The following is a 195,996-nucleotide window of genomic DNA, read 5'->3' as shown; positions in this document are numbered from 1 at the left end:
CAGCCGCTCGTCGCCGCAGACCAGCGCGGTCGCGTCCGGTGTCGAGCGCACCTGCGCCTCGAACGGCTGATGCAGCAGGCGCTCGCGCGGGTAATCGAAGGCGGTGTCGTTGAAGGTCTCCAGCACCAGTTCGCGTTCGGCCGCCGGCAGCCAAGGCAGGCGGCCGACCGCGCACTGGGGATCGGCGATCATGCCGTCCAGCAGCACCTCGAAGCATTGCGCATAGCGCGCGACCGTGGCCTCGTCGAACAGATCGGTGTCGTAGACGAAATCGCAGCGCAGGCCGTCGTCGAACTCCATCGCCTGCAAGGCCAAGCCGATGCGGTCGCTGCCGAGCCGTTGCGGCAGCGGGAACGGCCGCAGCCCGATCTCGCCCCAGTACGCCACCGGGGCGTCGGATGCGCCGGCCTTCCACAGCGCCGCCAGGTCCTGGCTGCGGCGCGCGTTCTGGAACACGAACACGCTCTGGAACAGCGGGTGCTCGCCGCGGGCCTGGCCAGCGTGCAGGCGGTCGACCAGACGCGAGAACGGATAGTCCTGCTGCGCCATGCCCTTGAGCGCGGCGTTGCGGGCCAGGCGCAGCGCTTCGGCCACGCTCTGGCGCTCGGCGAAACTGGCGCGCAGCGCGACCATGTTGACGAAATCGCCGACCACGCCGTCCCACTGCGGGCGGCTGCGGCCCGGCATCGGCGAACCGACCACGATCTCGTCCTGCCCGCTGAGGCGATGCAACAGAATCTGGTACGCGGCCAGCAAGGTGGTGAACAAGGTCCCGGCCTGGCGCGTGGCCAGGGCAGTCAAGGCCTGCGCCGTCGGCGCCGGCAGCGACAGCGAGACCACCGCCTGCACCCCGCTCGGCTGCGCCGGGCGCGGCCGGTCGCTCGGCAGGTCGAGCACCGGCGCGGGCGTGGCGAAGCGGTCCTGCCAATAAGCGAACTGGCGCTCGGCCTCGGCGCTGCCGAGCCAGTCGCGCTGCCAGGCGACGTAATCGCGATAGCTGGCCGCGGCCGCGCTCGGTTCGGTGCCGGTCGCGGTGCCCGACAGCAAAGCGCCGAACTCTTCGAGCAGGCGCCAGTACGACCAACCGTCGCAGACCAGATGATCGAAGGCCAGCGCCAGCACCGACTCGCCCGCGTCGCGCACATACAGTGCCGCGCGCACCAGCGGCGCAGACTCGTCGTCGAACGCGCGCAACGCATCGGCCCCGACCCGCGTCTTCAACTCGTCTTCGTCGAGCCCGCCCGCGTCCACGATCGACAGCGGTACCTGCGCGGCGGCGGCGATGCACTGCTCGGGCTCGCGGCCGTCGAGGCAACGCACCCGCGCGCGCAGCATCGGATGATGCGCGGCCAGGTCGTCCAGGGCACGCGCGATAGCCGACGGCTCGATCCGCCCCTGCAAGGCCACGGCGAACACGTTGTTGTGGTTGCCGCGCCCGGCCGGGTCGAAACGGTACAGGAACCACCGTCCCTGCTGCGCAGCCGACAGCGGGAACCAGGGGTCCATATCCTCGGTTCGCTGCCTGTCGATGGCCTTGTCCAGATTCATCTATCGCGTCCTGTCGATTCGCGTCCTGCCGAAGCCGGCCCGAAGCCGGCGGTCCTGTGCCGCTGCGCTCAGTCCTGCCGGGTCCAGTGCGCCGCGGCCGCGACCACGTCGCTGAGCACGCCGGCGGCGGTGATCTCCACCCCCGCGCCCGGGCCGCTGACGCACAGCGGCATCCGGTCCTGCAGTTCGGTGCGGATCGAGATCAGGTTCTGGCCGGGTTCGAGTTGCGCGAACGAAGAGTGCGCCGGCACCCGGCGCAAGTTGATGCGCCCGCCTTCTCGGCTGGCCTCGGCCAGCACCACCCAGCGCTCGCCCTGCTCCAGGGCGCTGGCGATGCGCGCCTTCCAGCCTGCATCGGCGACCTGCAGGGCCGGGATCAGGTCGTCGGTGGCGATGTCGAGGTCGGCGAAGGGCTCGATCACCAGGTCTTCGATTTCCATCGCGAAACCGGCCTCGCGCGCCAGCACCAGCAGCTTGCGGCTGAGGTCGATCGCGCGCAGGTCTTCCATCGGGTCGGGCTCGGTGTAGCCCAGCGCGCGCGCTTCGGCGACCGCGGCCGAGAACAGACAGCCCTCGTGCATGCGGTGCAGGATGTAGCTCAGCGAACCCGACAGCACGCCCTGCACCGAGATCACCCGCTCGCCGCGCAGGCGCAGGTCGCGCAGCGGGCCGAGCAAGGGAATCGCCGAGCCGACCGTGGTCTCGTAGCGGTAGGGCACGCCGCGTTCGCGCGCGGCGTGCTGCAGGTCGCGATAGCTCGACAGGCTGCGCGCGTTGGCGCGCTTGTTGGCCGCGACGATGCCCATGCCGCCCATCAGCAGGCGCGGATAGAAATCGGCGATCTCGTCGCTGGCGGTGCAATCGACCACCAGGGTGCGTACGCCGCCGTGGCGGCCGACGTGCGACATCAACCGTTCGACGTCGTCGGCGCCTCGCTCGGGCATGTGCTCGTCGATCGATTCGGGGACGATGCCGTGGGTGTCGAAGGCGAAGCCGCGGCGGTCGAAACCGGCGAGCAGGCGCAGATCGAGATTGGCCTCCGACAACAGCGCCGGCTGGCGATTGCCGAGCTGGCGCCGGAAGGCGCTGCCGACCTTGCCGCGTGCGCCGATCAGCACCAGGTCGACGCGGTGGGCATCGACCACGCCGTTGCGGGCCTGGATGCGTACGGGCGAGTAATCAGCCAGCATAAGTTGCGACCTCCGCTGCGTTGATGAAGCGGGCGCCGTGGCCCGGGGTCGCGGCGACGCCGCGGAACTGGGCGATGCTGCGTTCCATCGCGCCCGCATCGATGAGGAAACCGTCGTGGCCGTGGCGCGAGTTGATCTCGAGGAAGTGCGCGCCGGGAATCGATTCGCACAGCAGTTCCTGCTCGGCCGGCGGGTACAGGCCGTCGCTGGAGATGGCGACGATCAGGGCCGGCTGGCGGATGCTCGCCAGGGCGGCGGCGACGCCGCCGCGGCCGTGGCCGACGTCGTGCTGGTCCATCGCGTCGATCAACGCGAGATAGCAATTGGCGTCAAATCGGCGGACGAAATTCTCGGCATGATGCTGCATCCAGCCGCGCACGGCGAAGTCGTCGGGAAGCTTGGCGTGAACATCGAACACCGAGGCGCCGTTGGCGCGCCCATAGCGGTCGTCGAGCGAGGCCGGGCTGCGATAGGTGGCCATCGCGATCGCGCGCGCGGCGCCGAGGCCGGCGTGCGGCGCATCCTCGCGCGGGTAGTCGCCGCCGCGGAACTTCGGGTCGGCGCGCAGGGACAGGCGCTGCGCTTCGCTCCAGCTGATGCACCAGGCCGAGTGGCGCGCGCTCGCGGCGATCACCGCGATCGACTCGACCCGCTGCGGATCGAGCAGGGCCCACTCGAGGGTCTGCAGCCCGCCCATCGAGCCGCCGATCACCAGCTTGATCCGACGGATGCCGAGCGCATCGGCCAGCGCCATCTGCGCCCGCACCTGGTCGCGGATGGTCAGCTTCGGAAAGCGCGAGCCCCATTGGTCGCCGTCGGGGTGCGGCGAGGCCGGCCCGGTGCTGCCGTAGCAACTGCCGAGGGCGTTGCTGCAGACGATGAAATCGCGTTCCGGGTCGAGCGCCTTGCCGGCGCCGAACAGCGGCTCCCACCACTCGGCGGCGTCGGCCGAGCCGGTCAATGCATGGCAGACGACGACGGCGTTGTCGCCGGCCGCCGACAATTGGCCCCAGGTGCGATAGCCCAAGGTGTAGCCGGGCAGGCTCTGCCCGAGTTCGAGCGCGAGCGGCGCGGCGCTATGCCAGTGGCGAGTCGCGGGCGATACCGGAAATTCGCTCATGTCGCTGATTCCTTTCGTGACGCGTTGAGCAGGCCGCTCGGTTCCGGATCGCGGAACCGTCCATGAGCAGGCTGCGGAGGGTTTGGTTCGTCGGGTCGGCGGCTTCAACCCGGGCCGACGGGCGCGGCCTCGATCTCGCCGAAGCGCTCGTCGAGGAAACGCGCGAGCTGGCGCACGCTGGGGTGGTCGAACAGCCATTCCAGTTCGACTTCGCTGCCCAGCAGGTCTTCCAGCTTGCGCGTCAGGCGCAGCCCCAGCAGAGAATCCACGCCGAGTTCGGCGAAGGACTCGGTCGCCGACAACTGCGAACGGTCCACCTCCAGCACTTCGGCCATCGCATCGATCAACCACGGTTCACGCTTGCTCATTGCCCTGCCCCCAACTGCTCCATGTCTTCCGGCCCGCGAGGACCGGCGCTGCATTCACTGGCGTTGCGTTCGTCGTCGCGGGCACCGCCCGCGCCCCCTCCGCCGGGGCGGTCGCTCATCCCGCGCGCTGCAAGGCACCGGCGAGATAATCGGTACGACACTGGTTGCGCCGCACCTTGCCGCTCGAGGTGCGCGGCAGGGTGCCGGGCTTGATCAGCACCACCTCGGACACCGGCAATCCGTAAGCGGAGTTGACCGAGGCGCGCATCGAGCCGATCACCTCGTGCCACTGCGGGTGGCGCCGCAGCCATTCGCGCTTGAGTTCGAACACCACCACCAGCCGGCCGCTGTCGCCTTCGACGACGTCGAAGGCGGCGCCGCCCGACTGGCGCAGCGCTTCGTGGCTCTGCTCGCACTCGTCTTCGATGTCCTGCGGCACGTACTTGCGGCCGTTGACGATGATCAGATCCTTGAGTCGGCCGGTGACGAACAACTGGCCGTCGTGCAGATAGCCCAGGTCGCCGGTGCGCAGGTAGCCGCCGGGCGCATCCGCTTCGGCTTCTCCGTCGATGCGCGCGTGGAAGGCTATTTCATTGAGCTCGGGGCGCCGCCAATAGCCCTGGGCGACGCTGGCGCCGTGCACCCAGATCTCGCCGCCCTCGCCGTCCGCCACCCGGCGATGGGTCTTGGGGTCGACGACGGCCAGGCGCATGCCGGTGCGCGGCGTGCCGCAACCGACCACGGCCGCACCGTCGCGGCGATCGACCGCGGTCGCTTGGCCGCAGCGCACGCCGGTGATCAACAACGTCGACTCGGCCATGCCGTAGCAGGGGTAGAAAGACTCGGCACGGAAACCGTACTCGCCGAAGCGCTCGGCGAAACGCGTCACGGTGGCGGCGCGGATCGGTTCGGCGCCGCAGAACGCGACCCGCCACGACGACAGGTCGACGCCTTCGATCTGTTCGGGCTTGATCGCGCGTCCGGCCAGGTCGTACATGAAGTTCGGCCCGCCGCTGACGGTGACGCCGAATTTCGAAACGATCTGCAGCCAGCGTTCCGGGTACTGCACGAATTCCGACGGAGACATGAAGCCGGCCGGGCAACCGCTGTACATGAGCTGCAGCACCCCGCCCACCAGGCCCATGTCGTGGAACAGCGGCAAGGCGGTGAACAACACCGAGTCCGGCGACAGTTCCATCGCGTCCTGGATCGCGGCGCAGTTGTGGACCAGGTTGCCGTGGCCGACCACGACGCCCTTGGGGTCGCCGGTCGAACCGGAGGTGTACTGGAAGAAGGCGTGCGCCGAGGGCTCGGGAAAGGCCTGGGCCCATTGTGCGGCGTCTGCGCGCAGGCCGGCCGCGTCGTGTTCGCGCAGGTCGATCTTGAGCAATCGCTCGCCGTCGAATTCGAGTTGGGCGTCGAGCAGTTCGTCGCCGTCGAACAGCAGCGCGCGCGCCTGGGCATCGCCGACGATCAGTTGCAGGCGGCTCTGCATCACCTGCCGGCGCGGCGGCGCCGACGGCACCGCGACCACGCCGGCCAGCATGCAGGCATAGAAGGCGACGACGAAACTCTGCTGCGATTTGCATACCAGCACCGCGCGCTGGCCCGCCAGGCCGCGCTGTTGCAGCCGCGCCGCCAGCCCGGCCGCCTGTTCGAACAGGTGGCCGAAGGTGAGCACCTCGGGCTCCAGCGAGGCGCCCTTGAAAAAGCGGCAGGCCACGGCGTCGGGCATGGTTCGGGCGCGGTGAAGCATGATTTCGGGAAAACTTTGCACGCTGACTTCCTTGAGCAACCTTTGCTTGACTGAACTGCTTCCGTTCGAAGACCCCATGTCGGGCGTGCTTCGCTTCATGCGATATGCGGACCAACAACTCTCCATCGACGCGCGAATGCCGCGCGCCGCCGCTGATACTTCCTTTCGATTTCCCCCTGACTCCGAGCCGATTCGGTTCGGACGGTGCGAGCCTAATGCCGACGGTTCGCACTCGATGCGACGGTCGTCAACGCGATCCGCGCACCCCCGGGCCCCATGACGCTTCCCACTGCACCTTGCGTAATCGGGCCTCGCGAGGCTTATACGCTTGGCGTCTCAATCGCGTCAAATGTACGTATGCAATCTGTGCACTGAGTCTCTACAACCACACGAACCAGAAACGCGATCACATAAAAAATACGGCCAGGTACGTGCAGCCTACACACCCCACTGCACGCGCCCCTATCCGGAGCGACGGCGATGTATCCGGTAAATCCCCCGGAAAAACACCACTTTCGAGTGCACTGGCGCATTTTTATCCAGGTCGATTCACCTATATGAGCGAGATCCGTTTCATTGACGCCACATCCTCATTAAGCTATTTCTGTGTGACGTTGGTCTTTCATCGACAGCAGTTCTCGTCGACTCGATCGCCGCCTATCAGCAAGGATCCGGGGACGCCATAGGCGCATGATCATTGCGATAGCCGACAACGTGATCGCACTCAAGGAACATCAAACAAAGGATCGAGACCCCAAGGAACAGGGAAATATCCGAAACACGGTAAACGGCATCCGGGGGATGCACAGGACACGACCGGCATCGGCGGCCGCCAAGGCGCCGCGGGCGGGCACGCCGGCAGATCGGCTCGGCCGCTCCAGCCTGCCCGGCTTGCCTGGCTCAACTGCCCGGCCGCCTGGCCGGCCGGTTTGGCCTGAGCGGTGCCGGCACGACGTTAGCTAGCCGCACGGGCCCGGTTACTCGCCGTCGCGATGCCCGCGTCTCGCGGCCTGCAACGCCGAGCCGCCAGCATGGGCGAGGACGCGGGCGCCCGGGCAGTTCGCCCGCGCCGCGGTCATCGCGTTGACCGCGACGGCTGCGACAGTGGCGCCGCGCCAACGCTCGGCAATGACAACGGCAACACGCAAGGATCGTACGCATCGACACTCCGTGGGGACGGCGTCGAGAGCGCAGACAAGGAGTCGTCCCCTTCACGATCATGGCGAGAGCATCGGTGAAGTTTTTTGCATTGTTCAGTTCGTTTCCGCTCGCCTCGCGGTTCCTGGCCATCGTCGTCGCACCGTTGCTGGCCGCGTCGGTCTGGACCTGGTCGTCGCTGCAGGCGAGCCTGCCGCAGGCGCCGGCCCTGCAGCTCAGCCGTGGCCTGTCGGCGCCGGCGACGATCCGGCGCGATGCCGACGGCATGGTCCACATCCAGGCCGCGAGCGACGACGACGCGTTCTTCGCAGTCGGTTATGCGCAGGCGCAAGACCGCCTGTGGCAACTGGAACTGCAGCGGCGCCTGGCGCGCGGCCGGGTCAGCGAGATATTCGGCAAGGACAGCGTCGACACCGACGTCTGGTTCCGCACCCTCGGCCTGTACGAGTCCACCGCGACGGCCTGGCCGGCGCTGAGCCCGCAGGCGCAACGTTCGCTCACCGCCTACACCGCCGGCATCAACGCCTGGATCGGCGAAGGCCATCCGCTGCCGAGCGAGTTCCGCGTGTTCGGCATCCGCCCAGAACGCTGGACCGAACGCGATTCGCTGGCCTGGATCAAGATGTTCGCCCTCGACCTCGGCGGCAATTTCCAGCGCGAGCTCGCGCGCTACGTCGCCCAGCGCGGCCTCGACGAGACGCAGTTGAAACCGTTCTTTCCCGACTACCCGGCCGATGCGCCGACCACGGTGGCGGCTCTCGGCCCACGCGACGCGGCGCCGCTGGCCTCGATCGGCCGCCTGCAGACGCGGTTGCAGCGCGACTACGGACTGGCGGTGCCGAACACCGGCAGCAACGCCTGGGTGGTCGCCGGCCGTCTGACCGGCGACGGCGCCGCCTTGCTCGCCAACGACCCGCACCTGGGCCTGCAGATTCCGTCCTTGTGGTATCCGGTCAGCCTCCAGGCGCCGGGGCTGAAGACCTCGGGCATGAGCCTGGTCGGCTTGCCGGTGGTGGTGTTCGGACGCAACGAGCGGCTCGCCTGGGGCGGCACCAACATGATGGCCGACACCCAGGACCTGTTCTTCGAGCGCGTCGACCGCGCCAGCGAGCACTACGAAACCGGCGCCGGCTGGCAGGCCTTCGCGGTGCGCGAGGAACGCATCGAAGTGCGCGCGGATTTTCCGCGCCAGTTGCGCGAGCAATACGCGCCGGTGTCCTTGAAGGTTCGCGCCAGCCGGCACGGGCCGATCATCAGCGATCGCTACGGCGTGTTCGATCAACCGGTGGCGCTGCGCTGGACCGGGCTCGACCCGGGCGACACCAGTTACGAGGCGTTCTTCCGCCTCGGCTATGCGAAGGACTGGGACGGCTTCCGTCAGGCCCTGGCCTTCCATGTCGCCCCGGCGATGAACATGGTCTACGCCGACCGCGAGGGCAACATCGGCTACCTCGGCGCCGGCCGCCTGCCGCTGCGCAAACAGGGCGAAGGCACCCTGCCCTCGCCGGGCTGGGACGAAGCCTACGGCTGGTCCGGCGAAGTGCCGCCGGCGCAATGGCCGCAAAGCTACAACCCGCCATCGGGCTACATCGTCACCGCCAACAATAAGGTCGCCGGCGAGACCTATCCGCATTTCGTCTCGCACGACTGGGCCTCGCCGGCGCGCGCGCGTCGCATCGAACAACTGTTGCGCGAACGCATCGACGCCGGCCAGCGCCTGGGCGTGGCCGACATGCAACGAATCCAGGCCGACACCCTCGACCTGGAAGCGGCAGCGCTGTTCGGCGAACTGCGCAAGCGCCTGCCCGCGCTTTCCAACAACATGCTTTCGGACGGCAGGCTTGCGGATGGCAAATCTCCGGAGGGCAAGTCTTCCGACAGCATGGCCGGCCGGCGCACGCAGGCGGCCCGCCATTTGAAGGACTGGAACGGCGACATGCGCGCCGACAGCCAGGCCGCGGCGATCTTCCATGTCTGGATGCGGCATTTCCGCGAGCGCGTCTACGCCGAGCGCCTGCAAGCCAACTGGGGCGAAACCCAGGGCGAGGACATTCTCGACGCCCTCGTAGAAGGCGTCGGCCTGGATCAGCTGACCGCGCTGCTGCGCAACGACGGCGCGGGCTGGTGCGACCGCCGCGCCACTGCCGTACGCGAAACCTGCGACCAGGCCCTCGCAGTCTCGCAGGAACGCGCGCTGTGGGAGCTTTACAAGCTAAAGGGCGACTGGAGCATGGGCAGCTGGCGCTGGGGCGACGTGCAGCGGACCGTTTACCGGCATATGCCTTTCAGCCAGTGGAAGCCGTTCGACAAGTTGTTCGAACGCCGGGTCGGCAACGGCGGCTCACCGAATTCGGTCAACGTCGCCGGCGCCAGCTATGCCGGCTCGGACGGCTATCTGCAGACCTTCGGCGCCGGCTTTCGCCAGGTGATCGCGCTGCGCCGCGACGCCGTGCAACACCATTACATGAACTCGACCGGCCAGTCCGGCAACGTGCTCAGCCCGCACTACGACGACAGCGTCGAAGCCTTCCGCAACGTCGAATACCGCAAGTTGGAGGCGGCCTACGACCGTCCCGCCGTCGCGCGGGCCGGCCAGGCCACAGGAGCCGCCGAATGAAATTGTTCGCCGAATATTCGCGCCGCGCGCCCAACAAGGTGTTCTTCTCGATCCTGTTGGGCGGCCTGTCCGGCATCTGCTATTCGCTGTTGATCCCGCTGGTGATGAACGTGCTCAAGCAGGGCGACCCGCGCCTGCATACGGTCGCCGCCGCGCCGACCCGGCTGTTGTCGCTGGAAATCGCCAACGCGCCGTTCGCCCTGGTGTTCACCCTGGTATGCGTGTTCATCCTGGTCACCCGCACCTTGTCGCAGGTGGTGCTGACCCGGGTCGCCATCGACGTCGCTTCCAGCCTGCGCACGCGCCTGTACGAACGCATCGCCCAGGCGCCGCTGTCGGCGCTGGAGAAGATCGGCCCTTCGCGCCTGATCGCCGCGCTGACCTCGGACGTGCCGCGCATCGTGCTGGGCGCGCGCATGTTCCCGGACATGCTGATCAACCTGGTGATGCTGCTCGGCATGCTCGGCTTTCTGCTGGTGCTCAACGCCGACCTGTTCTGGTTCGTGCTCGGCTGCATCGCCTTCGGCGTGGTCACCTACCAGATTCCGATGCTGATCGGCGGGCGCTATTTCAACAGCGCGCGCCAGCACTTCGACCACCTGCAGGAATCGATCCAGGGCCTGATTCACGGCATCAAGGAGCTCAAGCTCGACGACGCCAAGCGCGAGGCCTTCTTCGACAAGGTGCTGATGCACTGCGAACGCTCGGTGCAGAAGGACGAGAAGACCGGTTATACGATCCTGCGCGCGGCCAGCAATTACGGCGACCTGCTGAGCTTCTTCGTGATCGGCTCGATCGTGTTCATCGTGGTCAACTACCGCACGATCAGCAACGAGCAGTTGATCGGGGTGATCATGGCGTTGCTGTACATCGCCGGGCCGATCTCGGCGATCCTCGGTTTCCTGCCGCAGATTTCGATCTCGCGGGTGTCGATCCAGCGCGTGGCCAAGCTGTTCGAGGAGATTCCGCAGGAAACCATTTCGGCGGTGCAGGAGCCGGCGCGCGGCTGGGACAGCGTCCGCTTCGAGCAGGTCAGCTATCGCCACGGCAGCAAGGACGACAAGGACGACGGTTTCCGGGTCGGCCCGCTCGACCTGGAGTTCCGCAAGGGCGAGATCAGCTTCATCGTCGGCGGCAACGGCTCGGGCAAGTCGACCCTGAGCAAGTTGCTGACCCTGCACTACCGCGCGGTCGGCGGCGCCATCTACTTCGGCGAGCACGCCGTCAGCGACGATTCGATCGGCACCTACCGGCAGTCGGTCAGCGCGATTTATTCGGACTACCACCTGTTCGACCAGATCCTCGGCGCCGACGACGACCGGCTCAAGGCGACCGTCGACCACTACCTCAAGGCGCTGCACCTGGAGCGCAAGGTCAGTTACCGCGACGGGCGCTTCTCGACCCTGGCCCTGTCCGACGGCCAGCGCCGGCGCATGGCCCTGCTGGCCTCGATCATCGACGACAAGGAGCTGTATTTGTTCGACGAATGGGCCGCCGACCAGGACCCGACCTTCAAGGCGGTGTTCTATCACGAGATCCTGCCGGCGCTGAAAGCGCGCGGCAAGGCGATCGTCGCGATCACCCACGACGACCGCTATTTCGATGTCGCCGATCAGTTGATCGTGATGGAGGAAGGCCGGGTCGCCCGGGTCGAGCGCCGCGAGACGCGCGCGGCGCGGCAGCCCTCGCCGCACGCGCCGGCCTTCGTCATGGCCGGCTGAGCGGCGCCGCAGCGGCGCTCGCCGCAGCAGCCGGTTTCGCCAGCCGGGCTTTATTTCCGGCGTTACTTGGCGGTCTTCGCCGCGCCGGCCTTCACCTCGCGGCCTTCACTTCGCCGGTCTTCGCATCGCCCTCGGCCTCGCGGCGCTGGGTGTCGGCGATCAGTATTTCGCGCGCGGCGCGGCGCACCGCGTCCGGGTCGGCCTTGCGCAGGTCGGCGTCCGCGGCCAGGCCGAGTTTCGTCGCCACCTCGATGGTGACGCGCTTGTTGGCATAGGGATGCGGGTGATCGGGTTCGTCGTCCTGACTGCGATAGAAACGCTCGAGCAGTTTTTCGCGGGTCGTTTCGGCCTTGGCCAGTTCGACCAGCTTGGCCCGGTACTCCAGGATCCAGGGCGGCATGTCCGGCCAGCGCTTCATGTCGGCGAAGTGCTGGGCCTCGTGGCCCAGGAAGCTGACCTGGAAGTCCTCGCCCTTCATGTCGCCGTAAGCGCTGCGCACCGCGAACAGGCCTTCGGGCTGGGCCCAGCCGGCCGCGCCGGTGCGCTCGCACGAGGTGTAGTGTGACCAGCCGCGGCTGACCCAGGCGTCCATCACGAACACCGTCACCGGCTGCCGTTCGCCGCTCGGCAGGTCGACGGTGTAGGCGCGTTCTTCCTGCTTGCCCCACAGCATCAGGTCGTACAGCGGCGGGGTGCGGCCTTGCAGCGGATGAAAGCCGCGCTTGCGCAGTTCGACGTTGATGCGTTCGTTCAAGCCCTCGAAGGCTTCTTCGGTCGGCGCCGGCGCGGGCTCGCCGAGCAGCGCGGCCAGGTCGGTCTTCAGCCGCGTTTCTTCGGCCGGACGCACCGCCGGATCGCGCAGCGCCCGCCACCAGTAACGCTGGTACGCCCCGAGCACGCTGCGCACGAACGGGTCGGCGACGGTGCCGGCCAGGTACGGCGGCGCGCTGCGGTCGTGGCGGCCGAGCATGCAGGCGCGGAACGCGGCGTCCTTGGCGTTGAACTGCTCGACCGGCGCCGCCTTCAAGGCGCTCAGCGCGGTCGGCATGTCGGCGCGCAGCGACGCGCCCAGGGTGTCGTTGACCGCCTTGGCCGCGAGCGGGCCGCTGGCGGGGACGGCGGTCGATGCGCCGCTCGCCGCCCAGGCGAGCAGGACGGGCAAGGCCGCGGCGGCGGCGAGGCGGGTCAGGTTCATGGCGGGGCTCCTTGGCGCCGGCGGCGCGTCGGAGTCATTAGGCCGCGATCGCCAGGGCCCGGTCTTGTACGCAATTGATCTGCGGCCGCAGCCGGCCGCGGATCTGCTCGCGCAGGCGCGCCGGGGTGCAGCCGGCATGAGCGACGACGATGCGGTGCAGATGGCTCTGGTCGCTGAAACCGGCGTCGACGGCGACCTGCGCGAGCGAGCTGTCGCCGGCCATCAGCTGCAAGGCATGGCGCCAGCGCGCCTCGCGCCGCAGCGCCTGCGGCGACATGCCGTAAGTGCGGGCCAGCGCGCGGCTGGCGTGTTCGGCCGACACCCCGAGACGGCGCGCGAGCGTGCCGATCCCGTCGTCGCATACGGCCATCGCGCGCAGCAATTCGCCCTGCCAGTCCGGCACCGCCACCGCCGCCTGCGGCGTCGCGCAGGCCAGCAGTTCGGGCAGGCGTTGCGGGCAGCGCGCAAACACTTCCCGAGCTTCGCGCAGGTCGTGCACCTGCCAGGCGCTCGCGGCCAGGGCGAAGCGATCGGACGGCAGTTCGAGGTTGATCGCGCTCGCACCGAGCCGTCCGAAGCGGTCGCCGTGGGCGTGGAACGGCGGATGCAGCACCAGGGTGCCGGGCCGGCACGGCAAAGGACCGTCGAGACTGGATTCGGTGTAGTCGCCGTCCAGCACCAGCGCCGCGTACGGCGCGTGGTGGCGATGCGTCGCCAGGACCGCGCCGCGATCGTGGCGGGTGCGATAGGCGACCTCCGGACTCACCGCTGCGCGCCCGCCTCGAGCGGTTCGCGCCGGCGCAGATAGTCGGCCAGGCCGCCGAGTTGCAGACCCTGCACCTTGTCGACCACGGCGGCGAACTTGCTCAGGTCGTCGGGCGTGTAACCGCCGGCGCGGTAATGCAGGACGATCCGGGTGCCGCCGTCCTGGCCCGGACTGAGCCGGAACTCCATCGCCCCGCTCAGGCCCATGCCCTGCAGCGGGCCGAGGCCGCCGAGCAGGCGCAGGGTCTTGCCGGGGTCGACGAAGCTGACCGTCATATGCTGCGCCTGCTGCTTGCCGTCGCGGCCGATCTCGCAGAAACAGCCGCCGGCGCGGGCATCGATCGACAGGGTCGACGCGGCGCCCCACCAGGTGTGGTCCTTGGGCCACCAACGGTCGATGTCCTCGACCAAGGCCTTCCAGGCCGTGCCCGGGTCGACCGCGACCGCTTGTTCGTTCTCGATGGTGAAACCGTTGGGTGCGGCGTCCTTGACCGCGGCCGCGGCGTTGCCGGCGCCCAGCAAGCCGAGCGCGAGCGCCCCGGCCGAGCCGATCCGTCCGATATATCCAGTGCCGCTGGTGGCCATCGCCGCTCTCCCCTGGCCGGCCGCGCCGGCTGTCGAGGGGATTAGGAACCGCCGTTCCGGCCCGCGCAAGCGACGAAAGTCGGGGGCTGCGGCGGCCCGCTCATCACCGGGCACAGACGGCTGCGGGATCGCCCATAAGGCTAAAGGAACAGAGTGCCCGCCATTACGATTACGCCGCCGCCGGAAAGCTTCACGCCATCGCGAAGATCGACGTTGAGCCTGCTCGGCCGGCCCATGGACCGGCCCTGCTCGATGACGATCGACCGCTCGGTTCCTACCAGCCCATGAGCGTCGAGGAAGGCCGCCAACGGTCCGGCCGCGGTGCCGGTCGCGGAGTCCTCCCAAAGGCCGACGGTGGGATTGAAGAACCGCGCGTACGCAGTGACGCCGTCGGCATGCGCCTGCGTCGAGAACAGGTAGCAGCCTTCGGCACCGGCCTGGCGCAGTTGGGCCAGCAGGCGCTGCGAGTCGGGGCGTGCCTTGTCCACGTCCGTGCGTTTACCCACGGCCACGAGCAAGTGCTCCGCTCCGGTGGTCACTACCTGCGGCGAAGGCTCGCAAATATCCTGCGGATCGAGCCCGAGCGCCGCTGCGAGCCCGTCCAGGTCCTGCGCTTTGGCGAGGAACTCCGGCCGGCCCTGGGTCATGACGGCGCTGGCGCGTCCGCCTTCCAGCTTGATGCGCACCGGCAGCACCGCCGGCCCGATCTCCTGCCGGAATTCCTTCTCCTCGCTGAGGTCGCCGAGCTGGCCGGTTTCGGCCAACCACAGCCAGGCGCCCAGGGCGTTGTGGCCCGCGCCGAACACCTCCGCGCCGCTGGCGGTGAACGAACGCAGCTTGCGGTCCGCATCGGCCGCGACCGGATCGAGCACGAACGTCGTTTCCGCCTGGTTGAACTCCCGCGCCACCGCACGTAGCACGTCGTCCGGCAGATCGTCGCCGCCGCTGACGATGGCCAGGGGATTGCCGCTCAAGGGGCTCTGCGCGAATACGTCGATGACGGCAAAATTGAGGTGGCTCATGGCGCTCCCGAATGGGTGAAGGGACAGGACTGCGAATCCGGTACCCAGGGTGCCTGGACTGAGCTCGCCCGCCAAACGATCTTTTTTCGGACTAAAGTTAGTTGGGCTAACTCGAAGACTGCAGCGAATGAAACCCCGCGCCCCGCTTCCTAACCTGCCGCTCGCCGCCATTCGCGCCTTCGAGGCGGCGTCCCGCCTGGGGAGCCTGAAAGCGGCGGCCGGGGAAATCTCCGTGACGCCGGCGGCGATCAGCCATCAGATCAAGGCGCTGGAAGCGTATCTCGGAGCCAACCTGTTCGATCGGCTATACCGCTCGGTGCGGCTGACCAGCGCCGGCGAGCGCTTGGCCGCCACCACGCAGCGGGCTTTCAAGGATATCGGCCGAACACTGGACGAGTTGAAGCTCGACGGGCTCAGCGCGGGCCCTGCGAGCTTGAGCATCAGCGCCGCGGCCTCGTTCGCCGGGATGTGGCTGGCGCCGCGGCTGCATCGTTTCCAGGCCCTGTATCCGGCGATCGAGATCCGGCTCGCGGCCGACAGCACGGTAGTCGATCTGGCGCGCGACGCGAGCATCGATATCGCGCTGCGCTACGGCCCCGGCCCCTACGGCGAAGCACTGGATACGGCCAGGCTGTGGCCTTCGGGCGAGGTATTCCCAGTGTGTGCGCCGTCCTTGCTCGCCAGCGGCAGCCTCGATTCGCCGCAGGCGTTGGCTCGTCACGCGTTGCTGCGGACGGCGCCGCCGCTCGGCGCCGGCCTCGCCGGCCGACCCGATTGGCCGGCCTGGCTGGCCGCGGCGGGCCTGACAGCGACCGAGGCGACCCGTCTGCTGGAGCGCGGCCCACTCTTCGACAGCACCCAACTCGCGATAGAAGCCGCGATGGCGGGACGCGGCGTCGCGCTCGCCCCGGCCGTGCTCGTGCACGATGCGGTGCGCAGCGGCCGCCTCGCCAAACCGTTCGCTCTCGGCATTCCGGATCCGTATTCGTACTGGATCGTGTGCCGCAGGGACCGGCTGCAGGAAGCCCGCATCGGCGCGTTTCATGCCTGGATCGCACGCGAAGCAGAAATAGCCGGTACGGAACTACGCGAATCGGAAGCGGAATGATCCGGCCACTGTCGCATGGCCTCGGCTGAACGGCCCCACTGGTACGGCGATTGCCCCCCCGACATCGACAAACCCGCCTGCCGGCCCGGACAGGAACCCTGCTTACCTCAGGCGAGCGCTTCGCCGTCGTACGTCCGGTAGTTGCCGCGCTTCGGCGGGTTGCCTGTCGCGCTGTTGATCGAACGCCTCTCGATCGCTTGCGGCAAAGCAACGGGGCAGCACGGACCGAGTCCTCGGTCCGCTGACTGCCCCCAGGCCTCTCAGCCGTCCAGTTCCGCCCAGCGCGCGTAAGCCGCATCGAGGGTGGCCTGGGCCTCGGCGAGGGTCGCGTTGTGGGCGTGGATCGCGGCGGCGTCGCGCTGGTAGAAGGACGGCTGGTTCATTTGCGCGGTGAGTTCGGCCAGACGCGTTTCCAGGGCCTCGATCTTCGCCGGCAACTGTTCCAGTTCGCGCGCGTCCTTGTAGCTCAGCTTGCGCTTGGCGACGACCGGTGCGGCCGCTTCGGCCTCCGGCTTCGACGCCGCGGCCTTGCTGGCGACGCTTCGGGCCACGGCGTTGGCGCGCTGACGCACCCAGTCGCTGTAGCCGCCGACGTATTCGCCGACCCGGCCGTCGCCTTCCATGACCAGGGTCGAGGTCACGACGTTGTCGAGGAAGTCGCGGTCGTGGCTGACCAGCAGCAAGGTGCCGGTGTAGTCGCCGAGCAGTTCTTCCAGCAGTTCGAGCGTCTCGACATCGAGGTCGTTGGTCGGTTCGTCCATCACCAGCAGGTTGGAGGGCTGCGCGAACAGCTTGGCCAGCAGCAGGCGATTGCGCTCGCCGCCGGACAGGCGGGTGATCGGCGCGCGCGCGCGCTCCGGGGTGAACAAGAAGTCCTGCAGGTAGCCGATGATGTGTTTCTGCTTGCCGCCGACTTCGACGTATTCGCGGCCTTCGGCCACGTTCTCGATCGCGTTCCAGTCCTCGCGCAAAGTGGCGCGGTACTGGTCGAAATAGGCGACCTGCAGCTTGCTGCCCTCGCGCACTTCGCCGCTGTGCGGCTTGAGGTCGCCGAGCAGGGTCTTGAGCAGGGTGGTCTTGCCGCTGCCGTTGGGCCCGATCAGGCCGATCCGGTCGCCACGGAAGATCGTGGTCGACAGATCGCGCAGCAAAGGCTTGCCGCCGTAGTCGAAATTGACGTCCTTGGCCTCGATGACCTTGCGCCCGGAGGACTCGGCCTGGGCGAAGTCCATGCGCACGTTGCCGACGGTGTCGCGGCGGGCCTGGCGTTCGTTGCGCATCGCCTTGAGCCGGCGCACGCGGCCTTCGTCGCGGGTACGGCGGGCCTTGATGCCCTGGCGGATCCACACTTCTTCCTGCGCCAGCAGCTTGTCGAAGCGGGCGTTTTCCTGGGCCTCGGCGTTGAGGCGCTCTTCGCGCCGGCGCACGTAGTTGTCCCAGTCGCCGGGCCAGCTGGTGACCTGGCCGCGGTCGATCTCGACGATTCGGGTGGCGAGCGCACGCAGGAAGCGGCGGTCGTGGGTGACGAACAGCAGCGCGCCCTGCCAGGACTTGAGGAATTGTTCGAGCCAGTCGATGGCTTCGATGTCGAGGTGGTTGGTCGGTTCGTCGAGCAGCAGCAGGTCGGGCGCCGACACCAGCGCGCGCGCCAGCAGCACGCGCCGCTTCATGCCGCCGGACAGGCCCGAGAACGCGGCTTCGCCGTCCAGGCCGAGGCGGTCGAGGGTCTCGGTGACGCGCTGGTCCAGGCCCCAGCCGTTGGCGGCCTCGATCTTGGTCTGCACGTCGGCCAGGGCGTCGCCGTCGAAGGGTTCGGCGTGGCTGAGGTGGTGGTATTCGGCCAGCCAGTGGCCGAGCTCGCCGAGGCCGTCGGCGACCACGTCGAACACCGTGCCGCTGGCGCCGGGCGGCACTTCCTGTTCGAGCCGGGCGACGCGCACGCCGGATTCGCGGCGGATTTCGCCGTCGTCGGGCTGCAGTTCGCCGGCCAGCAGTTTCATGAGAGTGGACTTGCCCGCGCCGTTGCGACCGATCAGGGCGATGCGTTCGCCCGGTTCGATGGACAGTTCGACGTTTTCGAGCAGGAGCGGGCCGCCGACGCTGTAGTCGGCGTTCTGTACGGTAATCAGGGGCATCCGACCATTCTACCGGGCGCGGCGGGCCAATCGGCAGGCCGGCCTTGGCGGGCCTGATCTGGCATGCCGGGCTGACCGAGGCCCGGCTCAGCCGTGAGGGCGGCGGCTGGCCGACCCAGGCGCGGTCGCGTCAGGCGGCGCATACTCGGCTACGGGCGCCCGCCATCCGCTGCGGCGCGCCGCCATCGAACGAGGACGAGATCATGAGCAAGGGCATGGACCGCAAGAAGGAAACCAAGAAGAAACCGGCCAAGACCATGAAGGAAAAGCGCGCCGAAAAGAACGAAAAGAAGACCACCAAGGGCTTCGCCCCGGTCTGAACGACCGGCCCGGCGACTGCGGCGGCGCCGCGCGCCGGCCGTGCCGCGCGATGCCCGCATCGGCGCGGCGCAGCCGGTTCGCCGGCGACGCTGCCGCTTGCCGGCGGCGACTTCAAGCCATCGACATCAGCGCAGCGATGTCGGCCCTGACCTCGCGCTCCCGACCTTTAACCCCCGGCAATCAACCGGCAATCAGCCGGCGATCGCCGCCGGCCCTGAGCCGCTCAGGTCTACCGCTCAGGTCCGCGCCAGCAGTGGAAACCGCTGCGGCCCGGCCGGCAAGACCAGGTTGCGCACGAACAGACCCGCATCGGCTTCCGCGCCGACCGCCCGGGCCTGCGGCCACAGGCGATCCGGCGTGAAGCCGAACCGGACCGTGTGGATCGGCTGCTCGATCAACTGCGGCAGCGCCGCCAGCAGATCGAACGGCCCGGTCGCGAACACGTCCTCGATCGTCAGCACCCCGTTCTCGGCCTCGGCGAACACCCAGGTGTCGTCGCCGAGCCGGCGCACGTGGCTGGCATAACCGTTGGCGGCGTACCAGGTAGCGATGCGGCCGTAATCGCACGCAGCGAAGCGTCCGCTGACCGCGGGCGCGGCGGCCGCCACGCGCAGGAAGTCGGCGCGAATCGCCGCGTCGGACAGGTCGAGTATGGCGGCGCTGCCGCCGCCCGCCGGTTCGGCCTGCAGGCTCGCCTCGAACAGGCTCTGCGGCGCCGCGGCGAAACCGAAACGCGGATAGAACTCCAGCACGCTGTCGTTGGCGAACAGGAACGCTGGCGCCGACCCGCAATGCGCCAGCGCGGCCTGCATCGCCCGGCGCGCCCATCCCTGCCCGCGCGCCTGGGCCAGGCAACCGACCGCGCCGAGCTGATAGGCCTCGACCTCGCGCCCTTCGATCGACAGGCGCATGCGCCAGGCCGAGGCATTGGCGAGCACGCGGCCGTCGTCGCCGACCAGGCAGAACGCGCGGTAATCCTCGCCCCACTGCCCCCATTCGCACCAACGGCGGAAATCCGCTTGGCGGAAGACCTGGGAAACGTAATCGCAGTACGCGTCGTGCCACGCGGTCGCATCCGCGTCGAGGACGCGCAGTTCGGCAGTCGGATTCATGCTGCGCATTGTGCTGAAAACCCGGCGCGTTCGCGATGGCGGCGGGCGCCTCAGCCGGTCAGGCGGCGGCGCTGCGCATCGAGGAGCCGACCACTTGAGAACTGCAGGCTCGAAAACTGCGTGCTCAGCAACCGAGTGCTCAGGAACTGCAGGACAGCATCGAGCAGCCGGCGCGGTCGCGGGCCCATTCCGGGCGGCGCGCGGCATAGGCTTCGCGCCCCGGCTGATCCTCGTAGGGGCGGCGCATCACGTCCAGCAACTCGGCGATGCCTTGCAGATCGCCCTGCCCGGCACGGTCGATGGCCTGTTGTGCCAGATAATTGCGCAGCACGTAACGCGGGTTGGCGGCGTTCATGCGGGCGATGCGCTGCTCCGCGGGCCAGGCATCGGCGCGCGCGCGTTCGGCGTAGCGCGCCAGCCAGGCGCGCAAGGCCGGCTCGCCCTGCGCGCCCAGTTCGGCGTCGTAATACGCCTCGGCAAAAACTTGTACGTCCGGCGGCGCCTGGGCGATATCGACCGAGGCCAGGGCGCGGAAGAAGATCGTCATATCGACCTGATGCCGATGCAGCCATTCGCGCAGCGTCTGCATCAGCTCGACATCCTCGTCGCCACATTCGCGCAGGCCGAGCTTGCGCGCGATGCTGTCGCGCTCGGCGAGGTTGTAGGCATCGACATAGCGGCGCAGGCCGTCCTGCAAGGCCTCGACCGGGATCAACAGCGACAAGGCGCCGGCCAGGCGGCTGAGATTCCAGTACGCCACCTGCGGCTGCTGGCCGTAGCGGTAACGGCGCTGGCCGGCGTCGGTGGTGTTCGGGGTCCAGTCCGGGTCGTAGTCGTCGATCCAGCCGTAGGGGCCGTAATCGATGGTCAGGCCGAGGATCGACAGGTTGTCGGTGTTCATCACGCCATGGACGAAACCGACCCGCATCCAGTGCGCCATCGTCGCCGCGGTGCGTTCGCAGACTTCGCCGAACCAGGCGCCGTACAAGGTCTCGCCCTCGCCGCTCAGGTGCGGGAAATCGCGGGCGATGCAGAAGTCGGCCAGTTGCCGCAATAGTTCGGTCTCGCCGCGCGAGGCCGGCAGTTCGAAATTGCCGAAGCGGATGAACGAGGGGGCGACCCGGCACACGACCGCGCCGGGCTCGGCCTGCGGGCGACCGTCGTAGAACATGTCGCGGACCACGCTCTCGCCGGTGCCGACCAGGCTCAACGCGCGCGTGGTCGGCACGCCGAGGTGGTGCATGGCCTCGCTGCACAGGAATTCGCGCACCGACGAACGCAGCACCGCGCGGCCGTCGGCGCTGCGCGAGTACGGGGTCGGGCCGGCGCCCTTGAGCTGCAGTTCCCAGCGCTCGCCGGCGGCGTTGACGACCTCGCCGAGCGAGATCGCGCGGCCGTCGCCGAGCTGGCCGGCCCAGTGGCCGAACTGATGGCCGCCGTAGTTGGCCGCATACGGCTGCATGCCGTCGAGCAGGGCATTGCCGCCGAACACCTCGGCGAAGGCCGGGCTGGCGAGGTCGTCCTCGCTGAAGCCCAGGCGCGCGGCCATCTCGGCCGACCAAGCCAACAGCCGCGGCGCCGCCACCGGGGTCGGATCGACCCGCGAATACAACGCGCCATGCACCTGGCGTACGCCCGGCGAGGTATCGGGGTCGCCGGGAAGTGCGCGGACGAAGGCGTTGTCGAACTGCGGCGAATGCATGCGGAGCTCTAAAGGACGGTGCGCGGGGGAGGCCGCGCCGAGGCCGCGGCGCGTTCCCCTTCAGTGGGCCCGGAACAGCCCGAAAACAAGCCAGCTCAGCTCAGCAACGAGTACGGCCCGCCCTGCTCCAGCGCCCGCCGGTAGGCCGGCCGCGCCTGGATGCGTTCGACGAAAGCCTGCATGCGCGGCCGTTCGCGGTCGCGAGCGCGCGCGACCGCGGCCTCGACCGGAAAACTCATCTGGATGTCGGCGGCGGTGAAGCGATCGCTCGCGAACCACTCGTGCTTGCCCAGTTCGCTTTCGATGTAGTCCAGGTGCAAAGCCAGCTGCGGCCCGACGAAGGCCGACACCGCCTTGTCGGCGATGCCGCGCGCGATCGGCTTGGCGAAGAACGGCATCGGCGCGCGCCGCAATTTGGAGAACACCAGACTGAGCAACAGGGGCGGCATCGCCGAGCCTTCGGCGTAATGCAGCCAGTAGCGATAACGCAGCCGCTCCTCGCCCTGCAGCGGTTGCGGCGGCGGCGACAGTCGATGGTCGCTGTCGTAGCGTTCGGTCAGGGTCTCGATGATCGCCGCCGACTCGGCCAGGACCTGACCGTCGAGCTCGACCACCGGCGACTTGCCGAGCGGGTGGATCGCACGCAGTGCCGGCGGCGCCAGCATGGTCTTCGTGTCGCGCTGGTAGTGCACGATCTCGTACGGCAGCTCCAGCTCTTCGAGCAGCCACAGCACGCGCTGCGAGCGGGAATTGTTGAGGTGATGGACCTTGATCATGCGCGGCGCTCCGGGGAGATGGTCGCCAGACCGCTGCGGCGACACGGGCCACATGGTAGCCGGCCCCGGATGAAGGCATGCGACGCGGCCCGGCGCCAGGCGCGACAATGCCGGATCACCAGCGAACCCGGAGCCGCCCGCTCATGACCGCCACCGCCGCGCCGCAGATCTGGGTCGATGCCGACGCTTGCCCGGTCGTGATCAAGGACATCCTGTTCCGCGCCGCCGACCGGGCCCGGGTGCAGCTGACCCTGGTCGCCAACCAATGGCTGCGCACGCCGCCCTCGCCCTACATCCGCGCGATCCAGGTGCCCGGCGGCTTCGACGTCGCCGACGCGCAGATCGTCGAGCGCGTCGCCGCCGGCGACCTGGTGGTCACCCAGGACATCCCGCTGGCGGCGCTGGCCCTGGAAAAACACGCGGTCGCGCTGAACCCGCGCGGCGAGCTGTACACCCGCGACACCATCGCCGAACGCCTGTCGATGCGCAATTTCATGGACGAACTGCGCGGCGCCGGCATATAGACCGGCGGCCCGGCGGTGTTCCATGTCCGCGACCGCCAGGCCTTCGCCGCGCAGCTCGACCGCTGGCTGGCGCAGCGGCCGCGCTGAAGATTCGTTTCAGTCGCGCGCGGCGGCGATGCGCGCGCTCGCCGCCACCGCGACCAAAGCCGCGCCGAGCAGCAGGAAGGCCATCGCCAGGCTGCTGAACTTGGCGATCCAGCCGATCGCGGCCGGCCCGATCAGGATGCCGGCATAACCGAGCGTGCTGACCGCCGAAATCGCCGCACCGGCCGGCATCGCGGTTTGCCGTCCTGCCGCGCTGAACAGAATCGGCACGATGTTGGACGCGCCGAAGCCGATCAAGGCGAAACCGATCAAGGTCGGCACGGCGCCCGGCGCCAGCGCCGCCAGGACGAAGCCGGTCGCGGCGCAGGCGCCACCGGCGGCCAATACCGGCCGCGGGCCGAAACGATGCACGATGCGGTCGCCGCTGAACCGCCCGATCGTCATCGCCAGGGCGAACACCGCATAACCGATGCCGGCCACGCGAGCCTCGACGCCGCGCTGCGACACCAGCAGCAAGGCGCTCCAGTCGAGCATCGCGCCCTCGGCGAGGAATACGATGAAGCACAGCGCACCGATCAGGATCACCACCCCCTGCGGCAGCACGAACATCGAGCCGCCCTGGCTGTCGTCGCCATAGCGCAACAGGCCGCGGCTGCCGGCCAGCATCAGCAGCGCCAGCGCCACCGCGACGCTCATCGCCGCGACCGCGGGCGCCGCCTGCAGCCACAACAGCGCACTGACCAGGCCGGCGCCGGCGATGCCGCCGACGCTGAAAAAGCCGTGGAAACCCGACATCAGCGCGCGGCCGCTGGCTTTCTCGACGATCACCGCCTGGATGTTGATGGCGACGTCGATGGTGCCGATGGCCGCGCCGAACACGAACAGAGTCAGCGCCATCGCCGGCACGCTGGAGAAATGGGTGAGCAAGGGCAAGGCCGCGCAGACCACCGCGCTGGCCAGCAGGATCACCCGCCGGCAACCGTAGCGCGCGGCGATCGCACCGGTCAGCGGCATGGTCGCCAGCGAGCCGGCGCCGAGCGCGAGCAGCAGCAGGCCGAGCATGCCGTCGTCGATGCCGGTGCGGGCCTTCGCATACGGCACCAGCGGCGCCCAGGCCGCCATCGCCAGGCCGGCGATGAAGAAGGCGATGCGGGTCGACAGGCGCTCGCTGGCGCCGATCGCCGCGCCCGGGCCGGTGGCGCCGACGGCGGCGCCGCGCGAAGGGTCGCGCTCGCCGGCGCTGGTGGCTTCGTCGACGGGGGCGCCGGCGGGGTCGAATTCGCTCATGGTCGTTCTCGGTTCGGTGGCGGCGCGCGGCCGCGACAGGCGGTAGGCATCGGCGCCCAGGCTGCTGGTCATGCGCGGATCAGTCGCCCGGTTCGGCGCGCGGAATACGCGCGCGGTCGTAGGACGACTTCGCGTGGTCATTGGGCGGCCCGGCGCGCAGCACGCGTACGCCGAGCCCGGCGAAGGCCTCGGCTTCCGCAGCGTCGCCGCCGTGCTCGATCACCAGCGCCCGCACGCCCTCGGCCGGCCACACCGTGTACGGCGCGGCGGTGCCGAGTTTGTCGTCGGTCGCCACCGCGACCACCGCGCGGCTGGCGGCGGCGACGGCGCGCTTGAACTGCGCGTCTTCGTAATCGAGCGCGCTGATCCCGGCCTGCGCGTCGGCGCCGCAGATGCCGAGGAAATACACATCGCTGGCGATCGCCGCGGCATCGCGGATCGCGCCGCTGCCGAGGCTGGCACCGACATGCGGATCGACCCGGCCGCCGATCACGATCAGCTCGATGTCGTCGCGCACGGCCAGCAAGGCCGCGATCGCCGGCGCATTGGTGGCTACGGTCAGGCCGTAGTCGCGCGGCAGCGCTTCGGCGATGGCGATGTTGGTCGAACCGGCATCGAGGAACAGCACCTGGCCGCGCTCGACCAGGGCCACCGCGGCGCGTGCCAGCGCCGCCTTGCGCGCCGGCGCCTGGGCCCGGCGCTGGCTCAGCGAACCGTGGTCGGGCGCCGTCGGCAAGGCGCCGCCGTAGACCCGCCGGCACTGCCCGGCCGCGGCCATTTCGCGCAGGTCGCGGCGGATGGTGTCGTGGGAGACCTCCAACTCGCGCGCCAGATCGACCGCGATCACCCGGCCCTCGGCGAGTAACCGCTCCAGGATCAGGCGATGGCGCTGTTGCGGCAGCAGTTCGTCGGCGGACATGGCAGCCAAATCGTTAATGATTGGGCTCAATTGTGCATAAACGTGCAATCCACGCAAGCCACGATCCGCCGCCACCCGGCAAAGGACCGATCCGGCACAGCCGCCGCCGCGAGCCCGTAGGTGCCTGCCGCATCCGATCCCGCCACTGTCCCCACCTGTACCCAGGATGCCCGCCGATCCCGCGCCGAGCCGTAGCTCCACACTCATAGGAGTAAACTGGTGGGTCTTCCGACCGGCATCGCCGGCGCTGCTGAGCCTCGTTATGAGCGCCGACCCGACCAATACCTCCCCCGACACCCCGAAATTCACCGACCTCGCCCTGTCCGAGCCGCTGCTGCGCGCGCTCAAGGACGTCGGCTACGAGTCGCCCTCGCCGATCCAGGCCGCGACCATCCCGCCGCTGCTCGAAGGCCGCGACGTGCTCGGCCAGGCCCAGACCGGCACCGGCAAGACCGCCGCGTTCGCGTTGCCGATCCTGGCCCAGATCGATCCCAAGCAGTTCAAGCCGCAGGCCCTGGTGCTGGCGCCGACCCGCGAGTTGGCGATCCAGGTCGCCGAGGCCTTCCAGAAGTACGCCGTGCACCTGCCCGGCTTCCACGTGCTGCCGATCTACGGCGGCCAGAGCTATTACCCGCAGTTGCAGGCGCTCAAGCGCGGCGTGCACGTCGTCGTCGGCACGCCCGGCCGCGTCATCGACCACCTCGACCGCGGCACGCTGGACCTGTCCGAGCTGCGTTGCCTGGTGCTCGACGAAGCCGACGAAATGCTGCGCATGGGCTTCATCGACGACGTCGAGAACGTCCTCAAGAAGACCCCGGAATCGCGCCAGGTCGCGCTGTTCTCGGCGACCATGCCGAGCCAGATCAAGCGCATCGCCCAGACTTATCTGAAAGAACCGGTCGAGATCGCGATCAAGTCGACCACGACCACCGCCGCCAACATCCGCCAGCGCTACTGGTCGGTCAGCGGCGTGCACAAGCTCGACGCGCTGACCCGCATCCTCGAGGCCGAACCCTACGACGCGATGATCGTGTTCTCGCGCACCAAGCTCGGCACCGAAGAGCTGGCCGAGAAGTTGTGCGCGCGGGGCCTGTCGGCCGCTGCGATCAACGGCGATGTGCAGCAGGCGCAGCGCGAGAAGACCATCCAGAACCTCAAGGACGGCAAGATCGACGTGCTGGTCGCCACCGACGTCGCCGCGCGCGGCCTCGACGTGGACCGCATCAGCCACGTGTTGAATTACGACATCCCTTACGACACCGAGAGCTACGTCCACCGCATCGGCCGCACCGGCCGCGCCGGGCGCAAGGGCGAGGCGATCCTGTTCGTGACCCCGCGCGAGCGCGGCATGCTGCGCGCGATCGAGCGCGCCACGCGCCAGCCGATCGAGCCGATGGAGCTGCCGAGCGTCGAGACCGTCAACGAACAGCGCGTCGCGCGCTTCCTCGGCCGCATCACCGAAGCCCTGGAAAGCGCCGACCTGGGCCTGTTCCGCGAAATGGTCGAGCGCTACGAGCGCGAGAAGAACGTGCCGGCGGTCGAGATCGCCGCGGCGCTGGCCAAGGTGGTCCAGGGCGACAGCCCGCTGCTGCTGACCCCGCCCCCGGCGGCGGCCCGCTACGAGCGCGAAGAGCGCGACGGCCCGCGCGAGCACCGCGGCGCGGCGACGCGCAAGTTCGTCGAGCGCGACAACGCCTCCAACTCCGGCGCGCACCGCAAGGAATTCCGCCAGGCCGACGCGCGTGCGCCGCGCGACGGCGAGCGCGCCCCGGCGCCGCGTCGCGAAGACCGCCAGTACACCCCGCCGTCGGCGCGTCCGTCGAACAAGGCCGAATCGCTGTTCGACGACGAGTCGCCGGCACCGCGCGCCGAGCGCAGCCCGCGCGGCGCGCCGGAAGTCGGCATGGAGACCTTCCGCATCGAAGTCGGCCACGCCCACGGCGTCCAGCCCGGCAACATCGTCGGCGCGATCGCCAACGAAGCCGACCTGGAAAGCCGCTACATCGGCCGCATCGACATTCGCGACGACTACACCCTGATCGACCTGCCGGAAGGCATGCCGCGCGAACTGATGGAGCACCTGAAGAAGGTGCGCGTGGCCGGTCACCCGCTGCGCATCCAGCACGCCAGCCCCGGCGACACCGAAGGCGGCCGCAGCCGTCGCCCCGGCCCGGGCGGCCCGCGGGGTCCCGGCGGCCCAGGCGGCCCGCGCGGTCCTGGCGGCCCCAAATCGCACACCGGCCCGCGCAAGCCGTTCAAGCCGCGCCCGCCGCGCTGACTTGAGCTGAGGGGTGATGCCCCCCTTCTCTCGCGTTCGGGGGAAGGGGCGGAAGAACCAGCCGGCCGGATGAGGGCGCGCAAGCTGCCCCTCTAACCCGCACCCCGGCCCGAACCCCTGGCGTTCGCGCGTTCGCACACGCGCGAGCCAATGGCTCGCAAGCGGCGTTCGCTCACCCCGCCAGCGGGAGAGGGAGTTGAGCGCAGGCGGCCGCCGCCGCATCCACACCAGAAGTCATAAGCCGATCGTCGCGTATCGGCGCCGATCTTTGGCATAGTCGCAGCGTAGTCGCTACGCCGCCGCACATGCCCCGCATCCTGGTCTTCCAACACGTCGCCGCCGAACCGCTGGGCACGCTCGATCCCCTGATCCGGCGTCGCGGCCATCGCATCCGTTTCGCCAACTTCGACCGCGACCCGCAGGCGCAGCCCAACGTCGACCGCTACCGCGGCCTGATCGTGCTCGGCGGGCCGATGAACGTCGAAGACCAAGCCCAGCGCCCGCACCTGCGCACCGAACTGCTCGCGATCGAACGCATGCTGGAACAAGGCAAGCCGGTGCTCGGCATCTGCCTCGGCGCGCAATTGCTCGCCCACGTCCTCGGCGCACCGGTGCGCAAACACCATCGCCCCGAGATCGGCTGGTACCCGCTGCAGACCACCGAGGCCGGCCATGGCGACCCGGTGCTCGCGCCGCTGGCCGGCACCGCGCCGGTGTTCCAATGGCATCGCTACAGCTTCGAAGTGCCGCAGGGCGCGCACCACCTCGCCCGTACCGACACCTGCGAACAACAGGCCTTTCGCTGGGGCGACAACGCCTACGGCTTCCAGTTCCACCTCGAAATGGACGTGCCCCTGATCGAACGTTGGCTGGCCAACCCGGTCTATCGCGAAGAACTGGCCGAACTCGGCCACGACACCAGCGAAGCGGCGATACGCGCGCATACCCTCGAACACATCCACGCCATGCAGACCCGCGCGGACGCGGTGTTCAACAACTTCCTAGACCTCATCGGCCAACCGCAGCGGCGCTACACCCTGCCCTCGCGCGAGTGGGTCTAGCCCACCCACCTTCCAGAGTACGCAGATCCGCTCTAAGGGGTAGGAGCGGCGCAAGCCGCGACCGCGTCGCTTCCGATCCCACCGTCAGTGACGACCGGACGCTGTTTGCGCCTGCGTAGTTAGACCACTTGACTGTTAATCATGGGGCCTAAGCCCCAACCCGCTCTCAAACCACCGCTCGCTCCCCTCCAGCGGATCGACGAACCGCAACGAGCGCGCCAGCAGTTTCAGCGGCCGCGCGTAATCGTCGGCGAGCGCCTGCGACGACAGGGGGTAGAACGGGTCGTTGAGGATCGGTGCGCCGAGGGCGGCCAGATGCACGCGCAGTTGGTGTTTGCGGCCGGTCACCGGTTCCAGGGCGTAGCGCCAGATCGGGCCGCCGCGGTCGATGACCTCGATAAGGGTCTCGCTGTTCGGTTCGCCCTCGGCCTCGGTCATGCGGAAGAACGGCTCGCCTGCGATCAGGCGCGAGCGCCGTATCAGCGGAAATTGCAGGTCCGGTAGGGCCGGCGCCAAGGCTTCGTAACGCTTGTGGATGCGGCGCTCGCGAAACAGAGCCTGATAGGCCGCTCGCGAGGTCGGGTCGCGCGAGAACAGGATCACGCCGGCGGTGCCGCGGTCGAGCCGGTGCAATGGCACCAGGTCGGGCTCGTCGTAACGCCGGATCAGTCGGGCCAGCAGGGTCTCGGCGACGAAGCCGCCGGACGGGGTCACCGGCAGGAAATGCGGTTTGTCGACCACCAGCAGATGCGCGTCGCGATGCAGCACGCGCTCTTCGAACGGGATGCGCGGCTCCTCGGAGACTTCGCGGAAATACCGGACCTCCATGCCGGCCCGATAAGCGTCGTCGGCCGCCAGCGCTCGCCCCTGAACATCGAGCACGCGGCCGCGGGCGAAGCGCTCGAGCCAACGCTCGCGCCCGATGGCCGGGAAGCGTGCGCACAAGCCGTCGAGCAGGTGCGTCCACGGGCCCGGCGGCAGCTGCAGCCGGCTCGGCGCGACGCCGTCGCGGGGCGCATTCGATCGGTTCGTGGACATGCCGGCATCATCGCCGACTTCGCTGCCCTCGCCCACGCCGGAGCTCGCCCACGCCGGAGAACGGCGGCTCGGCGCTCGCTCCAGCCAGGATCCAGCCTAAATCCGACTAAGGTCCAGCCAGCAAGATCCAGCCAAGACGCGGCCAGCGCAACGGCGGCCCGACCAGCCTGAACCAGCCCGGGCACCCGGACCGGACGGGGAAGCCGCCAGCGCCTAGAATGCGCGCTGTTTTCCTGCGAGCTCAGCCCATGGCGCCCAATGCCACCATCGTCAAGATCGAGTTGCAAATCAGCGACATGGACCGGCATTACTACGCCGCCCACGCCCTGACCCTGGCGCAACACCCGTCCGAAACCCAGCAACGGCTGATGGTGCGGATGCTGGCGTTCGCGCTGAACGCGCAAGAGCGGCTGGAATTCGGCCCGGGCCTGAGCAGCGAGGACGAACCCGACGTGGTGCTGCGCGACTACACCGGCGACATCGAGCTGTGGATCGACGTCGGCCAGCCCGACGAGTCGCGCATCCGCAAGGCCTGCGGCCGCGCGCGCCAGGTGGTGGTGGTGAACTACGGCGGCCGCGCCGCCGATATCTGGTGGGACAAGAACGTCGCGATCCTGCGCCGGCTCAAGAATCTGACGGTGCTCGACCTCGACCCCGCCGCAGTGGAAGCGATGGCCGGCCTGGTCGAACGCAGCTTCCGCCTCGATTGCCAGATCCAGGACGGCGAAGTGTCGCTGAGCACCGACAAGGGCGCGCTGGTGCTGACTCCCGGCGTGCGCCAGAGCGCGGACGCGCGAGCCGCCTGAGCATGACCGAGGCGGTCGATGTGCTGATCGTCGGCGGCGGCGCCGCCGGCCTGATGTGCGCCCTGACCGCGGGCCGCCGCGGCCTGCGCGCGGTAGTGCTCGAGCACGCCAACAAGGTCGGCAAGAAGATCCTGATGTCGGGCGGCGGGCGCTGCAATTTCACCAACACCGGCACCACCCCGGCCAATTACCTGTCGGCCAACCCGCACTTCTGCAAGTCCGCGCTGGCGCGCTACACGCCCTGGGATTTCATCGCGATGGTCGAGCGCCATCGCATCGCCTATCACGAGAAAGAGCTCGGCCAGCTGTTCTGCGATGTGTCGTCGAAGCTGATCGTGCAGATGCTGGTCGACGAATGCCTGGCGGCCGGGGTGCGCATCGAGATCGGCTGCGCGGTCGAGCGCATCGTGCATAACGAGGGCGACAGCGGCTTCCGCGTGCACACCGCGCACGGTGGGTTCGCGACGCGCTCGCTGGTGATCGCCAGCGGCGGCCTGTCGATCCCGAGCATGGGCGCAAGCGGTTTCGCTTACGAACTGGCGCGCCGCTACGGCCATAACGTGCTGCCGACCCGGGCCGGCCTGGTGCCGTTGACCCTCAGCGGCAAGCACCAGGAGCGGTTGCAGGAACTCAGCGGCGTCGCCCTGCCGGTCACCGCCACCTGCAACGGCCAGAGCTTCAGCAACCAGATGCTGATCACCCATCGCGGCATCAGCGGCCCGGCGATCCTGCAGATCTCGTCGTATTGGCAGCCGGGCGACGATCTGCGCCTGGACCTGTTGCCGGGGCAGGATGCGCTGGAGTGGCTGCAGACCCAGCAGCGCGAACGTTCTGCGGCGGAATTGAAGACCGTGCTCGGCGACGCGGTGCCGCGGCGTTTCGCCCAGCGCCTGTGCGAGGTCTGGCTCGGCAACAAGCCGATGAAGCAATACAACCTGCCGGAGCTGAAGCAGCTCGCCGCGACTTTAAGCGAGTGGCCGCTGATCGCCAGCGGCACCGAGGGTTATCGCACCGCCGAAGTCACCTTGGGCGGCGTGGATACCGACGAGCTGTCGTCGAGCACGATGCAGTCCAAGCGCGTGCCGGGGTTGTATTTCATCGGCGAGGCGATCGACGTGACCGGTTGGCTCGGCGGCTACAACTTCCAGTGGGCCTGGGCGTCGGGGCATGCGGCGGGACAGGCGGTTTGACTGTGGTTGCGTCGTGGGCCTGCTGGCGCGGTCGCGGCTTGCGCCGCTCCTACAGGGGATGGCGGCGTCGCGGATTTAGGGGCGGCGTGAGCCGCGACCCGTATCCGCAACGGCGTCGCGCAAGTCTGCTGATTGGGTCGCGACTTACGTCGCTCCTACAGGGGATGGCGGCGTCGCGGATGTAGGAGCGGCGTGAGCCGCGACCTCGAATCCACAGTGCGCCGTAGATCCATTGGCGCGGTCGCAGCTTGTGACCGCAGGAAATCCCTGTGGGACGCCGCTCCTACCCCGGAGCCTCGGGATGACGCCGCCGCTGCCGGCCCGCCTCAATCCTGCTCGACGGCTTCGCCGAACAGGTCGTGTTCGTCGCTGCCCATGATCTCGACGTCGACGAACTGGCCGACGCGCAGCTGTGCTTCGAGGCCGTTCTGGATCTGCACCAGGCCATCGATCTCCGGCGCGTCAGCCATCGAGCGGGCGATGGCGAGGTCGCCGTCGATGGCGTCGACCAGACAGCGCTGGATGCTGCCGACCTTGGCTTCGAGCTTGGCCGCGGAGATCTCGGCCTGGCGCTCCATGAAACGCGCCAGCCGCTCCTGCTTGACCTCCTCGTCCACCGGGTCGGGCAGGTCGTTGGCCTTGGCGCCGTCGACCGGCGAGTAGGCGAAGGCGCCGACGCGGTCGAGCTGGGCTTCGTCGAGGAAGTCGAGCAGTTCCTCGAACTCCTGCTCGGTCTCGCCCGGGAAGCCGACGATGAAGGTGCTGCGGATCGCGATGTCCGGGGCGATCGAACGCCAGCGCTGGATGCGCTCGAGAGTCTTGTCGACCGCGCCGGGACGCTTCATCAGCTTGAGCACGCGCGGGCTGGCGTGCTGGAACGGGATGTCGAGGTAAGGCAGCAGCTTGGGCATCCCGTTATGAGTCTGGGCCATCAAGGGGATGATGTCGTCGACGTGCGGATACGGGTAGACGTAGTGCAAACGCGTCCAGATGCCGAGCTCGCTGAGGCCTTCGCACAGCGCCTTCATCCGGGTCTGGTAGGTCTTGCCGCGCCATTCGCGCTCGGCGTACTTGACGTCGACGCCGTAGGCCGAGGTGTCCTGCGAGATCACCAGCAGTTCCTTGACCCCGCCCATCGCCAGCTTTTCGGCTTCGCGCAGCACTTCGTCGACCGGGCGCGAGACCAGGTCGCCGCGCATCGAGGGGATGATGCAGAAGCTGCAGCGGTGATTGCAGCCTTCGGAAATCTTCAGATAGGCGTAGTGCTTGGGCGTGAGCTTGACGCCGATGCCGTCGTCGCGGCGCGGCACCAGGTCGATGAAGGGGTCGTGCTTCGGCGGCAACGCCGCATGCACCGCGCTCATCACGCTGCCGTAGTCCTGCGGGCCGCTGATCGACAGCACGCCGGGGTGCGCTTCGCGGATCAGCTCCGAGCGCTTGCCGAGGCAGCCGGTGACGATGACCTTGCCGTTCTCGGCGATCGCTTCGCCGATCGCGTCCAGCGATTCGGTCACCGCCGAGTCGATGAAGCCGCAGGTGTTGACCACGACCACGTCGGCGGCGTCGTAGGTCTGGACGATGTCGTAACCCTCGACCCGCAACTGGGTGAGGATGCGTTCCGAATCGACCAGCGCCTTGGGGCAACCGAGACTGACGAAACCGACTTTGGGATTGGCTGGCGAGACGCTGGCGGAAGACATGAACGAGGAGACCTGAACAAGGGCGCCGGGCGCCGCAGGGGGCGGCCGGGCCCGGGCGGGAACCGCCGGGGCGCGAATTATAGCCTCCGGGGCTAAACTGGCCGCGGTTTTGATCATTCGTTCGGGAGCAGGCCATGGGCCACTGGATCGACCTCGACACCCCCGCCGGCACGGTCGCCGCCTGGCGCGCCGACCCGAGCGCGGTCCCGCGCGGCGCAGTGGTGGTGATTCAGGAGATTTTCGGGGTCAACGCGCATATCCGCGATGTCGCCGAGCGCTTCGCCCGGGCCGGTTACGCGGCGATCGCCCCGGCCCTGTTCGACCCGGTCGAACGCGGCGTCGAGCTCGGCTACGACCAATCCGCGGCCTCGCGCGGGGTCGAACTGCGCAATGCGGTGGGTTTCGACCGCGCCACCGAGATCGTCGGCGCCGCCGCCCACGTGTTGCAGAGCGAAGGCCTGCGCACCGCCGCGGTCGGCTTCTGCTGGGGCGGCTCGGTGGCTTTTCTCGCCAATACCCGCCTCGACCTGCCGGCGGTGAGCTATTACGGCGCGCGCACCGTGCCGTTCCTGAGCGAGCGGCCGCGTGCGCCGGTGCGCGCGCCGATCATGTTCCACTTCGGCCGCCACGACGGCAGCATCCCGCCGGAAGCGATCGAACAGCACCGGCAAGCCCTGCCGACCGCGCCGATCCATCTGTACGAAGCCGGCCACGGCTTCAATTGCAACCTGCGCGCCGACTACGACGCCGACAGCGCCGCGCTGGCCTGGACTCGCACGCTCGACTTTCTCGCGGACAGCCTCAAATGAACCCCTGGCACCTGCACCCGCAACTCGCCGACGACACCCATCCGGTCGCCCAATTCGAACTCAGCGAACTGCGCCTGATGGACGACGCCAATCATCCCTGGCTGATCCTGGTGCCGCGCGTCGATGGAGCGGTCGAACTGATCGACCTGGACGAGACGCAGCAGATCGCGTTGACCCGCGAGATCGCCCGCGCCAGCCGCGCCCTGCAGGCCGCGTTCAAGCCCTACAAGCTCAACGTCGCCGCGCTCGGCAACCTGGTACCGCAGTTGCACGTGCACGTGATCGCGCGCTACCGCGAAGACATCGCCTGGCCGCGTCCGGTCTGGGGCATGGCCAGCGCGCAACCGTATTCGCCCGAAGTGCTGGTGCAACGCATCCGCCGCCTGCAGGACGCGTTGCCGGCGTGAGCGCGGCCACGGCGCCGGCGCCGCCGGCCATCGTGTTCGAGGCGCTCGCCGACGACGCCTGGCTGCTGCGGCTCGGCGACGAAATCGACGACGCGATCAACGCCCGCGTGCACCGCCTCGCCGCGCGGCTGCGCGCGCACGCGCCGGCGTGGCTGCGCGACCTGGTGCCGGCCTACGCCAGCCTCGCGCTGTTTTTCGACGAGACCGCGATCGACGCGCTCGCGGTCAAGAGTTGGCTCAGCGCGCAGTGCGCGCAACCCGATACCGCCGGCGGCGAAACGCGGGCGACGCAGCGTCTGGTCGAGATCCCGGTCGCCTACGGCGGCGACTACGGCCCCGACCTCGAGCGCGGCGCGGCCGAACTCGGCCTGTCCGCGCAGGCACTGATCGCGCGCCACAGCGGCGGCGACTACACCGTGGCGATGATCGGCTTCGCCCCGGGCTTTCCGTATCTGGCCGGGCTCGACCCCGCGCTCGCGCTGCCGCGCCTGGCGACGCCGCGCACCGAAGTCGCCGCCGGCAGCGTCGCGATCGGCGGCGCCCAGACCGGCATCTATCCGCGCCCCGGCCCCGGCGGCTGGCGCTTGCTCGGGCGCACGCCGCTGGCCTTGTTCGACCTCGCGCGCACCGAGCCGAGCCTGCTGCAACCCGGCGACCGGGTGCGCTTCGTCGCCATCGACGCGGCCGAGTTCGCCGAACTTGCGCGCCTGCAGGCGCCGGCATGAGCGGGCGCAACGAAAACAGGCGAAAGGAATTCATCGAAGTGATCGCGCCCGGCCCGCTGACCAGCGTGCAGGACCGGGGCCGGCACGGCTGGCGCCACCTCGGCATCGCCCGCAGCGGCGCGCTCGACCCGGAACTGGCGGCGCTGGCCAATCATCTGGTCGGCAACCGCGACGACGACGCGGTGCTCGAACTGAGCCTGCATGGGCCCGGCTTGCGTTTGCCGCGGCCCTCGCGCATCGCTTTGCTCGGCGCCGCAGTCGACGCGCGCTTCGAGGGCTTGCCGCTGCCCATGGCGCGGCCGATCGACTTGCCGGCCGGCACGCTCAAGCTCGGCGGCGTGCGCAACGGCGTGCGCGCGTGGCTGGCGATCGCGGGCGGCTTCGAAGTCGAGCCGGTGCTCGGCAGCCGCAGCACCGATCTGCGCGGCGGTTTCGGCGGTCACCTGGGGCGCGCCTTGCAGGCCGGCGACCGTCTGCCGCTCGGCGCTTCGCCAAGCTTGCGCATTGACGCGCTGCGCATCGACGCGCCGCGTATCGCGCCGTGGTGGGTCGACCCCGATTTCGGCGAAGACCCTCAGCTGCCGATCCGCTACCTGCCCAGCGCGGATCCGGCCCAAGCGGGCAGCGCCGCGGCGCTCGCGCGCCAGCCCTGGACCGTCGCCGCCGCCAGCAACCGCCAAGGCCTGCGCCTGGACGGCGCGCCCTTGCCCGCGGTCGGCGGCAGCGGCGTGTCCGAACCGGTCGCGCCCGGCACGATTCAGTTGCCGGCGGACGGCCACCCGATCGTCCTGCTGGCCGATGCGCAGACCGTCGGCGGGTACGCGCGCCTGGGCCATGTGATCGCCGCCGACCTGCCGCGGCTGGCGCAGGCGCCTCCGCACGCGCGGCTGCGCTTCCAGGCCTGCGATGCGCCGGCGGCGATTGCTGCGCTGCGGCATCGGCGCGAACGCATGGTGCGCCTGCGCCTGGCCGTGGCGTCGCGCTTGCCGCATACGCGCTGACTAAGCGCTGAGTAAGCGCTGATTGCGCGCCGACGGCATTGGCGGCCCGCGCCGCTGTGCCGAATTCGGCATCCAGCTAGGGCAAAAGGCACTATCGCTTCCGCCCCGGTTGCCGCGACGATCGACAGCGCATCCGGGCGCACGAACCGGCCAGGATGCGCGCGCCCGCCATCGAACCGCTTCGCCGTCATCGCCTTCTGGAGATTCCGCATGCGTTCCCTGCGTCTGTTGTCGCTGTCCGTCTGTGTCGTCGCCGCGCTCGCCGCCGGCTGCAAATCCGAAACCGCCGCGCCGGCCGCCGGCGCCGATGCCGCGCCCGCCGCGGCCAAGCCGGCCGGCGCCGAATGGGATGCCGCGGTCGACGGCTTCCTCAGCGGTTTCTTCGAGCACTTCCCGACCTGGGGCGCGAACGCCGGCAAGCACGAGTACGACGGCCGCCTGCCGGATTTCTCGGCCGAGGGCTTGCAGCGCAACATCCAGTGGCTGCATCGGCAGCGCGACGCGGTGAACGCCTTCGGCGACGAGCGCCTCGACGCCGCCCAGCGCTATCAGCGCGACTACGTGCGCGCGGTCATCGACGGCCAGTTGTTCTGGCTGGAAGACTCCGGTTTTTCCAGCAAGAACCCGGCCTTCTACGCCGGCGACCTGTCGCCGAGCATGTACCTGACCCGTCCCTACGCGCCCTTGCCGCAGCGCATGGCCGCGTTCGTGACCTATCAGGAAAACCTGCCCAAGGCGGTCGAGCAGATCCGCGCCAACCTCAAGGGGCCGTTGCCGGAAACCTACATCCAGCTCGGCACCTCGGTGTTCGGCGGGCTCGCCCGGTTCTTCAAGAACGACGTGCCGCAGGCCTTCGCCGAAGTGAAGGACGACGCGCTGCAGACCCGGTTCAAGGCCTCCAACGCCAAGGCCGCCGAGGCCATGCAGGGCCTGTCGGACTGGCTCGCCGCGCAGAAGCCGCAGGCCACCCAGGACTACGCGCTCGGCGCGGAAAAATTCTCGCGCATGCTCAAGGCCACCGAAGGCGTGGACCTGCCGCTGGACCAGTTGCGGGCCGCCGGCGAAGCCGACCTGGAGCGCAACCTGGCCGCGTTGAAGAGCGCCTGCGACCAGTACGCCAAGGGCAAGTCGCTCAACGACTGCATCACCCAGGTCAACGACGACAAGCCGGTCGGCGGCGCGGTCGAGGGCGCGCGCGCGCAACTGGTCGGCCTGCGCCAGTTCCTGGTCGACAAGGACCTGGTGACGATTCCGGGCACCGAGCAGGCCAAGGTCGAGGAAGCGCCGCCGTTCAACCGCAACAACTTCGCCTACATCGAGATCCCCGGCCCGTACGAGAAGAACCTGCCGTCGGTGTACTACATCGCCCCGCCCGATCCGAGCTGGCCGAAGGCCGAGCAGGACGCCTACGTGCCGGGCAAGGCCGACCTGTTGTTCACCTCGGCGCACGAAGTGTGGCCGGGCCATTTCCTGCAGTTCCTACACGCCAACCGTTCGCAGTGGAAGTTCGCCCAGTTGTTCGTCGGCTATGCCTATGCCGAAGGCTGGGCGCACTACACCGAGGAAATGATGTTCGACGCCGGCCTCGACGGCGCGACGCCGGAGGTCCACATCGGCCAGCTTACCAACGCGCTGCTGCGCAACGTGCGCTACTTGTCGGCGATCGGCCTGCACACCGGCGGCATGACCGTCGCCCAGTCCGAGCAGATGTTCAAGGACAAGGCCTTCCAGGACCCCGGCAACGCGCGCCAGCAGGCCGCGCGCGGCACCTACGATCCGGCTTACCTCAACTACACCCTGGGCAAGTTGATGATTATGCAGTTGCGCGAGGACTGGACCGCCACGCGCGGCGGCCGCAGCGCCTGGAAGAGCTTCCACGATCAGTTCCTCAGCTACGGCGGCCCGCCGATCCCGCTGCTGCGCGGCCAGATGCTGGGCACCGCGCCGGAAACCAAGCTGTGGACCGGGGCGAAGCCGGCGGGCGCCACCGCCGCCGCTGCGGCAACGCCGCCGGCCGCTGCGCCGGATGCCGCTGCAACGAAGCAGTGACCGGCAGCGCGGGTTCCGGTCAAGACCGCACCTCGAAGACTCGATACGCACCCAAGCTCCCTGCCCCTTTCGAAAGGGACAGGGAGACTTGCTGCTTCGGTCCGCGGCAAAGGCGAATCCCCCGGCGCAGCCGCTCCAGTCGCCCCCCGGATCCACCCGAGCGCCAGGCCCGCAACGAAGCGGCGGATCTCGCGCTCATGCGTTCGTCTGCGACCGAAGTCCCCAGGCGCTTGGTCCCCCCGCCCCAACCCGTCTAGACTCCTCGCGTCCCCGGGCCCGGCGCCCTGCCCCACACGAGACCGCGCACCCATGAAATCCCATGTCGTCGGCGCCCTGATCCTGATCGTCATCGGCACCTTGTTCCTGCTCAACAATCTGGGCCTCACCAACGTCAGCCTGACTCGCCTGCTGATGACCTGGTGGCCGGCGATCCTGATCGCGGTCGGCCTGGGCCTGCTGTTCAAGCGCGGCAAATAGCCGCGCGGAGCGCCTCATGCAGGACCGCATCGATTTCAATTGCGATCTCGGCGAGGGCTGCGGCGACGACGCCGCGATCCTGCCCTACGTCAGTTCGGCCAACATCGCCTGCGGCGGCCATGCCGGCGACGAGGCGACGATGCGCGAAACCCTGCGCCTGTGCCGCGAACACGGCGTCGCCGCCGGCGCTCATCCAGGCTACGACGATCCCGAGCATTTCGGCCGCCGCACCCTGCCGCTGAGCCGCGACGAAATCGGCATGCTGATGCTCAACCAGCTCGCCCGGCTCGCCGCGATCGCCGCCGACGAGAGGGTGCGACTGAGTCACGTCAAACCGCACGGCGCGCTGTACAACCTCGCCGCCGACGATCGCATCGCCGCCGAGGCCATCGTCGGCGCGGTCGCGGCGTTCGATCCGAACCTGGTCGTCTACGGCCTGTCGCAGTCGCGACTCACCCAGGCGGCCCAGGCCGCCGGCCTGCGCGTCGCCCACGAGGTGTTCGCCGAGCGCGGTTATGCGCGCAACGGCCGGCTGCTGCCGCGCGGCCAGCCCGGCGCGGTGATCGAGTCGCTCGACGACGCCATCGCCCAGGTGCGCGGTCTGGTGCTGCGCGGCGAAGTCGCCACCGCCGACGGCGGCCGTCTCGCGCTGCGCGCCGACACCTTGTGCCTGCACGGCGACCGCCGCGACGCGCCGGCGTTCGCGCGCGCGCTGCGCGCCGCGCTCGAGGCCGACGGCCTGCGGATCCTGCCGATCGCATGAGCGCCCGCGCGCCGCGGCCGAGGCAGCGACCCGCCCATCGACACCCGTTTTCCCTGAGCGAGCGCATGGCATGAACTATTGGCCCCTGATCGGCGTCGCCGCGGTCGTGATCGGTTTCGTACTGCGGCTCAACCCGGCGCTGGTGGTGGTCGCCGCCGGTTTCGTCACCGGCCTGGCCGCGCAGCTGTCGCCGCTCGACATTCTCGAAGTACTCGGCAAGGCGTTCACCGAGAAACGGTTCCTGTTGCTGTTCCTGCTGACCTTGCCGGTGATCGGCCTGCTCGAACGCCACGGCCTCAAGGAACACGCGCAGAACTGGGTCGCGCGCCTGCGCGGCGCGACCATGGCGCGGCTGTTGGTGGCGTATCTGCTGATGCGGCAGTTGTCTTCCGCGGTCGGCCTGACCAGCCTCGGCGGGCACCCGCAGACGGTGCGCCCGCTGCTCGCGCCGATGGCCGAGGGCGCGGCGCAGACCCGCCACGGCGAGCTCGACGACGACGAACGCCAGCGCATCCGCGCCCTGGCCGCCGGCACCGACAATGTCGGCATGTTCTTCGGCGAGGACATCTTCATCGCCTTCGGCGCGGTGCTGCTGATCCAGAGCTTCTTCGCCGAGCACGGCTTCAAGCTCGATCCTTTGCAGATCGCCTTGTGGGGCATCCCGACCGCGATCTGCGCCTTCGCGATCCATGCCGTGCGGATCTTCCGCTTCGAACGCAGGCTGGCGCAACGGCGCGCGGCGGCGGCGGAGCCGCCCTCGCCGTGATCACCCTGACCTTCGTCTACTGGGTGCTCGGCGCCTACTTCGGCCTGCTCGCCTGGCGCGGCCTGCGCGACCGCGCCAATCCGCGCCGCTTCGCCAACGGCGCGTTCTGGGGCCTGATCGCCCTGCTGATGTTCGCCGCCGAGCATCTGCCGAACAAGCTCGTCGGCGCCTGCGTGGTGGTGCTCGCGGTGCTCGCCGGTTTTGGCGGCCTCGGCAAGGGCGACTACGAGGAAACCGGCGCCGAAGAGAAACAAACCCAAGCGCGCCAGCTCGGCAACCGGCTGTTCTGGCCGGCCCTGCTGATCCCGGCGGTGACCCTGATCGGCGCGCTCGGCCTGAAGTACGTGCGCATCGGCGAGCTGCCCTTGCTGCAGACCGCCAACGTCACCCTGATCGCGCTCGCGATCGCCTGCCTGATCGCGCTCGCCGCCGCATGCCGCCTGACCGGGCAGACGCCGTGGAGCGGCGTCGAGCAATCGCGGCGGCTGGTCGATTCGATCGGCTGGGCGGCCTTGCTGCCGCTGCTGCTGGCCACGCTCGGCAGCGTGTTCGAGGCCGGCGGCGTCGGCCAGGCCGTGGCCGGCGTGGTGCGCTCGGTGATCCCGGTCGACAATGCGTTCGTCGTGGTCGCCGCCTACGCGCTCGGCATGGCCTTGTTCACCGTCATCATGGGCAATGCCTTCGCCGCGTTCCCGGTCATGACCGCCGGCATCGCCCTGCCCTTGCTGGTCCACCACCACGGCGCCGAACCGGCCTCGCTGGCGGCGATCGGCATGCTCTCGGGCTATTGCGGCACCCTGCTGACGCCGATGGCGGCGAACTACAACCTGGTACCGGCGGCCCTGCTCGAACTCAAGGACCCGTACGGGGTGATCCGCGCGCAGTGGCCGACCGGCGTGGTGCTGCTGGCCTGCAACGTGGTGCTGATGTACTGGATCGCTTTCCGGTGAACACGCCAGCCGCTACTTCGCAAGCGACCGCTCCGCAGGCGACGATCCTGTTGACCGGCTTCGCGCCGTTCGGCGGCGAGAGCGACAACCCGAGCTGGGAGGCGGTGCGCCGGCTCGACGGCGCGATCGTCGTCGGCGGCGACGGCCGCGAACATCGCGTCGTCGCGCGCTGCCTGCCGGTGGCGTTCGGCCAGTGCCTGAGCGAGTTGAACGAGGCCATCGACCGCCTGCAGCCGGCGCTGGTGCTGTGCGTCGGCCAGGCCGGCGGGCGCTCGCAGCTGTCGCTGGAACGCATCGCGATCAACATCGACGATGCGCGCATCGTCGACAACCTCGGGGCGCAGCCGATCGACGAGCCGGTGGTCGCCGGCGGCCCGGCCGCGTACTTCAGCGACTTGCCGATCAAGGCGATGCTCGCGGCGCTGCGCGCGGCCGGCATCCCGGCCGAGATTTCCCAGACCGCCGGCACCTATGTCTGCAATCACGTGTTCTACGGGCTGATGCACGCCCTGCGCACGCGCGACGGCGTTCGAGGCGGCTTCATCCACATTCCGTATGCTCCGGCACAGGCTGCGCGCCATGCCGGTGCGCCGAGCCTGGCGATCGACACCGTCGTGCACGGCCTGCGGGTGGCGCTGGAAACAGCGTTGAGCACGCGGATCGACCGGCGCATCGCCGGCGGCGCCGAGCACTGATCCGGCGTTCGTCGCGCAGCCGCTCATCGCAAGGCCGCCGCTCCACCCGGACGGCCGCTCATCGCACACCACAGACCCGACGGAGAATCCCCCATGCAACGCCTGCTGCTCGCCGCTCTGCTCGCTACCGCCACCCTCGCCGGTTCGATCGCCGCTCCGGCGCAGGCCGGCCTGTTCGACAAGAACCCCGACCAGGTCGCCACCGAGGCCGTCAACAAGAACCTGATCGCGGTGACCCTGTGGGTCGACGCGAGCTGGGGCTTCCGCAACCAGGGCGCGGCCAACGCGCTGAGTCGCGCGCACCAGGCCTTCACCACCCGCGGCTACGACGTGGTCAGCGTCGAGCCGTACATCGAGAACGGCGATCTGCAGGGGTTTTTCGTTACTTACCAGCGGCGTTGAGTTCCACCGCTTTCGTGTAGCGACGCAGGCGATCGGGACGGCGCGGTGGCGGCTTGCGCCGCTCCTACCCTAAAGGCCTTCCGCGTCGTGCGGGATCGCTGTTTGCGCCAGCCGTTAAAAAAGCGCCGATGCTTTCGCATCGGCGCTCTTTATTTGGGCATCGACGCGGCCGGGATCAGCGCGCGACGACGACCTTGGTGCCGGCGATCTGGTCGTGCAGGCAGCGACGGTCCTCGCGGAAGATCATCAGCACGTCGACCAGCTGGACGATCGCGCCCAGGCAGGGAATCAGGCCGATGCCCTGCGAGAACAAGTAGCGCTTGCCGAGCAGCTCGGCCAGGCTCGGCTGCAGGCCGTCCATGTCGACGATCTTGATCTTCATGACCTTCTTGCCCCAGGTCTGGCCGCTGGCGTTGAGCGGATAGGCCTGGACCAGGAAGAACACCACGAGGCCGATCAGGCCCCACATCATCTGCAGGCCGTAGCTCTGCTCGCCGCTCTGCGCCGCGGTCATGACTTGTTCGAAATAACCGCCGACGAACATCACCGGCACCAGCAGCACGATCATGATCACCGTGTCGATGATGGCGGCGACCAGCCGGATGCCGCGATCGGCCAGCTCCTCGCCGTCGTGCTCGGGCGGGGTCAGCGAGGATTGCGGGCTTTGATACGGGTTCTGCGGGTCCATTCCTTTGCTCCTTGGTTAGATGGCGCCGGCGGCCCCCTGCCGCGACGCCTGTCGAATTGTGACGGCGAACGATAACAGGACCGCGGCGTCCGTACGCATTCCATGCGAACGATTCGAACGAATTGGCGGGCTCGCCGGGGCGGCCGGCGGCGGCCGCCTGCGAAAACGGCCCGGTACGCATCCGCGCCGGGCCGTCGGGGCCGATGTCGCGGCGGCCGGGCTCAGGTGCGCGGCAGGGTCACGCCGACCTGGCCCTGGTACTTGCCGCCGCGGTCCTTGTAGGAGGTCTCGCAGACTTCGTCGGACTGGAAGAACAGCATCTGCGCCACGCCCTCGTTGGCGTAGATGCGCGCCGGCAACGGCGTGGTGTTGCTGAATTCCAGGGTGACGTGGCCTTCCCACTCCGGCTCCAGCGGCGTCACGTTGACGATGATGCCGCAGCGCGCATAGGTGCTCTTGCCCAGGCAGACTACCAGCACGTCGCGCGGGATGCGGAAGTACTCGACCGTGCGCGCCAGCGCGAACGAGTTCGGCGGGATGATGCAGACGTCGTTCTCGATGTCGACGAAGCTGCCCGGGTCGAAATGCTTGGGATCGACGATGGTCGAGTTGATGTTGGTGAAAACCTTGAACTCGCGCGAGCAGCGCACGTCGTAGCCGTAGCTGGAGGTGCCGTAGCTGACGATGCGCTGGCCGTCGGCCGCGTGCTTGACCTGGCCGGGCTCGAACGGCTCGATCATGCCGTGCTGCTCGGACATGCGGCGGATCCAACGGTCGGACTTGATGCTCATTGCGATGTTCCAGTAAGGGCAGCCGGGCCGCCGGTGACGAGGGAGGTGGTGCGGGCCGCGCTCAGCCGAGCAGCGAGGCCGAAATCGACGGCGTCGCCCGCGCGCGCAGCGCGAGCTGCACGGCGAGCCGGCGCGCGGTGGCGCGGTAGGCGCGCGCGGCCGCCGAATCCGGCGCCGCGGCGACGATCGGCACGCCGGCGTCGCCCTGCTCGCGGATGCCGATTTCCAGCGGCAGGCTGCCGAGCAGGGTCACGCCGTACTGGGCGGCCATGCGCGCGCCGCCGCCTTCGCCGAACAGGTGCTCGGCGTGGCCGCAGTTCGAGCACACGTGCACGGCCATGTTCTCGATCAGCCCGAGCACCGGCACTTCGACCTTCTCGAACATGCGCAGGGCTTTCTTGGCGTCGAGCGTGGCCACGTCCTGCGGGGTGGTGACGATGACCGCGCCGGCGACCGGGATCTTCTGCGACAGGGTCAGCTGGATGTCGCCCGTGCCCGGCGGCAGGTCGACGATCAGATAGTCGAGCTCGCCCCAGCGGGTGTCGTTGAGCAGGGTGGTCAGCGCCGAGGTCGCCATCGGGCCGCGCCAGATCATCGGCGTGTCCTGCTCGACCAGCGGGCCGATCGACATCGCTTCCAGGCCGTGCGCGCGCATCGGCTCGATGCTCTTGCCGTCCGGGCTGTCGGGTCGGCCGCTGAGGCCGAGCATCATCGGCACGCTGGGGCCGTAGATGTCGGCATCGAGCACGCCGACGCGGGCGCCGTCGGCGGCCAGGGCCAGGGCCAGGTTCACCGCGGTGGTCGATTTGCCGACGCCGCCCTTGCCCGAGCCGATCGCGATCAGGTTGCGCACGCTCGGCAGCGGCGACAGCTTGGGCTGGACCGTGTGCGACACGATGCGGGTGTTGAGCTCCAGGCTCGCCAGGCTCAGGCCCTGGCCGGCGAGCAGTTCGCCGATCGAAGCTTCGAGCCCGGCGCGCAAGCCGTCGAGCGGATAGCCGGCGGTGATCGAGATCGCGGCGCGGCCTTCGCCGACGCCGGCGCGGATGCGCGCCTCGCTGTCGCCCAGGCGCAGATCGGTCTCGGGGATGAGTAATGCCGCGATCGCGGCCTGCAAGCTCTCGCTCATGACGGCCGTCCGGCCGTATGGGGGGTCTGGTTGTGCATGGGGACTCTGAATGGGGGGCGGGCCGCTGGGCGGCCGGGACACATGGTAAGGCCTGGCGGGTGGCGCGGCAGCAAGCACCCGGCCCCGTGGGCCGTGCGCCCGGCCCGAGCACCCGGCGCCCGACGCAAGTGCTGACCGGTACCCGGTGACATCCCGATTAACCTCATGTTAATTTTCGCCACAAAGGGAACAACTTCACGCCAGGATCGGCAAATTCGATAAGCCGTCCGCGGAAGTCATTCGCTTTAGGGGGAAACCACCGATGTCCAACAAATCAAGCGGCCTGCGTCAGAGCAGGCTGTCACGGGCGCTCGTCGCCGCAATCTTCGTCAGCGCCGGCAGCCCGGCCTATGCCCAAAACCCGAGCGACCCGGCGGCGCCATCCGAGGAGGTCTCCAAGAAGACCACCGACGTCGCCGGCGTCGTCGTCACCGGTTCGCGCATCAAGCGCACGCAACTGGAAGGCCCCTCGCCGGTGACGGTGATCAGCTCGACCCAGATCCAGCGCGAAGGCTTCGTCAGCGTGTTCGATGCCCTGTCCACCCTCACCCAGAACGGCGGCACGACCCAGAACGAACTCAACTCGGCCGGCGGCTTCACTCCGAACGGCAGTCCGGTCAATCTGCGCGGCCTCGGCCCGGGCCGCACGCTGCTGCTGATCAACGGCCGCCGCGCCGCGGACTATCCGTTTCCGTACAACGGCCAGAGCAATTTCCAGAACTTCGGCAGCATCCCCTCGGCGGCGGTGGACCGGATCGAGATCCTGTCCGGCGGCGCCTCGGCGATCTACGGCTCCGATGCCGTCGCCGGCGTCATCAACGTGGTGCTCAAGACCGATTTCAACGGCGACAAGGTCACCGTGCGCGGCGGCACCTCGACCACCGGCGGCGGCGATTTCGGCAACCTGCAGTGGGTCGGCGGCCGCTCCGGCGACAACTGGAGCGTGACCTACGCCCTGGAGTATTTCGCCGACGAGCCGGTGTTCGGGTTCCAGCGCGATTTCATGGACTCGGCGGACGACAATCCTCGACCGGTTCCGGAGTTGGGCGTCAATCAGCCGACCGCCTCGTTGCGCCTGAACCGCCCCGGCGGCGCCGCCAACTCCTACATCGCCCCGCCCGCGGGCGTGTGCGATCGCTTCGACGGCGAATTCGTGCCGTTCAATTACCGCACGGTCGCGGCCGGCACCCGCGCGGTGACCAACGTCGGACGGGCCTGCGGTTCCTGGAACGATGTCGGTTACCAGACCATCGCCAACGGCAACAGCGACTGGTCGGGCTATGCCTACGGCACCTACGATTTCGGCAACGGCCTGCAGGCCTGGTCGAGCCTGCAGGGCTATTACTCCAAGTCGAAGCTGTCCGGCGGCACCGAGGCCATTAGCGGTCCGCACATCGACCGCACCGGCCGCGTCACCACCTGGTTCGACACCGGCTTCAACGCCAACATGAACCTGCAGCGCGTGCTGACGCCACAGGAGTACGGCGGCTTCGAGGCGATGTACCAGCGCTTCACCGAGAAGTCGCTCGACGTCGCGTTCGGGTTGCGCGGCACCCTCGGCGACCGCTTCGACTGGGACGTCACCGTCGGTCGCGCCGAATACCGCGCCGACCGCACGCGTCCGCGCCTGGACGGTTCGGCGGTCACCGACTGGTTCTTCGGCCCGCGCCTGAACACCACCGGCACGCCGCGCTACCGGCTCAATCTCGACCGCTTCTACACCCCGCTGACTCCGGCGCAGTACCGGGCGATGTCGACCACGCTGAAGTACGAGGCCGAGTCCTGGGTCAACCAGGGCAGCGCGACGATCTCAGGCGACCTGTTCGACCTGCCGGCCGGCCCGCTCGGCTTTGCCGCGGTGGTCGACTTCACCTCGCAGGGCTACGACCTCAACTCGCCGCGCAGCATCCTGCCGACCGTGGTCGAGACCTACAACCTCACCGGCACCAACGGCGGCGGCGAACGCGATCGCTACGCCGCGGGCGTGGAATTCAGCATTCCCATCCTGCCCTCGCTCAAGGCCAGCCTGGCCGGCCGCTTCGACAAGTACGACGACATCACCGCGGTCGACGACGCCAAGACCTGGGGTTACGGCCTGGAGTGGCGTCCGTTCGACAGCCTGCTGATCCGCGGCAACTACTCGACCAGTTTCAAGGCGCCGGACATGCACTTCGTGTTCAACGAAGGCAGCGGCAGCTTCAACACGGTCCTCGACACCTACCGCTGCCTCAATGCCGGCTTCGCCGCCTCGACCTGCACCGGTGCGGTCTACAACTACTCGATGTTCGCCACCAGCCAGGGCGAGCCCTCGCTGACCGAGGAAACCGGCGAGTCCTGGGGGGCCGGTCTGGTCTGGGACATCGGCGACAGCGTGTCGCTGTCGGTCGACTACTACGACATCAAGCTCGACGATGCGGTCACCACCCTGACCAGCACCTTCATCATGGACAACGAAGGCGGCTGCCGCACCGGCCTCACCCGCACCCGGCAGCCCTACGCCTTCGCCCCGGATTCGGCGTTCTGCCGCGAAGTCACCGGCCGCGTCACCCGCGAGACCGCGCCGGGCGAGCCGACCGACCGGGTGACCAACATCCGCAGCGGCCCGGTCAACCAGTCGCTGTTGCACGTGGCCGGCCTGGACGCCGCGGTGAACTGGCGTTTGAACACCGAGCGCTTCGGCGATTACCGCTGGGAGCTCGGCTGGACCCATACGCTCAAGAGCGAGCGTCAGCTGCTGGCGACCGATCCGGTCGACCGCGACTGGCGCGACGACATGACCAACTTCGACTTCCGCAGCCGCGTCCGCGGTTCGGTCTCGTGGCAGAAGCAGGACTGGAGCGCGACTGTCTTCATGACCCGCTACGGCAGCCTGCCGAACTGGCAGGAAACCGGACGCATCGCTCCGTATTTCCTCTGGAACCTGAACGTCGGCAAGCAGATCACCGACAAGGCCAAGGTCACGGTGTTCGTCAACAACGTCTTCAACAAGTTCCACCCGCGCGATAACGGCTACGACGCCTACCCGTACTTCTATCGCTCCTACAGCCCGATCGGCCGCGAAATCTCGGCCCAGCTCGAATACGCCTTCGACTGAACCGGCGATCGGTCCGAAGCCCGGCGCAAGCCGGGCTTCTCTTTGCCGGCGTGAACGGCGTCCGGGCCGTCATCCATACCCCGGCGGATGCGGTATAAAGACCGTAACCGCGAACCCCGGCCGGTCCATCGAGCGGTCCCGGACGCGGTCCGAATGAGCTTCGATCACGCCCAATCCCTGGGAGGGGACCCATGCGTACCAAACTGTTTGCACTGTTGCTGCTCGCCCTGCCGATGGCGGCGTTCGCCCAGGCCACGCCGGTCGGTTCCTGGACCACGGTCGACGACAAGACCGGCAAGCCCAAGTCGGTGGTCGAGATCTACGAAGCCAAGGACGGCAGCCTCGCCGGCCGCGTCAACGAAGTCCTGCAGTCCGACCGCGGCCCCAACCCGACCTGCGACAAGTGCTCGGGCGAGCGCAAGAACAAGCCGGTCGAGGGCATGGTGATCCTGTGGGGCATCCGCAAGGACGGCGGCAGCTGGACCGGCGGCCAGATCCTCGACCCGGCCACCGGCAAGATCTATTCGGTCAAGGTCACCCCGATCGACGGCGGCAAGAAACTCGAAGTCCGCGGCTTCATGGGCTTCTCGCTGCTCGGCCGCACCCAGACCTGGATGCGCCAGCAGTAAGCGCCGCGCCGGTCCGCGACCCACGGAAACCCGGCGGTTGCGCCGGGTTTCTTTTTGCGCCGGCGCCGGCCCCGGACCGCGCGGTCCGCCACGGCCGGCGCGCAGGCCCATGCCATAATTCACGACCACCCACGGCACCCGCACTCATGTCCCGCGAAATCGTCGTCTCCAACGCCCTGCCCTATGCCAACGGGCCGCTGCACCTCGGTCATCTGGTCGGTTACGGCCAGGCCGACATCTGGTGCCGCGCGCAGCGAATGAGCGGCCACCGCGTTCACTACATCTGCGCCGACGACACCCACGGCACCCCGATCATGCTCGGCGCCGAGAAGGCCGGCCTGACCCCGGAAGCGTTCATCGCCGGCGTCCAGGTAAGCCACGAGCGCGATTTCGCCGATTTCGGGATCAAGTTCGACCACTACGATTCGACCCACTCGGCCGGCAACCGCACCCTGACCGAAGGCTTCTACGCGCGCCTGGACAACAGCGGCCACATCACCCGCCGCTCGGTCGCGCAGTTGTACGACCCGGTCAAGGGCATGTTCCTGCCCGACCGCTACGTCAAGGGCATCTGCCCGAACTGCGGCACCCCCGACCAGTACGGCGACAACTGCGAGAACTGCGGCGCGACCTATGCGCCGACCGAACTCAAGGAGCCGCGCTCGGTGGTCAGCGGGGCGACGCCGGAGCTGCGCGAGTCCGAACACTTCTTCTTCGAGGTCGGTCATTTCGAGGGCTTCCTGCGCGACTGGCTGGCCGGCGACGTCGCCACGCCCGGGATCAAGGCCAAGCTGCACGAATGGCTCGATGTCGACGGCGGCCTGCGCGCCTGGGACATCTCGCGCGACGCGCCCTACTTCGGCTTCGAGATCCCCGGCCACCCGGGCAAGTACCTTTACGTCTGGCTCGACGCGCCGATCGGCTACCTGAGCAGCTTCCAGGCCCTGTGCGAACGCGAAGGCCTGGACTTCTGGTCCTACCTGGCGCGCGACAGCGACGCCGAACTGCACCACTTCATCGGCAAGGACATCGTCACCTTCCACGGCCTGTTCTGGCCGGCGGTGCTGCACGGCGCCGGGTTCCGCGCGCCGACCCGGTTGCACGTCAACGGCTACCTGATGGTCAACGGCGAGAAGATGTCGAAGTCGCGCGGCACCTTCATCCAGGCCCGCACTTATCTGGACGTCGGCCTCGACCCGGAAGCGCTGCGCTATTACTTCGCCACCAAGACCAGCGGCGGCGTCGAGGACATCGACCTCAACCTGTCCGACTTCGTCGCCCGGGTCAACGCCGACGTGGTGGGCAAGTTCGTCAACCTGGCCAGCCGCTGCGCCGGTTTCATCGAGAAGCGTTTCGACGGGCAGCTGTCGGCGACCCTGCCGGATGCGGCGATGTACCAGCGCTTCGTCGCCCAGCTCGGCCCGATCGCCGAGGCCTATGCGCGCAACGAAGCCGCCAGCGCGGTGCGCCTGACCATGGCTCTGGCCGACGAGGCCAACAAGTACATCGACGAGCACAAGCCCTGGGTGCTGGCCAAGCAGGATGGAGCGGAAACCCATCTGCAGGCCGTGTGCACGCAGGGCCTGAACCTGTTCCGCGTGCTCGCCGCCGCGCTCAAGCCGGTGCTGCCGCGCGTCTCCAGCGAAGCCGAGGCCTTCCTCGCCGCGCCGGTGACGCTGTGGCACGACCTCGCCGAGCCGCTGCTCGACCACAAGATCGGCGCCTACGCGCCGCTTTTCACCCGCATCGACACGAAACTGATCGACACCATGATTGAATCCAGCAAAGAATCCCTCGCCGCCTCGGCGCCGGCAGCCGTCGCCGCCGATGGCAAAAACCCGGGTACTGCCGTCGCCGCTGCGAGTTCAACGCCGGCTGCCGTGTCCTCGAGCCCGAATGCAGCGGTCGTCGCGACGGTTGGGATCGACGATTTCGCCAAGCTCGACCTGCGCATCGGCACGGTACGGGTGTGCGAATTCGTCGAAGGCTCCGACAAGCTGCTGCGCTTCGAACTCGACGCCGGCGAACTCGGCACGCGCCAGATCTTCTCCGGCATCCGCGGCTCCTACGCCGAGCCCGGCCAGTTGGTCGGCCGCAAGGTGGTGTTCATCGCCAACCTGGCCCCGCGCAAGATGCGCTTCGGCATCAGCGAAGGCATGATCCTGTCGGCCGGCTTCGACGGCGGCAGCCTGCACCTGCTCGACGTCGACGGCGGCGCCGCGCCGGGCATGCCGGTGAAGTGATGGCGGGCGAGAAGTGAGTTCGGAGGAGTGAGAAGTGAGCCCCGGCTACGAAACCTCCGCTTTTACTCACTCCTCACTTCTCTGCCCTCGTTTCTAGCCTCATGGATCTGACCGAGCGCCTCGACCGCCTGCTGCCGCAGACCCAATGCGGGCAATGCGGCTACGCGGGCTGTCGGCCCTACGCCGAAGCGATGGCGCGCGGCGAGGCCGGGATCGATCACTGCCCGCCCGGCGGCGACGCCGGCGCACGCGCCCTGGCGCGCCTGCTCGGCGTGCCGGCGCGGCCGTACGACCGCAGCCGCGGCGAACACAAGCCGGCGCCGGTCGCGCTGATCGTCGAAGCCGATTGCATCGGCTGCACCAAGTGCATCCAGGCCTGCCCGGTCGACGCCATCATCGGCGCGGCCAAGCACATGCACACGGTGATCGAACCGCTGTGCACCGGCTGCGAGCTATGCGTGCCGGCCTGCCCGGTGGATTGCATCGTGCTGGTCCCGGCAACCGACGCCAGCGTCGTCGGCGCTCAGTAGCGCGCGACGCACCGGTCCGTATCGCCGACAGGCTCGTCGTCGGAAGCAACCCTCGCCCCGGTTTAAGAAGGGGCGACCCGCGGGTGGATGCATCGAAATGAGATGAGCGAAAATCGTCGGCGAGTTCCGGACATCATCGCGCAGAGCCGCCGGCCGCTCTCCTGCCGTCATTCCAGCGAAGGCGGAGTCCGGAGACTTCGGCGTCGTGCCTCGACGAGGCCCTGGAGATTCGGCGGTCGCCGAAACAGAAACGAACCCGCCTTTGCGGGAGTGGCGACGCCATCGTCCCCTCATCGCGACTGGGCGCCCTGCACGGCGGCTGCGCATGCCTGTTGGCGAGTAACTCTGGCTCGACCGAGGTTTACTTCACCGGCTCTGGTTTGGGCGACTCTGGTTTGGGCGACTCTGGCTTGGTTGGCTCTTGCCCGATCGCCTCGGCCTCTACCGCCGCGCGCATGTCGTTGCCGTGCTTGTCGTCGCCGCGCCTGCTCGTATCGGGCTTGCTCGCCCCGTCCTTGCCGGCCTGGCCCTTGGCGGCCTGCTCCTTGCCGCGCTTGCCGTCGGCCGGTTTGCCCGCCTCCTTGGCGGCGAAGGCGCGCTCGGCGCCGATCACCGGCACCGCGCCGTCGGCCGGCGCGCCCTCGGTCGGTGCGCATACCGAGCACACGCGCTCGACCGTATAGCCCTTCGTGCGCAAGCGCTCGACCAAGCCATCGCTGCCGAGCAGATGCAGCGAGCCGACCACCACCAGACTGTCGCCCTGCTTGGACTCGTCGAGCATTTTCTGGATCTGCGGCAGCCAGGCTTCGTTGCGTTCGACGTTGACCATCCGGTAGGTCTGCGGGGTCTTCTGTTCCATCTCCACGCGCGCCTTCTCGTCGAGCTTGGCGAGATCGGCGTTGCGCCAGGCCGCGTGGATGTCGTCGAGCATGCCCGGCACGTCCTCGGGCTTGTCGACGAATTCGCGCAGCGCGGTGATCTGCTCGGGCAGCGGGCCCGAATCCATGACCTGCAGCTGCGACTCCATGGTCTCCAGGCCCGCGGTCGGCTTGCCGGCTTCGGCCGCCTGCCGCATCAGGTATTGATCCAGGCCCAGTTGCGGGCTGAAGCCCATCGACTGGGACACGCCGAGCACCAGCGACAGGTTGACGAACCAGGGTTCCAAGGCGTCGAGCTGGGCCAGCGAGCTGCCGTTCTTGGCCAGCACGCGGTTGAGCTTTTCGCGCAGGTCGGCCGGTAACACCTTGCTCAGGGTGCGGCCGTCGTCGTAGCGCGCACGCGCCATGAAGCGCTGCGGCACGCTCGGGTCGAACATCTCCTCCGGCGCGACCTCGAACACCAGCTTGCCGGCGCCGGCGAAGGCCTGGTCGATGTCCGACGACAGCGGGTAATCGTCGGCGCGCAGCAGATGGAACGAGCCCAGCAGATAGACCGCGTTGTCCTCGTCGGAGACTTTCCACAGCAAGGGCACCGGCGGCGCCTTCGCGGTCGCCGCGGGCGCGTCGCCGACGGCGCTCGCGGTCGCCGAGGTCAGCGATGCGCTGAGCACCGAGGCGGTGAACAAGGGCAGGACGAACAACTTCAGGAACCGCATGGGCAGACTGATCCTTGGGTCGGCGACGCGAAGGTCGGACTCGGTGATAGGGAGGGCGATGCGCCGCGATGAGGCCGCGGCCTCACGAGGCCTGCGCGGTGGCGCTCGCGGCCGGCACGGTGTCTTCGTGCTTGTAGGTCTTCTCGCCGGCCGCGATTTCCAGGTCGAGACGGTTTTCCGCCGGCGGCAGCGGACAGGTCGCGAACGCGGTGAACGCGCACGGCGGGTTGTAGGCCTTGTTGAAATCGACCGTCACCAGCCCTTGCAGGTTCGGCCGCGCGACGTCGAGGAAACGCCCGGCGCTGTAGCTCTGGTGGCCGCTGGTGCGGTCGGCGAACACCAGCAACAGCTCGTCGCCGCCCTGATCGAGCGCCTCGAGGCGATAGGTCCGGCCGTCGCGTTCGAATTCGATCGCGCCCGGGTTCGGAGTCGCCTCGATGGTGCCGATGATGTTGACGATGTCGATGCTCTTGCCCGGCGGATGGGCGATGAACTTCGCGCTGAGCTTCCAGTCCTGCCGCGGCTCCCAGTAGTCGATGCCCTTGAAGCCGGTCAGGGTCGGCGCCTGCGCATGGCGCGCGCGCAACAGATAGCGGTCGCCGCGCTTGATCACGGTCAGGATGCCCTGGCCCTCGTCGAAACCGATCTTGCTCGGACCGGCCGGATAATCGTCGGCGAGCAGGTTGACCGCGCCCTTGAGCGGCTGGTCGTTCAGGGTCAGCGACAACCCGCGCTCGGGAATGAAACGCAGGCGGCCCTTGTTGAGCGACAGCAGGCCGAAATGGGCCGGGCCGACACCGAGCCGGATGCCGTTGTCGGGATCGCTGCCGAAATAATGCGAGCCGGCATCGATCGGATACAGGCCGACCAGGCTGGCCCAGCCGTCGGGCTTGAGCAGTTCTTCCTTGCGTTGCTGGCGCCACAATTGCTGGTCGCGGCTGAAGTCGTCGCTGGCGGCGACCGCGCGCGCCGCCTCGCGCTTCTGCTCGGCCTGTTGTTCGGGCGAGTCGCAGGCGGCCAGGCCGAGCAGCAACAGGACCGACAACGCCGGCGCGGACATCGCGCTGGTCACGGCGCGTGCAAACCCAGGTGCAAAGTTGCGTGCAACGGTCATCTCAACGGCCTCGCAGGAACCAGCGGTCGATCTCGGGCAGGCTGAAGCGCGCCCAGGTGGGGCGGCCATGATTGCATTGACCGGAGCGTTCCGTAGCCTCCATCTCGCGCAACAAGGCATTCATTTCCGGCAAAGTGAGACGCCGGTTCGCGCGCACCGCGCCATGGCAGGCCATGGTCGAAAGCAATTCGTCGCGGGCCGCCGCGACCCGGCGCGACTCGCCGTGTTCGCGCAGGTCGGCGAGGACGTCGCGCAGCAAGGCCTCGACGTCGCCGTGGGCCAGCAAGGCCGGCACCGCGCGCAGGGTCAGCGACTGCGGGCCGCTGCGGGTGACTTCGAATCCGAGCGCGACCAGCGTCGCCTCCTCGCGCTCGGCGACTTCGGCCTCGCGCTCGGACACCGCCAGGGTCGCCGGCACCAGCAGGGGCTGGGTGCGCAGGCCTTCGCCGTCGTGGGCGGCCTTGAGTTTTTCGTAGCCGATGCGCTCGTGGGCGGCATGCATGTCGACCACGATCAAGCCTTCGGCGCTTTCGGCGAGCACGTAGATGCCATGCAACTGCGCGACCGCGTAGCCGAGCGGCGGCAAGGTCTCGTCCTCGCTGTGCGGCAGCGCGCCCGACGGCTGGCTCGCCCCGTTCGCCTCGCGCGGCGGCATCGCATAGGCGCTGCCGCTGCCTGCGCCGTAACCGCCGCCGGCATAGCCGCCGCCCGCGGAACCGCCACCGCCGTTGCCGTACAGAGCGGCGTAGCCGGCGCGGGTTTCCTGCACCTGCAGGCCGAGCGGCGCCTGCGGGCGCCAGGCATACATCGAGGAGCCGGCGGCACCGGCAGCGGCCGGTTCCGCACCCGCGGGCGCCTGTTGGGCCATGCCGGCGCGGGTTTCGGCCAGGGCATCGTTGAGGGTGCGATAGACGAAATCGTGGATCAGGCGCGCATCGCGGAACCGCACCTCGTGCTTGGCCGGGTGCACGTTGACGTCGACGCGGCGCGGGTCGAGTTCCAGGAACAGCACGTAGGCCGGCTGGCGGCCATGGAATAGCACGTCGGCGTAGGCCTGCTTGACCGCGTGAGCGATGCTGCGGTCGCGCACCGCGCGGCCGTTGACGTAGAGGTATTGCTGGTCGGCGCTGGCGCGGTTGTAGGACGGCTGGGCGATCCAGCCGTGCAGGCGCAGGTCGGCGCCGCTGTGTTCGACGCGCAGCGCGTTCCTGGCGAACTCCTCGCCGAGCGCCTCGCTGAGGCGGGTGTCCGACAGGCCCATGTCGACCAGGTCGCCCTCGCCTTTCCAGCGCCGGGTCGGCTTGCCGTTGTGCGAAACGCGCAGTTCGACGTCGGGACGGGCCAATGCGAGTTGGCGCAGCCACTCTTCGATATGGCCGAGTTCGGTGCGTTCGGCCTTGAGGAATTTGCGCCGCGCCGGCACGTTGAAGAACAGGTCGCGGACTTCGACCGTGGTGCCCTGCGGATGCGGCTTCGGCGCGATCTCGCCGACCCGCCCGCCGTCGACTTCGAGCATGGCGCCGCGGTCTTCGCCGATCCGGCGCGAGGACAGGGCGAAACGGCTGACCGAAGCGATCGAGGGCAAGGCTTCGCCGCGGAACCCCAGGGTGGTCACGCCTTCGAGATCGTCGAGCGAAGCGATCTTGCTGGTGGCATGGCGCGAGATCGCCAGCGGCAGTTCGTCCGGCGAAATGCCGGCGCCGTCGTCGCGAATCCGGATCAACCGCACGCCGCCCTCTTCCAGGTCGATGTCGACCCGGCGCGCACCGGCGTCGAGGGCGTTCTCGACCAGTTCCTTGACCACGGAGGCGGGGCGTTCGACCACTTCGCCGGCGGCGATCTGGTTGATCAGGGTGTCGGGCAGTTGGCGGATGCTCACAGGCGGCATTCGGTGCGCGGGCACCATCGGGGGACGGGGATCGATGATAGCCGCTGGGGGGCGGATGCCGCGATCCGGAGCTTGCGGTTCGAGCGGTTTCGCGGCTGGGCGCCTCGGCGGGGCTACGCCGGAAAGCCGCGGCGCGTCAGCGACGGCCGGTCGCGCTCAGCGCACCACGCAAGTCCTCGACGGTCACCGGCAGTTGTTCGAGAGTGAACGCGAGCGTCGCGTCGAGGCCGGCGAAGCTGCGCCGGACATAACGAAAGTACAGGTCGGTCGCGTCTTCGTAGCGTTCCAGATAGTCGTCCAGGCCCACGCGCAGGCTGCCGTCGAGCGGTTTCAGGAAGTACTCGCGCACCGCGGCCTCGCCCTCGTGCTGGTAGCGCAGGGTCAACCACAGGGCTCGGCCTTGCGCCAGCGCACGCTCGATCGCCTCGCGCAGCGCCGCTCCAGCGATGGCAGGCGCTCGGTCATCGAATCGCCGTTCAGGACTGCGCCTGCGGCAGGCCGTTCAGGGGCTGCCGCCGCCCCCGAACCCGCCCGGCGAAGGCAGTTGCGCCTCGGCGCGCGCCGCATACATCGTGCCCGGCGGCGGCTGGCGGGTGAAATAGGTGTTGACGCCGTCGAGCACCGCCCGCGCCAGCGCGCGCTGATGCGAGGGGTCGGTGAGGCGGCGCTCTTCTTCCGGATTGGAGATGAAGGCGGTCTCGACCAGCATCGCCGGCATGTCCGAGGTGCGCAGCACCGCGAAGTTCGCCCGCTCGATGTGCGGCTTGTGGTTGTGGCCGACCTGCTTGAGGCCGCTGAGCACGTGCCCGGCCGCGTCTTCGGAGGCCTTCATGTGGCCACTCTGGGTGAGATCGAGCAACACCGAGGTCAGGGTGTTGTCGGCCTGCTGCAGGCGCACGCCGCCGACCAGGTCGGAGGCGTTTTCCTTGTCGGCCAGCCAGCGCGCGCGCTGCGAGGACGCGCCTTTGAGCGACAGCACGTACACCGACGAGCCCTTGGCCGAACGGTTCTCGGCGGCGTCGGCGTGGATCGAGATGAACATGTCGGCCTTGGCCTGTCGCGCCAGCTGGGCGCGGCGCGGCAAGGGGATGAACACGTCGGTGTCGCGGGTCATGTAGGCCTTGAGGCCGGGCGTGGCGTTGATCTGGCGCGCCAGTTCGCGGCCGATCGCCAGGGTCACGTCTTTTTCGCGCTTGCCGGACTGGCCGATCGCGCCGGGGTCCTGGCCGCCGTGGCCGGGATCGATCGCGATCACCAGCGGGCGCATGCCGCGGCCGCGCATGACGTCCTTGAGGGTCTTGACCGCGCCGGCCGGCGGCGCGCTTTCCGGCATCGCGGCGGCCGGGGCCGGCGCCGCGGCGCCGGGCATCGGCGTCGGCACGCCGGTCGCGACGCGGGTCGGGACGCCGGTGGCGATACGGGTCGGCACGTCACGGGTCGGCACGCCGCTCGCGACCGAGGCCGGCATGGGTGCCTGCGCGGCTTGTTCGAACACCGCTTGGCGCGCGGCCTGCTGGGCCGCGAGCTGTTGGGCGTTGGCAGCCGGCGCCGCCGCTGTGTTGGCAGGCGGCGCAGGCGCCTGGCTGTCGGGCAGTTGCGCGACGGGAGCCTGAGCGCCCGGGACTTGCCGATTCTGAGCTTGCACGCTCAGGGGCTGCACGCTCGAAGCTTGCGGATTCGAAGCTTGCGGACTCGAAGCCTGCGGGCCGGAAGCCGGAGCGGCCTGCGACGCCGCTGCGGTGGGCGTCTGGGCCGAGGCCACCGTGGCCGGCGCCTGAGCATTGCGGGCGGCGAGTTCGGAAATCAACCGGCTGGTCGCGGCGGCGGACTCGGCCGAGGGATCGGCCTTGGCGGCCGGCGCTGCGGCGGTCGGTGCAGCGGCGGTCGGCGGCGGCGCGGGCGCGGCCGCGATGGCGGCCTTGGGTTCGACACCGTCGCCGGGCCATTCCAGGACCAGGCGCGGGCCCGAGCCGCTCTGCTCGATGCGCGGCTTGAGCGCGGCGACCGGCTGGGCGAGATCGAACACGATGCGGACCGTGCCCGGCTGCGGTGCGCCGGTGCGGACGGATTTGACGATGCCGGCCCCGGCCGGGAGCTTGACGCTCTTGCCGACGCTGGAAGCCGGCAGGTCGACGACGAGGCGATCCGGGCCCTTCAGGCTGAGGACTTTGTAATCGGCGCTCTGGTCGAGGACGACCTCGGCGCGCGTGCCGGTCGCCCCGGTGCGCAGCTCCAAGCCCTTGATTTCACTGGCATGCGCGAGGTTCCACGCCAGTGCCGCCAACAGCGCTATGCCGAGCAGGAATTTCTGGACGGTGGCGGCTTTGACTCGCATGGGCGTAAGTCAAGCACTGCGACACCACAAATGCAAGAACTTTTCCCTTTCAAATCCGGCACCTGGGGCCACTTCCTACGGGATCGTTCAGGAGTCGGCCGCAAACGCATAGCCGGCGGTCGCCGCGCTCAGGGCAGCCAGCCAGGCTTGCCCGGCGGCTGACACCGCATGGAGTTCGGCCGCACGCCCCTCGCCTTCGACCGCCAGTTCGACCCGCAGATCGGGCGCCGGCAGCCAGCCGCGGCCGCGCTCCGGCCACTCGATCAACCACAGCACTGCCTCGCCGCCGTCGAGGCCGAGGAACTCCAGTTCGCCCGCATCGCCGATCCGGTACAGATCGAGATGCCAGGCCTCGCCGCCCTCGGCCAGCGGGTAGCGTTCGACCAGGGTGTAGGTCGGGCTGCGGATCGCGCCCTCTACCCCGAGCGCACGCAGCAAGGCGCGCGCCAGGGTCGACTTGCCGGCGCCGAGGTCGCCGTGCAGATGCACGTGCAAGGCCTCTGCCCCGTGCGCGGGGCGCGCCCGCGCCAAGGCGGCGCCGAGCGCATCGGTGGCCTCGGCATCGCTCAGCTGCAGTTCGATCGTGTGCATGCTCATGTCGCCCAATTCTACGTATTGGCGCGCGCTGCGTATTGGTGCGATACGTATTGGCGCGATTCGTATCGGCGTGAGCTACGGATTGGCGCGGCGGCGCAACCACGGCATCAGGTCGCTGGGCAGCAGACCGCGTTCGCCGCCGTCGCGCGCGGCATCGTCGCCGGCCAGCGAATGCAGCAAGGCGCCGCAACCGGCGGCGTCGAAACCATCGAGACCTTGCGCGCGCAGCGCGGCGATTACGCCGCTGAGCACGTCGCCCATGCCGCCGACCGCCATGCCGGGATTGCCGGCGCCGATCACCCGCACGATGCGATCCGGTGCCGCGACCAGGGTGCCGGCGCCTTTGAGCACAACCACGCAGGCGTAACGCTCGACCAACGCGCGCACCGCAGCGAAGCGATCGGCCTGCACCGCGGCGGTGTCGCTGCCGAGCAAGCGCGCGGCCTCGCCCGGATGCGGCGTCAACACCGTATCCGCCGGCAACGCGCGCGGCGCGGCCGCAAGCAGGTTGAGTGCGTCGGCGTCTAAAAGCAGCGGTTTTCCGCTGTCCAACGCATATCGGTACAGTGCCCGGCCCCACGCCTGCTGGCCGAGCCCGGGGCCTATCGCGACCGCATCGGCGGCGTCGAATGCGGCGCGCGGGTCGTCGCCTTCGGCGATCGCGCGCGGCATCGCCTCGGGCAACCGCGCCAGCATCGGTGCGACATGCGCTTCGCGGGTGACCGCATCGAGCAGGCCGACGCCGCTGCGCAAGGCCGCCTGCGCGCACAGCAGCAGCGCTCCGCCGTGGCCGTGGTCGCCGCCGATGCACAGCACCCGGCCGTTGCGGCCCTTGTGACTGTCGCGCAGGCGCGGCGACAACCAACGCGGCAGATCCTCGGCGCGCAGCCAATGCGCGCTCGCCGGTACGCCATACAGTTCGCGCGGCAAACCGAGCGCGGCGACCGACAGCACGCCGACCCGATCGAGCGCGGCGCCGCTGCGCAGACCGCGCTTGGGGGCGATGAATTCGAGCGTGCGTTGCGCGCTCACCGCCGACGAATACGCGTGGCCGCGGTCGGCATCGACACCGCTCGGCACGTCGAGTGCGAGCACCGGCGCCGGATGCGCATTGATCGCATCGATCAAGGCCGAGGCGGCGTCATCGGGCGCGCGCGTCAGACCGATGCCGAACAACGCGTCGGCGATGACCTCGGCCTCGGGCAAGCCCCCGTCGAAGTCGATCGTGCGGCCGCCGGCCTGCGCATAGCCGGCCGCGGCCCGCTCCGCTAACGCGCCGCGCGGCGCATGTCCGGGCAGGCGCAGCACCGACACCTTGCGCCCGGCCTGCTGCGCGTGGGTCGCCAACACGTAACCGTCGCCGCCGTTATTGCCCGGGCCGCACACCACCAGCAGGCGCATCGCCTGCGGCCAATGGCCGAGCAGCTCGCGCCAGGCGGCTTCGCCGGCCCGCGCCATCAACGCATGAGCGTCGCCGAGCTCGGCCGCAGCCGCGGTTTCGATCGCGCGCAGCGCAGCGGCGTCGAACAGGCCCGTCGGCGGCATCGGCGATGAAGTTTCAGCGGTCGGCGACATGCGGCGATTCTATACTTGCCGGATCGTGAGCCAGCCCGACACCCGCCCCACTCCGCTTCCCGTGTCCGCCGACGCGCCGGGGACCGCGCCCGCGACCGCGCCCGATTACCCGGCGCTGGCCCTGCGCATCCGCGAAATCGCCCGCGAATTCGGCTTCCAGCGCTGCGGCATTTCCGGCATCGAGCTGGCCGAGGACGAGGCCTATCTGCTCGACTGGCTCGACCAGGGCCTGCACGGCTCGATGGACTGGATGGCGCGCCACGGCGGGCTGCGCGCGCGTCCCGGCGAACTGCTGCCGGGCACCTTGCGGGTGATCTCGGTCGGCCTGGACTACGGCCGCCGCGACGACGACGAGGCCTGGGTCACCCTGGCCGACGGCGAACGCGCCTACGTCGCGCGCTACGCCCTCGGCCGCGACTACCACAAGCTGATGCGCCAGCGGCTGCAGCGCCTGGCCGACCGCCTGGCCGAACTGGTCGGCCCGTTCGGCCATCGCGTGTTCGTCGATTCCGCGCCGGTGCTCGAACGCGCGCTGGCGCGCAACGCCGGGCTCGGCTGGATCGGCAAACACACCTGTTTGATCGACAAGGACGGGGGCTCCTGGTTCTTCCTCGGCGAGATCTACGTCGACCTGCCCTTGCCGATCGACCGTCCGGCGAGCGCCCACTGCGGCACCTGCACGCGTTGCATCGACATCTGCCCCACCCAGGCCATCGTCGCCCCGCACCGTCTCGATGCACGGCGCTGCATTTCCTACCTGACCATCGAACACGAAGGCCCGATTCCGGTCGAACTGCGCGCGCCGATCGGCAACCGCATCTTCGGCTGCGACGACTGCCAACTCGTCTGCCCCTGGAACAAGTTCGCCAAGCGCAACGACGAACCGGATTTTCGCGCCCGCAACGACCTCGACCGCGCCAGTTTGGCGCAGCTGTTCGCCTGGGACGAGGCCGAATTCCTGCGCCGCACCGAAGGCTCCGCGATCCGCCGCAGCGGCCACGAACGCTGGCTGCGCAACATCGCTGTCGCCCTAGGCAACGCCCCGCGTACCGACGAAGTGGTCGCCGCCCTGTACGCGCGTCGCGACCATCCCAGCGAGGTCGTGCGCGAGCATGTGGAGTGGGCGCTGGCGCGGCACGGGGTGTCGTAGTCTCGCGGCACGATGTTCTCTCGTGTCGTTACTGGAGCCTTGCAGGAGCGGCGTGAGTCGCGGCCACGGGACGCGCAGAAGCGCCAAAGCCGACGCCGCTCATCGAGGCCGCGACCCTTCGCCAAGGGCAGCAGCAGCGCAAGCCGCGACATCGCTGCGACGGTCTCGCGGCGTCTCTTTCAAGCAAGATCAAGATCAAGATCAAAATTAAGATCAAACCCAGAGCTTCCGCCACTAAAGCGGCGGGTTACTTTCTTTTGTCTAAAGCAACAAAAGAAAGGTAACCAAAGAAAAGTGCTTTCCTTTAATCAAAGGCCCGCGCGATCGATGCCGACGCAGGGATGCTCCAGACAGGCCATCCATGGCCTGCTTGCGCACGGCCCGCATCCCTGCGGGCCGCCCTCCGGGTCTGCTGTTGACCGGCAAAGCAGCAAAGCAGATCAAAATCTCGGCAACGGCAACGGCAACGGCAACGGCGCCGCGTACCGGCCACTGTAGGAGCGGCGTAAGCCGCGACCACGCAACCCCGCACCCGCGCCGGCGGCCGCAGATTCGCGGTCGCGGCTTGCGCCGCTCCTACCCCGGCGAAAGCGCGCCGCTTCGATGGGCGGCGTCGGCCTCGTTGGTTCTGCGCGTTCCGTGGTCGCGGCTTACGCCGCTCCTACAGGGGATGGCGTCGCCGCCCTCCGGTTCTGTTGTTTGGCTGTTGCTGTGCGTCGCCACGCACTCGCGAAGGCCAAAGAAGACCCGGAGGGCGGCGCGCAGGGATGCGCGCCGTTTTTCATCGGGACAGGGATGTCCCGTATGAAAAATCCCTGCGGAGGCAACGATCGTGCGGGCTGGTGATTCAAAAAAAAGCACTTTTCTTTGGTTACCTTTCTTTTGTTGCTTTAGACAAAAGAAAGTAACCCGCCGCTTTAGTGGCGGAAGCTTTGGGTTTGATCTTGATCTTTGATCATCGCTCGATGAACGACGCGTAGCGAGACCTTCGCAGCGATGTCGCGGCTTGCGCCGCTCCTGCCCTGCGACAGATCGACACTTCGATCGATGACGAAAGCGTTGCGGATTCTGCGCGTCCCGCGTCGCGGCTTACGCCCCTCCTACAGGACGCGCCGAAGGACGACGCGAGGAGACTCCTCGACCCGAACCCCAACCTCAGCCGCGCAGCTGCCGGATCAGTTCCCGCGTCACCGGGTCGTCGGCCTCGGCCTCGCCGGCCAGCGCCGGCAACAGCGTGCTGGCGACCTGCTTGCCGAGTTCCACGCCGAACTGGTCGAAGGCGTTGATGCCCCAGAACACCGACTGCAGGTAAACGCTGTGCTCGTACATCGCCAGCAAGGCGCCGAGCGAATGCGGGGTCAGCGCGTCGAGCAGGATCGTCGTGCTCGGGCGGCCACCGGCGTAGACGCGGTGCGGGTCGTCGCTGCCCTGGCCGTTGGCGAAGGCCTCGGTCTGGGCGAGCAGATTGGCCTGCAGCGCGCGATGGTTCTGCGCATACGGTGCGTCCGAACGGACCACGCCGATGAAGTCGGCCGGCACGATCGAGGTGCCCTGGTGCAGGGCCTGGAAAAAGCTGTGCTGGGTGTCGGTGCCGACGCCGCCCCACCACACCGGGACGGTGTCGCCGGCGACGGCCGAACCGTCCAGGCGCACCGACTTGCCCAGGCTTTCCATCACCAGCTGCTGCAGGTAATTCGACAGCAGCTTGAGACGGTCGTCGTAGGCGAGCACGGCCTGGGTCGCGTAGCCCAGGCCGTTGCGGTTCCAGATTGCGGTCAGCGCGTGCCAAGCGGCGAGGTTGTTCGGCAGTGGCGTGCGCAGCACGTGCGCGTCCATCTCGGCGGCGCCGTCGAGGAACCGCTCGAATGCGTCCATGCCGATCGCCAGCGCGATCGGCAGACCGACCGCCGACCACAGTGAATACCGGCCGCCCACCCAGTCCCACATCGGCAGGATGCGTTCGGTCGGGATATTGAAAGCGCCGGCGGCGCGCTCGAGATTGGCGCTGATCGCGTACAGGCGCGAGTCGTCGCCGAGCCAGTCGCGCAGGATGCCGCCGTTGAGCAGGGTCTCCTGGGTGCCGAAGGTCTTGGAGATCAACAGTGCGGCGGTGCGCTTGGGGTCGAGGCCGGCGAGCACGCGCTGGGCGGCGTGACCGTCGACGTTGGACAGGAAATGCACGCGGAAGCGGCCCGGCGCGGCGCCGGTCAGCGCGTCCACGGCCAGACGCGGGCCGAGATCGGAACCGCCGATGCCGACGCTGACGATATCGGTGACCTCGCTCGCGGCGAGCGCGTCGACCACCGCGCGCATGCGCTGGCGCGCTTCCAACGCCTGGGCGTGGGCGGCGCGCGCGGTGTCGCTCGAGGACAGATCGCTGCGCAGCGCGCTGTGCAGCGCCGGACGGCGTTCGGTGACGTTGACGATCTCGCCGTCGAACAGGGCGCGCAGGCGACCGGTGCTGTCGACGGCCTCGGCGGCGCGGAACAACCAGTCCAGCGCGGCGCGGTCGTAGCGCTGGCGGGCGAAGCTGGCGTAGACCGGCCCGACCTTGACGGCGAAGTCCGTCGCGCGGGCCGGATCGGCGGCGATGAGCGCCGGCAGCGGAGTTTGGGTGACGCGCCCGACTTCGGCGCGCAGCTCAGTCAGTCGGGCGTCATCGCTCATCTGTCGTCGGTTCTCAGGCGGCCTGCGCCGGCATCGAGGTGTTGGTATGGGTGAGTTGGTTGTTGCGGTCCACATAGACCAGGGTCGGCTTGTACTTCGCCGCCTCGGCCTCGTCGCAGATACCGTAGGCGCAGATGATGACCAGATCGCCGGGCTGGGCCTTGTGGGCCGCCGCGCCGTTGACCGAGATCACGCCGCTGCCCTCTTCCCCGCGGATGGCGTAGGTCGAGAAGCGGTGGCCGCTGTTGATGTTGTAGATGTGGACCTGTTCGTACTCGCGGATGCCCGAAATGTCGAGCAGGCGGCCATCGATGGCGCAGGAGCCTTCGTAGTGCAGCTCGGCGTGGGTCACGGTGGCGCGATGGATCTTGGCCTTGAGCAGGTTCAGTTGCATGTCGGTTACTCCGTCCGCAGACGCGCGGGCGCGAAAGGCCAGAAGTCTAGCAGCGCATGGCGCGCTGCAACATGGGTCGGGCGCGCGGCCGGCGGAACGGAGTATTCCCGTTCAGTGGCGCGGGTTTCGGGCATTCGCGCGCCTGTTCAGATTTCGAACTCGAGATTGTCGATGAGCCGGGTGCGGCCCAGCCGGGCGGCGATCAGGGCCACTCGGGCGCCGCTACCGCCCGCGCCAGCTTTACCCGCCCCGCCCTGCGCAGCCTTGCCTTCGCCAGCCTTGCCTTCGCCAGCCTTGCCTTCGCTAGCCTCGCCTTCGCCAGCCTCGGGCAGGCTCAGGTCGGGACGCCGGATCGCGGCGTAGTCGACTGCGAAGCCGGCTGCGCCCAGGCGCTCGATCGCGCCGGCCTCGACCGCTTCCCTCGCCAGGCCGGCCTGGCTGGCTTCGCGCATCCATTGCAGGCAGGCGTGGATGCCCGCCGCCTGCGGGCGCTCGGTTTCGGACAGGTACTGGTTGCGCGAACTCAGGGCCAGGCCGTCGGCCTCGCGGCGGGTGTCGGCGCCGACGATCTCGATCGGGAACGCGAGGTCGCGGACCAGGTAACGGATCACCGCGAGCTGTTGGTAGTCCTTGCGGCCGAACACGGCAATATCGGGGCGAACCTGGTTGAACAAGCGCGCGACCACGGTGGCGACGCCCTCGAAATGGCCGGGACGGTGCGCGCCTTCTAGGGTCTCGGTGACCTGCGGCACCCGCACCTGCACGGTGCGCTCGGCGCCGTAGGGGTACATGGTCTCGACCGACGGCAGCCACAGCAGATCGCAACCGGATGCGCGCAGGCCTTCGGCATCGGCCTCGGGCGTGCGCGGGTAGCGGCCGTAGTCTTCGTTCGGGCCGAACTGGGTCGGGTTGACGAACACGCTCGCGACCACCCGGTCGGCGCGTTCGCGCGCCAGGCCGATCAGCGAATAGTGGCCGGCGTGCAGGTTGCCCATGGTCGGCACGAAGGCGATGCGCTGCCCGGCCAGACGCCACGTTTCCAGGGTCGAACGCAGGGCGCTCAGTTGATCGACAGTCTGCATGCGGTACTCGGTAGGACGGCGCGGAGCGGGTCCGCGATGAAGGCTGAACACGAAGTCAGATCGGGGCGCGCGACGACGATTTCCAGCGTCGCGCCATTGCGAAGAACTGCCGGCGATGCCGGCGGCCCCAAGGCGGATCAATCGTAGGAATGCGCCGCGTCGGGGAAGGCGCCGCTGCGCACCGCGTCGGCGAAGCCCTGGAACGCGCCGGCGATCGAACCGCCTTCGGCGAGGAAATCCTTGACGAACTTGGGCCGGCGATGGCCCGAGTTGACCCCGAGCAGATCGTGCAGCACCAGCACCTGGCCGTCGCATTGCGGGCCGGCGCCGATGCCGACGGTGGGGATGGCGAGGTCGGCGGTGATCGCCGCGGCCAGCCCGGTCGGCACGCATTCGAGCACCAGCAGGGTGGCCCCGGCCTCGGCGACCGCGCGCGCATCGGCGCGCAGCTTCGCCGCGGCGGCGTCGTCGCGCCCCTGCAGCTTGTAACCGCCCAGGCGCAGCACCGATTGCGGGGTCAGGCCGAGGTGCGCGCACACCGGGATCTCGCGCTCGACCAGAAACCGGATCACCTCGAGCTTGTGGCCCGCGCCTTCCAGCTTGACCATCGCCGCGCCGGCCTGAAGCAGCCGGGTCGCCGCGTCGAGCGCGCGCTCGGGCGTGGCGTCGGACTGGAAGGGCAGGTCGGTGATCAACAGCGCCTTGGACAGGCCACGGGCGACACAGGCGGTGTGGTAGGCCATGTCGGCGGCGGTGACCGGCAAGGTGCTGTTCTGGCCTTGCACGACCATGCCGAGCGAATCGCCGACCAGGATCAGGTCGATGCCGACCGCGTCCATGGTGCGGGCAAAGCTGGCGTCGTAGGCGGTGAGCATGACCAGCTTGCGGCCGTCGCGCTTGGCGTCGGCGAGCATGGGCACGGTCCAGGCCTTGGCGGCCGGCTTGTCGGTGGGGGCCGATGTGTACATGTGTGGGTTCGTCCGGGCGGTGGCGCGCGGACGCCGCTGGGGAGAGCGCAATAACTTAACAGGTTGCGCCGGGACGCGACCGGCCGAGCTCGCAACGCTGCCGGCCCGCCACGGTACGGCAAGCCGGCCGCCTCATGCGCGCAGCGCGGCGGTCAATTGTCGACCGGATCGAGCCGGCGGATCGCGCCGGTATCGACGCCCTGCAAGGCCTCGCGCGCCGGGCCTCGCTGCGCGATTACCGCCTCCGGCGCGATTTCGAGCAAGGGCACCAGGGCGAACGCGCGCTCGTGCAGGTGCGGATGCGGCACGTGCAGGCCGGGTTCGTCGATCACCGCCTCGCCGTACAGCAGCAGGTCGAGGTCGAGGGTGCGCGGGCCCCAGCGGTCGCTGCCGTCGGCGCGGCGGGCGCGTCCGGCCTCGCGCTCGATCGCGAACATCGCCGCGAGCAGTTCCTGCGCGCTCAAGGCGGTTTCGAGCATGGCCACGGCGTTGATGAAATCGGGTTGTTCGGTGACGCCCCAGGCCGGCGTGCGGTAGAGGCTGGACAGGCGCAGCAGGCGGGTGTGCGGCGCGGCGCCGAGCGCGCGCGCGGCGCCGCGCAGGACTTCGGCGCTGTCGCCGAGGTTGCTGCCGAGGCCGACGAAAGCGAGCGTCGGCGAGGCGGATCCGGTCTGGGTCATGCTCAGGCCATCGCAGTTCGAGGTCGCCGGACGCCGCGCGACCGGGCGGTCTCGTCGGAACGTTGTCGTCGTAGCGTCGTCGGGCCTGCGGTCAGAGACAGGCCCGTTGGATCACTCCGACGCGACCGGCGCGCCGCGACGGCGGCGACGGCGCTTGCGCGGGGCGCGATCGTCGCCGCCCTCGCCGCTTTCTTCCTCGTCCAGGTGCGCATGCGCCTCCTGATACGCAACCAGTTCGCCCGGGTGCTGCTGCGCCTCGCGCCAGAATTCGACGTCGGCGGCGTGCTCGTCCGATGCGGCCATGCGCAACGACAAGAAGTCGAACGCGGCGCGGAAACGCGGATGCGACAGCAGCCGGAACACGCGCTTGCGCTGGCGCTGCTGGAACCGCGACTGCAGCAGCCAGATCTCCTGCATCGGCAGCGAGAACCGGCGCGGCAGGGCGATCGTCGACAACTGGTGCAGGGTGACCCGGTCGGCGGCGCGGCGCTGCGCTTCGGCGGTATGCACGCCCTGCGCCTGCAGGCCCATCAGGTCGCGGCAATACGCCGGCCACAGCAACAGCGCGAACAGGAACGCCGGCGACACCGGCTCGTCGTTGGCGACCCGCGCATCGGTGCCCTTCAGCCCTTCCAGCACCATCCGGCGCAGGGCGCCGCTGCGATTGGACTTCAAGGCCGCGGCGCTTTCCGGCAACAGCGCCGGCAGCAAGCCGAAACGCTCCAGGCCGAGGAAACTCTCGACCGCGTGGCCGGACAGGAACAGCTTGAGGCATTCCTCGAACAAACGCGCCGGCGCGGCATCGGCCAGCAGCGGCGCCAGGTGCGGGATCGGCGCGGCGGTGGCCGCTTCGATCTCGAAACCGAGCTTGGCCGCCAGGCGCACCGCACGCAGCATCCGCACCGGGTCTTCGCGATAACGCGTCTCCGGATCGCCGATCAGGCGCATCAGGCGGTTCTGCACGTCCTCGAAGCCGCCGACGTAGTCGCGCACCGAGAAGTCCTCGACCGCGTAGTACAGCGCATTGGCGGTGAAGTCGCGGCGGACCGCGTCGTCCTCGATGCTGCCGTAAACGTTGTCGCGGACCAGGCGGCCGCCGGTGTCGGTCTCGCGGTCGCCGCTGCCGTCGTCGCTGTTGGCGCGGAAAGTGGCGACCTCGATGATTTCGCGGCCGTAGACCACGTGCGCCAGCCGGAACCGGCGCCCGATCAGGCGGCAGTTGCGGAACAGCCCCTTGACCTGCTCGGGGGTGGCGTCGGTGGCGACGTCGAAGTCCTTGGGGTGGCCGCCGACCAGGATGTCGCGCACGGCGCCGCCGACCAGGTAGGCGCCGAAACCGCTGTCGCGCAGCCGATACAGCACGCGAAGCGCGTTCGGGCTGATCTCCTTGCGCGAGACATTGTGCTGGTCGCGCGGGATCACGCGCAGCGAGGTATGGAATGAAGAGTTGGCTTGCATCGAGCGGGCGTGCCGCCTTATAGGTTCGTAAGGTTCAACCGTTGCCCGTGGCAACGGCGGCGCATATACTAGCAGGCCGCATCGGGTTGAGAGTCCGTGCGGTCTGCCAGGAACCCGTTCCCGGCCGAGTTTCAACCTGCTCCCTTCGTCTAGAGGCCTAGGACGTGGCCCTCTCAAGGCTAAAACACGGGTTCGAATCCCGTAGGGAGCGCCAATACGCGACCAGGTCGCCAGAAGCCCGCGCAGCGATGCGCGGGCTTTTTCTTGGCGCCAGCCGCGTTATGGGGCCGGGCGGAAGCGCGATCCGCGCCAACGGCCAAGCCCCGCCTTGGGTCGTCGCGGCGCGAATGGCTACACTATCGCCGCCCGGCCTGTTCGCCCCGGACCATAGCTCAGGATTCCCGCCATGCCCTTCGTCGTCACCGAGAACTGCATCAAGTGCAAGTACACCGACTGCGTCGAGGTGTGCCCGGTCGACTGTTTCCATGAAGGCCCGAATTTCCTGGTGATCGACCCGGACGAGTGCATCGACTGCACCCTGTGCGAGCCGGAATGCCCGATCAACGCGATCTATCCCGAGGACGACGTGCCGGCCGGCCAGGAGCCGTTCGTTGCGCTCAACGCCGAGCTGTCCAAGTCCTGGCCGGTGATCACCACCCGCAAGGACGGACCGCCCGACGCCAAGGACTGGGAAAACAAGCCCGGCAAGCTCGACCTGCTCGAGCGCTGAGGCCCGGGCCTGATTGGCCCGGCTGACCCGAATCGTGGCGTAAAGACCTGGCGTGCCCGGCCCCGCCTCCGGGCGGCTGCCCCTTGGCCACGGCCTCGTCGCTGCCTGGGCACGGCTGGACCCGCCCGGCTCGCGCCGGAGCCGCCTGGCATTCATCGGCGCGCACCTAGACTCGGCCGGTCACGGTCCGAATGAAACCCGCCATGCCGCATGCCCGTTTGCGCCTGAGCCTGCTCCTCGCGGTCTGCGCCGCACCGATCCTCGCCGGCGCCCAGCCGCGCGCGCTCGCCCTCGCCCAGCTCGATCTGTCGCGGCTGGACCTGTCGCAGTTGGATCTGTCCCAGCTGGACCTCTCGCGCCTGGACCCCGGCGCGATCGCCGCCGGCGCCAGCGACACGCTGATGCGCGCGCCCGACGGCGCGATCGACGACTTGTTCCAGGCCCTGCACCAGGCCTCGCGCAACCCGCGCGATGCGGCGACCTTGTGCGCCTTGTTCGACCCGGCCGCCGACCGCAGCCCCCAGACGCTCGCGGCGGCGGCGCAGACTCTCGGCGACGCCAGCCGCCAGAGCTTCGCCCAGGCCTTGCTCGGCATCGCCGCGACCGGCCTGCAGAACCCGCGCCAGCCTTACGACGCCGGCGCGGCGAAACAGACGCTGAAGTCCGCCGGCACCACCGCGATGCTGCTGCACGACGGCTTCATGGGCGCGCTTAATGCCGACGCCGGCGAACCCGGCGGACGCCAGGCCCGCTGCCAGGCCTTCGGCTGGCTGCTCGATGCACTCAAGGACATGCCGCGCGCGCAACGCGCTTCGGCCATGCGCCTGATGTTGAACGAAGGCCTGACCCGCTGGTCGCCGCGCTGACGCGGCAACGCGGTCGCTCCGCTCCTGCACGCAAACGAAAACGGGCGCCATCGGCGCCCGTTTCGCTCATCCACTGCAGCCTTGGATCAACGGCCGCCGAGCACTGCCTTGAGGCCGGCGATCAGCTTGGCCGGCGCCGCGCCGGTGGCCGGCAGGCCGCGCGGGTCGACCGCCGAGACGTAGGCACCGGCTTCGACCGCACTGATGCGGACCAGGAAGTTGCTGCCTTCGTAGTTCACGTCGTAGGCGCCGAGCAACTGGGCGCGGCTGGCGATGTTGAGGCCTTCGACCTTGCCGAGCGCGTCGCCGACCTGGTTGAACACCGCGTCGCGGTTGCCGCTGACGGTGAAGCCGTTGGCCGACGAGGCCGGGGTCCCGGCGGCGGCCTGGGTCGGGCGCGAGGCGGCCAGGCCCGAGGCGGTCACCGAACCGCCCGGCACCGCCATGGCGCCGTCGGTGCGCGGCTGGTCGAGGTCCGGCGGCACTTCCAGCGGGCGGTTCTCAGGCGTTTCGGCGTAGAGCTTGTTGCCCTTGCGGAACCAGCTGCAACCCGACGTGGCGACCATCGCCAGCAACAGACCGGCGACAACCGCGCGGGACAGAGAAACATTGGAACGCATGAGCATCTCCTACAGGGATTCAGGCCGCGAGGGTGTCGCGGCAGACGTGTTCGAGTTCGACGACGAGACCGGCGGTGCGCCGGGCGGCATCCTGATGGGCGGCCGGGAGCGACTGCAGGGGCAGGCGCAGACCATGGCCGATGCCTTGCCCGCTGAGCAAGGCCTTGACCGGAATCGGGTTGGGTTCGACCGCGAGGAAATCGTAGGCCGGGCGCAGGCGCGCGTCCCAGGCCTCGGCTTCGGCGGCGCGCCCGGCGCGGGCCAGGTCGGCGAGGCGGCGGAACGCCGCCGGCAGCACGTTGGAACCGACCGAAATGATGCCGTCGGCGCCGGCGAGCATGGCCCGGCAAGCGGTCGGGTCGTCCCCGCTGAGCACCGCGAAGCCCTCGCTCTTGAACGCCAGCAAGGCCTGCATCCGCTGCGGATCCGACACCGCTTCCTTGATGCCGACGATGCGCGGATGGCCGGCCAGCTCGGCCACGGTCTCCGGCAGCAGGTCGCCGCCGGTGCGGCCTGGCACGTTGTACAGCACCACCGGCAGGGCGCCGTCGTCGGCGATCGCACGGTAGTGCGCGACCAGGCCGGCCTGGGTCGGGCGCACATAGGGCGGGGTCACGACCAATGCCGCGTCGGCGCCGAGGGCGGCCGCGCGGCGGGTCAGTTCGATGGTTTTGGCGGTATTGGACAGGCCGGTGCCGGCCAGGACCGGGACCCGCCCGGCGACGAATTCGACCGCGGCGCGCAGCAGGGCGTCGTATTCGGCATCGTAGAGCGCGGCGGCCTCGCCGGTCGAACCGGCGACGACGAGGGCCTGGGTGCCGCCTTCCAACTGCATCGCCAGCAGTTTGTGCCAGGCGTCCAGGTCGATTTCGCCGGACGCGGTGAAAGGCGTCGCCAGCGCGGTGATGCTGCCGGAAAGTCGCAAGTGAAGACCTACATAAGTGGAGTTCGCGTCCGCAGCCGTGCTGTGGAGCGGTCGTGGGGCCATTATTCCAGCGGGCGGGCCGGTGCGGAAACGTGCGCCGGTGCAGCCACGCACGGGACGATGTTACTTGCGGCCCGAAAGCGCGGGCAAGTATGCTCCCTTCAGCCGCAGCCCGTCCGCGGGCCGCCGTTCATATCCGAGCATCACGCTCCCCTTGCAGGCGCCGCCTTGACCGATTCCGCTTCCCGGCCGTCGCCGAACGAAAACCACCTCCTGATCAACGCCTATACGACGCATCCGGAGTCGCCGCTGTTGTCGGTGACCCGCCGGATCGCCGACTCGGGCTGCAATCTCGTCGATGCGCGCCTGTCCACGGTCGGCCGCGACGTCTCGGTGACCGCGCTGGCGGTCGGCTCCTGGGACTCGGTCGCCAAGCTCGAGGCCATGCTGACGCGCCTGGAGCGCGAAGAAGGCCTGAAGCTGGTCTGGTACCGCACCGGCGCCAAGCAGGTGCAGTCCAACCTGCTGCCCTACATCGTCGAGGTGGTGGCCGCCGACAAGCCCGGCATCCTGTTCCAGCTGGCCGACTTCTTCGACCGCCAGGGCATCACCATCGAAAGCCTGCACTGCTCGCGTTACCGCGCGATGCAGACCGGCGCCGACATGTTCTCGGCCCAGGTCACCATCGGCGTGCCCTCGAGCATGCACATCGCCGCCCTGCGCGACGATTTCCTCGAGTTCTGCGACCATCTGAACCTAGACGCCATCATGGACCCGATGAAGTTCTGATCATGCTCGATATCGGCGACCACGCTTACGGCAAGAAATCCCCCGACCTCGCCCTGGCCCTGTCCGGCGGCGAGACGGTCAAGCTCAAGGACTACGCCGGCCAATGGCTGGTGCTGTACTTCTACCCGAAGGACAGCACCCCGGGCTGCACCACAGAAGGCCTCGACTTCAACGCCCTGCTGCCGAAGTTCAAGAAACTCGGCGCGAGCGTGCTCGGCGTGTCGCGTGACTCGATCAAGTCGCACCAGAACTTCTGCGCCAAGCAGGGCTTCAAGTTCGAACTGGTCAGCGACGCCGACGAGTCGGTGTGCAATGCCTTCGGCGTGATCAAGGAAAAGAACCTCTACGGCCGCAAGTACATGGGCATCGAACGCAGCACCTTCCTGATCGACCCCAAGGGCGTCATCGCCCAGTCATGGCGACCGGTGAAAGTCGCAGGCCATGCCCAGGCCGTACTCGACGCACTCAAGGAACACGCCGCCCAGTGAGGCCCCTCGTCTCCACGCTCGCACGCCGTCCCGCCCCGCGGGCCACGGCGCCGCGGCCGTGCGCGCGCGCCGCCCGCTCGCGCTCGCCGCGCTTGTGCGACCCAGGCCCCGCCTCGGCGACGGCCGCTGACCGACACTCGCTCCAGCGCCTTCGCCGGCTGCGCCACCCCGTTCCGCCGTCGCAAACCAACGCATCGCCCATCATCTCCGACGAGACTTCCGAATGACCAGAAGCAAGCGGATCTACGTGCTCGACACCAACGTGCTCATGCACGACCCGACCGCGCTGTTCAAGTTTCAGGAACACGATGTCTACCTGCCGATGCAAGTCATCGAGGAGTTGGACAACGGCAAGAAAGGCACCTCCGAAGCCAGCCGCAACGCGCGCCAGGTCAGCCGCTTCCTCAACGAACTGATCCAGGCCGAAGGCACCGACAAGATCAGCACCGGCATCACCCTCAACCGCCCGCAAGGCCTGCAGCTGCGCGGCGCGCAGAGCATCGGCAAGCTGCGCTTCCAGACCGGCTCCTTCGACGCCGGCAAGCGCTTCAGCGCGGTGATCCCGGACAACCAGATCCTCGGCGCCATCCTCGCCCTGCAGGAGCAGGAGCCCGGCGTGCCGGTGGTGTTCGTGTCCAAGGACATCAACCTGCGCATCAAGGCCTCGATCGCCGGCATCGTGTCGGAGGACTACGAGAACGACCGTGCGCTCGACGACTTCAGCCTGCTCTACACCGGCGCGACCGCCTTGCCGGACGACTTCTGGCAGCGCCACGGCCAGGACCTCAAGTCCTGGACCGAGAAAGGCCGCACCTATTACGAGATCAACCGCACCGAGAACGACGACTGGTACCCGAACCAGTTCCTCTACCTGCCCGGCGACGACGAGTCCGAACTCAAGGTCACCAAGGTCGGCGAAGACCGCGTCCAGTTGCAGATCGTCGACGACTACCGCCACAACCAGCATGCGGTGTGGGGCATCATCGCGCGCAATCGCGAGCAGAACTTCGCCCTCAACGCGCTGATGGACCCGGAGATCGACTTCGTCACCCTGCTCGGCACGGCCGGCACCGGCAAGACCCTGCTGGCGCTCGCCGCCGGCCTGGCCCAGACCATGGACCAGCAGCGTTACCGCGAGATCATCATGACCCGCGCGACGGTCAGCGTCGGCGAGGACATCGGCTTCCTGCCCGGCACCGAGGAGGAAAAGATGACGCCTTGGATGGGCGCGCTGACCGACAACCTGGAAGTGCTGACCCACAACCAGGAAGGCGGCGCCTGGGGCCGCGCGGCGACCAACGACCTGCTCGCCTCTCGCATCAAGATCCGCTCGATGAACTTCATGCGCGGCCGCACCTTCCTGAGCCGCTGGCTGATCCTCGACGAAGCGCAGAACCTGACCCCGAAGCAGATGAAGACCCTGATCACCCGTGCCGGCCCTGGCACCAAGATCGTCTGCCTCGGCAACGTCGAACAGATCGACACGCCCTACTTGACCGAAACCACTTCGGGCCTGACCTACGCGGTCGACCGCTTCAAGGGGTGGGCCCACAGCGCCCACGTGACCCTGCGCCGCGGAGAGCGGTCGCGGTTGGCGGATTACGCGTCCGAAGTGCTTTGAGGTTGCACCAGTAGACTGATCGCAAGTCGCACGGACGGAGCCGCGCGGTTAGCGGAAGACGAAATCGAAGGCTTCCCAAACAGGAAAGCCGGCGCAAGCGCCGACTTTCCCGATCCGCTATGCCCGGCTTACCGGGCGTCGGAAGTCAAACTGTCAACGTCCCGGCACGCGACAGCAGGTCGCCTGCGCTTTGTACGCGATCGCGCTTAATATCGAGCCTACCAAGTCGCACTTCCAACCGGTCGGCTGGCCGCCCGTGACCGCAGGTTCGGAACTGCTGATCGTCAGGCCCAAGGGGCCAGTGCACGACCCGCTGGTGGCCGAGTAACCGGTCGGGCAGTTGAGCGTCCGGGTCTGCAGCCCGCCGAGCAGATCGAGAAAACCGCTCTGCTCGGCCACTGTGCAGTCCAGCGCCACCGCCTGCGGCTCGGTGAAGTAGCCTTCGACGTCGACCACCATATGCGACTGGTTGTGGCTGTACACGTTGAATTGCGATGCGCAACTCGGACGACACTGCGCGATAGCCGCGTGTCCCGAAGTAATCTGACCGGGACTGTAGTTCAAAGCCGTGGCGACCGGCTTGGCTTCGTTGAACGGATAGGCGGTGAAGTATCCGCTGCCGCTGGGCAGCACCGCGGTAAAGCTCAGCGCGAGCGCGGCGATGTTGGCGGGAACTCCGCAGTTGGACTCGAAGCCGCCTTGCGCGGTGAAATCCGTCGCCGTATAGCCAGCGTAACTGCGCGTCTCTCCAGCGGCGAGCGGGCCTCCCACCACTCGCGTATCGGCGATGCGGCAAGGAGTGATCGGCGTATATACCAGGTTGCTTCCGGTGACCGCCTTGGTCTGCAAGCCGCCCGAAGTCCCCGCGACTGCCACGACGGCCGGCGCGCCGCCGAGCAATTGGCTGCTCATCGACTGAAAGTCTTCTGCGGTGGCGGCACGTTCGAGGTTGGCAATATCGACTTGGTCGATGGTTTCCTTCAATCGATCGCCCCAACCCGCCGCCGAAGGCCCGTAGGTCTTTTCGACGTACGGCGTCCAGCGCGAAACGATGCTTTCGCCCAATTCCTCACGCATCGATTCCGGAGCCAGGCCGGAACTGTTGCTGACCATCCAACCGTAACCCAGGGCCACCGTTGGCAAACCGATTACCAGCACACCGATCAATAACTTCCTTTTGATACTCATGAGCAATCGCCCTTTCCTGGTGGGAGTGAATGAGCGCACGTGGCGCCAAGGGGAGAATGGTCTGCGCCGCTTGTCTCGGTCGGCGAGGCCCGCGCGTGACTGCGCAAGGAATGGATAGTTCATCCGGCATACCGCGGGCAATGTCCGCTTTCGCTAACCGTCCACGTTGTACGCAGAAACAGCGACGCCGAATCGGGCTTTGCACAACGGCCTTGTGACTGACTAAGCAATCCGCAAGCCTTGGGTTAGGGGAACTGCACTAATAGCGACCAGTTTCGCTGTCGTGTTAGCGAACACTCATGCAAGATGACCGCTAGTCTTCAGGGGAGACCGGAGATGTCGGCATTGCCCGAACGCATCAGACGCGCACGCGCCCTTTCGCGTACCTCGCAACTGGCCTTGGCCAATGCGGTCGGCGTGCAGCGCAGCGCCGTCGCCCAGTGGGAACGGACCGCCGGCAGCCATCCTTCGATGCATCACCTGCTGGCGATCGCCGAAGTGACCGGGGTCTGCCTGGAGTGGCTCGGCACCGGACGCGGCCAGATCCGGCCCGACGACGGCGCCTGGACGCCGGCCTTGCGCCCTGCGGACTACGCCCAGGACGATATCGAGGAGGAATGCCTCAACGCCCTGCGCCGCTTGCCGTTCTCCCTGCGCAAGCAACTGGTCGCGACGATTTCGCTGATGGCGAAGGCCTCCACTGACGGCAAGTGATAGCAAGCGCCTCGGCCGACAGGGCAGATAAGATGGGGCCGCTGTCAGCGCCCGCCGATCCAGCGCACCTCGGTCGAGATCGGCCGGCCACTCCCGATGCCCTTGCCTGCCCTTATTCGATGACCCAGCGCCCCCTATCCGTCCTTACCATCGCCGGCTCCGACTCCGGCGGCGGCGCCGGCATCCAGGCCGATCTCAAGACGTTCGCCGCGCATCGCGTGCACGGGCTCAGCGCGCTGGCGGCCCTGACCGCCCAGCACACCCGTGGGGTGAGCGCGGTGCATGTTCCCGATACCGGCTTCCTGCGCGCGCAGATCGATGCCTGTTTCGAGGATTTCGAGGTACGCGCGGTCAAGCTCGGCATGCTCGCCAACGCCGGTGTGATCCTCGCCGTCGCCGAGGCGCTCGAGCATTACCGACCCGAGCACGTGGTGCTCGATCCGGTCATGGTCGCGACCTCCGGGTCGCGCCTGCTCGAAGCCTCGGCCCTGGATGCCATGCGCACGCGTCTGTTGCCATTGGCGAGCCTGATCACGCCGAACCTGCCGGAAGCGGAACTGCTGCTCGGCGCCGCCATCGGCGATCTCGATGGCATGCGCGGCGCCCTCGACGGTCTGTCGGCGCTGGGCGCGCGTGCGGTGTTGCTCAAAGGCGGGCACCTGCCCGGTCAGGGCGATGTCGTCGATCTGTTCGCCGACGGCGGCGCGCAGGTACGCGAGATCGCCCATCCGCGCCTGCAGCTCGACGCCCATGGCACCGGCTGCACCCTGGCGTCGGCGGTCGCGGCGAATCTGTGTCTGGGGCGTTCGCTCGAGGAAGCCTGCGTCGCCGCGGCCGACTATGTGCACGCCGCGTTGCGCCTGGGCTATCGCCCGGGGCGCAGCGAAGTCCTGGTGCTCGACCACTTCGGCGCCGCGCCGCATGGCTGATCGTCACGAGCCGTCCGGGCTGCCGCTGCGCGCCGGGGATGGCCACCGCTGGAATCTGTACGCGCGCGTCCCGTCCGAACCGAGCGCGAGCCTGCTGTGGCTGCCCGCGCTCGGGGTCGCCGCGCGCCATTACCTGCCCTTCGCCGAGGCCCTGGCGGCGCAAGGCATCGCCGTGTACCTGCACGAGTGGCGCGGCAATGGCAGCAGCAGCGTGCGCGCCAGCCGCGACAGCGACTGGGGCTACCGCGAATTGCTGCTCGACGATCTGCCGGTCAGCGATGCCGCGGTCGCCGCGGCCCTGCCGGAAGTGCCGCGCATCATCGGCGGCCACAGCCTCGGCGGTCAGTTCGCCTGCATGCGCCTGGGCTTGGCGTCGCTGCACGACGATCCGGTCATGCCGACCTCGCTGTGGCTGGTCGCCAGCGGCGCGCCGTACTGGCGCACCTTCCCGATGCCGACCCGCATCGCGATGCCGCCGATCTACCGCTTCCTGCCCTGGCTGGCACAAGTCAACGGCACCTTGCCCGGCCGCCGCATCGGCTTCGGCGGCAACGAAGCGCGCAGCCTGATCCGCGATTGGGGCCGCACCGCCTTGAGCGGCCGTTATGCCGCGGCCGGCATCGACGCCGACCTCGAAACGGGCATGGCGCAGGTGGCGGTCGACGCGCGCGCGGTCTCGATGGACGACGATTGGCTGGTACCGCCGGGGTCGGTGCGTTATCTGCTGTCGAAGCTGCCGCACGCGCGCAGCGAAAACCTGCTGCTGGGAGCGCGCGATCTCGGCACCCGCGCCGATCATTTTTCCTGGATGAAGCGGCCCGACGCGGTGATCAAGGCTTTGATGCGCCGATAAACCTGCGTGGGGCAGGAGCAGCGCAAGCCGCGACCGCGGCGATAAAGCGCCGTCGTATGCGTGGTGTCGTCGTCGATGCGGTATCGCGGTCGCGGCTTGCCCCGCCCCTGCCCTTCAAGCACGGCACGCGCACCGATTTGCGCCGGAGCCCCGAAGTTTTACGGCGAATTTACGCGGCGACGGCGCCCGCGAAATAGCGGCTTTACGCCCGCGGTTCCGAGAATGGCGAGGTGGCCAGACAGGCCTCTTCATCCGGAATCCATCATGTCGTCGCACCACCTCTTTCGCAGCCGCGAAGCCGCCGTCCCGCTGATCCGGGCCGTCTGCGCCGGCGTCGGCCTGCTTGCGCTCGGTGCCCAGGCGCAAGCCGCCGAACAGGGCGGCATCCAACTCAGCGGCTCGGTCGCGCTCGCCAGCGACTACGTCTGGCGCGGCAGCTCCCAGACCCAGGGCGATCCGGCCGTGCAGGCCGGCTTCAGGGCCGCCGCTGCCAACGGTCTCTATGGTTCGGTCTGGGGCTCGAACGTCGAGTTCGCCCCGCAGACCCATGCCAGCAGCGAATTCGACTTCACCCTCGGTTGGGCCGGCCAGGTCGCCGGGCATTGGGCGGTGGACGTCAACGTCCTGCACTACCGCTATCCGTCGACGACCAACGACCTCGACTGGACCGAGCTCAACGGCAGCCTGACCTACCGCGGCAATTACTGGCTGTCGCTGGGCTACTCGAACGAAGCACTCGGCAGCAAGCAGCGCGGCCTGTATTCGCAGGTCGGCGCGCGCTTCCCGGTCAACGACGCGCTGCGCTTCGAAGCCGCGGCCAGTCATTATTTTCTCGACGACGTCTACGACCGCAGTTACAGCCACGGCCAGCTCAGCGCGATCTGGGCGGTCAATGCCCCTGCTTCCAAAGCGAACGTCGAGCTGCGCCTGACCGCGCACGCCACCGATCGCAATGCCGAACGCATCTTCGGCGACTCGCTGGCCGGCTCGCGAATCGAAGCGGCCGTGCAGGCGTCCTTCTGACAGGAGTAGTGCTCATGCCCGCCTGGCTTTCCCTGTTGTGCGCGGTGTCGGTCCTGGTGGCCGGCGCGTACCTGCTCTACGTCGTGCTGCGCCCGGAAGACTTCTAGCCCGCGCCGACTTCGTGCGGGCCAGGACCGGTCCGCATCGCCCTCCTCAGCGCCCGGGCGGATTCGCCCGCGCGCGGTCCCCGCAGGCGCTGGATGCGCCGCGACGGACCCATTACCGCCGGTGTTTCACCATGATCGAAATCTTTCTCGTATTCGCGCTGGCGATCGGCCTGGGTTGGCCGCTCGGCCGGTACCTGGCGCGGGTCATGCGCGGCGACCGCTCGCGCCTGGACGCGGCGTTCGGGCCGCTGGAACGCGGCGTCTATCGCCTGCTCGGCGTCGACGCCGCGCGCGGCATGAGCTGGCGCGGCTATGCGCTCGCATTCGCCTTCAGCAACCTCGTGCTGGCGGTGTTGGTCTGGACGTTGTTCATGACCCAGGCGTGGCTGCCGCTCAATCCCGACGGCATCCCGAACCTGCGCTGGGACACCGCGCTGCACACCATGGTGTCGTTTCTCACCAACACCAACCAGCAGCACTACTCCGGCCAGGCGCAGCTGAGTCATCTCTCGCAGATGGTCGGCATCGTCGGCCTGCAGGTGGTCACGCCGATGATGGGCCTGGCGATCGTGGTCGCGACCCTGCGCGGCCTGTTCGGCGGCCGCCAGGCGATGGGCGCGCACACCGCGGCGCCGGCCGAGGGCGCGCCGCGCGATCTGGGCAACTACTGGGTCGACGTGACCCGCGCCACCGTGCGCTTCATGCTGCCGCTGTGCCTGGTCTGGGCGGTGCTGCTGACTTCGCAGGGCGTGCCTTCGACCTTGCAAGGAGCGGCCAGCGTCGCGCCGCTCGACCACAGCGCGGGGCTGAAGGATCAGAAAATACCTATGGGACCGGTCGCGTCCATGGTCGCGGCCAAGCAACTCGGCACCAACGGCGGCGGCTGGTACGGCCCGAACAGTGCGGTGCCGCTGGAGAACCCCACGCCGTTCGCCAACCTGCTGGAAACCCTGGCGCTGATCCTGATCCCGGTCGCGGTGACTTTCATGATCGGCCCGTTCACCGGCCGCCGGCGCTTCACCGCTCTGGTGTTCGGCAGCATGCTGCTGATGTCGGTGATCTCCACCGGCCTGACCGTCGGTTCGGAAGCTTATTCGTCGAGCAGCGCGGACGTCGCCCTGATGGAAGGCAAGGAAACCCGTTTCGGCGCCGGCGATTCGGCACTGTGGACCGCGCTGACCACGCAGAGCAGCAACGGCTCGGTCAACGCCATGCACGACTCGCTCGCACCGCTGACCGGCGCGATGGCGATGGTCAACATGTTGATCAACGCGATCTGGGGCGGCATCGGTTGCGGCCTGCAGCAGTTCCTGGTCTATCTGCTGCTGTCGGTGTTCCTCGCCGGGCTGATGACCGGACGCACGCCGGAACTGTTCGGCCGCAAGATCGAAGCGCCGGAAGTGCGCTTGCTGGCCCTGCTGATCCTGCTGCAGCCGCTGGTCGTGCTGGGCTTCAGCGCGATCGCCCTGGCGGTCCCGTCGATCACCGGCAATTCCAATCCTGGCTTCCATGGCATCAGCCAGGTGTTCTACGAGTACACCTCGGCCTACGCCAACAACGGCTCGGGCTTCGAGGGGCTCGGCGATGCGAGCTATTGGTGGAACCTGAGCTGCGCCGCCGTACTCGCCCTCGGCCGCTACCCGGCGCTGCTGATTCCGCTCGCGGTCGCCGGCCTGCTGTCGCGCAAACGCGTTGCGCCGGAAAGCGCCGGCACCCTGCACGCCGAAACGCCGACCTTCGCCCTGACCCTGATCGCGGTGATCGTGATCCTGACCGTCCTGCAATTCATGCCCGCGCTGGTGCTCGGCCCCGTCGCCGATCACCTGACGCTGTCTGCCGGCGCCGCACCGGCGCCGAGCAGCCCCGCTCTCTGAGGTAAGCCATCGTGACCGAACAAACCCATCTCGGAGCGCAGCGCCGCCATTCGGCGGTCGCCGGCCTCGACGCTGCCGGCGTACGCGCGGCCGTGCTCGAATCTTTCCTCAAACTATCGCCGCGCCACGCCGTGCGCAGCCCGATCATGGCCGTGGTGCTGCTCGGCACGGTCCTGTCGGGGCTGATCACGGTGTTCGTGCCCGGGCACCTCGGCTTCGGCGCCGCGGTCACCGCGATCCTGCTGGTGACGGTGTTGTTCGCCAACTTCGCCGAAGCCGTGGCCGAAGCGCGCGGGCGCGGCCAGGCGGCGTCCCTGCGCGCGGCGCGGCGGGACTTGGTCGCGCGCAAGCTCGACACCGTCGGCCATAACGAAACCCGCGTGCCGGCGTCGAGCCTGAAGCCCGGCGACCGGGTCATCGTTTCGGCCAACGAGCTGATCCCGGCCGACGGCGAGATCGTGCGCGGCCTGGCCACGATCAACGAGTCGGCGGTGACCGGCGAATCCGCGCCGGTGCTGCGCGAAGCCGGCACCGATCGCTCCGGCGTGATCGGCGGCACCAAGGTGCTGTCGGACGAGATCGAGATCGAAGTCAGCGCCGAACCCGGCCACAGCTTCCTCGACCGCATGATCGCCTTGGTCGAGGGCGCCAACCGGCAGAAGACGCCGAACGAGATCGCCCTGACCATGCTGCTCGCGGCGATGACCCTGACCTTTCTGATCGTGGTCGCGACCCTGCCGTTCTTCGCCGGCTTCGTCGGCGCCAAGCTCGACCCGCTGTTGCTGATCGCGCTGCTCGTGTGCCTGATCCCGACCACCATCGGCGGCCTGTTGCCGGCGATCGGCATCGCCGGCATGAACCGCGCGCTGTCGGCGAACGTGCTGGCGAAATCCGGCAAGGCGGTCGAAGTCGCCGGCGACGTCGACGTGCTGCTGCTCGACAAGACCGGCACCATCACCCACGGCGACCGCCAGGCGACCGCGTTCCATCCGCTCGCCGGCATCGATCATGCCCAGTTGCGCGACGCCGCCCTGCTGTCCTCGCTCGCCGACCCCACGCCGGAAGGCAAGTCCATCGTGCGTCTGGCGCGCGAACTGAACAGCGCCGTGGCCGAGCCCGAGCGCGCCGACTACGTCCAGTTCACCGCGCAAACGCGCATGTCCGGCGTGGATCTGCCGGCCGAAGCCGCCGGCGGCGCGCGTTCGATCCGCAAGGGCGCGGGCGATGCGATCTCCCAGCACGTGCGGGCGCTCGGTGGCGAGGCGACCTCGGAACTCGTCGCGCGCATCGAACAAGTGGCACGCAGCGGCGCCACTCCGCTGGTGGTGTCCGAAGGGCGCCACGTACTTGGCGTGGTGGAGCTCTCCGACGTGGTCAAGCACGGCGTCAAGGAACGCTTCGCCCGCCTGCGCGCCATGGGCGTGCGCACGATCATGATCACCGGCGACAACCCGCTCACCGCCGCCGCGATCGCCGCCGAGGCCGGCGTCGACGACTACATCGCCGAGGCCCGCCCCGAGGACAAACTCGCGCGCATCCGCGCCGAACAGGCCGGCGGCCGCATGGTGGCGATGGTCGGAGACGGCACCAACGACGCACCGGCACTGGCCCAGGCCGACGTCGGCCTGGCGATGAACTCCGGCACCCAGGCGGCGAAAGAGGCCGGCAACATGGTCGACCTGGATTCCGACCCGGCCAAGCTGTTGGCGGTGGTCGAGGTCGGCAAGCAACAGCTGATCACCCGCGGCGCGCTGACCACGTTCTCGCTCGCCAACGACGTGTCCAAGTATTTCGCGATCCTGCCGGCCTTGTTCGCCGCGGCGATCCCGCAAATGGCCGCGCTCAACGTCATGCGCTTGTCGAACCCGAACAACGCCGTGCTGGCCGCCTTGATCTTCAACGCGATCATCATTCCCGCGCTGATCCCGCTCGCCCTCGCCGGCGTGCGCTTCAAGCCGGCGACCGCGGTCGCCCTGCTGCGCCGGAACATGCTGGTCTACGGGCTTGGCGGCGTGCTGCTGCCGTTCGTGGCGATCAAGCTCATCGACATGGCCTTGGTTGCGATCTTCTGAGCCACCGCTCCATCACTACCCTGCTCCCGCGGGAGCAGGGCCGCGCCGAGGGCCTCGCGCGCCCGCCGCCCACCACAGGACACCGACATGAACACCCAGCCCACCCAGCCCGCCCAGATCGACGAACGCGTCCCGCTACGCGCGCCGCTGCTGTTCGCCGCCGTCGCCCTGCTCGGCTTCGGCCTGCTCTATTCGCTGACCGCCACCCTGCTCGGACGGCTGGCGTTTCCGTGGCAGGCGACCGGCAGCCTGGTCGAACGCGACGGCCGTGTGGTCGGCTCGGAACTGATCGCCCAACCCTTCGCTGCCGACCGCTATTTCCGGCCCCGGCCCTCGGCCGCCAATTACGACCCGATGGCCGCCGCCGGCAGCAACCTCGCGCGCAGCAACCCGGACCTGCGCAAGCGCATCGCCGAGACCACCGCCACCGTGGCCGAGCGCGAAGGCATCGCGCCGTCGCAGGTGCCGTCCGAACTGGCGACCCAATCCGGCGGCGGCCTCGATCCCCACCTGTCCCCGCGTGCCGCGCGGATCCAGGCCGCCCGCGTGGCGCGCGTTCGCGGCCTCGACAGCGCGCATATCGAACGGTTGATCGCCGCCCATACCGAAGCCCCGCAGTTCGGTTTGCTCGGCGAGCCGAGAGTGAACGTACTCAAGCTCAACCTGGCCCTGGATGCGGCGCGCTGAGGCGATGGTCGGTCGCCGCGGTTTCGCGGCGAGACCGAACGCCCGCGGTCGCGGCTCGCGCCGCTCCTACCCAAGAGCAGCGTTGTCGTTGAAGCGACCGTTTGCTGTTGCTGTTGCCCTGCGTCGTTTCGCACTAGCGAAGGCAAGAGAAGACCTGGAGGGCGGCCTGCATGGATGCAGGCCGTTTTTCATCGGGACAGGGAGGTCCCGTATGTAGATCCCTGCGTATGCGACGATCGCGCGGGCACTTGATTCAAAACAAAGCATTTTTCTTTGGTTACCTTTCTTTTGTTGCTTTAGACAAAAGAAAGTACCCCGCCGCTTCAGTGGCGGAAGCTTTGGGCTTGATCTTGATGTTGATCTGCTTTTTCTGATGGAGACGCCGCAAAACCGTCGCAACGATGTCGCCGCTCGCGCCGCTCCTACCCTGGCGAAAGCGCGCCGCTTCGGCGAATGACGACAGCCTCGCTACCTCTGCGCGTCCAGCAGTCGCGACTTACCTCGCTCCTACAGGGAATAGCTTCGCACCAGGCCGATGCAAAAACCCCAGGGCGATAGCCTCGCGCACCGCGCCGATGCGCAAGCCCCACCCGCAAACCGCCACCCCCTCCCTACACCTCCCTCACCCACCCAGCGCACAATCCCCCTCATGACCGACCCGCGCAGCGCCCAAGCCGATGCCCTGATGGGCGAACTGCAACGCCAGGGCGCAGGGCGCCTGACGATCTTTCTCGGCGCCGCGCCCGGCGTCGGCAAAACCTATGCCATGCTCGGGCGGGCACGCGAGCTGCAGCGGCGCGGGGTCGATACGGTCGTCGCCATCGTCGAAACCCACGGCCGCGCCGAAACCGGCGCGCTGGTCGAAGGCCTCGAGGTGGTGCCGCGCAAGCGCCTGGATTATCAGGGACGTGCACTCGACGAGATGGACCTCGATGCGGTGCTCGCGCGCAAGCCCGCGGTCGCGCTGGTCGACGAGCTCGCCCATCGCAACGCTCCGGGCAGCCGTCACCAGCGGCGCTGGCAGGACGTGCTGGAACTGCTCGACGCCGGCATCGACGTCTACACCACGATCAACATCCAGCACCTGGAAAGTCTCAACGACGTCATCCACCGGATCACCGGCGTGCGGGTCAGCGAGACCGTCCCGGATGCGCTGTTCGACCGCCTGCGCGACATCGTCCTGGTCGATCTGCCGCCGCGCGAGCTGATCGAGCGCCTGCAACAGGGCAAGGTTTATGTGCCCGAGCAGGCCGCGCATGCGCTGCAGGCGTTCTTCTCTCCCTCGAACCTGACCGCTTTGCGCGAGCTGGCGATGCAGACCGCCGCCGACCGGGTCGACAGCGATCTGCGCGAGGCCCAGACCGCGCGCGGCCTGCCCGGGGTGCCGTTGCGGCGCGCGGTGATGGTGGCGATCGACGGCCTCGGCCAGTCCGAGTATCTGGTCCGCGTCGCGCGGCGCCTCGCCGAACGCCGCGACGCCCCCTGGCTGGTCGTCACCGTGCAGACCGGCGCCTCGCCCGAGGAGGCGCGCCAGTCCGAACTCGACCGCGCTTTCGCCCTGGCGCGGCGGCTCGGCGGCGACACCGCGGTGCTGCACGGCAACAGCGTCGTCGACGCCCTGCTCGACCATGGCGAACGCGCCGGCGTGTCGACCATCGTGCTCGGCCGCACCCGCGAACGGCCGCTGGCGCGCATGGTCAACCGCACCCTGACCCAGCAACTGATCCAGCGCGGCGCGCACTACGAACTGACCATCGTCAGCACGCCGGAGGCGCGCGCCCGCGCCCGCCGGTCGCTGCGCCAGAGCAGCACCTTCCTGCGCAGCCTGCTGACCCGCAGCGACGCTGGCCTGGCCGTGGTCGCCGCGACCGTCGCCACCGCGCTGGCCTGGGTCGCCGAGCGCTGGATCGGGCTGGGCGACCTGTCGCTGATCTTCATCGTCGCGGTGGTCGTGGTCGCCGCGCGCACCCGCATGACCGCGGCGGTGATCGCCTCGGTCCTGTGTTTCCTCGCCTACAACTTCTTCTTCATCGAGCCGCGCTTCACCCTGCTGATCGGCGCACGCCAGGGCGTGGCGACGGTGCTGTTGTTCCTCGCCGCGGCGCTGGTCGCCGGGCGCCTGGCCTCGAAGCTGCGCATGCAGGTGCTCGCGTTGCGCGCCTCCAATGCGCACGCGACCGAACTGCAGACCCTGGGCCGCGAACTGGCGACCGCGGCCGACGTCGGCCAGGTGGTGCGCGCCGGCCGCGACGCGCTCAAGCGTTCGCTCGGCGCGGAGGCCTTCATCTACATCGGCGCGGCCCCGATGCACGGCGAGCCACTGCCGGAGATGGGCGACAAGGACCGCGCCGCCGCCGACTGGAGTCTCAAGCATCGCCAGTCCGCCGGGCGCTACACCGACACCCTGGCCGGCTCGAACTGGTGGCTGCTGCCGCTGCAGGGCAACGGCGCCGCCGACGCACCGGCCGCGGGCGTGATCGGGCTGCGTTTTCCGCCGTCGTTGACCCGGCTCGGGCCCGAGCAACGCCGCCTGGCCGAAGCGATGACCGACGACGTCGCCCAGGCGGTGCTGCGCACGCGCCTGGTCGCCGATCTCGAGGACTCGCGCGTCAGCGGCGAGACCGAGCGCCTGCGTTCGGCCCTGCTGTCCTCGGTCTCGCACGACCTGCGCTCGCCGCTGGCCTCGATCATCGGCGCCGCCAGCAGCCTGGACAGCTATGCCGAAGCGATGCCGCGCGAAGACCGGCACAGCCTGCTCGAAACCATCCGCATCGAAGGCGAGCGCCTGGACCGCTACATCCAGAACCTGCTCGACATGACCCGGCTCGGCCACGGCGGACTGGCGCTCAATCGCGACTGGATCGGCGTCGACGAGCTGATCGGCTCGGCGGTGACGCGGCTGCAGCGCTACGAGCCGCGGGCGCGCTTCGAGTTGCGCATCGAACCCGGGCTCGGCCCGATCTGGGTGCATCCGGCGCTGGTCGAGCAAGCGCTGTTCAACGTGATCGAAAATGCGGTGAAGTTCTCGCCGCCTGACGCGGCGGTGACCATCGACGCGCGCCGGGTCGACGGCGAGCCCGGTGCGGGCCCGGCGCAAGTGCTGCGCATCGACGTCAGCGACCGCGGCCCCGGCATTCCCGAAGACGAGCGCGCGCGCATCTTCGACATGTTCTACAGCGTCAGCCGCGGCGATAGAGGCAGCGGCGAGCGCGGCCGCCAGGGCACCGGGCTCGGCCTGGCCATCTGCCAGGGCATGATCGGCGCCCATGGCGGCAGCGTGGTCGCCCTGCCCGGCCTGGCCGACGAGCAGGGTCGCCGAGGCACTACGATCCGGATTACCCTGCCGCCCATCGAACCCGCCGTGCCCGCCGCCCCATGACCGAGGATCGCGTTCCGCCTTCCGCCACGACGCCGCCCGCGCGCGTGCTGGTGATCGACGACGAGCCGCAGATCCGCAAATTCCTCGACATCGCGCTGCGCGCGCAGGGCTATGCGGTGGAGTTGGCCGACACCGGCGGCGCCGGCCTGGAGGCCCTGGCCACGCGCGGCGCCGACCTGGTCGTGCTCGACCTCGGCCTGCCCGACCGCGACGGCCACGACGTGCTGCGCGAGCTGCGCCAGTGGTCGAGCGTGCCGGTGATCCTGCTCACCGTGCGTGCCGGCGAGACCGAGAAGGTCGCCGCCCTCGACGGCGGCGCCAACGATTATGTGACCAAACCGTTCGGCGTCCAGGAACTCATGGCGCGCATCCGCGCCCTGCTGCGCGCGCACGGCCCGCAAGGCGAGGCCCTGCCGGTGTTCGACGATGGCCGCCTGCACATCGACCTGGCCCGCCGCGAGGTGAGCCTGGACGGCGAAGCGGTGGTGTTGGCGCGCAAGGAATACGCCCTGCTGGCGATGCTGGTGCAGCACGCCGGCCGCGTGGTCACCCAGCCGCAGTTGCTGCGCGAACTGTGGGGCCCGACCCACCAGGAAGACACCCACTACCTGCGCATTTTGGTCGGCAAACTGCGCCACAAACTGGGCGACGACGCCGCCGCACCGCGCTACATCGCAACCGAACCCGGTGTGGGGCTGCGCTTCATCGAGAAGCGTTGAGCCGGACAGGCGTCCGTGCCTTCGTAAGCGGCAGTTGTCGGCAATCCACCACCCCATCGCGCTCTAGGGGCAGGAACGGCGCGAGCCGCGACATCGAACTCGCAGTGGCGACGCGAGCGGGGTGGTGCGGTCGCGGCTTGCGCCGCTCCTACAAGGGGCGCAAAAGTTGCGGCGCGAGGTCGTGGCGGTACGGTCGCGACTTGCGTCGCTCCTACCCTGACGGGCTGCCGTCGGCCTCGGCGCAAGATCGAGGCAGTGCGGTCGCGGCTGCGCCGCTTCTATAGGAGGTCGCTCGCGCGCGAGGCAACGAACGACCGCGATCGAAACGCATCGTCGGACAAAATTCGCGCGCAAAGAAAAACCCGGCAATCTCGCGATTGCCGGGTTTCTTTGTATGGCGCGCCCGGAAGGATTCGAACCTCCGACCCCCAAGTTCGTAGCCTGGTGCTCTATCCAGCTGAGCTACGGGCGCTGAGTTGAAAAATTATGACGGACGTTTTTCTGTTCGTCAACATTTTCTGTTTTGCTCTTTACCGCCTCATCGACTGCGAAAACCCCGATAAATCGGTAAAGAAAAGCCGCCGGAAGCGGCTCTTTGTAACTGGCGGAGAGTGAGGGATTCGAACCCTCGATAGAGCTTTTGACCCTATACTCCCTTAGCAGGGGAGCCCCTTCAGCCTCTCGGGCAACTCTCCGCATCACTTAAAGCGGTGCGGGCGGGAAGCATAACGGCTCACCCGATTCGCAGCAAACTTTTTTTATCAGCCGCCGGTGTTCTTGCCCGAGTCGTCCGACGCATCCTCGCCGCGCTGGATGCGCTGATAGATCTCTTCGCGATGGACTGCGACATCTTTGGGTGCGGTAATACCGATACGCACCTGGTTTCCCTTGACGCCGAGCACGGTGACAGTCACCGAGTCGCCGATCATCAGGGTTTCGCCGACGCGACGCGTCAGGATCAGCATTGAAAACCTCCTCGAGCCGGCACCGCAGCGCCGGCGTTGGCATTCTTTTCCATCAGGAAGAATGCTTCAATTTGTACACAAACGTGAACCATCTTAGCGACCGGTCAAACCCGGTCGCAAGCGATAGAAGTCACTGTTCGCCATTCATACAAGCCTACTCTCAACCCACTGCGCCACGCCCGCAAGAGCCTTCGACAACGCAGGGCCGTCGTCGCCGCCGCCTTGCGCCATGTCCGGGCGGCCGCCGCCTTTACCGTTGATCTGACTGGCAACGTGGGCGAGCAGTTCCCCCGCCTTGACCTTGCCAGCCGCGCTTCCGTTCACTCCGGCGACCAAGGCCGCCTTACCGTCGCTGGCTCCGGCCAGCACGATTACCGCATCGCCGAGCTGCTGCTTGAGGCTGTCTACCGCCTCGCGCAACGCCTTGGCGTCAAAACCTTCCAGCCGGGTCGAGACCACCCGCACCCCGCCGATCTGCGCCGCCGAGGCGGCCAGGTCGGACGCGGCGCCGGAGGCGGCCTTGGCCTTGATCGATTCGAGCTCGCGTTCGAGCTTCTTCTGCCGGTCCAGCAGGGCCCGCAGCTTGTCGGCCACGTCCGCGGCATTGCCGCCGAGCAGGCGCGCGGCCTGCTCCAGGCGCTGCTCCTCCTCGGCCACGTAGTCCAGCGCGCCCTGCCCGGTCAGCGCCTCGATCCGGCGCACGCCGGCCTGGACGCCGCTCTCGGAGACGATCTTGAACAGGCCGATGTCGCCGGTGCGCGAGACGTGGGTGCCGCCGCAGAGCTCGGTCGAGGCCTCGCCCATCCGCAGCACGCGCACGCGGTCGCCGTACTTCTCGCCGAACAGCGCCATCGCGCCGAACTCCAGGGCTTCCTGCATGCCCATCTGATGGACTTCGGCCTCGTAGTTGCGGCGCACGTCGGCATTGACCTGGCGCTCGATCTCGGCGAGCTCGGCGTCGGTCATCGGGTTGAAGTGCGAGAAATCGAAGCGCAGGCGGTCCGGGGCGACCAGCGAGCCCTTCTGGGTCACATGGTCGCCGAGCACGCGGCGCAGGGCCGCATGCAGCAGGTGGGTCGCCGAATGGTTGAGCACGGTCGCGGCGCGGCGCGCCTCGTCGACCGCGCCCAGGACCCGGTCGCCGCGCTTGAGGGTGCCGGCGGTCAGCTCGCCGATGTGGCCGTGGAACTGGCCGGCGAACTTCTGGGTGTCGCGGACCAGGAAGCGGGTACCGGCTTCGTCGAGCTCGCCGGAGTCGCCGACCTGGCCGCCGCTTTCGGCGTAGAACGGGCTGCGATCGAGGATCACCACCGCGTTGTCGCCGGCCACGATCTGCTCGACCGGCATGCCGTCGCGCAGCAGGGCGACGACTTCCAGGCCGCCCTCGCTCAGGCGGTCGTAGCCCAGGAATTCGGTCGGGGCCAGCTTGGCGGCGAGCTCGGCCGGCATCGTGGTCTTGCTGCCGAAGTCGGCGCCTTCGCGGCCGCCCTGCTTCTGCTTGGCCATGGCGGCGTCGTAGCCCTCCATGTCCAGGGTCAGGCCGCGCTCGCGGGCGATGTCGGCGGTCAGATCGGTCGGGAAGCCGTAGGTATCGTAGAGGCGGAACACGTCGATGCCGGGAATCACGCCGGTCGAGCGCTCGGCCACTTCGTCGAAGATGCGCATGCCCGAATCGAGGGTCTGCGAGAAGCGTTCTTCTTCGGCCAGCAGCGCGCGTTCGACGAACTCGCGCTTGGCCGCCAGCTCCGGATAGCCCTCGGCCATCACCTCGACCAGCGCCGGCACCATCAGGTGGAAGAAGGGCTTCTTCTGCCCCAGCATCCAGCCGTGGCGCAGCGCGCGGCGGATGATCCGGCGCAGTACGTAGCCGCGGCCGTCGTTGGACGGCAGCACGCCGTCGACGATCAGGAAGGAACAGGCGCGGATGTGATCGGCGATCACCCGCAGCGACTTGTTCTGCAGATCCTGGGTACCGGTGAAGCGTGCGGCAGCAGCGATCAGGTGGCGGAACAGGTCGATGTCGTAGTTGCCGTGCACGCCCTGCAGCACCGCCGCCAGACGCTCCAGGCCCATGCCGGTGTCCACGCACGGCGCCGGCAACGGCAGCAGGCTGCCGTCGGGCTGGCGGTCGAACTGCATGAAGACCAGGTTCCAGATCTCGATGAAGCGGTCGCCGTCCTCATCGGGCGAACCCGGCGGACCGCCGGCGATGTGGTCGCCGTGGTCGTAGAAAATCTCGGTGCAGGGGCCGCAGGGACCGGTGTCGGCCATCTGCCAGAAGTTGTCCGAGGCGAACGGCGCACCCTTGTTGTCGCCGATGCGGACGATGCGCTCGGCCGGCACGCCGATCTTCTGGTTCCACAGCGCGTAGGCCTCGTCATCGGTGTGATAGACGGTGACCAGCAAACGCTCCGGCGCCAGACCCCAGACCTTGGTCAGCAGCTCCCAGGCCCAGACGATGGCGTCTTCCTTGAAGTAGTCGCCGAACGACCAGTTGCCGAGCATCTCGAAGAAGGTGTGGTGACGCGCGGTGTAGCCGACCTGATCGAGGTCGTTGTGCTTGCCGCCGGCGCGCAGGCAGCGCTGGACGTCGGCCGCGCGCACGTAGCCGGGCTTTTCGCTGCCGAGGAAGACGTTCTTGAATTGCACCATGCCCGAGTTGGTGAACAACAACGTCGGGTCGTTGGCCGGCACCAACGGTGCCGATGGCACGATGGTGTGGCCTTTGCCCCGAAAGAACTCGAGGAAATCGCTGCGGATTTCAGTGGTGGTTTTCATGCCTGGGATTATTTGCCTGGTCGGGAGCGGTGCCGCTCGACCGAACCCATGCCACCACGAGGGAGGCATCGACTGGAACAGGCAACCCGGGACCCGAAAGCCGCGTAGCCTAACAGGCCCGAGGGCCTTATGTGCAAGGCCGTACGGCAAATATGTCCGACCGTTCAGTCGTCGATAGCGGAACGGTTCGCATTACGCGCCGTATCGCCGTCGAAGCCCCGCCGCATCAGCAGATCGGCGGCCTTGCGCCGGCGCACCGGGTCGGCGGCGAAGTCCTCGCCGTAGCGGCGCCGGACCAGGTCGCGGGCATTCTGCAACCAATCGCCCTCGTAGCCGTCCAGGGCGTCGGCGATGGTCTGGCTGTCGAGGCCGTGGGTGGCCAGTTCGGCCCGGATGTGCAGGGGCCCATAGCCATTACCGGCGCGGCTTCGGACCATGCTTTCGGCGAAGCGGGCGTCGTTCTGCCAGCCGGCCTCGGCCAGCTTGGCGACCGCGGTTTCGACCTCGCCGGCATCAAGGCCACGGGAGGTCAGCTTGCGGGTCAGTTCCTTGCGCGAATGCTCGCGCCGGGTCAGCAGCCCGAGCGCGCGCTGGGTCGGGCTCTGCTCGCGCGGCGCCCGCCGGCGCTGGCCCCGGCCCGAACCGTCGGCGCTGCTTAGACTTTCGTCGAACAGTGCACTGGGTCGATCTTCCGCGAGGGCTTCGAAACCCGGATCGCCCGGATCGCCGCCGCGGGCCAGCTCCGCCTCGACGCGGTCGGCCTCGGGCCAGGCCGACCCGGCCGGATCCTCCGCCCCGCGCCCTGCCGGGCTCGCGCCACGGCCGCCGAAACCGCTGTTTCCGTAGGATTTCGAGCCAAAGGGCTTCGAACCGAAGGGCTTCGAGCCGAAGCTTTGGGAACCGGACCGTTTCGAGCCCGAGGACGGTGTCAGGCCCGAACGCTTGGATCCGGAGCCGCCGCCGGAGAAACCGGAGCGCCGGCCGCCGTCCCGGTCCGACGGGTCGGTGGAGATCCCGTCCATGGCCAGGGCCTCGTCCGGCGTAGAAGACCGGCCCGGCCCGGAAGCCACAGGCCCCAGGGCCGGCTTCGGCGCCGCAGCGCCGGCCTCGATCGCACGCATCCGCGCACGCAGCTCCTCGCGAAGCAGCGTGTCGCGGCCGGACTTGGGCTTGGGACCGGTTTGCCCGCCCTCCCCGCCCGGGTCTTCGGCGCCGCTGTCGCGACGCCGATCGTCATCCCAACCGTCGTGCCGATCCGACGTCATGGAGCCTCAACCGTTCACAGCCGGAACTATTCAGCGCCAGGCGATCATTCCTCGATGGCTTCGTCGCGCGGGGCATCGCTCGGGACGAATTTCTCGCGCAAGGTCGCCTCGAGACGCGCGGCCAGCTCGGGATTCTCCTTGAGGTACTGACGGGCGTTTTCCTTGCCCTGGCCGATGCGCTCGTCGCCGCAGCTGTACCAGGCGCCCGACTTCTCGATCAACTTGGCTTCCACGCCCATATCGATCAGCTCGCCTTCGCGCGAAATGCCTTCGCCGTAGAGGATTTCGGTCAGGACCTGCTTGAACGGGGGCGCCAGCTTGTTCTTGACGACCTTGATCTTGGTCTGGTTGCCGATGATCTCGTCGCCCTTCTTGATCGCGCCGATGCGGCGGATGTCCAGGCGCACCGAGGCGTAGAACTTGAGCGCGTTGCCGCCGGTGGTCACTTCCGGGCTCTGGCCCGGCATCATCACGCCGATCTTCATGCGCAGCTGGTTGATGAAGATCACCAGGGTGTTGGAGCGCTTGATGTTGCCGGTCAGCTTGCGCAGCGCCTGGCTCATCAGGCGGGCCTGCAGGCCCGGCAGCTGGTCGCCCATCTCGCCTTCGATTTCGGCCTTCGGGGTCAGCGCGGCGACCGAGTCGACCACTACCATGTCCACCGCGGCCGAACGCACCAGCATGTCGGCGATTTCGAGCGCCTGCTCGCCGGTGTCGGGCTGCGAGACCAGCAGGTCGTCGATGTTGACGCCGAGCTTGCCGGCGTAGATCGGGTCGAGCGCGTGCTCGGCGTCGATGAAGGCCGCGGTGCCGCCGTTCTTCTGGCATTCGGCGATGGCCTGCAGGGTCAGCGTGGTCTTGCCCGAGGACTCCGGGCCGTAGATCTCGACGACACGGCCCTTGGGCAGGCCACCGATGCCGAGGGCGATGTCGAGCATCAGCGAGCCGGTGCCGATGACTTCGGCCGCTTCGACCGCGCGGTCGCCCATGCGCATCACCGAGCCCTTGCCGAACTGCTTCTCGATCTGGCTCAGAGCGGCGGAAAGGGCGCGCTTTTTGTTCTCGTCCATGGTGGTGTCCTTAAAGTCGTGTCGTGGTGAGAGGAAGTTAGAGGAGGCGGATCGCAGAGGCTGAGACCGCGACGCCTGTAGGCAAATTATCGCTCGGCGCGGCGGCGGTCAGCCGGGCGCAGGCCTGCGCGGGAGTCGGATTTCTCCGCGAGAACGCCGCGGAAACCGCCTCGTCCAGGCCTTGCAGCGCGGCTTGCGCGGCAGGCACGGCGGCGCAGGCGCGCACCGAGCCGTAGCGGTCGACGTTCGGGTCGGATTTCGCCCGGGCCATCTCAGCGGTTCGGCCGGACCAGGCCGCAATACAGGCCCTCGATCGCGAAATCCTGATCGGGCTGGACCTCGATCGGTGCGTAGTCGGGGTTGCGCGGCAGCAGGCGGATGCGGTCCTTGCCGATCTTGAGCAGCTTGACGGTGATTTCGTCGTCGATGCGCGCGACCACGATCTGCCCCGAGCGTGCGTCGCGGGTGCGGTGCACGCCGATCAGGTCGCCGTCGAAAATGCCTTCGTCGCGCATCGAATCGCCCTTGACCTTGAGCAGGTAATCCGGCGACGGAAAGAACATGTTGCGGTCGAGCAGGACGTAGTTGTCGGCGCCGGCGTCCGCGCCGATCGGCGCCCCCGCGGCGACCCGGCCGAGCACCGGCAGGCGGATCGCTTCCTCGTTCGCCGACATCAGCCCCAACTCGCGCTGCGCCTGCGGCGGCGGCTGCAGCACGCGGATGCCGCGCGCCCGGCCGGGCATGCGTTCGATCGCGCCGGCGGTCTCGAGCGCGTCGAGGTGGTATTGCGCCGCGCGCACGCCCTTGAAGCCGAAGGCCTTGGCGATTTCGGTCTGCGATGGCGGGAAACCCTCGGCGTCGATCCGTTCGGCGATCAGCGCGAGGATGGCTTGCTGGGTGTCGGTGAGATTCATGGTTAGTAGTATTACTACTAACAAACCACTCAGGCAAGTGTTTCGACGGGTAATTTAATTGACATAGTCAAACAATTGCTTAGCCTGGGCCCTCGCCCGGGAGAGCCGACATGACCGCCGCAGTCACGACCGCCGAGATCGATGCCGTCCGCGCCTTCAACCGCTTCTATACCCGCCGGATCGGCGTGCTGCAGGAGGACCTGCCGGGCAGCCCGTTCCCGCTGACTCAGGCCCGGGTGCTGTTCGAACTCGCCCAGCGCGAACCGGTCGCCGCGCGCGCGATCGGCGATGCGCTCGGCCTCGACCCGGGCTATCTGAGCCGCATCCTGCAAGGTTTCGCCAACGACGGCCTGATCGAGAAAGCCCGCTGCGAACAGGACGCGCGCAGCTTCGCGCTGACCTTGTCGGCGAAGGGCCGCGAGGCGTTCGCCGTGCTCGACCGCAGTTCGCAGGAGTCGACCGCGCGGATGTTGTCGGCTCTATCCGCACTGGACCGGGACCGCTTGCTGCGCGCGATCCGCGAGGCCGAACAGGCCTTGTCGGCGCCCTCGCTGCCGGCCTCGCAGCGCCTGCGGATACGCGAGCACCGGATCGGCGACATCGGCTGGGCGATCGAACGGCACGGGCGGCTGTACGCCGACGAATACGGCTGGAATGGCGAGTTCGAGGCTCTGGTCGCGACCTTGTTCGCGGGTTTCGCGAGCCGCCATGATCCGCGGTACGAGCGCTGCTGGATCGCCGAACTCGACGGCGAACGCATCGGCTGCGTGTTCGTGGTGCGCAACGAGGACGATGCCGCGACCGCGCAACTGCGCTGCCTGCTGGTCGATCCGCGCGCCCGCGGCCTGGGCGTCGGCCGGCGCCTGGTCGACGCCTGCATCGCGTTCGCGCGCGAGGCCGGTTATCGGCGGATGTTGCTGTGGACCAACGACGTGCTGAGCTCGGCGCGCCGGATCTACGAAGCCTGCGGTTTCGAACTGATCGAGCAGTCGCCGCACAACAGCTTCGGCCACGACCTGGTCGGCCAGGTCTGGGCGCGCGAACTGGTTTGAGCGGGCGGGACGGATCGGGCGGATCGGCTTGGACGAACCGGATCGAGTCCGATCAACGGGAGCCCGATCAAATGAGCCGATCAAGTAAAGCCGAACCATGCAAACCGAATAAGGCAAACCGAATCAGGCTGGCCATCGCGGGCATGGCCGCCGCTGCGGCCGCGCTCGTGCGATTAGCCGCTGCGGCCTCAGCCGGTCAGCGATTGCATCGCGTGCAGGGCGGCGGCGACGGTCTTGCGCCGCACCGCTTCGCGATCTCCGTCGAAATGGAAGACCTCGGCCATCGGGTAACCTCCTCGGCGTTTCCAGGCGATCCAGACCGTGCCGACCGGCTTGTCCTCGGTGCCGCCGCCGGGGCCGGCGATGCCGGTCACCGCGACCGCGATGGTGGCGCCGGTGTTGGCCAGCGCGCCGGAGACCATCTCGATCACCGTCTCGCGGCTGACCGCGCCGTATTGCTCCAGGGTCTGCGGGCGCACGCTGAGCAGCGACTGCTTGGCCTCGTAGCTGTAGGCGACGATGCCGCAGCCGAACCAGGCCGACGAGCCGGCGATGTCGGTCAGGGTCTTGGCGATCCAGCCGCCGGTGCAGCTCTCGGCGGTGACCAGCATGTGGTGGTTGAGGCGCGCGGCCTCGCCGAGTCGTTCGGCGAGGCCACGCAGGGCGGTGTCGCTGGTATCGGGCGTCATGGCGCCACTATAGCGGGCGTCGCGGATCAGGCTTTGCGGTGACTGTCGGGATGCGTCATCGCGGCCAGCCGAAGCAGCATCACGACCGCTTCAGGGCAGGAGCAGCGCCAGCCGCGACGGGGACGCGGGGTTGCATCGGGTGGCGTCATCGATGAGGCGGCGCGGTCGCGGCTTGCGCCGCTCCTACCCTTAAAGCCAAGGCCGCACTACGTGTCCTGCCCTGTAGGAGCGGCGTGAGCCGCGACAGGAGACGCGGGGTTGCATCGGGTGGCATCGTCGGTGAGGCGGCGCGGTCGCGGCTTGCGCCGCTCCTGCCCTTAAAGCCAAGGCAGCACTACGTGTCCTGCCCAGTAGGAGCGGCGCCGCGACAGGAGACGCGGGGTTGCATCGGGTGACGTCATCGATGAGGCGGCGCGGTCGCGGCTTACGCCGCTCCTACCCTTAAAGCCAAGGCCGCACTACGTGCCCTGCCCTGTAGGAGCGGCGTGAGCCGCGACAGGAGACGCGGGATTGCATCGGGTGGCGTCGTCGGTGAGGCGGCGCGGTCGCGGCTTGCGCCGCTCCTACCCTTAAAGCCAAGGCAGCACTACGTGTCCTGCCCTGTAGGAGCGGCGTGAGCCGCGACAGGAGACGCGGGGTTGCATCGGGTGGCGTCGTCGATGAGGCGGCGCGGTCGCGGCTTGCGCCGCTCCTGCCCTTGGAGCCAAGGCCGCACGACGTGCCCTGCCCTGTAGGAGCGGCGCCGCGACAGGAGACGCGGGGTTGCATCGGGTGGCGTCGTCGGTGAGGCGGCGCGGTCGCGGCTTGCGCCGCTCTTGCCCTTAAAGCCAAGGCCGCACTACGTGCCCTGCCCAGTAGGAGCGGCGCCGCGACAGGAGACGCGGGATTGCATCGGGTGGCGTCGTCGGTGAGGCGGCGCGGTCGCGGCTTGCGCCGCTCCTACCCTAAGAGCCAAGGCAACATGAGGCGCTATCCGCTACGGCACGATCGCGAACAGGGAGCGGCGTCGCCGCCGCTCCCCGCATGCTCAGTACATCACCCGCAAGGTCACGCCGTAGGTGCGCGGGGCGCCGAGAAAGGCGTTCCAGGAGCCGGTCTGCAACGGAGCGTCGAAGCCGACCTGCTTGTATTCCTCGTCGGTCAGGTTCATCGCCCAGGCCTCGACCATCCAGCGCCGGTTCTTGGCGCCGATGCCCAGACGCGCGTTGACCACGGTATAGGCCTCTTGGCCCTTCTCCGGGTCGAGGTCCGAACCGGTGTTGTAGTCGGACGAGTATTTCGCGCCGATGTTGAAGCGGCCGATCAGCGAAGCGCCGAAATCCCACTGGTAAGTCGCCGAGGCCGAGGCCGACCACAGCGGCGCGAAGCTGGCGCGCGCGCCCGGCAACTTGGCCAGGTCGGCGTCCGGCAGCGGGTCGTTGCCGTACTTGGTGTCGGCGTACATCAGGCCGCCCTGCAGCATCAGGCCCTTGACCCCGGTCTGCCACAGGATCTCGGTGTCGATGCCTTGCGAGACCACTTCCGGTATCGACCGCACCACGAAGCTGGTGCCGAGGAAGCTGTTGAGCTGGAAGTCGGTGTAGGTCTGGTGGAACAGGGTCGCGTTAAGCAGCAGGTTGCCGCCGGCCCAGGTGGTCTTGGCGCCGAGCTCGTAGCTGTCGACGAACTCGCCCGGGAACGAGGTGTCGTTGACCGGGGCGATGCCGGCGGTGCCCGAGGACAGGCCGTTGGAGGACTGCACGCGATCGAGGTTGAAGCCGCCGGCCTTGTAGCCGCGGGCGGCCGAGGCATAGCCCATGACGTGCTCGTTCCAGCGGTAGGCGGCCTTGATCGTGCCCGACCATTCCTTCTCGTCGCGCTCCTGGTTGGTCACCCGGCCGTTGTGCAGGGTGTTGGCCCAGGGCAGGCACATGAAGCCGACCACCTGCTGGACCAGCGCGGCGCGCGCCGCGGCCGGCACGCCGCGCGCGGCCAGAGCCGCGCCGACCCGGGTCGGGTTGGACAGCGCCGCGCCGCAGCCGAGGCCGCCGTTCGGATTGCTGTAGACCGAGTCGAGTTCCTTGTTTTCCTTGGTGTAGCGCAGGCCCAGGGTGATATCGAGCGCATCGGTCGCGTGCCACGTGTTGTTGGTGAACAAGGCCACGCTCTTGCTGTTCTGCTGATAACGGTCGAGCGCGCCGAGCCCGCCGAAGCTGCTGCCGAACGGGCGGCCCGAGGCCTGGGACAGGAAGGTCGCGGCGTTGGCGGTGTTGACCACGCCGGCCGGGAAACGCGCGGCGATCTGGCTCAGCACCGCGGTCGACAGATACGGCTCGTAATGCGCGCCCAGGCTGTAGGAGTCGTTGCGCTTGAGGTCTTCGTCCGCATAGAACAGGCCGAACATCCAGTCGAGCTTGTCGGTCGCGCCGGTCAGGCGGAACTCCTGGCTGAACTGCTTGAAGCCGGTGAAGGATTCGTCCTCGTCCGGATTGCGGTAGATCATGTCGGCGGTGGTGAAATCGAAATCCAGGCCGTTGATGGCTTGCCAGTCGCGCGAGGCGGTGATCGAGGTCAGGGTGGCTCCGCCGAACCACGGCGTGATCCAGTTGACCTCGGCCGAGACGCCCTTGTCCTTGATGTCCTGGGTGGTCGGGCGATTGCTCCAGGCCACCCGCGCGAACGGGTCGGCGACCGGCACCACGCCGGTGCCGCCGACCAGGCCGTTGATGATCGCCGAGGTCGGGCCGCGCACCGTGGTCAGGCCGACGCAGCAGTTCTCTTCGCGGCTGCTGAAGTCGGCGATCAGGTTGATGTCGAGGTTCTCGGTCGGCTCCAGCAGCAACTGGCCGCGCAAGGTGTGGAAGTTCTGGTCGCCGTCCTCGCGTTCGCCGCGCGGGCCGCGGCCGATCTCGACGTCGGTGAAGCCGTCGCGCTTGCGCTTGCCGGCATAGACGCGGAACGCGGCGTTTTCGCCGATCGCGGTGTTGAACGAGCCGGCCAGGCCGACCGCGCCGTAGTTGCCGATCGTCAGCTCGCCCTCGATCGTGGTGTCGTAGCTCGGCCGGCGGGTGATGACGTTGATGACGCCGGCCGAGGTGTTCTTGCCGAACACCGTGCCCTGCGGGCCCTTCAGCACTTCGATGCGTTCGATCTCGCCGAGGTCGCCGAAGCCTACGCCGTTGCGCGGGCGGTAGACGCCGTCGATGACCACGCCGACCGAGGACTCCAGGCCGGCGTTGTCGCCGACCGTGCCGATGCCGCGGATGCGCGCCACCGTCTGCACTTCGCTCTGGGTGCTGCTCACGGTCAGGCCCGGCACCAGCATCTGCAGGTCCTTCACGTCGCGCACGCCGGTGTCCTGCAGCAACTGCTCGGGCAAGGCGGTGATCGAGATCGGCACGTCCTGCATGGCCTCCTCGCGCTTTTGCGCGGTCACGGTGAGGCCGGCCAGCGTGGTGGCCTCCTCCTCGGCAGGCGTGGCGCCGGCCTGTTGCGCCTGTGCGGTCGCGGCGAGCGACGCCACGGCCAAGGCGATGGCCAAAGACAAGGACTTGCGACCCGGCTGACGAGCGATCATCTGGTTTCCCCCCAAGTTTGAAAACGTTCGGGACGTGCGGGACTGCGTGTCCGGTGCGGCGGTGGCGCAAGATGAAGGCATGCGTCCGGGTTCCGACCCGTGTCTGCGATGCCGCGCCCGTCCCCTGCGCGGATCACATCCTTGTTCGATACGTAATCCGCGAGCGATTGCGGCCTGTCTGTGCGAGGCGCGAATCGAAGCGGCGCCGATCGAATCGGGCTTCGATCGAATCGGCGTCCGGAAATTAGCACGCTGTTAACGAACGTCATGCGGCGATGCAACACCTTTGTATCGGCAATCGCTTGCCGATGCGAAGAAGCGCGCCGGGCCTTACTCCTCCCTCTAAAAAACGAACGAACGTTCGCGTTTTAGAGGCGAGACCGCACGAGGCGACGGTGCTCGATTGCGCAAACCCGACTGCGCAACCGCGCACGAAAACTGAGTCTTCGGTCGGCCCGCGCTAGGGTCGGTCCCAGGTGGCGAGGCGACCGCCGGCGGCGTGCAATGCGGGCGCAACTTCCGTGGAACCTCGCCCGGCGGCGACGTTCCGGCCCGTTCCCCCGACAAGGAATACGCCCATGGACAGCGTCAGCGGCGCATCGCGCAGCAGCGAATCGCAATCCACCACCTCGGCCAGCGAAACCCAGGCCACGCCTAGCGTCAGCGAACAGCGCGAGGAAGAAATCCGTACCGAGTTGGAGCAGAATCCGCAGGCGATCGCCGCGCTCGATCAGCTGGTCGCCGACCGCAATTTCGCCCAGCTCAGCGAAGATCAGAAGGTCGAATCGCTCAACTCTTTCATGAGCGCGCCCAATGCGGCGACCGCGACCTATCTGCAGGGCGCGGCCGAAGTCAGCCTGAACCCGCAGGCCACCCCGTCCTCGCTGACGCCCGACGCCGGCACCCTGACTCTGGACGGCGTCACCTACGGCATCCAGAACGGCAACCTGCTCGACGCCCAGGGCCAGACCGTCGGCACCATCCGCAACGACGGCACCGTCCAGCTCGCCAGCGAAACCACCGCGCGCAGCGTCTACAGCGACATCAGCGCCCGCGTGCGGTTGACCGAACAGGTCGGCACGCAGAACCGGACCCTGGTCGACCTGCATGCGGCCGATCCGCGCGGCCGCCTCGACAACCCGAATCTGAACCCCGAGGTCGTCGACCGGGTCACCGCGGTCATCGAGCAGGCGCGCCGCGAAGGCATGAACATGCGCGTGGACACCGCCTACCGCACCTTTGCCGAACAGGACGCGCTGTACGCGCAGGGCCGCACCGCGCCCGGCAACCGGGTCACCAACGCGCGCGCCGGCCAGTCCTGGCACAACTACGGCGTCGCGGTCGACCTGGTCTTCAACAACGCCAACGGCCAGCCGAGTTGGGCCGAGACCCACAACTGGGACCGCTACGGCGAGATCGCCGTCGCCCAGGGGCTGGAATGGGGCGGCAACTGGCAAGGGCTGGTCGATCGTCCGCACGTCGAATTCCACCCCGGCTTCGATGCCGGCGATGCGCGCAACATGCTGCAGAGCCATCGCCAGGGCGGGTTGGAGGCGGTGTGGGACCGGATGGGAATCGGTCAGGTACCGTGACCCAAGCCGCTGCGCCCCGCTCCATGGCCGCTAGACTGGTGCGCGCATGAATCGCAACGCGCACCGTCTCTGCCTCGCGATCGCCTGTGCGGTCGCGCTGTTGCCGGCCTGCCGGGCCGGCGCCGTGCGCCCGGACCTTGCGCCGGCGGCCGCGGAGTCCTCCGCACCCTCGCGGGTGCTGACCGGCGCGGTCGCCTTCCACCCGAGCCGGCCCCTGCTCGCCTGGAGCGACGGCAAGCGTTGGCATGTGCTCGACCTGCCCAGCAACCGGGTCGCCGACTTCGCCACCGACGCCGAGATCGCCGACCTCGGCTATGCACCCGACGGCGATCTGTGGCTGGTCGCCGATCATGCCGAGCGCTGGCGCGACGGCGAACTCGCCTGCCGCAGCGATGCCGCCGACCTGAGCCGCGTGCTCGGCACCGCGGGGGACGGCGTCGCCGCCGCCGGCTACGCCCATGTCGACGGCGCCGGGCCCGTGCGCCACCCGGTCTGGATCGACCCACGCTGCGCCCTCACCCGCTATCCGGCCGAGCCCTTGCCGGCCGGCGTCGCCGATGCCTCCGCCGATAGCGGCGGCATTCCCGGCAAGCCCACGCGACCGCCGCGCGCGGTGCCGCCCGGATTCGTCGCCCCGGCCGGCACCTCCGCCAAGCCGGTCGCGGTGTCCGCCGACGGCCGTTGGTGGGTCGGCGAAGACGCTGGCCGATTGCTGCTGTACCGGACCGCTAACGGCCGCTGAGCGCGGACCCACACCGACACTGCGTAGCGACCGCGCGACCGCGCCGTCGCGAGCGCCGACGTACGCCCGAGCGCGCAGCCGCAGGCCGCCACCGCCGCAAGCCCGCGCCGCGGCGCGGGCTCCGAACCCGGCTGGCATACTGTGCGCCCGCCTGCAGCCCCCGCGCGCAGGCTCCTCCGCATCAGAACGCCCGGTATTTCGTGTCCGCCCCAGACTCTTCCAGCGCCCGCAACCTCGACGCCCACACCCCGCTCATGCGCCAGTTCTTCGCCGCCAAGGCGGAGCATCCGGACGTACTGATGTTCTTCCGCATGGGCGATTTCTACGAGCTGTTCTACGACGATGCCCGCAAGGCGGCGCGACTGCTCGACATCACCCTGACCCAGCGCGGCAACTCGGCCGGGCAACCGATTCCGATGGCCGGCGTGCCGCATCACTCGGCCGAAGGCTATCTCGCGCGCCTGGTCGCGCTCGGCGAGTCGGTGGCGATCTGCGAACAGATCGGCGACCCGGCCCTGGCCAAGGGCATCGTCGAACGCAAGGTGGTGCGCATCATCACCCCGGGCACCGTCACCGACGAAGCCCTGCTCAACGAGCGCCGCGACACCTTGTTGCTGGCGGTCGCGCGCGGCAAGAACGCTTACGGCGTGGCCTGGGCCGATCTGGCCTCGGGGCGCTTCCTGGTCAACGAGGTCGCCAGCGAAGACGCCCTGGAAGCCGAACTGGCCCGGCTGGAGCCGGCCGAGCTGCTGGTCGCCGACGAAGACGGCTGGCCGCCGTTCGTGGCCGAACGCAGCGGCATGCGCCGGCGCCCGCCGTGGTTGTTCGACGTCGACAGCGGCCGCCGCCAGTTGCTGCGCTTCTTCGGCCTGCACGACCTCAGCGGTTTCGGCCTGGAAGACAAGCCGCTGGCGATCGCCGCGGCGGCCGCCCTGCTCGGCTACGTCGAGGAAACCCAGAAGCAACGCCTGCCGCACCTGACCTCGATCGCGATCGAGTCCGGCGACGGCGCGATCGCGATGAACGCGGCCACCCGCCGCCATCTCGAACTCGACAGCCGGATCGACGGCGACAGCCGCACCACCCTGCTCGGCGTGCTCGACAGCACGGTGACGCCGATGGGCGGGCGCCTGCTGCGCCGCTGGCTGCACCGCCCGCTGCGCGATCGCAACGTCCTGCGCCATCGCCACCAGGCGGTCGCGACCCTGATCGACAGCCGCGCCGGCGACGACATCCGCGAACGCTTCCGCGCGCTCGGCGATCTGGAGCGCATCCTCTCGCGCATCGCCCTGCGCAGCGCGCGCCCGCGCGACCTGTCGACCTTGCGCGACGGTCTCGGCCTGTTGCCCGGCGTGCGCGCCTGCCTGAGCCCGCTCGATTCGCCGCGCCTCAACGCGCTGTGCGCCGAGCTCGGCGAGCACGACGCGCATGCGCACCTGCTGGCCGAGGCGATCGTGCCGCAGCCGCCGGTGCTGGCCCGCGACGGCGGCGTGTTCGCCGCCGGCTACGACGCCGAACTCGACGAGCTGCGCACCCTGTCGACCAATGCCGACCAGTTCCTGGTCGACCTGGAAGCGCGCGAACGCGCCAGCAGCGGCATCGCCACACTCAAGGTCGGCTACAACCGCGTTCACGGCTACTACCTCGAAATCAGCAAAGGCCAGGCCGACAAGGCGCCGACCCACTACACCCGGCGGCAGACCCTCAGCAACGCCGAGCGCTACATCACCGAGGAACTCAAGCAGTTCGAGGACAAGGTGCTGTCGGCGCGCGAGCGTTCGCTGGCGCGAGAACGGCTGTTGTACGAACAATTGCTCGACGCCCTCAACGAACGCCTGGAACCGCTCAAGCATTGCGCCGCCGCCCTGGCCGAGCTCGACGTGCTGTGCGGCTTCGCCGAACGCGCGCAGGCGCTGGACTGGACCCAGCCGGAGCTCGCCGAGGCGCCGGGCCTGCGCATCGAACGCGGCCGCCATCCGGTGGTCGAGGCGGTGCGCAAGGATCCGTTCGAGCCCAACGACCTGATCCTCGACGAGGACAACGGCCGCCGCATGCTGGTCATCACCGGCCCGAACATGGGCGGCAAGTCGACCTACATGCGCCAGAACGCGCTGATCGTGCTGCTCGCCCATATCGGCAGCTTCGTGCCGGCCTCGCGCGCGCTGATCGGCCCGATCGACCGCATCCTGACCCGCATCGGCGCCGGCGACGACCTCGCCCGCGGCCAGTCGACCTTCATGGTCGAGATGAGCGAGACCAGCTACATCCTGCATCACGCCACCGACCAGTCGCTGGTGCTGATGGACGAAATCGGCCGCGGCACCTCGACCTACGACGGCCTGGCCCTGGCCGAGGCCTGCGCGCGCCACCTCGCCCACAGCAACCGCGCCTACACTTTGTTCGCGACCCATTATTTCGAACTGACCGCCTTGGCCGAACCCGGCAACGGCATCGCCAACGTGCACCTGGACGCGGTCGAGCACGGCGACCAACTGGTGTTCATGCACGCGGTCAAGGACGGTCCGGCCGACCGCAGCTTCGGCTTGCAGGTCGCCGCATTGGCCGGCCTGCCGAAGTCGGTGGTCAAGCAGGCGCGCGGGCGTTTGATCGAACTAGAACAGCAGGGCCGCGACACGCCGAAGCCGTCCTTCGCCACCGCCGCCCTCGAACAGCCGCAGCAGTTCGGCCTGTTCGCGAGCTCCTCGGCCGCGCTCGACGCGCTGGCCGCGGTCGACCCGGACGAACTGACGCCGAAGCAGGCCCTGGAAGCGCTGTACCGGATCAAGGCGCTGGTTTGAGCGCAGGTAACGCGGTGCACAGGGATGCCGTGTCCCACCGGTGCAGTCGCCACACCCCGTCATCCCCGCGAAGGCGGGGATGACGGGCTCTACCGCGACATCGCTCTGAAGTCTTTGCATCCCCGCCTGCGCGGGGACGGCGACTGAGAGATCGACGGCGGCATCGAACGACATCGCCGCCGACAGTCATAGCGCACGGTCCTTATCGGACGAACCGCTAAACTAGCGCCCGGAACGGACACCGGAGCGCATGTGGAAGCCCTATTACTCGTCGTCGGCCTGATCGCCGGCCTGATTCTGGCGCGTCTTTATCGGCCGCAGGCGGCGACCGTCGCTCCCGTGGCGGATGCGCTGCGGGCGGAGGCGGAAAACGCACCGGCTGTCGAGCAAATCCAAAACGAAGCCGAAGCCGAAGCACCGATCGAATCGACTTCGGAAACGGCCGAAGCAGCAGAAGATCGATTACTTCGGTTGGTCCGTTCCATCGATGCGGTCGACGAACGCATCCAACGTCCGCACGACCTGCTCGCCCTGCCCGAGTTCCACCAGGGCGTCGACCTGGTCGCGAGCGAAGCCTTCAGCGCCGCCGAGTTGGTGCGCCAGCTCAGCGGCACCGGCTACGTGCAGCAGTCGATGATCACCAAGGCCCTGCCGCGCCGCAGCGATGTCGCGCTCGATCCGGTGTTCGAACACGTCGGCCAGTTCGGCGGCTACCCGCTGCACTTCCTGATCGAATACCTGCGCACCCGTCCCGACGCCGGCGACCTGCCCAAACTGATGCGCCATGCCCAACCGTGGTGGTGGGATTTCGCCCCGGTGCGCCAGCAACTGCGCGACTACCTGCACTGGGCCGAGCAATTCGGGCCGGCGCCGGCCGCGCCGGCGCTGGACGAACTGGACGAACACGCCGCGACGCAGTTGCGCGACACCCTCAAGCGCTTCCAGTCGCCGCTGCTGGAGCCCCTGCTCGAACAAGCCGAGCGGGCGATCAACACGCGCCGCGAAAGCCGCGTGCTCGGCGCCTTCGGCCGGATCAACCCCAGCGCCAAGCCGCAGACCCGCATCGTCCACGACGCCCTCGCCCGCCAACTGGAGCGGCTGCACGAGCTGTTGTCGGGCGACGATGCCGCTTCGGTGCTGGTATCCGGCGAGCACGGCGTCGGCAAGACCGTATTGATCGATCTGCTGGCCGAGCGCCTGCAGGCCGAGGGCTGGCTGGTGTTCGAGGCCTCGGCGGCGGAGATCCTGTCCGGCCAGAGCTACATCGGCGAACTCGAAGAGCGGGTGCGCGAGATGCTCGGCGTGCTCGACCGCAAGCGCGCGGTGTGGCGCGCACCGGAGTTCTTCGACCTGCTCGCCAAGGGCTCGCACTCGCGCGACCCGCGCGGCCTGCTCGACCTGGTGCTGCCGGCGATCGAGCGCGGCCAACTGCGGGTGATCGGCGAGATCACCCCGCGCCAGTTGGCGCAGTTGCTGATCGCGCGTCCGGTGCTCAAGCACCACGTCGAAATCGTGGCGCTGCTGCCGACCGAGGCCGAAGCACTGGAAGCGATCGCCGCCGAGTGGGCGCGCCTGGAAGGCGAACGCCTCGGCCGTCCGGTCGCCGACCCGCGCACGCTGGCCGAGGGCGCGCGCATGGCCGCCCAGTATTTCCCCGAGCAACAAGAACCCGGCCGCCTGCTGCGCCTGCTCAACGACGCTCTGCAGAGCGCGCTGACCGAAACGCCGCCGGCCTTGCCGCTCGACGCCGAGCGCTTGCTCGCGACCATCGCCCAGCGCAGCGGCCTGCCGCTCGACGTCATCGACGACCGCCAGAGCCTCGACCTCGACCGGCTGCGCGCGTTCTTCCGCCAGCGCGTGATCGGCCAGGACGAAGCCGTCGACGCCCTGCTCGACCGCATCGCCATGCTCAAGGCCGGCCTGATCGACAGCGGCCGGCCGATCGGCGTGTTCCTGTTCGCCGGCCCGACCGGCACCGGCAAGACCGAGCTGGCGAAAGCGCTCGGCGAGCTGTTGTTCGGCAGCGACGAACGCCTGCTGCGCCTGGACATGAGCGAGTTCCAATCCGAGGACTCGGCCTGGCGCCTGACCGCCGACGAGAGCGGCCATAGCGGCGTGCGTTCGCTGACTTCGCGTATCCGCGAGCAGCCGTTCTCGGTGGTGCTGCTGGACGAGTTCGAGAAAGCCCATCCGAAAGTCTGGGACCTGTTCCTGCAGGTGTTCGACGATGCGCGCCTGAGCGACCGCAGCGGTCACACCGCCGATTTCCGCCACAGCATCATCATCCTGACCAGCAACGTCGGCTCGACCATCTCGCGCAGCGCCGGCCCGGGCTTCACCTCGGCGCGCGGCGGTTACTCGCGCGACGCGGTCGAGAAGGCCTTGTTCGAGACCTTCCGCCGCGAGTTCCTCAACCGTCTCGACCGGATCGTGCTGTTCAACCCGCTCGACCGCAGCCTGATGCGCGAGATCCTGCACAAGGAACTCAAGCGCGTGTTGACCCGGCGCGGCCTGCGCAATCGCGACTGGGCGGTGGAATGGGAGCCCTCGGCGATCGAGTTCCTGCTCGACCGCGGCTTCACCCCCGACCTCGGCGCGCGACCGCTGCGGCGCGCGATCGAGCATTACCTGCTGGCGCCGCTGGCGCGCAGCATCGTCGAGCACCGCGCGCCGCAGGGCGACCAGTTCCTGTTCGTGCGCAGCGCCGGCGACCAACTCGACGTGCAGTTCATCGACCCAGACGCCTCGCGGCGCCAGGCCGGCGCCGAGACCGAAGTCGCCGCGCCCGCCGAGGCCGGCGACCTGCGCGACCTGGTGCATGCGCCGTCGGCCGCCGCCGCGGCGGTGGCGCGGCTCGATGCCCGGTTGCAACAGCTCGACCAGGCCGTGGCCGCGCAGGACTGGATCGGCGCGCGCGAAGCCGATTACGCGCGCATGGCCGAGGCCGGTTTCTGGAACGCCGGCGACCGCCACCTGGTGCTCGACCGCATCGAGCGCCGCGACCGCATAGAGAGCGCGCTCGATACCGCCCACCGCATGCGCCAGCGTCTGCGCGAAGACGGCGGCAGCGACGAATTCGCCGGCCGTGTCGCCCAGTTGCTGTTCCTGCTCGGCCTGGCGGTCGACGCCGTGCGCGAGCAACGCCCGCAGGACGCCCTGCTCGAAATCGACGCCGACGAAGCCGCGCACCTGCGCCACGGCCCCGACCTGCGGCTGTGGTGGCAGCGCCTGCTGGCGATGTACCTGGCCTGGGCGCAGCGCCGCAACATGCGGGTCGAAGTTCTGCGCCAGGACGCCGAACGCTGCAAGGCCTGGCTGGCGGTGAGCGGTTTCGGCGCCTACGACCTGCTGCAGGCCGAGTCCGGCCTGCACGTACTCGAAGACCAGGAAGAAGGAGTCACCCGCCGGGTCTCGCTGTCGGTGCAGGTCGCGCCGGACCTGCCGGGCCGCGCGCGCGTCGCTCAGGCGCCGGCCGAGGGCGAGCGGCGGATCTGCCGCCGCTATCGCGAGTCGCCCTCGCCGCTGGTGCGCGACGGCGTGCGCGGCTGGCGCAGCGGCCGCCTCGACCGGGTGCTCGGCGGCGAGTTCGATGTGATGCAGGGCGGCTGAGCTCGGCTCGCATCGCTTCAACGGTGGAACGGCAAAGCCGCGAAGACATCGCGGCGATGCCACGCGGTCGCGCTCCCGCCGCTGCGCCTTGACCGTCGGCCGCCTGCCGCTGTCGGGGCGGCCGACGGTTCGACTCTTCCGAATCCGTCCGCCGGTCGCGGTCCCGCTGCGATCGGCCCTCCATCCGTGCTGGGCGTCATGGTGGCGCCGCCGTCCCGCTCGTCGTCCATAGCCACCCCCTATCGGATACGTCGAAAGGATCGATTTCACATGCGAGTGATCCGGGCCTATCGTTCCTTCGTCCCCTCGTGACGGCCCCCCCAGCGATGAGCCAGCAGGACCGACCGCCTTCGACGTCCGTAGCCTCCGGCGCTCCCTTCGGCGAAGGCTCGGGTTTTGCCCCGGAGCGCCTGCGCGGACCGCCTTCATCGCACGACTGGCTTCCACCGCACGACGATCGGCCCGCCCATCCGTCGCCCTCTCCTCACTGAAGAAGCCTCGCGCCGCCCGCCTCACGGCCGCGCGCATACCGCTGCGCCACCCAACGAACTCCCAGTCGACGGTTCCACACCTCAAAGGCACGTAGCCATGTCCAACGAAAGCAAATGCCCCTTCAATCACACCGCCGGTGGCGGCACCTCCAACCGCGACTGGTGGCCTAACCAGCTCAACCTCAAGGTCCTGCACCAACAGACCCCGCAGGCCGACCCGATGAGCGAGGACTTCGACTATGCCGAAGCCTTCAAGAGCCTCGACCTGGCCGCAGTGAAGAACGATCTGCGTGCGCTGATGACCGACTCGCAGGAATGGTGGCCGGCCGACTTCGGCCATTACGGCCCCTTGTTCATCCGCATGGCCTGGCACAGCGCCGGCACTTACCGCACCTTCGACGGCCGCGGCGGCGCCGGCGCCGGCCAGCAGCGCTTCGCCCCGCTCAACAGCTGGCCGGACAACGGCAACCTCGACAAGGCCCGCCGCCTGCTGTGGCCGATCAAGCAGAAGTACGGCAACAAGATCTCCTGGGCCGACCTGATGATCCTCACCGGCAACGTCGCCCTGGAGTCGATGGGCTTCAAGACCTTCGGCTTCGCCGGCGGCCGCGCCGACGTGTGGGAACCGGAAGAGCACGTGTACTGGGGCACCGAAACCACCTGGCTCGGCGACAAGCGCTACTCCGGCGACCGCGTCCTGGAGAACCCGCTCGGCGCGGTGCAGATGGGGCTGATCTACGTCAATCCGCAGGGCCCGAACGGCAACCCCGACCCGCTCGCGGCGGCCCGCGACATCCGCGAAACCTTCGCGCGCATGGCCATGGACGACGAGGAAACCGTCGCCCTGATCGCCGGCGGCCACAGTTTCGGCAAAACCCACGGCGCCGGCCCGGAATCGCACGTCGGCCGCGAGCCGGAAGGCGGCGAACTCGAACAGCAAGGCCTGGGCTGGAGCAGCAGCTTCGGCAGCGGCCTCGGCGGCGACGCGATCACCAGCGGCCTGGAAGTCACCTGGACCAGCACGCCGACCCAGTGGAGCAATCAATTCTTCGAAAACCTGTTCGGCTACGAGTGGGAACTGAGCAAGAGCCCGGCCGGCGCGCACCAGTGGATCGCGAAGGACGGCGCCGGCGCCGACAGCATTCCCGACGCGCACGACCCGAACAAGCGCCGCGCGCCGACCATGCTGACCACCGACCTGTCGCTGCGCGTCGACCCCGCCTACGAAAAGATCTCGCGCCGCTTCCTCGAAAACCCCGACCAGTTCGCCGACGCCTTCGCCCGCGCCTGGTTCAAGCTGACCCATCGCGACATGGGGCCGCGCACGCGTTATCTCGGCCCCGAAGTCCCCGCCGAAGCGCTGATCTGGCAGGACCCGGTGCCGGCCGTCGATCACCCGCTGATCGACGAGCAGGACATCGCCGCGCTCAAGGGCAAGATCCTGGCTTCGGGCCTGCCGATCTCGCAATTGGTCTCGACCGCCTGGGCCTCGGCCTCGACCTTCCGCGGTTCCGACAAGCGCGGCGGCGCCAACGGCGCACGCATCCGCCTGGCCCCGCAAAAGGATTGGGAAGTGAACCAGCCGGCGCAGTTGGCCAAGGTGCTGTCGGCCCTGGAAGCGATCCAGCAGGATTTCAACGCCGCGCAGTCCGGCGGCAAGAAGGTCTCGTTGGCCGACCTGATCGTGCTGGCCGGCGCGGCCGGCGTCGAGCAGGCGGCGAAGAACGCCGGCCATCCGGTCAAAGTGCCGTTCGCCCCGGGACGCAGCGACGCCAGCGCGGAACAAACCGACGTCGATTCCTTCGCCGTGCTCGAACCGATCGCCGACGGCTTCCGCAACTACCTCAAGGGCAAGTACGAAGCGAGCGCCGAATCGCTGCTGATCGACAAGGCCCAGTTGCTCGGTCTGAGCGCGCCGGAACTGACCGTGCTGGTCGGCGGCCTGCGCATGCTCGGCACCAACGTCGGCCCGAGCCGGCACGGCGTGCTCACGCATCGCGCCGACAGCTTGAGCAACGACTTCTTCGTCAACCTGCTCGACATGGGCACGGTGTGGAAGCCGGTGTCGGACGCCAAGGACGTGTTCGAAGGCCGCGACCGCAAGACCGGCGAACTGAAGTGGACGGCGACGCGCGTCGACCTGGTATTCGGTTCGCACTCGCAGTTGCGCGCACTGGCCGAGGTGTACGCAAGCTCGGACGCGCAGGAGAAGTTCGTCCACGACTTCGTCGCCGCCTGGAACAAGGTGATGAACGCCGACCGTTTCGACCTCGCCTGAGCCGAGCCGCTCGGCGCCGATACGAAGGGCCGGCCGGAAGGCCGGCCCTTCCGCTATGCGCCGGCGAGTGCGTTACGGCCGCTCGACTCGAGCGAACGAATCGTCGGCGATCACCGTTGCATGGGCGGCTTATCGGCCGCTTATCGGCTGGCAGGTGTGCCAGCGAAAAAAACCGGCGAATCTCACCCCAAGCTCATCGGCCGGCGCTAGCATCGGGTTTCCCAGCACTGGACCTACCCTGATGAGCGCTTCGCTGACCGACGACCTTCTCAACCAACTCCAAGGCCAGCCGCTGGCGCAACTGGGCAGCCAACTCGGGCTGTCGCAACCGCAGACGCAGAACGCAGTGAGTGCCGCCCTGCCCCTGCTGATCGGCGCGCTCGGCCGCAATGCCAGCCAGCCGCAGGGCGCCGAAGCGCTGTTCGGCGCGCTGCAACGCGACCATGCCGGCGCAGGCGGCGGCCTCGACATCGGCAGCGTGCTCGGTGCGGTGCTCGGCGGCGGCGCAAGCCGGCAGACCGACGGCGCCGGCATCCTCGGCCACATCTTCGGCGGCCGCCAGGAAACCGCGGCGGAAGGCCTCGGCCAGGCCACCGGCCTCGGCGGCAGCCAGGCCAATACCTTGTTGAAGGTGCTGGCGCCGATCGTCCTGTCCTACCTCGCCCAACGGATGATGTCCGGCGGCAACCAGGCGGCCTCGCCGCAGGCGCTCGGCCAGGTCCTCGGCCAGGAAGAGCAACGCATCTCGCAGCAGGGCGGCCTAGGCGGCGGCCTGCTCGGCGCGGTGCTCGATCGGGACGGCGACGGCCAGGTCGGCCTCGGCGACCTGCTCAAGATCGGCGGCGGCCTGCTCGGCGGCGGCCAGCGCTGACGCCGGCCCGGCATTCCGATCCGTCGACGACGGCTGCGCCCAGGCGCAGCCGTTTTCGTTTGGGGGCGTTTGGAAGTTCTTTTGAGAAGTTCCAGTTCGGCGCGTTCGTTTCGGCGCTTTCGTCCGGCGTTATGGCCCGCAGAACCCGCGACTTACAGCGCGTCGATATCGCCCAAGGCCTTGATCAGTCGCCGCGCGCGCTTGTCGGGCTTGCTCTGCGGCGCGCGATAGCCGTTACGTTCGGCCGCGCGCATCGCCCGTGCCTGCTCGCGCGCCAGACGCGAGGCCTCGGTCTCGGCGTACAGGGCCTGGGCGACGCTGGCCGGCCCGCGCGTATCGCTGAGCCCGGTCACCGCGATCTCGAACACTTCCTCGCCGCGCGCGATGCGCAAGGCATCGCCGACGCGCAGCGCGCGCGAGGCCTTGCCGCGCTGGCCGCCGATCTCGACTTTGCCGGTCTCGACCGCCTGCCGCGCCAGGCTGCGGGTCTTGAAGAAGCGCGCCGCCCACAACCACAGATCCAGGCGGACCGAGGCCTGCGGCGGCGGCGAGGGAATCTCTTGCTTGCTCATCGGCGCGAAAGATACCACCGCCTTCCTACACGGCAACTGAGGGCCGCGGACGGCATGGCCGCGCCGCTCACCGCTCAGCCGGCATACTGCCGCGACCCCGCACGGATCCCGCCATGGCCTCCAGCCCCTCACGCGGCAGCCCTCTGCTGACCGAAGGCCCGATCGGACGCACGATGATCGGCTTCGCCCTGCCGATCATGGCCGGCAACGCCGCGCAGTCGCTCAACGGCTCGATCAATTCGATCTGGGTCGGGCGCTATCTCGGCGAGGCCGCGCTGACCGCGACCGCGAACGCCAACAACATCATGTTCTTCCTGATCGGTTCGATCTTCGGCATCGGCATGGCCGCGACCATCCTGATCGGCCAGGCGATCGGCGCCAAGGACACCGCCCGCGCGCGGCGGGTGATGGGCACCAGCGCGACCTTCTTCATCGGCCTGTCGGCGCTGATCGCCGCGGCCGGCTGGTTCATGGCCGACCCGGTATTGCGCGCGATGGGCACCCCGGCGGCGGCGCTGCCGCTGGCCGAGGATTACCTGCGGGTGATCTTCCTGTCGATGCCGTTCCTGTACGCCTTCGCCTTCGTCTCCGCGGCCCTGCGCGGCGCCGGCGATTCGCGCACGCCTTTCCGCTTCCTGCTGATGTCGGTGGCGCTCGACATCGTCTTCAACCCCTTGCTGATCTTCGGCTGGGGGCCGGTGCCCGCGCTCGGCATCGCCGGCTCGGCGGCCTCGACCTTTTTCGCCCAGGGCTTGAGCCTGATGGCGATGCTGCTGCACCTGCGGCGCAAGCGCCATGTGCTCTGGCTCGGGCGCCAGGACGCGCACCTGCTCAAGATCGACCCCGTCGTGCTGCGCGCGCTGATCGTCAAGGGCGTGCCGATGGGCCTGCAGATGGTGCTGATCTCGCTGGCGATGATCGCGATGATCAGCCTGGTCAACGCCCACGGCACCGGCACCGCGGCCGGCTACGGCGCCGCCCTGCAGTTGTGGACCTATGTGCAGATGCCGGCGATGGCGATCGGCGCGGCTTGTTCGTCTATCGCCGCGCAGAGCGTCGGCGCCGGCCGTTGGGAGCGGGTCGATGCGACCGCGCGCACCGGCACCGGTTTCAACTTCCTCATGACCGGCGCTCTGATCGTGCCGCTGATCCTGTTCGACCGCTACACCCTGGCGCTGTTCTTGCCGGAGGGCAGCGCATCGTTCGAGATCGCGCGCCACCTCAACCACATCGCGATCTGGTCGTTCCTGTTCTTCGGCGTGACCTTCGTGATTTCCGGCGTGGTGCGCGCGACCGGCGCGGTGGTGCCGCCGCTGTTGATCCTGGGCTTCGCGCTGTGGGGCATCCGGGTGCCGTTCGCGACTCTCCTGCAGCCGGTGATCGGCACCGATGCGTTGTGGTGGAGTTTTCCGGTCAGCGCGCTGTGCTCGATGCTGATGTCGATGGCCTACTACCGCTGGGGCGGCTGGCGGCGTTCGCGGATGATGGCCGCGCCCGAGCGCGTGGTCGCGCCGATCGCCACCCAGACCATCGCCATCCCGGCCGAAATCGCCGCGCAACCGCCCGCGCCGGTGGCCGATGCCAGCCCGGAGCGGATCCACGAACTCGCCGCTGTCGCCGATGCCCATGCCGAGGCCGATGCAACTACCGATTCGGGCTCGCCCGAGCGTCCTGCGTCCTGAGGCAGCCCCACTGCAGGAGCGGCGTAAGCCGGGACCGCGACGTCTCGATCTCGCGCCGACACCGGCGATGACCCTCGGGTCGGGGCGGCGCGGGCCGCGACCGCGTTTACGACGACTTGCGGCGCACCGACCGGCACGCGGCGTCGCCACGCCGTCTTCGCCACGCCGTCGTCGCCGACAGGCGTCGCGCTCAGATGTCCTGCAAGGCGAGCGTGAACACCCCGGCCTCGCCCTTGTCGAAGGCTTCGCGCCAGATCCGGTAGCCCTCCAGATCGTCCTCGCGCACCGGCATGTGGCCGATCACCCGCGGTTCGACTTCCGCCACGCGCGTGCCGACGATCGGGAAATGGCCGAGCAGGCGCAGGCTCTTGAGTTCGGCGACTTCGTCGAGGTGTTCGCGCCGCACTTCCTCGGCGGTGTGGGTGTCGAACTTGCGCAGCGACAAGGCGTCGCGACCGTCGGGCAAGGCATCGATGCGCTGCACCCAGAAGAACCCCCAGGCACCGTCGCTGCGCAGATAGGTGCAGATATCGCCTTCTGACAAACCCGGATTCACTTGCCCTCTCCTGCCGCGGTGGCGGCATCGTGCGGCCGCGCCGCGTCGGGAATCTAGCGCGAACCGGACTCGGCGTACATCGCCGCTGCGGCCAATCAACGGGGCGGTTGCGGCCAATCCCGACGACACGCCCGGCCATCGCGCCAGCACTGCCGCAGCGAGGTCGGCGGCGTACGAAACCGCTCGATGCGGCGGTCGATCTGCAACCGAGATGGCGCCGACGCTTCGCTCCGGCCGAGGCCCGCGGAAACGAAAACGGCCGCCTTGCGGCGGCCGTTCGATGCGCTGCGCGGTGAAGCGCGGCGACGGGATTACTCGGCTGCGGTGGCCGCGGCAGCGCTCTTGGCGCGCGCGTAGGCAGCGAGGTCTTCCTTGATGCGGGCCTTCTTGCCTTCCAGGCCGCGCAGGTAGTACAGCTTGCCGGCGCGAACCTTGCCGCGGCGCTTGACGTCGACCGAGTCGATGATCGCGCTATGGGTCTGGAAGACGCGCTCGACGCCGAAGCCGTGCGAGATCTTGCGCACGGTGAACGAGGAGTTCAGGCCGCCGTTCTTCTTGGCGATGACCACGCCTTCATAGGCCTGGACGCGCTCGCGGTTGCCTTCCTTGACCTTGACGTTGACCACGACGGTGTCGCCGGGGCTGAAGTCGGGCAGCTTGCGCTGGATCTGTTCGGCTTCGAAGTTCTGCAGCAGGGTGTGGATAGAGGGCTTGTTCATGGGTGCGGCCTGTTGGATTAGTTGTTGCGCGAGTGCACGTGGACCCGCGTCATGGCATCGGTACAGCAAATGGGTACGGCTAAGCGGCTAATTATAGCGGCATTTTTTCCCGCGTTGCCAGTCCGGGGGCCGGCCTCAGGCCGATCCGCCCGGACCTGAGGCCCCGGCCGGGGCCGGGTCGTCGCTGGAAACGCTTCCAGCCCCGCCCTCGCCCGGCACCGCCGCGGCGGACCGGGCGGCCGCCAGCTCGGCCCGGTAGGCCTCCAGCAGCTTGCGGTCGGCCTTGGACAGGGCGGCCTCGTCGAGCAGGTCGGGCCGGCGCTGCCAGGTCCGGCCCAGCGACTGCTGCCGGCGCCAGCGCGCGATCTGGGCATGGTTGCCCGACATCAGTACCGCCGGCACGGCGCCGAGCTCGTGCTCGACCGGACGGGTGTAATGCGGGCAATCGAGCAGGCCGTCCTCGAAACTGTCCTGGACCGCCGACTCGGCGTCGTTGAGGGCGCCGTCCTGAAGCCGGGCGACCGCATCGACGATCACCGCCGCGGCGAGCTCGCCGCCGGACAGGACGTAGTCGCCGATCGAGATTTCCTCGTCGACCTCGGCCTGGATCAGGCGCTCGTCGACGCCTTCGTAGCGGCCGCACAGCAGGATCAGGCGTTCATGGGCGGCCAGTTCGCGGACCTTGGCCTGGTCCAGGCGCACGCCCTGCGGGCTCATGTAGACCACCCGCGCCGGCGCCGGGTCGGCCGCGCGCGCGGCGCGGATCGCCGCACGCAGCGGTTCGATCAGCATCACCATGCCGGGGCCGCCGCCGAACGGACGCTCGTCGACGCGCCGGTAATTGCCCTCGGCGTAGTCGCGCGGATTCCAGCCGTGCAGCGACAACAGCCCGCGTTCGCCGGCACGGCCGACCACGCCGAACGCGGCGCACTGGGCGACGAATTCGGGGAACAGGCTGATGAGGTCGATGCGCATGTCGAGGAGTGAGCCAAGAGAAGTGAGAAGCGAGAAGCGAGAAGAAGCGGGAAACTTTCGCACTCTCGGAACACGGCTTAAAAAGGAGCCTGGAGGGGCGAACAGTGAGTCACAGGATCAGCGGCTCCGCTCGCTCCTCACTTCTGCACGCTCACTTCTAGAAATCCGGATCCCAATCCACCGTGACCAGGTTGGCCTCGAAATCGACCGAAGTGACGTACTGCGGCAGCACGAACGGAATCATGCGCTCGCGGGTGTCGTCGCGCGCGACCAGCACGTCGTTGGCGCCGGTGGAGAACAGATGCGAAACCGTGCCGAGCGAAACGCCCTCGGTGGTGACCACGCGCAGGCCTTCCAGGTCGACCCAGTAGTATTCGCCGGCCTTGGGCGGCGGCAGCGCCGAACGCGGCACGTAGATCTCGGTGCCGTGCATGGCCTCGACCGCGTCGCGATCGGTGACCTCAGGGAAATTGGCGATCAGGTACTTGCCGCTTTCGCGCCCGCGCACGCCCGAAAGCTCGCGTTCGCGGCCCTGCGGGTCGCGCACGATCCAGGGCTGGTAGCGGAAGATCGCGACGCGCGGCTCGGTCCAGGACTCGAGCTTGGCTTCGCCGCGAAGACCGAAAGCGCCAAGCACCCTGCCCAGCAGGATGCGGCGCGTGGAATCTGTCATCGGTGCGTAATCGGGCCGCGCGCCAGGCGCGCGGCCTGCCGGCTCAGGCGGCCGGAGCGGCCTTGACGGCCTGCTTGTACAGGTCGGCGACCTTATCGGTCAGCTGCGCGCCCTGGGAGACCCAGTGCTTGACGCGCTCGACGTTGAGCTCGACGCGCTTCTCGGCGCCGGCGGCGACCGGGTTGTAGAAACCGACGCGCTCGATGTTGCGGCCGTCGCGGGCGCTGCGGCTGTCGGTAACGATGATGTGGTAGAACGGACGCTTCTTGGCGCCGCCGCGGGTCAGTCGAATCTTGACCATGGGTCTGCTTTCCTGTGTTGCCCAGCCGTCGGAATGACGGGGTAAGCCGGAAAGTCTAACCGATTCCGCGGCTTGGGCAAACCCGGGGCCCTCCCCGTCGACCCGAACCCCGTTCGGCCGGATCGGATCGGGCCGGATCGGATCGAGCTGGATCGGATCGGGCCCGGATCGGATCAGGCCCGGATCAGCCTGGATCGCCGGCACACCGCCCATCCCTGAACAAAATCCCGCCTCTCCTGCAGGGCTGCCGCCGCGTCCGGACCGCGCGGCCCCATCCGCCTGGCGTGCGCCTTGGCCAGACAAAGCGACGGCAGCTCGACGATACAAAAACGGGGCCTCGCGGCCGCCGTTTCCGATCTGCGATGTCGACGCCGCGAGCGTGGCGCGATCAGCGGAACGGCATGCCGCCGCGACCGCCCATCATGCCCTTCATGCCGCGCATCAGGCCCTTCATGCCGCCGCCGGACAGCTTGCTCATCATTTTTTCCATCTGCTGATATTGCTTCATCAGCTTGTTGACGTCGGCCGGGGTCAGGCCGGCGCCCTTGGCGATGCGGGCGCGGCGCGAGCCGTTGAGCAGGCCCGGGTTACGGCGCTCTTTCTTGGTCATCGAATTGATGATCGCGACCATGCGCGGTACTTCCTTGCCGGTGACCTGGTTCTTGACCGACTCCGGGATCTGGCCCATGCCCGGCAGCTTGTCCATGAGGCCATGCAGGCCGCCCATGTTCTGCATCTGCTCGAGCTGGTCCTTCATGTCGTTGAGGTCGAACTTCTTGCCCTTGGCGACCTTCTCGGCGAGCTTCTGCGCCTTGTCCTTGTCGACTTGCTGCTCGACCTGCTCGACCAGCGACAGCACGTCGCCCATGTCGAGAATGCGGCTGGCGACCCGGTCGGGGTGGAACACATCGAGGCCGTCGGGCTTCTCGCCGACGCCGATGAACTTGATCGGGCGGCCGGTGACGTAGCGCACCGACAAGGCCGCGCCGCCGCGGGCATCGCCGTCGGTCTTGGTCAACACCACGCCGGTCAGCGGCAGCGCTTCGCTGAAGGCCTTGGCGGTGATCGCGGCGTCCTGGCCGGTCATCGAATCGACCACGAACAATGTCTCGACCGGCGCGGCGGCGGCGTGCAGCGACTTGATCTCGCTCATCATCGCTTCGTCGATGGCGAGGCGGCCGGCGGTGTCGACCAGCAGCACGTCGACGTAGGACTTGCGCGCGTCGGCGATCGCCGCGCGGACGATGTCCTCGGGCTTCTGCGAGGCGTCGGAGGCGAAGAACAGCACCTCGACCTGCTCGGCGAGCTGCTTGAGCTGCTCGATCGCGGCCGGGCGGTAGACGTCGGCCGAGACCACCATGACCTTCTTCTTGCGGCGCTCGCGCAGGTGCTTGGCGAGCTTGCCGACGGTGGTGGTCTTGCCCGCGCCCTGCAGGCCGGCCATCAGGATCACCGCCGGCGCCGGCACGTTGAGGTTCAGGTCGGCGGCCTGCGAGCCCATGACCGTGGTCAGCTCGTCGCGCACCACCTTGATCAGGGCCTGGCCCGGGGTCAGGCTCTTGAGCACTTCCTGGCCGACCGCGCGGATCTTGATGCGCTCGATCAGGGCCTGCACCACCGGCAGGGCGACGTCGGCCTCGAGCAGGGCGATGCGGACCTCGCGCAGCGATTCGCGGATGTTTTCCTCGGTCAGACGGCCGCGGCCACGCAGGCGCTCGATGGTGCCGGAGAGGCGTTGGGTCAGGGATTCGAACATGCGCGCGCTACCTGCGTTGGGGCCGGCGCGACCGGGACGATGCCGGGCGGCCTTGCCGTATGGGTCTGATGAGGCCGCGAAGTATAGCCCGGCGCGCGAATCCGCCATCCGGCCGCTGCAGATCGCCATGCCGCTATGCCACACTGCCGCGATGACAATCGTTCTCATCGCGATCGCGCTCTATTTCGTCGCCAGCGGGCTGCTGATCGCAGCGGTGCGCCACGACGGCGGGCGGCAGGCGCGGTCGTGGCTGGTGCCGGCCAATCTGGCGGTGCTGCTGCACGGCGCCGCGCATTTCCTGGCCTGGCGCGCCGCCGGCGGCGCCGACCTGCACTTCTTCGCCGCGCTGTCCCTGGTCGGCCTGGGCATGGCCGCGCTGACCGCGGTGGTCGGCGCCTCCGGACGGATGGCCGCGCTCGGGGTGGTGGTGTTCCCGCTCGCCGCGCTGATGCTGGGGGCCTATCAGTTCACCGGCCACGTCCAGCACCCGGCGCCGCTGGACTGGCGCCTTCAGTTGCACGCCTGGTTCGCACTGCTCGCCTACGCCACCCTGGCCGTCGCCGCCCTGTTCGCGCTGATGCTGTGGCTGCAGGAGCGCGCCCTGCGCCGGCGCGAGTTCCACGGCTGGCTGCGCGCCCTGCCGCCGCTGGTGGAACTGGAAAGCCTGTTGTTCCGCACTATCGCGGTCGGCTTCGCCCTGTTGACCGCGACCCTGCTGACCGGGGTGCTGTTCGTCGAGAACCTGTTCGCCCAGCACCTGGTCCACAAGACCGTGCTCAGCGTGCTGTCCTGGCTGGCCTTCGGCGGCTTGCTGCTGGGGCGCTGGCGCTACGGCTGGCGCGGCGCCACCGCGGTGCGCTGGACCCTGGCGGCGATGGTCCTGTTGGTGCTGGCCTTCTTCGGCAGCAAGTTCGTGCTCGAACTGGTCCTGCGCAGGACCTGAGGACCGCGGCGCCTGCGGGCGCGGAGCGTTCCGAGCTGAGCGCCGCCGAGACCAGCAGCCAAAAGCTAGGCTGCGCCCAATAACCGATGAATCAATTACCTGCCTGCGCACACGCCGCGGGCGGCGCCTGTTTGCACGGTCTGTCGACTTCGCTTAACCGGCGCTTGCCGGAACAATATTTGCCTTGACAACTATTGCCTGGGCGCAGATTATTTCGCGCCATGACCACCCCCAATCCGACCCAGCCCTGCTCCACCTCGAACCTGGGCCTGCTGTTCCGCCAGGTCCGCGACGCGATGTGGGCGCAGATGGAACGCGAGCTGGCCCAGGCCGGCCACGATCTGACCTTCAGCCAGTTCATCACCCTCAAGGAACTCGCGATCGGCACCGCCGGTGTGACCGAGCTGGCGCGCGCCGCCCAGCTCAACCCGGGGGCGATGACCCGCTTGCTCGACAAGCTGGAAAGCCGTGGCCTGGTCGCGCGCGTCGCCGATCCCGACGATCGCCGCGCGATCAACATCCACCTGACCGAGGCCGGTTCGGCGATCTGGACCGACATCGACCAGTGCGGCCGCCGCGTGCGCGAACGCGCGATGGCCGGCCTCAGCGAAAACGACCGCGACCAGCTCTACCGTCTGCTCGAACAGGTTCGCGACAACCTCTCCCTCACCGGTTCCTGAGCCATGTCCGCCATCGACACTCGCCCGCGCCGCGGGCTGCTCTTCGTGCTCGCGCCGCTCGCCGCGGCGCTGATCCTCGCCGGCTGCGCCAGCACCCGCGGCCTGGTCCCCGAAGGCCGCGCGCTCGACCCCGACGACCTCGCGACCCAGCGCAGCTTCGCCGGCGCGTCGCTGTCCGACGCCGCGTTTCCGCAGCGCGACTGGTGGACCTCGCTCGGCGATGCGCAATTGAATGATTTGATCGACGAGGCCCTGGCCGGCACGCCGGGCCTGGACGCCGCCGATGCGCGCGTGCGCCAGGCCATCGCCCAGGCCGGCCTCGCCGACGCCGCGCGCAAGCCCACCCTCGTCGGCAGCGCCCAGTACTCCGGCCTGCAACTGCCCGAGACGGTCGCCCCGGAGCCGCTCGGCGGCAAGTACAGCGGCGTCGAAGTGTTGTCGCTGAGCTTCAAGTACGGCCCCGACCTGTGGGGCGGCAAGCGCGCACGCTGGCAGGCCGCGCTCGGCCAGGCCCGCGCCGCCGAAGTCGAATCGCAGGCCGCGCGGCTGACCCTGTCGTCGAACATCGCCCGCGCCTATGTTGCGCTGGCCCAGGCCCATACCGCCTTCGATGTCGCCCAGGCCGAAAAGCAACGCTCCGAACATCTGCTCGACCTCGGCCGCCAGCGGGTCAAGGCCGGCCTCGACAATCAGCTGCAGATCCGCAACGCCGAAAGCGCCAGCGCCGCCGCCGACCAGCAGATGCAAGCGGCGAAGCAACAGATCGACGCCACCCGCAACGCGATCGCCGCGTTGCTCGGCAAGGGCCCGGACCGCGGCCTCGACCTCGCCCGCCCGGCCCTGCTCGAGGCGAAGTCGCCGGCGATCCCTGCGGTGACCTCGAGCGAGTTGCTCGGCCATCGCCCCGACGTGGTCGCCGCGCGCTGGCGCGTGGAAGCCGCATCGCACGGGATCAAGGCGGCCAAGGCCGACTTCTATCCGAGCGTGAACCTCAGCGCGATGCTCGGCCTGGCCTCGGGCGGCCTGTCGGATCTGTTCGGCAGCGATGCGGTGCTGATCCAGGGCGGCCCGGCGCTGAGCCTGCCGATCTTCGACGGCGGCCGCTTGCGCAACCAGCTCGCCGAAAGCGACGCCGAGTACGACCTCGCCGTCGCGAACTACAACCAGAATCTGATCGCCGCCTTGCGCGAAGTCGCCGACGCCCTGCAGGCCTCGCGCTCGCTCGATGCGCAATTGCTGTCGGCGCAGCAGGCGCGCGATGCCGCGCAACAGGCCTGGCGGATCGCCGGCACCCGCTACCGCGCCGGCCTGGGCACCCAGCTCGAGGTGCTGTCGGCGCAACGTCCGCTGCTGCAGCTCGATCAGCAGCTCGCCGGCTTGCGCGCGCAGCGCCTGGCCGCGGCGATCGACCTCGACCGCGCGCTCGGCGGCGGCCTCGAGCTGCGCGCGCCCGACCCGGTCGCCGCCAAGCACCCCGTCACCACCTCCGATTCCAGCGTTATCGCCAAGGCCTCCACGCCATGACCACCGACATCAATCCGCAAGCCGCGGCCGCAGCTGCCGCCCCGCCGTCCAACGGCAAGCGCCGCAAGGCGCTGTCGATCCTGCTCGGGGCGGTCGCGCTCGCCGCGATCGCCTGGGGCCTGTACTACATGCTGGTGCTGCGCTGGCATCAGGACACCGACGACGCTTACGTCCAGGGCAACGTGGTCAGCATCACCCCGCAGACGCTCGGCACGGTAGTGAGCATCGGCGCCGACGACGGCATGAAAGTCAGCGCCGGCCAGGTGTTGGTCCAACTCGACCCGAACGATGCGCAGGTCGCCTACGACCAGGCCACCGCCAACCTCGCCAACACCGTGCGCCAGGTGCGCGGTCTGTTCAGCGCGGTCGATGCCGGCCAGGCCGATCTGTCGGCGCGCCAGGTCGCGGTACAGAAGGCCCGCGCCGACGTGAAGCGCCGCGAAGGCCTGGTCGCAGCCGGCGCGGTCTCGGCCGAAGAGCTCGCCCACGCCCGCGACGAACTCGCCGCGGCCGAAGCGGCGCTGTCGTCCTCGCGCGGCGCGCTGGCGCGCAATCGCGCGCTGGTCGACGCCACCACCGTCGCCAGACAACCGCAGGTCGCCGCGGCCGCCGCGCAATTGCGCCAGGCCTATCTGAACCTGCAGCGCGCGGCCATCGTCGCACCGGTCGACGGCTATGTCGCCAAGCGCAGCGTGCAGCTCGGCCAGCGCGTGCAGCCGGGCACCGCGCTGATGACGATCGTGCCGCTGGAGCAGGTCTGGGTCGAAGCCAACTTCAAGGAAACCCAGCTCGCCGACATGCGCATCGGCCAGCCGGTCGAATTGCACTCGGACCTGTACGGCAGCGACGTGACCTACCAGGGCAAGCTGGTCAGTCTGGGCATGGGCACCGGCAGCGCCTTCTCGCTGCTGCCGGCGCAGAACGCCAGCGGCAACTGGATCAAGATCATCCAGCGCGTGCCGGTGCGGATCGAAGTCGACCCCAGGCAACTGGCCGAACACCCGCTGCGCCTGGGCCTGAGCATGCACGTCGATGTCGGCATCCGCGAACGCGGCGGCGCCGTGCTCGCCGCCGCGCCGCCGGCCAAGCCGCTGCTGAGCACCCAGGCCTATGCCAAGCAATTGTCCGAAGCCGACGCGGTGATCGCGAACATCGTCCGCGAGAACCTGCCCGACACCCATCACGGTTGACGAACGCGCGGCCGGACCGCCGGCCGGTTGCAGTCGGACCCCGTAGCCCCGCAGCAAAGACGAAGCGCCCCCCCACGTCGTGGCTTCGTCTGTCGTTCGCGACGCATCGCAGCGCAGCGCCCGCGCCATCGGCGCCGCTGCGTCCCCTCCCCCGGCGATGCGCCGCGGGCTCTGAGACCGTCATTCCGGCGCGAGCCGGAATGACGGGCATCGGAAGCTTCGCTTTCGTTCCTGGTGCCGCGCCCGCGCGGTCGACCCGATCAAACAGGCAGATCCATGTCCGCCACCACGGCCAATGCCGGCGCCGCTCCCGCCGCGCCCACGCAAGCGGGTTTCCGCCCGCCGAACATCGCGCTGACCACCCTGGGCCTGGCCCTGGCGTCGTTCATGCAGGTGCTCGACATCACCATCGCCAACGTCTCGCTGCCGACCATCGCCGGCAACCTTGGCGGCAGCAGCAGCCAGGCCACCTGGGTCATCACCTCGTTCGCGGTCAGCAACGCGATCGCCCTGCCGCTCACGGGTTTCTTCACCCGCCGTTTCGGCGAGCGCAAATTGTTCATGTGGGCGACCCTGGCCTTCGTGGTCGCATCCCTGCTGTGCGGTCTGGCCAGCAGCATGGGCCTGCTGGTCACCGCGCGCGCCCTGCAGGGGTTCGTCGCCGGGCCGATGTACCCGGTGACCCAGGCGCTGTTGATCTCGATCTACCCACCGCACAAACGCGGGCAGGCGATCGCCCTGCTGGCGATGGTCACGGTGGTCGCGCCGATCGCCGGCCCGATCCTGGGCGGCTGGATCACCGACAATTACAGCTGGGAATGGATATTCTTCATCAACATTCCCATCGGCATCTTCGCCAGCCTAGTCGTCGGCAGCCAGTTGCGCGGGCGCCCCGAAAAGCTGGAACGCCCGAAGATGGACTACATGGGCCTGATGACCCTGATCGTCGGCGTCGGCGCGCTGCAGGTCCTGCTCGACCTGGGCAACGACGAGGACTGGTTCAACTCGACCAAGATCGTGGTCCTGGCGATCGTCTCGGTCATCGCACTGACCGTGTTCGTGATCTGGGAACTGACCGAGCGCGACCCGATCGTCAACCTGCGCCTGTTTCGCCATCGCAACTTCGCCGCCGGGACCGCAGCGATGGTGCTGGCCTACTCGGCGTTCTTCGCGGTCGGCCTGCTGGTGCCGCTGTGGCTGCAGCGCAACCTGGGCTATACGCCGATCTGGGCCGGTTTCGCCACCGCGCCGATCGGCATCCTGCCGGTGTTGCTGACCCCGTTCGTGGGCCTGTACGCGACCCGCTTCGATCTGCGCATGGTCGCCAGCTTCGCCTTCATCGCGATGGCCTTCACCAGCTTCATCCGCTCCGGCTTCAACCTCGACGTCGACTTCAACCACGTGGCGATGGTGCAGCTGTGGCAGGGCCTCGGCGTCGCCTTGTTCTTCATGCCGGTGCTGACGATCCTGCTGTCGGACCTGGAACCGCACGAGATCGCCGCCGGTTCGGGCCTGGCCACCTTCGTGCGCACCTTGGGCGGCAGCTTCGCCGCTTCGCTGACCACCTGGGGCTGGAACCAGCGCAGCACCGTCCACCATGCGCAGCTCACCGAGCACATCGGCGCCTACGACCCGGCGGTGCTGCAGACCGTCGACGCGCTCGGCGGCGGCGACCTGCAACGCGGCGCGGTAAGCCTCAATCAAATGATCTCGCAGCAGGCCGCTCAGATCGGCTTCAACGAGATCTTCCATCTGCTCGGCATTCTGTTTCTGGCGGTGATCGTCATCGTCTGGTTCGCCAAGCCGCCGTTCACCGCCAAGCTCGGCGGCGGCGCGGCCGCGGCCGGCGGACACTGATCGCGGCCGGTCTTCACCCCGGAGCCCGGCACCGCTACCGCGACACGACGGGCGACATCAGAAACACCACAGGCGGGTCAGCCCGGCCTGTGGCGTTTCGCGTCCTGCATGACCGCCGAAGCCGACCGGTACCGCTTAGGCCGTGCCCGCCTCAGGCCGTCGCCCGCGCCGCGGGCTGTTCCACCGGCGCCGCTTCGCAGACCTCCGCCGCGCATTTCAGTACGAAGCGCTGGCGTGCCTCGTGATAGCTGCGATCGGCGCCGAAGAAATTGCGGTACATGTGCGCGAGTTCTTCGGCGCCGTAACTTTCCAGCGGTTTGCGGCGCTCGTCGGCGGCGCGGCGGCGGCGTTTGAGGCTCAGCGCCTTGCGGCAACTCGCCGGGTCGGCGGCGCGCTCGGCGCGCTGTTCGACGTGGGCGACGAAATCGGCGGCGCTGGCGCCGAACGCGGCGTCGATCAGGCCGATGCGCTCGGCGCCGGCGGCGCCGATGGGACGCAAGCCTTCGGTCAGTTCCCGGGCCAGGGTATCGCCGACCCGGCGCGGCAGCAGATAGGTCCAGTACTCCGAGCCGTACAACCCGCCCATGCCCTTGTAGTGCGGGTTTATCACCACGCCGCGCCGCGCCCACACCTGGTCCGCGGCCAGGGCCAGGATCACCCCGCCGGCGCCGGCATTGCCCTGCATCGCCGAGATCACCAGATGGCTGTCGGTCAACACGATCTCGCGGACCAGGGCGTTCATCGCCAGGATGTTGCGCCACGACTCCAGCGCCGGATCGTTCGAAGCCTGGATGGTGTTGAGGTGGATGCCGTTCGACCACAGGTCGGCGCCGCCCATCAACACGATCGCCCGGGTGGGACGCTGCCGCGCCTGCAGGAAGGCGGTGCGCAGCCGGTCGCACTGCGCGGTCGACATGGCGCCGTTGTAAAAGTCGAAACGCAGGTAGCCGATCCCGCCGGATTCGCGATAGCGGATCTGCCGATAGCCGTGATCGCGCTGGCCGGCGACCGACATCGCCGGCCGCGACGCGCGTTCCAGCACTCCCTGCATGCGCCGCTCGCCGAGCACCTGGGTCGCCGGCAGTTTGATCCCGTCCTTCTCGCGCAGATGGCTGAGCCAGACCGCGCCGTCGCCGGTGGCCACGCAGACCGCGCCTTCGCGCCATCCGAGCAACTCGCCGGGACGGCCGCGCAGGACGCGCTCGGGGTGGGCGCCGAACACCTGGCAGCGCAGTCCGGCGAGCTCGGCGCGCGCGCCCGGGTAGCTGTCGGCGCTGCGCACCCGCGCCAGCACCGAAGCGGTGTCGAGCTGCCAGTCGATCGCCCGCTCGGACGGGCGCATCGCCGCGCGCAACCGCCCGCGCACCTCGGCGCGGCCGTAGTCGAGCGGCTGTGGGCGATAACCGCCTTCGGCGTAGCGCTCGACGGCCTGCAGCAGGGCGCGGATCGCGGCATCGGTGACTTCGTGCCGGTACAGCTGGCTCTTGGACGCGCCGCGCATGGCGAAGCCGGCGCTGGCCCAGATGTCGCCGGCATCCATCTCGGCCGCCGCCTGCAGCACGGTCACCCCCCAGTCGTGCTCGCCGTCGAGGATCGCCCAGTCGAGCGAGGACGGTCCGCGGTCGCCGACGATGCCGGGGTGGACGATCAGGCAGGTGTGGTGGGTCCAGATGTCGTCGGGAATCGCCGACTTGAGCATCGGCGCGACGATCAGCTGCGGCCGCTCGCGCGCGACCGCGGCACGCATCGTGTCGGCATCGGCGGCGACTTGCACGCTGACCTCATGGCCGAGATCGGTCAGCTCGACCCAGGCGCGCTGCGCAAGGCCGTTGTACGCGGTGCACAGGAACAGGATACGCAGCGCCATCGCACGCTCCATGTCACGACGAAGCGTCGAATTTGTGCCATCGCATGTTCATATTCCTGAGCGGCGATCACAAATTCCTGTTGCGCCGCAGCGGGATCGCGAAATTTCGACGGCCATCGCCGTTTGCACAAGAACTGCGGGAAACAGGCGTTTCGGTTGACCGTCGTGGCCGCCGGACTGCGTTAGGCCACGGGCGAGAACCGTCTGTTTTGACAGTGGTCCGGCATGCGCCGCGCCGATTCGGCATCCTCGCCGGGCGACGGCCGAGCGTCGCGAGCGGCGTCGGGGACGCAGCGCCGCCCTGTTCCCGGAGCGTCCAGGAACGGCCGCGATCGCGGCCTCATCGCCCATGACGGGCTCAAGGAGAGGAGTGATGTTCAAGCGCACGACCACCAAGTTGTTCGCCACCTGCGCGTTCTGTTTCGGCATGGCGTTTTCGTTGAGCGCCTTCGGCTCCGGCAGCTGCCAGAGTTGCTGGGACGCTTGCCAGGCGGACTTCGATTACTGCGTCAATGCCGGCTATCCCGAGGAAAACTGCCGGATCACCTGGCGCAGCTGCGGCATTTCCTGCGGTTGCCCGATTCCCTGAGCCGCCTCGCGGCCGGCAGGCGCGGACGCGTCTGCCGGCCGCGTTCGACGCGCAGGATCGTGATGCATCGCAGCGCAGATCGCCCTGCGGCGTTTGCCGCGAGTGTGGCGGACACGCACAGGCCGGCGACCGGATCGGCATTTAGCTACACCGATCACATCGGCGGAGCGGCCGGGCCTGGCACCGGTCCGAGGCGGTGCTATAACTCCAGGCGTCCAGTGACGGACCAGGAGCGACAGTGACGTTGACGACCTCCACCGGCTTATCTGCGCAGGCCGCATCGCCTGTCCGGCCGCTGCTCCAAACCCGGCACCGACCCGGCACCCGGCCGGATCGCCGCGCTGGCGGCAACCCGCATACGCCTCATCGCCTGTCGGCGAACGCCGCCCCGCGCCGGTCGCGACCGCAAGCGAGTCTCAATACCCCATCACAGCCACCGCCGGCCCGCGCACGCCCCGGCTTTCTCGAGGACATGGAATGAACTTCAAGTCGATCCTGACGACGATCCTGGTCGTGGCGCTGGCGCTCGGCCTCGGCGTCGGTGCCGGTTACCTGGTCCGCAACAGCGGCCTGCTCGGCAACGGCGGCGGAGGCGGCGGTGCGGTGGTGACCCAGGGCGATTACTCGTCGGTCTATGCCAAGGCCGGCGGCGAGGTGGTGATGTATTCGCTGTCGACCTGCCCGTTCTGCAAACAGGCGCGAGAGGTGCTCGAAAAGCAGAACGTCAAGTTCGTCGAGCGCATCATCGACCAGGACAAGGACGCCAAGGCCGAAGCCGATGGCCTGAAGATCAAGAGCGTGCCGACCTTGTACATCGGCGACCAGAGCCTGCAGGGCTACGACGAAGCCAAGCTGGTCGAACTCATCAATGCGCACGGCAAGACGGCCAAGCCGGCGGCTTGAGCGTGCCGGGTCGGTGCAGCGGTCGAGATCGATGGATCTATCCAGCCCGGATCGATCCAGCCCGGATCGGCCGCAACGCGCTGGAGCTCGATGCGTCCAGCGCGGCTCGCCGGTCCAGCATCGACGAGGCTAGCCGGCGAGCATCCTTAGCCCGGCAGCGAACGCTGCGCCCAGCAGCGTCCCGCCGATCACCTCGGCCAGACTGTGGCGCGCCAACTTGAGGCGCGACCACGCGAGCAACGGCAACAGCGCGATCGCGAGCGCGGCCAACGCCGGTTGCAACGAACACAGCGACACCCCGGCGAACGCCAGGCTCGCCATGTGCAGCGACAGTTTGATCCAGCGGTTGAACAAGGCCGCCGCGACCACCATGGCCGCGACCGCAAGGATGCCCTGCCCCATCGGCGCGGCGCGTTCGCGCATCCACCACCAGCACACCGCCAGCACCGCCAGCAGCACCGCATAGAGCAAGGGCCGCTCGCTGGGATGCGAGGCGTCCACGGTCGACCAATGCCCGCCCCGGCGCCGCTGCGCCACGAAGACCCAGCTCACCAGTACCGCCGCCGCGACCCCGCACAGCGCCGACCAGAACGCCTGCGGTGCGAGCACCCGTACGCTGACCATGGTCAGGCCGATGTAGACCGCGAACGGGTGCAGCACGATCGAGGTCCAGCGGGCGAACCTGCCTGCCACGGACGCAGGAAGCTTCGCGGCGGGCGGATCGGGGTTCATTCGTCCGCAAACCTCTTAAGCGACGGCACAGCCCGCACCCGAGCTCCCTCAGGTTTCGGCGTGCCAAGCCCAGCGGATGTCGCCATTGCCCGGATTCTTGCATTGCACGTGCAGATAACCTCCATCGACCTGGACCAGACGGATTTCAGCATCGCCGGCCGCCGCGCTGTTGGGAACCACGCCGAACTTCGAAGGCGTACCGAGCAAGCCGTGCGGTATCGAAAAAGTACTGAGGCCGTTGCCGCTGAACGTCGCCACGCCGCCGCCGCGAGTCTGGATGTTGTTGGTGTTGAGGATCATTACTTTGTTGGCGTCCTGCGGCTGGCAATTGACCGGCACCGGGTGGGTGCCGAGGGTGCCGCCCGCCACGTGGATGCGCGTGATCTCCCCGACCGCGGCATGACCCAACTCCAGGAAGCGTTGGTTGCCGTCGTAATTGGGCGCAACGATGTCCAGACCGTGTACCGCGGCGCCTGGCAAAGTGCGGATCGCAGGCTCCGGCGGGTTGCCGCCGAGCTGGAATTCGCAGTTGATCAGGCTGATTCGCTTCGCGCGCCCACGGAAAGTTATGCCGGCTTTGGTACCTGAGATATAGCAGTTGGAAAAATACAGGTGCTCGGCGTTGTACAGGGTGATCGCATCGGCGGTTTCCCCGGACTGATTGAAATAGCAGTTGGAAAAGTACAGGAAACGACACGGCTTCAGCGGTCCGCTGGTGCCACCGCCATCGACGAACAGCGCTTCCTTGACCGAGCCTTCGAATACGGTGTTGCTGATCTGGTGAATGCCCGAATAGGTCGCGTTGGAGACCAGCCGGAAGCAGTTCTCGCTGAGCTTGGCCGGGGAAATCATGCAGTCCGACAACACCACGGACCCGGCATTTTCCAAGTAGAAACCGTACTTCCCCCTGGATGCGGTCATCTGGCATTGCCAGAACTGCACTGCATAACCGGGCAGATCGGTGGAGGGCCCGGCGCCGTTGACATGCGCATTGAGGCAGGTAAACCAGCGAATGTTCTCGAAGTAGGAATAGAACACGACGCCGTAGATGTGGATGCTGTTGTTGCAGCCATCGAACACGACATTGCGCAGGTAGATGTTGCCGATGCCCTGGTTATTCCCGTTGCCGTCCGGCTTGACGCCATACAGCAATACGCCGTCCTGCTGCATGCGTGCCGTCCCTTGGCCCTGATCGGCTTGGAACACGGCGTCGCCGACGATGCCGAAGTTCTCCAATGTGCATTGGCACTTGATGGTCAAGGCGGGCGCATTGGCCTTGATGCACAACCTGCTGCCCTGGGTGCCGGCATCGATGCCGCTGATCTTGATCGCCTCGCGCCCATTGATCGGCTCGATCGTGAGCCCGCTGTTGAGAACGATGTCGCCGCTCGGCAAGACCAGCTCGAGCTCGTTGGCGATGCAGTAATTGATCGCCCGTGTCATCGCCGCGGAGTCGTCGCTCGAACCGTCTGCCAGCACGCCGAAATCGATGGCGAACACGGAGCTTCTCGAAATGGGAGTCGGGGGCGGATCGGCCATCGCGACTGGCATCGCGGTAGCGGCCAGGCCGATCGGAAGGGCTCCAATGAAGTGACGACGCTGCATGACTGCATCCTTGTGATGAGCGGGCGACGTGCCCGTGCAGAGTCTAAAGCCGAAGCGGATCGAGGCCTGAGATAATCGCTAGACAGAAGGGCCTTAATTCGCTGATGTGTGCCACCCGGCCGATTGCACAGAGCGCAATATTTCAGCCGCATTACTTCGTCGCAGCATGGCCGCGACCGAGATTGGGGCGGAGTCCGACACTAGGCCGCGTCCAGGGCCTCGGACAGGCGCTCGACCGCGATCACTTCCATCTCGCCGATGCGGCCGCCGCGCGGGGCGTTGCCCTTGGCGACGATGGCGCGCTTGAAGCCGTGGGTCGCGGCTTCCTTGAGACGGTCTTCGCCGTTCGGCACCGGCCGGATTTCGCCGGACAGGCCGACTTCGCCGAAGGCGACGGTGTGCTCGGCCAGGGGCTGGTCGCGCAGCGAGGACAACACCGCCAACAGCACCGGCAGATCGGCCGCGGTTTCCTGTACGCGGATGCCGCCGACCACGTTGACGAACACGTCCTGGTCGCCGACTGAAATGCCGCCGTGCCGATGCAGCACCGCCAGCAGCATCGCCAGCCGGTTCTGTTCCATGCCGACCGCGACCCGGCGCGGATTCGACAGCGGCGAGGAGTCGACCAGCGCCTGCACCTCGACCAGCAACGGCCGGGTGCCTTCGCGCGTCACCATCACGCAACTGCCCGGCTGCGGGCTGCGGCTGCCGGAAAGAAAGATCGCCGAGGGGTTCGGCACTTCGCGCAGGCCCTTGTCGCTCATCGCGAACACGCCGAGCTCGTTGACCGCGCCGAAGCGGTTCTTGAAAGCGCGCAGCACGCGGAAACGGCTGCCGCTCTCGCCCTCGAAATACAGCACCGCGTCGACCATATGCTCGAGCACGCGCGGGCCGGCGATGCCGCCCTCCTTGGTGACGTGGCCCACCAGGAACACCGCGGTGCCGGTTTCCTTGGCGTAACGCACCAGCCTCGCCGCGCTCTCGCGGACCTGGCTGACCGACCCCGGCGCGGCGCCCAGTTGTTCGGTCCACAGGGTCTGCACCGAGTCGGCGACGATCAGCGCCGGCTTGGTCGCAGCGGCGTGTTCGAGGATGCGCTCCACCCCGGTCTCGGCCAAGGCATGCACGCCGTCGAGCGGCAGGCCGAGCCGGGCGGCCCGGCCGGCGACCTGCGACAGCGACTCTTCGCCGGTGACGTACAGCCCCGGCAGGGTCTGGGCCATGCGGGTGATCGCCTGCAGCAGCAGGGTCGACTTGCCGATGCCGGGGTCGCCGCCGACCAGCACCACTGCGCCGTGCACCAGGCCGCCGCCGAGGACGCGGTCGAACTCGCCGATGCCGGTGCTGACCCGCGACTCCTCGCTATGGCGCACGTCCTTGAGCGCGGTCACCGCCGGCGCATCGACGCGCCCGGCCCAGCTGGAACGCCGGCTCGCGGCCACGCCGCCGCCCGCGCCGGCCTTGACCGCCGGCTCGACGATGAATTCGCTGAGGGTGTTCCAGCCGCCGCATTCGCCGCACTGCCCCTGCCACTTGTTGTAGTCGGCGCCGCACTCGGAACAGACGTAGGCGGTGCGGGCGGCCTTGGCGGCCGACTTGGCGGGCGGTTTGGACATATTCGACATGGGCGGGCGACGACGACGAAGCGATACCAAGCCGCACTGTAGCCGCTCGGCGTCGCATCCTGCGAGATGGATCGCGTAGCTCAGCGGTCGGCCGGGCCTGAACGACCGGCCGTTCGTTACCGATCGCCAAATCACCTAAAGAGGAGGAGCGGCGGGCGCCGAGCGACACCGCGCGCACCGGCGATCAAGCAGCGCCGGCTTCGATGCCTGCGCGCCGTCCAGCAATGCCGTTCGGCCTGATCAAGCCGACGCCGACGACGAGCGAGAACGCCCGCTCAGGCCGCGACCGGCCGATGCTGCTCGGGATAGATGGCGCGCAGGTTCTGCTGCGGGGTCGCGAGCAGGCCGCTTACATCGTGCGAGGCGACGATGCTGTAGCCGCGCGCATCGATGTCCTTGGCGATCGTGTGCCAATCCAGCTTCGGCATCGCCATCGAGGTATCGATGGTCCAACCGAAGCGCAGGGCGCCGAGCGCCTTCATTTCGTCCAGCGGCAGCCAGCTGTCGGCAGGCGCCACCACGTAACCTTCATCCTCACCCACCACGAATACGTCTACGCGCATTTTTATCAGTGCCTTTGCTGTCTGTGCTGTGTGTGCTGCAAGCCGGCGCATGGTGTCGATCGGCCCGATAAAAAAAGGTGAAGGGGGAATGGCGTTTTAGTGAAGTGTCGTCCGATGCTGAATCTTGGATTCAAGTTGTATGCAAGTTGATGACAGAAGCACTGCGTCCTGTGTTGCCTTGCAGCATGACAAAGCGAGATCTCAGCCATTGCGACGCGGCCCACCGGAGGAAAACGATGGTGTGCGCCAGGCTACTTCATCACCGATAACGGTGGCCCGCGACTTGCCGGTGCCGCGAGGACGCGCGACGATTCGAAGCGGCAGCGAAGTCTGCAGGCCGCACGGTGCAATGCCGTAATCGCCGACTGAGGAACTACACTCGAAGCGGACGAGTCACCGCAAGCGATGCATCGACTGATTCGCTCGGATCCGGAGAACGGCGACGGTTTCCGGATGCCCTGCGACTCTTGTGGGCCGATTGCTTTACCTGACGATCAAACAAAAAGCCCCGCTTTCGGCGGGGCTTTCGGTACCGGTTCCGGAAGGCGGACGGCCGTTGGATCATTGGCCGGGCGGTTGCTTTGCCTTCGCTCTTTACCGGTGCGACTGCCGGCGGTCAAACAAAAAGCCCCGCTTTCGGCGGGGCTTTCGGTACCGGTTCCGGAAAGGCGCACGGCCGTTGGATCATTGGCTGGGCGTTGCTTTGCCTTCGCTCTTTACCGGTGCGACTGCCGGCGATCAAACGAAAAGCCCCGCTTTCGGCGGGGCTTTCGGTACCGGTTCCGGAAGGCGAACGGCCGTTGGATCATAGGCCGGGCGGTTGCTTTGCCTTCGGGGTTACGTGGTGCCGGAAATAGGAATCGAACCTACGACCTACGCATTACGAATGCGCCGCTCTACCAACTGAGCTATTCCGGCGAAGGCGGTGATTCTAGGGCGCCAGGGCCCGGGCGGTCAATTGACCAGCTGCAGGCGCAGTTCCTTGGGCAGGGCGAAGACCATGTTCTCGGGCTCCCCTTCCAGCTCGTTGACGCGCTCGGCGCCCAGTTCGCGCAGGCGCTCGATGACCCCCCGGACCAGGATCTCGGGGGCCGAGGCGCCGGCGGTGATGCCGATGCGCTTGCGGCCGCGGACCCAGTTCGGGTCGATCTCGACGGCGCCGTCGATCAGGTGGGCCTCGACGCCCTCGCGCTCGGACAGCTCGCGCAGGCGGTTGGAGTTGGAGCTGTTCGGCGAGCCGACCACCAGCACCAGGTCGCAGCGCTCGGCCAGCTGGCGCACGGCGTCCTGGCGGTTCTGGGTGGCGTAGCAGATGTCGTCGTGGCGCGGGCCCTGGATCGCCGGGTACTTGGCGCGCATGGCTTCGATCACCGCGCGGGTATCGTCGACCGACAAGGTGGTCTGGGTGGTGTAGGCCAGATTCTCGGGCTGGTCGACCTCGAGCGCGGCGACGTCCTCGATGTCCTCGACCAGATAGATCCGGCCGGAACCGGCCTCGCGCCGCCACTGGCCCATCGTGCCTTCGACTTCCGGATGGCCTTCGTGGCCGATGAGGATCACGTCGCGGCCGGCGCGGCAATGGCGCGAGACTTCGAGGTGGACCTTGGTCACCAGCGGACAGGTCGCATCGAAGACCTTGAGGCCGCGGCGCTCGGCTTCCTCGCGCACCGCCTTGGATACGCCGTGGGCGCTGAAGATCACCGTCGCGCCGTCGGGCACTTCGTCGAGTTCTTCGACGAAGACCGCGCCGCGATGCTTGAGGTCGTCGACCACGAAGCGGTTGTGCACGACTTCGTGGCGCACGTAGATCGGCGCGCCGAGGGTCTCGATGGCGCGCTTGACGATCTCGATCGCGCGGTCGACGCCGGCGCAGAAGCCGCGGGGGTTGGCGAGGATGACGTCCATGGGGGCTATTGTACTCCCGTCGGGGACCCGCAGCGCCGGGCCCGGCGGCAGGAACTAGGAACTAGGAACTGGACCGGCTCGGCTGTCTACTTACTAGTTGCTCGTTTCCAGTTACTCGTTTCTAACTCCTCGCCCCCGCCCCGCTCACTTCTCGCTCTCGGGCTTGCTGAACAAGCCATAGACCGCGATGCCGATGGCGCCGGCGACGATGGCCGAGTCGGCGATGTTGAACGAGGGCCAGTGATAGTCGCGCCAGTACCACTGGATGAAGTCGACGACATGGCCGTGCAGCATGCGGTCGATCACGTTGCCGATCGCCCCGCCGATCACCAGGGCGTACGGCAGCGCGGTCTTCCAGTCGCTGCGCGCGGCGCGCGACAGCCAGTACCCGAGCAGGCCGCTGATGCCGATGGCGAGGATCGCGAAGAAATACTTCTGCCAGCCGCCGGCGTCGCTGAGGAAGCTGAAGGCCGCGCCGGTGTTGTAGCTGCGGTACCAGTTCCAGAACCCGTCGATCACCGGCACCGCGGTGTACTCGGGCAGCGAATTGAGCACCCAGGCCTTGCTGAGCTGGTCGAGCACGATCACGACGATCGAGACGATCAGCCAGGGCAGTGCGTTCTTGCGGGGGGTATCGGTCATGAGCCTTGGGGTCTACGAATCGGTGCGAAACCGGTGGAGTGAAGCGACCGCGCGCCGCCTTGCCGCGCGCGGTCGTGCCGCGGTCAGAACCAGTGCCGCTCCTCGCCCTCGCCGGCGACGTTGCTCACGCAGCGGCCGCACAGCTCGGGGTGTTCGGTTACCGCGCCGACGTCGGCGCGGTAATGCCAGCAGCGCACGCACTTGCTCTTGCTGGTCGGCGCGGCGAGCACGGCGATGTCCTTGATGCCGTCGTCGGCGATCACCTCGACATCGCCGCTGATGAACAGGAAACGCAGTTCCTCGGCCAGCGGCGCCAGCCAGTTCTGGTCGGACACGCCGCAGCGCAGCGAGATCTCGGCCTCGAGCGCGGCGCCGATCTGGCCGGCGGCGCGCATCGGCTCCAGGGTCTTGGCGACGCTGTCGCGCAATGCGAGCAGACGCTCGAACTCTTCGTTCGACAAGGCGGCATCGGCCGGCAGCAGCGCCAGGCCGTCGTACCAGGTCGCGAACAGGACGTTGTCTTCGCGCGCGCCGTTTTCGGTCTGCGCCGGCAGGTGACGCCACATCTCGTCGGCGGTGAACGCCAGGATCGGCGCGATCCAGCGCACGAAAGCCTCGGCGATGCGGTACATCGCGCTCTGCGCCGACCGGCGGCCGCGCGAATCCTCCTGCATCGTGTACAGGCGGTCCTTGGTCACGTCCAGGTACAGCGAGCCCAGGTCGACGCTGCAGAAGTTCGACAGCAGTTGCACGATCTCGGCGAAGTCGTAGCGGTCGTAGGCCGAGGCGATGCGGTCCTGCAGTTCGGCGGCGCGATGCACGATCCAGCGGTCCAGCGCGACCATGTCGGCGAGCGCGACCATATGCCGGCCCGGATCGAAACCGGCCAGGTTGCCGAGCAGGAAGCGCGCGGTATTGCGCAGGCGCCGGTAGATGTCGCCGTTCTGCTTGAGGATGCTGTCGGAGACCGACATTTCGGCGCTGAAGTCGGTCGCCGCGACCCACAGGCGCAGCACATCGGCGCCCATCGCGTCGATGACCTTCTGCGGCACGACCACGTTGCCGAGCGACTTCGACTGCTTCTTGCCGTGCTCGTCGACGGTGAAACCGTGAGTCAGCACCTGCCGGTACGGCGCCGCGCCGTCCATCGCCACGCCGCTGAGCAGCGCGCTGTGGAACCAGCCGCGGTGCTGGTCGGAGCCTTCCAGGTACAGGTCGGCCGGCTTGCGCAGCCCGTCCTGCGGACGCTGTGCGAGCACGCATTCGTGGCTGGTGCCGGAGTCGAACCAGACGTCGAGGATGTCGTTGACCTTCTCGTAGCCCTCGGCCTCGTCGCCGAGCAGTTCCTCGGCGGTCATCGAATACCAGGCGTCGACGCCTTCGCGTTCGACCCGGTCGGCGACCTGGCGCATGACCTCGACCGTGCGCGGATGCGGCTCGCCGGTTTCGCGGCTGAAGAACAGCGCGATGGGCACGCCCCAGTAACGCTGGCGCGAGATGGTCCAGTCCGGACGCGCCTCGATCATGTTGTAGATGCGCGCTTCGCCCCAGCCCGGCACCCAGGACACGCCGCCGATCGCGGCGAGCGCGTCGCGGCGCAGGCCCGCCTGCTCCATCGAGATGAACCACTGCGGGGTGGCGCGGAACACCACCGGCGTCTTGTGGCGCCAGCAATGCGGATAGCTGTGCTTGAGCCGGCCGGTCGCGAGCAAGGCGCCGCGTTCGCGCAGCACCTCGAGCAGTAGCGCGTCGATCTTGAAGATGTGCTGCCCGGCGAGCTCGTGCGTGCCCGCCGGCGGCGTCGACGGCAGGTAGCGGCCGCGCGCGTCGACCGGGTTGATCTGCGCGGCGCTGTAGCGCTCGATCAGGCCGTACTTCAGCGAAACCGCGTAGTCCTCCTGGCCGTGGCCGGGTGCGGTGTGCACCGCGCCGGTACCGGCGTCGACGGTGACGTGGTCGCCGAGCAGCACCGGGATCTCGCGCTCGGGATAGAACGGATGTTGCAGGCGCAGGCCTTCGAAGGCCTCGCCCGGATGCGAGGACCAGTCACGGGTTTCCACGCTGTGGCCCTGCTTGAGCGCATCGGCGTTGGCGATCGCGGCGAGCACGCCGCCGGTCAGCTCGCTGGCGACCAGCAGGTATTCCGGACGCTGGCCCGGTTCCTTGAACAGCGCTTCCTCGCTGGGCTCGATCCGCACCAGCGAATACTCGACCTGCGGGCCCATCGATACCGCCAGGCTGGCCGGCAGCGTCCACGGCGTGGTGGTCCAGATCGGCACCGACAGCGGCGCGCCGTCGTCCTCGACCCCGAACACGTCGAACACGCGCTTGCGGTCGAGCACCGGATAGCGCACGTAGATCTGGGTCGATTCCTTGTCCTGGTATTCGATCTCGGCCTCGGCCAGGGCCGAGCCGCAGTCGAAGCACCAGTGCACCGGCTTGGAGCCGCGCACCAGGTGGCCGCGCTCGACGATCTTCGCCAGCGAACGGATGATGTCCGCCTCGTAGCGGAAATCCATGGTCAGGTAAGGGTGCTCCCAGTCGCCGATCACGCCCAGGCGCTTGAAGTCGCGGCGTTGCAGGTCGATCTGGGTGGTCGCGTACTCGCGGCACTTGGCGCGGAATTCGGCCGCGTCGAGCTTGTCGCCGACCTTGCCGAACTCCTTTTCGACCTTATGCTCGATCGGCAGGCCGTGGCAGTCCCAGCCCGGCACGTAGGGCGCGTCGAAGCCGGCCAGCAGCTTGGACTTCACCACGATGTCCTTGAGCACCTTGTTGACCGCGTGACCGATGTGGATCTCGCCGTTCGCATAGGGCGGGCCGTCGTGCAACACGAAGCTGCGCTCGCGATCCTTCACCTTCTCGCGAATTCGCCCGTACAAGCCTTCGCTTTCCCAGCGCGCCAGGGTTTCCGGCTCGCGCTTGGGCAAATCGCCGCGCATCGGGAAATCGGTCGCCGGCAGCAACAAGGTGCTCTTGTAGGGATTGGCGGGAGCGGATTGGCTCGGGTCTTTGGCGGTCACAGCAGCTCTCATGCAGGTGTTTGGGTCGTTGCCGCGAGCGGGCCCGGCAACGGCGCGACGGCGCGTTGCGAGTCCAGCCGCAGCAGACCGCGCGCCTGTTCGGCGTCGCGGTGCATTTGCTCGGTCAGCGCCGGCAAGTCGGGGAATTTCAATTCGGGACGCAGGTGGGCGACGAATTCGACCTCGATGCGGCGACCGTACAGGTCGCCGTCGAAGTCGAACAGATGCGCTTCGAGCAAGGGCTCGACCCCGGCGACGGTCGGCCGCGTGCCAAGGCTGGATACCGATGGCCAAGGTCGGTCGCCGATGCCGTGGACCCAGGTCGCGTAAATCCCCGACAAGGCCGGGGTCTTGCCGCCGAAGCGCAGGTTGGCGGTCGGAAAACCGAGCGTGCGGCCGAGCTGCTGGCCGCGCACGACATGGCCGCCGATCGCGTAGCGGCGCCCGAGCCAGCGCGCGGCGGCGGCGAAATCGCCGGCCAGCAGCGCCTCGCGGATGCGCGTGCTGGACACGCGCTCGCCGTCGAGCAAGACCGGTTCGATCTCGTGCGCGGTAAAGCCGCGGCCCTCGGCCGCGCCCTCCTCGCCCAGGCGCCGCAGCAGCGCGATGTCGCCGCCGCGGGCCTTGCCGAAACGGAACTCCGGGCCGACCCAGACTTCGCGCGCGGACAGGCGCTGGACCAGCACCCGGCGCACGAACTCCTCGGCGCTCAGGGCGCTGAGCCGGCCGTTGAAACGCAGCAGGCCGACCTGGTCGGCCTGCAGGGCCAGCAGACCTTCGGCCTTGGCGCGCGGCAGCAGCAGGCGCGGCGGCGGCGCGGCAGGGGCGAAGAACTCGCGCGGCAGCGGCTCGAAACTCAGCGCGACCGCCTCGACGCCCAGGGCGTGCGCGCGCGAAACCGTGTGGCGCACCAACGCCCGATGCCCGAGGTGCAGGCCATCGAAGGCGCCGATGCAGACCACACTGCCGTGCGGGCACCGCGGCCCGCCCTCGACGTCACGAAACAGCCTGCTCATTAGTGTCCGGCGTGGGGACCCGGACGAACCGGGACATTGCTTGAAGGATGAATCAGGAAGTATAGCCGCCGCCCGCCACTCTCAACGGGGCCGCTGAGCGCGGCCCGCCAGTCTTCAACGGGGCCGCCGAACGCGACCCCTGTCGCGGCGGCGGGCGACCCACGATGCCGACCTCGGCAAGCGGCGTTCAATGGCCGCGCAGGTCGCGCATGCGGATGCCCTGCAGCCACAGCGCGGCACCGTAGAACGCGCCGCCGGCGCCGACCACCACCGCGAGCTTCCAGGCGCGCTCCCACCACGGCCAACCGGTCCAGCCGGTCCAGAACCACAGCAGCCCCAGCACCACCACCGTCATCGCCACGCTGGCGACCGCGATCTGGCGCAGGAACCGGCCCCAGCCGGGCTGGCGCGTATAGACCTTGGCGCGGCGTAGGTACCAGGCCAACTGCAGGGCGTTGACCCAGCCGGCGATGGCGATCGCCAGGGCCAGGCAGGCATGCGCGCCGGGCACCTCGCCGAGCGCGCGGCGCAGGTCGCCGCCGCTGCTCTGCAGGGCGGTGCGGCCGGCCTCGGTCAGGTACAGCACCGCCAGCAGCAGGCCCACGGTCGAGACCAGGTTGACGATCACCGACACCACCGCCGACTTGACCGGGGTCTTGGTGTCCTGGCGGGAGTAGAACGCCGGCGCCAGCACCTTCACCAGCAGGAAGGCCGGTACCGCGATCGACTGAGCCATCAGGCTCAGGCGGATCATCGCGGTGTCGTGGGCGGTCAGGCGGCCGTACTGGAACAGCGAGGCGACCAGCGGCTCGGCGCACAGCACCAGCCCGAGGCAGGCCGGCACGCCGATCAGCAGGCACAGGCGGAAGCCCCAGTCCAGGCCCTTCGAGAAGCCCTGCGGGTCGGTCGCGGCATGGCGCTTGGACAGATGCGGCAGGATCACCGTGCCGATGGCGACGCCGAACATGCCCAGCGGGAATTCGAGCAGGCGGTCGGTCAGGTACAGCCAGGTCACGCTGCCGGCGATCAGGAACGAGGCCATCGCGGTGTTCAGCAACAGGTTGACCTGGGCCACCGAGGAGCCGAACAGGGTCGGCACCATCAGCCGCATGATCTTGCGCACGCCCTCGTGCGAGGCGCCCCAGCGCGGCCGCGGCAGCAGCCCCAGCCTGGCCAGCGCCGGCAACTGGAAGCCCAGTTGCAGCACGCCGGCGAGCAGGACGCCCCAGGCCAGCGCCAGCACCGGGTTCAGGCCCATCGGGCTGAACACCCGCTCGGCACAGACCGCCGCGGCGATCATCGACAGGTTCAGCAGCACCGGCGACAACGCCGGGATGGCGAACTTCTCGTAACTGTTCAGGACCCCGCCGACCAGCGAGGCCAGCGAGATGAACAAGGCGTAGGGGAAGGTGATCTGCAGCATCTGGGTGGCCATCCGGTACTGCTCGCTGCCGGGCTCGAAGCCCGGGGCGAACAGCGCCATGACCCAGGGCGCGGCGAAGATCACCACCGCGGTCAGGACCAGCAGGAAGGCGCTCAGGGTGCCGCTGACCCGGTCGATCAGCTCCTTGACCGCGGCCTGGTCGTGCTTTTGCTTGTATTCGGCCAGGACCGGCACGAAGGCCATCGAAAACGAGCCCTCGGCCGACAGCCGGCGCATGAAATTGGGGATCCGGAAGGCCACGAAGAACGCGTCCATGGCCGGGCTGGCCCCGAAGACGACCGCGTAGACCTGGTCCCGGGCCAGGCCGGAAACCCGCGAAATAAAGGTCATCGCGCTGAAAATGGCCGAAGAACGCAGCAAGCCGCCACCCTTGCTCATCGCCGCCCCCCGTTCCAGTTGACGCAACCCACTGAATCGCCCATACTTTTGGGTCTGATTTTCCGTAACTGCATTTCACCGCCCAGTTTCATTAACGCTTTTCACCAAATATTCCAGGAATCCACTCGTGGCAAACATCAAGTCCGCCAAGAAGCGCGCCAAGCAGACTGTCGTGCGTAACGCCCGTAACGCCAGCCAGCGTTCGATGCTGCGTACCGCCGTCAAGAAGGTGCTGAAGGCCCTCGGCGAGAACGACGCCGCCAGTGCCAAGTCCGCGTTCGACGTCGCTCAGCCGATCCTCGACCGTTTCAGTGCCCGTGGCCTGATTCACAAGAACAAGGCCGCCCGTCACAAGAGCCGTCTGTCGGCCCGCATCAAGGCACTGGCAGCCGCCTGATACGTCGCTCGCGACGTGACGAAAAAGCCCGGCTTCGGCCGGGCTTTTTCGTTGTGCGGCCGATGCCGCATCGTGCAGGCGGGCGCCGCAGGCGACGGAATTCTTCAGGCGAGGCACGGCCGACATGGCCGGCATCGTCTGCCCCAATGGTGAAGCGAGATTGAAGTCGCGCGCGCATGGCGCAGCGCCACAGCATCGCGCACTCGGGACGCGCGCCTTCGCCCGGGCCGCGCCCGCGGCAAGGCCGCGACGCATCGCGCGCCGCGGCCTGGATCGATACGGGTTCCGACGAGCCTGCGGCTCAGGGAACATGGTCGCCGGCAGCGCTCGCGGCTTCCAGGGCATCGGCGCGCTGACGGTCGAAGAACGCCATCACGTCGCGCATGATCGGCCAGGTGCCTTCGCGGCCGATCGCCGAGACCAGGTACCAGCGGTCGGTCCAGCCGAGCTCGTCGATGACCGCCTGCGCGGCGGCCTGCTGCTCTTCTTCCAGCAACAGGTCGGCCTTGTTGAGCACCAGCCAGCGCGGCTTTTCCAGCAGCTCCGGATCGTGCTTGCGCAGTTCGTTCTCGATCGCGCGCACCTGCTCGGCCGGGGACACGCCCTCGACCCCGCCTTCCATCGGCGCGACGTCGACCAGGTGCAGCAACAGCCGCGTGCGCTGCAGATGGCGCAGGAACTGCGCACCCAGGCCGGCACCGTCGGCCGCGCCCTCGATCAGGCCCGGGATGTCGGCGATCACGAAGCTGCGGTGCGCCTCGACACTGACTACGCCGAGGTTCGGATACAAGGTGGTGAACGGATAATCCGCGACCTTCGGCGTCGCCGCCGAGACCGCGCGGATCAGGGTGCTCTTGCCGGCGTTCGGGAAACCGAGCAGGCCGACGTCGGCCAGCAGCTTCAGTTCCAGTTTGAGCTCGCGCTCCTCGCCCGGCAGGCCCGGCAGGGCCTTGCGCGGGGTGCGGTTGATCGAGCTCTTGAAATGCATGTTGCCCAGGCCGCCCTTGCCGCCGCGCGCCACCAGCAGGCGATCGCCGTGCGCGACCAGGTCGCCGATGACTTCGTCGGTTTCGACGTTGGTGACCACGGTCCCGACCGGCACCACGATGATCAGGTCGTCGCCGCCCTTGCCGTAGGCCTGCCGCCCCATGCCGTTCTCGCCGCGCTGGGCGCGGAACTGCTTCTGGTGGCGGAAATCGACCAGGGTATTGACGTTTTCGTCCGCCACCAGCCACACACTGCCGCCGGCACCGCCGTCGCCGCCGTCCGGCCCGCCGAGCGGGATGAACTTCTCGCGACGGAAGCCGATGCAGCCGTTGCCGCCATTGCCGGCGATGACTTTGATTTCTGCTTCGTCTACGAGTTTCATGGGAACCGGGATTGAGATTGGGGATTCGAGAATCGTGAAAACAACAGCGGGGATGCTCGGGATTGTAACGGCAGCGGAAGCATCGGGCTTTCGCTTCTGCGAATCCCGAGTCCCCACTCCCGAATCCCGGCTTACAAACGAAAAACCCCGCCGAAGCGGGGCTCCTCGCAGTACGTCGCGCCGGAATTACTCGGCGGCGACGACACTGACGGTGCGACGCTTCTTCAGGCCCTTGGTCGAGAACTCGACCTTGCCGTCGACGAGCGCGAACAGCGTGTGGTCGCGACCCAGGCCGACGCCGGCGCCCGGGTGGAACTGGGTGCCGCGCTGACGCACGATGATGTTGCCGGCTTCGATGGCCTGACCGCCGTAGATCTTCACGCCCAAGTACTTCGGGTTGGAGTCGCGGCCGTTGCGGGTGGAACCTACGCCCTTTTTATGTGCCATGGCGGCTTCTCCTTACTTGTTGTCGCCACCGGCAATGCCGGTGATCTCGATTTCGGTGTAGTGCTGACGGTGGCCCATCTGCTTGCGATGGTGCTTACGACGGCGGAACTTGACGATGCGCACCTTGTCGGCGCGGCCGTGGCCGACGACCTTTGCGGTGACGCTGGCGCCCTTGAGCGCGTCGCCGAGCGTGACGCCTTCGCCGTTGCCGAGCATCAGCACGGTGTCGAACTTGATTTCGCTGCCGGCTTCCACGTCGAGCAATTCGACGCGGAGTTTTTCGCCTTGCATCACGCGGTATTGCTTACCGCCGGTGACGAGAACTGCGTACATGACCAGGATTCCTCTGTAGTTATTTTGGTCGCTGCCGCGCCCAAGCGGGCGGACAGAAGCGGAATTGTAGCGGGGCCAATGGCTTAGGGTCAAATCGCCCTGGCTTTGCCCCCGGCTCCTGCCCGGCACCGCGCCCTCGCCCGGCGCGCCGCCCATCCGAATGTGCCTTCTAGTGTGCCTTTGATGTGCTTTCTGAACCGTTGAAGCCGTTCGCGGCCGTTCCTGCGCCGTCCGTCCGCCGGCCCGGGCCCGGGTGCGAAAAAAGCCGTTCGATGGCGCAAATCCGGCCAGGAACGTGATAAATCGGCGATGCGCATCAATTTCGTGATGCGCATCACATTATTCACGGAAAACACTATGCGCATCGACCTGCTGGACAACCTCATCAGCGACGTCTCCGGCCGCTTCGGCCTGACTAACGACCAGGCCCGCCAACTGGTCGGCGTCCTGATCGCCCTGATCTTCGACGAGAAACGCGGCGGCTTCGCTGGCTTCGTCCGCCTGTTCGAGCAGAAGGGCCTGGGGCGTCTGATCCAGTCCTGGGTCGGCACCGGCCCGAACCAATCGATCAGCGCCGTCCAGGTCGACCATCTCTTCGGCGCGCCGCTGATCGGCGCGATCGCCAGCAAGCTCGGCGCCCCGGTCTCGGCCACCGCCGGCGCCATCGGCGGCCTGCTGCCGAATCTGGTCAACGAGTTGACCGAGGGCGGCAAGGAACCGGCCGGCATTCCGGAAACCCTGAAATCCTGGGTGGCCGGCATCGCCGACTGGCTCGGCGACCTCGGCCGCTTCGGCTGGGGCGCACTGGCGGCCGGCGCCGCCGCGATGGGCGGTGCGGTGGCCGGCGGCGCGCGCGCGGTCGGCCAGGCCGCCGACGCCACCGTCGACGCGGCGGCCCACGCCGCCCGCAAAACCGGCAGCGGCCTCGGCAAGATCCTGCCCTGGTTGCTGCTCGGCGCCTTGCTGATCGCCGCGTTCCTGCTGTTCAAGGGCTGTGGGAAGGACGAGGCCGTCGTCGCCCCCCAGAGCACCGACCGCCCGGCCTCTTCGACCGCCCCGCTGGCCGCAACGGCGGCGCGGACCGAGCCGCGCTTCCACTTCGAGAACCTCGACGGCCAGGCGAGCGTCGGCGGCCAGCTCGCCAGCGACGCCGAGAAGTCCAAGCTGCTCGATGCTCTCAGGGCCACTTTCGGCGCGGACAAGGTCAGCGGCGACATCCGCGTCGACGCCGCGACCGCCCCGGCCGGCTGGATCGATCGGCTGATCGCCCTGCTGCCGGACCTGAAGGCGCGCGGCGTCAAGCTCGGCTTCGACGGCGACAAGATCGCCATCGACACCTCCGCGCTGCCGGAAGCCGAGCGTTTCGCGCTGTCGCAGAAACTGCGCAGCGGCTTCGGCGGCTTCGAGATCAGCGGCCTGTGGGACCAGGCCATGGCGGCGCTGTCCGCGCTCAAGGCCGGCTTCAGCGCCGACGATCTGATCAAGGCCTTGAACCTTTCGGGTATCCGCTTCGACACCGGTTCGGCCTCCATCACCCGCGACAGCTTCGAGACCCTGAGCAAGGCGGCCGAGGCGATCAACGCCGCCCCGGCCGGTACCCGCATCGAAGTCGGCGGCCACACCGACAACACCGGCGACGCCGCGGCGAACCTGCAGCTCTCGGTCGAGCGCGCCAACGCGGTCACCGCCAAGCTGGTCGAACTCGGCGTGCCGGGCGAACGACTGGTCGCCAAGGGCTACGGCCAGGACCGGCCGATCGCCGACAACGCCAGCGAAGCGGGCAAGGCGCAGAACCGCCGCATGGAATTCACCGTGCTCGAGTAAGCGGCGAGTGATCATGGAATAGGAACAAAGCGCGTCTCGGCGCTCTTTGTTTTTGCGGGTGCGCCTCGACGTTCTTTGTTCTGAACGGGCGCGCCTCGGCACCGTTCGTTGTTGCGGTCGATCTGCGATGGGAGATGTTGCGCACCTGCAACATCGCAGCACTGGATATCGAACCTCGCGTTCGCAGCCTGCATTCGCATCGCCTTTTCACAGCGGAGCTTCGCAGCGCGCCTCTGCTGCGCGTCGCACGCCGTTGAAAGAACCGCGCATCCGATCAAGAAAAAACCCGGCATCGCGACGCAAAGAGGCCGACACAGTTCACAGTTCCGAAAGAAAATTTGCTCGAGGCGAAAATCCCGGCGACAACGCACACGCCCGCACCGAAGGCAAAAAAACCCTTGATTTACCGCGGCAATCGATCGACACCGCGATCGCTGCGCGCGCGCGTATCGGCGCCGTCTGTGAGCGCAGTCGCATTCATGCAGTCATAACGGCGTAAACGACACTTGCACGCACCCACCGGCCTCAATTAGCTTCGATCACGAGCGACACGTTGGGGGTCGCGCGACAAGGAACAGCACTCCGTAGCGCAGCCTCTGCGACGCAGACGCGCCACGATGATGCCGTCGCGTTGAATTCCAGTATCCCGTGCATGCCGTTCGCTGCCGTTCGCCATACCCGGTTTCCAGCGCTGGAGCTTCGCTCCTGCGCGACAGACGCATTCACCCACCCACTCACGCCGCCCCGCGCGCGTGCAGGCAGACGATTGCGTCTTCGTCACCAACCTGCAGCCCGACCCGCTCCTGGATGGAGGCCGGTGCGGCTGCCCAAGGAAGTACCTCGGAGGATGCGGTACCGCCTCCGCGGACCAAAGGCCCGACGCTCGACAGGGGATGCGAAGGGGATCATGCGCAACGAAAGGATCAAGGATGTTTGTCATGAATCGTAAACAACGTTCATTGAAATGGACCGCACTGGCTATCGCGACCGCCGTACTCGTCGCTCCGGCTGCCTATTCGGGCAGCAAGCTGCAGACGTTCTCGAAGTTGCAGGGACCGAAAGCGACGACCTCGGCCAAGGCAGTGAAGAAGGCCGCCGCACAGACCTACGACCGTTTCATCGTCACCCGCGCGCCCGGCGCGAACGCCAAGCTCAGCGCTGCCGCGGTCAACACGCAGTACGCCAAGGCCGCCAGCAAGCTCGGCATCGGCATCGCCCCGATGCGCACCCTGGCCACCGGCGCCAGCCTGATCCGCACCGACACCAAGCTCAACACCGCCGCGATGAAGGAGCTGGCGATCGAGCTGATGAAGGACCCGAGCGTGATCGCGGTCGAACCCGATCTGCTCAAGCACAAGACCATGGTCCCGAACGATCCGGGCTATGCGCAGCAGTGGCACTACAAGAACGGCCCGGGCGGCATCAACCTCGAGCCGGCCTGGGACATTACCGACGGCGACGGCATCGTGGTCGCGGTGCTCGACACCGGCATCACCCCGCATACCGATCTCGACGCCAACATCCTGCCGGGCTACGACTTCATCATCGACCAGGAAGTCAGCGTCGACGGCGACGGCCGCGACGCCAATCCGAACGATCCGGGCGATTGGCATGCCGGCGAGTGCAACATCTTCGGCATTCCCGAAGACAGCAGCTGGCACGGCACCCATGTCGCCGGCACCATCGCCGCGGCCACCAACAACGCCAGCGGCGTCGCCGGCGTGGCCCACGGCGCCAAGGTCCAGCCGGTGCGCGTGCTCGGCAAGTGCGGCGGCTACACCTCCGACATCATCGATGCGGTGACCTGGGCTTCGGGCGGCAGCGTCACCGGCGTGCCGGACAACGCGACTCCGGCCGAAGTCATCAACCTCAGCCTCGGCGGCAGCGGCGCGTGCAGCGTGGCCGAACAGACCGCGTTCGACGCGGCGCGCGCGCGCGGCACCACCGTCGTCATCGCCGCCGGCAACTCGGGCGGCGACGTGGCCAACTTCTCGCCCGCCAACTGCGACAACGTGATCGCCGTGTCCGCGGTCGGCCCGACCGGCACCCTGGCCAGTTACTCCAACTTCGGCCCGAAGATCGACGTCGCCGCACCGGGCGGTTCCGGCGCGCAGCCGGCGGCCGACAACATCCTGTCGACCTTGAACCTCGGCCTGCAGGCCCAGGAAGGCCCGGGCTACGCCTGGATGGCCGGCACCTCGATGGCGGCGCCGCACGTCGCCGGCGTGGTCGCGCTGATGCAGTCCGCGGCGACCACGCCGAAGACGCCGGCCGAGATCGAGAAGATCCTGGTCAACACCTCGCATGTCGGCGGCCTGCCGGGCGGCTGCAGCTGGGCCAACCCCTGCGGTTCGGGCGTCGTCGACGCACGTCTCGCGGTCGCGGTGGCCAACGGCAGCGAGCCGCTGCCCCCGGATCCGCAGGCGCCGGAACCCGAGCCGCCGATCGAGCTGGAAAACGGCATCACCGTGACCAACATCGAAGTCGCGGCCAACGGCGTGATCAAGTACCAGCTGCTGGTGCCGAACGGCGCGTCGAACCTGTTGTTCGCCCTGTACGGCGGCACCGGCGATTCGGACATCTACGTCAAGTACGGCGCGGAACCGACCAACACGTCCTACGACTGCCGTCCGTTCACCTCGGGCAACAACGAGACCTGCTTCTTCCCGACCCCGAAGGGCGGCGTGTGGTACGTCAACGTCAAGGGCTACCGCGCCTCGGCGGGCATGTCGCTGTACCCGAGCTTCGTCGACGCCAATTGGCCGCGTCGCGTCGAGGCCAAGGCCAGCGCGCTGCCGAACCACCGCACCTCGGTCAACCTGTCGTGGGAGAAGGGCAAGAAGAACATCGACATCTACCGCAACGGCGCGATCCTCAAGACCGTGCGCAACACCGGCGCCAACACCGATACCTTCCGGATCATCGGCAGCGGCACCATGAGCTACAAGCTGTGCAACAACCAGACCCAGGAATGCGCGGATCCGGTGGAGATTCAGTACAACTCCAGTAAGTAATCGCCAAGTGGGCAATCGCGAAGGGCCCGGAATGCTGGGCCCTTCGTTTTTTGCGCGGACCGATCGCGGCTTGCCCGCGCGGGCAAGCCGGTGCGGTCGGCGAACTCGCCCGCCCCGGCGGGGCGGCCTGCGCTCGCTGGCCGTCCGCCCAGGCCGGCCGCCAATCCGCACGGCTCGGGCACGCTCCGGCCATCGCGCAAGCGCCCCATACTCACGAATCCCGGTTCCAGAACAGCGGAGACTTCATGCGCCATCCTTCATCCGCCCCCCGTGGCAGCCGTTCCGCCCTCGCCCGTCGCGGCCTCGCTCGCCGTGCCGTGTTGCTCGCCGCGCTGATCGCCGGCGTGGCGGGCTGCAACAATTCCACCGCGCCGGCCGCGGACAGCGCCGCTGCGCCGACGCCGGCGCCGGTCGCCGCACCGGTGGTGCGCTTCGACGCCAAGCTCAGCCTGGTCAACAACAACGGCGCGATCCGCTACGACGGCACCGTCGACAGCGAAGCGGCCCGCAAGGCGCTGAGCACCGCCCTGACCCAGGCCTACATGGGCCAGATCAGCGGCAACCTCAGCGTCGACAAGGCCGCCAAGCCGGCCCCCTGGCAGGACAAACTGCCGCAGTTCGCCGCCGCGCTGACCATGCCGGGCGCCGCGGTGAGCTTCCAGGGCACCGCCATCGAACTCAGCGGCCAGGCCTCCGATGCCGACCGCGTGACCCTGCTCGAGAAGGCCAAGGCCTTGTTCCCGGGCTACAGCTACGGCGGCCTGTTCGAGGGCGTGGGCGGCGCGGCCGCCTCCTCGGACGCCGCGGCCCAGGCCCTGGCCGCGCTCGAACCCGGCAAGGCCGGCAGCGCCGAGATCGCCAAGGCCCTGAACCTGATGAACGTACGCTTCGACGAAGGCAGCGCGCGCATCGCGCCGGCCAGCCTCGACGTCCTCGGCCGCGCCGCCAAGGCCCTGCAGGCCGCGCCCAAGGACGCGCGCTTCGAGATCGTCGGGCCGGGCGGCGGCGCCGGCCAGCCAGCCGACAACGAAGCCCTGTCGCGCCAGCGCGCCGAGGCGATCAAGGTCCAACTGATCGTCGCCGGGGCGAACCCCGGCGCGCTCGACACCCGCGGCGAGCCCGGCACGGCGGCGACCCCGCTGCGTTTCAATCCGCTGAAGTGATCGGCCAGAACGACTGGCCTGAATGATCGGCCGACCGGGGTCCCGTGCCCTGGCCGCGCGGCTGAATGAGTCAGGCGGGGGCCGACGGCCCCCGTCGCGTTTGCGCACTCCGCCGCCGCACGCGGCGATGCGCCCCGGCCCCGGCCGCGGCGAGCGTGCGTGAACCCCAGGCCCCACGGGCCTCGCGCGACGCGCCCGAAGACTTCCGTTTTCCGGATTTGCCCCCACCTAGCCCACTCGATACGCTCTTCTGTTCGCCGTCGCGTTTCGCGCCGGCAGCCCTCCCCCTTGCAGGCACCCGATGGCGCTGGACTACATCCGCATCCGCGGCGCGCGGACGCACAACCTCAAGAACATCGATCTCGATCTGCCGCGCGACAAGCTGATCGTGATCACCGGCTTGTCCGGTTCCGGTAAATCCTCCCTGGCCTTCGACACGATCTACGCCGAAGGCCAGCGACGCTACGTCGAATCGCTGTCGGCCTATGCCCGGCAGTTCCTGTCGGTGATGGAAAAGCCCGATGTCGACCACATCGAAGGCCTGTCGCCGGCGATCTCGATCGAGCAGAAATCCACCTCGCACAACCCGCGCTCGACCGTCGGCACGATCACCGAGGTCTACGACTACCTGCGCCTGCTGTACGCACGCGTCGGCGCGCCGCGCTGCCCGGACCACCACTACCCGCTCGAAGCGCAGACCGTCAGCCAGATGGTCGACCAGGCGCTCGCGCTGGACCCGGAGCAGCGCTACATGCTGCTGGCGCCGGTGATCCGCGAGCGCAAGGGCGAGCATGCCCAGGTGTTCGAGCAATTGCGCGCACAGGGCTTCGTGCGCGTGCGCGTCGACGGCGAGCTGTACGAGATCGACGCGGTGCCGCCGCTGGCGCTGCGCGTCAAGCACACCATCGAGGCGGTGGTCGACCGCTTCCGCCCGCGCGAGGACATCCAGCAGCGCCTGGCCGAGTCCTTCGAGACCGCGCTCAAGCTCGGCGACGGCATGGCCCAGGTGTATTCGCTGGACAAGGCCGACACCGCGCCGCTGCTGTTTTCGTCCAAGTACAGTTGTCCGGTCTGCGATTATTCGCTGCCCGAGCTGGAACCGCGCCTGTTCTCGTTCAACTCGCCGGTCGGCGCCTGCCCGACCTGCGACGGCCTCGGAGTGGCCGAGTTCTTCGATCCGGGCCGCGTGGTCGTGCATCCGGAGCTGTCGCTGTCGGCCGGCGCGGTGCGCGGCTGGGACCGCCGCAACGCCTATTACTTCCAGTTGATCCAGTCGCTCGCCAAGCACTACAAGTTCAACGTCGACGCGCCCTGGCAGTCGCTGCCGGCGTCGGTGCAGAAGGCGGTGCTGTACGGCAGCGGCGACGAACTGATCGGCTTCACCTACCTCACCGAGAACGGCGGCCGCAGCCAGCGCAAGCATCGCTTCGAAGGCATCGTGCCGAACCTGGAGCGACGTTACCGCGAGACCGAATCGGCGGCGGTGCGCGAGGAGCTGGCCAAATACATCAGCCAGCGTCCGTGCCCCGACTGCGCCGGCGCGCGCCTCAACCGTGCCGCGCGTAACGTGTTCGTCGCCGAGCGCCCGCTGCCGGAACTGGTGGTGCTGCCGGTCGACGAAGCGCTGCAGTTCTTCAAGACCCTGGAGCTGCCGGGCTGGCGCGGCGAGATCGCGGTCAAGATCGTCAAGGAGATCGTCGACCGCCTGCGCTTCCTGGTCGACGTCGGCCTGGATTACCTGACCCTGGAACGCAAGGCCGACTCGCTGTCGGGCGGCGAGGCCCAGCGCATCCGCCTGGCCAGCCAGATCGGCGCCGGCCTGGTCGGCGTGATGTACGTGCTCGACGAACCGTCGATCGGCCTGCATCAGCGCGACAACGAACGCCTGCTCGGCACCCTGACCCGGCTGCGCGACCTCGGCAACACCGTGATCGTGGTCGAACACGACGAGGATGCGATCCGCCTGGCCGACTACATCGTCGACATCGGCCCCGGCGCCGGCGTGCACGGCGGCGAAGTCGTGGCCCAGGGCCAGTTCGCCGACGTGCTGAAGGCGCCGCGTTCGCTGACCGGCCAGTACCTCAGCGGCAAGCGCCGGATCGAAATCCCGAAGCAGCGCCACAAGCCCAATCCGAAGGCGATGCTGCACCTGCGCGGCGCCACCGGCAACAACCTCAAGGATGTCGACCTCGACATTCCCTCGGGCCTGTTGACCTGCGTCACCGGCGTGTCCGGCTCGGGCAAGTCGACCCTGATCAACGACACCTTGTACGTGCTCGCCGCCAACGAACTCAACGGCGCCTCGCAGACGCCGGCGCCGTATCGTTCGGTCGAGAACATGGAGCTGTTCGACAAGGTCGTCGACATCGACCAGTCGCCGATCGGCCGCACCCCGCGTTCGAACCCGGCCACCTACACCGGCCTGTTCACGCCCTTGCGCGAGCTGTTCGCGCAGGTGCCGGAAGCGCGCGCGCGCGGCTACTCGCCGGGCCGCTTCAGCTTCAACGTGCGCGGCGGACGCTGCGAGGCCTGCCAGGGCGACGGCCTGATCAAGGTCGAGATGCACTTCCTGCCCGACGTCTACGTGCCCTGCGACGTCTGCCACGGCAAGCGCTACAACCGCGAGACGCTGGAAGTCCTGTACAAGGGCTACAACATCAACGACGTGCTGTCGATGACGGTCGAGGCGGCGCTGAACCTGTTCGAGGCGGTGCCGACCATCGCGCGTAAACTCGAAACGCTGATGGACGTCGGCCTGAGCTACATCAAGCTCGGCCAGAGCGCGACCACGCTGTCGGGCGGCGAGGCGCAGCGCGTCAAGCTGTCGAAGGAACTGTCGCGGCGCGACACCGGCCGTACCCTGTACATCCTCGACGAGCCGACCACCGGCCTGCACTTCCACGACATCGAGCATCTGCTGGCGGTACTGCACCGCCTACGCGACGACGGCAACACCGTGGTGGTGATCGAACACAACCTCGACGTGATCAAGACCGCGGACTGGGTCATCGACCTGGGACCGGAAGGCGGCCACCGCGGCGGCACCATCCTCGCCACCGGCACCCCGGAGCAGATCGCCGCCCTGCCGCATTCGCACACCGGCCACTTCCTCGCCCCGCTGCTCGGCACGCCGAAGGCCGACGCGGCGAAGAAGAAACCGGCGGCGAAAAAGCCCGCCCCCGCAGCGACCGCGTCGCGCGCTAAGAAGAAATCCGCTGCATGACCGATACCCAGCAGCCGCCCGCGGGCGGCAAGAAAGCGGCGCCGCGCAAGCGTGCGCCGCGCGGCCGCAAGGCCGCCGCGGCTCCGGCCGCGGACTCGGCGACCGTTTCGAACGAGGCCGCCGAAACCGCCGCACAGGCCGCGCAGACTGCGGTTGACCTGCCGGCGGCGCCGCCGGCGTTGATACGAGTGCCGCTGTCGGTGCGCTGGCGCGATCTGGACGCCTTCAACCACGTCAACAACTCGAAATTCCTCAGCTACCTCGAGGAAGCGCGCCTGCGCTGGATGGTGACCCTGCCCGGCCGTGGCATGGACGAGCACGTCGCGCCGGTGGTCGCGGCCGCGCATCTGAATTATCGCCGTCCGATCGAATGGCCGAACGAGCTCGACATCGAGCTGTTCGTCGAGCGCCTCGGCAATACCAGCCTCAGCATCGGCCACCGCATCGTCGGTGCGGCCGACCCTTCGGCGGTGTATTGCGACGGTAATGTCGTGCTGGTCTGGATCCACCGCGAAACCGGCCAGCCCGCGGCCTTGCCGGAGCCGGTACGCGCGGCTTGCGCGGCGGTCTGACGCTTGACCGTTCGTCGTTTGCAGCGACGCAGACGCCGCTGTCGCCTTCAGCCTTGCAGGGCTGTCGATTCAGGGTAGGAGCGGCGCAAGCCGCGACAGCGTTCCTGCGGCATCGACGCAAGCGCGGCTTCGCGAGCGCGGCTTGCGCCACTCTTACTCTTTAGTCACGGTGCGGCCTTGCGCACCTCGAACTCGCCGAACAGCGAGCCGCCGTCCTTGAGCGCGAACTCGACCGCGATGCGGCTGCCCGGCTTGAGCGGCTTGTGCGGCTGCATCAGCATCAGATGCAGGCCGCCAGGCTTGAGCTGGGCCGAACCGTCCGGGGCGATGCGCAATTCGGGCACTGCACGCATCCTGCTGACGCCGTCGACGATGCGCGTCTCGTGCAGCGACACCTCGCCGAAGGCCGCGCTCTTGGCCGAGACGATGGTCACCGGCAGCGGGCAACGGTTCTCGATCCGGCCGAAGCCGGCCATCATCGGCATCTGCATCGGCGGCATCCGCACCCAGCCCTCGCGCACCTGCGCAGCGCAGGCTCTGCCCGCCGGGGCCTTGCCCGCCGGGGCGTTCGCCTGCTGCGCGCCGGCCTGAAATACCGACGCCGCGGCCAGCATGGCGGCGAGCGTCAACCCCGTTCGGATGCCAGATACGTTCATCGGCCTATGATACCTCCCGCATGTGGAGGAGTTGCCCATGAAGGAGTCGACGATGAAGTTTCCGCTCAGCCTGCTCGCCCTGGCCTGTTCATTGACCGCCTGTTCCGGCGCGCCGACCGGCGGCCCCGGCAAAGCCGCGACCGGCCCGGCCGCGGGCGCCCCCGCCGAGGCGCCCGCCAGCGACGCGCCCGGCGGCGAAAGCCGGCTCACCGTGTACAGCGGCGATTACGAGGCGCTGGCCAACGCAAGCGCACCCAATGCCGGCATGCCCGGCTATGCCCTGGTCGAACGGCCGTTGCGTTACGCCCTCAAGAGCGGCCGCAACACGCTGTCGATCCGTTCCCTGCCGCCGTCGATGGACACCGAGGCCGCGGTGCTGCAGCCGCGCAGCGACGGCGTCACCCTGATCGGACAACGCTTCATCGCCCCGGTCTCGGGCGCACAGAACGTGGTCGGCGTGGCGATCGGCCGCAAGGTCACGGTCGAGCACACCGCCGGCGGCACCAAGCAGACCGACAACGGCGTGCTGTTGTCGGCCGGCGACGGCCTGACCCTCGCGCTCGACGACGGCCGCGTCAAGGTCATCCGCAGCTACGACAGTTTCAGCCTGGTCGACAGCGACAACCTGCTGCCGCGGCAGTCGGCCTTGCAGTGGACGGTGAATGCCGACAAGGGCGGCGACGCCGACTTCGTCCTGTCCTATCCGATGGGCGGCATGGCCTGGCGCGCCGAATACCTCGCCACGCTGGCTCCGGGCCAGGGCTGCAAGCTTGCGCTCGACGGCGCCGCGCTGGTCGCCAACCGTTCCGGCGCGGGCTTCAACCAGACCCGCCTGAGCCTGGTCGCCGGCGAACCCAATCGCACCCGCACGCCGGAACAGATCCAGCTGACCGGTTCGCGCCTCGGTTATATCGCGGCGGACGCACAAGCCCAGGCAGCTCCGCCGATGCCGGTCGAGCGCGCCGCCGGCGAATACCACGCCTACGATCTGCCGCAGCCGGTCACGCTCGGCAGCGGCAGTACCGAACGCATCGCCCTGTTCCCACGCAACAACGCCGTCGCCTGCGAACGCATCTATGCGATCGAGGCCGGCGACAACGACTGGCGCCCGCCGACGCCGTTGATCGATCCGAACTTCCAGGGCCAGACCGGCGACGTGCCGGTGATGTCCAAGGTCGAGTTCAAGAACGACAAGGCCGCCGGGCTGGGCCTGCCTCTGCCGGCCGGGCGCGTGCGCGCCTTCGACGGCAAGGATTTCCTCGGCGAATCGCAACTCGCGCACACGCCGCAGGGCGCCGAGGTGCGCTTGCAGCTCGGCAAGGTGTTCGACCTCAGCAGCACCCGCGAAGCGAGCGGTTTCCAGCTCGACCGTGCCGGACGCACCATCACCGAATCGTTCGCAGTGACGATCAAGAACGCAAAGAAGCACGAGGCCACGGTTCGGGTGATCGAACCCTTGCCGCGCTGGACCGATTGGGAGATCGTGTCGTCCAGCCTGCCGTCGAAGAAGAAGGACGCGCGCCATGCCCAGTTCGAGGTGGCGGTGCCCGCCGGCGGCGAAACCAAGCTGACCTACACCGTGCGCTATCGCTGGCCCCAGGACGTCAAACCATGAGCTTCGTAGAGACCCATTCCCACGGCGACATCGTCGAAATCCGCCTGGCGCGCGCGCCGGTCAACGCGCTCAACCCGCAGCTGTGCAACGAAACGCGCGAGGCGATCGAGCAGGCCGTGCACCACGGCGCCCACGGCATCGTCTTCAGCGGCGGACCGAAGGTGTTCTCGGCCGGCCTGGATGTGCCGTATCTGCTTTCGCTCGGCGACCAGCGCGATCATCTGCTGCTGGCCTGGCAGGCCTTCTTCGGCCTCGCCCGCTCGCTCGCGTCGGCGCCGGTGCCGGTGGTCGCCGCCCTCGGCGGCCATGCGCCGGCCGGCGGTTGCGTGCTCGCGTTGTGCTGCGACTACCGGATCATGGCTTCGGGCCCGTACCGGATCGGCCTCAATGAAACCCAGGTCGGCCTCGTCGCACCCGAGGGTATCCAGCGCCTGATGCGCCGCGTGGTCGGCGCCTACCGCGCCGAACGCCTGCTGGTCGGCGGCGAAATGGTCGACGCCGACACCGCCCTGCGGATCGGCCTGGTCGACGAACTGGTCGAGATCGAGAACGTCGCCCAGCGCGGCCGCGTATGGCTGGAGCAACTGCTGAGCTTGCCGCGCAGCGCGATGCTGCACACCCGCCTGCTGGCCCGCGCCGACTTGATCGAAGCCCTGCGTCCGGAGCACATCGAACTGGATCGCTTCATCGATGCCTGGTATTCGCCGGACACGCAGGCCGCGTTGAAGGCGCTGGTGGCCAAGTTGGGCAAGTGAGGGGAGGAACGAGGAGCGAGTAAATAGTAGTGAGGAACGAGTAGAAGCTAGGCTGTTACTCACTGCTCACTCCTCATCACTTACTCCTGCTCAAAGCAGCCAAACCTCGACCCGCTCGTTGCGGTAACGCGAACCGGCATCGCGCGCGATCGCCCTGCGCGTACCGCCCGGCGGCGCGGCGGCCAGCGGCAGGGCCGTGCCCATGCCGCGCGCCTGCTCCACCCTGAGGCCGCGCGACATCAGTTCCTGGGCGACGAGGTCGGCGCGGTCGTTGCTCATCATCATCGCCGCCATCGTCGAACCGGCGCTGGCGTCGGCGAATCCGACCACCAGCAATCGGCGCCCGCGATTCGGCGGCAGCGCCATGAAGCTGCGCAGGCGGTCGAGATCGCGCACCGCACGGCTGTCGAACACGTTCGCGGCGACGCCGCTTTCGCCGGGCCCGCCGAAATTGAAACGCAGGCTCAGCGGCAGGCGCACCGCGCGGCCGACCAGCTCGCGATACTCCGCCGGGCCGGCCGACACCGGCCGCTGCCGTCCCGGCACCAGGGTCACCGCGAGATGACCGCTGCGCGCGACCGCGCGCTGGCCGGCGCGGGTCATCGCATACAAGGCGAAGCTGCGGCTCAGGGCGCCCATCATCTGGCCGCCGTACAGATACAAGCGCCGACTCAGCGGATAGTCTTCGCTCGACACCTCGGTGCGGGTCGGCGCGATCGCACGCCCGCCGTCGGCGATCGCCAAGGGCTTGGTGCCCTCGCCATAATGCTCTCCGATCGGAATCAGGCCGATCGCCGAGGGATCGGCCGCGACCGCCGCGATCAGTTCGCGCGCGCTGCGATGCAGCTGCGCTTCGCCGAACGCGCTGCCGAGCATGACCCGCTCGTTCATCAGATCGCGTACCGCGCCGGCGCCCGGATCCAGATGCAACCGCACCTCGCCCTGGCCGCCGAACTCGCGCCAGTCGCGCGACTGCCCGGCGAACAAACGGCGCAACTGGGCGAAGTCCAGGCGCACGACCGGATTGCGGCGATTGACCACGACCGCGACCCCGTCGAGCGCGACCACGAATTCCTGGTCCTGCGAACCGAGATCGCCGAGCTGCCAGCCCGCATCGAGCTCGCCCGCGTTCGGCCGCCGCGCCATCATCGCGATATGCGCCTTGCCCTCGACCAGATCGGCGAAGCCCTGCGCCGAATCGCTGCCGGCGATCTCGACGATCAGCGGCTGCCCGTCGCGGCGAGCATGGATTTCGGTCATCGCCGGTCGCGGGCGGCGGGTGCGGATTTCCGAATAACCGATATCGCGCAGCCAGGCCTCGGCCACGCTGGGCACCAGCGCATGACCGAGCGTTTGAGAACCGTGGATGCGGACGCGTTCGGCGTCCTGGGCCTGGGCGGGAAACGCGGCCGCGCACAACGATGCGGACAAGAACAACAAGAACGGCAACACAACGGCACGCAACATGGCGCGCACTCCCCCTGTACGAACTGCGCGCAGGATGGGCGCGACCTGTGACGCCGCGATTACGCGACGGCAAGCACAGTAATGACGGAGCGGAATGAGCTTATTTCGTCAAGCTGCAACAAGTGTGGGGCAGGGCTCCGCTTCGGTAGCGGAAGCCCTGAATCCTTGGCTATGCCAGTGCGGCGTTCTCCCCTCTGTAGGAGCGACGTAAGTCGCGACCGCGTTACGCGTAGAAACGCCAAGGCCGATGTCTTTCATCGAAGCGACGCACTTCCGCCAGGGTAGGAACGGCACAAGCCCCGACCGCGCCGCCACGATCTAGCGGCGCTCCTGGCCGCAGAGCGGTGAAGCCATATCAAGAGCAAAGCTTCCGCCCCCTAAAGGGTGCGGGTAACTTTCTCGTCCAAAGCAACAAAAGAAAGTCACCAAAGAAAAGTGCTCTCCCTGCAAGGGCACCAACCCGCACGATCGAAGCCACGCAGGGATGCTCCAGACAGGCCATCCCTGGCCTGCTTGCGCACGGCCCGCCTCCCTGCGGGCCGCCTTCCGGGTCTTCACTTGGCCGGCAAAGCAGTGAAGCGGATCAAAAAACACGGCAACGACAACGGTGATGCGGCGTTGCGCTGCTGTTGGGTAGGAGCGGCGCGAGCCGCGACCACGCAAACCCGAACGCCCGCGCCGGCAACCGTAGATTCGCGGTCGCGGCTTGCGCCCCCCTGCGAAAGGACGCCGCTTCGATGGGTGACATTGACGTTGTCGCATCGACACGTCCCTTGGTCGCGACTTACGTCGCTCCTACAGGGGATGGCGGCGTCGCAGTCCGATCTCGTGTTTTGACCCTGGCCATGGCCATGGCCATGGCCAGGGCTTTGGCTTTGGCTTTGGCTTTGGCTTTGGCTGTGGCTGTGGCTGTGGCTGTGGCTGTGGCTGTGCGCAGCCTCGCACTAGCGAAGGCTAAAGAAGACCCGGAGGGCGGCCCGCACGGATGCGGGCCGTTTTTCATCGGGACAGGGAGGTCCCGCATGAAAAATCACCGGGTCGGCATCGCTCCTGCGGGCCCTTGATTCAAAGAAAAGCACTTTTCTTTGGATACCTTTCTTTTGTTGCTTTAGACAAAAGAAAGTAACCCGCCGCTTTAGTGGCGGAAGCTTTGGATTTGATCTTGATCTTGATCTTGATCGTCCATGAGAGATGCGCCGCAAAACCGTCGCAACGATGTCGCGGCTCGCGCCGCTCCTACCCCGCGAGCGCACGCCGCTTCGACGAACGCCTACGGGCCCCGTCATCTCTGCGCATCCCGCGATCGCGATTCACGTCGCTCCTACAGGGATGGTGTCGCCGAACGTGATTCCCTATGCCAGCTTTGGCTTTAGCTATTGCTGTTTGCTGTTGCTGTGCGCAGCCGCGCACTAGCGAAGGCAATAGAAGACCCGGAGGGCGGCCCGCAGGGATGCGGGCCGTTTTTCATCGGGACAGGGATGTCCCGTATGAAAAATCACCGCGGAGGCATCGAACGCGCGGGCCCGTGATTCAAAGAGAAGCATTTTTCTTTGGTTACCTTTCTTTTGTTGCTTTAGACAAAAGAAAGTAACCCGCCGCTTTAGTGGCGGAAGCTTTGGGTTTGATCTTGATCTTGATCTTGATCTTGATCTTGATCTTTGATCTTTGATCTTTGATCTTGATGCAGATGCTAATTGAAAGCAGCGCCGCGAGACCATCGCAACGATGTCGCGGCTTGCGCCGCTCCTACCCTGCGATACATCGCAACTCCGATCAACAGCGGCGGGTTATGCGACCTCTGCGCGTCCCGCGGTCGCGGCTCACGCCGCTCCTGCAAGGGCAGCATCAGCCCCATCAACTTACCCCTCGCCCACCGCGACCGGCCGCTGCGGATCCTCGATCCATCCGCTCCACGACCCGGCGTAAAGCGCCGCGCCGTCGTAACCGGCATGCGCCATCGCCAACAGGTGATGACAGGCGGTCACGCCGGAGCCGCACATGACCGCGGTCTGCGCCGGCGGCTGGCCCGCGAGCAAGGGCGCGAATTCGCTGGCCAGGGCTTCGCTCGACTTGAAGCGGCCATCGGCGAGGTTGTCCGCGTACGGGCGGTTGCGCGCACCGGGGACATGGCCGGCGACGCGGTCGAGCGGTTCGACTTCGCCGCGGAAACGTTCGCTGGCGCGGGCGTCGATCAGCAGGCCGCCGGAATCGAGCAGCGAACGCACGTCCTGCGCGTCCAGCACGCGGCGCGCGTCGAAGCTGGCTTCGTAGCGGGTCGGCGCCGGCGTCGGCACGAGGCCGTCGCTCGGCAGGCCGAGCGCGGTCCAGCGCTGCCAGCCGCCGTCGAGCACGGCGACGCGGCGGTGGCCGAGCACGCGCAGCAGGAACCACAGGCGCGCCGCGGCCAGGGCGCCGTCGCCGTTGTCGTAGACCACGACCTGATGCTGCGGGGTAATGCCCCAGCGGCCGAGCGCGGCGGTGAAATCGCCGGCCTCGGGCCAGGGATGGCGCCCGCCGCCGCGTTTGCGGTGGTCGGACAGCTCGCGGTCGAGGTGGGCATAGCGCGCGCCGGGCACATGCGCCTGGCGATAGGCGGTTTCGCCAGCGTCGCCGTCGTTGAGGGCGAACCGCGCGTCGACGACGATCAGATCGTCGCGGCCGAGCGCCGCGGCGAGGTCCTCGGCCGCTACCAGGGTGGTCCAGTCGCTCATGGGGTCGTCTCCAGTCGTTGCCTCAGGTTCAACAGCATCGAGGCGGTCGCGCCCCAGATGCGTTGGCTCGGATAGCGGTATTCGAGCACGTGGCGCGGGCGCCCTTTGTACTCGAGAGTACGGGTGGTGAGACTGTCGGGATCGAGCAGGAAGTCCAGCGGCACTTCGAACACTTCGGCGACTTCACTGGGATCGGGCCGCGCGACGTAGACCGGGTCGATCACCGCGACCAGCGGCAATACGCGAAAGCCGGTGATGGTCACCAGCGGGTCGAGGAAACCCAGCGGCGCGATCAACGCGGCCGGCACGCCGATTTCCTCTTCGGTCTCGCGCAACGCGGCCGCGACTGCGTCGGCATCGCCGGGCTCGATGCGGCCGCCGGGAAAACTGACCTGGCCGCCGTGCTGGCGCAGGCCGTCGGTGCGGCGGGTCAGCAGCACCTGCACGCCGTCGGCGCGCGGCACCAGGCCGACCAGCACCGCGGCTTGCGCATGCGAGGCGTCGGCGGGCAGCAACCCGGTCAGGTCGTCGAGGTTCCAGCCGTCGCTCTCGGGCGCGGCGTCGAGCGGGTGCAGCGCCGCCAGCAGGCGGGTGCGTTCGCGCGAATCGCCGGCGAGGAAGTCGGCGCCGATGAAAGCCAGCGTTGACCCAGGCGCGCTCATCGCAGCTTCGACTCGCGCTGCGGCAGCACCACTTCCATCAGGCGCAGGCGCTCGTCGTCGTTCATCTGCGACCAACGGGCGATTTCGGCGGTGGTGCGGTGGCAGCCGGAACACAGGCCGTCGTCGCCCAGTTGGCAGACACCGATGCACGGGCTCAACACCGCGCGGAATGTCGTCATATCGTCCACCGAGGCCATGCCGCCATTGTGCCTGGCGAAGCGACCTCGTAAAGCCTGACCGATGCGATCGGCAGGGGTGCGAAACATCGGGTACCGCGTCGAACGCTTGCATCGCTCGAACGCCGCCCCGCTCCAGAAACGACTTGCGCCGGGCTAGCCGGCGCAAGTCGGTGACGCTTGTCTGCTCTTACTTGACGCTGACCAGCTTGATTTCGAACTGGACGGCGACGTTCGGCGGATACGGGGTACGCGGGTCGGCGCCGTAGGCCTTGTCGGCCGGCAGGGTCACCTCCCACTTCGAACCGCTCGGCATCTGCAGCAGCACTTCGCGCATCGCCGCCATTTCGATTTCGCTGACCTTGATCGACGGAATCGAGTTGGCGGGGCGCGCCTGCTCCGGGCGCTGGCCCCACGGGAACGGACCGGCGACTTCCAGGGCGACGGTGCTGGCCTGGGTCGGCTTGGCGCCGGTACCGGTGTCGATGATGCGGTACTGCACGCCGCTCGGCAGCACCTTCACGCCGGCCTTGGACTTGTTGCCGTTGATGAAGGTGTCGCTCTTGCCCTTGTTTTCGGCGGCGGCCTTGTCCCACTCGGCCTTGGCCTTGTCCTGCTGGCGCTTCTGCATGTTCTGCACGGCGGTGCGCAGTTGGTCGACCGGCACCGACGGCGGCTTCTTGCCGTAACCGTCCTGCAGACCCTTGACGATCGTGTTGACATCGACCTGCTCACCGCTTTCGACGGCGTTGCGGCCGAGGTCGTAACCGAGCGCATAGCTCAGCTTGCCCTTCTCGGAAGAAGTGTCCTGCGCGACGGCGTTGCCGGCGGTCAGTGCCAGGGCCGCGACGGCGGCAGCAATCAAACGCAACTTCATTCGGTGGAATCTCCGGTTATGGCACGGGGCGACTGCGTCGCCCCGATCGGCTAGGGGCATAGTCCAGTCATGCCCCGATGTTGAAGCCCTGGGTCGGTCGTAAGTGCCCGACAGGACGAGTTAGGATACCGGCGGCAGCGCTTAACCGCCACTGACGCTCCCGGCTCAGACCGCGACCCAGGGCCGGAGTTCCCAGCCTGCCGCCCCCTCTCGCCCCGGAATCCTACGGCCATCACATGACCGAATCGCCCCTGCTGATCGCCGATCGCGGCGCCGTGCGCCAGATCACCGTCAACCGTCCCGACAAGCTGAACGCACTCAATGCGGCGACCCTGGATGCCCTGCTCGCCGCCTTCGAGGCCGCCGCGGCCGACCCGGCGGTGCGCGCCGTGGTCCTGACCGGCGCCGGCCCCAAGGCCTTCGTCGCCGGCGCCGACATCTCGGAAATGAACACGCTGACCCCGGTCCAGGGTCGCGATTTCTCCCTGCGCGGGCAGAAACTGATGCGCCGGATCGAAAAAATGCCGAAACCCGTGATCGGCATGATCAACGGTTTCGCCCTCGGCGGCGGCCTGGAACTGGCGATGGGCTGCCACCTGCGCATCGCCTCCGACAACGCCAAGATCGGCCAGCCCGAGGTCAACCTCGGCCTGATCCCCGGCTTCGGCGGCACCCAGCGCCTGCTGCGCCTGGCCGGCCGCGCCGCAACCCTGGAGCTGTGCCTGGTCGGCGCCCCGATCGACGCCGCGCGCGCGCGCGAGCTGGGCATTGTCAATCGGGTGGTGCCGGCGGCCGAACTCGAAGCCGAGACCTTCAAGCTCGCCGAACAACTGGCCGCGGCCGCGCCGCTGGCGCTGCGCGGCGTGCTCGATTGCATTGCGGTCGGCGGCGAATGCGGGATAGAGGAAGGCCTGGAGTACGAAACCGCGCAGTTCGGCCTGATGTTCGCGACCGACGACATGCGCGAAGGCACTGCCGCCTTCCTCGAACGGCGCAAGCCCGCTTTCGCCGGAACGTGAGCGAGCGCACGTCCGCGCCCTGCCGCTGCGGCTGCGCCGATGCGCGCGGCGCGGCCGCGCACGCGATCGTCGCCGCGCTGGCCCAGGACGACCTGGATGGCGCGATCGCGCTCGGCCTGTTGAGCGAGGATTTCGACGACGGCACCGCCTGTCCGCGGTGCACGGACGCCTGCCGGCAGGCCTTGCGAGACGCGCGTGAGGCGCGCCTGCGCGCGCTTGCCGCACGCGAACGCTATCGTGCGCGCAACCTGCGCCTGCAGCGGCGCGCCGACGAGCGCGCCGCGCAACGCGCCGCAGCCCCGGCACCGGCGCCGGGCCGCACGACCGTCGCCCCCTCTTCCGCCGCGCCGCCGCGCCCGGCCCTGCCTTCGGCCGCCGCGGCCGCCCTGGCCCGCGCCAAGGCCAAGGCCGCGCAGCGCGGACCGACCTGAGACCGCCCCCCGCATGGCCAAGACCTCCCCGCCCGCCGCCAGGAACGCCGCCGACCGCACGCTCGAACCGGCGAGCAAGAAAGCGATCGCGAAAAAAGTCGCCGGCAGGCGCCTCGCAGCACCCGCCGCGAAAACTACGGCCAAGCCGGCTGCGAAGTCCGCTCTTGCCAAGCCCGCGTTGCACAAGCCCACCCCGTCCAGGGCCACCGCGGCCGGGCCGGCTACGAAGAAACCCGCCAAGCCGGCCGGCAAACGCGTCGCCCGTCTCGGGCCGGCCGAGATCGAGGAGATGTTCTCGCGCCTGCAGGCCCTGAACCCCAAGCCGACCACCGAACTCGAATACACCACGCCGTTCGAGCTGCTGGTCGCGGTGGTGCTGTCGGCGCAGGCCACCGACGTCGGCGTCAACAAGGCCATGCGCAAGTTGTTCCCGGTCGCCAATACCCCGCAGGCGATCGCCGCGCTCGGCGTCGACGGGCTCAAGCCCTACATCGCCACGATCGGCCTGTTCAACACCAAGGCGGCGAATGTCATTGCGCTGTCGCAGCAACTCATCGAACGCCACGGCGGCGAAGTACCGCACGACCGCGCCGCGCTCGAAGCCCTGCCCGGGGTGGGCCGCAAGACCGCCAACGTGGTGCTCAACACCGCCTTCGGCGAACCGACCATGGCGGTCGACACCCACATCTTCCGCGTCTCCAACCGCACCGGCCTGGCGCCCGGCAAGGACGTGCGCGCGGTCGAGGATGGCCTGCTCAAGGCAGTGCCGCCGCACTACCTTCACGACGCGCATCACTGGCTGATCCTGCACGGACGTTACGTTTGCAAGGCACGCAGGCCCGATTGCCCGCACTGCGCGATCCGCGATCTGTGCCGTTTCCCGGACAAAACGCCGGGCGAGCCGGAGCCCGTAGCGGCTTGATTTCCATAGGAAACCCGCTCGGCGCATCGCGCTTGCTAGAGCGTCATCGCAGCGTCATGCCTGCGAAATAAGTCAGATCTGTCACATTTACGCAACTTTCACACTCTAGCCTGCGCGCCATCACTCCACGCCTCAGGGCTAGACCATGAAACTCTCCCGCAACACCCTTGCCGTCGCGCTGTTCGCCGCTCTCGCAGCGCCCGCCGCGCACGCCGAAATCGCACTCGACGTCATCGGCGACTCGGAAGTCACCTTCGAAGGTCTGCTGCAGGCGGATTACAACGACTTCAACAGCGACGTCCTCAACCTCAATGCCGACGTGCCGGACGGCAAGGACAACGACAACGAGTTGCGCCGGGCCGAGATCGTGCTGAAGGGCAAGGGCCCGGGCAATATCGAGTGGGTCGCCGGCTACGACGCCAAGGCCGACAAGTTCCTCGACGTCAACCTGAAGTACAAGCTCGGCGGCAATGCCAACCACTACATCCAGGTCGGCCAGTACAAGCAGCCGAACAGCCTGGAAGAGCTGTCCTCGACCAAGAACAACGACTTCATCTCGAAGGCGATGGTGACCAACACCTTCGGCGTGGCGCGCCGTCTCGGCGCCGCCTACAGCTACGGCACCAACGACTGGAGCCTGACCGCCAGCTACTTCGGCCGCGAGCTGACCCGCAACCTCGCCCACGGCTCGGGCTTCGGCCTGCGCGGCACCTTCGCGCCGATCAACGAGAAGGGCAACATCCTCCACTTCGGCCTGTCCTACGTCGATCTCGACGCCGACGCCGACACCGCGCGCATCCGCACCCGTCCGCAGGCCGACCTCGCCGCCGGCCGCCTGGTCGATACCGGCAACATGCTCAACGTCGACCGCCAGAACACCATCGGCGCCGAAGCGATGTGGGTGCACGGCCCGGTCAAGGTCCAGGCCGAGTACATGCGTTCGGAATTCGACCGCTACGCCACCCGCTCGATCGCCCAGCCGGGCAAGAAGTTCACCGGCGACAGCTTCTACGTCAGCGGCGTGTGGAACATCACCGGCGAGACCTGGGGCTACAAGGGCGGCGTGCCGTCCACCCCGCTGCCCGACGAACCCGCCAGCGGAATGTGGCAGGTCGGCGTGCGCTACGACAAGATCGACCTCAACGACGGCTCGCTGCGCCCGGGCGCGACCCCGACCGCCGCTCCGATCGTCGACGGCGTGCTCGGCGGCGAAATGGACGCCTGGACGGTCGGCGTGAACTGGTACTGGCGTTCGAACTTCAAGTTCATGCTCGACTATTCGATCGTCGACAGCTCGCGCTACATCGGCCGCACCAGCGCGACCTACTCGCAGACCGCCGCCTACAACAACCGCACCTTCAACCGCGTCGTCGACGACAGCCCGAACGTGATTTCGGCGCGCGTGCAGTTCTACTGGTAAGCCGCGGCTTACCGCTCGATCGGACATCTCTCCCCCTCGATCGGCAACGATCGTTACGGGCGCGGCCTCGGCCGCGCCCTTCTTTTGCGCGCACCGTGCGTCGGAAAGAAAGGGATGTCACGTCCCCGCCATGTTTTCGCCTCGTGACTGTCATCGAACCGTTATGAAATTCGCCGCAACGGATTCGTGCCAGCCGTCTCTCTTCAGGAGCTCACCGTGTTCAAGTCTCTGTCCTTCCGCCTGACCGCACTCGCCCTCGCGACCGCGTTCGCCGCCAACGTCCAAGCCGCCGACGTCACCGGCGCGGGCGCGTCGTTCGTGTATCCCGTGATGTCGAAGTGGTCGGCCGACTACGCCAAGTCGACCAACAAGAAAGTGAACTACCAGTCGATCGGCTCCGGCGGCGGCATCGCCCAGATCAAGGCCGCGACGGTCGACTTCGGTTCTTCCGACGCCCCGCTCAAGCCCGAAGAGCTCGCCAAGTTCGGCCTGGCCCAGTTCCCGTCGGTGATCGGCGGCGTGGTGCCGGTGATCAACGTGCCGGGCGTGGCCTCGGGCGCGATGAAGCTCGACGGCGAAACCCTCGCCGGCATCTTCCTCGGCAAGATCACCATGTGGAACGACCCGGCGATCGTCGCCCTCAACGGCGGCCTCAAGCTGCCGGCCAAGAAGATCACCGTCGTCCACCGTTCCGACGGTTCGGGCACCACCTTCAACTTCGTCAACTACCTGTCCAAGGTCAGCGGCGAGTGGAAGAGCTCGGTCGGCGAAGGCACCGCGGTGAAGTGGCCGACCGGCATCGGCGGCAAGGGCAACGAAGGCGTGGCCGCCTACGTCAAGCAGATCCAGGGCGGCATCGGCTACGTCGAGCTGTCCTACGCGCTGCAGAACAAGATGGCGTATTCGCGCCTGAAGAACGCCGAAGGCAATTTCGTGCTGCCGACCGACGAGACCTTCTCGGCCGCCGCCGCCAGCGCCAAGTGGGCCGACGCCAAGGACTTCTACCTGGTCATGACCAACGCGCCGGGCGAGAACTCCTGGCCGATCACCGCGACCAACTTCATCCTGATGTACAAGCAGCCCAAGAACGCCGCCGGCGCCAAGAACGCCAAGGAATTCTTCCGCTGGGTCTACGCCAACGGCGACCAGCAGGCCAAGACGCTCGACTACGTGCCGCTGCCGGACGCGCTGGTCAAGCAGATCGAGACCTACTGGACGACCAACATGAACTACTGATCCGACCGATCGTCGGATCCGGGGGGATCCTTCAGATTGGGGAGATCGGACGAAACGGGCCTTCGGGCCCGTTTTGTTTTTCTTGAGGTTCGGGACTCGGGACTCGGGACTCGGGACTCGACTCGGGACTCGGGACTCGGGGTTCGGGGTTCGGGGTTCGGGGTCGGGGTCGGGGTCGGGGTTCGGGTCGGGTTCGGGAGCCGGGATTAGATTTCCTGGCTCCGGGGGTCTTTGCCTGCCCCCAAGCCGTCATCCTCGCGCAGGCGGGGGTCATGGATGCGGCTTGCGAGCCACCGCTCGCGCATCTGTGAACGCCAGGGCGCCATGCGGCGTGGCCGGGAGACTCCAGCCTTCCTGAATGGGCCCGGACAGCGAGCAAAGTCGTGGCTGCCTGCGCGGAAACGCCGGCGCGCCGCGCACTTCGCCCGGTCCAGGGTCCCCTATCGCCTGTGCACGAGTCGCCCCGAAAACCGTGCCCCGAACCGTTTGTTACCGCCAAACAGCAGCCCCGGCCCCGCAAACCGGGACTTCGGACACCCCCGCCGCCGTTTCGCTACAGATTCATTACGAATCCGTGTCATAGCCGTGTAACAAAAAGATCATCAAATGGCGCCATCCGAGCCGGCGCCCTCGCCGGCCTTCTTTCATGGAGTAGCGCATGAAATCGTCGCCGGCCCGCATCGCCGTCCTCTCACTCTCCATCGTCCTGGCCGCCGCGGCGTGCTCGGGCAACCAGACGCCGGCCCCCGCCGCCGACGGCAAGACCGCGGCCGCCGCGCCCGCGGGCGACCGGGTCGCCGCGCAGATCACCGGCGCCGGCGCGACCTTCATCTACCCGCTGCTGTCGAAGTGGTCGGACGACTACAACAAGGCCACCGGCGCCAAAGTCAACTACCAGTCGATCGGCTCCGGCGGCGGCATCGCCCAGATCAAGGCCGGCACCGTCGACTTCGGTTCCTCCGACAAGCCGCTGCCGAGCGAAGAGCTCGCCGCCGCCGGCCTCGGCCAGTTCCCCTCGGCGATCGGCGGCGTGGTGCCGGTGGTCAACGTCGACGGCGTCGAAGCCGGCAAGCTGCGCCTGACCGGCCCGCTGCTGGCCGACATCTTCCTCGGCAAGGTCGGCAAGTGGAACGACGCGGCGATCGCCGCGGTCAACCCGGGCGTGGCCCTGCCGGACCTGAAGATCAACATCGTCCACCGCTCCGACGGTTCGGGCACCACCTTCAATTTCTCCAACTACCTGTCCAAGGTCAGCCCGGCCTGGAAGAGCAAGGTCGGCGAAGGCACCTCGGTGCAGTGGCCGGGCGGCGTCGGCGGCAAGGGCAACGAGGGCGTAGCCTCGTACGTGAAGCAGATCAAGGGTTCGATCGGCTACGTCGAGCTGGCCTATGCGCTGCAGAACAAGATGGCGCACACCCAGTTGCAGAACGCCGCCGGCAACTTCGTCCAGCCGAGCGCCGAGGCCTTCCAGGCCGCCGCATCGACCGCCGACTGGACCAGCGCCAAGGATTTCAACCTGGTCATCACCAACGCCGGCGGCGCGCAGTCCTGGCCGATCACCGCGACCAACTTCATCCTGATGTACAAGCAGCCCAAGGACGCCAAGCGCAGCGCCGACACCCGCGCGTTCTTCAAGTGGGCCTTCGAGAACGGCCAGTCGCAGGCGCAGAGCCTGGACTACGTGCCGCTGCCGCCGGAACTGGTCAAGCAGATCGAAGCCTACTGGGCCGCCGAGTTCAAGTGACGCATCGGGCCGCGTCCGCGCAGCGGACGCGGCCTTGTCGGTCATTTCAGCGTAGGCGCAGATCCACCGGACTTTCGCGCGAGAACGCCCGAGGTCTCCAGGTCTTCGTCTACGCGGAGACGATGAGCGGGAAAGGTCGCGGCCACCGGAGCTGCGATGGCATCGCAACCGCTTCGCCACGTACACCCGGATCGCATCGCGACTCCCGTAATCGCCGCACCCGCCGCACCGCGCATCCGCCACAGCCCCGCACGCTCCCGATGCATCGCACTGCCACGACGGACCTCCCTTCGCAATGAACGCGACCGCCCTACCCGCTCGATCCGGTATTTCCAGCCGCGATGGCAAAGATGCGCGCAACGACCGCCTGTTTCGTTATGCGCTCACCGCCACCGTCGTCTTCGTCCTGTTCGCTCTCGCCAGCGCCGCCCTGTCGATGCTCTGGGGCGGACGCGACGTACTGGCCAAGGAAGGTCTCGATTTCTTCATCACCACCGAATGGAACCCGGTCGAGGACCAGTACGGCGCGCTCGTTCCGATCTACGGCACCGTCGTCACCGCGCTGATCGCGATGGTGATCGCGGTTCCGGTGAGCTTCGGCATCGCCTTCTTCCTGACCGAAGTCGCGCCGCGCTGGGCGCGCGGCCCGATCGGCACCGCCATCGAACTGCTCGCCGGCATTCCCTCGATCATCTACGGCATGTGGGGCCTGTTCGTGCTGGTGCCGGTGATGACCGAACACGTCACGCCCTGGCTCAACGACAACGTCGGCACCTGGCCGGTGATCGGCAAACTGTTCCAGGGTCCACCGCTCGGCATCGGCATGCTCACCGCCGGCATCGTCCTGGCGATCATGGTGATCCCGTTCATTTCCTCGGTGATGCGCGAAGTGTTTCTGACCGTGCCGACCCGGCTCAAGGAATCGGCCTACGCGCTGGGCTCGACCAAGTGGGAAGTTAGCTGGGACATCGTCCTGCCCTACACCCGCTCGGCGGTGATCGGCGGCATCTTCCTCGGCCTAGGCCGCGCCCTGGGCGAAACCATGGCGGTCGCCTTCGTGATCGGCAACTCGGTCAACTTCTCGGCCTCGCTGCTCGAACCGGGCACGACCATCGCCGCGCTGATCGCCAACGACTTCGGCGAAGCCACCGAGACCTACCGTTCGGCGCTGTTGCTGCTCGGCTTCGTGTTGTTCATCGTGACCTTCATCGTCCTGGCCGCCGCGCGGTTCATGCTGATGCAACTGTCGCGCAAGGAGGGCAACTGATGAACGCGACTTCCGCTCCCGTCGACGCCGAGCTGCAGCGCCGCCACCGCGTCGCCGATTCGCTGTACGGCCGTCGCCGCGTGTTCAACGCGATCGCCGTGGTCCTGGCCTGCGCGGCCGCCGCGTTCGGCCTGTTCTTCCTCGGCTGGATTCTCTACACCCTGCTCGCCAAGGGCCTGGGCGGCATCGACGTCGCGCTGTTCACCCAGAACACGCCGCCGCCGATGCAGGAAGGCGGCCTGCTCAACGCCTTCTTCGGCAGCGCGGTGATGTGCCTGATCGCGATCGTCATCGGCACGCCGCTCGGCGTCGCCGCCGGCACCTGGCTGGCCGAGTACGGCGCCGGCCGCAAGATCGGCACCGTGGTGCGCTTCGTCAACGACATCCTGTTGTCCGCGCCGTCGATCGTGCTGGGCCTGTTCGTCTACACCCTGGTGGTCATGCAGACCGGCGGCAACTTCTCGGCCCTGGCCGGTGCGATCTCGCTGGCCTTCATCGTGCTGCCGGTGGTGGTGCGCACCACCGACGAAATGCTGCGTCTGGTGCCTTCGCAGATGCGCGAGGCGGCGCTCTCGCTCGGCGTGCCGCAGTGGAAGGTGATCGTGCAGGTGCTGTACCGCAGCGCCTCGGCCGGCATCGTCACCGGCGTCCTGCTCGCCTTGGCGCGCATCTCCGGTGAAACCGCGCCGCTGCTGTTCACCGCCTTCGGCAACCAGTACTGGAGCCACAACGTGCTGCAGCCGATGGCGAGCGTGCCGGTGGTGATGAACCAGTTCGCCGGCAGTCCCTACGAAACCTGGCAGACCCTGGCCTGGGCCGGCGCCCTGGTGCTCACCTTCTTCGTCCTGGTCGTCAGCCTGCTCGCCCGCGCCCTCGTGTTGCGCAATCGGATCTCCAATGACTGATCTTTCGAACCAACCCGTTGCCCGGACCCCGGCCATGAACGATGCCCGCCTTTCCGTCGCCACTCCCGACCGCGCCGCGGCCGTGATCGGCGCTTCGCCGGTCAAGCTCGCCGCGCGCGGCCTGGACTTCTACTACGACAAGTTCCATGCGCTGAAGTCGATCAACCTGGAGATCCCCGAGAAGCAGGTCACCGCGTTGATCGGCCCCTCCGGTTGCGGCAAGTCGACCCTGCTGCGCATCTTCAACCGCATCTACGCGCTGTACCCGAAACTGGAAGCGCGCGGCGAAGTGCTGCTCGACGGCGAGAACATCCTCGACCCGAAGTACCCGATGAACCGCCTGCGCAGCAAGGTCGGCATGGTGTTCCAGAAGCCGGTGCCGTTCCCGATGACGATCTTCGAGAACGTCGCCTACGGCATCCGCCATCACGAGAAGCTGTCCAAGGCCGACATGGAGCTGCGCGTGGAGCAGGCCCTGCGCCAGGGCGCGCTGTGGGACGAGGTCAAGGACAAGCTGGGCCAGAGCGCCCTGGGCCTGTCCGGCGGCCAGCAGCAGCGTCTGTGCATCGCCCGCGCGGTCGCGCTGCGTCCGGACGTGCTGCTGCTCGACGAGCCGACCTCGGCGCTGGACCCGATCTCGACCAGCCGCATCGAACAACTGGTCGAAGAGCTCAAGAAGGACTACACGATCGCGATCGTGACCCACAACATGCAGCAGGCCGCGCGCGTGTCGGACTTCACCGCCTTCATGTACCTGGGCGACCTGATCGAGCACGCCCCGACCGAAACCATCTTCTCCAAGCCGAGCAAGCAGCAGACCGAAGACTACATTACCGGCAGGTTCGGCTGACACGCGAGCGGGCCTCGGGACTGGGGACTCGGCAGAGCAACAGCTGCCTTGTCCTGCCCGCCGGCCGAGTCCCGAGTTCCGAGTCCCGAGTCCCGAAAACTTCCGAGTCCCGAACATGAGCACCCAAATGCACGACCACATCGTCAAGAGCTACGACGAAGAGCAGCGCCGCTTGCTCGACGAAACCCTGCGCATGGGCGAGATGGCCGCGTCCCAGCTCGAAGCCGCGCTCGACGTGGTCCAGCGCCGAGACGACAAGGCCGCCGAGCGCATCATCGCCAACGACGAGGCGATCGACGCGCTCGAACAGGAGATCAGCCACGATGTCATGAAGCTCGCGCTGCGCGGGCCGATGGCGCGCGATCTGCGCGAGATCCTGGCGGCGATCCGCATCGCCTCGGACATCGAGCGCGTCGGCGACTACGCCGCCAACGTCGCCAAGCGCTCGACCGCGCTGAACCTGTCGCCGCCGCTGCCGCACGTGGCCGGCCTGCACGCCCTCGGCACCCTCGCGGTCAAGCAGCTGCGCGACGTGCTGTCGGCTTACCGCGACAACGACATCGAACTGGCCCAGAACGTGCGCGCGCGCGACGCCGAGGTCGATACCGCCTACACCGGCCTGTTCCGCGAACTGCTGACCTACATGATGGAGGACGCGCGCAGCATCACCGCCTGCACCCATCTGCTGTTCATGGCCAAGAACATCGAGCGCATCGGCGACCACGCCACCAACATCGCCGAGAACGTCTGGTTCCTGGTCAAGGGCGAAGAGCAGTTGCCGCCGCGCGAGAAGCGCGACGATACCAACACCACCGGCGCGGTCTGACTTCGCCTCGTCCGCTCCGGCAGGCTCCGGAGCGGGATTCGCGCAGACCCGTCGCGCTGCGTTGCAACAAAGCGGCGGTCGGCTCGCCCTGCCGTACCCGCAGTCGCGCGCCGGCCTCGGCGCGGCGCTAGGGCCAAGCCGCCCAAGCCGTCCTGCAAACGGTTACAGCCGCTCCAGGCTGAATCCGTTCTAAACGAATCCGCCCACACCGTCGCAATCGCGAACCGATCGGCCCGTCTCCAAACTCTTGGTACATGCCCGCAGCGCCCTGCCGCGGTGTATTTTTGCGTACCTCGGAGGAGACCGGGCATGACCTTGCTGATGGCGAACGGGGATTTGGCGGCCGCCCGATCCGGCGACCGCGCCGCGCTGGAGCGCGTGCTGACGCGCTCGCGCCAGGATCTGCGCCGTTACGCCGAGTACCACTGCGTCATCAACGACATCGAGGACGCGGTTCAGGAAAGCCTGATCACCGTCTCGCGCAAGCTGCGCGACTTGCGCGTGCTCGAGTGCTTCGTTTCCTGGACCTTCCGTATCGTCAAGCGCGAATGCAACCGGCTCAAGCGCGGCCGGCGTATGCTCAGCGGCGAGGCCATCACCGACGAAATCCTGCCGGTCGTCACTCCCGAGCCCTGCGAATGGCGCCACGATGTCGCCGCCGCGCTCGAATCCCTGCCGGCGCATTACCGCGAAGTCGTCCTGTTGCGCGACCTGGAGGGCCTGACCATCGCCGAGATCGGCGATCAACTCGGGCTCAGCCGCGAAGCGGTGAAGTCGCGCCTGCACCGTGCCCGCGTACTGGCCCGCGAATATCTCGACCCGTGATGCATCCTTGCTCCGCCGCCCGCCGTATCGCCGACCGCTCCCCCGCTACGGTTCGGCACCCGCCCATTTCGATACCGCTGCATATCGCATCCAGACGGAACCCGGCACACTGGGCCGTTCATCCCGCCGGCGGGCTTCCCGCCGTCATCGCCACGTAGGAGTCATCCATGTCCAAGCAAATCAAGAAGCCCATCGCCCTCGCGCTCGGCGCCACCCTGCTCGGCGGCCTGAGCCTGTCGGCTTCCGCGTTCGCCATGAGCGATCTGTCGCAGGGCTACCTGCTCGGCGCCCAGCAGGCTCCGCCGGCCGCCGAGAAGGCCGCCGACGCCAAGGCCGCCGCCGACGCCAAGCATGCCGAAGGCACCTGCGGCGCCGACAGGAAGCACGGCGAAGGCAAGTGCGGCGCCGACAAGAAGAAGACCGGTGAAGGCAAGTGCGGTGAGGGCAAGTGCGGCGAAGGCAAGTGCGGCGCCGACAAGAAGAAGACCGGCGAAGGCAAGTGCGGCGAGGGCAAGTGCGGCGGCGACAAAGCCACCGCCAAGCCGGCCGACGCCAAGGCCGCTCCGGCCAAGAAGGCGGTCGAAGGCAAGTGCGGCGAAGGCAAGTGCGGCGGTTCGGTCTGATCGCTGCCGGCTGACCACGATGGACGGCTCGCGTCCCCTCGAACCGGATGCCGTCGGCCTCGGCCTGCGGCGGGCCCTGCTGGGCCCGCTGCAGTCCGCCGCGCCCGGGGATTTCGATTTCCTCGAATGCGCGCCGGAAAACTGGATCGGCATCGGCGGCCGCTACGGCGAGGCCCTGCGCGATCTGGCCTCGCGCCATGCGCTGGTCTGCCACGGCCTGTCCCTGTCGCTCGGCGGCACCGAGCCGCTCGACGAGACCTTCCTGGTCCGGGTCCGCCGTTTTCTCGACGAACACCGCGTCGCCTGCTACAGCGAGCACCTGAGCTACTGCAGCGACGACGGCCATCTCTACGACCTGCTGCCGATTCCGTTCACCGAGGAAGCGGTGCACCACGTCGCCGCGCGCATCCGCCGCACCCAGGACATCGTCGGCCGCCGCATCGCGGTCGAAAACGCCTCCTACTACGCCGCGCCGCACCAGGAAATGAGCGAAGTCGAGTTCACCCGCGCGGTGCTCGCCGAAGCCGATTGCGAGCTGCTGCTCGACGTCAACAACGTTTACGTCAATTCGATCAACCACCGCTACGACGCGCGCGAATTCCTCGCCGCGATGCCGGACGAACGCATCGCCTACCTGCACGTGGCCGGCCATTACGACGAGGCCGAAGACCTCAAGGTCGACACCCACGGCGCCCCGGTCAAGCACGAGGTCTGGTCGCTGCTCGGCGACGCCTACCGCCTGTTCGGCGCACGCCCGACCCTGCTCGAGCGCGACTTCAATTTCCCGCCGTACGAAGAACTCGTCGGCGAACTCGATACCGTCCGCCAGGTGCTGCGCGAGGCCGCGCCGCAGCCCGCGGGCGGCGATGCGCGCCGGGTGCACGCGCGGGCGAGACGATGAGCGACGGCCACGGCATGAACGAGGCCCCTTCGCGCCTGCGCGCGCAGCAGTTCGAACTGACCCGCCACCTGCGCGACCCGCAGGCCAGCCCGGCGCCCGCGGGCATCGAGGACCGGCGCCTGGGGATCTATCGCGACCTGCTGTTCAACAACATCGAAGGCCTGCTGGCCGGCAACTTTCCGGTCGTCCGCAAGCTGCTCGGCGAGGCGCGCTGGACCGCGCTGGTGCGCGATTTCTACCGCGACCATCGCTGCCACACGCCGCTGTTCGCCGAGATCGCCCGCGAATTCCTGCGCTACCTGCCCGAGCGCGACGGCGACCCGCCGTTCCTGGCCGAGCTCGCGCACTACGAATGGGTCGAACTCGCTCTGCAACTGAGCGAGGCGCAGGCGCCGCAGGACGATGCCGGCATCAGCGACGCCGAACTGCTCGAACACGCCCCCCAGCTGTCGCCGCTGGCCTGGCCGCTGGCCTATGCCTGGCCGGTGCACCGCATCGGTCCCGAGCATCAGCCCGGGCAGCCGCCGCCGGCCCCGACCCTGTTGCTGCTGCGCCGCGAGGCCGACGGCGAGGTACGCTTTTCCGAGTTGAGCCCGCTCGCCTTCCGGCTGATCGAGCGGATCGGCGAAACCTCCGAACTGAGCGCAGCCGAACAGTTGCGCGCGCTGGCCCGGGAAGCCGGCAGCGACGACCTCGCCGCGTTCCTCGAGCTCGGCCACGGCCTGCTGCGGCAGATGCGCGCCAGCGGCGTGATCTTTTTCTCCGCCGCGGCGAACCTTTCCGCCTGATCCCCGCCTCTTGTACTCGAAAGCGCCGGCGCCCCGGCGCAAGCCGTACTGGAGCAGCCGATGGCCCGACCCCTCTTCGCCCCCTGCCTCGCCCTGCGCGACCGTCTCGCCGGCGTGGGCGCGTGGCTCTCGCCGCTCGGCCTGCGCTTGGTGCTGGCCTGGGAGTTCTACGAATCCGGGCGCGAAAAACTGCACGGCGAAAACTGGTTCGGTGGAGTCGTGTCGAACTTTCCGTTTCCGTTCGACCGCGTCCCGGCCGACCTGAGCTGGGGCATGGCGACCTGGTTCGAATTGCTCGGCGCGTTGGCCTTGTTGATCGGCCTGGGCACGCGCCTGGCCGCCGCCTCGCTGTTCGTCCTGACCGTGGTCGCGATCGCCGCGGTGCATTGGCCGCAGGACTGGATGGGCCTGTCCCAGTTGGCCCAGGGCTATGCCATCACCGACGACGGCGCCGGCAATTACAAACTGCCGCTGCTGTTCCTGGTCATGCTGTGGCCGCTGATTCTCGGCGGCGGCGGGCGCTTCAGCGTCGATGCCCTGCTCGCACGCGCGGCCGCCCTGAGCGCGACGGCGCCGCGCGACGACCCGACCGGCTGGGGCCTGGTCCTGTTGCCGGTCGGCCTGGTCGTGGCGATGCTGCTGCCGGCGCCGGGCCTGGCCCTGGCCGGGCTCGGCGCGGCGCTGCTGCTGGCGGCGGCGTTGCGCGCGCATCGCTCCAAACAGGGGTAGGAGCGGCGTAAGCCGCGACCGCGACCGCGCAACGACAGCGCCGCTGCCGCCTCGCGGCGGAGCTTGGGACTGAAGAAGTCTTGTGGATGGCCGCTTCTGCCGGAGGCGGTTCTCGCCCTCCGGAACGACCGATTCGCGACAACCTGCTAGGCTTTCGCGATGATCGAAACCGGCCCCACTCCCCCCGCCGCCCTCGCCGCGCCCACCCTCGCCAACCGTTTCCGCGGCTACCTGCCGGTCGTCGTCGACGTCGAAACCGGCGGCTTCGACTGGAACAGGCACGCCCTGCTCGAAATCGCGGTGCAGCCGCTCGAACTCGATGCCGACGGCCGCCTGGTGCCCGGTGCGATGAGCAGCGCCCATGTCGTGCCCGCGCCCGGCACCTTGATCGACCCCAAGTCGCTCGAAGTAACCGGCATCGACATCGACCACCCGTTCCGCGACGCCAAGCCCGAGCGTCAGGCCCTGGAAAGCGTGTTCGCGCCGGTACGCGAAGCGCTCAAGCGCCAGGGCTGCCAACGCGCGATCCTGGTCGGCCACAACGCCCATTTCGACCTGAACTTCCTCAATGCCGCGGTCGCCCGTAGCGGCCACAAGCGCAACCCTTTCCATCCCTTCAGCGTGTTCGACACCGTCACCCTCGCCGGCGTCGCCTACGGACAGACCGTGCTCGCCCGCGCGCTGCAGGCCGCCGAGCTGGAATGGAACGCCCTGGACGCGCATTCGGCCGTCTACGACACCGAACGCACCGCCCAGCTGTTCTGCAAGATCGTCAACGCCTGGCCGCAACGCGGCGTCGCCACGCCTTAAGGGGCCGGATCGCCCCTGCGCATCGACAAGGATCGGTTCGTGCGCGCATCGCGAAACAACTCGTCTGCCTACGTCTGGCAGCCCGGCCAGGGCCCCGACGCAAGCGCGCTGGAGCGTCTGCGCGAACGTGCGCCGATGCCCGGGCAGCCGATGGGCGAAGCCTGGTTCATGGGCGACGAACGACACATGTTCACCACGCTGATGCACGAAGATCCGCAACAGTGGCCGCGCAGTGAGCTGAGTTCGGCGCTGTACGAATTGAGCTCCGGTCCGGTTGCGTTCGGACCGATGCGCGAGTGGAATCTGTGGTTCCCATACCTCTTGCCGCGCGCACTCGAGCTGGTCGGACGGTTCCGAGCCAATGCCTTCGAGGATCGCCGACTCTATTCAATGCTAGTGACCGCGACCTTCGTCCACTGCCCCGATCCGGAGCAGGTGTCGCCGGGTTTACGCCGCGACTTGCTCGACACGCTTGGCCGCGCAATGCTCGCACCGTCGCATTGGAGCGTCTGCGGACTGGCCGGGGATGCGTTCTGCTCGCCGGTGCAGCGCCTGCCCGGCGTGCACCCGGGCGACTCGCTGTATCCCGCCGACGCGTTCTCGGCCTCGTGCACCCTGATCGCGAAGTATCTGGAGCCCGAGCTCATCGGGGACTGGCTGAAGTCCGCGCTGGCTATCGACGATCCCTATTGGCGCGCAGGCTGGGTGGCCTGGCTCGCTGGCGCGGCGCCCATGCTGCTCGACGGCGCCTACCCGGACGCGCTGCCGCTCAAGGGCGAACATTCGATCGTCTGGGAAGGCAGTCACCTGCTGCAGGCACCCTCCGCCTTGGTCGTGCCGAGGCATGCGCCCGCGTCGTTTCTCGGCTCCAGATCGCGTCACACCCTGGTATCGGCCTTGCGAAAGCAGCTGAGTCGCGAGCGGCTACAACGGTGGGACGCCCGCTTGGCCGAGGCCGGCGCGCAACGCGCCGACTTCGAGTACTTCGTCCTCGAATACCGTAACGCAGCCCGGTTCGTCCTCAGCCGATATCGGCTGGATTGATTCTGTTCGCGTCGGCCATGTTGCAAGCACGCAACACCTCGGAATTGGCCGTCCGGCGTCGAACGCCGCGTTGATTGGACTGCGAGCGGCACGGCGCCGCCACGACCGGCAGGACGCGCGGCCGCTTTCGCGCGCACATGCGGTTGCGCATGCAGGGAGGACAGGATGTTCGCTTTCGACGACGAGCAGTTTCTAGACGGGTACCGCAAGCGCTTCGGCCCGCTGCGCGACGAGCTCGCGCAGGCCGTGCGTTTTCTGATCGGGCGGATCGAGCAGGACGCCAGCTTCAGCCAGAACCCGGTGCACCGCCACCAGATCGCCTACTGCCTGGCGACGTTCAAGTGGGAGACTGCGCATACCCTGCGCCCCATCGACGAGTTCGGCGACGACGCGCGTTTCGAACGCTTGTACGGGCCGGCTACGCGTGTCGGCAAGATGCTCGGCAATACCCGCGCCGGGGACGGCGCGCGTTATCACGGCCGCGGTTACGTGCAACTCACCGGCCGCGCCAACTACGAGCGCGCCGGCAAGATCCTCGGCATCGACCTGATCGCCCGCCCCGACGAGGCCAAGAAGCCCGAGGTCGCCTATGCGATCGCGATGGAAGGCATGAAGAAAGGCTGGTTCACCGGCAAGAAGCTCGACAGCTATTTCAAGCCGGGCCAGTTGCCGAACTACGAGGAAGCCCGGCGGATCATCAACGGCCAGGACAAGGCGCAGACCATCGCCGACATCGCGCGCCGCTTCGACGAGTTGCTGGTCAATTCGCTGCATTGAGCGGGCGCTGCAAAGAGCGGGCGCAGCGAACGGCCCCGCATACCGGCGCGCCGGGAAGTGGCGCCGGTATGCGGGCAGTCTCCGGCGAGGCCCTGCGCTGCGGAAACTCAGGCCAGTTTCAGGCCGACCAGGCCGGCGACGATCAACAGCACGCTGGCGACGCGCAAGGTATTGAGCGGTTCGTTGAACAACACGATGCCGAGAATGACCGTGCCGACCGCGCCGACGCCGACCCAGACCGCATAGGCGGTACCGACCGGCAGCGATTTCATCGCCACGCCGAGCAGGCCGAGGCTTATCGCCATCGCGGCGATCGTGCCGACCGACGGCCACAGGCGGGTGAAGCCTTCGGTGTATTTCAGGCCGATGGCCCAACCCACTTCGAACAGGCCGGCGAAGAACAACAGAACCCAAGGCATGACGATGCTCCCATGATGAAGGGGCCGTCCCCGGACGAGAGTGGTGCGAACGGGGTCGTCCCCGTACGCGAGCGATTATAACGAGCCCGATTTGCCGCGGCCGGCCGCACAGTCCCTGGGGTCAGCGGGGGGTTACACAGCGGCCGGAGCGCGGCGTTCGGGCGGCTCCGGTTATGGCGACAGTACTGCTAGCGGTGGCGTTGTTTCGACGCCGAGACGGCGAGCAAAGGGCCCGTCGCCCGCGCGCATCAACCGCGCTGGCGCACCGCCTCGAACAAGGTCACGCCGGCGGCGACCGAGACGTTGAGGCTTTCGACGCCGCCCGCGGCATCGCCGCCCGGCATCGGGATCTTGACCAGTTGATCGCAGGTATCGCGGGTCAGTCGGCGCAGGCCATCGGCTTCGCCGCCGAGCACCAGGGCGACGTTGCCGCGCAGATCGATCGAGTACAGCGAGGCGTCGGCTTCGCCGGCCAGGCCGTAGATCCATACGCCGAGCTGCTGCAGGTCGCGCAGCGCGCGCGCCAGGTTGGTCACCGGAATCACCGCGACGCTGTCGGCGGCGCCGGCGGAAGTCTTGCGCACGGTCGCGTTGACCTGCACCGACTTGTCCTTCGGGATGATCACCGCGGTGACCCCGGCCGCGGCGGCGCTGCGCAGGCAGGCGCCGAGGTTGTGCGGGTCCTGCACGCCGTCGAGCACCAGTACCAGCGCGCGGCCTTCGGCGGCCTGGATCAGGCCTTCGAGTTCGTTCTCGTTCCAGGTCTTGGCCGCGGCGTAGCGCGCGACCACGCCCTGGTGGCGCAGATTGCCGACCACGCCGTCGAGCGCCTGGGTCGCGACCCGGCGCACGTCGATGTCGGCGCGGCGCGCGGCGGTCTCGATCTCGGTCAGGCGCGGGTTCTTGGCGCCGGCCTCGATGAGAACCTCGCGCACGTTCTGCGCATCGTGCTCGATCGAGGCGGAGACGGCATTGATGCCGGCGATCCATTGTTTCTGGCTCATGAGGATTCCGTGGGGCTGAGGCTCGCGCGGCGGCCTGGGGCGGCGGCGCGGTCGGGGCGGACGGCAATTCTAAGCTACCCGGCGCCGGGCGGCCGCCTGCGATCCGGCTGACAGCGCTTTGGGCGCCGGCCAATGAGACTCGACGCCTCTTCACGGTGCCCCCTTCGCAGAGGCGGCCAGGGATCTTTTCGCTACGGCTTTGCCCTGAGCACTCGAGCGGCCGAAGCAAATCCCCGCGCTGGCGCGATCCGAAGCGAATCCATGCCGGGCGCCCGCCGCTTCTCCAAAGGGGTTAGGTAAAGCATTGCGCGCCGGGGCGGCTCAGCGCTCGGACCTCAGTACTTCTGCTTGCTCCGCTTCGCCGGCTGGCCGCGCGGCGGCAGCGGTTTGGCGCCGCGCTCCTCGGCCAGGCGGAAGTCGATCTTGCGGTCTTCGACGCTGGCCTTGAGCACGACGATGCTGACCCGGTCTCCGAGGCGGAACTCGCGCGCGGTGCGTTCGCCCTTCAGCGTCTTGCGGATCGGGTCGAAGTGGTAGTAGTCGTGCGGCAGCTGGGTGACGTGGATCAGGCCGTTGACCTTGGATTGGTCGAGCTCGATGAACAAGCCGAAGCTGGTCACGCCGCTGATCGTGCCTTCGAACTCGCCGCCGACGTGCTGCTCCATCCACGCGGCACGGTAACGCTCGTCGACCTCGCGCTCGGCCTCGTCGGCACGGCGTTCGCGTTCCGAGCACTGCAGCGCCAGCGCGGTCATCTGCCGCGGCGAATACACGAAGGTCGACGGCTGCGCGCCGGTCAAGGCGTGCTTGATCGCGCGATGCACCAGCAGGTCGGGATAACGCCGGATCGGCGAGGTGAAGTGAGCGTACGCGGTCAGGGCCAGGCCGAAGTGGCCGACGTTCTCCGGCGCGTACACGGCCAGGCTCTGGCTGCGCAGCAACACCGACTCGATCAGGGCCGCATCGGGGCGTTCTCGGATCTTCTTCAGCAACTGGGTGAAGTCGCGCGGTTCGACCTGGTTCCAGGCCGGCATACGCAGCTTGAACTCCTTGAGGAACTCCTGCAGATCGGCGTACTTCTGCTCCGGCGGCCGGTCGTGGATGCGGAACGGCGCGGGCACCTGCTGGGCGATCAGAAACTTCGCCGCCTCGACGTTGGCCGCGATCATGCACTCCTCGATCAGCTTGTGCGCATCGTTGCGCTGAAGCATGCCGGCCTGCACCACTTCGCCGCTCTTGCCGAGGACGAAACGCACCTCGCTGGATTCGAACTCGATCGCGCCGCGCTTCTGCCGCGCCTTCAGCAGCACCTGGAACAACTGATGCAGGCGCTCGATATGCGGCAGCAAGGAACCGATCTGTTCGCGCGCTTCGGTCTGCGCTTCCTCGGGGACGTCGCCGACCGCGTTCCACACCTGGGTGTAGGTCAGGCGCGCATGCGAGTTCATCACCGCTTCGTAGAACTTCGACTGGGTCACTTCGCCGTCGCGGCCGATCTGCATGTCGCAGACGAAGCACAGGCGGTCGACCTTGGGATTGAGCGAGCAGATGCCGTTCGACAAGGTCTCCGGCAGCATCGGCACGACGAAACCGGGGAAATACACCGAGGTCGCGCGCTTCTGCGCCTCGTCGTCGAGCGGGGTGCCGGGGCGAACGTAATGCGAGACGTCGGCGATCGCGACCACCAGACGGAAACCGTCGCGATTGGTTTCGCAATACACCGCGTCGTCGAAGTCCTTGGCGTCCTCTCCGTCGATGGTGACCAGCGGCATCGCGCGCAAGTCGACGCGCTGGGCGGCGACCGAGGCCTCGACCGTCAGCGGCACCGCCGCGGCTTCGTCGAGGGTGGCTTGCGGGAACACATCGGGAATCTCGTGGCCGTGGATCGCGGCCTGCACCGCCAGCGAGGCGGTGAGCTTGTCGCCGAGCACCGCGAGCACGCGGCCGATCGGCGGGCGCTTCGGGTCGGGCGCCTGCAACAGCTCGCAGACCACCAACTGGCCGTTCTGCGCCTCCATGCGCCCGTCCGGCGGAATCTGCACGTTGCGCTGGATGCGGCGGTCGTCGGGCACCACGTAGCTGATGCCGGACTCGAGCGTGAAGCGGCCGATCAGGCGGTTGATGCGGCGTTCGAGCACTTCCACGATCGCGCCTTCGCGGCGGCCGCGGCGATCGACGCCGGTGACGCTGACCAGCACGCGGTCGCCGTGCATGGCCTTGCGCATTTCGAACGGCGGCAGGAACAGGTCGTCGCCGCCGGCCTCGGGACGCAGAAAGCCGAAGCCGTCGGGGTTGGCGATCACTACGCCGGGAATCAGGTCCATCTGCGCCGCCGGCGCGAACTCGCCCTTGCGGTTCTGGATCAGCTGGCCGTCGCGCAGCATCGCACCCAGGCGCTTGCCGAGAGCGTCGACGCGATCGGGTTCGGTCAGTTGCAGCTGCTCGGCCAGGGCCTCGGCGCGCATCGGGCCGTCGCCGGCGACCAGGGTCTGCAGGATCAATTCGCGGCTGGCGATCGGCTGCGCGTAGCGCGAGGCTTCGCGGTCGGCATAGGGATCGTGATAGGCGGGTGCGCGGGCCGCGCCGCTGGCGGGCTGGCCGTGCGTGCCCTTGCTCGGGCCGTGCTGGAGGTTCTCGGGCAGCCAGGCCGGGCGCGGTGCGGGGCTCTTGCGGCTGCGGGGGCCGGCGCTCGGGGCGCCGCCGCCAGGGGTCTTGCGGAAAGGGGTTTTGCCACCGGTCGGACCGGGCTTGTTGCTTTTCGTCTTTTTTGTCATGGCCGTATGGTCTCACATCGCCATTAAGGCAGCGTCTGTATCGCCCCCGGAGCTGCGGGCTCCCGACGCGCGGTCGCTCAAGCCGGCAGGCGCGGGCCGATCGACGCGGCGTGCGCGGCCTGCGCTGCGTGCTGCAAATGCGACGCCGGCCCACCGCGGATTCGGCGTCGGCGCGACCTGGTTGCGCCGCAACTGAACGAAAAATCCGCTGTTTTCATGTTGCCGTGCACCCTCGAGCGGGTGCGCGTCACGTTCCTCGCATCGTCGAGTTGCAATGCAGCGCACAAATAATCCGACCGTTCGCAAACCCGGCGCCTTGTACTTCGAGCGCTTCGGCGAAGCCGGCAAGACCGCACAAAACCGGGTGCGGGCCGGTCGTAGGGTCCGGGCGTCCCCGCTGCGGCGGCGGACCGGCGCATTCGCCGTCCCTCCCTATGGCACTCAAGGAATCGCACGATGATCCGCAAGAACGCGCTCTGCCTGGCGCTCGTCGCCGGGCTGTCCAGTTTCTCGATGCATGCCGCCACCGGCTCCAACGCCGCCGAAATGGATTCGGCGCCGGTCACCGAAGCGCCGCTCGCCGGCGCGATGGGCGCGGCCGAATTCGCCGTCGCCGCCAAGGCCACGACACCGCGCTTGTTCAGCCTCGGCCGGCCGACCAGCCTCGACGTATCGGCCTTGAAAGACCGCCGCATCCGTCAGGACAAGAACGGCGAACCGCTCGAGATCGGTTTTGCCCGCAACATCGCGCGCAGCGCGGTCGATCTGAACACCCTCGCCTGGCAACCGCTCGCCGACGGCTCGCGCGCCGCGCGTTTCGAGGTGTCCTCCAGCGGCGCGGTCGCGCTGCGCGCCGGCCTGTCGCTGCGCGGCGCCGGCGCGGCCTCGGCGATCCTGCACTTCGCCGGCAACGACGGCCGCGTGTTCGAGCAGCGCGGCGCCGATTTCGCCGGCAACGCGCTCGGCTGGTCGCCGGTGGTCGCGGGCGACACCGTCGCGGTCGAGCTGATCCTGCCCAAGGGCGTGCGCACCAACGCGCTGAGCCTGAAGATCCCGCAGCTTTCGCACCTGGACGTCAGCCCGGTCGCGAGCGAGCGCGAATTCCAGGCCAAGATCGGCGAAAGCGATTATTGCGAGAAGGACATCGTCTGCCGCACCAGCCCGCCGTCGGGCTTCGTCTCCACCGCCAAGTCGGTCGCGCGCATGACCTTCACCAGCGGCGGCGGCACCTACCTGTGCACCGGCACCCTGCTCAACAACAATCACTCGCCGAAGAAGCGCCTGTTCTGGACCGCGGCGCACTGCATCAACAACCAGACCGTGGCCAACTCGCTGCAGACCTATTGGTTCTACGACGTCACCACCTGCAACGGCTCGACCGTCAATCCGGCCTACACCACGCTCAGCGGCGGCGCTTACCTGCGCCACGCCAACAACACCCGCGACACCGCCCTGCTTGAGCTCAAGACCGCACCGCCTTCGGGCGCGGTGTATGCGGGCTGGTCGAGTGCGGCGATCGGTGCCACCGGCACCGCGATCGAAGGCATCCATCACCCAGCCGGCGACGTCAAGAAATACTCGCTGGGTTCGGTGACCGGGCTGTCGACCTCGATCGACGGCAAGTCGCCGCTGTACCGCGTGGTCTGGAACACCGGCGTCACCGAAGGCGGCTCGTCGGGCTCGGGCCTGTTCACCGTGACCGGCACCGGCGGTTATCAGCTGCGCGGCGGTCTGTACGGCGGTTACTCCTACTGCAGCGCGCCGCGCGACCCTGATTACTACTCGCGCTTCTCGGACATCTATTCGAGCGTGTCGAGCTACTTCAATCCCTGAGTCGCGGCTGGGTCGCGGTCCGCGGTATGGATCGCAGCTAGACGAACGGCCGCTGCACGCGCAGCGGCCGTTCTAGTTCGCGCGGGGATGCTGTTGCCCTTCGGGCAGGAACGACGCGAGTCGCGACCGCGCAACTTCGGACGAGGATGCGGCCGCCGCTTGCCCCGCTCCTACCCTTGAAGCCGAAGCCTGCGAGCCGACATCGAACGCTCGTCAGTGGGCGCCGATCAATGCCACGGCATCTCGCCCTTGGCGACCTTCGCGCTGATCTCCAGCGACAGGTCGCCGCCGAGGTCGGGATAACGCCGCCTCATCGCCGCGATCAAGGCCTTCGAATCGGCTGCTTTAGCCGCCTCTTCGTCGAAGGCGCGGATGTAGCCGGCACTGAAACGCACCGCGTCGAGGTTCTGCGCGGCGCCTTCGGCGAAATGCCCCGGGATCACCACCTCGGGCTTGAGCTCTTCGATGCCCTTGAGCGTGGCCAGCCAGGCCTGGTGCGATTGCGGGGTCTGGGTGTCGGCCATGAACAGATGCTCGCCCGAAACCACCGGCACGCCGCCGGCGACGGTGCGGATCGACGGAATCCAGACATAGCTGCGATCCGGCGTGGGGCCGTCGAGGCCGACGATCTGCAGCGACTGGCCTTCCAGTTCGATGCGGTCGCCTGCGAGCGGCTGCGGCACGACGATGCGCTTGGGCGCGTCGACGCCGAGCTTCGGCCCCCAGTAGGCGAACTTGGCTTCCTGGGTGCTGCGGATGTGTTCCACCGTCTGCGGCGTGGCGACGATCCTGGCCTCGGGGAAGGCGTCCTGCAGGGTGTCCAGGCCGAAGTAGAAGTCCGGGTCGCCGTGGCTGATGTAGATCGTGGTCAGGCGCTTGCCCGACGCCTTGATCAAGTCGACCAGCTTGCGGGCGTCGGCGGCGGCGAACTGCGCGTCGATCAGCACCGCCTCCCGCGCGCCGGTCACCAACACCGAGCTGACTTCGAAGATGCCCTGCTTGCCTGGGTTGTAGACCTCGGTCTTCAACGTTGCCGCGACCGGCCCGGCCGGCGTGGGCGCAGCGGCCGGTGCCGCGTTCGGTTGAGCCGGGGTGGATTGGTGGCGGCCGCAGGCGGCCAGGGCCAGGCTCAGGCAGGCGGCGGACACCGCCAGGAACAAACGATGGTTGTAGACGGGGGGCTGCGGCATGAAGGCTTCCTCGTGAGGGCGATAGGGCGAACGACGGCGACGGACGACGTGCGGCTTGCGGCCCGGGGCCAGAGTGCGGGGCCGTGGGCGCAGGCCGCGTGACGGGGCGGCGACCCGGCGCCATTGCGGGTCGGGACGATGCCCGGCCTGCACGAACAGGCCCTGCGAGCGATGCGGCCGCGACCCCGATGGCGCCAGGATAGTTGCCTGGATCGGCGCAAAAAACCGCGTATAAGTCGACTGTCTTTTGCATATTCCGAGCGAATCGAATGGACCGGATGACCGCCATCGCCGTCTTCGTCGAAATCGCCGAACGCGGCAGCCTGACCGCCGCGGCCGAGGCCCTGGACATGTCGCGGGCCATGGTTACCCGCTATCTGGCCGAGCTCGAGCGCTGGCTCGGCGTGCGCGTGCTGCACCGGACCACCCGGCGGACCAGCCTGACCGGCGCCGGCGAAACCGCGCTGGCGCGGTTCCGGCAGATGCTCGAGATCGGCGACGACCTGCGCCTCGCCCTGGCCGCCGACGACGCCGAGCCGCACGGGCAGATCCGCATCACCGCCTCGATGTCGTTCGGCGCCAGCCACCTCGCCGCGGCGGTCGCCGACTACCTCGCACGCCACCCGCGTACGCGCATCGACATGGTGCTGGGCGAGCGCGCGGTCAATCTGGTCGAGGAACGCATCGACCTGGCGATCCGCATCGCGCGCGAACTCGATCCCAACCTGATCGCACGCCGGCTCAGCGTCTGCCGCTCGGTGCTGTGCGCCTCGCCGGCTTACCTGGCGCGACACGGCCGGCCGCAGCGGATCGAAGAGCTCAGCGCGCACAACTGCCTGACCCATCATCACGTCGGCCGCAGCCTGTGGGAGTTCCGTCATCGCGGCGAGCCGTGCAGCGTCGCGGTCGGCGGCAACATCAGCGCCAACGAAGCCACGGTGCTGGTCGCCGCGGCCCGCGCCGGCGCCGGCATCGCGCCGTTGCCTACCTACCAGGCCCTGGACTGGGTGCGCGCCGGCGAACTCGAAATCGTCCTGCCGGACTACGAATTGCCGCCGATGGGCATCCACGGCGTCTACGCCTCGCGCCGGCAGATGCCGGCGCTGGCACGCAGCTTCCTGGATTTCCTGGTCGAACGCTTCGGCGAGGAGCCCTATTGGGACCGCGCCTGAGCCGTCGGTCGGAACCTTTAAAATCGATATTGAAGGTTAGCCGGAATCGGCCTAGTCTCTTGGCGAACCGCTAGGGCCCCGCATGCGCCTCGAACACCACGCCTTCCAGCCCGCCGATCTCGTCGGCGGCGATCCGGCACTCGACCTGGTCAACACCGTCACCGCGCGCGACAGCGAGCCGCGCGACTGGCTCGACGACTATGCCGCGCTGCTACGCTGGGCGCGCCAGACTGCGTGCTTCTCGCGCGCCGATCTCAATGTCCTCGAAGCACTGCAAGCGCAGCAGCCGGCCAAGGCGGCCGCCGCCCTGACGCGCTGCAAGGCTTTGCGCGAAGCCTTGTGCGATGCGCTGTACGCCCTCGCCCGCGGCAAGGCGCCGGGCGCCACCGACCTCGACCTCATCGACCAGGCCCGGCTGGCCGCGTCCAAGGCCGCGCGCCTGGTGTCGCGACGTTCGCGGCTGCAGACCGAATGGTCGGCGGAACGATCCGGGCTCGACCTGATCGCGCACGTGATCACCGCTTACGCGATCGAGTTGCTCAAGGACGCCCGCCTCGACCGCCTGCGCGTCTGCGACGGCCACGATTGTGGCTGGGTGTTCGTCGATACCTCCAAGAACGGCCGGCGCCGCTGGTGCGACATGGCGACCTGCGGCAACGTCGCCAAGGCGCGCCGGTTCCAGCAACGCGCCCGCGACGGCGATTGAGCGCGGACCGAACCCCGCCCGGGCCCCGACCGACAACGCAGGAGCCGCCATGGCCATGCCCCGACCCTCGTCCACTACAGCGCTGCTGCGCTCGCTCGCGGCCGGCTGGCTGTTGCTCGCCGGCTGCGCCGGGGCCGACGCACCCGACCGGCGGGCGCCCAAGCCGGCTGACGCGGTGCGCTGGACGCCGCCGGGCATCGCCAGCGATCAGTACGAGTCTTCGCCGACCTTCTCGCCGGACGGCCGCGAGATCTATTTCATGCGCAGCGACCGCCAGTTCGCCAACTGGCGGATCCTGCACTCGCGGTGCGGCCGCGACGGTTGGTCGACGCCGCAGGCGCCGTCGTTCGCCGCGGCCACCGCCGCCGATGCCGATCCCTACCTGAGCGCCGACGGCCGGCGCCTGTATTTCGTCTCGACCCGCCACGATCCGGCCGGCGAGGATCTCGACATCTACTACGTCGAGCGCGCCGCCGACGGCGCCTGGGGCGCGGCGCAGCGCCTGCCCGAGCCGGTCAACTCCAAGGCCTCGGAACTGCTGCCGCGCGCGACCGCCGACGGCCGCCTGTACTTCGGTTCCAGCCGCGACGGCGGGCATGGCAAGAACGATCTCTACCTCGCCACGCCGCAGCCCGGTGGCGGCTGGCAGGTGCGCAACCTCGGCCCGCCGCTGAGCACCGCCGACGACGAATACGAGGCCGATGTCGCCCGCGACGGCCGCAGCCTGGTCGCGGTGATCGACCGCGGCGATCGCTCGCATCTTTACCGGTTCGAGCGGCATGGCGAGGGCTGGCGCGAAAGCGGGCGGATTCCGGCCCGCAGCGACGTGTTCCAGGTCGGCCCCCTGCTGTCGCCGCGCGGCGACCGCTTGCTGTTCGCGCAGGCCGACGGCGAACGCTCGGGCGAATTGTTCCTGGTCGATCTGGTAGCGCAGCCGGATCGGGGTTGGCCGCCGCGGTGCGGTGACTAGGAGCTAGGAGCTAGGAACTAGTGGCCAGGAACTGGGAACTGGTCGGGGGCCAGGAGTGAGAAAAGAGGAGTGAGAAACGAGGAGTGAGGAGTAAGGGGGCGGCTATGCGCTGCTGGCGGACGGTTCGGCCGATTTCGCGCCGGCGCGCGGCTTCGGCGTGACCAGCGGGGTCTGCTGCATGTTGCCGTAGAGCAGCGACACGCCGGCGCGTACGCCGCCGACCAGTTCCAGTTCGAAGCGCTCGGCGTCGCGATGGCGGATCTCGGCCACGACTTCCGCGGCCTCGTTTTCGGGCACGCCGAGTTCGATCAACGCCGCTTCGCCGAAACGCATCGCCGACTCGAAGGTCTCGCGCACCTGCAGGTCGACGCCAGCATGCACCAGCTCGAGCGCGTGCTCGCGGTCGAAGCTGCGCGCCAGCAAGCGCGCCTGTGGGAATTCATGGCGGATCAACTGGGCGGTGACGGTGGCCGCGGCGCGGTCGTCGATGCAGATCGCGATCAACTGGGCGGTGTCCGCGCCCGAGGCGTGCAGCACGTCGAGACGGGTGCCGTCGCCGTAGTAGACCTTGAAACCGAAGGTCTGCGCGCTCTGGATCATCTCCACGTCGGTGTCGATGATCGACACCTCCACGCCGCGCGCGAGCAGGGATTGGCAGACCACCTGGCCGAAGCGGCCGAAGCCGATCAGCAAAACGCTGCCGGCGAGGCCGTTGGGCTCGTCGACGCCCTCCAGCGACAGCGCAGTCCTCGGCGCCAGCCGGCGCAAGGCGATGATCGCGATCGGCGTCAACGCCATCGACAACACCACGATCGCGGTCAGGTTGGCGCCGACCTCGGCGTCGATCAGGCGGGCGCCGGCGGCGGCCGAGAACAGCACGAAGGCGAACTCGCCGCCCTGCGCCATCAGCACCGCGCGGTCCAGCGCTTCGGTGTGGCAGGCCTTGAGCAGGCGCGCGACGATGTAGATGCACGCCGCCTTGACGATCATCAGCGCGACCACGCCGCCGACGATCAGCGGCCAGTTCGCCGCGACCACGATCAGGTCCAGCGACATGCCGACGCTGAGGAAGAACAGGCCCAGCAGGATGCCGCGGAAGGGTTCGACATCGGCCTCGAGCTGGTGGCGGAACGTCGATTCCGACAGCAGCACGCCGGCCAGGAACGCGCCCATCGCCATCGACAGGCCGCCGACCTGCATCAAAAGCGCCGCGCCGAGCACCACCAACAGCGCCGCCGCGGTCATGACCTCGCGCGCCTTGGCCGCGGCGAGCACGCGGAACAGCGGGTTCAACAGCCAGATGCCGGCCGCCAGCAGCGCCGCCAGCGAGGCCAGGGCGATGCCGATGTCGAGCCAGCGCGAACGCGAGGCGCCGTCGACGGCGAGGTCGGCCGGCGCCATCAGCGCGACCAGGGCCAGCAAGGGCACGATCAGCAGATCCTCGAACAACAGGACCGAGACGATGCGCTGCCCGCGCGGCAGGGCCAGGTCGCCGCGCTCGCCGAGGATCTGCATGACGATCGCGGTCGAAGTAAGCACGAAGCCCATCGCGCCGATGAAGGCGACCACCGGCGGGAAACCGAACGCCAGGCCGACCCCGGTCATCGCCGCCGAACACAGCAGGATCTGCGCGGTGCCCAACCCGAAGATCTCGCGGCGCAGGCTCCACAGATGCGACGGCCGCATTTCCAGGCCGATCAGGAACAGGAACATGACCACGCCGAGTTCGGCGACGTGCAGGATCGCCTGCGAGTCGGAGAAGAAGCCGAGCCCGAACGGACCGATCGCCAGGCCCGCGGCCAGATAGCCGAGCACCGAACCCAGGCCGATGCGCTTGAAGATCGGTACCGCGATCACGCCGGCTGCGAGCAGCACCACCACCTTGACCAGTTCGCTGCCCTGCGCTTCGGCGGCCATCGCGCGTCCCCCCCTTCTCGACTCACTCGTATTCGATCACCGCCGTCCCTGCGGGCCGGCTCACTGCATTCGCGTGCACGACCGCCCCTGCGGCCCAGCCTCGCTACAGCCTAACAGGCAAGCCGCGGCGGTATGGGCGCCGGCGCCACGGATTCGGCCTGCGGCGTTGCTATGATCGCGCCTCGCGACTCCCCTTCTAAGGACCGGATCATGCTTCGCCGTGCGGCTGCGCTCGCCCTGGTTTTCAGCTGCGTCATGCTTTGCGGCGGCACGGTCCAGGCATTTGGCCCGAGTACCGAGACGGGCGCCGCCAGCCTCGACGGCCTGCGCATCGTGTTGAGCTGGAACGCCGCCGACGCCGACCTCGACTCGCACCTGAGCTATCCCGACCGCCACGTCTATTTCGAGCGCAAGACCGGCGACGACGCGCGCCTGGACCTGGACGGCAGCGGCGCGGGCGCGGGCCAAAGCCCGGAAACCCTGACTCTGCTGCGCAAGCAGGCCGGTTACGGCTACACCTACGCGGTGCACGATTTCGGCAACCGCAACCAACCGGCCGCCAGTGCGCTGTCGCGCAGCGGCGCCCAGGTCTCGCTGTATCTGGGCGGGAAATTGCTGCGCAGCTACGCAGTGCCGCGGGGCCGTCCCGGCAATCTATGGCGGGTGTTCCGCATCGACGGCGAAGGCCGCTTCGAAGACATCGACCGGATCGACGCCAGCACCGCGCCGGCCGAACGCGTCGATGCGGAACTCGATCGCCTCGCCCGCCTCGACGGCGGCGCCGACGGTGCCGGCGGCGACGAGATCGATGCCGGCCGGCCCGGCCCCGCCGCCGCTGCCAACCAGCGCGGCGAAGCGGCGTATCGCGCCGGCCACCTTGAAGGCGCGGTCGCGGCATATCAGCAATCGATCGAGCTCGACCCCGGTTATGCCCTGGCCTACAGCAACCTGGGGCTGGCCTACCTCAAGCTCGGCCGCAGCGCCGAGGCGCTCTGGACCTCGCGCCAGGCCATCGCCCTGGCCCGCGGAGCCGGCGCCGGTACTATCCGCGCCGGCGCCTACTACAACATCGGCAGGCTGCTGGAAGACGACGGGCGCTACGATGAGGCCATGTCGAACTATCTCTCGGCCAAGCGCGAGCAGGCCGACCCGACCTACGACCGGGCGATCGAACGGGTGCGCGGGCTGTGAGCCGCGCCCTCGCCGCCGCCGCGAGCGCGCCGACGACATCCCGGTTCAAGTCGGGACGAGCCCGGATTTTATCGGTCCGGATTTTATCGGCCCGGATCTTGTCGGCCCGAATCTTGTCGGCCCGGATTTTGTCGGCCCGACTCTTGTCGGCCCAGATCTTGTTGGCCTGGAGCGCGCTCGGTCTCGCGCTGCCGGCCCAGGCTGCCGGGCCGTCCGCGGTCGCCAGTGCCGACCGCGCCACCTGGCCTCATGTCCTGGACACCCCGGCTGCGTTCGACCGCGCCTCACGCGCCGAGATCCTCGCCTTCGCCCACGAGCTCGCGGCCAGCGAAAGCCTCGACGAAACCGCCCTGCTCGCCCGGCTCAAGCTCAAGCAGATCGATCGCGCCTCGCTCGACAAGATCCGCACGCGCTTCTGGCAGCGGCTGAGCGCGAACTATCGGCTGGCCTCGCGCTCGTGCGCACCGCGCGAGGCGTTCTGCGCCGCGGCCGAGGACGCCGCGGCGCTGCGGAAACTCGCCATGGCTTTCGATGAGGCGCCCGACCGCGGCTATGCGGCCTGGCGCACCGACGCGGCACGCTTCCATCGCATCTATCTCGACGAGACCTTGCGCCTGGCCGCGTTGTTTCCGCGGGTCAGCAGCGAAATCGACACCTATTCCAGCGCCGAACTCGACGGCAGCGAATTGCCCGACCGCCAGTTCCTGCTGAGCTTCGACGACGGCCCGAGCGCGCCCGGCGGCAACACCGACCGCCTGTTGGCGAGCTTGCGCCAGGCCGGGCTCGCCGCGACCTTCTTCGTCGTCGGCGAATCGCTGCAACGGCGGCTCGGCGCCGCGCCAGCGCGGCCGACCGATCTGTACGCCGGCATGTGCGTCGCCTCGCACGGCTGGGAGCACCAATCGCATGCGCGTTGGGCGCAGTGGCAGGAATCGGTGATCCGCAGCGATGCGTTGGTGCGCGCCGTCGCCGGTCCGGCCTACGTGCCGCTGTTCCGGCCGCCGTACGGCCAGCGCCGTGCCGACAGCGGGCCGTTCTTCGCCCAGCGCGGCCTGCGGGTGGCGTTGTGGAGCATCGATTCGCAGGACTGGAACGCCAAGGTCTCGGCCGCTGAGGTGCAAGGCCGGTTGCTCAGCCTGATGCTGCTGTGGCGCCACGGCACGATCCTGTTCCACGACGTCCACGACAAGGCGCGCATCGCCCTGCCCGGGCTGCTGCGACAGACCCGCGGTGCGGGCTTGCACTGGCTCGACTGCAAGGACTATCCCGGTCGCGGCTGAGCCCGCCGCAAATCCGGCGCTGATTTCGTCCGCGCCTTGTCGGGTTTCGTCGGGCCATGGCGGCCTTCGTCGCAAAGGCCGTCCCGGCGCGTTAACGCCGCGCAGCGCCTGTGCCACATTCCCGCCCGGCGCCGCCCGTCGCGGCGCCGTCCGCACGGTCGCAGCCTGCGCGCAGCACAGGTCCCCGGAGAGCACCTCACCGGAGAAATCGCCCGGCGGACTCTTACCCAACGTCATCCAAGGAAGATTCGACAATGTTCAAGACCTATCGGATTACGGCGCTCGCCGCCGGCCTGTTCTCGCTCGTCCTGCCGTTGACCGCGCTCGCTTCGGATCCGCCCAGCGTCTGGGAAAACCAGTCTGCCTGCGGCGGCAAGTATTCGGCCAAGCTCAAGCTGGTGTTCGACCACAGCGGCAGCGCCGCCAGCGCGCACGCCGAAGCCAGCCTGGTG

158 protein-coding genes, 4 tRNA genes and 3 pseudogenes (1 of these 165 cut by a window edge) are annotated in these 195,996 nt (G+C 68.5%); 88 read left to right on the top strand and 77 right to left on the bottom strand.

All coding sequences use genetic code 11. The features are described 5' to 3' along the window. The 5 genes from AC6CH2_RS17960 to AC6CH2_RS17940 all read right to left on the bottom strand — a co-directional run. A partial coding sequence (locus AC6CH2_RS17960; RefSeq protein WP_498270376.1) for a condensation domain-containing protein occupies window positions 1-1,548 on the bottom strand: 1,548 nt, incomplete at its 3' end. A gap of 68 nt (window positions 1,549-1,616) precedes the next feature. Beyond that, entirely contained in the window at window positions 1,617-2,738 is a 1,122-nt protein-coding gene (locus AC6CH2_RS17955; protein WP_498270375.1) for a homoserine dehydrogenase family protein, read from the bottom strand. Continuing rightward, a complete protein-coding gene (gene metX, locus AC6CH2_RS17950) occupies window positions 2,728-3,858 on the bottom strand; it encodes a homoserine O-acetyltransferase MetX (RefSeq protein WP_498270374.1) in 1,131 nt (376 codons plus the stop codon). Before metX ends, AC6CH2_RS17955 begins: the two co-directional genes overlap by 11 nt. Window positions 3,859-3,962: 104 nt before the next feature. Beyond that, the gene (locus AC6CH2_RS17945) at window positions 3,963-4,226 is read right to left on the bottom strand and encodes an acyl carrier protein (RefSeq protein ID WP_498270373.1); all 264 of its coding nucleotides are present in this window, start codon (window positions 4,224-4,226) and stop codon (window positions 3,963-3,965) included. Between the two features lie 115 nt (window positions 4,227-4,341). Continuing rightward, a complete protein-coding gene (locus AC6CH2_RS17940) occupies window positions 4,342-5,982 on the bottom strand; it encodes a fatty acyl-AMP ligase (protein ID WP_498270389.1) in 1,641 nt (546 codons plus the stop codon). A 1,234-nt stretch (window positions 5,983-7,216) separates the two neighbouring features. Here AC6CH2_RS17940 and AC6CH2_RS17935 point away from each other — a divergent pair. After that, window positions 7,217-9,757, top strand: coding sequence for a penicillin acylase family protein (locus tag AC6CH2_RS17935; RefSeq protein WP_498270372.1), 2,541 nt, complete (start codon window positions 7,217-7,219; stop codon window positions 9,755-9,757). Then, window positions 9,754-11,478 (top strand): cyclic peptide export ABC transporter, encoded by a 1,725-nt coding sequence (locus AC6CH2_RS17930; protein ID WP_498270371.1) that lies wholly within the window; start codon window positions 9,754-9,756, stop codon window positions 11,476-11,478. The genes AC6CH2_RS17935 and AC6CH2_RS17930 overlap by 4 nt, the downstream gene beginning before the upstream one ends. A 91-nt stretch (window positions 11,479-11,569) precedes the next feature. Here the strand turns inward: AC6CH2_RS17930 and AC6CH2_RS17925 are convergent, their stop codons facing one another. The 4 genes from AC6CH2_RS17925 to AC6CH2_RS17910 all read right to left on the bottom strand — a co-directional run bounded on the left by AC6CH2_RS17925 (window position 11,570) and on the right by AC6CH2_RS17910 (window position 15,045). Then, window positions 11,570-12,673 carry a hypothetical protein gene (locus AC6CH2_RS17925; RefSeq protein ID WP_498270370.1) on the bottom strand — a complete coding sequence of 368 codons (1,104 nt, stop codon included), beginning with the start codon at window positions 12,671-12,673 and terminating at the stop codon, window positions 11,570-11,572. A 37-nt stretch (window positions 12,674-12,710) separates the two neighbouring features. Continuing rightward, on the bottom strand, window positions 12,711-13,439 hold the full coding sequence (locus tag AC6CH2_RS17920; RefSeq protein ID WP_498270369.1) for an AraC family transcriptional regulator: 729 nt from the start codon (window positions 13,437-13,439) through the stop codon (window positions 12,711-12,713). Next, window positions 13,436-14,023 (bottom strand): SRPBCC domain-containing protein, encoded by a 588-nt coding sequence (locus AC6CH2_RS17915; protein WP_498270368.1) that lies wholly within the window; start codon window positions 14,021-14,023, stop codon window positions 13,436-13,438. The genes AC6CH2_RS17920 and AC6CH2_RS17915 overlap by 4 nt, the downstream gene beginning before the upstream one ends. 140 nt (window positions 14,024-14,163) lie before the next feature. After that, the gene (locus AC6CH2_RS17910; RefSeq protein ID WP_498270367.1) at window positions 14,164-15,045 is read right to left on the bottom strand and encodes a PhzF family phenazine biosynthesis protein; all 882 of its coding nucleotides are present in this window, start codon (window positions 15,043-15,045) and stop codon (window positions 14,164-14,166) included. Between the two features lie 127 nt (window positions 15,046-15,172). Between AC6CH2_RS17910 and AC6CH2_RS17905 the strand changes: the two genes are divergently transcribed. Further along, window positions 15,173-16,153: a LysR substrate-binding domain-containing protein gene (locus tag AC6CH2_RS17905; RefSeq protein WP_498270366.1), complete on the top strand. Its 981-nt coding sequence runs from the start codon at window positions 15,173-15,175 to the stop codon at window positions 16,151-16,153. Between the two features lie 260 nt (window positions 16,154-16,413). Here AC6CH2_RS17905 and AC6CH2_RS17900 read toward each other — a convergent pair whose 3' ends face one another. The 4 genes from AC6CH2_RS17900 to AC6CH2_RS17885 form a co-directional block, all read right to left on the bottom strand. Continuing rightward, complete coding sequence (locus AC6CH2_RS17900; RefSeq protein ID WP_498270365.1) at window positions 16,414-18,288, bottom strand: ATP-binding cassette domain-containing protein; 1,875 nt, start codon at window positions 18,286-18,288, stop codon at window positions 16,414-16,416. A gap of 557 nt (window positions 18,289-18,845) precedes the next feature. Further along, complete coding sequence (locus AC6CH2_RS17895; protein WP_498270364.1) at window positions 18,846-19,721, bottom strand: GNAT family N-acetyltransferase; 876 nt, start codon at window positions 19,719-19,721, stop codon at window positions 18,846-18,848. A 139-nt stretch (window positions 19,722-19,860) separates the two neighbouring features. Continuing rightward, the gene (locus AC6CH2_RS17890; RefSeq protein WP_498270363.1) at window positions 19,861-21,423 is read right to left on the bottom strand and encodes a protein adenylyltransferase SelO; all 1,563 of its coding nucleotides are present in this window, start codon (window positions 21,421-21,423) and stop codon (window positions 19,861-19,863) included. Window positions 21,424-21,518: 95 nt separating this feature from the next. Further along, the gene (locus tag AC6CH2_RS17885) at window positions 21,519-22,199 is read right to left on the bottom strand and encodes a glutathione S-transferase (protein ID WP_498270362.1); all 681 of its coding nucleotides are present in this window, start codon (window positions 22,197-22,199) and stop codon (window positions 21,519-21,521) included. Between the two features lie 143 nt (window positions 22,200-22,342). Here AC6CH2_RS17885 and AC6CH2_RS17880 point away from each other — a divergent pair. After that, a pseudogene (locus tag AC6CH2_RS17880) lies at window positions 22,343-22,810 on the top strand (YaiI/YqxD family protein). Window positions 22,811-22,819: 9 nt separating this feature from the next. On the opposite strand, the gene AC6CH2_RS17875 reads toward AC6CH2_RS17880, so the two are convergent. Continuing rightward, entirely contained in the window at window positions 22,820-24,127 is a 1,308-nt protein-coding gene (locus tag AC6CH2_RS17875) for an MFS transporter (RefSeq protein WP_498270361.1), read from the bottom strand. A gap of 7 nt (window positions 24,128-24,134) precedes the next feature. Continuing rightward, window positions 24,135-24,974 (bottom strand): DeoR/GlpR family DNA-binding transcription regulator, encoded by an 840-nt coding sequence (locus AC6CH2_RS17870; protein WP_498270360.1) that lies wholly within the window; start codon window positions 24,972-24,974, stop codon window positions 24,135-24,137. A gap of 262 nt (window positions 24,975-25,236) precedes the next feature. Here AC6CH2_RS17870 and AC6CH2_RS17865 point away from each other — a divergent pair, with 262 nt between their 5' ends. Together AC6CH2_RS17865 and AC6CH2_RS17860 are read left to right on the top strand one after the other, a co-directional pair. Further along, a complete protein-coding gene (locus AC6CH2_RS17865; RefSeq protein WP_498270359.1) occupies window positions 25,237-27,252 on the top strand; it encodes a DEAD/DEAH box helicase in 2,016 nt (671 codons plus the stop codon). 305 nt (window positions 27,253-27,557) lie between these two features. Further along, entirely contained in the window at window positions 27,558-28,313 is a 756-nt protein-coding gene (locus AC6CH2_RS17860) for a type 1 glutamine amidotransferase (protein ID WP_498270358.1), read from the top strand. A gap of 135 nt (window positions 28,314-28,448) precedes the next feature. On the opposite strand, the gene AC6CH2_RS17855 is transcribed toward AC6CH2_RS17860, so the two are convergent. Next, window positions 28,449-29,351 carry a pseudouridine synthase gene (locus AC6CH2_RS17855; RefSeq protein WP_498270357.1) on the bottom strand — a complete coding sequence of 301 codons (903 nt, stop codon included), beginning with the start codon at window positions 29,349-29,351 and terminating at the stop codon, window positions 28,449-28,451. A gap of 248 nt (window positions 29,352-29,599) precedes the next feature. Here AC6CH2_RS17855 and AC6CH2_RS17850 point away from each other — a divergent pair, with 248 nt between their 5' ends. Next, window positions 29,600-30,157, top strand: coding sequence for a YaeQ family protein (locus tag AC6CH2_RS17850; RefSeq protein WP_498270356.1), 558 nt, complete (start codon window positions 29,600-29,602; stop codon window positions 30,155-30,157). Between the two features lie 2 nt (window positions 30,158-30,159). Continuing rightward, window positions 30,160-31,347 (top strand): BaiN/RdsA family NAD(P)/FAD-dependent oxidoreductase, encoded by a 1,188-nt coding sequence (locus tag AC6CH2_RS17845; RefSeq protein ID WP_498270355.1) that lies wholly within the window; start codon window positions 30,160-30,162, stop codon window positions 31,345-31,347. Between the two features lie 326 nt (window positions 31,348-31,673). Here the strand turns inward: AC6CH2_RS17845 and rimO are convergent, their stop codons facing one another. Continuing rightward, window positions 31,674-33,047, bottom strand: a complete 1,374-nt coding sequence (rimO, locus tag AC6CH2_RS17840; protein WP_498270354.1) for a 30S ribosomal protein S12 methylthiotransferase RimO — start codon at window positions 33,045-33,047, stop codon at window positions 31,674-31,676. 134 nt (window positions 33,048-33,181) lie between these two features. On the opposite strand from rimO, the gene AC6CH2_RS17835 reads away from it, so the two are divergent. The 11 genes from AC6CH2_RS17835 (at window position 33,182) to AC6CH2_RS17785 (ending at window position 42,091) form a co-directional block, all read left to right on the top strand. Beyond that, window positions 33,182-33,856, top strand: a complete 675-nt coding sequence (locus AC6CH2_RS17835; protein WP_498270353.1) for a dienelactone hydrolase family protein — start codon at window positions 33,182-33,184, stop codon at window positions 33,854-33,856. Beyond that, window positions 33,853-34,263, top strand: coding sequence for an HIT domain-containing protein (locus AC6CH2_RS17830; protein WP_498270352.1), 411 nt, complete (start codon window positions 33,853-33,855; stop codon window positions 34,261-34,263). Before AC6CH2_RS17835 ends, AC6CH2_RS17830 begins: the two co-directional genes overlap by 4 nt. Next, on the top strand, window positions 34,260-34,988 hold the full coding sequence (pxpB, locus tag AC6CH2_RS17825) for a 5-oxoprolinase subunit PxpB (RefSeq protein WP_498270351.1): 729 nt from the start codon (window positions 34,260-34,262) through the stop codon (window positions 34,986-34,988). The genes AC6CH2_RS17830 and pxpB overlap by 4 nt, the downstream gene beginning before the upstream one ends. Then, complete coding sequence (locus tag AC6CH2_RS17820; RefSeq protein WP_498270350.1) at window positions 34,985-35,989, top strand: 5-oxoprolinase subunit C family protein; 1,005 nt, start codon at window positions 34,985-34,987, stop codon at window positions 35,987-35,989. Before pxpB ends, AC6CH2_RS17820 begins: the two co-directional genes overlap by 4 nt. A gap of 210 nt (window positions 35,990-36,199) precedes the next feature. Then, window positions 36,200-38,038, top strand: coding sequence for a DUF885 domain-containing protein (locus tag AC6CH2_RS17815; RefSeq protein WP_498270349.1), 1,839 nt, complete (start codon window positions 36,200-36,202; stop codon window positions 38,036-38,038). 309 nt (window positions 38,039-38,347) lie between these two features. Next, window positions 38,348-38,515: a LiaI-LiaF-like domain-containing protein gene (locus AC6CH2_RS17810; protein ID WP_169795620.1), complete on the top strand. Its 168-nt coding sequence runs from the start codon at window positions 38,348-38,350 to the stop codon at window positions 38,513-38,515. 16 nt (window positions 38,516-38,531) lie between these two features. Further along, a complete protein-coding gene (locus AC6CH2_RS17805; RefSeq protein ID WP_498270348.1) occupies window positions 38,532-39,278 on the top strand; it encodes a 5-oxoprolinase subunit PxpA in 747 nt (248 codons plus the stop codon). 70 nt (window positions 39,279-39,348) lie between these two features. Next, window positions 39,349-40,044, top strand: coding sequence for a DUF969 domain-containing protein (locus AC6CH2_RS17800; RefSeq protein ID WP_498270347.1), 696 nt, complete (start codon window positions 39,349-39,351; stop codon window positions 40,042-40,044). Continuing rightward, complete coding sequence (locus AC6CH2_RS17795; protein WP_498270346.1) at window positions 40,041-40,994, top strand: DUF979 domain-containing protein; 954 nt, start codon at window positions 40,041-40,043, stop codon at window positions 40,992-40,994. Before AC6CH2_RS17800 ends, AC6CH2_RS17795 begins: the two co-directional genes overlap by 4 nt. Beyond that, the gene (gene pcp, locus AC6CH2_RS17790; protein ID WP_498270345.1) at window positions 40,991-41,689 is read left to right on the top strand and encodes a pyroglutamyl-peptidase I; all 699 of its coding nucleotides are present in this window, start codon (window positions 40,991-40,993) and stop codon (window positions 41,687-41,689) included. The genes AC6CH2_RS17795 and pcp overlap by 4 nt, the downstream gene beginning before the upstream one ends. Before the next feature lie 93 nt (window positions 41,690-41,782). After that, complete coding sequence (locus tag AC6CH2_RS17785) at window positions 41,783-42,091, top strand: hypothetical protein (RefSeq protein WP_498270344.1); 309 nt, start codon at window positions 41,783-41,785, stop codon at window positions 42,089-42,091. 175 nt (window positions 42,092-42,266) lie between these two features. On the opposite strand, the gene AC6CH2_RS17780 is transcribed toward AC6CH2_RS17785, so the two are convergent. From AC6CH2_RS17780 to apbC, 3 genes are all read right to left on the bottom strand, one after another. Beyond that, window positions 42,267-42,779, bottom strand: coding sequence for an RDD family protein (locus AC6CH2_RS17780; RefSeq protein ID WP_498270343.1), 513 nt, complete (start codon window positions 42,777-42,779; stop codon window positions 42,267-42,269). Window positions 42,780-43,000: 221 nt separating this feature from the next. Continuing rightward, window positions 43,001-43,570, bottom strand: coding sequence for a dCTP deaminase (dcd, locus tag AC6CH2_RS17775; RefSeq protein ID WP_031372257.1), 570 nt, complete (start codon window positions 43,568-43,570; stop codon window positions 43,001-43,003). A gap of 61 nt (window positions 43,571-43,631) precedes the next feature. Beyond that, window positions 43,632-44,699, bottom strand: a complete 1,068-nt coding sequence (apbC, locus tag AC6CH2_RS17770; protein ID WP_498270342.1) for an iron-sulfur cluster carrier protein ApbC — start codon at window positions 44,697-44,699, stop codon at window positions 43,632-43,634. 301 nt (window positions 44,700-45,000) lie between these two features. On the opposite strand from apbC, the gene AC6CH2_RS17765 reads away from it, so the two are divergent. From AC6CH2_RS17765 to rnfB, 4 genes are all read left to right on the top strand, one after another. After that, window positions 45,001-47,832: a TonB-dependent receptor plug domain-containing protein gene (locus AC6CH2_RS17765; protein WP_498270341.1), complete on the top strand. Its 2,832-nt coding sequence runs from the start codon at window positions 45,001-45,003 to the stop codon at window positions 47,830-47,832. A 191-nt stretch (window positions 47,833-48,023) separates the two neighbouring features. Next, window positions 48,024-48,461: a DUF2147 domain-containing protein gene (locus AC6CH2_RS17760; RefSeq protein WP_498270340.1), complete on the top strand. Its 438-nt coding sequence runs from the start codon at window positions 48,024-48,026 to the stop codon at window positions 48,459-48,461. Window positions 48,462-48,607: 146 nt separating this feature from the next. Next, entirely contained in the window at window positions 48,608-50,704 is a 2,097-nt protein-coding gene (gene metG / locus AC6CH2_RS17755; protein WP_498270339.1) for a methionine--tRNA ligase, read from the top strand. 101 nt (window positions 50,705-50,805) lie between these two features. Continuing rightward, window positions 50,806-51,234 carry an Rnf electron transport complex subunit RnfB gene (gene rnfB / locus AC6CH2_RS17750; RefSeq protein ID WP_435396910.1) on the top strand — a complete coding sequence of 143 codons (429 nt, stop codon included), beginning with the start codon at window positions 50,806-50,808 and terminating at the stop codon, window positions 51,232-51,234. A gap of 361 nt (window positions 51,235-51,595) precedes the next feature. Here the strand turns inward: rnfB and AC6CH2_RS17745 are convergent, their stop codons facing one another. From AC6CH2_RS17745 to AC6CH2_RS17715, 7 genes are all read right to left on the bottom strand, one after another. Next, window positions 51,596-52,828 (bottom strand): TraB/GumN family protein, encoded by a 1,233-nt coding sequence (locus AC6CH2_RS17745; protein ID WP_498270338.1) that lies wholly within the window; start codon window positions 52,826-52,828, stop codon window positions 51,596-51,598. An 82-nt stretch (window positions 52,829-52,910) separates the two neighbouring features. Next, window positions 52,911-53,900 (bottom strand): DUF1684 domain-containing protein, encoded by a 990-nt coding sequence (locus AC6CH2_RS17740; RefSeq protein ID WP_498270337.1) that lies wholly within the window; start codon window positions 53,898-53,900, stop codon window positions 52,911-52,913. 43 nt (window positions 53,901-53,943) lie between these two features. Next, entirely contained in the window at window positions 53,944-55,821 is a 1,878-nt protein-coding gene (gene mutL / locus AC6CH2_RS17735) for a DNA mismatch repair endonuclease MutL (RefSeq protein ID WP_498270336.1), read from the bottom strand. A 145-nt stretch (window positions 55,822-55,966) separates the two neighbouring features. Further along, window positions 55,967-56,215 carry a hypothetical protein gene (locus AC6CH2_RS17730; protein WP_498270335.1) on the bottom strand — a complete coding sequence of 83 codons (249 nt, stop codon included), beginning with the start codon at window positions 56,213-56,215 and terminating at the stop codon, window positions 55,967-55,969. A 117-nt stretch (window positions 56,216-56,332) separates the two neighbouring features. Continuing rightward, on the bottom strand, window positions 56,333-58,165 hold the full coding sequence (locus tag AC6CH2_RS17725) for an N-acetylmuramoyl-L-alanine amidase (RefSeq protein WP_498270334.1): 1,833 nt from the start codon (window positions 58,163-58,165) through the stop codon (window positions 56,333-56,335). Window positions 58,166-58,252: 87 nt separating this feature from the next. Then, window positions 58,253-58,756: a tRNA (adenosine(37)-N6)-threonylcarbamoyltransferase complex ATPase subunit type 1 TsaE gene (gene tsaE / locus AC6CH2_RS17720; RefSeq protein WP_498270388.1), complete on the bottom strand. Its 504-nt coding sequence runs from the start codon at window positions 58,754-58,756 to the stop codon at window positions 58,253-58,255. A gap of 81 nt (window positions 58,757-58,837) precedes the next feature. Next, window positions 58,838-60,337 carry an NAD(P)H-hydrate dehydratase gene (locus AC6CH2_RS17715; protein ID WP_498270333.1) on the bottom strand — a complete coding sequence of 500 codons (1,500 nt, stop codon included), beginning with the start codon at window positions 60,335-60,337 and terminating at the stop codon, window positions 58,838-58,840. 25 nt (window positions 60,338-60,362) lie between these two features. Between AC6CH2_RS17715 and queG the strand changes: the two genes are divergently transcribed. After that, window positions 60,363-61,487 (top strand): tRNA epoxyqueuosine(34) reductase QueG, encoded by a 1,125-nt coding sequence (gene queG, locus AC6CH2_RS17710; RefSeq protein ID WP_498270332.1) that lies wholly within the window; start codon window positions 60,363-60,365, stop codon window positions 61,485-61,487. Between the two features lie 1,155 nt (window positions 61,488-62,642). Here the strand turns inward: queG and pgi are convergent. The 6 genes and pseudogenes from pgi to pcnB all read right to left on the bottom strand — a co-directional run. Continuing rightward, window positions 62,643-64,154, bottom strand: coding sequence for a glucose-6-phosphate isomerase (pgi, locus tag AC6CH2_RS17705; protein ID WP_498270331.1), 1,512 nt, complete (start codon window positions 64,152-64,154; stop codon window positions 62,643-62,645). A 13-nt stretch (window positions 64,155-64,167) separates the two neighbouring features. Further along, entirely contained in the window at window positions 64,168-64,548 is a 381-nt protein-coding gene (panD, locus tag AC6CH2_RS17700) for an aspartate 1-decarboxylase (RefSeq protein WP_031373460.1), read from the bottom strand. Between the two features lie 146 nt (window positions 64,549-64,694). Continuing rightward, the gene (gene panC / locus AC6CH2_RS17695; protein ID WP_498270330.1) at window positions 64,695-65,630 is read right to left on the bottom strand and encodes a pantoate--beta-alanine ligase; all 936 of its coding nucleotides are present in this window, start codon (window positions 65,628-65,630) and stop codon (window positions 64,695-64,697) included. A 137-nt stretch (window positions 65,631-65,767) separates the two neighbouring features. Next, window positions 65,768-66,598, bottom strand: a complete 831-nt coding sequence (gene panB / locus AC6CH2_RS17690) for a 3-methyl-2-oxobutanoate hydroxymethyltransferase (RefSeq protein WP_498270329.1) — start codon at window positions 66,596-66,598, stop codon at window positions 65,768-65,770. 152 nt (window positions 66,599-66,750) lie between these two features. Then, window positions 66,751-67,278 carry a 2-amino-4-hydroxy-6-hydroxymethyldihydropteridine diphosphokinase gene (gene folK, locus AC6CH2_RS17685; RefSeq protein WP_498270328.1) on the bottom strand — a complete coding sequence of 176 codons (528 nt, stop codon included), beginning with the start codon at window positions 67,276-67,278 and terminating at the stop codon, window positions 66,751-66,753. Window positions 67,279-67,389: 111 nt separating this feature from the next. After that, a pseudogene (gene pcnB, locus AC6CH2_RS17680) lies at window positions 67,390-68,709 on the bottom strand (polynucleotide adenylyltransferase PcnB); the annotation flags it as partial. 165 nt (window positions 68,710-68,874) lie between these two features. On the opposite strand from pcnB, the gene AC6CH2_RS17675 reads away from it, so the two are divergent. From AC6CH2_RS17675 to AC6CH2_RS17665, 3 genes are all read left to right on the top strand, one after another. Next, window positions 68,875-68,950: transfer RNA gene (locus tag AC6CH2_RS17675), tRNA-Glu, on the top strand. 192 nt (window positions 68,951-69,142) lie between these two features. Then, window positions 69,143-69,466, top strand: coding sequence for a ferredoxin FdxA (fdxA, locus tag AC6CH2_RS17670; RefSeq protein ID WP_031373455.1), 324 nt, complete (start codon window positions 69,143-69,145; stop codon window positions 69,464-69,466). A gap of 203 nt (window positions 69,467-69,669) precedes the next feature. Then, on the top strand, window positions 69,670-70,332 hold the full coding sequence (locus AC6CH2_RS17665; RefSeq protein ID WP_498270327.1) for a hypothetical protein: 663 nt from the start codon (window positions 69,670-69,672) through the stop codon (window positions 70,330-70,332). A gap of 86 nt (window positions 70,333-70,418) precedes the next feature. Here AC6CH2_RS17665 and AC6CH2_RS17660 read toward each other — a convergent pair whose 3' ends face one another. Both AC6CH2_RS17660 and dapA read right to left on the bottom strand, forming a co-directional pair. Then, window positions 70,419-70,952, bottom strand: coding sequence for a hypothetical protein (locus AC6CH2_RS17660; protein WP_498270326.1), 534 nt, complete (start codon window positions 70,950-70,952; stop codon window positions 70,419-70,421). A 19-nt stretch (window positions 70,953-70,971) separates the two neighbouring features. After that, the gene (dapA, locus tag AC6CH2_RS17655; RefSeq protein WP_498270325.1) at window positions 70,972-71,877 is read right to left on the bottom strand and encodes a 4-hydroxy-tetrahydrodipicolinate synthase; all 906 of its coding nucleotides are present in this window, start codon (window positions 71,875-71,877) and stop codon (window positions 70,972-70,974) included. 228 nt (window positions 71,878-72,105) lie between these two features. Between dapA and AC6CH2_RS17650 the strand changes: the two genes are divergently transcribed. The 3 genes from AC6CH2_RS17650 (at window position 72,106) to AC6CH2_RS17640 (ending at window position 74,775) form a co-directional block, all read left to right on the top strand. Beyond that, entirely contained in the window at window positions 72,106-72,666 is a 561-nt protein-coding gene (locus AC6CH2_RS17650) for a glycine cleavage system transcriptional repressor (protein WP_435394210.1), read from the top strand. Window positions 72,667-72,668: 2 nt separating this feature from the next. Next, entirely contained in the window at window positions 72,669-73,154 is a 486-nt protein-coding gene (locus tag AC6CH2_RS17645) for a peroxiredoxin (RefSeq protein ID WP_498270324.1), read from the top strand. 223 nt (window positions 73,155-73,377) lie between these two features. After that, entirely contained in the window at window positions 73,378-74,775 is a 1,398-nt protein-coding gene (locus tag AC6CH2_RS17640; RefSeq protein ID WP_435394208.1) for a PhoH family protein, read from the top strand. A gap of 153 nt (window positions 74,776-74,928) precedes the next feature. On the opposite strand, the gene AC6CH2_RS17635 is transcribed toward AC6CH2_RS17640, so the two are convergent. Further along, window positions 74,929-75,963: a hypothetical protein gene (locus AC6CH2_RS17635; protein ID WP_498270323.1), complete on the bottom strand. Its 1,035-nt coding sequence runs from the start codon at window positions 75,961-75,963 to the stop codon at window positions 74,929-74,931. A 336-nt stretch (window positions 75,964-76,299) separates the two neighbouring features. Between AC6CH2_RS17635 and AC6CH2_RS17630 the strand changes: the two genes are divergently transcribed. The 10 genes from AC6CH2_RS17630 to AC6CH2_RS17585 all read left to right on the top strand — a co-directional run bounded on the left by AC6CH2_RS17630 (window position 76,300) and on the right by AC6CH2_RS17585 (window position 88,320). Next, window positions 76,300-76,677 (top strand): helix-turn-helix transcriptional regulator, encoded by a 378-nt coding sequence (locus AC6CH2_RS17630; RefSeq protein WP_498270322.1) that lies wholly within the window; start codon window positions 76,300-76,302, stop codon window positions 76,675-76,677. A 119-nt stretch (window positions 76,678-76,796) separates the two neighbouring features. Beyond that, window positions 76,797-77,606, top strand: coding sequence for a bifunctional hydroxymethylpyrimidine kinase/phosphomethylpyrimidine kinase (thiD, locus tag AC6CH2_RS17625; protein ID WP_498270321.1), 810 nt, complete (start codon window positions 76,797-76,799; stop codon window positions 77,604-77,606). Beyond that, the gene (locus AC6CH2_RS17620) at window positions 77,599-78,459 is read left to right on the top strand and encodes an alpha/beta hydrolase family protein (protein ID WP_498270320.1); all 861 of its coding nucleotides are present in this window, start codon (window positions 77,599-77,601) and stop codon (window positions 78,457-78,459) included. Before thiD ends, AC6CH2_RS17620 begins: the two co-directional genes overlap by 8 nt. A gap of 264 nt (window positions 78,460-78,723) precedes the next feature. After that, window positions 78,724-79,482, top strand: a complete 759-nt coding sequence (locus AC6CH2_RS17615) for a TorF family putative porin (protein WP_498270319.1) — start codon at window positions 78,724-78,726, stop codon at window positions 79,480-79,482. Between the two features lie 14 nt (window positions 79,483-79,496). Beyond that, window positions 79,497-79,589 (top strand): potassium-transporting ATPase subunit F, encoded by a 93-nt coding sequence (locus AC6CH2_RS17610; protein WP_435394202.1) that lies wholly within the window; start codon window positions 79,497-79,499, stop codon window positions 79,587-79,589. Window positions 79,590-79,720: 131 nt separating this feature from the next. Beyond that, on the top strand, window positions 79,721-81,463 hold the full coding sequence (gene kdpA / locus AC6CH2_RS17605; RefSeq protein WP_498270318.1) for a potassium-transporting ATPase subunit KdpA: 1,743 nt from the start codon (window positions 79,721-79,723) through the stop codon (window positions 81,461-81,463). 11 nt (window positions 81,464-81,474) lie between these two features. Then, a complete protein-coding gene (kdpB, locus tag AC6CH2_RS17600; RefSeq protein WP_498270317.1) occupies window positions 81,475-83,535 on the top strand; it encodes a potassium-transporting ATPase subunit KdpB in 2,061 nt (686 codons plus the stop codon). A gap of 87 nt (window positions 83,536-83,622) precedes the next feature. Further along, on the top strand, window positions 83,623-84,222 hold the full coding sequence (gene kdpC / locus AC6CH2_RS17595) for a potassium-transporting ATPase subunit KdpC (protein WP_498270316.1): 600 nt from the start codon (window positions 83,623-83,625) through the stop codon (window positions 84,220-84,222). A gap of 649 nt (window positions 84,223-84,871) precedes the next feature. Then, window positions 84,872-87,601 (top strand): ATP-binding protein, encoded by a 2,730-nt coding sequence (locus AC6CH2_RS17590; protein WP_498270315.1) that lies wholly within the window; start codon window positions 84,872-84,874, stop codon window positions 87,599-87,601. Beyond that, on the top strand, window positions 87,598-88,320 hold the full coding sequence (locus AC6CH2_RS17585) for a response regulator (protein ID WP_498270314.1): 723 nt from the start codon (window positions 87,598-87,600) through the stop codon (window positions 88,318-88,320). Before AC6CH2_RS17590 ends, AC6CH2_RS17585 begins: the two co-directional genes overlap by 4 nt. 395 nt (window positions 88,321-88,715) lie before the next feature. On the opposite strand, the gene AC6CH2_RS17580 is transcribed toward AC6CH2_RS17585, so the two are convergent. From AC6CH2_RS17580 to lexA, 8 genes are all read right to left on the bottom strand, one after another. Then, window positions 88,716-88,792, bottom strand: a tRNA-Arg gene (locus AC6CH2_RS17580). Window positions 88,793-88,922: 130 nt separating this feature from the next. Next, window positions 88,923-89,015, bottom strand: a tRNA-Ser gene (locus tag AC6CH2_RS17575). A gap of 66 nt (window positions 89,016-89,081) precedes the next feature. Continuing rightward, window positions 89,082-89,285, bottom strand: a complete 204-nt coding sequence (csrA, locus tag AC6CH2_RS17570) for a carbon storage regulator CsrA (RefSeq protein WP_031371770.1) — start codon at window positions 89,283-89,285, stop codon at window positions 89,082-89,084. A 144-nt stretch (window positions 89,286-89,429) separates the two neighbouring features. Beyond that, on the bottom strand, window positions 89,430-92,063 hold the full coding sequence (alaS, locus tag AC6CH2_RS17565; RefSeq protein WP_498270313.1) for an alanine--tRNA ligase: 2,634 nt from the start codon (window positions 92,061-92,063) through the stop codon (window positions 89,430-89,432). Window positions 92,064-92,227: 164 nt separating this feature from the next. Next, the gene (recX, locus tag AC6CH2_RS17560) at window positions 92,228-92,737 is read right to left on the bottom strand and encodes a recombination regulator RecX (RefSeq protein ID WP_498270387.1); all 510 of its coding nucleotides are present in this window, start codon (window positions 92,735-92,737) and stop codon (window positions 92,228-92,230) included. Between the two features lie 635 nt (window positions 92,738-93,372). Next, window positions 93,373-94,398, bottom strand: coding sequence for a recombinase RecA (gene recA, locus AC6CH2_RS17555; RefSeq protein ID WP_435394195.1), 1,026 nt, complete (start codon window positions 94,396-94,398; stop codon window positions 93,373-93,375). 37 nt (window positions 94,399-94,435) lie between these two features. Further along, window positions 94,436-94,669, bottom strand: a complete 234-nt coding sequence (locus AC6CH2_RS17550; protein ID WP_498270312.1) for a hypothetical protein — start codon at window positions 94,667-94,669, stop codon at window positions 94,436-94,438. A 1-nt stretch (window position 94,670) separates the two neighbouring features. Continuing rightward, window positions 94,671-95,312, bottom strand: a complete 642-nt coding sequence (gene lexA, locus AC6CH2_RS17545) for a transcriptional repressor LexA (protein ID WP_498270311.1) — start codon at window positions 95,310-95,312, stop codon at window positions 94,671-94,673. Between the two features lie 110 nt (window positions 95,313-95,422). Here lexA and AC6CH2_RS17540 point away from each other — a divergent pair, with 110 nt between their 5' ends. After that, on the top strand, window positions 95,423-96,364 hold the full coding sequence (locus tag AC6CH2_RS17540; RefSeq protein WP_498270310.1) for a bifunctional helix-turn-helix transcriptional regulator/GNAT family N-acetyltransferase: 942 nt from the start codon (window positions 95,423-95,425) through the stop codon (window positions 96,362-96,364). A gap of 188 nt (window positions 96,365-96,552) precedes the next feature. On the opposite strand, the gene AC6CH2_RS17535 is transcribed toward AC6CH2_RS17540, so the two are convergent. Both AC6CH2_RS17535 and AC6CH2_RS17530 read right to left on the bottom strand, forming a co-directional pair. After that, on the bottom strand, window positions 96,553-97,053 hold the full coding sequence (locus AC6CH2_RS17535; RefSeq protein ID WP_498270309.1) for a CinA family protein: 501 nt from the start codon (window positions 97,051-97,053) through the stop codon (window positions 96,553-96,555). A gap of 1,027 nt (window positions 97,054-98,080) precedes the next feature. After that, window positions 98,081-100,609 (bottom strand): TonB-dependent receptor, encoded by a 2,529-nt coding sequence (locus tag AC6CH2_RS17530; RefSeq protein ID WP_498270308.1) that lies wholly within the window; start codon window positions 100,607-100,609, stop codon window positions 98,081-98,083. 578 nt (window positions 100,610-101,187) lie between these two features. On the opposite strand from AC6CH2_RS17530, the gene AC6CH2_RS17525 reads away from it, so the two are divergent. The 6 genes from AC6CH2_RS17525 (at window position 101,188) to AC6CH2_RS17500 (ending at window position 112,990) form a co-directional block, all read left to right on the top strand. Next, a complete protein-coding gene (locus tag AC6CH2_RS17525; RefSeq protein WP_498270307.1) occupies window positions 101,188-102,201 on the top strand; it encodes a M15 family metallopeptidase in 1,014 nt (337 codons plus the stop codon). A gap of 46 nt (window positions 102,202-102,247) precedes the next feature. After that, a complete protein-coding gene (locus AC6CH2_RS17520; RefSeq protein ID WP_498270306.1) occupies window positions 102,248-102,943 on the top strand; it encodes a hypothetical protein in 696 nt (231 codons plus the stop codon). 254 nt (window positions 102,944-103,197) lie between these two features. Next, a complete protein-coding gene (gene mutS, locus AC6CH2_RS17515) occupies window positions 103,198-105,741 on the top strand; it encodes a DNA mismatch repair protein MutS (protein WP_435394223.1) in 2,544 nt (847 codons plus the stop codon). A 471-nt stretch (window positions 105,742-106,212) separates the two neighbouring features. Further along, window positions 106,213-109,350: an AAA family ATPase gene (locus AC6CH2_RS17510; protein ID WP_498270305.1), complete on the top strand. Its 3,138-nt coding sequence runs from the start codon at window positions 106,213-106,215 to the stop codon at window positions 109,348-109,350. 588 nt (window positions 109,351-109,938) lie between these two features. Next, a complete protein-coding gene (gene katG, locus AC6CH2_RS17505; protein WP_498270304.1) occupies window positions 109,939-112,119 on the top strand; it encodes a catalase/peroxidase HPI in 2,181 nt (726 codons plus the stop codon). 241 nt (window positions 112,120-112,360) lie between these two features. Next, on the top strand, window positions 112,361-112,990 hold the full coding sequence (locus AC6CH2_RS17500; RefSeq protein ID WP_498270303.1) for a DUF937 domain-containing protein: 630 nt from the start codon (window positions 112,361-112,363) through the stop codon (window positions 112,988-112,990). A 152-nt stretch (window positions 112,991-113,142) separates the two neighbouring features. Here AC6CH2_RS17500 and AC6CH2_RS17495 read toward each other — a convergent pair whose 3' ends face one another. Then, window positions 113,143-113,562, bottom strand: a complete 420-nt coding sequence (locus AC6CH2_RS17495) for an RNA-binding S4 domain-containing protein (RefSeq protein WP_498270302.1) — start codon at window positions 113,560-113,562, stop codon at window positions 113,143-113,145. Window positions 113,563-113,675: 113 nt separating this feature from the next. Here AC6CH2_RS17495 and AC6CH2_RS17490 point away from each other — a divergent pair, with 113 nt between their 5' ends. Continuing rightward, window positions 113,676-115,244 (top strand): MATE family efflux transporter, encoded by a 1,569-nt coding sequence (locus AC6CH2_RS17490; RefSeq protein ID WP_498270301.1) that lies wholly within the window; start codon window positions 113,676-113,678, stop codon window positions 115,242-115,244. Window positions 115,245-115,434: 190 nt separating this feature from the next. Here AC6CH2_RS17490 and AC6CH2_RS17485 read toward each other — a convergent pair whose 3' ends face one another. The 6 genes from AC6CH2_RS17485 to ffh form a co-directional block, all read right to left on the bottom strand. Continuing rightward, complete coding sequence (locus tag AC6CH2_RS17485; protein WP_498270300.1) at window positions 115,435-115,800, bottom strand: hypothetical protein; 366 nt, start codon at window positions 115,798-115,800, stop codon at window positions 115,435-115,437. 311 nt (window positions 115,801-116,111) lie between these two features. Further along, complete coding sequence (gene rplS / locus AC6CH2_RS17480; RefSeq protein WP_223619390.1) at window positions 116,112-116,519, bottom strand: 50S ribosomal protein L19; 408 nt, start codon at window positions 116,517-116,519, stop codon at window positions 116,112-116,114. Between the two features lie 135 nt (window positions 116,520-116,654). Next, the gene (gene trmD / locus AC6CH2_RS17475) at window positions 116,655-117,494 is read right to left on the bottom strand and encodes a tRNA (guanosine(37)-N1)-methyltransferase TrmD (protein WP_498270299.1); all 840 of its coding nucleotides are present in this window, start codon (window positions 117,492-117,494) and stop codon (window positions 116,655-116,657) included. A 157-nt stretch (window positions 117,495-117,651) separates the two neighbouring features. Next, window positions 117,652-118,167, bottom strand: coding sequence for a ribosome maturation factor RimM (rimM, locus tag AC6CH2_RS17470; protein ID WP_435394180.1), 516 nt, complete (start codon window positions 118,165-118,167; stop codon window positions 117,652-117,654). Between the two features lie 43 nt (window positions 118,168-118,210). Next, a complete protein-coding gene (rpsP, locus tag AC6CH2_RS17465; protein WP_498270298.1) occupies window positions 118,211-118,468 on the bottom strand; it encodes a 30S ribosomal protein S16 in 258 nt (85 codons plus the stop codon). A 388-nt stretch (window positions 118,469-118,856) separates the two neighbouring features. Beyond that, the gene (gene ffh, locus AC6CH2_RS17460) at window positions 118,857-120,224 is read right to left on the bottom strand and encodes a signal recognition particle protein (protein WP_435394179.1); all 1,368 of its coding nucleotides are present in this window, start codon (window positions 120,222-120,224) and stop codon (window positions 118,857-118,859) included. A gap of 151 nt (window positions 120,225-120,375) precedes the next feature. Between ffh and AC6CH2_RS17455 the strand changes: the two genes are divergently transcribed. The 5 genes from AC6CH2_RS17455 (at window position 120,376) to AC6CH2_RS17435 (ending at window position 126,418) form a co-directional block, all read left to right on the top strand. Beyond that, window positions 120,376-121,167, top strand: coding sequence for a cytochrome C assembly family protein (locus AC6CH2_RS17455; RefSeq protein ID WP_498270297.1), 792 nt, complete (start codon window positions 120,376-120,378; stop codon window positions 121,165-121,167). Between the two features lie 221 nt (window positions 121,168-121,388). Then, on the top strand, window positions 121,389-121,847 hold the full coding sequence (locus tag AC6CH2_RS17450) for a MarR family winged helix-turn-helix transcriptional regulator (protein ID WP_435394177.1): 459 nt from the start codon (window positions 121,389-121,391) through the stop codon (window positions 121,845-121,847). 3 nt (window positions 121,848-121,850) lie between these two features. Then, the gene (locus AC6CH2_RS17445) at window positions 121,851-123,371 is read left to right on the top strand and encodes an efflux transporter outer membrane subunit (protein ID WP_498270296.1); all 1,521 of its coding nucleotides are present in this window, start codon (window positions 121,851-121,853) and stop codon (window positions 123,369-123,371) included. Then, window positions 123,368-124,561, top strand: coding sequence for an HlyD family secretion protein (locus AC6CH2_RS17440; protein WP_498270295.1), 1,194 nt, complete (start codon window positions 123,368-123,370; stop codon window positions 124,559-124,561). The genes AC6CH2_RS17445 and AC6CH2_RS17440 overlap by 4 nt, the downstream gene beginning before the upstream one ends. 276 nt (window positions 124,562-124,837) lie before the next feature. Next, window positions 124,838-126,418, top strand: coding sequence for a DHA2 family efflux MFS transporter permease subunit (locus AC6CH2_RS17435; protein WP_498270294.1), 1,581 nt, complete (start codon window positions 124,838-124,840; stop codon window positions 126,416-126,418). 151 nt (window positions 126,419-126,569) lie between these two features. Here the strand turns inward: AC6CH2_RS17435 and AC6CH2_RS17430 are convergent, their stop codons facing one another. Continuing rightward, window positions 126,570-128,285 carry a hydrogenase maturation protein gene (locus AC6CH2_RS17430; protein ID WP_498270293.1) on the bottom strand — a complete coding sequence of 572 codons (1,716 nt, stop codon included), beginning with the start codon at window positions 128,283-128,285 and terminating at the stop codon, window positions 126,570-126,572. 373 nt (window positions 128,286-128,658) lie between these two features. On the opposite strand from AC6CH2_RS17430, the gene AC6CH2_RS17425 reads away from it, so the two are divergent. Together AC6CH2_RS17425 and AC6CH2_RS17420 are read left to right on the top strand one after the other, a co-directional pair. Beyond that, window positions 128,659-128,874 carry a hypothetical protein gene (locus tag AC6CH2_RS17425; RefSeq protein WP_498270292.1) on the top strand — a complete coding sequence of 72 codons (216 nt, stop codon included), beginning with the start codon at window positions 128,659-128,661 and terminating at the stop codon, window positions 128,872-128,874. Window positions 128,875-129,351: 477 nt separating this feature from the next. Beyond that, on the top strand, window positions 129,352-129,777 hold the full coding sequence (locus AC6CH2_RS17420; protein ID WP_498270291.1) for a glutaredoxin family protein: 426 nt from the start codon (window positions 129,352-129,354) through the stop codon (window positions 129,775-129,777). A gap of 129 nt (window positions 129,778-129,906) precedes the next feature. Here AC6CH2_RS17420 and AC6CH2_RS17415 read toward each other — a convergent pair whose 3' ends face one another. The 10 genes from AC6CH2_RS17415 to murJ all read right to left on the bottom strand — a co-directional run bounded on the left by AC6CH2_RS17415 (window position 129,907) and on the right by murJ (window position 142,710). Then, window positions 129,907-130,470, bottom strand: a complete 564-nt coding sequence (locus tag AC6CH2_RS17415; RefSeq protein WP_498270290.1) for a hypothetical protein — start codon at window positions 130,468-130,470, stop codon at window positions 129,907-129,909. An 87-nt stretch (window positions 130,471-130,557) separates the two neighbouring features. Continuing rightward, on the bottom strand, window positions 130,558-132,114 hold the full coding sequence (locus AC6CH2_RS17410; protein ID WP_498270289.1) for a glycoside hydrolase family protein: 1,557 nt from the start codon (window positions 132,112-132,114) through the stop codon (window positions 130,558-130,560). A 200-nt stretch (window positions 132,115-132,314) separates the two neighbouring features. After that, on the bottom strand, window positions 132,315-133,730 hold the full coding sequence (radA, locus tag AC6CH2_RS17405) for a DNA repair protein RadA (RefSeq protein ID WP_435394169.1): 1,416 nt from the start codon (window positions 133,728-133,730) through the stop codon (window positions 132,315-132,317). Between the two features lie 284 nt (window positions 133,731-134,014). Further along, on the bottom strand, window positions 134,015-134,302 hold the full coding sequence (locus AC6CH2_RS17400) for a hypothetical protein (protein WP_498270288.1): 288 nt from the start codon (window positions 134,300-134,302) through the stop codon (window positions 134,015-134,017). A gap of 842 nt (window positions 134,303-135,144) precedes the next feature. Beyond that, window positions 135,145-135,220: transfer RNA gene (locus AC6CH2_RS17395), tRNA-Thr, on the bottom strand. Between the two features lie 36 nt (window positions 135,221-135,256). Continuing rightward, the gene (ispH, locus tag AC6CH2_RS17390; RefSeq protein WP_498270287.1) at window positions 135,257-136,207 is read right to left on the bottom strand and encodes a 4-hydroxy-3-methylbut-2-enyl diphosphate reductase; all 951 of its coding nucleotides are present in this window, start codon (window positions 136,205-136,207) and stop codon (window positions 135,257-135,259) included. Between the two features lie 144 nt (window positions 136,208-136,351). Further along, on the bottom strand, window positions 136,352-136,849 hold the full coding sequence (gene lspA / locus AC6CH2_RS17385; protein WP_435394163.1) for a signal peptidase II: 498 nt from the start codon (window positions 136,847-136,849) through the stop codon (window positions 136,352-136,354). 83 nt (window positions 136,850-136,932) lie between these two features. Further along, window positions 136,933-139,791 carry an isoleucine--tRNA ligase gene (ileS, locus tag AC6CH2_RS17380; RefSeq protein ID WP_498270386.1) on the bottom strand — a complete coding sequence of 953 codons (2,859 nt, stop codon included), beginning with the start codon at window positions 139,789-139,791 and terminating at the stop codon, window positions 136,933-136,935. Between the two features lie 89 nt (window positions 139,792-139,880). Continuing rightward, the gene (locus AC6CH2_RS17375; protein WP_498270286.1) at window positions 139,881-140,888 is read right to left on the bottom strand and encodes a bifunctional riboflavin kinase/FAD synthetase; all 1,008 of its coding nucleotides are present in this window, start codon (window positions 140,886-140,888) and stop codon (window positions 139,881-139,883) included. 187 nt (window positions 140,889-141,075) lie between these two features. Further along, window positions 141,076-142,710: a murein biosynthesis integral membrane protein MurJ gene (gene murJ / locus AC6CH2_RS17370; protein WP_498270285.1), complete on the bottom strand. Its 1,635-nt coding sequence runs from the start codon at window positions 142,708-142,710 to the stop codon at window positions 141,076-141,078. Between the two features lie 127 nt (window positions 142,711-142,837). Here murJ and rpsT point away from each other — a divergent pair, with 127 nt between their 5' ends. Continuing rightward, window positions 142,838-143,107: a 30S ribosomal protein S20 gene (gene rpsT, locus AC6CH2_RS17365; RefSeq protein ID WP_031371909.1), complete on the top strand. Its 270-nt coding sequence runs from the start codon at window positions 142,838-142,840 to the stop codon at window positions 143,105-143,107. A 301-nt stretch (window positions 143,108-143,408) separates the two neighbouring features. Here rpsT and cgtA read toward each other — a convergent pair whose 3' ends face one another. The 3 genes from cgtA to rplU all read right to left on the bottom strand — a co-directional run bounded on the left by cgtA (window position 143,409) and on the right by rplU (window position 145,256). After that, a complete protein-coding gene (gene cgtA / locus AC6CH2_RS17360) occupies window positions 143,409-144,476 on the bottom strand; it encodes an Obg family GTPase CgtA (RefSeq protein WP_498270284.1) in 1,068 nt (355 codons plus the stop codon). A 186-nt stretch (window positions 144,477-144,662) separates the two neighbouring features. Continuing rightward, on the bottom strand, window positions 144,663-144,923 hold the full coding sequence (gene rpmA, locus AC6CH2_RS17355) for a 50S ribosomal protein L27 (protein WP_031371911.1): 261 nt from the start codon (window positions 144,921-144,923) through the stop codon (window positions 144,663-144,665). 12 nt (window positions 144,924-144,935) lie between these two features. Continuing rightward, a complete protein-coding gene (gene rplU / locus AC6CH2_RS17350) occupies window positions 144,936-145,256 on the bottom strand; it encodes a 50S ribosomal protein L21 (RefSeq protein ID WP_031371912.1) in 321 nt (106 codons plus the stop codon). A gap of 357 nt (window positions 145,257-145,613) precedes the next feature. Between rplU and AC6CH2_RS17345 the strand changes: the two genes are divergently transcribed. From AC6CH2_RS17345 to AC6CH2_RS17325, 5 genes are all read left to right on the top strand, one after another. Continuing rightward, the gene (locus AC6CH2_RS17345; protein ID WP_498270283.1) at window positions 145,614-147,080 is read left to right on the top strand and encodes an OmpA family protein; all 1,467 of its coding nucleotides are present in this window, start codon (window positions 145,614-145,616) and stop codon (window positions 147,078-147,080) included. Between the two features lie 938 nt (window positions 147,081-148,018). Then, window positions 148,019-150,094: a S8 family peptidase gene (locus tag AC6CH2_RS17340; protein WP_498270282.1), complete on the top strand. Its 2,076-nt coding sequence runs from the start codon at window positions 148,019-148,021 to the stop codon at window positions 150,092-150,094. Window positions 150,095-150,411: 317 nt separating this feature from the next. After that, complete coding sequence (locus AC6CH2_RS17335; protein ID WP_498270281.1) at window positions 150,412-151,257, top strand: OmpA family protein; 846 nt, start codon at window positions 150,412-150,414, stop codon at window positions 151,255-151,257. 301 nt (window positions 151,258-151,558) lie between these two features. Continuing rightward, the gene (gene uvrA, locus AC6CH2_RS17330) at window positions 151,559-154,480 is read left to right on the top strand and encodes an excinuclease ABC subunit UvrA (RefSeq protein WP_498270280.1); all 2,922 of its coding nucleotides are present in this window, start codon (window positions 151,559-151,561) and stop codon (window positions 154,478-154,480) included. Between the two features lie 158 nt (window positions 154,481-154,638). After that, window positions 154,639-155,052 (top strand): acyl-CoA thioesterase, encoded by a 414-nt coding sequence (locus tag AC6CH2_RS17325; RefSeq protein ID WP_498270385.1) that lies wholly within the window; start codon window positions 154,639-154,641, stop codon window positions 155,050-155,052. A gap of 164 nt (window positions 155,053-155,216) precedes the next feature. On the opposite strand, the gene AC6CH2_RS17320 is transcribed toward AC6CH2_RS17325, so the two are convergent. Further along, a complete protein-coding gene (locus tag AC6CH2_RS17320) occupies window positions 155,217-155,747 on the bottom strand; it encodes a copper chaperone PCu(A)C (protein ID WP_498270279.1) in 531 nt (176 codons plus the stop codon). Between the two features lie 13 nt (window positions 155,748-155,760). Between AC6CH2_RS17320 and AC6CH2_RS17315 the strand changes: the two genes are divergently transcribed. Next, entirely contained in the window at window positions 155,761-157,323 is a 1,563-nt protein-coding gene (locus AC6CH2_RS17315; protein ID WP_498270278.1) for a DUF4139 domain-containing protein, read from the top strand. Beyond that, window positions 157,320-158,078 (top strand): enoyl-CoA hydratase/isomerase family protein, encoded by a 759-nt coding sequence (locus tag AC6CH2_RS17310; protein ID WP_498270277.1) that lies wholly within the window; start codon window positions 157,320-157,322, stop codon window positions 158,076-158,078. Before AC6CH2_RS17315 ends, AC6CH2_RS17310 begins: the two co-directional genes overlap by 4 nt. 90 nt (window positions 158,079-158,168) lie before the next feature. Here the strand turns inward: AC6CH2_RS17310 and AC6CH2_RS17305 are convergent, their stop codons facing one another. The 4 genes and pseudogenes from AC6CH2_RS17305 to AC6CH2_RS17290 form a co-directional block, all read right to left on the bottom strand. Then, window positions 158,169-159,545: a substrate-binding domain-containing protein gene (locus AC6CH2_RS17305; protein ID WP_498270276.1), complete on the bottom strand. Its 1,377-nt coding sequence runs from the start codon at window positions 159,543-159,545 to the stop codon at window positions 158,169-158,171. A 1,859-nt stretch (window positions 159,546-161,404) separates the two neighbouring features. Beyond that, window positions 161,405-162,256 (bottom strand): sulfurtransferase, encoded by an 852-nt coding sequence (locus AC6CH2_RS17300; RefSeq protein WP_498270275.1) that lies wholly within the window; start codon window positions 162,254-162,256, stop codon window positions 161,405-161,407. Then, window positions 162,253-163,115, bottom strand: a pseudogene (locus AC6CH2_RS17295) (NUDIX hydrolase). Before AC6CH2_RS17295 ends, AC6CH2_RS17300 begins: the two are co-directional and overlap by 4 nt. A gap of 169 nt (window positions 163,116-163,284) precedes the next feature. Further along, window positions 163,285-163,971, bottom strand: a complete 687-nt coding sequence (locus tag AC6CH2_RS17290) for an FKBP-type peptidyl-prolyl cis-trans isomerase (RefSeq protein ID WP_435394149.1) — start codon at window positions 163,969-163,971, stop codon at window positions 163,285-163,287. 236 nt (window positions 163,972-164,207) lie between these two features. Here AC6CH2_RS17290 and AC6CH2_RS17285 point away from each other — a divergent pair, with 236 nt between their 5' ends. The 18 genes from AC6CH2_RS17285 to AC6CH2_RS17200 all read left to right on the top strand — a co-directional run bounded on the left by AC6CH2_RS17285 (window position 164,208) and on the right by AC6CH2_RS17200 (window position 181,088). Then, on the top strand, window positions 164,208-164,990 hold the full coding sequence (locus AC6CH2_RS17285) for an enoyl-CoA hydratase-related protein (RefSeq protein ID WP_498270274.1): 783 nt from the start codon (window positions 164,208-164,210) through the stop codon (window positions 164,988-164,990). Between the two features lie 65 nt (window positions 164,991-165,055). Further along, window positions 165,056-165,421, top strand: a complete 366-nt coding sequence (locus AC6CH2_RS17280; protein WP_498270384.1) for a hypothetical protein — start codon at window positions 165,056-165,058, stop codon at window positions 165,419-165,421. A gap of 289 nt (window positions 165,422-165,710) precedes the next feature. Next, a complete protein-coding gene (nth, locus tag AC6CH2_RS17275; protein WP_498270383.1) occupies window positions 165,711-166,343 on the top strand; it encodes an endonuclease III in 633 nt (210 codons plus the stop codon). Between the two features lie 145 nt (window positions 166,344-166,488). Further along, window positions 166,489-167,763, top strand: a complete 1,275-nt coding sequence (locus AC6CH2_RS17270; protein WP_498270273.1) for an OprO/OprP family phosphate-selective porin — start codon at window positions 166,489-166,491, stop codon at window positions 167,761-167,763. Window positions 167,764-167,979: 216 nt separating this feature from the next. Continuing rightward, window positions 167,980-168,999 carry a phosphate ABC transporter substrate-binding protein PstS gene (gene pstS / locus AC6CH2_RS17265; RefSeq protein WP_498270272.1) on the top strand — a complete coding sequence of 340 codons (1,020 nt, stop codon included), beginning with the start codon at window positions 167,980-167,982 and terminating at the stop codon, window positions 168,997-168,999. Between the two features lie 658 nt (window positions 169,000-169,657). Continuing rightward, entirely contained in the window at window positions 169,658-170,743 is a 1,086-nt protein-coding gene (gene pstS / locus AC6CH2_RS17260; RefSeq protein WP_498270271.1) for a phosphate ABC transporter substrate-binding protein PstS, read from the top strand. A gap of 295 nt (window positions 170,744-171,038) precedes the next feature. Continuing rightward, the gene (pstC, locus tag AC6CH2_RS17255) at window positions 171,039-172,010 is read left to right on the top strand and encodes a phosphate ABC transporter permease subunit PstC (RefSeq protein ID WP_435396919.1); all 972 of its coding nucleotides are present in this window, start codon (window positions 171,039-171,041) and stop codon (window positions 172,008-172,010) included. Next, a complete protein-coding gene (gene pstA, locus AC6CH2_RS17250) occupies window positions 172,010-172,915 on the top strand; it encodes a phosphate ABC transporter permease PstA (RefSeq protein ID WP_498270270.1) in 906 nt (301 codons plus the stop codon). Before pstC ends, pstA begins: the two co-directional genes overlap by 1 nt. A 34-nt stretch (window positions 172,916-172,949) precedes the next feature. Beyond that, the gene (pstB, locus tag AC6CH2_RS17245; RefSeq protein WP_435396921.1) at window positions 172,950-173,765 is read left to right on the top strand and encodes a phosphate ABC transporter ATP-binding protein PstB; all 816 of its coding nucleotides are present in this window, start codon (window positions 172,950-172,952) and stop codon (window positions 173,763-173,765) included. 115 nt (window positions 173,766-173,880) lie between these two features. Continuing rightward, on the top strand, window positions 173,881-174,591 hold the full coding sequence (gene phoU / locus AC6CH2_RS17240; RefSeq protein WP_435396922.1) for a phosphate signaling complex protein PhoU: 711 nt from the start codon (window positions 173,881-173,883) through the stop codon (window positions 174,589-174,591). A gap of 309 nt (window positions 174,592-174,900) precedes the next feature. Continuing rightward, window positions 174,901-175,416 carry an RNA polymerase sigma factor gene (locus tag AC6CH2_RS17235; protein ID WP_498270269.1) on the top strand — a complete coding sequence of 172 codons (516 nt, stop codon included), beginning with the start codon at window positions 174,901-174,903 and terminating at the stop codon, window positions 175,414-175,416. Window positions 175,417-175,583: 167 nt separating this feature from the next. Further along, on the top strand, window positions 175,584-176,039 hold the full coding sequence (locus AC6CH2_RS17230) for an HvfA family oxazolone/thioamide-modified RiPP metallophore (protein ID WP_498270268.1): 456 nt from the start codon (window positions 175,584-175,586) through the stop codon (window positions 176,037-176,039). A 19-nt stretch (window positions 176,040-176,058) separates the two neighbouring features. Continuing rightward, the gene (locus tag AC6CH2_RS17225; protein ID WP_498270267.1) at window positions 176,059-176,940 is read left to right on the top strand and encodes an HvfB family MNIO-type RiPP peptide maturase; all 882 of its coding nucleotides are present in this window, start codon (window positions 176,059-176,061) and stop codon (window positions 176,938-176,940) included. After that, a complete protein-coding gene (locus AC6CH2_RS17220; protein ID WP_498270266.1) occupies window positions 176,937-177,728 on the top strand; it encodes an HvfC family RiPP maturation protein in 792 nt (263 codons plus the stop codon). Before AC6CH2_RS17225 ends, AC6CH2_RS17220 begins: the two co-directional genes overlap by 4 nt. Before the next feature lie 60 nt (window positions 177,729-177,788). Next, entirely contained in the window at window positions 177,789-178,457 is a 669-nt protein-coding gene (locus tag AC6CH2_RS17215) for an HvfX family Cu-binding RiPP maturation protein (protein ID WP_498270265.1), read from the top strand. Between the two features lie 159 nt (window positions 178,458-178,616). After that, the gene (gene rnt, locus AC6CH2_RS17210) at window positions 178,617-179,267 is read left to right on the top strand and encodes a ribonuclease T (protein WP_498270264.1); all 651 of its coding nucleotides are present in this window, start codon (window positions 178,617-178,619) and stop codon (window positions 179,265-179,267) included. Window positions 179,268-179,306: 39 nt separating this feature from the next. Further along, the gene (locus AC6CH2_RS17205; protein WP_498270263.1) at window positions 179,307-180,311 is read left to right on the top strand and encodes a hypothetical protein; all 1,005 of its coding nucleotides are present in this window, start codon (window positions 179,307-179,309) and stop codon (window positions 180,309-180,311) included. 165 nt (window positions 180,312-180,476) lie between these two features. Beyond that, window positions 180,477-181,088 carry a glycoside hydrolase family 19 protein gene (locus tag AC6CH2_RS17200; RefSeq protein WP_498270262.1) on the top strand — a complete coding sequence of 204 codons (612 nt, stop codon included), beginning with the start codon at window positions 180,477-180,479 and terminating at the stop codon, window positions 181,086-181,088. 107 nt (window positions 181,089-181,195) lie between these two features. On the opposite strand, the gene sugE is transcribed toward AC6CH2_RS17200, so the two are convergent. The 3 genes from sugE to rnr all read right to left on the bottom strand — a co-directional run bounded on the left by sugE (window position 181,196) and on the right by rnr (window position 185,285). Beyond that, window positions 181,196-181,507, bottom strand: a complete 312-nt coding sequence (sugE, locus tag AC6CH2_RS17195; RefSeq protein WP_435397202.1) for a quaternary ammonium compound efflux SMR transporter SugE — start codon at window positions 181,505-181,507, stop codon at window positions 181,196-181,198. Between the two features lie 248 nt (window positions 181,508-181,755). Then, on the bottom strand, window positions 181,756-182,511 hold the full coding sequence (gene rlmB, locus AC6CH2_RS17190; RefSeq protein ID WP_031370459.1) for a 23S rRNA (guanosine(2251)-2'-O)-methyltransferase RlmB: 756 nt from the start codon (window positions 182,509-182,511) through the stop codon (window positions 181,756-181,758). Between the two features lie 335 nt (window positions 182,512-182,846). After that, window positions 182,847-185,285 (bottom strand): ribonuclease R, encoded by a 2,439-nt coding sequence (gene rnr, locus AC6CH2_RS17185; protein WP_498270261.1) that lies wholly within the window; start codon window positions 185,283-185,285, stop codon window positions 182,847-182,849. Between the two features lie 456 nt (window positions 185,286-185,741). Between rnr and AC6CH2_RS17180 the strand changes: the two genes are divergently transcribed. Further along, a complete protein-coding gene (locus AC6CH2_RS17180; RefSeq protein WP_498270260.1) occupies window positions 185,742-187,118 on the top strand; it encodes a trypsin-like serine peptidase in 1,377 nt (458 codons plus the stop codon). A 227-nt stretch (window positions 187,119-187,345) separates the two neighbouring features. Here the strand turns inward: AC6CH2_RS17180 and AC6CH2_RS17175 are convergent, their stop codons facing one another. Further along, window positions 187,346-188,272 (bottom strand): MBL fold metallo-hydrolase, encoded by a 927-nt coding sequence (locus tag AC6CH2_RS17175; protein ID WP_498270382.1) that lies wholly within the window; start codon window positions 188,270-188,272, stop codon window positions 187,346-187,348. A 314-nt stretch (window positions 188,273-188,586) separates the two neighbouring features. On the opposite strand from AC6CH2_RS17175, the gene AC6CH2_RS17170 reads away from it, so the two are divergent. From AC6CH2_RS17170 to AC6CH2_RS17160, 3 genes are all read left to right on the top strand, one after another. Next, window positions 188,587-189,480 carry a LysR family transcriptional regulator gene (locus AC6CH2_RS17170; protein ID WP_498270259.1) on the top strand — a complete coding sequence of 298 codons (894 nt, stop codon included), beginning with the start codon at window positions 188,587-188,589 and terminating at the stop codon, window positions 189,478-189,480. Between the two features lie 82 nt (window positions 189,481-189,562). Beyond that, window positions 189,563-190,186 carry a CGNR zinc finger domain-containing protein gene (locus AC6CH2_RS17165; protein WP_498270258.1) on the top strand — a complete coding sequence of 208 codons (624 nt, stop codon included), beginning with the start codon at window positions 189,563-189,565 and terminating at the stop codon, window positions 190,184-190,186. A gap of 49 nt (window positions 190,187-190,235) precedes the next feature. Then, window positions 190,236-191,156 carry a TolB family protein gene (locus tag AC6CH2_RS17160; protein WP_498270257.1) on the top strand — a complete coding sequence of 307 codons (921 nt, stop codon included), beginning with the start codon at window positions 190,236-190,238 and terminating at the stop codon, window positions 191,154-191,156. 102 nt (window positions 191,157-191,258) lie between these two features. Here AC6CH2_RS17160 and AC6CH2_RS17155 read toward each other — a convergent pair whose 3' ends face one another. After that, window positions 191,259-193,073, bottom strand: a complete 1,815-nt coding sequence (locus AC6CH2_RS17155) for a monovalent cation:proton antiporter-2 (CPA2) family protein (RefSeq protein ID WP_498270256.1) — start codon at window positions 193,071-193,073, stop codon at window positions 191,259-191,261. Between the two features lie 210 nt (window positions 193,074-193,283). Between AC6CH2_RS17155 and AC6CH2_RS17150 the strand changes: the two genes are divergently transcribed. From AC6CH2_RS17150 to AC6CH2_RS17140, 3 genes are all read left to right on the top strand, one after another. Then, a complete protein-coding gene (locus AC6CH2_RS17150) occupies window positions 193,284-194,264 on the top strand; it encodes a YfaP family protein (protein WP_498270255.1) in 981 nt (326 codons plus the stop codon). Window positions 194,265-194,407: 143 nt separating this feature from the next. Continuing rightward, a complete protein-coding gene (locus AC6CH2_RS17145; protein ID WP_498270254.1) occupies window positions 194,408-195,544 on the top strand; it encodes a polysaccharide deacetylase family protein in 1,137 nt (378 codons plus the stop codon). A gap of 254 nt (window positions 195,545-195,798) precedes the next feature. Beyond that, window positions 195,799-195,996 carry the 5' portion of a hypothetical protein gene (locus AC6CH2_RS17140; protein ID WP_498270253.1) on the top strand. The gene runs 279 nt beyond the window's last position, so only the first 198 of its 477 coding nucleotides appear in the window; the start codon lies at window positions 195,799-195,801; its stop codon lies beyond the right edge, outside the window.

The organism is Lysobacter sp. GQ73 (genome assembly GCF_059758755.1).
The sequence above is the reverse complement of the archived record's forward strand: the minus strand, read 5'-3'. Positions and strand labels throughout refer to the sequence as shown.

What these genes read in the sequence shown, in the direction of transcription:
- AC6CH2_RS17885 (WP_498270362.1), bottom strand. Translation starts at nt 22,199, where the DNA reads ATGATCAAGGTCCATCACCTCAACAATTCCCGCTCGCAGCGCGTGCTG.
- AC6CH2_RS17830 (WP_498270352.1), top strand. Translation starts at nt 33,853, where the DNA reads ATGAACCCCTGGCACCTGCACCCGCAACTCGCCGACGACACCCATCCG.
- AC6CH2_RS17895 (WP_498270364.1), bottom strand. Translation starts at nt 19,721, where the DNA reads ATGAATCCGACTGCCGAACTGCGCGTCCTCGACGCGGATGCGACCGCG.
- mutS (WP_435394223.1), top strand. Translation starts at nt 103,198, where the DNA reads ATGCGCCAGTTCTTCGCCGCCAAGGCGGAGCATCCGGACGTACTGATG.
- AC6CH2_RS17440 (WP_498270295.1), top strand. Translation starts at nt 123,368, where the DNA reads ATGACCACCGACATCAATCCGCAAGCCGCGGCCGCAGCTGCCGCCCCG.
- dcd (WP_031372257.1), bottom strand. Translation starts at nt 43,570, where the DNA reads ATGAGCATCAAGTCCGACCGTTGGATCCGCCGCATGTCCGAGCAGCAC.
- AC6CH2_RS17905 (WP_498270366.1), top strand. Translation starts at nt 15,173, where the DNA reads ATGAAACCCCGCGCCCCGCTTCCTAACCTGCCGCTCGCCGCCATTCGC.
- rplU (WP_031371912.1), bottom strand. Translation starts at nt 145,256, where the DNA reads ATGTACGCAGTTCTCGTCACCGGCGGTAAGCAATACCGCGTGATGCAA.
- AC6CH2_RS17805 (WP_498270348.1), top strand. Translation starts at nt 38,532, where the DNA reads ATGCAGGACCGCATCGATTTCAATTGCGATCTCGGCGAGGGCTGCGGC.
- AC6CH2_RS17930 (WP_498270371.1), top strand. Translation starts at nt 9,754, where the DNA reads ATGAAATTGTTCGCCGAATATTCGCGCCGCGCGCCCAACAAGGTGTTC.
- tsaE (WP_498270388.1), bottom strand. Translation starts at nt 58,756, where the DNA reads ATGCACACGATCGAACTGCAGCTGAGCGATGCCGAGGCCACCGATGCG.
- AC6CH2_RS17455 (WP_498270297.1), top strand. Translation starts at nt 120,376, where the DNA reads ATGACAATCGTTCTCATCGCGATCGCGCTCTATTTCGTCGCCAGCGGG.
- nth (WP_498270383.1), top strand. Translation starts at nt 165,711, where the DNA reads ATGTTCTCGCGCCTGCAGGCCCTGAACCCCAAGCCGACCACCGAACTC.
- AC6CH2_RS17835 (WP_498270353.1), top strand. Translation starts at nt 33,182, where the DNA reads ATGGGCCACTGGATCGACCTCGACACCCCCGCCGGCACGGTCGCCGCC.
- AC6CH2_RS17400 (WP_498270288.1), bottom strand. Translation starts at nt 134,302, where the DNA reads ATGCGCGTAGACGTATTCGTGGTGGGTGAGGATGAAGGTTACGTGGTG.
- AC6CH2_RS17540 (WP_498270310.1), top strand. Translation starts at nt 95,423, where the DNA reads ATGACCGCCGCAGTCACGACCGCCGAGATCGATGCCGTCCGCGCCTTC.
- AC6CH2_RS17235 (WP_498270269.1), top strand. Translation starts at nt 174,901, where the DNA reads ATGACCTTGCTGATGGCGAACGGGGATTTGGCGGCCGCCCGATCCGGC.
- pstB (WP_435396921.1), top strand. Translation starts at nt 172,950, where the DNA reads ATGAACGATGCCCGCCTTTCCGTCGCCACTCCCGACCGCGCCGCGGCC.
- AC6CH2_RS17630 (WP_498270322.1), top strand. Translation starts at nt 76,300, where the DNA reads ATGTCGGCATTGCCCGAACGCATCAGACGCGCACGCGCCCTTTCGCGT.
- AC6CH2_RS17435 (WP_498270294.1), top strand. Translation starts at nt 124,838, where the DNA reads ATGTCCGCCACCACGGCCAATGCCGGCGCCGCTCCCGCCGCGCCCACG.
- apbC (WP_498270342.1), bottom strand. Translation starts at nt 44,699, where the DNA reads ATGAGCGAGAGCTTGCAGGCCGCGATCGCGGCATTACTCATCCCCGAG.
- AC6CH2_RS17620 (WP_498270320.1), top strand. Translation starts at nt 77,599, where the DNA reads ATGGCTGATCGTCACGAGCCGTCCGGGCTGCCGCTGCGCGCCGGGGAT.
- AC6CH2_RS17430 (WP_498270293.1), bottom strand. Translation starts at nt 128,285, where the DNA reads ATGGCGCTGCGTATCCTGTTCCTGTGCACCGCGTACAACGGCCTTGCG.
- AC6CH2_RS17450 (WP_435394177.1), top strand. Translation starts at nt 121,389, where the DNA reads ATGACCACCCCCAATCCGACCCAGCCCTGCTCCACCTCGAACCTGGGC.
- AC6CH2_RS17855 (WP_498270357.1), bottom strand. Translation starts at nt 29,351, where the DNA reads ATGTCCACGAACCGATCGAATGCGCCCCGCGACGGCGTCGCGCCGAGC.
- pgi (WP_498270331.1), bottom strand. Translation starts at nt 64,154, where the DNA reads ATGAGCGATGACGCCCGACTGACTGAGCTGCGCGCCGAAGTCGGGCGC.
- AC6CH2_RS17665 (WP_498270327.1), top strand. Translation starts at nt 69,670, where the DNA reads ATGCCGCATGCCCGTTTGCGCCTGAGCCTGCTCCTCGCGGTCTGCGCC.
- AC6CH2_RS17860 (WP_498270358.1), top strand. Translation starts at nt 27,558, where the DNA reads ATGCCCCGCATCCTGGTCTTCCAACACGTCGCCGCCGAACCGCTGGGC.
- rnr (WP_498270261.1), bottom strand. Translation starts at nt 185,285, where the DNA reads ATGACAAAAAAGACGAAAAGCAACAAGCCCGGTCCGACCGGTGGCAAA.
- AC6CH2_RS17820 (WP_498270350.1), top strand. Translation starts at nt 34,985, where the DNA reads ATGAGCGGGCGCAACGAAAACAGGCGAAAGGAATTCATCGAAGTGATC.
- AC6CH2_RS17925 (WP_498270370.1), bottom strand. Translation starts at nt 12,673, where the DNA reads ATGAACCTGACCCGCCTCGCCGCCGCCGCGGCCTTGCCCGTCCTGCTC.
- AC6CH2_RS17590 (WP_498270315.1), top strand. Translation starts at nt 84,872, where the DNA reads ATGACCGACCCGCGCAGCGCCCAAGCCGATGCCCTGATGGGCGAACTG.
- AC6CH2_RS17445 (WP_498270296.1), top strand. Translation starts at nt 121,851, where the DNA reads ATGTCCGCCATCGACACTCGCCCGCGCCGCGGGCTGCTCTTCGTGCTC.
- AC6CH2_RS17760 (WP_498270340.1), top strand. Translation starts at nt 48,024, where the DNA reads ATGCGTACCAAACTGTTTGCACTGTTGCTGCTCGCCCTGCCGATGGCG.
- AC6CH2_RS17915 (WP_498270368.1), bottom strand. Translation starts at nt 14,023, where the DNA reads ATGGCCACCAGCGGCACTGGATATATCGGACGGATCGGCTCGGCCGGG.
- kdpC (WP_498270316.1), top strand. Translation starts at nt 83,623, where the DNA reads ATGAACACCCAGCCCACCCAGCCCGCCCAGATCGACGAACGCGTCCCG.
- AC6CH2_RS17785 (WP_498270344.1), top strand. Translation starts at nt 41,783, where the DNA reads ATGCAACGCCTGCTGCTCGCCGCTCTGCTCGCTACCGCCACCCTCGCC.
- panD (WP_031373460.1), bottom strand. Translation starts at nt 64,548, where the DNA reads ATGCAACTGAACCTGCTCAAGGCCAAGATCCATCGCGCCACCGTGACC.
- AC6CH2_RS17715 (WP_498270333.1), bottom strand. Translation starts at nt 60,337, where the DNA reads ATGTCGCCGACCGCTGAAACTTCATCGCCGATGCCGCCGACGGGCCTG.
- AC6CH2_RS17780 (WP_498270343.1), bottom strand. Translation starts at nt 42,779, where the DNA reads ATGGACCCGCAGAACCCGTATCAAAGCCCGCAATCCTCGCTGACCCCG.
- AC6CH2_RS17890 (WP_498270363.1), bottom strand. Translation starts at nt 21,423, where the DNA reads ATGCATTCGCCGCAGTTCGACAACGCCTTCGTCCGCGCACTTCCCGGC.
- AC6CH2_RS17900 (WP_498270365.1), bottom strand. Translation starts at nt 18,288, where the DNA reads ATGCCCCTGATTACCGTACAGAACGCCGACTACAGCGTCGGCGGCCCG.
- folK (WP_498270328.1), bottom strand. Translation starts at nt 67,278, where the DNA reads ATGACCCAGACCGGATCCGCCTCGCCGACGCTCGCTTTCGTCGGCCTC.
- AC6CH2_RS17410 (WP_498270289.1), bottom strand. Translation starts at nt 132,114, where the DNA reads ATGCAGCGTCGTCACTTCATTGGAGCCCTTCCGATCGGCCTGGCCGCT.
- AC6CH2_RS17530 (WP_498270308.1), bottom strand. Translation starts at nt 100,609, where the DNA reads ATGATCGCTCGTCAGCCGGGTCGCAAGTCCTTGTCTTTGGCCATCGCC.
- rnt (WP_498270264.1), top strand. Translation starts at nt 178,617, where the DNA reads ATGATCGAAACCGGCCCCACTCCCCCCGCCGCCCTCGCCGCGCCCACC.
- AC6CH2_RS17230 (WP_498270268.1), top strand. Translation starts at nt 175,584, where the DNA reads ATGTCCAAGCAAATCAAGAAGCCCATCGCCCTCGCGCTCGGCGCCACC.
- AC6CH2_RS17910 (WP_498270367.1), bottom strand. Translation starts at nt 15,045, where the DNA reads ATGAGCCACCTCAATTTTGCCGTCATCGACGTATTCGCGCAGAGCCCC.
- AC6CH2_RS17200 (WP_498270262.1), top strand. Translation starts at nt 180,477, where the DNA reads ATGTTCGCTTTCGACGACGAGCAGTTTCTAGACGGGTACCGCAAGCGC.
- panC (WP_498270330.1), bottom strand. Translation starts at nt 65,630, where the DNA reads ATGCAGACTGTCGATCAACTGAGCGCCCTGCGTTCGACCCTGGAAACG.
- sugE (WP_435397202.1), bottom strand. Translation starts at nt 181,507, where the DNA reads ATGCCTTGGGTTCTGTTGTTCTTCGCCGGCCTGTTCGAAGTGGGTTGG.
- AC6CH2_RS17955 (WP_498270375.1), bottom strand. Translation starts at nt 2,738, where the DNA reads ATGCTGGCTGATTACTCGCCCGTACGCATCCAGGCCCGCAACGGCGTG.
- AC6CH2_RS17165 (WP_498270258.1), top strand. Translation starts at nt 189,563, where the DNA reads ATGCGCCTCGAACACCACGCCTTCCAGCCCGCCGATCTCGTCGGCGGC.
- AC6CH2_RS17850 (WP_498270356.1), top strand. Translation starts at nt 29,600, where the DNA reads ATGGCGCCCAATGCCACCATCGTCAAGATCGAGTTGCAAATCAGCGAC.
- alaS (WP_498270313.1), bottom strand. Translation starts at nt 92,063, where the DNA reads ATGAAAACCACCACTGAAATCCGCAGCGATTTCCTCGAGTTCTTTCGG.
- AC6CH2_RS17725 (WP_498270334.1), bottom strand. Translation starts at nt 58,165, where the DNA reads ATGCGAGTCAAAGCCGCCACCGTCCAGAAATTCCTGCTCGGCATAGCG.
- recA (WP_435394195.1), bottom strand. Translation starts at nt 94,398, where the DNA reads ATGGACGAGAACAAAAAGCGCGCCCTTTCCGCCGCTCTGAGCCAGATC.
- AC6CH2_RS17320 (WP_498270279.1), bottom strand. Translation starts at nt 155,747, where the DNA reads ATGGGCAACTCCTCCACATGCGGGAGGTATCATAGGCCGATGAACGTA.
- AC6CH2_RS17160 (WP_498270257.1), top strand. Translation starts at nt 190,236, where the DNA reads ATGGCCATGCCCCGACCCTCGTCCACTACAGCGCTGCTGCGCTCGCTC.
- AC6CH2_RS17375 (WP_498270286.1), bottom strand. Translation starts at nt 140,888, where the DNA reads ATGAGCAGGCTGTTTCGTGACGTCGAGGGCGGGCCGCGGTGCCCGCAC.
- AC6CH2_RS17150 (WP_498270255.1), top strand. Translation starts at nt 193,284, where the DNA reads ATGCTTCGCCGTGCGGCTGCGCTCGCCCTGGTTTTCAGCTGCGTCATG.
- ffh (WP_435394179.1), bottom strand. Translation starts at nt 120,224, where the DNA reads ATGTTCGAATCCCTGACCCAACGCCTCTCCGGCACCATCGAGCGCCTG.
- AC6CH2_RS17865 (WP_498270359.1), top strand. Translation starts at nt 25,237, where the DNA reads ATGAGCGCCGACCCGACCAATACCTCCCCCGACACCCCGAAATTCACC.
- AC6CH2_RS17285 (WP_498270274.1), top strand. Translation starts at nt 164,208, where the DNA reads ATGACCGAATCGCCCCTGCTGATCGCCGATCGCGGCGCCGTGCGCCAG.
- thiD (WP_498270321.1), top strand. Translation starts at nt 76,797, where the DNA reads ATGACCCAGCGCCCCCTATCCGTCCTTACCATCGCCGGCTCCGACTCC.
- AC6CH2_RS17815 (WP_498270349.1), top strand. Translation starts at nt 36,200, where the DNA reads ATGCGTTCCCTGCGTCTGTTGTCGCTGTCCGTCTGTGTCGTCGCCGCG.
- rpsP (WP_498270298.1), bottom strand. Translation starts at nt 118,468, where the DNA reads ATGGTCAAGATTCGACTGACCCGCGGCGGCGCCAAGAAGCGTCCGTTC.
- rnfB (WP_435396910.1), top strand. Translation starts at nt 50,806, where the DNA reads ATGGATCTGACCGAGCGCCTCGACCGCCTGCTGCCGCAGACCCAATGC.
- rlmB (WP_031370459.1), bottom strand. Translation starts at nt 182,511, where the DNA reads ATGAGCCAGAAACAATGGATCGCCGGCATCAATGCCGTCTCCGCCTCG.
- pstS (WP_498270271.1), top strand. Translation starts at nt 169,658, where the DNA reads ATGAAATCGTCGCCGGCCCGCATCGCCGTCCTCTCACTCTCCATCGTC.
- rpmA (WP_031371911.1), bottom strand. Translation starts at nt 144,923, where the DNA reads ATGGCACATAAAAAGGGCGTAGGTTCCACCCGCAACGGCCGCGACTCC.
- AC6CH2_RS17945 (WP_498270373.1), bottom strand. Translation starts at nt 4,226, where the DNA reads ATGAGCAAGCGTGAACCGTGGTTGATCGATGCGATGGCCGAAGTGCTG.
- AC6CH2_RS17660 (WP_498270326.1), bottom strand. Translation starts at nt 70,952, where the DNA reads ATGCGTTCCAATGTTTCTCTGTCCCGCGCGGTTGTCGCCGGTCTGTTG.
- AC6CH2_RS17310 (WP_498270277.1), top strand. Translation starts at nt 157,320, where the DNA reads ATGAGCTTCGTAGAGACCCATTCCCACGGCGACATCGTCGAAATCCGC.
- csrA (WP_031371770.1), bottom strand. Translation starts at nt 89,285, where the DNA reads ATGCTGATCCTGACGCGTCGCGTCGGCGAAACCCTGATGATCGGCGAC.
- fdxA (WP_031373455.1), top strand. Translation starts at nt 69,143, where the DNA reads ATGCCCTTCGTCGTCACCGAGAACTGCATCAAGTGCAAGTACACCGAC.
- AC6CH2_RS17425 (WP_498270292.1), top strand. Translation starts at nt 128,659, where the DNA reads ATGTTCAAGCGCACGACCACCAAGTTGTTCGCCACCTGCGCGTTCTGT.
- lspA (WP_435394163.1), bottom strand. Translation starts at nt 136,849, where the DNA reads ATGACCGATACCCCCCGCAAGAACGCACTGCCCTGGCTGATCGTCTCG.
- rplS (WP_223619390.1), bottom strand. Translation starts at nt 116,519, where the DNA reads ATGAACAAGCCCTCTATCCACACCCTGCTGCAGAACTTCGAAGCCGAA.
- pstC (WP_435396919.1), top strand. Translation starts at nt 171,039, where the DNA reads ATGAACGCGACCGCCCTACCCGCTCGATCCGGTATTTCCAGCCGCGAT.
- rimM (WP_435394180.1), bottom strand. Translation starts at nt 118,167, where the DNA reads ATGACAGATTCCACGCGCCGCATCCTGCTGGGCAGGGTGCTTGGCGCT.
- AC6CH2_RS17875 (WP_498270361.1), bottom strand. Translation starts at nt 24,127, where the DNA reads ATGACCAGCAGCCTGGGCGCCGATGCCTACCGCCTGTCGCGGCCGCGC.
- trmD (WP_498270299.1), bottom strand. Translation starts at nt 117,494, where the DNA reads ATGCGCATCGACCTCATCAGCCTGTTCCCCGAATTCGTCGCCCAGTGC.
- ileS (WP_498270386.1), bottom strand. Translation starts at nt 139,791, where the DNA reads ATGCGCGGCGATTTGCCCAAGCGCGAGCCGGAAACCCTGGCGCGCTGG.
- AC6CH2_RS17610 (WP_435394202.1), top strand. Translation starts at nt 79,497, where the DNA reads ATGCCCGCCTGGCTTTCCCTGTTGTGCGCGGTGTCGGTCCTGGTGGCC.
- AC6CH2_RS17220 (WP_498270266.1), top strand. Translation starts at nt 176,937, where the DNA reads ATGAGCGACGGCCACGGCATGAACGAGGCCCCTTCGCGCCTGCGCGCG.
- AC6CH2_RS17870 (WP_498270360.1), bottom strand. Translation starts at nt 24,974, where the DNA reads ATGTCCGCCGACGAACTGCTGCCGCAACAGCGCCATCGCCTGATCCTG.
- metX (WP_498270374.1), bottom strand. Translation starts at nt 3,858, where the DNA reads ATGAGCGAATTTCCGGTATCGCCCGCGACTCGCCACTGGCATAGCGCC.
- AC6CH2_RS17940 (WP_498270389.1), bottom strand. Translation starts at nt 5,982, where the DNA reads ATGCTTCACCGCGCCCGAACCATGCCCGACGCCGTGGCCTGCCGCTTT.
- AC6CH2_RS17645 (WP_498270324.1), top strand. Translation starts at nt 72,669, where the DNA reads ATGCTCGATATCGGCGACCACGCTTACGGCAAGAAATCCCCCGACCTC.
- rimO (WP_498270354.1), bottom strand. Translation starts at nt 33,047, where the DNA reads ATGTCTTCCGCCAGCGTCTCGCCAGCCAATCCCAAAGTCGGTTTCGTC.
- AC6CH2_RS17225 (WP_498270267.1), top strand. Translation starts at nt 176,059, where the DNA reads ATGGACGGCTCGCGTCCCCTCGAACCGGATGCCGTCGGCCTCGGCCTG.
- metG (WP_498270339.1), top strand. Translation starts at nt 48,608, where the DNA reads ATGTCCCGCGAAATCGTCGTCTCCAACGCCCTGCCCTATGCCAACGGG.
- AC6CH2_RS17615 (WP_498270319.1), top strand. Translation starts at nt 78,724, where the DNA reads ATGTCGTCGCACCACCTCTTTCGCAGCCGCGAAGCCGCCGTCCCGCTG.
- AC6CH2_RS17585 (WP_498270314.1), top strand. Translation starts at nt 87,598, where the DNA reads ATGACCGAGGATCGCGTTCCGCCTTCCGCCACGACGCCGCCCGCGCGC.
- AC6CH2_RS17315 (WP_498270278.1), top strand. Translation starts at nt 155,761, where the DNA reads ATGAAGTTTCCGCTCAGCCTGCTCGCCCTGGCCTGTTCATTGACCGCC.
- AC6CH2_RS17270 (WP_498270273.1), top strand. Translation starts at nt 166,489, where the DNA reads ATGAAACTCTCCCGCAACACCCTTGCCGTCGCGCTGTTCGCCGCTCTC.
- radA (WP_435394169.1), bottom strand. Translation starts at nt 133,730, where the DNA reads ATGTCCAAACCGCCCGCCAAGTCGGCCGCCAAGGCCGCCCGCACCGCC.
- AC6CH2_RS17535 (WP_498270309.1), bottom strand. Translation starts at nt 97,053, where the DNA reads ATGACGCCCGATACCAGCGACACCGCCCTGCGTGGCCTCGCCGAACGA.
- phoU (WP_435396922.1), top strand. Translation starts at nt 173,881, where the DNA reads ATGAGCACCCAAATGCACGACCACATCGTCAAGAGCTACGACGAAGAG.
- murJ (WP_498270285.1), bottom strand. Translation starts at nt 142,710, where the DNA reads ATGAGCAAGGGTGGCGGCTTGCTGCGTTCTTCGGCCATTTTCAGCGCG.
- AC6CH2_RS17520 (WP_498270306.1), top strand. Translation starts at nt 102,248, where the DNA reads ATGAATCGCAACGCGCACCGTCTCTGCCTCGCGATCGCCTGTGCGGTC.
- AC6CH2_RS17765 (WP_498270341.1), top strand. Translation starts at nt 45,001, where the DNA reads ATGTCCAACAAATCAAGCGGCCTGCGTCAGAGCAGGCTGTCACGGGCG.
- AC6CH2_RS17180 (WP_498270260.1), top strand. Translation starts at nt 185,742, where the DNA reads ATGATCCGCAAGAACGCGCTCTGCCTGGCGCTCGTCGCCGGGCTGTCC.
- cgtA (WP_498270284.1), bottom strand. Translation starts at nt 144,476, where the DNA reads ATGAAACTCGTAGACGAAGCAGAAATCAAAGTCATCGCCGGCAATGGC.
- lexA (WP_498270311.1), bottom strand. Translation starts at nt 95,312, where the DNA reads ATGAATCTCACCGACACCCAGCAAGCCATCCTCGCGCTGATCGCCGAA.
- AC6CH2_RS17290 (WP_435394149.1), bottom strand. Translation starts at nt 163,971, where the DNA reads ATGAAGTTGCGTTTGATTGCTGCCGCCGTCGCGGCCCTGGCACTGACC.
- AC6CH2_RS17525 (WP_498270307.1), top strand. Translation starts at nt 101,188, where the DNA reads ATGGACAGCGTCAGCGGCGCATCGCGCAGCAGCGAATCGCAATCCACC.
- AC6CH2_RS17745 (WP_498270338.1), bottom strand. Translation starts at nt 52,828, where the DNA reads ATGCGGTTCCTGAAGTTGTTCGTCCTGCCCTTGTTCACCGCCTCGGTG.
- AC6CH2_RS17490 (WP_498270301.1), top strand. Translation starts at nt 113,676, where the DNA reads ATGGCCTCCAGCCCCTCACGCGGCAGCCCTCTGCTGACCGAAGGCCCG.
- AC6CH2_RS17500 (WP_498270303.1), top strand. Translation starts at nt 112,361, where the DNA reads ATGAGCGCTTCGCTGACCGACGACCTTCTCAACCAACTCCAAGGCCAG.
- AC6CH2_RS17305 (WP_498270276.1), bottom strand. Translation starts at nt 159,545, where the DNA reads ATGTTGCGTGCCGTTGTGTTGCCGTTCTTGTTGTTCTTGTCCGCATCG.
- ispH (WP_498270287.1), bottom strand. Translation starts at nt 136,207, where the DNA reads ATGGACGTCATCCTCGCCAACCCCCGCGGCTTCTGCGCCGGCGTCGAC.
- AC6CH2_RS17640 (WP_435394208.1), top strand. Translation starts at nt 73,378, where the DNA reads ATGACCAGAAGCAAGCGGATCTACGTGCTCGACACCAACGTGCTCATG.
- AC6CH2_RS17215 (WP_498270265.1), top strand. Translation starts at nt 177,789, where the DNA reads ATGGCCCGACCCCTCTTCGCCCCCTGCCTCGCCCTGCGCGACCGTCTC.
- AC6CH2_RS17495 (WP_498270302.1), bottom strand. Translation starts at nt 113,562, where the DNA reads ATGAGCAAGCAAGAGATTCCCTCGCCGCCGCCGCAGGCCTCGGTCCGC.
- AC6CH2_RS17170 (WP_498270259.1), top strand. Translation starts at nt 188,587, where the DNA reads ATGACCGCCATCGCCGTCTTCGTCGAAATCGCCGAACGCGGCAGCCTG.
- AC6CH2_RS17155 (WP_498270256.1), bottom strand. Translation starts at nt 193,073, where the DNA reads ATGGCCGCCGAAGCGCAGGGCAGCGAACTGGTCAAGGTGGTGGTGCTG.
- AC6CH2_RS17845 (WP_498270355.1), top strand. Translation starts at nt 30,160, where the DNA reads ATGACCGAGGCGGTCGATGTGCTGATCGTCGGCGGCGGCGCCGCCGGC.
- AC6CH2_RS17635 (WP_498270323.1), bottom strand. Translation starts at nt 75,963, where the DNA reads ATGAGTATCAAAAGGAAGTTATTGATCGGTGTGCTGGTAATCGGTTTG.
- AC6CH2_RS17810 (WP_169795620.1), top strand. Translation starts at nt 38,348, where the DNA reads ATGAAATCCCATGTCGTCGGCGCCCTGATCCTGATCGTCATCGGCACC.
- AC6CH2_RS17420 (WP_498270291.1), top strand. Translation starts at nt 129,352, where the DNA reads ATGAACTTCAAGTCGATCCTGACGACGATCCTGGTCGTGGCGCTGGCG.
- uvrA (WP_498270280.1), top strand. Translation starts at nt 151,559, where the DNA reads ATGGCGCTGGACTACATCCGCATCCGCGGCGCGCGGACGCACAACCTC.
- katG (WP_498270304.1), top strand. Translation starts at nt 109,939, where the DNA reads ATGTCCAACGAAAGCAAATGCCCCTTCAATCACACCGCCGGTGGCGGC.
- AC6CH2_RS17800 (WP_498270347.1), top strand. Translation starts at nt 39,349, where the DNA reads ATGAACTATTGGCCCCTGATCGGCGTCGCCGCGGTCGTGATCGGTTTC.
- AC6CH2_RS17340 (WP_498270282.1), top strand. Translation starts at nt 148,019, where the DNA reads ATGAATCGTAAACAACGTTCATTGAAATGGACCGCACTGGCTATCGCG.
- AC6CH2_RS17300 (WP_498270275.1), bottom strand. Translation starts at nt 162,256, where the DNA reads ATGAGCGACTGGACCACCCTGGTAGCGGCCGAGGACCTCGCCGCGGCG.
- AC6CH2_RS17550 (WP_498270312.1), bottom strand. Translation starts at nt 94,669, where the DNA reads ATGGCCCGGGCGAAATCCGACCCGAACGTCGACCGCTACGGCTCGGTG.
- panB (WP_498270329.1), bottom strand. Translation starts at nt 66,598, where the DNA reads ATGTACACATCGGCCCCCACCGACAAGCCGGCCGCCAAGGCCTGGACC.
- kdpA (WP_498270318.1), top strand. Translation starts at nt 79,721, where the DNA reads ATGATCGAAATCTTTCTCGTATTCGCGCTGGCGATCGGCCTGGGTTGG.
- pstA (WP_498270270.1), top strand. Translation starts at nt 172,010, where the DNA reads ATGAACGCGACTTCCGCTCCCGTCGACGCCGAGCTGCAGCGCCGCCAC.
- AC6CH2_RS17345 (WP_498270283.1), top strand. Translation starts at nt 145,614, where the DNA reads ATGCGCATCGACCTGCTGGACAACCTCATCAGCGACGTCTCCGGCCGC.